The 230,686-nt window shown below is 52.0% G+C and carries 190 protein-coding genes, 1 tRNA gene, 1 pseudogene and 1 riboswitch (1 of these 193 running past the window's edge); of the genes and pseudogenes, 109 read left to right on the forward strand and 83 right to left on the reverse strand.

Annotated features, from left to right (window positions below; genetic code table 11):
• Positions 1–219 carry the 5' end (the start) of an NAD(P)/FAD-dependent oxidoreductase gene (locus F608_RS0115265; protein ID WP_022666521.1) on the reverse strand. Its footprint begins 1,059 nt before the window's first position, so the window shows 219 of its 1,278 coding nt (coding positions 1–219); the start codon lies at positions 217–219; its stop codon lies off the left edge, out of view.
• 198 nt (positions 220–417) lie between these two features.
• Here F608_RS0115265 and F608_RS0115275 point away from each other — a divergent pair, with 198 nt between their 5' ends.
• On the forward strand, positions 418–1,071 hold the full coding sequence (locus F608_RS0115275; protein WP_022666523.1) for a GntR family transcriptional regulator: 654 nt from the start codon (positions 418–420) through the stop codon (positions 1,069–1,071).
• Between the two features lie 3 nt (positions 1,072–1,074).
• Here the strand turns inward: F608_RS0115275 and F608_RS0115280 are convergent, their stop codons facing one another.
• A complete protein-coding gene (locus tag F608_RS0115280; protein WP_022666524.1) occupies positions 1,075–1,848 on the reverse strand; it encodes an enoyl-CoA hydratase/isomerase family protein in 774 nt (257 codons plus the stop codon).
• Between the two features lie 352 nt (positions 1,849–2,200).
• Between F608_RS0115280 and F608_RS0115285 the strand changes: the two genes are divergently transcribed.
• From F608_RS0115285 to F608_RS0115315, 7 genes are all read left to right on the forward strand, one after another.
• Complete coding sequence (locus F608_RS0115285) at positions 2,201–4,921, forward strand: molybdopterin-dependent aldehyde oxidoreductase (RefSeq protein WP_022666525.1); 2,721 nt, start codon at positions 2,201–2,203, stop codon at positions 4,919–4,921.
• Between the two features lie 132 nt (positions 4,922–5,053).
• Positions 5,054–7,636 (forward strand): pyridine nucleotide-disulfide oxidoreductase/dicluster-binding protein, encoded by a 2,583-nt coding sequence (locus F608_RS32175; protein WP_022666526.1) that lies wholly within the window; start codon positions 5,054–5,056, stop codon positions 7,634–7,636.
• Positions 7,623–8,435: a DVU_1556 family methyltransferase gene (trsM, locus tag F608_RS0115295; RefSeq protein ID WP_022666527.1), complete on the forward strand. Its 813-nt coding sequence runs from the start codon at positions 7,623–7,625 to the stop codon at positions 8,433–8,435. Before F608_RS32175 ends, trsM begins: the two co-directional genes overlap by 14 nt.
• A gap of 16 nt (positions 8,436–8,451) precedes the next feature.
• Positions 8,452–8,877 carry a DVU_1555 family C-GCAxxG-C-C protein gene (locus F608_RS0115300; protein ID WP_022666528.1) on the forward strand — a complete coding sequence of 142 codons (426 nt, stop codon included), beginning with the start codon at positions 8,452–8,454 and terminating at the stop codon, positions 8,875–8,877.
• Positions 8,878–8,887: 10 nt separating this feature from the next.
• Positions 8,888–10,273 (forward strand): radical SAM (seleno)protein TrsS, encoded by a 1,386-nt coding sequence (trsS, locus tag F608_RS0115305; protein ID WP_244154294.1) that lies wholly within the window; start codon positions 8,888–8,890, stop codon positions 10,271–10,273.
• Positions 10,270–11,619, forward strand: coding sequence for a DVU_1553 family AMP-dependent CoA ligase (locus F608_RS32180; protein ID WP_022666530.1), 1,350 nt, complete (start codon positions 10,270–10,272; stop codon positions 11,617–11,619). Before trsS ends, F608_RS32180 begins: the two co-directional genes overlap by 4 nt.
• Entirely contained in the window at positions 11,616–12,656 is a 1,041-nt protein-coding gene (locus F608_RS0115315) for a molybdopterin-binding protein (RefSeq protein WP_022666531.1), read from the forward strand. The genes F608_RS32180 and F608_RS0115315 overlap by 4 nt, the downstream gene beginning before the upstream one ends.
• A gap of 300 nt (positions 12,657–12,956) precedes the next feature.
• Here F608_RS0115315 and F608_RS0115325 read toward each other — a convergent pair whose 3' ends face one another.
• Positions 12,957–15,311: an HDOD domain-containing protein gene (locus F608_RS0115325; protein WP_022666533.1), complete on the reverse strand. Its 2,355-nt coding sequence runs from the start codon at positions 15,309–15,311 to the stop codon at positions 12,957–12,959.
• A 128-nt stretch (positions 15,312–15,439) separates the two neighbouring features.
• Here F608_RS0115325 and F608_RS0115330 point away from each other — a divergent pair, with 128 nt between their 5' ends.
• Genes F608_RS0115330 through F608_RS0115340 form a run of 3 tightly spaced genes read left to right on the forward strand, consistent with a single transcriptional unit; the run spans position 15,440 to position 18,697 of the window.
• Entirely contained in the window at positions 15,440–16,894 is a 1,455-nt protein-coding gene (locus tag F608_RS0115330) for an ATP-binding cassette domain-containing protein (protein WP_244154295.1), read from the forward strand.
• Positions 16,891–18,225 carry a DUF945 family protein gene (locus F608_RS0115335; RefSeq protein ID WP_022666535.1) on the forward strand — a complete coding sequence of 445 codons (1,335 nt, stop codon included), beginning with the start codon at positions 16,891–16,893 and terminating at the stop codon, positions 18,223–18,225. Before F608_RS0115330 ends, F608_RS0115335 begins: the two co-directional genes overlap by 4 nt.
• On the forward strand, positions 18,218–18,697 hold the full coding sequence (locus tag F608_RS0115340; protein ID WP_022666536.1) for a methylated-DNA--[protein]-cysteine S-methyltransferase: 480 nt from the start codon (positions 18,218–18,220) through the stop codon (positions 18,695–18,697). The genes F608_RS0115335 and F608_RS0115340 overlap by 8 nt, the downstream gene beginning before the upstream one ends.
• Before the next feature lie 8 nt (positions 18,698–18,705).
• On the opposite strand, the gene F608_RS0115345 is transcribed toward F608_RS0115340, so the two are convergent.
• Positions 18,706–20,100, reverse strand: a complete 1,395-nt coding sequence (locus tag F608_RS0115345) for a VWA domain-containing protein (protein WP_022666537.1) — start codon at positions 20,098–20,100, stop codon at positions 18,706–18,708.
• On the reverse strand, positions 20,094–21,026 hold the full coding sequence (locus tag F608_RS0115350; protein ID WP_022666538.1) for an AAA family ATPase: 933 nt from the start codon (positions 21,024–21,026) through the stop codon (positions 20,094–20,096). The genes F608_RS0115345 and F608_RS0115350 overlap by 7 nt, the downstream gene beginning before the upstream one ends.
• A gap of 427 nt (positions 21,027–21,453) precedes the next feature.
• On the opposite strand from F608_RS0115350, the gene F608_RS0115360 reads away from it, so the two are divergent.
• The 11 genes from F608_RS0115360 to F608_RS32190 all read left to right on the forward strand — a co-directional run bounded on the left by F608_RS0115360 (position 21,454) and on the right by F608_RS32190 (position 34,648).
• Entirely contained in the window at positions 21,454–22,365 is a 912-nt protein-coding gene (locus F608_RS0115360) for a sugar phosphate isomerase/epimerase family protein (protein WP_022666540.1), read from the forward strand.
• A gap of 167 nt (positions 22,366–22,532) precedes the next feature.
• Positions 22,533–23,165, forward strand: a complete 633-nt coding sequence (locus F608_RS0115365; RefSeq protein ID WP_022666541.1) for a corrinoid protein — start codon at positions 22,533–22,535, stop codon at positions 23,163–23,165.
• An 88-nt stretch (positions 23,166–23,253) separates the two neighbouring features.
• Positions 23,254–23,937, forward strand: a complete 684-nt coding sequence (locus tag F608_RS0115370) for a GntR family transcriptional regulator (RefSeq protein ID WP_027362803.1) — start codon at positions 23,254–23,256, stop codon at positions 23,935–23,937.
• Between the two features lie 473 nt (positions 23,938–24,410).
• Entirely contained in the window at positions 24,411–25,880 is a 1,470-nt protein-coding gene (locus F608_RS0115375) for a trimethylamine methyltransferase family protein (RefSeq protein ID WP_022666543.1), read from the forward strand.
• Positions 25,881–25,961: 81 nt separating this feature from the next.
• Positions 25,962–27,269 carry an NAD(P)/FAD-dependent oxidoreductase gene (locus F608_RS0115380; protein ID WP_022666544.1) on the forward strand — a complete coding sequence of 436 codons (1,308 nt, stop codon included), beginning with the start codon at positions 25,962–25,964 and terminating at the stop codon, positions 27,267–27,269.
• A 132-nt stretch (positions 27,270–27,401) separates the two neighbouring features.
• Complete coding sequence (locus F608_RS0115385) at positions 27,402–29,045, forward strand: ABC transporter substrate-binding protein (protein WP_022666545.1); 1,644 nt, start codon at positions 27,402–27,404, stop codon at positions 29,043–29,045.
• Between the two features lie 70 nt (positions 29,046–29,115).
• Complete coding sequence (locus F608_RS0115390) at positions 29,116–30,414, forward strand: ABC transporter permease (RefSeq protein ID WP_022666546.1); 1,299 nt, start codon at positions 29,116–29,118, stop codon at positions 30,412–30,414.
• A complete protein-coding gene (locus F608_RS0115395) occupies positions 30,407–31,321 on the forward strand; it encodes an ABC transporter permease (RefSeq protein ID WP_022666547.1) in 915 nt (304 codons plus the stop codon). Before F608_RS0115390 ends, F608_RS0115395 begins: the two co-directional genes overlap by 8 nt.
• A 60-nt stretch (positions 31,322–31,381) precedes the next feature.
• Positions 31,382–33,547, forward strand: a complete 2,166-nt coding sequence (locus F608_RS32185) for a dipeptide ABC transporter ATP-binding protein (RefSeq protein ID WP_022666548.1) — start codon at positions 31,382–31,384, stop codon at positions 33,545–33,547.
• Positions 33,548–33,737: 190 nt separating this feature from the next.
• Positions 33,738–34,355 carry an FmdE family protein gene (locus tag F608_RS0115405; RefSeq protein ID WP_022666549.1) on the forward strand — a complete coding sequence of 206 codons (618 nt, stop codon included), beginning with the start codon at positions 33,738–33,740 and terminating at the stop codon, positions 34,353–34,355.
• Between the two features lie 95 nt (positions 34,356–34,450).
• On the forward strand, positions 34,451–34,648 hold the full coding sequence (locus tag F608_RS32190) for a hypothetical protein (RefSeq protein WP_022666550.1): 198 nt from the start codon (positions 34,451–34,453) through the stop codon (positions 34,646–34,648).
• Between the two features lie 12 nt (positions 34,649–34,660).
• Here F608_RS32190 and F608_RS0115415 read toward each other — a convergent pair whose 3' ends face one another.
• Both F608_RS0115415 and F608_RS32195 read right to left on the reverse strand, forming a co-directional pair.
• Entirely contained in the window at positions 34,661–36,937 is a 2,277-nt protein-coding gene (locus tag F608_RS0115415; protein ID WP_022666551.1) for a tetratricopeptide repeat protein, read from the reverse strand.
• A 29-nt stretch (positions 36,938–36,966) separates the two neighbouring features.
• Positions 36,967–37,500 (reverse strand): FadR/GntR family transcriptional regulator, encoded by a 534-nt coding sequence (locus tag F608_RS32195; RefSeq protein ID WP_022666552.1) that lies wholly within the window; start codon positions 37,498–37,500, stop codon positions 36,967–36,969.
• Positions 37,501–37,654: 154 nt separating this feature from the next.
• Between F608_RS32195 and thiE the strand changes: the two genes are divergently transcribed.
• Entirely contained in the window at positions 37,655–38,338 is a 684-nt protein-coding gene (thiE, locus tag F608_RS0115425) for a thiamine phosphate synthase (RefSeq protein ID WP_022666553.1), read from the forward strand.
• On the opposite strand, the gene F608_RS0115430 is transcribed toward thiE, so the two are convergent.
• Together F608_RS0115430 and F608_RS0115435 are read right to left on the reverse strand one after the other, a co-directional pair.
• Entirely contained in the window at positions 38,335–39,063 is a 729-nt protein-coding gene (locus F608_RS0115430) for a FadR/GntR family transcriptional regulator (RefSeq protein ID WP_022666554.1), read from the reverse strand. The genes thiE and F608_RS0115430 overlap by 4 nt on opposite strands.
• 246 nt (positions 39,064–39,309) lie before the next feature.
• Positions 39,310–39,492 carry a hypothetical protein gene (locus F608_RS0115435; protein ID WP_022666555.1) on the reverse strand — a complete coding sequence of 61 codons (183 nt, stop codon included), beginning with the start codon at positions 39,490–39,492 and terminating at the stop codon, positions 39,310–39,312.
• A 236-nt stretch (positions 39,493–39,728) separates the two neighbouring features.
• Between F608_RS0115435 and F608_RS0115440 the strand changes: the two genes are divergently transcribed.
• From F608_RS0115440 to F608_RS0115460, 4 genes are all read left to right on the forward strand, one after another.
• Positions 39,729–40,811 carry an Sfum_1244 family protein gene (locus F608_RS0115440; RefSeq protein WP_153307515.1) on the forward strand — a complete coding sequence of 361 codons (1,083 nt, stop codon included), beginning with the start codon at positions 39,729–39,731 and terminating at the stop codon, positions 40,809–40,811.
• A 158-nt stretch (positions 40,812–40,969) separates the two neighbouring features.
• Positions 40,970–42,316, forward strand: a complete 1,347-nt coding sequence (locus F608_RS0115445) for an alpha/beta hydrolase (RefSeq protein ID WP_022666557.1) — start codon at positions 40,970–40,972, stop codon at positions 42,314–42,316.
• A 271-nt stretch (positions 42,317–42,587) separates the two neighbouring features.
• Entirely contained in the window at positions 42,588–43,730 is a 1,143-nt protein-coding gene (locus F608_RS0115455) for an MFS transporter (protein ID WP_022666559.1), read from the forward strand.
• A 12-nt stretch (positions 43,731–43,742) separates the two neighbouring features.
• A complete protein-coding gene (locus tag F608_RS0115460) occupies positions 43,743–44,639 on the forward strand; it encodes a DUF4438 domain-containing protein (RefSeq protein ID WP_022666560.1) in 897 nt (298 codons plus the stop codon).
• Here the strand turns inward: F608_RS0115460 and F608_RS0115465 are convergent.
• Positions 44,636–44,962: a PilZ domain-containing protein gene (locus F608_RS0115465; RefSeq protein WP_022666561.1), complete on the reverse strand. Its 327-nt coding sequence runs from the start codon at positions 44,960–44,962 to the stop codon at positions 44,636–44,638. The two genes, F608_RS0115460 and F608_RS0115465, sit on opposite strands and share 4 nt — an antisense overlap.
• A 236-nt stretch (positions 44,963–45,198) precedes the next feature.
• On the opposite strand from F608_RS0115465, the gene F608_RS0115470 reads away from it, so the two are divergent.
• The 3 genes from F608_RS0115470 to F608_RS0115480 are packed head-to-tail and all read left to right on the forward strand — an operon-like array spanning position 45,199 to position 49,674.
• Positions 45,199–46,404: a THUMP domain-containing class I SAM-dependent RNA methyltransferase gene (locus F608_RS0115470; RefSeq protein WP_022666562.1), complete on the forward strand. Its 1,206-nt coding sequence runs from the start codon at positions 45,199–45,201 to the stop codon at positions 46,402–46,404.
• A gap of 17 nt (positions 46,405–46,421) precedes the next feature.
• Complete coding sequence (locus F608_RS36575) at positions 46,422–46,586, forward strand: hypothetical protein (protein ID WP_167332204.1); 165 nt, start codon at positions 46,422–46,424, stop codon at positions 46,584–46,586.
• A gap of 52 nt (positions 46,587–46,638) precedes the next feature.
• On the forward strand, positions 46,639–49,674 hold the full coding sequence (locus F608_RS0115480) for a PEP/pyruvate-binding domain-containing protein (RefSeq protein ID WP_022666564.1): 3,036 nt from the start codon (positions 46,639–46,641) through the stop codon (positions 49,672–49,674).
• A 164-nt stretch (positions 49,675–49,838) separates the two neighbouring features.
• On the opposite strand, the gene F608_RS0115490 is transcribed toward F608_RS0115480, so the two are convergent.
• Genes F608_RS0115490 through F608_RS0115500 form a run of 3 tightly spaced genes read right to left on the reverse strand, consistent with a single transcriptional unit; the run spans position 49,839 to position 53,261 of the window.
• Positions 49,839–50,555 carry a FadR/GntR family transcriptional regulator gene (locus F608_RS0115490; protein WP_022666565.1) on the reverse strand — a complete coding sequence of 239 codons (717 nt, stop codon included), beginning with the start codon at positions 50,553–50,555 and terminating at the stop codon, positions 49,839–49,841.
• Positions 50,556–50,571: 16 nt separating this feature from the next.
• Positions 50,572–51,873 (reverse strand): (Fe-S)-binding protein, encoded by a 1,302-nt coding sequence (locus tag F608_RS0115495; RefSeq protein ID WP_022666566.1) that lies wholly within the window; start codon positions 51,871–51,873, stop codon positions 50,572–50,574.
• Entirely contained in the window at positions 51,873–53,261 is a 1,389-nt protein-coding gene (locus F608_RS0115500; RefSeq protein ID WP_022666567.1) for an FAD-linked oxidase C-terminal domain-containing protein, read from the reverse strand. Before F608_RS0115500 ends, F608_RS0115495 begins: the two co-directional genes overlap by 1 nt.
• A gap of 415 nt (positions 53,262–53,676) precedes the next feature.
• Here F608_RS0115500 and F608_RS0115505 point away from each other — a divergent pair, with 415 nt between their 5' ends.
• From F608_RS0115505 to F608_RS0115535, 6 genes are all read left to right on the forward strand, one after another.
• Positions 53,677–54,828: a TRAP transporter substrate-binding protein gene (locus F608_RS0115505; protein WP_022666568.1), complete on the forward strand. Its 1,152-nt coding sequence runs from the start codon at positions 53,677–53,679 to the stop codon at positions 54,826–54,828.
• 140 nt (positions 54,829–54,968) lie between these two features.
• Positions 54,969–55,463 (forward strand): TRAP transporter small permease subunit, encoded by a 495-nt coding sequence (locus F608_RS0115510; protein WP_022666569.1) that lies wholly within the window; start codon positions 54,969–54,971, stop codon positions 55,461–55,463.
• A 14-nt stretch (positions 55,464–55,477) separates the two neighbouring features.
• Positions 55,478–56,821 (forward strand): TRAP transporter large permease, encoded by a 1,344-nt coding sequence (locus F608_RS0115515; RefSeq protein ID WP_022666570.1) that lies wholly within the window; start codon positions 55,478–55,480, stop codon positions 56,819–56,821.
• Positions 56,822–56,867: 46 nt separating this feature from the next.
• A complete protein-coding gene (locus tag F608_RS0115520; RefSeq protein ID WP_022666571.1) occupies positions 56,868–57,470 on the forward strand; it encodes a LutC/YkgG family protein in 603 nt (200 codons plus the stop codon).
• A gap of 2 nt (positions 57,471–57,472) precedes the next feature.
• Positions 57,473–59,608, forward strand: coding sequence for an L-lactate dehydrogenase (quinone) large subunit LdhH (gene ldhH, locus F608_RS0115525; protein ID WP_027362805.1), 2,136 nt, complete (start codon positions 57,473–57,475; stop codon positions 59,606–59,608).
• 167 nt (positions 59,609–59,775) lie between these two features.
• A complete protein-coding gene (locus F608_RS0115535; RefSeq protein ID WP_153307516.1) occupies positions 59,776–60,945 on the forward strand; it encodes a hypothetical protein in 1,170 nt (389 codons plus the stop codon).
• Between the two features lie 49 nt (positions 60,946–60,994).
• Here F608_RS0115535 and F608_RS0115540 read toward each other — a convergent pair whose 3' ends face one another.
• The 4 genes from F608_RS0115540 to F608_RS0115555 form a co-directional block, all read right to left on the reverse strand.
• Positions 60,995–61,243, reverse strand: a complete 249-nt coding sequence (locus tag F608_RS0115540) for a hypothetical protein (protein WP_022666575.1) — start codon at positions 61,241–61,243, stop codon at positions 60,995–60,997.
• Between the two features lie 547 nt (positions 61,244–61,790).
• Positions 61,791–62,750: a tyrosine-type recombinase/integrase gene (locus F608_RS0115545; RefSeq protein ID WP_022666576.1), complete on the reverse strand. Its 960-nt coding sequence runs from the start codon at positions 62,748–62,750 to the stop codon at positions 61,791–61,793.
• 2 nt (positions 62,751–62,752) lie between these two features.
• The gene (locus F608_RS0115550; protein WP_022666577.1) at positions 62,753–63,070 is read right to left on the reverse strand and encodes a hypothetical protein; all 318 of its coding nucleotides are present in this window, start codon (positions 63,068–63,070) and stop codon (positions 62,753–62,755) included.
• Positions 63,071–63,098: 28 nt separating this feature from the next.
• Positions 63,099–63,359, reverse strand: coding sequence for a hypothetical protein (locus F608_RS0115555; RefSeq protein ID WP_022666578.1), 261 nt, complete (start codon positions 63,357–63,359; stop codon positions 63,099–63,101).
• A gap of 269 nt (positions 63,360–63,628) precedes the next feature.
• Here F608_RS0115555 and F608_RS0115560 point away from each other — a divergent pair, with 269 nt between their 5' ends.
• A complete protein-coding gene (locus tag F608_RS0115560) occupies positions 63,629–64,768 on the forward strand; it encodes a hypothetical protein (RefSeq protein WP_153307517.1) in 1,140 nt (379 codons plus the stop codon).
• Between the two features lie 934 nt (positions 64,769–65,702).
• On the opposite strand, the gene F608_RS0115570 is transcribed toward F608_RS0115560, so the two are convergent.
• The 3 genes from F608_RS0115570 to F608_RS0115585 all read right to left on the reverse strand — a co-directional run bounded on the left by F608_RS0115570 (position 65,703) and on the right by F608_RS0115585 (position 67,524).
• Positions 65,703–65,975 (reverse strand): hypothetical protein, encoded by a 273-nt coding sequence (locus F608_RS0115570; RefSeq protein WP_022666581.1) that lies wholly within the window; start codon positions 65,973–65,975, stop codon positions 65,703–65,705.
• 84 nt (positions 65,976–66,059) lie between these two features.
• On the reverse strand, positions 66,060–67,199 hold the full coding sequence (locus tag F608_RS0115575; protein WP_022666582.1) for a hypothetical protein: 1,140 nt from the start codon (positions 67,197–67,199) through the stop codon (positions 66,060–66,062).
• Between the two features lie 249 nt (positions 67,200–67,448).
• Positions 67,449–67,524, reverse strand: a tRNA-Thr gene (locus tag F608_RS0115585).
• Between the two features lie 196 nt (positions 67,525–67,720).
• Between F608_RS0115585 and F608_RS0115590 the strand changes: the two genes are divergently transcribed.
• The 3 genes from F608_RS0115590 to F608_RS0115600 are packed head-to-tail and all read left to right on the forward strand — an operon-like array spanning position 67,721 to position 70,153.
• Positions 67,721–68,413 (forward strand): ATP-binding cassette domain-containing protein, encoded by a 693-nt coding sequence (locus tag F608_RS0115590; RefSeq protein ID WP_022666583.1) that lies wholly within the window; start codon positions 67,721–67,723, stop codon positions 68,411–68,413.
• Complete coding sequence (locus tag F608_RS0115595; RefSeq protein ID WP_022666584.1) at positions 68,403–69,167, forward strand: ABC transporter permease; 765 nt, start codon at positions 68,403–68,405, stop codon at positions 69,165–69,167. The genes F608_RS0115590 and F608_RS0115595 overlap by 11 nt, the downstream gene beginning before the upstream one ends.
• Positions 69,164–70,153 (forward strand): ABC transporter substrate-binding protein, encoded by a 990-nt coding sequence (locus F608_RS0115600; protein WP_022666585.1) that lies wholly within the window; start codon positions 69,164–69,166, stop codon positions 70,151–70,153. The genes F608_RS0115595 and F608_RS0115600 overlap by 4 nt, the downstream gene beginning before the upstream one ends.
• Here F608_RS0115600 and F608_RS0115605 read toward each other — a convergent pair.
• The 7 genes from F608_RS0115605 to F608_RS0115635 are packed head-to-tail and all read right to left on the reverse strand — an operon-like array spanning position 70,111 to position 79,078.
• Positions 70,111–71,793, reverse strand: a complete 1,683-nt coding sequence (locus F608_RS0115605) for an ABC transporter ATP-binding protein (protein WP_022666586.1) — start codon at positions 71,791–71,793, stop codon at positions 70,111–70,113. The two genes, F608_RS0115600 and F608_RS0115605, sit on opposite strands and share 43 nt — an antisense overlap.
• Positions 71,786–72,877 carry a radical SAM/SPASM domain-containing protein gene (locus F608_RS0115610; protein WP_022666587.1) on the reverse strand — a complete coding sequence of 364 codons (1,092 nt, stop codon included), beginning with the start codon at positions 72,875–72,877 and terminating at the stop codon, positions 71,786–71,788. The genes F608_RS0115605 and F608_RS0115610 overlap by 8 nt, the downstream gene beginning before the upstream one ends.
• On the reverse strand, positions 72,870–74,102 hold the full coding sequence (locus F608_RS0115615; protein WP_022666588.1) for a radical SAM/SPASM domain-containing protein: 1,233 nt from the start codon (positions 74,100–74,102) through the stop codon (positions 72,870–72,872). Before F608_RS0115615 ends, F608_RS0115610 begins: the two co-directional genes overlap by 8 nt.
• Positions 74,103–74,120: 18 nt before the next feature.
• Positions 74,121–74,300 (reverse strand): hypothetical protein, encoded by a 180-nt coding sequence (locus F608_RS0115620; RefSeq protein WP_022666589.1) that lies wholly within the window; start codon positions 74,298–74,300, stop codon positions 74,121–74,123.
• 45 nt (positions 74,301–74,345) lie between these two features.
• Positions 74,346–77,387: a tetratricopeptide repeat protein gene (locus tag F608_RS34940; protein ID WP_022666590.1), complete on the reverse strand. Its 3,042-nt coding sequence runs from the start codon at positions 77,385–77,387 to the stop codon at positions 74,346–74,348.
• Positions 77,380–78,525 (reverse strand): toll/interleukin-1 receptor domain-containing protein, encoded by a 1,146-nt coding sequence (locus F608_RS0115630; RefSeq protein WP_022666591.1) that lies wholly within the window; start codon positions 78,523–78,525, stop codon positions 77,380–77,382. The genes F608_RS34940 and F608_RS0115630 overlap by 8 nt, the downstream gene beginning before the upstream one ends.
• Before the next feature lie 37 nt (positions 78,526–78,562).
• Positions 78,563–79,078, reverse strand: a complete 516-nt coding sequence (locus F608_RS0115635; protein ID WP_033398719.1) for a hypothetical protein — start codon at positions 79,076–79,078, stop codon at positions 78,563–78,565.
• 710 nt (positions 79,079–79,788) lie between these two features.
• Between F608_RS0115635 and F608_RS0115640 the strand changes: the two genes are divergently transcribed.
• The 5 genes from F608_RS0115640 to F608_RS0115660 all read left to right on the forward strand — a co-directional run bounded on the left by F608_RS0115640 (position 79,789) and on the right by F608_RS0115660 (position 84,077).
• Positions 79,789–80,163, forward strand: a complete 375-nt coding sequence (locus F608_RS0115640) for a 4-fold beta flower protein (protein ID WP_022666594.1) — start codon at positions 79,789–79,791, stop codon at positions 80,161–80,163.
• Between the two features lie 106 nt (positions 80,164–80,269).
• Positions 80,270–80,587: a PilZ domain-containing protein gene (locus tag F608_RS0115645; protein ID WP_161626866.1), complete on the forward strand. Its 318-nt coding sequence runs from the start codon at positions 80,270–80,272 to the stop codon at positions 80,585–80,587.
• A 97-nt stretch (positions 80,588–80,684) separates the two neighbouring features.
• Entirely contained in the window at positions 80,685–81,716 is a 1,032-nt protein-coding gene (locus tag F608_RS0115650) for a TAXI family TRAP transporter solute-binding subunit (RefSeq protein WP_022666596.1), read from the forward strand.
• A complete protein-coding gene (locus tag F608_RS32210; RefSeq protein WP_022666597.1) occupies positions 81,713–83,884 on the forward strand; it encodes a hybrid sensor histidine kinase/response regulator in 2,172 nt (723 codons plus the stop codon). The genes F608_RS0115650 and F608_RS32210 overlap by 4 nt, the downstream gene beginning before the upstream one ends.
• Positions 83,856–84,077 (forward strand): hypothetical protein, encoded by a 222-nt coding sequence (locus F608_RS0115660; protein WP_022666598.1) that lies wholly within the window; start codon positions 83,856–83,858, stop codon positions 84,075–84,077. Before F608_RS32210 ends, F608_RS0115660 begins: the two co-directional genes overlap by 29 nt.
• A gap of 9 nt (positions 84,078–84,086) precedes the next feature.
• On the opposite strand, the gene F608_RS36210 is transcribed toward F608_RS0115660, so the two are convergent.
• Entirely contained in the window at positions 84,087–84,230 is a 144-nt protein-coding gene (locus F608_RS36210; RefSeq protein WP_153307518.1) for a hypothetical protein, read from the reverse strand.
• Here F608_RS36210 and F608_RS36215 point away from each other — a divergent pair.
• Both F608_RS36215 and F608_RS0115670 read left to right on the forward strand, forming a co-directional pair.
• Positions 84,229–84,375: a hypothetical protein gene (locus F608_RS36215; protein ID WP_153307519.1), complete on the forward strand. Its 147-nt coding sequence runs from the start codon at positions 84,229–84,231 to the stop codon at positions 84,373–84,375. The genes F608_RS36210 and F608_RS36215 overlap by 2 nt on opposite strands.
• A gap of 32 nt (positions 84,376–84,407) precedes the next feature.
• The gene (locus tag F608_RS0115670; protein ID WP_022666600.1) at positions 84,408–84,749 is read left to right on the forward strand and encodes a DsrE family protein; all 342 of its coding nucleotides are present in this window, start codon (positions 84,408–84,410) and stop codon (positions 84,747–84,749) included.
• Between the two features lie 310 nt (positions 84,750–85,059).
• On the opposite strand, the gene F608_RS0115680 is transcribed toward F608_RS0115670, so the two are convergent.
• From F608_RS0115680 to F608_RS0115715, 8 genes are all read right to left on the reverse strand, one after another.
• A complete protein-coding gene (locus F608_RS0115680; RefSeq protein ID WP_022666602.1) occupies positions 85,060–85,932 on the reverse strand; it encodes an arginase family protein in 873 nt (290 codons plus the stop codon).
• 15 nt (positions 85,933–85,947) lie between these two features.
• A complete protein-coding gene (locus F608_RS32215; RefSeq protein WP_022666603.1) occupies positions 85,948–87,225 on the reverse strand; it encodes a TIGR03790 family protein in 1,278 nt (425 codons plus the stop codon).
• Positions 87,226–87,227: 2 nt separating this feature from the next.
• Positions 87,228–87,995, reverse strand: coding sequence for a type III pantothenate kinase (locus F608_RS0115690; RefSeq protein ID WP_022666604.1), 768 nt, complete (start codon positions 87,993–87,995; stop codon positions 87,228–87,230).
• A gap of 10 nt (positions 87,996–88,005) precedes the next feature.
• A complete protein-coding gene (locus F608_RS0115695; RefSeq protein ID WP_244154296.1) occupies positions 88,006–88,935 on the reverse strand; it encodes a CdaR family protein in 930 nt (309 codons plus the stop codon).
• On the reverse strand, positions 88,928–89,788 hold the full coding sequence (gene folP / locus F608_RS0115700; protein ID WP_022666606.1) for a dihydropteroate synthase: 861 nt from the start codon (positions 89,786–89,788) through the stop codon (positions 88,928–88,930). The genes F608_RS0115695 and folP overlap by 8 nt, the downstream gene beginning before the upstream one ends.
• Before the next feature lie 76 nt (positions 89,789–89,864).
• The gene (gene ftsH, locus F608_RS0115705; RefSeq protein WP_022666607.1) at positions 89,865–91,847 is read right to left on the reverse strand and encodes an ATP-dependent zinc metalloprotease FtsH; all 1,983 of its coding nucleotides are present in this window, start codon (positions 91,845–91,847) and stop codon (positions 89,865–89,867) included.
• A gap of 81 nt (positions 91,848–91,928) precedes the next feature.
• On the reverse strand, positions 91,929–93,023 hold the full coding sequence (gene tilS, locus F608_RS0115710; RefSeq protein WP_022666608.1) for a tRNA lysidine(34) synthetase TilS: 1,095 nt from the start codon (positions 93,021–93,023) through the stop codon (positions 91,929–91,931).
• 11 nt (positions 93,024–93,034) lie between these two features.
• Positions 93,035–93,892 carry a 1,4-dihydroxy-6-naphtoate synthase gene (locus F608_RS0115715; RefSeq protein ID WP_022666609.1) on the reverse strand — a complete coding sequence of 286 codons (858 nt, stop codon included), beginning with the start codon at positions 93,890–93,892 and terminating at the stop codon, positions 93,035–93,037.
• 269 nt (positions 93,893–94,161) lie between these two features.
• Here F608_RS0115715 and uvrA point away from each other — a divergent pair, with 269 nt between their 5' ends.
• Positions 94,162–97,089, forward strand: a complete 2,928-nt coding sequence (uvrA, locus tag F608_RS0115725) for an excinuclease ABC subunit UvrA (RefSeq protein WP_022666611.1) — start codon at positions 94,162–94,164, stop codon at positions 97,087–97,089.
• An 18-nt stretch (positions 97,090–97,107) separates the two neighbouring features.
• On the opposite strand, the gene F608_RS0115730 is transcribed toward uvrA, so the two are convergent.
• Positions 97,108–99,147, reverse strand: coding sequence for a molybdopterin-containing oxidoreductase family protein (locus tag F608_RS0115730; RefSeq protein ID WP_022666612.1), 2,040 nt, complete (start codon positions 99,145–99,147; stop codon positions 97,108–97,110).
• 206 nt (positions 99,148–99,353) lie between these two features.
• Positions 99,354–99,845: a DUF3795 domain-containing protein gene (locus F608_RS35750; protein ID WP_084681170.1), complete on the reverse strand. Its 492-nt coding sequence runs from the start codon at positions 99,843–99,845 to the stop codon at positions 99,354–99,356.
• Between the two features lie 245 nt (positions 99,846–100,090).
• Between F608_RS35750 and F608_RS0115740 the strand changes: the two genes are divergently transcribed.
• The 4 genes from F608_RS0115740 (at position 100,091) to F608_RS0115760 (ending at position 103,133) form a co-directional block, all read left to right on the forward strand.
• Positions 100,091–100,477, forward strand: coding sequence for an ArsR/SmtB family transcription factor (locus F608_RS0115740; protein ID WP_022666614.1), 387 nt, complete (start codon positions 100,091–100,093; stop codon positions 100,475–100,477).
• 13 nt (positions 100,478–100,490) lie between these two features.
• A complete protein-coding gene (locus F608_RS0115745) occupies positions 100,491–100,946 on the forward strand; it encodes an arsenate reductase ArsC (protein WP_022666615.1) in 456 nt (151 codons plus the stop codon).
• 23 nt (positions 100,947–100,969) lie between these two features.
• On the forward strand, positions 100,970–102,148 hold the full coding sequence (gene arsB, locus F608_RS0115750) for an ACR3 family arsenite efflux transporter (RefSeq protein WP_022666616.1): 1,179 nt from the start codon (positions 100,970–100,972) through the stop codon (positions 102,146–102,148).
• A 673-nt stretch (positions 102,149–102,821) separates the two neighbouring features.
• Positions 102,822–103,133, forward strand: a complete 312-nt coding sequence (locus tag F608_RS0115760; RefSeq protein WP_022666617.1) for a carboxymuconolactone decarboxylase family protein — start codon at positions 102,822–102,824, stop codon at positions 103,131–103,133.
• Positions 103,134–103,479: 346 nt separating this feature from the next.
• On the opposite strand, the gene F608_RS0115765 is transcribed toward F608_RS0115760, so the two are convergent.
• Positions 103,480–104,979 carry a hypothetical protein gene (locus F608_RS0115765; RefSeq protein WP_022663626.1) on the reverse strand — a complete coding sequence of 500 codons (1,500 nt, stop codon included), beginning with the start codon at positions 104,977–104,979 and terminating at the stop codon, positions 103,480–103,482.
• A 149-nt stretch (positions 104,980–105,128) separates the two neighbouring features.
• Here F608_RS0115765 and F608_RS37390 point away from each other — a divergent pair, with 149 nt between their 5' ends.
• The 6 genes from F608_RS37390 (at position 105,129) to F608_RS36220 (ending at position 111,067) form a co-directional block, all read left to right on the forward strand.
• Positions 105,129–105,518, forward strand: coding sequence for a C-GCAxxG-C-C family (seleno)protein (locus tag F608_RS37390; protein WP_425248202.1), 390 nt, complete (start codon positions 105,129–105,131; stop codon positions 105,516–105,518).
• 173 nt (positions 105,519–105,691) lie between these two features.
• A complete protein-coding gene (locus F608_RS0115775; protein ID WP_279615096.1) occupies positions 105,692–106,579 on the forward strand; it encodes an alpha/beta fold hydrolase in 888 nt (295 codons plus the stop codon).
• Between the two features lie 458 nt (positions 106,580–107,037).
• Complete coding sequence (locus tag F608_RS0115780) at positions 107,038–108,096, forward strand: alkene reductase (RefSeq protein WP_022666620.1); 1,059 nt, start codon at positions 107,038–107,040, stop codon at positions 108,094–108,096.
• A gap of 28 nt (positions 108,097–108,124) precedes the next feature.
• A complete protein-coding gene (locus F608_RS0115785; RefSeq protein WP_022666621.1) occupies positions 108,125–109,825 on the forward strand; it encodes a protein adenylyltransferase SelO in 1,701 nt (566 codons plus the stop codon).
• 205 nt (positions 109,826–110,030) lie between these two features.
• A complete protein-coding gene (locus tag F608_RS0115795; RefSeq protein ID WP_022666623.1) occupies positions 110,031–110,441 on the forward strand; it encodes a GFA family protein in 411 nt (136 codons plus the stop codon).
• A gap of 248 nt (positions 110,442–110,689) precedes the next feature.
• Positions 110,690–111,067, forward strand: a complete 378-nt coding sequence (locus F608_RS36220; RefSeq protein WP_153307520.1) for a lipoprotein — start codon at positions 110,690–110,692, stop codon at positions 111,065–111,067.
• 747 nt (positions 111,068–111,814) lie between these two features.
• On the opposite strand, the gene F608_RS36225 is transcribed toward F608_RS36220, so the two are convergent.
• On the reverse strand, positions 111,815–111,988 hold the full coding sequence (locus tag F608_RS36225) for a hypothetical protein (protein WP_022666624.1): 174 nt from the start codon (positions 111,986–111,988) through the stop codon (positions 111,815–111,817).
• 330 nt (positions 111,989–112,318) lie between these two features.
• Positions 112,319–113,947 (reverse strand): sigma 54-interacting transcriptional regulator, encoded by a 1,629-nt coding sequence (locus tag F608_RS0115805; protein ID WP_022666625.1) that lies wholly within the window; start codon positions 113,945–113,947, stop codon positions 112,319–112,321.
• Positions 113,948–114,173: 226 nt separating this feature from the next.
• Between F608_RS0115805 and F608_RS0115810 the strand changes: the two genes are divergently transcribed.
• From F608_RS0115810 to F608_RS35755, 10 genes are all read left to right on the forward strand, one after another.
• Entirely contained in the window at positions 114,174–114,923 is a 750-nt protein-coding gene (locus F608_RS0115810) for a cysteine hydrolase family protein (protein ID WP_022666626.1), read from the forward strand.
• A gap of 71 nt (positions 114,924–114,994) precedes the next feature.
• Entirely contained in the window at positions 114,995–115,360 is a 366-nt protein-coding gene (locus tag F608_RS0115815; RefSeq protein ID WP_022666627.1) for a cupredoxin domain-containing protein, read from the forward strand.
• 105 nt (positions 115,361–115,465) lie between these two features.
• Positions 115,466–115,936, forward strand: a complete 471-nt coding sequence (locus F608_RS0115820; protein ID WP_022666628.1) for a nuclear transport factor 2 family protein — start codon at positions 115,466–115,468, stop codon at positions 115,934–115,936.
• A gap of 72 nt (positions 115,937–116,008) precedes the next feature.
• The gene (locus F608_RS36230) at positions 116,009–116,170 is read left to right on the forward strand and encodes an OsmC family protein (RefSeq protein WP_153307521.1); all 162 of its coding nucleotides are present in this window, start codon (positions 116,009–116,011) and stop codon (positions 116,168–116,170) included.
• Positions 116,171–116,176: 6 nt separating this feature from the next.
• Positions 116,177–116,449, forward strand: coding sequence for an OsmC family protein (locus F608_RS34945; protein ID WP_279615097.1), 273 nt, complete (start codon positions 116,177–116,179; stop codon positions 116,447–116,449).
• A 160-nt stretch (positions 116,450–116,609) separates the two neighbouring features.
• Positions 116,610–117,296 (forward strand): TVP38/TMEM64 family protein, encoded by a 687-nt coding sequence (locus F608_RS0115830; RefSeq protein WP_022666629.1) that lies wholly within the window; start codon positions 116,610–116,612, stop codon positions 117,294–117,296.
• Positions 117,293–118,741: a dihydrolipoyl dehydrogenase family protein gene (locus F608_RS0115835; RefSeq protein ID WP_022666630.1), complete on the forward strand. Its 1,449-nt coding sequence runs from the start codon at positions 117,293–117,295 to the stop codon at positions 118,739–118,741. Before F608_RS0115830 ends, F608_RS0115835 begins: the two co-directional genes overlap by 4 nt.
• Positions 118,742–118,757: 16 nt before the next feature.
• Positions 118,758–120,395 (forward strand): FAD-binding oxidoreductase, encoded by a 1,638-nt coding sequence (locus tag F608_RS0115840; RefSeq protein ID WP_022666631.1) that lies wholly within the window; start codon positions 118,758–118,760, stop codon positions 120,393–120,395.
• Between the two features lie 893 nt (positions 120,396–121,288).
• A complete protein-coding gene (locus F608_RS0115845) occupies positions 121,289–122,788 on the forward strand; it encodes a hypothetical protein (protein ID WP_022663626.1) in 1,500 nt (499 codons plus the stop codon).
• A gap of 681 nt (positions 122,789–123,469) precedes the next feature.
• A complete protein-coding gene (locus F608_RS35755) occupies positions 123,470–123,727 on the forward strand; it encodes a DUF4190 domain-containing protein (protein ID WP_084681172.1) in 258 nt (85 codons plus the stop codon).
• Positions 123,728–123,990: 263 nt separating this feature from the next.
• On the opposite strand, the gene F608_RS36235 is transcribed toward F608_RS35755, so the two are convergent.
• Complete coding sequence (locus F608_RS36235) at positions 123,991–131,106, reverse strand: autotransporter-associated beta strand repeat-containing protein (RefSeq protein WP_161626868.1); 7,116 nt, start codon at positions 131,104–131,106, stop codon at positions 123,991–123,993.
• 559 nt (positions 131,107–131,665) lie between these two features.
• Here F608_RS36235 and F608_RS0115860 point away from each other — a divergent pair.
• Positions 131,666–135,466, forward strand: a complete 3,801-nt coding sequence (locus tag F608_RS0115860) for an AAA family ATPase (RefSeq protein WP_022666635.1) — start codon at positions 131,666–131,668, stop codon at positions 135,464–135,466.
• Here the strand turns inward: F608_RS0115860 and F608_RS35835 are convergent.
• Positions 135,451–135,624, reverse strand: a complete 174-nt coding sequence (locus F608_RS35835; protein ID WP_084681173.1) for a transposase — start codon at positions 135,622–135,624, stop codon at positions 135,451–135,453. The two genes, F608_RS0115860 and F608_RS35835, sit on opposite strands and share 16 nt — an antisense overlap.
• A gap of 495 nt (positions 135,625–136,119) precedes the next feature.
• On the opposite strand from F608_RS35835, the gene F608_RS0115865 reads away from it, so the two are divergent.
• Positions 136,120–136,956 carry a LytR/AlgR family response regulator transcription factor gene (locus F608_RS0115865; RefSeq protein WP_027362813.1) on the forward strand — a complete coding sequence of 279 codons (837 nt, stop codon included), beginning with the start codon at positions 136,120–136,122 and terminating at the stop codon, positions 136,954–136,956.
• Here F608_RS0115865 and F608_RS0115870 read toward each other — a convergent pair.
• Together F608_RS0115870 and F608_RS0115880 are read right to left on the reverse strand one after the other, a co-directional pair.
• The gene (locus F608_RS0115870) at positions 136,946–137,281 is read right to left on the reverse strand and encodes a hypothetical protein (protein ID WP_022666637.1); all 336 of its coding nucleotides are present in this window, start codon (positions 137,279–137,281) and stop codon (positions 136,946–136,948) included. The genes F608_RS0115865 and F608_RS0115870 overlap by 11 nt on opposite strands.
• 735 nt (positions 137,282–138,016) lie before the next feature.
• Positions 138,017–139,414, reverse strand: coding sequence for an aminotransferase-like domain-containing protein (locus tag F608_RS0115880; RefSeq protein ID WP_022666638.1), 1,398 nt, complete (start codon positions 139,412–139,414; stop codon positions 138,017–138,019).
• 91 nt (positions 139,415–139,505) lie between these two features.
• Here F608_RS0115880 and F608_RS0115885 point away from each other — a divergent pair, with 91 nt between their 5' ends.
• Complete coding sequence (locus F608_RS0115885) at positions 139,506–140,417, forward strand: DMT family transporter (RefSeq protein WP_022666639.1); 912 nt, start codon at positions 139,506–139,508, stop codon at positions 140,415–140,417.
• Positions 140,418–140,603: 186 nt separating this feature from the next.
• Positions 140,604–141,308, forward strand: a complete 705-nt coding sequence (locus tag F608_RS0115890) for an AAA family ATPase (protein ID WP_022666640.1) — start codon at positions 140,604–140,606, stop codon at positions 141,306–141,308.
• Between the two features lie 78 nt (positions 141,309–141,386).
• On the opposite strand, the gene F608_RS0115895 is transcribed toward F608_RS0115890, so the two are convergent.
• Both F608_RS0115895 and F608_RS0115900 read right to left on the reverse strand, forming a co-directional pair.
• Positions 141,387–142,565, reverse strand: a complete 1,179-nt coding sequence (locus F608_RS0115895; RefSeq protein ID WP_022666641.1) for a thiolase family protein — start codon at positions 142,563–142,565, stop codon at positions 141,387–141,389.
• 14 nt (positions 142,566–142,579) lie between these two features.
• Entirely contained in the window at positions 142,580–144,988 is a 2,409-nt protein-coding gene (locus tag F608_RS0115900; protein WP_022666642.1) for a 3-hydroxyacyl-CoA dehydrogenase/enoyl-CoA hydratase family protein, read from the reverse strand.
• 320 nt (positions 144,989–145,308) lie between these two features.
• On the opposite strand from F608_RS0115900, the gene F608_RS0115910 reads away from it, so the two are divergent.
• Both F608_RS0115910 and F608_RS0115915 read left to right on the forward strand, forming a co-directional pair.
• Positions 145,309–146,358: a hypothetical protein gene (locus F608_RS0115910; protein WP_022666644.1), complete on the forward strand. Its 1,050-nt coding sequence runs from the start codon at positions 145,309–145,311 to the stop codon at positions 146,356–146,358.
• Positions 146,358–147,074 (forward strand): acyltransferase, encoded by a 717-nt coding sequence (locus F608_RS0115915; protein WP_341833814.1) that lies wholly within the window; start codon positions 146,358–146,360, stop codon positions 147,072–147,074. The genes F608_RS0115910 and F608_RS0115915 overlap by 1 nt, the downstream gene beginning before the upstream one ends.
• Here the strand turns inward: F608_RS0115915 and F608_RS0115920 are convergent.
• Positions 147,071–148,255, reverse strand: coding sequence for a PAS domain S-box protein (locus F608_RS0115920; protein WP_022666646.1), 1,185 nt, complete (start codon positions 148,253–148,255; stop codon positions 147,071–147,073). The genes F608_RS0115915 and F608_RS0115920 overlap by 4 nt on opposite strands.
• Positions 148,256–148,325: 70 nt before the next feature.
• Positions 148,326–148,943 carry a LysE/ArgO family amino acid transporter gene (locus F608_RS0115925; RefSeq protein ID WP_022666648.1) on the reverse strand — a complete coding sequence of 206 codons (618 nt, stop codon included), beginning with the start codon at positions 148,941–148,943 and terminating at the stop codon, positions 148,326–148,328.
• A 301-nt stretch (positions 148,944–149,244) separates the two neighbouring features.
• On the opposite strand from F608_RS0115925, the pseudogene F608_RS32225 reads away from it, so the two are divergent.
• From F608_RS32225 to F608_RS0115950, 5 genes and pseudogenes are all read left to right on the forward strand, one after another.
• Positions 149,245–149,823 (forward strand): annotated as a pseudogene (locus F608_RS32225) (DsbA family oxidoreductase); the annotation flags it as partial.
• Complete coding sequence (locus tag F608_RS0115935; protein WP_027362815.1) at positions 149,816–150,697, forward strand: LysR family transcriptional regulator ArgP; 882 nt, start codon at positions 149,816–149,818, stop codon at positions 150,695–150,697. The pseudogene F608_RS32225 and the gene F608_RS0115935, both read left to right, overlap by 8 nt.
• An 8-nt stretch (positions 150,698–150,705) precedes the next feature.
• Positions 150,706–152,349, forward strand: coding sequence for a DUF2868 domain-containing protein (locus F608_RS0115940; protein WP_022666651.1), 1,644 nt, complete (start codon positions 150,706–150,708; stop codon positions 152,347–152,349).
• Positions 152,339–153,760: a GTPase/DUF3482 domain-containing protein gene (locus tag F608_RS0115945; RefSeq protein ID WP_022666652.1), complete on the forward strand. Its 1,422-nt coding sequence runs from the start codon at positions 152,339–152,341 to the stop codon at positions 153,758–153,760. The genes F608_RS0115940 and F608_RS0115945 overlap by 11 nt, the downstream gene beginning before the upstream one ends.
• A gap of 78 nt (positions 153,761–153,838) precedes the next feature.
• Positions 153,839–155,773: an oxidoreductase gene (locus F608_RS0115950; RefSeq protein ID WP_022666653.1), complete on the forward strand. Its 1,935-nt coding sequence runs from the start codon at positions 153,839–153,841 to the stop codon at positions 155,771–155,773.
• 25 nt (positions 155,774–155,798) lie between these two features.
• On the opposite strand, the gene F608_RS0115955 is transcribed toward F608_RS0115950, so the two are convergent.
• The 4 genes from F608_RS0115955 to yqeB all read right to left on the reverse strand — a co-directional run bounded on the left by F608_RS0115955 (position 155,799) and on the right by yqeB (position 158,996).
• Positions 155,799–156,569 (reverse strand): substrate-binding periplasmic protein, encoded by a 771-nt coding sequence (locus tag F608_RS0115955; protein ID WP_022666654.1) that lies wholly within the window; start codon positions 156,567–156,569, stop codon positions 155,799–155,801.
• 132 nt (positions 156,570–156,701) lie between these two features.
• Positions 156,702–157,493 carry a selenium cofactor biosynthesis protein YqeC gene (gene yqeC, locus F608_RS32230; RefSeq protein WP_022666655.1) on the reverse strand — a complete coding sequence of 264 codons (792 nt, stop codon included), beginning with the start codon at positions 157,491–157,493 and terminating at the stop codon, positions 156,702–156,704.
• Positions 157,490–158,179, reverse strand: coding sequence for a nucleotidyltransferase family protein (locus F608_RS0115965; protein ID WP_022666656.1), 690 nt, complete (start codon positions 158,177–158,179; stop codon positions 157,490–157,492). The genes yqeC and F608_RS0115965 overlap by 4 nt, the downstream gene beginning before the upstream one ends.
• Positions 158,160–158,996, reverse strand: coding sequence for a selenium-dependent molybdenum cofactor biosynthesis protein YqeB (gene yqeB / locus F608_RS32235; RefSeq protein ID WP_084681250.1), 837 nt, complete (start codon positions 158,994–158,996; stop codon positions 158,160–158,162). The genes F608_RS0115965 and yqeB overlap by 20 nt, the downstream gene beginning before the upstream one ends.
• A gap of 416 nt (positions 158,997–159,412) precedes the next feature.
• Between yqeB and F608_RS0115975 the strand changes: the two genes are divergently transcribed.
• From F608_RS0115975 to F608_RS37155, 13 genes are all read left to right on the forward strand, one after another.
• Positions 159,413–160,105: a GntR family transcriptional regulator gene (locus tag F608_RS0115975; protein ID WP_022666658.1), complete on the forward strand. Its 693-nt coding sequence runs from the start codon at positions 159,413–159,415 to the stop codon at positions 160,103–160,105.
• A gap of 39 nt (positions 160,106–160,144) precedes the next feature.
• On the forward strand, positions 160,145–161,632 hold the full coding sequence (locus F608_RS0115980; protein WP_022666659.1) for an aldehyde dehydrogenase family protein: 1,488 nt from the start codon (positions 160,145–160,147) through the stop codon (positions 161,630–161,632).
• A 158-nt stretch (positions 161,633–161,790) separates the two neighbouring features.
• The gene (locus F608_RS0115985) at positions 161,791–162,849 is read left to right on the forward strand and encodes a TRAP transporter substrate-binding protein (protein WP_022666660.1); all 1,059 of its coding nucleotides are present in this window, start codon (positions 161,791–161,793) and stop codon (positions 162,847–162,849) included.
• A 131-nt stretch (positions 162,850–162,980) separates the two neighbouring features.
• A complete protein-coding gene (locus tag F608_RS32240; protein ID WP_022666662.1) occupies positions 162,981–163,517 on the forward strand; it encodes a TRAP transporter small permease in 537 nt (178 codons plus the stop codon).
• Positions 163,518–163,586: 69 nt separating this feature from the next.
• A complete protein-coding gene (locus F608_RS0116000) occupies positions 163,587–164,888 on the forward strand; it encodes a TRAP transporter large permease (protein ID WP_022666663.1) in 1,302 nt (433 codons plus the stop codon).
• Positions 164,889–164,948: 60 nt separating this feature from the next.
• Positions 164,949–165,539 (forward strand): amino acid synthesis family protein, encoded by a 591-nt coding sequence (locus F608_RS0116005; RefSeq protein ID WP_022666664.1) that lies wholly within the window; start codon positions 164,949–164,951, stop codon positions 165,537–165,539.
• Between the two features lie 25 nt (positions 165,540–165,564).
• Entirely contained in the window at positions 165,565–166,734 is a 1,170-nt protein-coding gene (locus F608_RS0116010) for an amidohydrolase family protein (RefSeq protein ID WP_022666665.1), read from the forward strand.
• 39 nt (positions 166,735–166,773) lie between these two features.
• A complete protein-coding gene (locus tag F608_RS0116015; protein WP_022666666.1) occupies positions 166,774–168,276 on the forward strand; it encodes an indolepyruvate ferredoxin oxidoreductase subunit alpha in 1,503 nt (500 codons plus the stop codon).
• Between the two features lie 7 nt (positions 168,277–168,283).
• Positions 168,284–169,195 carry an FAD:protein FMN transferase gene (locus F608_RS32245; RefSeq protein WP_022666667.1) on the forward strand — a complete coding sequence of 304 codons (912 nt, stop codon included), beginning with the start codon at positions 168,284–168,286 and terminating at the stop codon, positions 169,193–169,195.
• A complete protein-coding gene (locus F608_RS0116025; RefSeq protein WP_022666668.1) occupies positions 169,192–170,070 on the forward strand; it encodes an FAD binding domain-containing protein in 879 nt (292 codons plus the stop codon). The genes F608_RS32245 and F608_RS0116025 overlap by 4 nt, the downstream gene beginning before the upstream one ends.
• Positions 170,067–170,558 carry a (2Fe-2S)-binding protein gene (locus tag F608_RS0116030; protein ID WP_022666669.1) on the forward strand — a complete coding sequence of 164 codons (492 nt, stop codon included), beginning with the start codon at positions 170,067–170,069 and terminating at the stop codon, positions 170,556–170,558. Before F608_RS0116025 ends, F608_RS0116030 begins: the two co-directional genes overlap by 4 nt.
• Entirely contained in the window at positions 170,545–171,813 is a 1,269-nt protein-coding gene (locus F608_RS37150; protein WP_027362817.1) for a xanthine dehydrogenase family protein molybdopterin-binding subunit, read from the forward strand. Before F608_RS0116030 ends, F608_RS37150 begins: the two co-directional genes overlap by 14 nt.
• Before the next feature lie 53 nt (positions 171,814–171,866).
• A complete protein-coding gene (locus F608_RS37155; RefSeq protein ID WP_027362818.1) occupies positions 171,867–172,856 on the forward strand; it encodes a xanthine dehydrogenase family protein molybdopterin-binding subunit in 990 nt (329 codons plus the stop codon).
• Positions 172,857–172,876: 20 nt separating this feature from the next.
• Here the strand turns inward: F608_RS37155 and F608_RS0116045 are convergent, their stop codons facing one another.
• From F608_RS0116045 to lexA, 6 genes are all read right to left on the reverse strand, one after another.
• Positions 172,877–174,655 carry an adenine deaminase C-terminal domain-containing protein gene (locus tag F608_RS0116045; protein WP_022666670.1) on the reverse strand — a complete coding sequence of 593 codons (1,779 nt, stop codon included), beginning with the start codon at positions 174,653–174,655 and terminating at the stop codon, positions 172,877–172,879.
• Between the two features lie 435 nt (positions 174,656–175,090).
• Entirely contained in the window at positions 175,091–176,386 is a 1,296-nt protein-coding gene (locus tag F608_RS0116055) for an ammonium transporter (RefSeq protein ID WP_027362819.1), read from the reverse strand.
• Between the two features lie 271 nt (positions 176,387–176,657).
• Positions 176,658–179,705, reverse strand: coding sequence for a DNA polymerase III subunit alpha (locus F608_RS32250; RefSeq protein WP_022666673.1), 3,048 nt, complete (start codon positions 179,703–179,705; stop codon positions 176,658–176,660).
• A 28-nt stretch (positions 179,706–179,733) separates the two neighbouring features.
• Positions 179,734–180,966, reverse strand: a complete 1,233-nt coding sequence (locus tag F608_RS0116065) for a DNA polymerase Y family protein (RefSeq protein ID WP_022666674.1) — start codon at positions 180,964–180,966, stop codon at positions 179,734–179,736.
• A complete protein-coding gene (locus tag F608_RS0116070) occupies positions 180,942–181,820 on the reverse strand; it encodes a DUF72 domain-containing protein (protein ID WP_022666675.1) in 879 nt (292 codons plus the stop codon). The genes F608_RS0116065 and F608_RS0116070 overlap by 25 nt, the downstream gene beginning before the upstream one ends.
• A complete protein-coding gene (gene lexA, locus F608_RS0116075) occupies positions 181,817–182,449 on the reverse strand; it encodes a transcriptional repressor LexA (protein WP_022666676.1) in 633 nt (210 codons plus the stop codon). The genes F608_RS0116070 and lexA overlap by 4 nt, the downstream gene beginning before the upstream one ends.
• Positions 182,450–183,134: 685 nt before the next feature.
• Between lexA and F608_RS0116080 the strand changes: the two genes are divergently transcribed.
• The 6 genes from F608_RS0116080 (at position 183,135) to F608_RS0116105 (ending at position 189,600) form a co-directional block, all read left to right on the forward strand.
• Entirely contained in the window at positions 183,135–183,902 is a 768-nt protein-coding gene (locus tag F608_RS0116080; RefSeq protein WP_022666677.1) for an ABC transporter ATP-binding protein, read from the forward strand.
• 16 nt (positions 183,903–183,918) lie between these two features.
• Positions 183,919–185,055: a branched-chain amino acid ABC transporter substrate-binding protein gene (locus tag F608_RS0116085; RefSeq protein ID WP_022666678.1), complete on the forward strand. Its 1,137-nt coding sequence runs from the start codon at positions 183,919–183,921 to the stop codon at positions 185,053–185,055.
• 79 nt (positions 185,056–185,134) lie between these two features.
• Positions 185,135–186,046 carry a branched-chain amino acid ABC transporter permease gene (locus tag F608_RS0116090; RefSeq protein ID WP_022666679.1) on the forward strand — a complete coding sequence of 304 codons (912 nt, stop codon included), beginning with the start codon at positions 185,135–185,137 and terminating at the stop codon, positions 186,044–186,046.
• Positions 186,030–187,256: a high-affinity branched-chain amino acid ABC transporter permease LivM gene (gene livM, locus F608_RS0116095; protein WP_022666680.1), complete on the forward strand. Its 1,227-nt coding sequence runs from the start codon at positions 186,030–186,032 to the stop codon at positions 187,254–187,256. Before F608_RS0116090 ends, livM begins: the two co-directional genes overlap by 17 nt.
• A gap of 16 nt (positions 187,257–187,272) precedes the next feature.
• Positions 187,273–187,980: an ABC transporter ATP-binding protein gene (locus F608_RS0116100; protein ID WP_244154328.1), complete on the forward strand. Its 708-nt coding sequence runs from the start codon at positions 187,273–187,275 to the stop codon at positions 187,978–187,980.
• 309 nt (positions 187,981–188,289) lie between these two features.
• A complete protein-coding gene (locus F608_RS0116105) occupies positions 188,290–189,600 on the forward strand; it encodes a CDP-alcohol phosphatidyltransferase family protein (RefSeq protein WP_022666682.1) in 1,311 nt (436 codons plus the stop codon).
• A 36-nt stretch (positions 189,601–189,636) separates the two neighbouring features.
• Here F608_RS0116105 and F608_RS0116110 read toward each other — a convergent pair whose 3' ends face one another.
• Positions 189,637–190,212, reverse strand: coding sequence for a lipid-binding SYLF domain-containing protein (locus F608_RS0116110; RefSeq protein WP_022666683.1), 576 nt, complete (start codon positions 190,210–190,212; stop codon positions 189,637–189,639).
• Positions 190,213–190,575: 363 nt separating this feature from the next.
• Here F608_RS0116110 and F608_RS0116120 point away from each other — a divergent pair, with 363 nt between their 5' ends.
• The gene (locus F608_RS0116120; protein ID WP_022666685.1) at positions 190,576–190,935 is read left to right on the forward strand and encodes a carboxymuconolactone decarboxylase family protein; all 360 of its coding nucleotides are present in this window, start codon (positions 190,576–190,578) and stop codon (positions 190,933–190,935) included.
• A gap of 9 nt (positions 190,936–190,944) precedes the next feature.
• Here the strand turns inward: F608_RS0116120 and F608_RS0116125 are convergent, their stop codons facing one another.
• Both F608_RS0116125 and F608_RS0116130 read right to left on the reverse strand, forming a co-directional pair.
• Complete coding sequence (locus tag F608_RS0116125; protein ID WP_022666686.1) at positions 190,945–192,780, reverse strand: ASKHA domain-containing protein; 1,836 nt, start codon at positions 192,778–192,780, stop codon at positions 190,945–190,947.
• 213 nt (positions 192,781–192,993) lie between these two features.
• The gene (locus F608_RS0116130) at positions 192,994–193,857 is read right to left on the reverse strand and encodes a MurR/RpiR family transcriptional regulator (protein WP_022666687.1); all 864 of its coding nucleotides are present in this window, start codon (positions 193,855–193,857) and stop codon (positions 192,994–192,996) included.
• Between the two features lie 583 nt (positions 193,858–194,440).
• Between F608_RS0116130 and F608_RS0116135 the strand changes: the two genes are divergently transcribed.
• Entirely contained in the window at positions 194,441–195,070 is a 630-nt protein-coding gene (locus F608_RS0116135; protein WP_022666688.1) for an arylesterase, read from the forward strand.
• 224 nt (positions 195,071–195,294) lie between these two features.
• On the opposite strand, the gene F608_RS0116140 is transcribed toward F608_RS0116135, so the two are convergent.
• The 3 genes from F608_RS0116140 to F608_RS0116155 all read right to left on the reverse strand — a co-directional run bounded on the left by F608_RS0116140 (position 195,295) and on the right by F608_RS0116155 (position 197,509).
• Positions 195,295–195,513, reverse strand: coding sequence for a hypothetical protein (locus F608_RS0116140; protein ID WP_022666689.1), 219 nt, complete (start codon positions 195,511–195,513; stop codon positions 195,295–195,297).
• 142 nt (positions 195,514–195,655) lie between these two features.
• Entirely contained in the window at positions 195,656–196,267 is a 612-nt protein-coding gene (locus F608_RS0116145) for a hypothetical protein (protein WP_022666690.1), read from the reverse strand.
• Between the two features lie 83 nt (positions 196,268–196,350).
• Positions 196,351–196,428: riboswitch (cyclic di-GMP riboswitch) on the reverse strand.
• A 211-nt stretch (positions 196,429–196,639) separates the two neighbouring features.
• On the reverse strand, positions 196,640–197,509 hold the full coding sequence (locus F608_RS0116155; RefSeq protein ID WP_022666691.1) for a tyrosine-type recombinase/integrase: 870 nt from the start codon (positions 197,507–197,509) through the stop codon (positions 196,640–196,642).
• A 543-nt stretch (positions 197,510–198,052) separates the two neighbouring features.
• On the opposite strand from F608_RS0116155, the gene F608_RS0116160 reads away from it, so the two are divergent.
• The 4 genes from F608_RS0116160 (at position 198,053) to F608_RS0116175 (ending at position 209,155) form a co-directional block, all read left to right on the forward strand.
• Positions 198,053–201,043 (forward strand): hypothetical protein, encoded by a 2,991-nt coding sequence (locus F608_RS0116160; RefSeq protein ID WP_022666692.1) that lies wholly within the window; start codon positions 198,053–198,055, stop codon positions 201,041–201,043.
• 581 nt (positions 201,044–201,624) lie between these two features.
• Entirely contained in the window at positions 201,625–203,079 is a 1,455-nt protein-coding gene (locus F608_RS0116165) for a trimethylamine methyltransferase family protein (RefSeq protein ID WP_027362824.1), read from the forward strand.
• An 11-nt stretch (positions 203,080–203,090) separates the two neighbouring features.
• Complete coding sequence (locus F608_RS32255) at positions 203,091–204,425, forward strand: MmgE/PrpD family protein (RefSeq protein ID WP_022666694.1); 1,335 nt, start codon at positions 203,091–203,093, stop codon at positions 204,423–204,425.
• A gap of 218 nt (positions 204,426–204,643) precedes the next feature.
• Positions 204,644–209,155, forward strand: a complete 4,512-nt coding sequence (locus tag F608_RS0116175) for an SIS domain-containing protein (RefSeq protein WP_022666695.1) — start codon at positions 204,644–204,646, stop codon at positions 209,153–209,155.
• Between the two features lies 1 nt (position 209,156).
• Here F608_RS0116175 and F608_RS32260 read toward each other — a convergent pair whose 3' ends face one another.
• The 6 genes from F608_RS32260 to F608_RS37160 all read right to left on the reverse strand — a co-directional run bounded on the left by F608_RS32260 (position 209,157) and on the right by F608_RS37160 (position 214,108).
• Positions 209,157–210,587 (reverse strand): trimethylamine methyltransferase family protein, encoded by a 1,431-nt coding sequence (locus F608_RS32260; RefSeq protein ID WP_022666696.1) that lies wholly within the window; start codon positions 210,585–210,587, stop codon positions 209,157–209,159.
• 21 nt (positions 210,588–210,608) lie between these two features.
• Positions 210,609–211,370: a class I SAM-dependent DNA methyltransferase gene (locus F608_RS32265; protein WP_022666697.1), complete on the reverse strand. Its 762-nt coding sequence runs from the start codon at positions 211,368–211,370 to the stop codon at positions 210,609–210,611.
• A 412-nt stretch (positions 211,371–211,782) separates the two neighbouring features.
• A complete protein-coding gene (locus F608_RS32270; protein ID WP_022666699.1) occupies positions 211,783–212,295 on the reverse strand; it encodes a MarR family winged helix-turn-helix transcriptional regulator in 513 nt (170 codons plus the stop codon).
• 304 nt (positions 212,296–212,599) lie between these two features.
• Complete coding sequence (locus F608_RS0116205; RefSeq protein WP_022666701.1) at positions 212,600–212,815, reverse strand: acyl-CoA carboxylase biotin carboxyl carrier protein subunit; 216 nt, start codon at positions 212,813–212,815, stop codon at positions 212,600–212,602.
• Between the two features lie 43 nt (positions 212,816–212,858).
• Positions 212,859–213,977, reverse strand: a complete 1,119-nt coding sequence (locus F608_RS0116210) for a sodium ion-translocating decarboxylase subunit beta (RefSeq protein ID WP_022666702.1) — start codon at positions 213,975–213,977, stop codon at positions 212,859–212,861.
• Positions 213,974–214,108 carry a hypothetical protein gene (locus tag F608_RS37160; protein ID WP_022666703.1) on the reverse strand — a complete coding sequence of 45 codons (135 nt, stop codon included), beginning with the start codon at positions 214,106–214,108 and terminating at the stop codon, positions 213,974–213,976. Before F608_RS37160 ends, F608_RS0116210 begins: the two co-directional genes overlap by 4 nt.
• A gap of 365 nt (positions 214,109–214,473) precedes the next feature.
• Between F608_RS37160 and F608_RS0116225 the strand changes: the two genes are divergently transcribed.
• The gene (locus F608_RS0116225; RefSeq protein ID WP_022666705.1) at positions 214,474–215,595 is read left to right on the forward strand and encodes a trans-sulfuration enzyme family protein; all 1,122 of its coding nucleotides are present in this window, start codon (positions 214,474–214,476) and stop codon (positions 215,593–215,595) included.
• A 59-nt stretch (positions 215,596–215,654) separates the two neighbouring features.
• Here the strand turns inward: F608_RS0116225 and selD are convergent, their stop codons facing one another.
• From selD to F608_RS0116260, 7 genes are all read right to left on the reverse strand, one after another.
• A complete protein-coding gene (gene selD / locus F608_RS0116230) occupies positions 215,655–216,707 on the reverse strand; it encodes a selenide, water dikinase SelD (RefSeq protein WP_425248203.1) in 1,053 nt (350 codons plus the stop codon).
• 109 nt (positions 216,708–216,816) lie between these two features.
• Positions 216,817–217,680 carry a hypothetical protein gene (locus F608_RS0116235; RefSeq protein WP_022666708.1) on the reverse strand — a complete coding sequence of 288 codons (864 nt, stop codon included), beginning with the start codon at positions 217,678–217,680 and terminating at the stop codon, positions 216,817–216,819.
• Positions 217,681–217,685: 5 nt separating this feature from the next.
• Complete coding sequence (locus tag F608_RS0116240; protein ID WP_022666709.1) at positions 217,686–218,252, reverse strand: flavodoxin family protein; 567 nt, start codon at positions 218,250–218,252, stop codon at positions 217,686–217,688.
• A gap of 153 nt (positions 218,253–218,405) precedes the next feature.
• A complete protein-coding gene (gene cooS, locus F608_RS0116245) occupies positions 218,406–220,286 on the reverse strand; it encodes an anaerobic carbon-monoxide dehydrogenase catalytic subunit (RefSeq protein ID WP_022666710.1) in 1,881 nt (626 codons plus the stop codon).
• Positions 220,287–220,334: 48 nt separating this feature from the next.
• Complete coding sequence (locus F608_RS0116250; protein WP_022666711.1) at positions 220,335–220,946, reverse strand: 4Fe-4S dicluster domain-containing protein; 612 nt, start codon at positions 220,944–220,946, stop codon at positions 220,335–220,337.
• Between the two features lie 10 nt (positions 220,947–220,956).
• On the reverse strand, positions 220,957–222,192 hold the full coding sequence (locus F608_RS0116255; RefSeq protein WP_022666712.1) for an NAD(P)/FAD-dependent oxidoreductase: 1,236 nt from the start codon (positions 222,190–222,192) through the stop codon (positions 220,957–220,959).
• A gap of 326 nt (positions 222,193–222,518) precedes the next feature.
• A complete protein-coding gene (locus F608_RS0116260; RefSeq protein ID WP_022666713.1) occupies positions 222,519–223,403 on the reverse strand; it encodes a LysR substrate-binding domain-containing protein in 885 nt (294 codons plus the stop codon).
• 120 nt (positions 223,404–223,523) lie between these two features.
• Here F608_RS0116260 and F608_RS37395 point away from each other — a divergent pair, with 120 nt between their 5' ends.
• Entirely contained in the window at positions 223,524–223,793 is a 270-nt protein-coding gene (locus F608_RS37395) for a DUF1127 domain-containing protein (protein WP_022666714.1), read from the forward strand.
• Here the strand turns inward: F608_RS37395 and F608_RS0116270 are convergent.
• A complete protein-coding gene (locus F608_RS0116270; RefSeq protein WP_022666715.1) occupies positions 223,759–224,571 on the reverse strand; it encodes an ABC transporter permease in 813 nt (270 codons plus the stop codon). The two genes, F608_RS37395 and F608_RS0116270, sit on opposite strands and share 35 nt — an antisense overlap.
• A 1-nt stretch (position 224,572) precedes the next feature.
• Positions 224,573–225,184: an ABC transporter ATP-binding protein gene (locus tag F608_RS32275; RefSeq protein WP_153307525.1), complete on the reverse strand. Its 612-nt coding sequence runs from the start codon at positions 225,182–225,184 to the stop codon at positions 224,573–224,575.
• Between the two features lie 129 nt (positions 225,185–225,313).
• Here F608_RS32275 and F608_RS0116280 point away from each other — a divergent pair, with 129 nt between their 5' ends.
• From F608_RS0116280 to F608_RS0116290, 3 genes are all read left to right on the forward strand, one after another.
• Positions 225,314–226,807 (forward strand): methylenetetrahydrofolate reductase C-terminal domain-containing protein, encoded by a 1,494-nt coding sequence (locus F608_RS0116280; protein WP_022666717.1) that lies wholly within the window; start codon positions 225,314–225,316, stop codon positions 226,805–226,807.
• 223 nt (positions 226,808–227,030) lie between these two features.
• On the forward strand, positions 227,031–227,624 hold the full coding sequence (locus F608_RS0116285) for a TetR/AcrR family transcriptional regulator (protein WP_027362827.1): 594 nt from the start codon (positions 227,031–227,033) through the stop codon (positions 227,622–227,624).
• A 171-nt stretch (positions 227,625–227,795) separates the two neighbouring features.
• Complete coding sequence (locus F608_RS0116290) at positions 227,796–228,011, forward strand: hypothetical protein (RefSeq protein ID WP_153307526.1); 216 nt, start codon at positions 227,796–227,798, stop codon at positions 228,009–228,011.
• Here the strand turns inward: F608_RS0116290 and F608_RS32280 are convergent.
• The 3 genes from F608_RS32280 to F608_RS0116315 form a co-directional block, all read right to left on the reverse strand.
• A complete protein-coding gene (locus F608_RS32280) occupies positions 227,989–229,149 on the reverse strand; it encodes a DNA-methyltransferase (RefSeq protein ID WP_022666719.1) in 1,161 nt (386 codons plus the stop codon). The two genes, F608_RS0116290 and F608_RS32280, sit on opposite strands and share 23 nt — an antisense overlap.
• Before the next feature lie 164 nt (positions 229,150–229,313).
• On the reverse strand, positions 229,314–229,745 hold the full coding sequence (locus tag F608_RS32285) for an Ada metal-binding domain-containing protein (protein WP_022666720.1): 432 nt from the start codon (positions 229,743–229,745) through the stop codon (positions 229,314–229,316).
• 581 nt (positions 229,746–230,326) lie between these two features.
• Positions 230,327–230,614, reverse strand: a complete 288-nt coding sequence (locus tag F608_RS0116315; protein ID WP_022666722.1) for a DUF5320 domain-containing protein — start codon at positions 230,612–230,614, stop codon at positions 230,327–230,329.
• Positions 230,615–230,686 lie beyond the last annotated feature (72 nt).

Below are 230,686 nucleotides of genomic sequence, written 5' to 3' on the forward strand. Positions count from 1 at the left end.
CAGGCCCACGTTCCTGCCGGCCCCTCCGAAACCCACATGGTTTGCCTCCAGGAGGGTGCAGTCTTTTCCGGCCAGGGAGAGTTGCAGGGCTGCGGAAAGGCCGGTATATCCCCCGCCGATGATGGCCACTTCTGTTTTTATATCCCTTTGAAGGGATTTCAGGTCTGGTTTTCCGTTTGCCGTTGCTTCCCAGAGCCCGTGTGTAATATTGGATTCCATGATTTTATCTCCATCAAAACAGTTATGATGTTTTTATGGTATACCAAAAAAATTCTTAATGTCAACTCAAAAGAACTTGAGTTTTTTTATCTGTTTTATCATACTGTCTTCTGCGATCTGGGAAATAAAGATCAAAAGGGTTTATTAAACCATACCCCAAAATTAAACACGGTATTTAAATGAGGGATAAAGCTCCTATTGAATCATGATATCTATAACAGACTGAAGGAACGGATTGTATTTTTAGAAGCCGCTCCCGGTTCCATCCTAAAGGAGCAGATCCTGGCAAAGGAGTTCGGTGTCAGCCGGACCCCCCTTCGAACCGTCCTGTTCCGCCTGGAGTGGGAACATCTGGTGAAAATTCTTCCCAGAACCGGCATCCAGGTGGCCGAACTGGAACTCAACACCATCACCAATGTCTTCCAGGCCCGGCTGGAACTGGAGGCGGTCATCGGAACCATGGCCGCTGAAAGGTTTACCCGCCCCCATTTTAAGCGCCTGGATGAATTTGCGGTCCAATGCGAGAGCCTGCTGGATCACAAGGACCCCAGGGCCCTGGGAAACCTGGATATGGAGATCAAACAGCTGTTTTACCAGACCGCGGACAACCCCTTTCTCATCGAGATGTCAGAGCGGCTCTATGCCCTGACCTTCCGTCTCTGGTACTTTAACATGGTCAAGATGGACAATATGACCTGGAACCTGGAAGTCTTTTCCGTTAAAGAGGATCTGGCCGATCTTTCCCAAACCCTGGAAACCGGAGATCCGCAGCTTGTGGGACAGGCCAGAAAGGCCCAGCTTCTCAAACATCTGAAGCGGATCCGGTCCAGGTTTCTGGGCCTGTCCGAATAGATTTTATTTTTTCCCTTCCATGGCGGCCTGGACAAACTCCAGGGTGGCCCTGACCTCCGGATTGAGCAGGGTGTCGCACATTCCCGACTTCCAATCTTCCTGCTGGAGTTCCTGCCTGATCTTTTCGGCGGTATCCTTTTTCAGCATGTGCTTGATCTGGATAAAGGGGCGGTTGGGGGTATCGATCCACAGGGAGATGATCTCCCCGGCACGGGAAAGGAGGTTCTCTTCTTCCACCACCTCGTCCACAATCTGGAGTTCCCTGGCCCGGTTCACGTCCATCATCTCCCCGAAGTACATCACATCCCGGTATTTTTTGTCGGAGTCCAGGCCGAACCGCATGACAGCGGTCTGGGCAATGGAAAGCCCCAGCCCGATTTTAATCTCGCTCATGCCCAGCTTGATCTTGGGATGGTTCTTGACAATCCTGTAATCCGAGGCCATGGCCAAAATCATTCCCATGGCGGCGGAATGGCCGTTCATGGCCGTGACCACCGGCTTGGTACAGGTAAAGAAATTCACCAGGATGTTTTCCTGCTCCGTAAAAAAATCAATCACCTCTTCCCGGGTGGTGAAATTGATGAACATGGGCAGGCTGAACCCGCTTGAGAAAAACCGTCCTTCCCCGGTCAGGACAAGGCCTTTCAGGGCCGGATCGTCGTTGACCTCTTGCACGGCCTTGTCCAGCTGCCTCAGGGTATTCAGATCAATGGCATTGGTCCTGCCGTCGGTTAGTTTTAGGATGAGGATATTGTCTTGGTTCTCTTTCACCAGCATGGTTGGAGTTTCCTCTGTTTTAGGTTAAATGTTCCTTCTCATCTGCTGAACAATGTTTTTTGTATATCATATTTGAATTTGAAATCCAAAAAATCAATGGGCTATTTTCAAATAATTCGCTGGTGCCGACTTCTTCACGGATTTTGGTCCTGATTTTTCCGGATTAAGGCCAGCTGATCATAAAAGAAGGATTGTTGTTATTGGATATTATCGGTTTATTTTACTCCCAACCTTCTTTTTTTATTTTCTATTCTTGACTAATAAGAGATTCAAATATAAAAAAATAACATTGAAGTCTGTCGGAAATCTTAGGATCAAAACCAAACCCGTTAACCTGAAAAAGGGGAAACTCATGATTAAAAAACTATTGCGAGTCAATGGAATCGCCAGAACCCTTCTGGTCAATGAAGAAGATAAATTATCCTCTGTGCTCCGGGACAATCTTTTGTTGACCGGGGTCAAGGTGGGATGCGGACAAGGCCAGTGCGGGGCCTGTAATGTAATTCTCAACGGGAAATTGGTCAGATCCTGCGCCACCCGGATGAAGCGGGTGGAGGACGAGGCAGAGGTCACCACTGTAGAGGGGATCGGCACCCCGGACAACCTCCACCCCATCCAGGCGGCCTGGATGGTCCACGGCGGGGCCCAGTGCGGGTTCTGCACCCCGGGGTTCATTGTCTCCTGCAAGGCCCTGCTGGATGCGATTCCCTCTCCCACCCGGGAGGATATCCGGGCCTGGTTCCAGAAGTATCGAAACGCCTGCCGGTGCACCGGATATAAGCAGCTGGTGGACGCGGTCATGGATGCGGCCCGGGTTCTACGGGGCGAAATCGCCATGGAAGATCTTTTTGCCAAACTGCCCGAAGACGGCAGGATATGGGGCACGAGCTTTCCCAGACCCTCGGCCCTGGCCAAGGTCACAGGCACCTGTGATTACGGCGCAGACCTGGGGATCAAGATGCCTCCGGGCACTCTGCGTCTGGCCCTGGTCCAGGCCGAGATCTCCCATGCCAACATAAAGGGAATCGATACGGCAGAAGCCGAGGCCATGCCCGGGGTATACAAGGTGGTGACCCACAGGGATGTAAAGGGAAAGAACCGGATCTCCGGCCTGATCACTTTTCCCACCAACAAGGGGGACGGCTGGGACCGGCCCATTCTCTGTGATGAAAAGGTGTTCCAGTTCGGAGATGCCATTGCCATTGTCTGTGCGGACACGGAAGAGAATGCCAAGGCAGCGGCCAAAAAGGTAAAGGTCGATCTTGAACCCCTGCCCGAGTATATGAGTGCCCCGGCGGCAATGGCCGAGGATGCCATGGAAATCCACCCGGGCACCCCCAATGTCTACTATACCCAGGCCATTAAAAAGGGAGAAGAAACCCAAGCGATTTTTGACAGCGCCGATGTGGTGGTGGAAGACGATTTTTACGTGGGGCGGCAGCCCCATATGCCCATTGAGCCGGATGTGGGGTTTGCCTATCCGGGCGAGGACGGGAAACTGACCATTCACTCCAAATCCATCGGCATCCACCTTCACCACGCCATGATCGCCCCGGGCCTCGGCATTGATCCGGAAAAACTCACCCTGGTTCAGAACCCGGCCGGCGGTACATTCGGATATAAGTTCTCCCCCACCATGGAAGCCCTGGTCGGGGTGGCGGCCATGGCCACGGAAAAACCCGTGTTCCTCAACTATACCTGGTTTCAGCAGCAGACCTATACGGGCAAACGTTCCCCCTTCTTTGTCAATGTCCGCCTGGCCGCAGACAAGGACGGCACCCTCAAGGCCATGGAAAGTGACTGGACCGTTGACCACGGACCCTATTCCGAGTTCGGGGACCTTCTGACCCTGAGGGGGGCACAATTTATCGGGGCCGGATACAATATTCCCAATATAAGGGGAGAGGGACGGACCGTCTGTACCAACCATGCCTGGGGATCCGCCTTCCGGGCATACGGATCTCCCCAGAGTGAATTCTCCTCGGAAGTACTCATGGATATTCTGGCGGAAAAACTGAACATGGATCCCTTTGACCTGAGGGTGAAAAATATCTACCGGGAAGGATCCACCACCCCCACGGGCCAGGTTCCCGACGCCCTCAGTTTCCCTGAGATGTTTGAGATCCTCAAGCCCAAATACGAGGCAGCCAAGGCCGATGCCGCTAAAAAATCCACGGAGGAAGAAAAATACGGGGTGGGCCTTTCCGTCGGGGTTTACGGCTGCGGTCTGGACGGTCCGGACAGTTCTGAAGCCCGGGTTCAGCTCAATGAAGACAATACCATCACCCTGTTTAATTCCTGGGAAGACCACGGCCAGGGCGCAGACATGGGTTCCCTGGGAACGGCCCACGAGGCCCTTCGTCCCATGGGAATTACACCCGAACAGATAAAGCTGGTAATGAACGACACCTCCATCACCCCCAACTCCGGCCCTGCCGGGGGCAGCCGCTCCCAGGTGGTCACGGGCCAGGCCATTAAGGCGGCCTGTGAAATGCTTGTGGGAGCCATGAGAAAAGGGGACGGAAGCTTCCGGAATTTTGAAGAGATGAAGGCCGAGAATATTCCCGTGGAGTATACCGGCACCTGGACCGCCCCGGCCACCAATTGCGATGAAAACGGCCAGGGCAATCCATTTGCCTGTTATACTTATGGTGTTTTCATGGCCGAGGTCTCGGTTGAAATGGCCACGGGCAAGACCACGGTCCATAAGATGACGGCAGTGGGCGATGTGGGCAAGATCAACAACCAACTGGTGGTGGACGGCCAGATGTACGGAGGCATGGCCCAGGCCATCGGCCTGGCCCTGTCCGAGGATTATGAGGACATCAAGAAGCACTCCACCATGGTGGGAGCCGGATTTCCTTACATCAAATCCATTCCCGACGACATGGAACTGATCTACGTTGAAACGCCCAGGGAGCACGGTCCGTTCGGGGCATCCGGCATCGGTGAACTTCCCCTGACCTCACCCCATGCCGCCGTGATCAACGGGATTTACAATGCGGCCAGGGTCAGGATCAAGCGCCTGCCCGCCACTCCGGACAAGGTGCTGGAAGCCATCAAGGCATTGTAGATATTACACTGATCAGAACCGGGACGGCCGGCCCTGCCTACCGTCCCCCCATTACAGAGGCGTCCGCCGGAATCGGGTACAAAGATGATTTCTGATTCCGGCGGACTGTTTTTGATTTTTTGACTCGACGCCATGGACCAGAAACAGCTAAGAGAATTTGAGAGAAAATGCATCCAGGAGGAACCGGCCTATTGCTCGGCGGCCTGTCCCTTTCACATGGACGTAAAGGCCTTTTTAAGGCAGATGGCCAAGGAGGATGCGGACAAGGCCTTCAAGGTCATTGAAACCCGGCTTCCCCTGCCGGAAATCATGGCCCGGATCTGTGATCACCCCTGCGAATCTTCATGCATCCGCAAAAAAATAGACAAACCCCTTTCCATCGGATTCCTGGAAAAGGTCTGCGCTCTGAGCCGGTCCAGGCAGAAAAAGATATTTTTACCCCCCCCCAAAGAAAACCGGGCCGGAATCTGGGGCTCGGGCCTGAGCAGTTTGACCGTGGCCTGGGATCTGGCCCTGAAAGGGGTGAGGATCACCCTGTTTGACCGGGCCGAGCCCTTTGGAGGACCCTTGCGCGGTTTTCCCATGCTGCCCCAGGAGATCCTGGACCTGGAACTGCAGAGACTGGTAGGCTTCGGGGTTGAGTGTAAGACCGCCCCTTCCCCGGAAACCGCTTTTTTCAGCGGGGAAGATTTTGATGCAGTATACCTGGGGTTTGATTCGGATTCCTTCCCTAGAAATCTGTCCGGTATGGAGCCCGGCATTGAGATGGATGAAAAGGGAATGCCCCTGAAGGATGAATTCACCCTCCAGACCCGCAACTCCAGCATCTTTGCAGGGGGATTTTCCCGGGACGGCCGGCCTGATACCCGGCTTTCCTTTCCCGCAGACCTGGCCTTCCAGGGAAGAAAGGCGGCCGTATCCATGGACCGGTTCATGGCAAAGGTCTCCATGACTGCGGGGCGGGATCGGGAAGGCCCTTTTCAAACCCGTCTGTCAACGGATACGACCCGGGTCGAGCCCTGTGCCCCCATTGTCCCGGATCTAGAAAAACCAAATTTGGAGCTTGCCGCCCGGGAGGCCGGACGCTGCATCCAGTGCGATTGCTCCAGGTGTATCCGGGTCTGTTCCTATATCCGGGAGTTCAAGGGCTTTCCCGGCAGGTATGCCAGGGAAATATACAATAACGCGGCCATTGTCATGGGAGAAAGAAAAGCCAATCTGCTGATCAATTCCTGCTCCCTGTGCCGGCTCTGTGAGACGGTCTGCCCCAATGATTTTTCCATGGCCGATCTCTGTTTGTCGGCCCGGCATGATATGAAAGAAAAGGGAAAAATGCCGCAGTCCGCCCATGAATTCGCCCTGGACCATATGGCCCGGGCCTCGGGCGGGGATTGCTTTTTTGCCCGCCATGCCCCGGGAACAGACGGGTCTGATCAGATCTTTTTTCCCGGGTGCCAGCTTACGGGATCTGCCCCGTTCCAGGTGGAAAAGGCCTATGATTTTTTACAGAATTACCTTTCCGGCAGAACCGGTTTTGTCTCGGGCTGCTGCGGAGCCCCGGCCTGGTGGGCCGGGGACAGGGAAAAATTCGAGGCCAATATCCTTGGACTTAAGGCTTTCTGGGAAGCCTCGGGCTCCCCGCCCCTGATCACGGCCTGTACCTCCTGTTCTTCCATGCTGGCAGAGGCTCTTCCCGGAGCAGAGATCCGGTCTATATACGAAGACATGGCCGGCATCATGGATAAAGATTCCGGGGCGGTTGCGGACCTATCAAAAGATCCGGGGGGCTGCTGTCAAACCGGCACTCTCCTGCTGGAACCGGTCAACATCATTGATCCCTGCACGGCCCGGGAGGATTCCGGAGTCAGAAAGGCGGTGAGAAAGCTGGTTCGGTATGCCGGCCTTACAATTGAGGATTTGCCGGCCTCGGGCAGCCTGACCGAGTGCTGCGGGTTCGGAGGCCTGGTCTTCAACGCCAACCCGAAGCTGTCCAAAAAAATCATCCAAGAAAGGGCAGGACAGAGTCCCCGGGATTTTATCGCCTATTGCGCCATGTGCCGGGACCGGCTGGCCTCGGCGGAAAAGAAAGCCCTCCATGTCCTGGATCTGTTCTGGCCGGGGACGGATCATCCCGAACTCCGGAAGGATCCGGGGTTTTCAAAGCGGCAGGATACCCTGACCGCGGTAAAGAATGAGTTTCTGGGCAGAATCTGGCGGGAGAAAGCCAAGTCCGGAGAAAAAACAGACCCCCGGATCCGGATAAGCCCGGAAGTGGAAGATGCGCTGGAAAACCGGTTCATCCTGGTTTCGGACATCCAAAAGGTCCTGGAAGAATATGAGTCCACGGGCGTTTGTTTTTTAAATCCGGAAAAAGGAAGCAGGATCGCATTTTACCGGCCCTCCCGGGTCTGTTTCTGGGTGGAGTTTATCCAGAAGGAGGACCGGTTTGAAATCCTTTCCGCCTGGAGCCACCGAATGGAGGTGGAGGCCAATGGGGACTGTATTCCCGGACCGCCCACCCATCCCCTGGAAACCCCGGTTCTGTGCGGCCCCTGCAATCTGCCCCTGGAGTACTATAAAAATAATATGACCTACCTGGGGTCCCGGTTTGACGTGGCCCTGCCCCAGTGCAGCCGATGCAAAGCTGTTTTTATTTCTTCGGAACTGACCCACGGCAAAATAGAGGAGGTGGAAAAAATCCTTGAAGACAAATAATCCTTATCAACCGGTTGATCCGTCCGTTGAACCGGGAAATATTCCTAGAATCCGTACCGGGGAGATACCCTTTTTGTTCCGGCAGAAGGCCCTGATCAATGTAACCGGTCATACCCTGAGGCCCGGGGGGCTCATGCTCACCAGCCGGGCCGTGGATTTCTGCGGGTTTGATCCCGGGGCCAGGGTCCTGGATGCCGGCTGCGGATACGGAATGACGGCCAGGTACCTGTCTGACCGGTTTGGGATCCGGGCCCTGGGAGCAGACCTGGGCCTGGATATGCTGGAGATGGCCGCGGCCAAATCCGGGGACCGGATTCCCTTTGCCCAGGTGAAGCTCCCCTTTCTTCCTTTTGGGTCAGGATCCCTGGACGGGATATTCTCTGAGTGTGTCTTTTCCCTGATCCGGGAAAAGGAGCGGTGCCTGGAGGAGTTTTTACGATGCCTCCGGCGGAACGGGAAGCTGATCCTGACGGATCTCTACATCCCCCAGAGATTCGCAGGCATGGAACCGGAAACCAGAAACCCAAGCCAGGCGTTCTCCTGCCTGGACGGAGCCCTGCCCATCCTGGATCTGATCCGGACCATTGAAGATGCCGGGTTTCAAATTGACATCATCGAAGATCACACCCGGCTTTTAAAGCAGCTGGCCGGCCAGATGATTTTTGAACATGGAAGCCTGGACCGGTTCTGGGAAAAAACAGATGCCCGGATCTGTGACTCCGGCCTTGCCTCTTCCTGCAGGTCCGGGCGCCTGAGGCCCGGGTACTGCATGATCATCGCCGGAAAATATAAGGCCTAGGAAATTGGGATACGATATGATTCAGATGGAAATCTTAAAATTAAAAAACCAGGGATACTGCTGCAGTCAGATCATGGTGAAAATGCTCCTTGATCTCATGGGCAGGGAAAATCCAGACCTGGTGGATTTCAGCCGGGGACTCTGCATGGGCTCGGGCAGGGCAGAGGGCCCCTGCGGAATTTTCACCGCCGGCATGGGAATCCTGGCCATGATGGCCAAAGAGGAAAAAGATGTCCTGGCCCTGATGCAGGAAGCCTGGATCGATTTCTTTGACACGGCAGTCCCTGAACCGGGCAGAACCGCCTGCCGGGAGATCAGCGGGGAATTTTATCCCCAGCCGGATCCCCGGACCTGCGGGAATCTTCTGGATCAGTCCTTTTCCTCACTTCTGGCCCTTGTCCAGGAAAACGGATTTGATCCCCAGGATTTTGGGGAAGAATAGGACCTGGATATTGAACCCGAATCTTTCCGACCCCAGCCTTCTTTCTACAACCCAGAGCCTCTGTCCGGTCTGTATGGAACCGGTTCCCGCCGCACGGGTCCTGGAGTCGGATATGGTTTTTCTGGAAAAAACCTGTCCCGTCCACGGAAATTTCAGGGTCAAAATCTGGAAGGGCAGGGATTCTTTCCAGACCTGGACCCGGCCCAAAATTCCCATTCCGGACCGGTTCAGCATGACCGGGACGGCCAGGGGATGCCCTTTTGACTGCGGGCTCTGTCCCGAACACCGGCAGCACACCTGCACCGCAGTTCTGGAGATTACGGCCCGATGCAACCTGAAATGTCAATTCTGTTTTGCAGGGTCAGGTCCGGGACAAGGGGACCCTGATCCCTCCCTGGAAGAGATTTCCCAGATGCTGGATTCGGTATGGAAGGTCAGCCCCAAGGCCAATCTCCAGATATCCGGAGGAGAACCCAGCCTTCGCCGGGATCTGCCCCGGATTGTTGAATCTGCCCGGGAAACCGGGTTCGGATTTATCCAGCTCAACACAAACGGAATATTGATCTCCCGGGAAAGATCCATGGCCAAAACCCTGAAGTCTGCCGGGCTTTCCTCGGTTTTTCTCCAGTTTGACGGGGTATCGGACCGGGTGTACCGAGACCTGCGGGGCCAGGACCTGTTTAAGGCCAAGCAGGAGGCCGTATCCAATTGCATAGAGGCCGGCCTGGGCGTGGTTCTGGTGCCCACCCTGGTTCCGGGGGTGAATATCAGCCAGGTCGGGCCCATTCTGGAGTTTGCCCTGGACCGGTTACCGGGCATCCGGGGGGTCCACTTCCAGCCGGTAGCCTGGTTTGGACGCTGCCCGGTTCTGCCCGGGAAAGGGGGGCCGTCGTTTGACACCGGACCCGGGGACAATGACCGGATCACCATCCCTGAAATCCTGGAAGAGATAGAAGTCCAGACCCAGGGCAGATTCAGGCGGGAGGATTTCAGGCCCCCGGGGTGCGAACATTCCCTTTGTTCCTTTAACGGAAAATTTCTGATTAAAGAGAGGGGCATTCCTGAACCTCTGACTGGACCGGATATTGGCTGCTGCACCCCCATTCCCGCTGAAAAGGGGGCGGCCAGGGCCAAAGCTTCCACAGCCCTGCATTGGAAGGCCCCGGGGCCGGATCCTGCCCCGGGGAAGATCTGGGACGGTCTGGATCAATTTTTGAACCGGGCCCGGACCCGGCTTTTTTCCGTGTCCGGCATGGCATTCCAGGATATATGGAATCTTGATCTGGAAAGGCTCAAGGGCTGCTGCATCCACAGCGTGGCCCCGGACGGCCGCCTGATACCCTTTTGTGCCTATAACCTGACCAGTGCCGCGGGAAAAGGAGTCCATCGGAAATGAACCAACTGCCGACCGCCTTTCTTGATGCCTGGCAATGGGAAAAGATCCGGTTTCAGTTTCCGGGAGAAAAGAGCCGGGAGACTCTTGAGCGATATCAATGGTCTGCCATTCAGAAGCTCCTGGGCCATGTCATGGAAAACAGCCCTTTTTACCGGGACCATTTCAGGGATCATCATCCCAAAAGTCTTAAGGGGTATCTGGATTTTTCTTCTCTTCCCTTTACCTTTCCCGGCCATGTCCGGAAAAAGCCCATGAAGTTCCTATGTGTTCCCCAGGACCGGATCAGCCGGATCGTCACCCTGGAAACCTCGGGCACCACAGGCCGGCCCAAACGGATTTTTTTTACGGATCAGGATCTGGAGAAGACAATTGAATTTTTCAGGATCGTCATCTCCCGGCTGACCCGGCCCAAAGACCGGGTCCTGGTCCTGCTGCCCGGGCAGACTCCCGGGAGTGCCGGGGACCTGCTGAAAACCGCCATGGATGGCATCGGTGTAAAGGCTAAGATCTTTGGTTTGATTACCGATGGGTCCGGGGCGCTGGAGACCGTCAGACAGCTCTCCCCCTCCCTGATCATCGGGCTGCCGGTTCAGATTCTGGCCCTGGCCCAGTTCATGGCCCGGGAAAAGCTCCGGGCTCCTCTTCTCTCCCATGTGATCCTCACCTCGGACCAGGTCTCTTCTGCCCTGAAAAACCGGGTGGCCAATCTGCTGGACTGCCGGGTGTTTGACCACTACGGGCTGACTGAAACCGGTTTTGGGGGCGGAATTGACTGTTTTGCCCACCAGGGGTACCATCTCAGGGAAGTGGACCTGTTCTTTGAAATTGTGGATCCGGATACGGGAAGACCTCTGCCCCCGGGAAAATGGGGAGAGGTGGCCGTGACCACCCTGACCCGGACCGGCATGCCCCTGATCCGTTACCGTACCGGGGATATGTCCCGGTTTTTGAAAGATCCCTGTGCCTGCGGAAGCCTGTTCAGGCGGATGGACTATGTCTGCGGCCGCAGGGCCCATACCCTCCCCTTGTCCTCGGGTCAGACCCTTGCCATGGCCGATGTGGACGCGCTTTTTTTCAGGATTCCGGGGGTGGTGGATGTCCAGGCCTCCCTGGTATCCGGATCAACCCCTCCTGTGCTTGATATTTTTTTGAAAATCATTGATAATTCCCGGATCCGGGCGGACCTTGTCCGCCAATGCCTGGATTTTTCTCCCAGGCTTAAACAGGCGGTGGAGACCGGCGCCCTGGCCCTGGGTTCTCTTCAAACCCGTCCCTTTGGTTTTACAGACACCTACCAGGGCAAACGATTGATTCAAACCCGGAACAAAGAAGAGGCTGACCCATGAAGTACTATGAAAAAGAGAAGCTGCGTGCCGTTCCCGTTGAAGAGGCTGTGGGAATGATCCTCACCCATGACATCACCCGGATCGTGCCGGATCTGTTCAAGGGGCCTGAATTTAAAAAAGGGCATGTCATCCAATCTTCGGATGTGGAAAAACTTCTGGATCTGGGCAAGCGTCATATCTATGCGACCGGCCTTGACGGGGAAGTCCACGAAGATCCGGCGGCCCTTCGCATCGCCCGGGCCGCCCGGGGCCGCCTCATTGATATCAGCGATCCCAGTGAGGGCAAGGTGGGATTCAGGGCCAGGACCCAGGGCCTGTTGAAAATCAATGTTGAGGGACTGGCCGCCCTGAACCGGATCGAGGATGTGATCTTTGCCAGCCTTCACACCCACCAGGTGGTTGGGCCGGGCCAGGAACTGGCCGGCACCCGGGTCATCCCCCTGTCCATTGACGAGGACAGGGTAAAGGAGGCCGAAAAGGTCTGTAAAGAATTTTTTCCCATCATTGCAGTCCTTCCCCTTGCTCGTCTGGCCGTGGGCCTGGTGGTAACGGGTTCAGAGGTGTTCAACGGCCGGATCCGGGACGGGTTCGGACCTGTGGTTCAAGAAAAATTTGAAGCCCTGGGATCCGGGATACTGGAAAAGATCCTGGTCTCAGATGATATGGACATGACCGTGGAGGCCATCCAGGGACTTTTGGCCCGGGGCGCGAAAATGATCGCCGTCACCGGGGGCATGTCCGTGGACCCCGACGACCTGACCCCGGCGGCCATCCGGGCGGCAGGAGGAAATATCGTCTCCTACGGGGCTCCGGTCCTGCCCGGGGCCATGTTCATGCTGGCCCATATCGGGGAGGTGCCGGTCATCGGTCTCCCCGGCTGTGTCATGTACCATCGGGCTTCCATTTTTGATCTTGTGGTTCCCCGGCTCCTGGCCGGGGAAACCCTGTCCAGGTCCGACATCGACCTCATGGGCCACGGCGGGTTCTGCTCCAGCTGCAAAACCTGTCGGTTCCCGGTTTGCAGCTTCGGTAAATAGGGCAGTATTGATTTGATCTCCATTATCGGGTAGGGTTGAACAATACAAACCCTTTTGGTCAAGATTAAAATGCATATTTTCGGGAACCTGCCCATACGATACAAGTTGTTCTTTACCTATGCCCTGGTCTCCCTGGTCGTTTTTTCCTTAAGTTTTTCCCTGCTTTTCTTTTAAAAATCATCTGAGGACCATTGCAGAGAAAAACCGGAAATTTATGAGCTTACGGCAGATTCCCCGAATCCTGAACGCCATCAACGATTCAGGCCGACTCCCGGATCCATATCCCCATGGGTCAGGGGATCAGTTCATCATGTAAAATCCCAGGTCTTTATCAAAGGGCGGTGGATTATAGAAATCCGCCCGGATAAAATTTCCCTGGATCTCCCGGGCCACGACCCGTCTTTTGATCAGGCTCTTCTTTAGATCGTCCAGGTTGAACTGGATATCGAGAAAATCGTTGGTACGGATGCGGTGGGATCTGGAGATCCGGAATCCGATTGTGTCCATGGAAAGCCTTTCCACCCGGATATGACCTGATTCACTGGTCTTAAGGCGGATAAACTTTCCTGCCAGGGAAACGGATTTGCCAAATTTTTTAAGGGCAGGTTCCTGTTCCGGCCTTTTCCCCTCCTCGTCTTCAAGAAGGGGCTGAAGCCTGTCCTGGAGGTCCGGGACAGATTCCCGGGACGCAGGGGGCTCCGCATCGGCCAGGGAGTTCGAGATAAGGGTTTTTAACTTACCGGCGTCTTCCGAATCCACTGTCCGGGGCTGGATGGAGATCCGGAACCCGGGTTCGGTTTTTTCCAAAAGGGTGGAAGACATGGCTTCCAAAACCCTGTCTTTGGCCATATCCGCCCCATCTGCGTAAGTCTGGGCCAGGATTACCACCAGGGTGTTTTCAGCAAAACGGAAAATTTCATCCCCCCGCCGCTTGGTCTGGGTCAAAATCCGGGCCAGTTCCTTGAGGATCTTATCTTCATCCAGATCCGGGTCTATATTCGTCCGGACCTGCTTCCTGACATCGATGATCAGCAGGGAAAAAATGGTTCCAAAGGTTTTTCGAACCTCCTCCGGATTGACCATGGCCCGGTCAAAACTCCACCGGTTTTTCAGTCCGGTCAAGGAGTCCTGGACGGCCAGTTTTTTTAAGGCCTGGTTATAGTAAGCCCGTTCAATGGCAATGGCCGCATATTCGGCGATGGAGGCCAGCTGATCCATGTCCTGATCCGTAAAAGGACGGTCGTCTATCCGGTTGACCAGTTCAATCACCCCGAAGATCTTATCGTCGGTCTTAAGAGGGGTTCCCACGATGGAGCTTGTCTGGAATCCGGTGTGTTTATCCATTCTTATGCTGAACCGTGTGTCCTTTGAAACATCTTCGATCACCAGGGAGTTTCCCGTGGCCATGATGTGACCGGCAATCCCTTCGCCTTTTGGCAGCCGCAACCCCTGGAGCTTTTTTTTGTTCTGTCCCACCACCAGGGAAAACACCATGTCCCCTGTTTTGGAGTCCTTGAGCAGAACGGACCAGTCCCGGGGCTGGAAGATCTGTCCAATCTGGTACATGACAATATCAAGTACCTCTTTGACGGTCTTGGCCTTGGCCAGGGGTTTGCCGATTTCCAACCCGAGATCGGAGGACTGGGACTGGGGGGAAGTCTCGAAACGGGCCAGGGGGTCGTCCTGAAAATAGTACCGGGTATTGGCCCTGGAAAGCTTGAGATTGGCCTGGAGAATGTTCTCCCTGAGCTGACCGGCCGAAGGGAAGATAAAACCGTAAAACTGGGAAATGGATTCGATTTCTTTGTTCATCCGGAGCATGCACTCCACGATGTTCAGGGTTTCCAGGTCAATATTTTTTTCCACCTCCGGAGAGACCACCGGGGGGCGGATAAAATCAAAGGAGCCCAGTCCCTGGGTCCAGCAGAGGAAATCCGCCAGGGAGACAATGGCGATCAGATGTTTTTCCCGGTCGGACAGGCCCAGGCTGCTGTATGGCTGGTGGTGATATTTTGCGGTCAGGGCCAGGGAAGAGGGCAGGCCCCACTGGGAACAGAAATAGGCTCCGATATCGTCATGGCCCAGGCCGAAAAGTCTGCGCTCCTCATCAATGACAATGTCCGTGGAGGTGGAAACCGACGTGATAAATTTCCCATAGTCCTGATGTCCCCGGGTATCTAGAAAGATTTTGCCCAGGTCATGGAGCAGGCCTGCAATATAGGTTTCTTCGGGATCCGGATACCCGGTCTCCTTTGCGATTTCCGTGCTCAAAAGGGCCACGCAGAGGCAGTGGCGCCAGAACAGGATCCGGTCAAAGCTCTGGGAAGCACTGGATTTGAAAAAGGATTGAAAAACCGTTAGGGACAGGGCCATTTTCTTGACCTGATCCAGCCCCAGAATCACCACGGCTTCGGACAGGGCGGATATGTTTCTTCTCATACCGGCCATGGCGGAGTTGGCCATCTCCAGCACTCTTACCGCAAGACCGGGATCGGTTTCAATTACCTTGGCCAGGTCGGCCAGGGAGCCGGCTTCCTCTTTGGAGGCCTCCATCAATTTTGCGGCGACCTGGGGAAAGCTCGGCAGGTCCCGGTCACCCAGTTTCAGAACTCCGTTGATATCATCGGAAGAGGGTAGGTGCAGTCTGTCATTCATTTTCAGAATCCTTATTCAATCTATTCCTAATCAATGATACATTACAATTTCAGATTGTCAAATTTGAAATTGTATCTAAAGGCCAATCCTTGACAAAGACGGGCAGGGCTGTAGAATGGCCGGAATTATTGAAATCAGAACAAGGACCCAAAGATATGCTCAACCGCCCCGGCCGAATAGAGATCCTCAACACTCAATTTGAAAACATCATGATCCGCAAGTTCCATGCCGGCCCGGGCCAGGCATGGTGTATTATCGGGGCTAACCAATCCGGAGCCCAAAGCTTTTTCCGGCTGGTTTCCGGGGATGGGGAAAAGGATACATCCGAAAAACTGGAACTGCCGGAAAATACGGGCGTGGTTTCGTTTAAGGATCAGCAGGAAATCTATGAGGCGGAGCTGAAAAAAGATGAGACCGACTTCATGGACAAAATTGATCCCGGCACCCGGGCCCGGGATTTTATCCACGATCCCGGCTCCCGTGCAGAACTGATCGAGGCGTTAGGCCTTACCGGTTCCCTGGACAAGGGATACCGCCAGCTCAGTACGGGGCAGTCCAGAAAACTCATGCTTTTGTCCAGGATGACCCCGGGCCTGTCCTGTCTGGTCATCCAGAGCCCCTATGACGGGTTGGATCTCAAGACCTGCCGGGAAGTGGATAAGGCCCTGGCCCGTCTTTTCCAGGAAAATATCCTGGTGATGGTCTTTGTCAATAATATTGACGATATCCCGGCCTGGTGCACCCACATGGGCGTCATGGGAGAGCACGGCCTGGAACTTACGGGCCGGAGGGAAGAGGTTGAAGGCTCCCTGGAACAGGTGTTCGCCGTTCTTTCCCCGGATTTTCAAGCCAGGGCCGAGGATCTGGCGGAAAAAAAAGAGGGCCGAAACCAGCCGGGGAGTGTGAACAAACCCGAAGAACTGATCCGCCTTAATAAAGGATTTGCCGGATATCAGGGAACAGAGGTCTTCAAGGACCTCAATCTGATCATCCGGGAGGGGGATCATACCCTGGTGACCGGCCCCAACGGCTGCGGCAAATCCACCCTGCTCCAGGTCATCATCGGAGATCACCCGGCCTGCTATAGGAACGACTTGAGGATTTTCGGGATCCAGAGGGGAACCGGGGAGTCCATCTGGGATCTGAAGCAGCACATGGGCATTGTCAGCCCGGAGCTCCACCGGAATTACCACGTTCCGGGCTCTACCCTTCACTGCATCATCTCCGGCCTGTTCGACTCCATCGGGCTTTACCAGACCTATACGGCCCAGGAGGAAGAAAAGGCCCGCCAATGGCTGGACCGCCTGGGTATGGCCCAAGATGCCGGCCTTCCCTTTAGAAACCTGGAATATGCAAGGCAGCGCCTGGTTCTCATTGCCCGGGCCCTGATCAAACTGCCCCGGCTCCTGGTCCTTGACGAGCCCACCCAGGGATTGGATCAGCTCAACCGGGAGGCGGTTCTCGATTTTCTGGAGGGGATTGCCCGGGAAAAACTGAGCACCATCCTCTATGTCAGCCACCGCCGGGACGAATTCCGGGATTTTTTTGTTCAGCATCTTGAGCTGGGGACCAAAACCAAATGAGATCCATAAAATTTATCGCCGTGATTTCATTTATCTCTTTTGCGGCCTTGGCCTCCATACCCGTGGCAACCGGGATGATCATGGAAGGCTTCCTTACAGAGCAATTGACCGGGAAAACAAAAAACGGGGCGGTGGAGATTATCAATTACGACCGGGGGCTGTTTTCCTCAAAAATTGAGTGGAGATTTAAGGCGGACGGTCTTGAATCTATTTTTGGGGTCAGGGAGATTCTTCTCCTGGACCGGGCGGACCACGGGTTCTTTAGCGTAAAATCTCACACCCGTCTTGACAAAAATCCATGGTTCCATGATTTTTTGAGTCACCAGCTTAAGGGGAAAAATCCCCTGGAAATGGCAACGACATACAATGTTTTTGGAAATCTGGAATCAAGGATATCCCTGAAAGAATTTTCTTTGGACAGGGGCGGCAGTTCCATGAAGATCCTGCCCGGGCAAGTCCAAATCTCCATGGATAAAAACGGAATAATTTCAGCCTCCCTGGACTGGAAGGGGGGCGAATGCCCCGGCCGGTTCACGGCCGGTTCCCTGACCATGGATTCACAGATGCAGAAGGCTTCCGACTATACATGGGACGGCCGGATTTCTGCTAACCTGGATCATTTGAAAATCGACTCCGTAAAATTCCAGGATACATCCCGGCCCCTTGAGCTGGACAGCCTGACATGGGAATATACATCAAAACTCAATCCGGAAAAGAAGTTCCTTTCCTTTGGAATGGGATATGGATTTCACAGTCTGGAATGGGGAACCAGCCTTGTTCGTGACGGAGCTGCCCGGGTCAGCCTGAACCGGGTGGATGTTCCGGGATGGCAGTGGATCATGGGGGCGTACTCAAAGACCCTGACCGGGATCCTCAATGATGTTGTCCGGGCAGAACCGGATACCCATGAGATCTATCAACGGCTGGGGGAGGTTGCCGGAGATATCGGATTCCGGTTTCTGGGCCAGTGTGAGAGGCTGCTGAAAAAGGGGCTGGAAATCCGGGTGGCCGACTTCAAGGCCCGGTTGGATCAAGAAGGTGAACCCAGGGATATCCGGGGAGACATGACCCTGTCTCTGAAGAAAAATATGACCCTGGCCGGATTCATCCCCATCCTGCTCAGGCCGGAAGCTGTCTTTGAGATCTTTGACCTGAAGACTTCCATGACCCTGCCCGCGGATATGGCAGACCAAAACCCGGCCCTGGTGACTCCCATTTTCCAGGGCATGGAGACCGGTCTTTTTATCCGGGATAAGGATGTCCTCTCCCACAGGGCCGAGATCCTGGACAGCCGCTTGATTTTAAATCAAAGGGAGGTCTATTTTGAATAAAATTCGGTATGCCTATTTTGAGTCCCCCCTGGGAAGGCTGCTGCTCACCGGTCAGGACCGGCTTCAAAGCCTTCATTTTCCCAAGGGAACCACCCGGAAGGAGCCCGGAAAAGAGTGGGTCCCGGATCCGGAAGGGTTCAAGGATGTTCTGGAACAGCTGGAAGCCTATTTTCAGGGGGAGCTGAAGACCTTTGCCCTTGATCTGGATCCACAGGGAACCCCATTCCAGGAAAAGGTCTGGAAGGAACTGGTCAAGATCCCCTTTGGCGAGACCCTCTCCTACGGGGAGCTGGCTCACCGCATTGGCAATCCCAAGGCCTCCCGGGCCGTGGGAATGGCCAATGGGAAAAATCCCATCGCCATCATCATCCCCTGCCACCGGGTCATCGGCAAGGACGGCAGCCTGACCGGGTTCGGGGGAGGGCTGGATATCAAGGCCGGACTTCTGGAATTTGAACGGGCCAATCTCTGATACGGGGATCAGAGAACCAGTTCCCGGACAAAATCGGTGAGATGCTTCAGGTTCATGCAGGTACGGATCTCGTGGCAGTGGTGTTTGTAAGTATGGATCTCGCTGTCCCCGGTTCCCCAGAGACGGCCCGGCTCCGGAATGAGCCAGATGATCCTCCGGCATTTTTCCCGGATCTGTTCCAGGATATGGGCCCGGGGGTTGTAGTAGTTGGACCGGCCGTCCCCCAGAATGATCAGGGTGGTTTTCATGTTCAGGTCTGACCCGTGATTCTCCAGGAAGTCGTGGAGAACAGAACCGTAATCGGTTCTTTCATTCAGATTGATTCCCGGGTCCTTGAGGATTCCGGCCACGGCCCGGTCAATGTCAAGGTCCTTAAAATAACCGGATATCTCGGTAAGTTCCGCCACAAAGATAAAACTTTTGATCTGGGAGAAACATTCCTCCAGGGCATAGAGCAGCTGAAGCATGAACCTTGCCGTGGACCAGACCGATCCGGAGACATCGCAGAGGGCAATGATCCGGGCTTTGGCCGGGATCTTTTTTTTATAGATGATTTCCAGGGGGATGCCCTGGAACCGGTTGGCCCGGCCCAGGGTCTTTTTGACGTCCAGGCCTCCCCGGTTCCGGGTTCGGTATCTTCTTCCGGCCTTGTCCTTGAGTTTTTTCACCAGCCTGTCCATGAGGATTCTGGCCTGGTCCAGGTCCTTCCCGGAAAGGGAGGAAAAGGGCATTTCCCGGATCCGGCCGGGATCCAGCGGACTCCCCGGGTCCTGCCGGAGGGCAATGTTTTGGGAGACCGGCTCCCGGGAGAGGATAGCCAGGGCCCGGTCCAGGCTGCTGTGATAGAGGTTCTTCATCTGCCTGACGGCCTCCCCGGTGCCTGAATCGGTTTCTGGAATCCCTGTGATCTGCTGCCGGATCCGGTTGGCCGTGAGCAGTACATCCAGCTTGGCCGAAAGAGGCCCCAGGTTTGACTTGAACCCCCGGGGAGTCTCTTCCTCCCGGGTATGGATGGCCTGGACCCGGGCCAGGAAAGGTTCGGGATCTCCCCGGAGAAAATCGAGAAGAGCCCGGGATAATTTTCCTTTTTCCTGTTTCTTGTCCGCCTTTCGGGCCTGATTCTCCAGGGCCAGGTTCAGTTTTTCAATGGCTCTGGCTTTCCCGGGGTCCGGCCCCATGGAAAATCCCGAATGCTGGGAAAAGAAGAGTTTGTACACCTCTTCAAACCGGTTCCTGTGCCGGATCGTCTTTATAAAATGGGCCCGGATTATGGTCTTGAACCGGGATTGGTCCGTAAATTCAAGGGATTCAAGGCTTCTGGCGCAGTCCAGGACTTCCCCCGGGGAGACCATGAGGCCGTATGCCCTGCAGCAGGCTGCAAATTTAACCAGGCCGGTCAGCATGGTTCCGGGCCGGGGCAGGCCGTGAGAAGTTCGGCAATATGCTGGCGGATCAGGATAAGATCGGACTGGTATTTGAGGACAAGGTTCAGGGTCTGGTCCACGGTCCGGGGGGTTAAATCCTTTACTTCCAAGGCGGCCAGAGCCCGGGCCCAGTCAATGGTCTCGGAGATACAGGGTTTTTTCTTCAGGTCCATGTCCCGGATCCGGTGCATGACCTTCACAAGCCTTTCCAGGAGTTTCTTTTCGATTCCCGGCACCCGGGTCCTGACGATTTCCATCTCCCGCTCAGGCGGGGGGTAGTCGATGTAGAGGTGGATGCACCTCCTTTTCAGGGCGTCGCTCATGTCCCTGTAGTTGTTGGAGGTGAGAAAGACCAGGGGAATGGTCACGGGCTTCCGGGTGCCGATTTCCGGTATGGTGACGGAAAAATCGCTGAGCAGCTCCAGGAGAAAGGCCTCAAACTCCGGATCCGACTTGTCCACCTCATCGATGAGCAGGACAACCGGGTCTGGGGATAAGATGGCCTTGAGCAGGGGCCGGGGCTGGATAAACCGGTCTGAAAAAAAAGCATCTTCCTGGGCCGCGATCTTTTCCACGGCCTTGGCCAGGCTGGGGGCGTCTTTGATGACGCTGTTGATCCGGTCCTTGACCATCTGGGTGTAGAGAAGCTGTTTGGCATATTCCCACTCGTACAGGGCCTTGGCCTCATCCAGGCCCTCATAGCATTGAAGCCGGATCAGGCGGCGGTTCAGACAAAGGGCCACGGCTTTGGCCAGCTGGGTCTTGCCCACTCCGGCCGGTCCCTCCACCAGCACGGGCTTTTGGGTGGCCAGGGCCAGGAAGACCACCGTGGCCATTTCATCCGAAGCAATATACTGGGCCGATTCCAATTGGTTCAGAACATCTTCAACCGTTTCAAACCCCATGGGTGCTCCTTTTCATTCTGGTTTGGCGGGACGGATCATTCGCCCCAGGGTTCTTGTTATACCGGCCGGGCCGGGTTGTCAATTGCAAGGTGTCTCGTGGCATGGGCAGAGAAAAGAAACCCGTTGTCTCCATAATCCTGTCCCTGGGACCGAGCAGATCTCGTTTTTTCGGGAAGGGATAGCCAATCCGTATTTTAACGGGTTTTGGAAATCAGACAAAAGTACAGAACGGCTCAATCGCCCTTTTTAAAAAAGGTAAAGGTCAACCAGAAGCAATTTCCCAGTCTGAAAGGCAAAGCAAAGACTTCTTGTAATTCAATGAAAAATTTGTGAAGTTGAAATCCGGGAAAAAACATTTCCTGCCCATTTTTAGCTTCTAATGGCTATTTGATCTGGATTTTAATTTTTATATAAGGACCTTCTGTCAATGACGACCCATGAAGACAAATCTCCCATGCTTCTCGGACTTCACACCTACAGCCTATATCACCACGGCATCGGCCAGGACTGGGCCGGTTTTGAACTTCCCTGGGAAAGGCAGATGAGCACCTTTGAACTCTTTGACCTGGGCCTGGATCTGGGCCTGGACGGGTTTCACCTGGATGACGGGGTGCTGGAGAGTCTGGACCCGGCATATCTGGATGAAGTGGGGCAGGCGGCCAGAGAGAGAAACCTTTTCCTGGAGTATAACATGTCCCTGGATCTGGGAAATTTCGGTATCGGGATCCAGCATGACATTGAAGAGGGCATTGCCACGGCCGCTGCCATTGGCGCAGATCTGGTCAAGGTCGGGATGGAAATTCCCCGGCCCAGACCCAGGGCGGGCTCCCGGTTTCATCCCAAAGTCAGGCCCTTTCTTGAACAGACCCGGGACCGGTTGAAAAAGGCTGCACCGGCCGCCGTGAGTGCCGGTGTCCGTCTGGCCCTGGAAAATCATTGTGACAGTTTTTCCGAAGAAGTGATATGGGTGATCGAGCAGGTGGGCCATCCCTTTGTGGGGGCCTGCATCGATACCATGAACCCCTGGCATATAACCGAAGATCCCATCCAGGCCGTTGAAAATCTGGCCCCCTATGCCTTTACCAATCATTTCAGGGATGACCGGATTGAATTTCGCAGGGATGGATTCCAGGTCCGGGGAACGGCCGTGGGGGAAGGCGATATCGATATGAAAAAAGCCTATGACCTGATCAGAACCCTTTCTCCCTGCGGCCGGATCAACATTGAAACGGAAATGGGGTTCAGCCTGGACAATCGGGAAAAAGCCCTGGCCGGGGAACTTGAGGCCGTGAAGAAAAGTATTGATTTTTGCCGGGATATCTTGGGAATCGGAAAGTAAAATCAAAATTGATACATCAATCAGATCAGTTGGAACATAAAAATTGAATTTTGCATGGTGTAAATCATTAAATTGTTGATATTAATTTGCCCCTGGTATATGGATATAGGCGCGAGCATTTTATATGTCCCAGGACATAGACAACCCAAATCAAGAGGAAATGAAAAATGCCTGATTACAAAGAGTTGAATGATGCTGTGATTGGTGGGGACCTTGCAGGAATCGCCGGGATGGTCCAGAAGAGTCTGGATGCGGGCGGCGATGCTTCTGAGATCCTGAATCAGGGCCTGATCGCTGCCATGGATATTGTCGGTGAAAGGATGGAAAGCGGGGACATGTTCATCCCGGAAGTCCTCATGGCCGCCCAGTCCATGGGCAAGGGCGTCGAAGTTCTCAAACCCCTGTTAAAGGAGGGGGAGGGCTCGGGCTCGGGCAAGGTGGTGATCGGAACCGTTAAAGGCGATCTCCATGATATCGGTAAGAACCTGGTGTCCATGATGATCGAAAGCTGCGGTCTGGAAGTTCACAACCTTGGCGTTGATATTCCGCCTGAGGATTTTGTCAAGAGTATCAGGGATAAGAATGCTGATATTGTCTGTCTGTCCGCCCTCCTGACCACCACCATGCCCATGATGAAACAGACGATTGACGCCATCGTGGAGAGCGGGCTGCGGGATCAGGTGAAAATCATGGTCGGCGGTGCTCCGGTGACCCAGTCCTTTGCCGATGAGATCGGTGCCGACGGCTTTGCCGCAGATGCAGGCTCTGCGTCCAGGATGGCCAAGGGTTTTGCCGCCTGATTTCCATTCAAATTAGCCGGGCCTGTCTGTGCAGGCCCGGTTTGACAACCGGCAGAGTATTGCCAACGCTTTTCCCCAGGAGAGATTGATGCCCCAAAAAACAAAGGATGCCGCAAAAGACATCATTTACAGGAAAATCCGGACCGAGATCATCACCGGAAGAAAAAAGCCAGGGGAACGCCTTTCCATTGATCTATTGAAAAAAGAGTTCGGTACCAGTGTAACCCCGGTCCGGGATGCCCTTCAGATGCTCGGGCAGGAGGAACTGGTAACCATCAAGCCCAGATCAGGATACTATGTTACCCTGATTACCCTGAAGGAACTCAACGACATGCTGGACCTGCGGTGTATCCTTGAACTGGCTTCGGCGGCCCTGGCAGCCGAGAGAGTTACGGAGGAGCAGATCTCCCGCCTGGAGACCGTGCATGCCGGGTATACCGACGACGGAGATGAGTCCAATGCCCGGTATACCGAAGAAAATAAGAAATTCCACTATCTTGTGGCCCAGGCTTCGGGCAACCATGAACTGGCCCTGCAGATTGCCCACATCCATGACCGGCTTGCCAGGTTCGTGGTAATGAGTACAACGGGCAAAAAAATTGCCCAGACCCATTCCATACTTATCGGACGCCTGAAAGCCCACGACGCAGCCGGTGCCCAGAAGGCCATGAAAAAAGAGATCGATGACGGCCGGAAGCTGATCATGGACAGGATCATGCAGGAAGAGGCCAATTACTGGCACCTGGGGGCAACGGGATCCTCTGATCATTGATGATGGCGTCCCGGACCGGTAGAACGCCGGCCTGGAAAACATAGATCCCCCTCTTGCACCGGTCAGACTTTTTCAGGGCTGCCAGCCCTTTTATACTTTTCACGGATTTCCAGGTATTTTCTAGAACAATCAAATAAAGTGATATGATTAATTATTACAATTGATATATTAAAATTAAAGAAAAAAGCCTCTACTATAATTATGGCAATATTTATTAAATAAATTATTGATGTCAATATATTCATATGATACAGGAAACAAGCGTAACCTAATTTAAAGGGGAAATATGGATCAGGCACAATGGCAGGGTCGGGTATTGGATGCGGATCTGACTGTCGGACAAGGCAGTTCTACTCTCTTTCCCGGCCGGGCCGTACCCGGCACCTGTATCATCATACGCCTGATGAACCGTCTCCCCTGTTCCGGAAAGCCAAATTGAGACTGATAATGATAAATTTACCAAGGAGTAGATAATGATTCAAACATCCAACATCCCAAGCCGGTCCGTGCAGATGAAAGTCCTGACCGATGACCAGATCTGGGAGGTTCAGCAGGCCGCCTTTGATATCGTTGAGAAGGTTGGATTCAAATGTATCCACAAGGAAGTCCACAAGATGATGAAACAGGCCGGGGCTGTGATCAAGGACAATATCATCCGTATGCCCAGGTTTATTGTGGAACAGGCCCTTGTAACCGCACCCAGGGGCTGGACCATCTATGACCGGACCGGCCGCAGGGCCATGGAGGTGGAAGGAGAGAAAAGCCATTTCGGAACATCCACAGGAAGCCCGAACACCCGGGACGCCTTTACCGGCGAGATCCGGGAAACCACCATCCGGGATATTGAAATGGGGGCCCTTGTGGCCGATTATCTTCCCAATATCGACTTTGTCATGCCCATGGGAACGGCCCAGGACGTTCCGGCCGCAGCAGCGGAATTGTATGAGATTCCGGCCCTGGTATCCAATACGGTAAAACCGGCCGTGTTTCTCTGCTACAGCTCTCTGGGCTGCAAGTATGTATATGAAATGGCTTCCGTGATAGCGGGAGGACGGGAAAATTTGAGTCAAAAACCCTTTTTGATCGCCTATCCCGAGGCCATTGCCCCCCTGCATTTTCCCGATGAAGTGGTAGAGAGAATCTTTATAGCCGCCGACCGGTTCATGCCCCAGCTTCCCGGCTCAACAGTCCAGGCCGGGGCTACCGGGCCGGTGACCCTGGCCGGGGTTCTGACCCAGATCACGGCCGAGGCCCTGATTCACATCACCATTGCCCAGTTAAGGAAAACAGGGTGTCCGGTGGGGATGAGCGGAAACGTGGGGATCCTGGATATGAAAACCGCCCTGATGACCATGGGGGCCCCTGAGAACAGCCTGGCCACCATTGCCCAGGCTGAAGTGGCCGCCTCTTTCGGTCTTCCCACCTGGGGACTGGCCGGGGCCACGGATGCCAAAAGGCTGGATGCCCAGGCCGGAATCGACAGTACCTTTTCCATTTTCAGCCAGGGCCTGTCCAAGCTCAACCTCATTCATGATGTGGGATACATGGCCTCGGGTATGGCCTGTTCCCTGGAACAATTGGTTATGGGAAACGAGGTGGTTGGCATGACCAAGCGCTTTGCCCAGGGCATCACCATCACCAGGGAAACCCTGGCCCGCCAAGTGATTCAGGATGTGGGACCGGCCGGCCATTTCCTGGCCCAGAAACATACCATGACCCATTTTAAAAATGAACTTTCCAATACCCGCATCCGGAACCTGCAGAGCATATCTGCATGGCAGGACAGCGGATGCCCGAGTCTGGAAGAGAAGATCAGAGAAGAAATTCAGATGATTTTAGACACCCATAAGCCTGAGCCTTTAAGCAATAAAGTTCTAACCGAATTGGAACGGTTGAGGAAAGAGGGCGAAAAAGAGATATTAAATAAACTGGCAAAAGAATAGATTTTGAAACTCAATGTACCAAAGATCATTGAAAAATTGATAAGATGAACATCCCCTGGATGGATGATTCCGGAGAAATATATGAACAATAAGCAATACGATGCAGTCATTATCGGGGCAGGCATTATCGGGAACTGCATTTCCTATGAAATGGCTCTCAAAGGCTATAAAACCCTTAATATCGACAAGTTGGGTGGGTCCGGATTCGGCTCCACAGCCGGTTCCTGCGCAATTATCCGCCTTTACTACTCTTCCCCCGAGGGCGTGGCCCTGGCCCGGGAGGGGTATTACTATTGGCTGGACTGGAATCGGTATCTCAATGTCACGGATCCCGACGGCATGGCCTACTATAAAAACACCGGCGCCATGGTGTTCAAGTCGGACATCAACAAAAACCTGGCCCCGGTGATGGAATCCCTGGATGCCCTGGGCGTTGGATACCGGGAACTGAGTCCAGGGGATATGAAGCAGTACCTGCCCAATCCGGATTTAAGATCCTATCATCCCCAGAAGCTCATGGATGATCCGGAGTTTGGCAAGCCCACCGGTCCCAGCATAAACGGGGCCGTCTATGTGCCTGAATCCGGCTATGTGAGTGATCCCAAACTCTCCACTCACAACGTGGAGATGGCGGTTCGGAACGTGGGCGGCGACTTCATGTTCAACGCCGAGGTGACGGATATCCTGACAAAAGACGGCCGTGCCGCCGGCGTGACCTTGAAAGACGGTACCGTGATTGAAGCCCCCATTGTGGTCAATGTGGCCGGACCCCACTCTTATTTTATCAATCGGATGGCCGGCATTGAGGACAAGATGAACATCAAGACCCGGGCCCTGAGGGTGGAAGTGGCCCATGTGCCCAGTCCCCAGGGGGTAGACTGGGAAAATACAGGGGTGATCACCTCGGATTCAGACACCGGGGTATATACCCGGCCGGAAACGGGAAACCACTGGCTCATCGGATCGGAAGAACCCAAGTGCGATCCCCTGGAGTATGTGGACCCGGATGACTACAATCAGAACTTTACGGACCAGCTCAAAACCCAGGCCATGCGCCAGGCCATGAGGGTCCCGGACCTGCCCATACCGAACAAGAACCAGGGCCTGGTCGATCTTTACGACGTGTCCGACGACTGGTACCCCATCTATGACAAATCGGATCTGCCCGGGTTCTACCTGGCCATCGGCACCAGCGGGAACCAATATAAAAATGCCCCGGCCGTGGGTTCTTTTATGAGTGAGCTGATCCAGTACTGCGAGGCCGGAAACAATCACGACAGGGACCCCCTGCAGTATAAGATGAAGTATATCGACCGTACCCTGGACATCGGGTTTTTCAGCCGGAACCGGGAGATCAACAAGGATTCCAGCTTTTCTGTCATCGGATAAAACAAGGAAAAAATATAGAAAAAAAATTGCAATAATCAGTGTGGCATGTATGATACATGTAAAATTCAGAATCAAATATTTTGCATGAAAAATATTTCAGTCCAATCTACATCAAAGCAAAGGGAGGTAAGTATGAAAAAAAGAATTCATCCGGCAGTACACGACCTGAAAAACGACATGGAAAAAGGAAAACTCTCGAGAAGAGAATTCCTTAGAATGTCGACTTTGTTGGGGGTTTCAGCCTTTACCGCCACCCAGATGGCAGGATTGCCCTGGGTATCCAAAGCTTTTGCAGGCACGGTAAAGCGTGGCGGCACACTGAAAATTGCAACAGCACTCCAGAAAATTGCCCATCCGGCAACCTATTCCTGGATTGCCGCATCCAACGTAACCCGTCAGGTGGCCGAGTATTTGACCCTGACCGACGGGAAAAACATTACCCATCCGTATCTTCTGGAAAACTGGGAGGCCAGTGATGATTTGAAGACCTGGACTCTCAACGTCAGGAAAGGGGTGAAGTTTAATAACGGCGACACCTTTACCGCGGACGACGTTGTCTTCACCTTTAACCAGTGGCTGGATGAGACGGTCGGATCTTCCATGAAGGGTATGGTCGGCGGTTATCTGGATGCCAATGGAATCGAAAAGACCAATGACTACCAGATCAAACTTCATCTGAAGGTTCCTGAAATCGCCGTGCCCGAGCATTTGTTCCAGTATCCGGCCCAGATCCTTAACCACAAGACTTTTGAAGGTGATTTTCTCAAAGCACCCCACGGCACAGGACCCTATACCCTGGAAACTTATCGCGAAGGCGAACTGGCAGTAGTCAAAGCCCGGAAAGACTACTGGCGCAAAGGAGCAGACGGCAAGCGCCTGCCCTATCTGGATGAAATGAAATTTATCGACATGGGTACGGAAACTGCGCCCATGATTTCCGCGATCAAGAGCAAAGACATTGATTTTATCGATTTGTCCGATATCGGCGGTACGGACATCTACCGGGCCCTCAAGGATGATTCGAATATCCAGATCCTGTCTGCTCCCACGGCATCCGCCCGGGTTCTTCGAATGCGCGTGGATCTCAAACCCTGGGACAATGAAAAGGTCCGTCTGGCTTTGAAAAAATGTCACAATCATGAAAAGATTCTGGCGCTTTCCTACATGGGACAGGGCCTGGAAGGACAGGACTTTCATGTCTATCCCCTGCACCCGGAATACTGCAAGATGCCGGTACCGGCTTATGATCCGGAAGGCTCCAAAAAACTGCTGGCCGAAGCCGGATATCCCAACGGCCTTACCGTCAACATGGCCGTGGGTTCGGGCTGGCCAGACGTTGTCCGGTATGCTGAGATCCTCAAACAGGACGCCATTGCCGGTGGATTCAAAATCAACCTTCAGACCATGCCCAACTCCCAGTACTGGGAAAAATGGACCGAAGTGGACCTGGGGATTACCCCCTGGACCCACCGGCCCCTGGGCACCATGGTGCTGAATCTGGCCTATAAAGCAGATGAAAACGGCAAGCCCGTTGCCTGGAACGAAACCCGCTGGGTGGATGAGGAATTCTCCAAGATCCTGGAAGAGGCCAACGGTACCCTGGATGTGGAAAAACGGCGCAAGCTGTTCTGCAAACTGCAGAAAATCCAGTATGACCGGGGGTCCATCGCCATCGGTTACTGGCGGTCTGTATGGATGGTCGCCAGAAGCAATGTCAAGGGCCTTGACGGCCATCCCAACGGCTACATGCTGTTCAACGACGTATCACTCGCATAAGCCCGCATCAGGACCGCCCCCAGGCCGTTTAGGCCTGGGGGCGGTTTAAACCAAGTCAGCAGGGGTTTTTATGATTGTCTTTATTCTCCGACGCTTTTTCTTGTTGTTCTTAACCATGATTCTGGTTTCCGTAGCCGTATTCATTATTGCGGAGTCCTCTCCCGGCAACATCGCCAAAAATGTTCTGGGAGCCTTTATCACGCCTGAGCAGGAGGCATCCTTTATCCGCCAGAACGGTCTGGATCAGCCCATGTATATCCGTTATTTCCACTGGGTGATCGGAAATGACTGGATCGCAAAAAAGAAGGTCAACATGCCCATCAAGAAGATTACCACCCAGAAAGGGTTTGAGGAATGGTGGGCGGTCAAGTCCGACGGTTCCCTGATCCGGTGGAAGGTAGACGGTGACGATCTCGTGGCCATTAACATCAAGGCCGACGGCAGCAAAACCGAATTCACGGACAATGAACGATGGGTCGTTATTGATGGCGGCAAACAGGAGTTCTGGGGGATCGACCGGCAGAATCACGCAGTCCGCTGGGTTAAAGGGGATACGGAGAAGGTTTGGGTATTTGTCATGGGCAAGGGATGGATGGAGAGTTCCGGCGGTCCCAAGGAATATATCCCGCTTAAAAAAGGTTTTCTCAGAGGGGATCCCGGGATCTCCTTCAGGACCGGCCGGCCTGTGAGCAAGAGCCTTTTTGTCCGGTTGCGCAATTCCGTGGTTCTGGCCGGGACGGCTTTTGTCATCGTCATGCCCCTGGCCCTCCTCCTGGGCATGATTGCAGGCCTCAAGGAGGGGTCTTTCAAAGACCGGTTCCTGTCTGTCGGCGGAATGATGTTTTCCGTTGTCCCGGAGTTTGCCACGGGTATCTTTTTGACCTTGATTTTTTCCGTGTGGCTGGGGTTGCTTCCCGGTGCCGCTGTCCTGGGTACCTCCGCTCCCTGGGAAAAACCCATGATGCTGATTCTGCCGGTGTTAACCCTGACCCTCATCGAACTGGGGTATGTGCTTCGCATCACCCGGGCCTCCATGGTGGAGGTCATGAAATCCCCCTATATCCGGACGGCTTTCCTTAAGGGCCTTCCCTATGAACAGGTGGTATTCAAGCATGCCGTGAGAAACGCTCTGATCGCACCCATTACCGTTATCATGCTTCACGTCAACTGGCTTTTGGGCGGGATCGTGATCGTGGAGGTGGTGTTCGGATATCCGGGTCTTGGGGCCTATCTGCTGGAATCCGCCCTTTACAAGGATTTCAATGCCCTGGAAGCGGGGGCCATGATTATGGTCATGGTGGCCGTTGGCACTCAGCTCATCGCCGATATTATCTATACATTTTTGAATCCGAGGATACGATATGCCTGAGAAGCAAAAGACGAATAACGGGAAAACCAAATCAAAACAGCTCAAAGAGGCCTTTGGCATTCTGTTCAGCTCCAAAATAGCCATGGTCGGTTTTGCCATTGTTCTGTTCTGGGTTTTTGTGGCCGTTTTTGCCCCGTATTTGACCGATTATACTCCCTATGACCAGGACTGGAAAGCACCCAACCAGGGACCGTCTGCCCAGCATATCCTGGGTACCGACGAACTGGGACGCGACCTGTGGTCCCGCCTGATTTACGGCGCCCGGGTGGTTCTGGTGGTGCTTCCGGTTACAGAGGAGATTTCCCTGCCCGGCGGAACCGCCATCTGGGGGGTGGTGATCGCCCTGTTCATCGGATCCGCACTGGGGCTGATCGGCGGATACAAAGGGGGCTGGATTGACGAAATCGTGATGCGGCTACTGGACGCCATGATGGCCATTCCCGTGATCCTGCTCTATTTAATCATCGTTGCGGCCATCGGGGCATCGGCCATCAATGTGGTCATTGCCATTTCCATTGTGGGGGTTCCCGGTATTGCCCGGCTGGTGAGGAGTCTGACCCTGGATATCAAGACCCGGGAGTACATTCGGGCCGCTGAAACCCGGGGAGAGAGCGCCTGGTTCATCATGTTTGTGGAAATCCTGCCAAATACCCGGGGCCCTATCATCATCGACGCCATGCTCCGGGTCGGATATGCCATATTTGCCATGGGGACCCTGGGGTTTCTGGGGCTTGGCATGCCGCCACCGTCTCCGGACTGGGGATCCATGGTGGCCAAGGGCCGGGCCTTTATCCTGACAGGCAGTCCCTGGGCGGCCCTGTGGCCTTCTTTGGCCATTGCTTCCCTGGTCGTTGGTCTCAACCTTCTGGCCGACGGTATCCGGGAAGAGTCCATGCGGTACCAGTAAAACAATTGATAATTGAGAATGAGCAATTGAGGAATAACATTTGGGGAAGTAAAGGTGGCCATGGAAAATGCATCTGAAGTACCGGTACTGGAGGTAACGGATCTTGCCATATCATATAAAACCCGGAAGCGGGATGTGCCGGCGGTCCGTGGGGTGAATTTTACGGTCCGCCACGGGGAAACCGTCGGTGTGGTGGGGGAGTCCGGATGCGGTAAAAGCACCATCGCCTTTGGGATCCTCGATTTTCTGGGGGCCAACGGAAGGGTGGTCGGGGGCTCCATCAAATTCATGGGCAAGGAGATGGTGGGCACCCCGAAAGAAGAGCTCAGAAAGATCCGGGGCAACAATATCTCCATGGTTTACCAGGACCCCATGCAGGCCCTGAACCCCTCCCTGACCCTGGGAAGCCAGCTGTCTGAAGTGCTGACGGCCCATACGGACATGACCCGGGACGAGGCAAGGGACCGGTGTATCACCATGCTGGAAAGGGTCTACATGCCCGATGCGGCCAATGTTATGAACCGGTATCCCCACATGATCTCCGGTGGTCAGCAGCAGAGGGTAATCATTGCCATGGCCCTTTTAAACAACCCCTCCCTTCTCATCATGGACGAGCCCACCACGGCCCTGGATGTGACCGTGGAAGCGGCGGTCCTGGAGCTCATCGAAGATCTGAAAAAGGATTTCAACACGGGCATCATCTTCATCACCCATAACCTGGGCGTGGTGGCCAAGGTATCTGACCGCCTCTGTGTCATGTACGGCGGGGAAATGGTGGAGAGGGGGCCCATAGAGGAGATGTTCGCCAATCCGGCCCATCCCTACACAAGAGGCCTGCTCTGCTGTGTACCGAGGCTGGGGGACAGCCTGTCCAACAACCGGCTCTGGTCGATAAGGGGACGGGTGCCCCATCCGTCGGAACGGGCCAAGGATTCCTGTATCTTTGCCCCGAGATGCGACTGGCTGGAAAAGGGAATGGGGCTTTCCGACAAGAGTCTGGTGGCAAAATGCCGCATTGAACATCCCAGGCTGAAAGATATCAGCGATGACCACAAATCCCGGTGCTTTCTGGGCAGGGAAACCCTGAAAACCCCATGGAATGACTTTGTCCGGGGACAGAAAAGGAAACTGGTCCATGTGCCCGAAGATGACGATGAACTGGTTACCATGGACAAACTTCTGGGCGTGGACAAGCTGAGGGTCTGGTATAAGGACCGGAATCCTTCCCTCAAGGCCATACTGGGAATGGAAAAGAAAAAATACGTCAAGGCCGTGGATGATATCTCCCTGAAGGTGATCAAGGGCAGCACCGTGGGGGTGGTCGGGGAGTCGGGCTGCGGCAAGTCCACCCTGGTCAAGGGAATCATAGGGCTGGAAAAACCCACCTCTGGAAATTGTGACCTCATGGGGCTTGATATCACCCAGCCGGTGAAGCAAAGGGATCTATCCCTGATCCGGGAGCTTCAGATGGTGTTCCAGAATCCGGATTCAACCCTCAATCCCTCCTATTGCATCGGAAAGCAGATCGGCAGACCCATCCGCAAGTTCGGGACCGCGCCCAGGGGAAAGATCCGGGAAGAGGTGGAACGGCTTCTCCGGGCTGTAAAACTGGCCTCCTACTATTATGACCGGTACCCCAGACAGCTGTCCGGGGGGGAGAAGCAGAGGGTGGGCATTGCCCGGGCCCTGGCCAGCCGTCCCTCCATGGTGATCTGCGATGAACCGGTTTCCGCCCTGGATGTATCGGTCCAGGCGGCGGTTCTCAATCTGCTCAATGAAATCAAGGAAGAGATGGGCACCACAATGATCTTCATCGCCCATGACCTGAGCGTTGTACGATTTATCTCCGATTTTATTGCCGTCATGTACCTGGGCCAGATAGTGGAATTCGGGCCGGTTGACTCCATATATCCGCCGCCCTACCATCCCTATACCGAAGCCCTGCTTTCTTCGGTCCCCATTCCGGACCCCCGTCAGAAGCGTCAGTCCATCGTCCTTGCCGGGGATGTGCCCTCGGCCATGGACAAGCCCGCTGGATGTTATTTCCATACGCGGTGTCCCAGGCGCAGGGAACTGCCGGACAATGGGAATATATGTACACAGCAGGCCCCTGAATTCCAGAAGCTGAAAAACGGGCATAAGATCCTCTGCCATATTCCGGCGGACCGCCTCACGGAGCTGGCCCTGGAAAGGGGGGATAAACGCATGACCCTGGCCACGGGGTAAGAAACAGATAATAATTAAGAAAGAGCCTTCTTAAATTTCATCCTCCGGTCGGACAGGTTTTCGGCTGGAGGATCATTTATTAGAGAATCAGGCCTGGACCGATCCCGGAAAATATTTCAGATAACATTGAAATCGGCTTTCCAGGACTTATATTCCGGAACAGACACAATTGAAATCAGGAGAACCATCCATGGCCTGTTCCATTGAAAAAGAATTGATCGAACAAACCATTGCATTCCACGGCCACAACTGCCCGGGCCTCAGCATCGGGATCAGGGCCTCTGAGCTGGCAATGGAAAAGCTGGACATCCATGAATCAAAATCAGCCCTGTGCGTGACCGAGACCGACATGTGCGGGGTGGATGCCATCCAGTTCCTCACGGGGTGTTCCTTTGGCAAGGGAAATCTGGTCCACAGGGACTGGGGAAAATCCGCGTTCACCTTCTATGACCGGGATGTCGGAAAAGGTTTCAGGGCATTGTTCAGGGACGATTTCAGGGAATCTGAAAAAGATGCCGAGCTCACCCGTGATCTGATGGCCAGGGCCCTTAAAGGACGGGCAACGGGAGAGGAACAGACCCTTGTCCGGGAAAGGAGAAGCCAGAGAATCCACCAGATCATGAATGCGGACCTTGATGCGCTTTTTGTTTCCAAGGAGATTGATGCTCCCCCGGTCCGGCCGGCCCGGATTTTAAAGAGCATCCCCTGTGACACCTGCGGTGAAATGACCATGGAAACCCGGATCCGCCTCTTTGACGGGACCCGGATGTGTATTCCCTGTTTTCAGGGGGTGGAACAGAAGATATAACCGGGCCGCCCATGAAAAGAATTTTAATGATTTCTTAACATGGATTCCGTATAATGGATGCAAGTAAATATTCTATAATTGATTGAGGTGATATCATGGATACAACATATGTCTGTACGAACAACAATTGCTCTTTTCCGGGATCCAATCCCTTTGAAATGACCTTTAAGTCTGAAACCATCATGGACGCAAACAACGTGGCCAGCCTGTTCTGCCCCTTTTGCAAGAATGAAATGAACCCGTCATCCGCCCCGGACACGTCCGATGATCAGAGCGGTTCCAGGATCTCATAAACCCTTCCCGGATTACATCTGTTCCAGGATTTTCCTGGCTTCATCCGCACCCTTAAAGTCTTTTTCCAGTTCAAGGGCCTTTTTCAGGAATTTTTCAGCATTGGCATAATCCCATTTTTTATTGTAGGCCAGACCCAGGTGAAAGTTGAAAATCGGGTTTTCAGGTTCTTTTTCAACACAATTGCCGAACTCTTCAATGGCCGAGTCATACACCTGTTTTTTATAGTAGACCCAGCCCAGGGTATCCATTATGGCCGGTACCTCACCTCCGAGTTCCTTGGCCTTCCGGGCCAGGTCCAGGGCCGTGTTCATCTCCCGGTCCCGCTCGGCATAGAAAAAGGCCAGGTTGTTCATGGCCGGGATATATTCCGGGTTCAGGCCCAGGGCCTTTTTATAATGCTCCTCTGCCAGGACATCCTCTCCCATTTTTTCGTAAAGGGTGCCGAGATAGGAGTGGGAGCCGGCCTGGTCCGGCCGGTTGGCCAGCAGGTCCTTGTAAGTCTGGAGTTCTTTTGCTTCATTTTTTTCGGCATTGTAGATCATGGCCAGGGAGAGATAGGGCTGGATGAATTTGGGATTTTTTTCAATGGAAAGGGCAAAGACCTTTTCGGCCTCGGCCGGCTTTTGGAGGGCCATGAGCAGATTGCCCTTCAGCCCCAGGATAATGGAGGCAACAATGGGGTTTTCTTCTCCTGCGGCCTTTAACTGGGCATCACATTTATCCATGGCAATCTGAAACTCTTTCCGGGACACATGGAGCCGGATCACATTGGTGAAAACATCCATGAGGCCGGGGTTGATGGCCAGTGCCTTTTCATAGGCATCCAGGGCGGGTTCGGGTTTGTTTTCGGCCATTTTAAGGTTGCCCAGCCTGAAATATGCGGCAGGGTTGTCCGGATGGGTCTGGATCAGTTCCTGGTAAACCGCCTCGGCTCTTTTTGTCTCCTTTTGTGCCGCGTGGATATTGCCCTTTAAGAGGAGGGCCCGGTAATCCCCGGGCCGGGATCTGAGGGCCTTTTCTATTTCGGATTCAGCCAGGAAATAATCGGCCTTCTGGTAATAAATATCTGCTGTCATCAGCCTTGCCCTGTAGTGATTGGGGCTTTTTTCCAGGGTTTTGGAAAAAAAGGGAAGGGCCTGGTCAGGCTTGCCTTTTTCAAGGAATATGGAGCCCAGGAAAAAATTGTACTCAGGCGACTCGGGTTCTCCGCTTAAAAGGGATTGAAAGATCTGTTCGGCCTGGTCCAGTTTTTTCTGGGAGGCCAGCAGCTTTCCTTTTAAGACCTTGGCCTGGGGAAAGTCGGGCCGGCCGGCAAGAACCTCATCCACCATTTTTTCCGCTTTTTCAAAATCTTGTTGCAGATAATAAAAATCTGCATAGGCGGTTTTCAACCCGTCATGGTCAGGATCGATGCTCAGGGCCTTTTTAATATACCCTTCGGCCTTGTCAGGCTCTTCCATGGAGTTGTAGAACCGGGCAATGAGCATATGGGGAAGGGGATTTTCCGGTGCCAGGTCAACGGCCTTTAAATATTCTTTTTCAGCCAGATCGGTGTTCTGGGTGCCCGAATAAAATGTGGCCAGCATGATTCTGGGTTCCATGTCCTCGGGCCTTTGGCTCACGAGATTTTCCAGCACGGACCGGGCAGAATCAACCTGCCTGTGTGCCAGGTAATATCCGAACAATGCCCTGTGGGTGTTGATGTCTTCGGGATCGGTCTGTACGGCTTTTTTTAAGATGGTTTCAATGCTGGTTGTTTTTCCCTGGGCCTGGTATATCTTGGCAAGCACCAGCATGGCTCTGGTCTGCCCGGGATCAAGTTCCAGTATCCTGTCATATACGGCCTCAATGGCCTCAAGATCTTCTTTTTTACTGCTCAAAAGGCCGGCCTTGAGATAGAGGGCCTTGATATTCTCCGGTTCCTTTTCCAGCACATCATCAATTCTCGTCCCGGCTTCGATTCTTTTCTTGGCCAACAGATAAAAGGATGCCACCTGGAGCTTTGTCTCAAGATTCTCAGGTTCCAGCTGCTCCAGTCGCAGGAATGCGGCAAAGGCGTCCTGGCCATTCTTCTGTTTCAGGTAGATCTGGGACAGGATTCGGTAGGCTTCAACAGAACCGGGATTCAATTTGACGGCATTTTTCAGCTGGATTTCAGCCTTGCCATATTCCTGGTTTTCAAAGAAGGTTTTCCCTTCCCGGGTGAATTTGTCGGCTTTCTGCTGGTCTGAGGAGCACCCGACAACGACCCAAAAGGCGATCAGAAAAATCAAGCAAAAGCGTTTCATTTGTTTTCTCCTGAAATGGATATGGTTTGTTATTCAGCCTGGCGCCTGAAATGATCCATCACGTAGCTGATGTGTTCGTGCATGGCAGCATAGGCGGCTTCGGGGTCCCGGCCCTTGATGGCATCAAAGATGGCCTTGTGTTGTTTTAAAATGATTTCAATATTTTCAGGGGTCTCGTAAAGGGAGGCCAGATTCTCTTTGATACCCAGGAAAAGATAGTCGTAAAAGTTTCGCATGATCAGGATGTGCAGGGAGTTTTTCCCGGCATAGGCAATGGCCATATGAAAGGCGGTGTCCGCCTCCGTGCCCATGCGCCCGGATTTGATTTCCGCCATCATTTCTTCAATGCTCCGGGTCATGGCCTTCAGATCGGATGTATCCGCACGTTTGGACGCCAGGGCCGCGGCATTGCACTCCAGACCCATCCGGACTTCCAGCAGGTCTTGCAGGGAGGCGTCCTGGTCTTTCATGGCCTTTGCCAGGGGGCCTTCAAGTGCCGCCCTGTCCTGGGCCTTGACAAAGGTACCCTGGCCCTGGCGCAGGGCTGAGAGAGGCAGGGACAAGCCTCAACCCTTGGAACCTGATACGGTTAGTACCGGCGTAGGGAATGTGCTGATTCAACCCTTTTATGGGTTTTTCCGGCTTTTCCCTCCAAGATCGCCCTTGTTTTTTCAATTTTGGCTTCCCTTGTTTTCAGCCCTATAGAAGGAAATCAGGATGAACCCGTCAGATAAACAAAAAAGCAGAAAAGGCAAACCGGTTTTTCCGGCAGGAATTTACGGCATCCTGGGAGAGAAATTTTCCCTGGGCCGGACCAATGCGGAAACCGCCCGGCAGATGGTCTCAGGAGGCATTGATATCCTTCAGTACCGGGAAAAATCCCATTTGAAAAGCCGTAAAATCATGCTGGAAGAATGCCTTGAAATTCGGAGGATCACCCGGGATGCCGGGGTTATTTTTATCGTCAATGATTTTCTGGATATTGCCCTGATGGCGGAGGCTGACGGGGTGCATGTGGGCCAGGACGATCTTCCCGTAAAGAAGATCAGGGAACTGGCCCCCCATCTCATGGTGGGCTGTTCCACCCATTCGCCGGAACAGGCGGCAAAGGCGATTTCAGACGGGGCCGATTATATCGGGGTGGGACCCTTGTTTGGCACACAGACCAAGGAAGATGCCTGTGATCCTGTGGGAATTGAATACCTGGAATATGTGGCCAAAACCCATGATTTTCCCTTTGTGGCCATCGGGGGCATTAAACGGCACAACCTCGGGGAGGTTCTGTCCCGGGGCGCAACAACCGTCTGTCTGATAACGGAAATCATCGGAGCCGAAGACATTCACCGGCAAATCAAGGAAATTAGAAAGGTGATGGCAACCTGGAGCCCAAGTGGTTCCTAGTAGGCTTCAAAAGAGGAAACCGCCTTGTTCTCACTCATTTTGATAAAGTTCCAGACAAAATCGATGTGTGTTTTCATGGACTTGAATGCCCTGTCCTGGTCCCGGTCCATGATATCTGCAATGATCACCTTATGCTGTTCCAGAATCAAATCAAGATTTTTTGGATCTTTATAGAGAAAACGTAAATTTTCCATGCTGCCGTGGAAAAGGTGGTTGTAAAAATTTCTCATGGCCTGGATATGAAGAGGGTTCTTTGTGGCATAGGTCACGGCCATGTGAAAAGAGATATCGGACTCCCTGGCCAGCTGGCCGGCCCGGATCTCTTTTTCCATTTCTTCGATGCTCTGTTCCATGGCCATGATGTCCTGCTTGTCTGCCCGTTTGGCTGCCAGGGAGGCGGCCTGGCACTCCAGCCCCATCCTGACTTCAAGCAGGTCAAACAGGGTGGCGTCTTTGGCTTGCATATCCTTGGAAAAGGGCATGCCAAGTTTGGGGTCGGACACGGCCACAAAGGTTCCCTGTCCCTGTTTGTTGACGATAAGCCCCATGGTGACAAGTCTGGAAATGGCGTTTCTGACACTGGTCCGGCTGACGTTCAGGCTCTTGGCCAGGTCCCTTTCAGGCAGCAGTTTTTCGCCGGGCTTGAATTTCCCCTTGAAAATCAACTCCCGGATCTGTTCAAAAACCTGGTCTGAGATTTTTTGTTGTTTAATCGGTTTTAACATAGGCTGCCGCAGGAAAAAGATCGTTCATTTATACTCACAAAAACATATTATTTTAAGACACGAATATGAATCTTAAAAACGAAAAGTATACAGATCAACCTTTTTATTGTCAACTATAAAGTTGAATAAAATCGGGTGACGATGTTCATATTTTGAATATATTTTTATCTGCCGTGCGGGCCCCGTCACCATGAAAGGAAAAGAGGTGCCCCCTGCGGCCTGGAGGTCGAGGGGGATTTTAAGTATTTAACCGGCCTCATAGGTGCAGGAGGTAAAGTCAATCTCTTCCCCGCAATTGGCGCATTTATGGGATTTTTCAAATTCATCTGAAAAGATTTCTTTTTCAGTGTCGCATTTGGGACATTTGCAGGTAAAGGACTGCAGATTTTTGAATTGTTCAAAACCGGGACAGTGTTTTGGCGTGCTCATAATGCTCTCCTTTGAGTTTGTCGTTACATTCGGTTTCGCCCTGCTCAAGGGTTGGTATGACTCAGGATGAATTGCAGAGCCTCAATTTTATCTACCAGATTCAGTGGGATTGTCAATAGATCATTGCCGGACCGGGACAGGCCTTTGAATTTACTTTCCAGGACAAATGATTATACTTTAATCTCCGTCTTTACATTTTCGGTGAAATTTGAATGCTTGAAATGGTGGCGAAAATCATGATTGAAAACAAAAAATTGGGAGAATTCATAGAGACCATTCAGGACAATTGCGACATCTCAGATGCGGCAGGATCCGGGATTTTTTCCATCTGCGGCATGGCCCTGCGCCTCAGGGATCTCAGCAAATGGGAAAAGGGCCTCAAGCCCTGGGAGGAAAATGATCCTGAAGAGCTTCTGAACTGGATCGACCTCAAGGAGCAGTTATGGGAAAAGACCGAAGAACTGGACTTTAAGCCCCTGCCCTTACTGGGCAGAGAATATGATCCCTTTGATACCCATTCAATAAATCAGGCCCTGTCCCCTTTTCACCTTTTTTACGGGGCAGGATATGCCCATTCTCTGAAGCCCACATTCTTTTTAGCCGGGATAGAGAAAATCTATGATTTGGACGGCACCCCCGTCATTCTCCTGGGCCGGGAGCTGGTCCGGGATCTTCTCACCATCCCTGCATTGAACCAGGATGGCGCCATTCTGATCCGCAGGGATGCTGCCGGACTCTTTTTATGGGACCAGATGGTTTACCTCAAGAAATCCGGCCAGCGATTTCTCCGTTTGGGCCTAAGGCACTGCGGCCTGCCTGATTTCGGAATCGAAAGCCGGAAACTCCATTTCCAGTCCATCCTGTCCGTCCAGGAGCAGACCTATATCCATCATGAGATCGGGGAAATAAGAGACCGGGTGTTTGATCATCAGGTCTTCAGGGAGATCGTTTCTGAATTTCCCCGGACTCCGGTGGAACTCCTGGCCAGGACGGTAAAGGATCTTCTGGCCGATACCGGACCCCAGGGCACGCTTAAAGATATAATCGCAACGAAAAACATCACCCGGCTCGGATTGTATGCGGCCTTCCAGGACGGCCTTTTCCGTCCTCTCTTTCCCCGGCTCCGCCCGGCCGTTGAAAGATTTGCATCGGACCGGGATTGGGAGGGGATAGAAGAGGCAAGGCAGGAAGGATTTCAAACCGCACGTCAGTATGCCGGGGATCTTACGGCCATGTTCTGTGAAAATCCGGGCAGGGAAAACCTGCCCCTGGTGGAAACGCAGATAAAGGAAAGGCTTTTGCAGCCCCTGGGCGTATAATGATTTATCATGCTTTTCTTGACAAAAAGCCTCTTTCTATCCTATGGTCACAATAGGATTCTCCCGGCCGGAAAGACAGTCGGTTTCCTCCCACATCTCCATGAAGACCGGCCGGGATTCAGTCTCTCGAAACCTTTTATCATTCAGAGGTGAACAAGATGCTCAGATTCAAAATAAAAAGGATATTTGTTCTTTTATTGCTCTTTTTATTGCTTGCCGCATGTGCTTCGAAAGATCCATGGTTACAGGAGACAGGCAGAGCCGCCGGCGTTCCCTCTGATCAAAATCAGCCTTTTGGCCGGTATATTGAAGAGAGCAGGAAAAATATAGAAGAGATCCTTGCCGCACGCCGATTCCCCAACGGCAAAAGCCCCTATCTCGGTGGATATTCCGCTGCCCAGGCAGCAAAAATGAGGGCCCCCTTTGAAATCCTTTCGGAACAAGGCGATACATGCCAAAACGGCGGCCTTGGCAAAGGCAAGGGATTTCTTCTCATTCATGGCCTTACCGATTCCCCCTATCTCATGCGCAGTATTGCGGCATCTCTGCATAAAGCCTATCCCTGCGGGGTTATCCGGGCAGTCCTGCTGCCGGGCCACGGCACGGTTGCAGGGGACTCCCTGAAGATGAAGCATGAAGACTGGATGGCCATTACCGACTATGGTGTCCGCAGCTTCGAGAAGATGGAGTCCATTTCAGATCTCTACCTGGTGGGTTTTTCCACCGGCACGGCACTTGCGATCCGGCAATTGCAGGATGGGAGCAAAAGCACCAAAATAAAAGGACTGATCCTGCTCTCTACGGCGGTCAAGGCCAAGGATCGGGCCGCCTTTCTCAGTCCTTACCTGCGTTGGGTGAAAGACTGGCTCAGCACATTCGAGGAAAGAGATGCTGCACGATACGAATCCTTCTCCGTCAATGCAGGTGCTGAATTCTATTTGCTCACCCGTGATATCATAAAGAGCCGATATACTGTAGAAGTTCCAGTGTTGATGGCCGTCAGCGCCGACGATGAAACAATCGATGCTGCCGCCGCCCGGCAGTTTTTCTGCAATCGGACAACCTCCCAAAGGCGGTCCCTGATCTGGTATGCCTCCCGTCATGGGGAAAAAAACATTGATCCCCCCTGCAGTGATATCAAGGAAATCCAACTCGGTCCGGTGGACCGGGATTTTAGAGGAACAGGATATCGATTCGCCAACTACGCCCATACCGCGCTTTCCATGAGCCCTGCAGATCCCCATTATGGTGTGGGGGGCCATTATCATAATTGCAAATCCTATGAAGAAAAATCGGATACTGAAGATTTTGACAACTGCCAGAAAGGTTCGGCCATGACCATTTTCGGAGAAAAAGATATTGCCTCTAAAGAAGCGAAAAAAGAGCTGAACTATGATTATTGGAGAAGGGGAACCTTTAATCCGGACTACCCGCGGCTGGAGAGGGCCATTGTCTGTTTTGCCGATGAAAACTGCGACCTCAAGAAAGCTCTGGATGACCGGTAAGGGGAAGAGGAATGAAGGAACGCCCATACTCGACATCAAGAAAAAAATCCGCAGGTAAAAACCCCTTATGGCTTCCCCATTCGTTTTTTAAACCCATAATAAGTATTCGGAATTTTTATTGCGTCAGTCAAAGATTTGAGGAACCAAGTGATTTCAACCCGGCACTGGACTCTTTTTCTTACCAATCCCGGATTTCCAATCAAATGGGAATTTGATTTCCCTCTAGATTTTTCTTTTCTTTTTGCCCAATAGTGGAGTATCTTGCATGGCTATGAAAACTCAAACATTTGATACCCCCAGGGTATTGCTCATCTCCCTGTCCCATTTTGTCCATGATGTCTACACCAGTTTTTTATCCCCTCTTTTGCCCTTGATCATTGAAAAGCTGTCCCTGACCCTGAGCCAGGCCGGACTTTTGTCAACGGTCATGCAGATCCCGGCCCTTTTGAATCCCTTTATCGGCCTGTTTGCCGATAATCGGGGCCTGGCAAGGTGGCTGGTGATCCTGGCTCCGACCCTGACGGCTCTGCCCATGTCTTTTCTGGGACTGGTCCCTTCCTATGGAATGCTCCTGGTCCTGGTTTTTTTTACCGGTATTTCCGTTGCCCTGTACCATGTTCCTGCCCCGGTCCTGGTGGCCGGGTATTCGGGAATCCGGAAAGGGCGGGGCATGAGCTTTTTCATGACCGGAGGAGAATCGGCCCGGGCCCTTGGTCCCATATTTGCCGTAGGGGCGGTCTCCTTGTTGGGCCTGGATAATTTCCACTATGTCGTCGTTTTTGCCCTGCTTACCTCCATCCTGCTCTGGTTTTCCCTGGAAAGGGAGGAGGAGAAAACCGTGGTGAAACGGAAGGGCTCCCTGAAAAATACCTACAGGGAAATCCGCCATGTGTTCAATCCCCTTTGCGGGATTCTGGTGGCAAGGGCATTCATGCACGCCTCCATGGGCATGTTTCTTACCGTATTTATCGAGCGGGAGACCGGCAGTCTCTGGTACGGGGGCGCCGCCCTTGCCCTCTACGAGACCCTGGGGGTGGCCGGGGTGTTGTCCGCCGGCACCCTGTCGGACCGGCTGGGCAGAAGGCGGGTGCTGTTCTGGGCTCTGATCACGGCGCCGGCTGCCATTCTGCTCTTTGTTTTTACCGGCGGGTTCATCAAGATTCTCATGCTTTTGATCACGGGATTCTCCGTATTGTCCACCACCCCGGTGATGCTGGCCATTATCCAGGAGAACGCCGGTCACAATCCCTCGGCGGCCAACGGCCTGTTCATGATGGCCTCTTTTGCCGCCCGCTCCTTTGCTGTGGTCCTGGTGGGCGGCATCGGAGATCTGGCAGGAATGGAGAGTATGTTTACCGTTAGCGCGGGGATCGGTTTTCTGGCCCTTCCCTTTTTAATGAGGCTTGAACCCTAGGAGGAGAAAATCATGCTCAAGACCAATAAGGACAAAATCGTTGAAATGCTTCTTCCCTGCAAACCCGGACCGCCAAGGGTGGGGCCGGGGTGGAAGGTGGACCACCTGGGAAAACCCTTTCTTCTGCCCGGCATCGGGGGGATTACCCTGAACGTCCAGGTGGGGGACCCGGCATTCGGCCTGGCCGGGGACCATATCGAACCCGGGGTATCCTGTACGGCCAATGCGGACAAGCCCAATGATTTTCCCAATAATTCCCTCCAGATCCTGTCCTGTGTGGGCAATGAAGCCAGGATCGTATCCGGGGAGGCCAAGGGAAAAACCGGTACGGTGATTGGCCACCACGGGGGATCCGAACATATTATCGTGGATTTTGCCCGGAAGATAAAGGCTGTGATGAGCTATGATGACAATATCCTGGTCCGGGCCATGGGCCAGGGGCTTGAGCTTATGGACTATCCGGATATCAAGCTTTTCAACCTCTCCCCGGATCTGCTGGAAAAGATGAAGGTCGTTGTGGGAAAAAAAGGAGTGTTACAGGTTCCCGTCACCACCATGGTGCCGGCCCCCTGCATGGGATCCGGCGTGGGAAGGGCCCATGTGGGCGCCGGGGACTATGATGTCATGACTTCGGATCCGGGAACGGTAAAAAAATACGGCCTGGACAGGATGAGATTCGGAGATATCGTGGCCCTCATGGACCATGACAACTCCTTTGGCCGGGCCTATGTAAAGGGGGCGGTGAGCATCGGCATCGTGGTCCATTCCGACTGCCGCCTGGCCGGCCACGGCCCGGGGATCTCCACCCTCATGACCTGCCCGAAAAAGGGCCTGGAGCCTGTGCTCGATCCCGGGGCCAATATTGCAGATCTTTTCGGGATCGGCACCCGGATAGAATCGGGAGGCTAGTAGGTGACTGCCTCTGAATACTCTATCCCGTACCCGTATTGTCCCCCTGGATAGGAGGTGCCCAGCTCGTCGGACCATCTGACATAGCCGGTGTACTTATCGTACTTTTCAAAGCCGCCGGACCTGGGATCGTAATTTCTGATTTTAATGTAAACGTGCTGGCCCACATCCATCTCTTCGCTGGTTTCCAGGCACATACCTCCCCTGCTGTAATTGTTCAGCCGGGCCGGGAATGCCAGGTCCTGATTATCATGCCGGTACAGATCCAGAACCGTCCTGGAGGCATGTCTTTCATATTGGCGTTTTTCAGAGGAATTTTCCATGGCGGACTCCTTAAGGGATTAAAATTTGCAACACAAGATCCCTGTGAAGCGGAATTCATATCCGGAACCCCGTGCATCAATTGTTCGGAGGTGTCCGGATTTTATAATATCTTATAATGAATGTATACACCGGTATGGCATTGGCAAGGGGGGATCTTGATCTTTATTGGTTTAAAAATTACAGAATCCTGATATAATGGCTTTTCTTGAATATCAATTTTTCAAAGGATACAAATTTGAACATCGCCAGAAAGAGCATCCTGGAAAAGGGCAGGGGCAGGACAAGAAAGCTTGCCAAACTTGAGTATTTATATGAAAAAGAATCCCTTTATTTTGTCCAGGCAGCCGAGAGCGTCAAGGACCTGGTTCTGGAAGAGCTTAAGAATCTGAACGGACAGGATCTGAAACCGGTTTTCAGGGGGGTCTGGTTTAAGGCTTCAAAGGCCGATTTTTACAGGATCGTGTATGGCTCAAGACTGGTATCCCGGGTTCTGGCCCCCTTGGCAACCTTCCCCTGCCGGGACAAGGATGATCTTTACAAGGCGGCCAAAAAAATTCACTGGGAAGAGTTTCTGACCCTGAAAACCACCTTTTCCATCAATGCCAATGTTTCCGAATCCAGCATCACCCATTCCAATTTCGCAGGGCTGAGGGTAAAGGATGCCATTGCCGATTATTTCCGGGACAGGACCAATAAAAGACCCAGCGTGGATGCCCATGATCCTTATATCATGATAAATCTCCATATTCACAGGGATGTGGCCACCCTGTCCATTGACGCCTCGGGCGGGCCTCTGCACAAGCGGGGATACCGGGAGGAGACCGTGGCCGCTCCCATGCAGGAAACCGTGGCCGCCGCCATTGTCCGGCTCAGCGGCTGGGACGGGTCCCTTCCGCTCTACGACCCCATGTGCGGCTCCGGAACCCTTCTCTGCGAAGCCCTGATGAGCTATTGCCGGGTGCCGGCCCAGGTATTCAGAACCGGGTTCGGGTTTGAACGGCTCCCGGATTTTGATCCGGACCTCTGGGAAAGGGTGAAAGCCGAAGCCCGGGAGGCCATCCTTGCCCTTCCTGAGAATCTTCTGATGGGCAGCGATATCTCGGAACATTCGGTTCATGCGGCCAGAACCAATCTCATGGGGCTTCACCACGGCGGCAGGGTGGAAATCCAGGTAAAGGACTTCCAGGAAATCCCGGCCATTGAAAACAGCCTGATCCTTACCAATCCCCCCTACGGCATCCGGATGGGCAAGGGACAGGACATGAACCTTTTTTATCAGAAATTCGGCATGTTCCTGCGGGAACGCTGCCGGGGCAGCCAGGCCTATGTCTATTTCGGGGAACCCAGGTTCATCAAGAAAATGCCCCTGGCCCCGTCCTGGAAAAGACCCCTGAAAATCGGGGGACTCGACGGAAAACTCGTGAAGTATGAACTCTATTGAACCGGATCTTGAATCAAATGGGAAAAAATTCTGCAAATCCATATACCTGCAACGAGTACCGGGAGGAGATGATCCTCCTGGGGCTGAGAACAAGGCTGGCCCAAAAGGAGATCACCTCCGAGGAAAGGGATAAAATCCTGGCGGAAATCGCTGAAGTCGAAAAAAAGATGGGCCTTGACTGACGCATTTGATTTTGCAAGGCTGGAATGAATCTTATATTGATGAGGGTAAAGCATGGAAGATCTCCAAAACCGGCCCCAGTCTCCGTCCATCAAGATCTACCATGAACTTATGGCCTCCAAAGTGGGGGATATCCTTCTGGTTTCCTGCCCCTATGACGCCTTTATCATGGAAGAGGAAGGCCGGCTTTCCAACAGGATCATCACCGAATACAAGGGGCTCAACCTGTCCAAGCCCCCCCGCCTGACCTGGGCTTCTTCCGCAGCCGAGGCCTTTGAATACCTGGATGCAAAAAAGTTCGACCTTATCATGGCCATGCCCAGCCTGGACGGCATTGATGTCTACACCTTTGCCGAACAGGTCAGGGAAAAATATGAAAGCCTGCCCTTTTTCATGCTGCTCCATGATACCTGCGACGTGGACCATTATATCTGTGCCGACACGGGCACGGCCATTGCTCGGACCTATATATGGGGGGGGAACGCCGACCTGCTCCTGGCCATTATCAAGAATTTTGAAGATGAGATGAATGTGGGGTTTGACACAAGCAAGGCCCAAGTCAGGGTGATCATCATGGTGGAGGATTCCCCCTACCATTATTCCTCTCTTCTGCCCGTCCTCTACAAACAGATCGTGCTCCAGACCCAGTCCGTGATCGAAGAGTCCATCAACGAAGAACACCGGCTGTTGAAGATGAGGGGCCGGCCCAAGATCCTGGTGGCCCATACCTATGAAGAGGCCATGGCGCTCTATGAAAAGTATAAGCCCTATGTGCTTTCCGTACTTTCGGATATGCGTTATCCCAGGAATGGCCGGGAGGATGACTCTGCCGGTTATAAACTGCTGAAAAAAATCAAGTCCGAGGTTTCAGACTTGCCCGTTCTTGTTCTCAGTACCGAGGAACGGGCCCGGGAAAAGGCAGACCAGATTCCGGCGGTTTTCATCAATAAAACGTCAAGCAACCTCAACGATCAGATCAAGAGTTTTTTTGCGGGAAGCCTGGGGTTCGGGGCCTTTATCTTCAGGATGCCCAACGGGGAGGAGATCGCCCGGGCCAGTGATCTTCGGGCCATTGAAAAGATCATCATGGAGATTCCCGACGAAGCCATTGTCCGGCACGCAAGGAACAATGATTTTTCCAGGTGGCTCATGGCCCGGAGTGAAATTGATTTTGCCCTGAGTCTGAAAACTTACTCCATAGACGATTTTTCCGATCCCAATGCCCTGAAACGCTTTCTTGTGGACAGTCTCCGGACCAGACGCAGGGGCACCCGCCAGGGCCATGTCATTGATTTTGATTCCAAAAAGTTTGATCCGGACACGGATTTCATGAAAATCGGGACCGGCTCCCTGGGCGGAAAGGCCCGGGGGCTGGCCTTCATGGCCTGGCAGATCAAAAGGGATGACTCCCTGAGCCGCAGGTTTCCGGATGTGGATATCCGTATTCCCCAGACCTTTGTCATTTCCACGGAAGGGTTCAAAGCGTTTATAGAAAAAAACAACCTTTCCCGGCTTCTGGAAACAGGCAAAGAACCGGAAGATGAAGATGTGATCCAGGCGTTTGCCCGGGCCGATTTTCCGGACCTGCTCCGGCAGAAACTGGGTGTCTACCTGGAAAATGTCCGGTACCCCATTGCGGTCCGTTCTTCCTCCCTTTTTGAGGATGCCCATTACCAGCCCTTTGCCGGTCTCTACAAGACCTATATGCTGCCCAATTCCGATCCCAGTCTGGAACGACGTTTGGACCGCCTGATCATGGCCATAAAGCTGGTCTACGCCTCCACCTATTTAAAGGCGCCCAGGTCCTATGCCAAAAGCACCATGCACCGGACAGAGGACGAGGAGATGGCCGTCATCCTCCAGCAGCTTACCGGAATCAAGTACAAGGATTATTTTTATCCCTCCATTTCAGGGGTGGCCCAGTCCTATAATTTTTATCCCATCGGTCATCTCAAGGCAGAAGGCGGGATTTCCTATATTGCCCTGGGTTTGGGCAAGATCGTCATGGAAGGGGGACAGACCCTGCGGTTCTGCCCTGAACATCCCCAGTTCCTGCCCCAGTTTTCCATGGTGGAAGATATCCTGGAAAACTCGCAAAAATATTTTTACGCCTTAAAAACCGATGAATTTCCCGAGCCGGATCAGTTTTTGTTAAAGACCTTTGAAGACCCGACACTGGCAAAGCTGGAGATCATGGACGCCAGGGAACATCCTGCGGTTCGTCATCTCTGCTCCACCTTTTACCCCCAGGACAATCGGATCCGGGACGGATTTTCCGATAAGGGATTTCCTGTTCTGACCTTTGCCAATATCCTCAAATACAGGTCTTTTCCCCTGGCCGAGATCCTGGCGGAAGTCACCCGGATGGGGAGCAAGTGGATGGGCTCTTCCGTGGAGGTGGAGTTTGCCGTGAACCTTCCCATCCGACCCGGAGGGGAGGATACAGGGGAGAAGCCCGAGTTTTCCCTGCTCCAGATCAGGCCCATGGGACGGTATAAACAGAATCTGGGAGTCAAAATCACCAAGGAAGATATAAAAAAGGCATTCTGTTACTCCACCCGGTCCCTGGGCAACGGAGAATACAAGGATATCCATGACCTGGTCTATGTGGATCCGGAAACATTTGACCCGGGAAAGACCGTCCAGATTACGGGCGAGATCAATAAGATCAATGCCAAGTTGAACAACCGGAAATACGTCCTTGTGGGCCCGGGAAGGTGGGGATCATCCGACCGGTGGCTGGGTATTCCCGTTGTCTGGAACGATATTTCCAACGTGGGGGTGATGGTGGAGACCACCATTGAGAGCATCAAGGCGGATCCGTCCCAGGGATCCCATTTTTTCCAGAACATCACCTCCCTGGGCATCAGCTATATTACGGTTTCGGATAAGGGGGAGGATTTTATCGACTATGATTTTTTTAAATGCCGGGAATGTGATACCGAGACCACCTATTTAAAGCATATTCACTTTAAGGAGCCCATCCGGATCCTGGTGGACGGGAAGACCTCCCAGTCCGTCATGATGCCCTATGTGCCCGGGGAGCCGGAGGATATCATGGAAGATATTCCGATCATTGAGACCGATTGACCGCAACCCGGGACGCTTCTTGCGGAAGAACGGGACAGGGCTTGAAAAGGGCTGATAAATAAGGGGAAAGCAGGGGCTGAATTTTGAAAATCCTAATCGTGGACGATGAAAAGATGTCCAGGAAAATTCTGGCCGGAAAAATGGAAGCCCATAAGGCTTTTTAATTAAAGATCTTCCGGATTCGGTTCAAAATAATCCATTAAATATTGGATATGTCTGTGCATGGCCATGTAGGCTTTTTTGGACTTTCTTGCCTTGATGGAAGTCAGGATATCCATATGCTGCTTAAAAATTTCTTTTATATTCCCGGGGTCTTTATATAGACAGGACAGGTTCTCCCGGATGTTGTGGAAGAGATAATTATGGAAATTGCGCATGATCAGGATATGGAGGGGATTTTTCGCGGCATAGGCAATGGCCATGTGAAAGGCCGTATCCGCCTGAGTCCCCAGACGTCCGGATTCGATTTCCATGCGCATCTCGTCAATGGACTGATCCAGGGCCTTGATATCGGATTCGTCCGCTCTTTTGGCCGCCATGGCCGTGGCATTGCACTCCAGGCCCATGCGCACTTCCAGGAGATCTTTAAGCGAGGGATTCTGGGCTTCTATTGCCTGGGCAAAGGGATTTTCAAAATTGCCGTCAATCTTTCTGATATAGGTTCCCTTGCCCTGCTTCTGGACGACCAGGCCCACGGCTGCCAGCCTCTGGATGGCGTCCCTGACTGTGGTCCGGCTGACACCCGTTGCCTGGGACAGCTCCCTCTCGGTCATCAGTTTTTCCCCGGGTTTGAGGGTTCCCCTGTAAATGAGCTCCCGGATCTGGTCAAAGACCTGGTCGGATATCCGTTTGGGTTTTATTCGTTTGATGGGTATGGTCATACGATATCAATGAAAATCATGAATTGTTATCGATGGATTCAGCATATAATTCCACCGGGTGCCTGACTTTGATCTTTGATTTTGCCTTGGCAAGCATATCGGATATCTGCATCATACAGGCCGGACATCCCGTGGATATGGTGGTGCATCCCGTATCTGCAATATTCTTCTGTTTGAGCCTGCCGATGGCCGAGGACAGGTCATAGTGGTAGACATTGAAGCTGCCGCCCATGCCGCAGCATTTGTCAGATCCCTGCATTTCAACCAGATTTTTTCCGGCGGCCCGGATGAGCTGTCTGGGCTGGGCAGCTACGCCCAGGGACTTTTTTAAATGGCAGGGGTCGTGGTAGGTGACCGTCTCCCCTTCTCCGGATCCGGGAGGGGCAGAATCCAGGCCAAGCTGGGATGCCAGGAACTGGTTGATGTCCAGGGTTTTTTGGGCCAGAACCTCAAGCCTTTTTCGGGTGCCGCTGGAGGGATCTTTGTATACGGCCGGCCAGAGTTTTTTGATGGTGGAGGTGCATGTGGCACAGGCCGTGACCAGGAAATCAAAATTTCCCTCCTGGAACAGGGCCAGGTTGTGATCCACCAGCCGGGAAAAGGTCTCCCGGTCACCGGAGGCCAGGGCCGGTATGCCGCAGCATCCCTGTCCCGGGGGAATGGTCAGGCCCAGGTCATGGTGTTTGAATATCCGGATTACGGAATGACCGATATTGGGAAAGATCTTGTCGATGAGGCAGCCGGTGAACAGGGCAACCCTGGGGCCGTTCCCTTTTTGCTCCAGGCCCTTTTCCGGCAGGAATTTGTGGAAGGGGGTTGAGGCCACGGGTATGAAATGGCGGTTGTTCAGAAGAGGAGATACCAGTCGGGCGCAGGAGGTTCCCTGGGCATTGGCATCATCCCTGGTAAATAATCCCTGGAATTTCCCGGCCCATCCCACCAGGGTGTCAAAGGTGCCGGGGTTGGCCAGCATCTTTTTGAAAATGATCCGTTTGGCAGGAGAAAGCCCCTTGTACTCTGCCAGAATGGCCCTGGCCTTGATGAAAATTTCAAGGACATTGACCCCGGAGGGGCAGTTGGCAGCGCATGATCCGCAGAGTAGACACCGGTTCAGCCTTTCGTTGACCCCGTCGGGATCCGAGAAAACGTTCTCCATGAGCCCGTTGAGCAGGGCCAGTTTCCCCCGGGCCACGTCGGATTCCCTGCGGGTCTGCTCAAACAGGGGGCAGACAGACTGGCACATGCCGCAGCGCATGCAGGTAACCATCTGCTCTTCCAATTCCCTGACAAGGGAAGCCAGTTCCTTCATTTTTGCCATTATTCAGATACTCCCGTAATTTTGCCCGGGTTGAGGATATTATTCGGGTCCAGGGCCTTTCTTAACCGACGTGAGAACAAAATGGAAGAGTATCCGGCTTCTTTTTCCAGAAAGGGTGCCTTGGCAATGCCGGTGCCGTGCTCTCCGGACAGGGTTCCGCCCAGATCGATGGCCTTGTCAAAGATCTCTTCAATGGCCTGTTCCACCCGGTGGAACTCCTCCTGGTCCCTCCGGTCCGTGAGGATGGTGGGATGAAGATTGCCGTCACCGGCATGGCCGAAGGTGCCGATATCGATTTTGTATTTTTTGGCAATGGCCTGGAGGGATCTGACCATGTCCGGAATTTTGCTTCTGGGTACGGTGGCGTCCTCCAGGACCAGGGTGGGTTTGACCTGGGCCAGGGCGGACAGGGCAGACCGGCGGGCCGCCCAGATTTTGTCCCGTTCTTCATCGGTCTTGGCCAGGGTAACGCTTTGGGCTCCGAATTGTCTGCACAGGGCCTGGACTTTTTCACCCTCTTCGGCCACCACGGCCGGGTGTCCGTCCACTTCGATGAGGATCAGGGCATCGGCATCCATTGGGAGCCCTGCCTTGGAGTAATCCTCCACGGCCCGGATGGTGAAGTTGTCCAGAATCTCCAGGGTGGCCGGCAGGATATGGGCGGCAATAATGGCGGCCACGGTTTCAGAGGCTTTTTCAATGGTGTCGTAGACCGCCACCATGGACTGCCGGGCTACGGGAGCCGGGATCAGTTTCAGTGTGATCTGGTCCAGCACCCCGAGGGTGCCTTCAGAGCCGACCATGAGTCCGGTGATATTATACCCAGTGGCACATTTGACTGTCCTGGATCCGGTTTTGACATAATTTCCCAGGGCATCGAAAAAATGGAGTCCCATGACATAGTCTTTGGTGACCCCGTACTTCAGCCCCCGGAGCCCCCCGGCGTTTTCCGCAACATTGCCTCCCAGGGTGGATACGGCCATGGAGCCTGGGTCGGGCGGGTAAAAAAGACCTTTTTTCTCGACTTCTGCGGCCAGGGCCGCCGTGACAACCCCGGGCCGGACCACGGCATACATATCTGCCTCGTTGATTTCAAGGATCTGGTTCAGCCGGCCGGTCAGCAGGACGATTCCGTCGGATTCCGGAATGGTGCCTCCGGAAAGGTTGGTGCCGGAACCCCGGACCGTAATGGGAACCCCGGCCCCGTTGCACAGGGCTACAATTTCCCCGAGCTCCTCCGTGTTTCCGGGCATGACAGCCCCGCCGGGCATCCGGGAATCCAGGACAGCCGCATCATAGGAATAGGTCAGCATATCCTCTTTTTGAGTGAATACATGTTCCGGCCCGACAATTCCGGCCAACTGCTTGATAAATGACTGGTCGATCATAAACGCCCTCGTATGTATGTGGTATTACCAATTGTTATTTTTCGGATCATGTAGCATTTTCAAGTAGTCATGTTATGGTATTACCTTGTATGGGTATACGATTCATAAAAACCAGAACTATCCGAATTTGCACAATAAATGATTTTATAACAGACTTTTTGATGAAATACAAATAAATTTAATTTTTTCTTGACAAACAATATAGCCTGAATTTACTATTGGTGATACCATTTGTAAATTTGAGTGTTTGTCTTTGGTTTTTAAGAATTGGTTTACTGGGTGGCACAATCAGAAAGGGCCCGGGAAAGGAGGGAAAAAGGAGTTCCCGTACCATCGGTTGGATGCTGTAAGCAAAGATTATGTTTAATTTTAATAAGTTTGTCTTTTTGGACTTAATGGAGGATGGAGGAAAAAAATGAAGAAAAAATTAACCCTGGTCATGACCTGCCTGATGGCATTCTTTTTTATCTTCGGCAACGCCTATGCAGGCAAGCGGGAGAAATTCGGAGAAGATCCCCGTCATAAGACCGCCAAGCGGGTAAAGTTCAAGACATCCACGGAAAAGATCAGATGGAAGATGGTCATGCCCTGGTCCAAGGGCCTTCTGTTTTACGATATTGCCACCCATTTTGCCGATAGTGTCCGCCTGGCCTCTGCCGGCCGTCTGGACATCAAGCCCTTTTCCGCCGGTGAGCTGGTACCGGCCAACCAGACTTTTGATGCGGTTTCCCAGGGATCTGCCCAAATGGCCCATGGGTCCCCTCTGTACTGGAAGGGGAAAAACGAAGCTTTCGTGGCCTTTGCCTCGGTTCCCTTTGGCCTGGATGCCGAAGGATACAATATCTGGCTCTATGAAAAAGGCGGACTTGAAATGCTCCAGGAGCTGTATGGCAAATTCGGTATTTTTGCTTTGCCTGCAGGACAGACCGGACAGGAAATGGGTCTTTTTTCCAATAAGAGAGCCTCCAAAATGGAAGACTTCAAAGGCATGAGGCTGAGAACTCCGGGATGGTACATGGATATTATGAACAACCTGGGCGCCTCTGTTTCGCCCCTTCCCGGCGGTGAGGTCTACCTGGCCCTTGAGCGGGGCGTCATCGATGCGGCTGAATATTCGACACCGGCCATCAACTATCCCATGGGATTTGATGAAATTACCAAATATGCCATTCAACCGGGTGTCCACCAGCCGGCATTCCAATGCGACGTTATCTTTAATAAAGAGGCCTATGAAAAACTGCCTGATGATCTCAAATGGATCATAGATATCTGTGCCAAGGAAACCCAGCTGTGGAGCTACAACTGGATCAATGCCCTGAACGCCAAGGCCATCCGCCTGTTCAAGGAAAAAGTGGAATTTGTCATGATGGACGAAGACACCAAGATTCAGTTCAGGAAGACCACCAAGGAGTACCTGGATTCTGTTAAAGCCAAATTCCCGGATGTGAAAAAGGTTCTCGATTCCCAGGAAGCATTTATCGAAGATTATGCAGACTGGAGAAAGGCCCGGGGCGGAGTCGCTCCCTGGCCCTATGAGACCTATATCAGCGGTCAGACCTTTGAATAAAGTCTGAAAACCATCTAGGACAAAAGTGCGGCCGGCAGCCAACTCATCCCAATATAACAGGCTGTCGGCCAAAATTTTAAGTGACATTTTAAACCGGTTCGGGACAGGATTGACCCGGACCTTAATTTAAGGAAACCAAGATGTTGGAATCACTCTCAAACGGCCTGGAAAAGATCACCCGGAAACAGGGAGATCTGGCCTCTTTTCTTATATACCCTCTGCTGATCATCGTGGTATATGAAGTGTTCATGAGGTACGTGTTCAACGCCCCCACCACCTGGGGATTTGAGGCCACGGCATTCATCTACGGGCTCCATTACATGTTTGGGCTCTCCTACACCGACGTCCACGACGGCCATGTCAAGGTGGATATCTTCACGGCCCTGGCCCCTGAAAAGATCCAGGTCTTTATCCGTATCCTGACCAACCTGGTGATGTTCCTGCCTGTGATGATTTGTATGACCCTCTTGTCCATGAAATTCGCCTATGTGTCCTTTACGGGGCTGGAGGTGAACCCCACCTCCTGGGCACCGCCCATCTGGCCCTTGAAAAGCCTCATGGCCCTGTGCTTTTTTTTCCTGCTTCTCCAGGGCATTGCCAATCTTTTAAAAGACATTAACGCACTAAAGAAATAAAGGAAGATTTCCCCATGAGTCTCGAATTCATGACCGTGGCCATGTTCGCCACCCTTATCCTGGCCATCACCCTGGGGCATCCCCTGGCCTATACCCTGGCGGCCGTGGCCACCCTGTTCGGCCTGATCGACAACGGATTTTCCGTTCCCATGCTTTTTGATATGTTTGTCAACAATGCCTGGGGTCTGATGAACAACTATACCCTGGTGGCCATCCCCTTGTTTATCCTCATGGCCCAGCTTCTGGACCGGTCCAAGGTCTCCGATGCCCTGTTTGAGTCCCTCTACGTGGTTCTGGGGGGCATCAAAGGAGGGCTGGGGCTTGCCGTTGTGGTGGTCTGTACGGTATTTGCCGCCACCACGGGCATCATCGGGGCCTCCGTCGTGGCCATGGGTCTTCTGGCGACCCCGGCCCTGATCAACAAGGGATATCAAAAAGAACTGACCTCGGGCATTATCTGCGCCTCGGGCACCCTGGGGATTCTGATCCCGCCCTCCATCATGATGGTGGTCTACGGAGGACTGACCGGAATGAAGGAAACCTCCGTGGGGAACCTGTTTGCCGGCGCCATTTTTCCGGGCCTGGTCCTGGCCGGGCTTTATTTTCTCTATATCTTTATCCGGTGCAACATCAACCCCCAGCTCGGTCCCCCCATCTCCAAGGAAGAGGCTTTAACCTATACCGCAGCCCAGAAATGGACCATGACCTTGAAATCCCTGCTGCCGCCCCTGGTCCTGATCCTGGCCGTCATGGGTACCATCCTGGCCGGGGTCGCCACCCCAACCGAAGCCGCAGGTCTGGGTGCATTCGGCGCCATGATCCTGGCGTTTTTCAATAAAAAGCTCAATTGGACCGTGCTCAGGGAGTCTGCCTATGCCACCCTGAAAACCACATCCATGGTCATGATGCTCTTTATCGGGGGCAAGTTTTTCTCCACGGTATTCCTGAGTATGGGCGGAGGAGACGTGGTGGCCGACCTTCTTATCGGTTCAGGCATGGACCGGTGGCTCATCCTGGGGATCATGATGTTCATCGTCTTCATCATGGGCATGTTCATCGACTGGGCCGCCATCCTCCTGGTCACGGTGCCGATCTTCATGCCCATCGCCATGGAACTGGATTTTGACCCTTTATGGTTTTCCCTTCTCATGTGTGTGAACCTGCAGACCTCCTTTTTAACCCCGCCCTTTGGATACGCCCTGTTTTATTTTAAAGGCGTGGCCCCGGAGGGGTATACCATGATGCACATCTATAAGGGGATTCTCCCCTTTGTTCTGCTCCAGGTATTGAGTATCGCACTGCTCTGCTTTTTCCCCGGTCTGGTGACCTGGCTGCCGGGAATCTTTTTCGGATCTTGATAGGAGGGCGTTTATCTGATAAGGGCAGTACAGGAGGGATTCGACCATGACGGATAAACAGAGGATCGAAACATTTATCGAAAAGGCCTCTCTGGTATCTGCCCGTGTTGTCCGAGTGGACAGTCTGGGTTCTGCCTTTGAACAGACCATTGATATCTGCCGGTCCAAACAGCCCCTGGACCCCCAGATGGAGACAGCAAAGCCCCTGGATGAAATCAAAGAAACCCGGGTCCTGGCCGCTCCCAACCTGGACGACCAGGCATTTGCCGGGCTTGAGAGCGCCTGCCGGGAAGCGGACGGCATCCTATTGATCCGGAAGGATATAAGAGATTATCCGGCCGGAATCGACGTGGGGCTGACCCTGGTGGATTTCGGTATTGCCGAAACCGGGACCCTGGTATTGAACTCCCAGACCGAGGATATCCGTCTGGCGTCCATGCTGAGTGAAATCCATGTTGCAATTCTCAGGGTGTCCGATCTCAGGGAGTCTGCCCTGTCCATGGTTGAGGATCTCCAGGCCATGATGGCCCGGGACACTGCCTATACGGCCTTTATTACCGGGCCCAGCCGGACGGCAGATATTGAACGGGTGCTGACCATCGGGGTCCACGGTCCCCTGGAACTTGTCATCATGCTGGTGGGGGAATGATCATGGAAAATCAGGAAAGCTTGAAATCCTATAAATCCCGACTGGATGCAGCATTGGGAAACGAGTTCCTGCGCCGGGCCATGGACAATTTTGCCGTGGCCTACCGGACTTCCCGTGAAAATGCATTTTCAGGGATGGATGTGGACGGTCTGATCCGGGAAGTGGCCGAGATCAAGGCCCGGGCCGTTCAGGATAATGAAGCCCTTCTGGAAAAATTTACAAAAAACGCTGAAGCCAAGGGGATTCATGTCCACCTGGCAGATACGGCCGAGGATGCCAACCGGATTATCGGTGAAATCGCCCTGAAAACCGGTTCCCGGCGTATTGCCAAGTCCAAATCCATGACAGCCGAGGAAACCCATTTGAACAAATGGCTGGAAAACATGGGCCTGGAGGTCACGGAGACCGATCTGGGGGAGTGGATTGTCCAGTTGAGAAAAGAAGGGCCTTCCCATATGGTCATGCCGGCCATTCACCTGTCCCGATACCAGGTGTCAGACCTGTTTACCGATGTCACCGGGGAAAAGCAGGATGCAAAAATCGAAGACCTGGTCAGGGTGGCCAGAAAAGAGCTGAGGGAAAAATTTGTCAATGCGGATCTGGGCATCACCGGGGCCAATTATGCCGTGGCTGAAACCGCAACCATCGGCATCACCACCAACGAGGGAAATGCCCGTCTGGTATCTACCCTGCCCAGGGTCCACGTTGCCCTGGTGGGCATTGACAAGCTTCTTCCGGGCCTCAAAGAGGCCCTGACCATCAACCGGGTCCTGCCCAAGAACGCAACGGGCCAGGCCATCACCTCCTATGTCACCTGGATTACCGGACCCTCGGAATGCAGGATTGCCGACAACGGCAAACGGGAAATGCACATTGTATTCCTGGACAACGGCCGGAAAAAAATCGCCAATGATCCGATGTTTTCCCAGATCCTTCAATGCGTGCGCTGCGGGGCCTGTGCCAATGTCTGTCCGGTATACCGGATGGTGGGCGGTCATCAGCTGGGCCACATCTATATCGGAGCCATCGGCCTGATCACCACCTATTTTTTCCATGGGCGGGAACATGCCAGGAACCTGGTTCAAAACTGCACCAACTGCGGGGCCTGCAAGGCCGTCTGTGCCGGAGGCATCAACCTGCCCAAACTCATCAAGGCGGTCCATGCCCGGATTCAGGACGAGGAAGGCCATCCCTTGAAAAGCCTTCTTCTGGCCAAGGTCCTCAAGAGCCGCAAGCTGTTTCACACCCTGCTTCGGACCGCCAGCCTGGCCCAGAAACCGGTTACAGGAGGAACCCCTTATCTGCGCCATCTGCCCATGATCTTTGCCAAAGAGCACAATTTCAGGGTGTTGCCGGCCATTGCCGAGACCCCTTTCAGGAAACGGTTTGAAAAGTTGAACAAAACCGTGGAAAAACCAAGGGTTAAAATCGCCCTTTTTTCCGGCTGTGTCCAGGACTTTGTCTATCCCGAGCATCTGGAGGCGGCCATGAAAAGCTTTGCCAGTCTGGATGTAAAAGTCAGTTTTCCCATGGATCAGACCTGCTGCGGTCTGCCTGCCGTGAGCATGGGGGAAAAATCAGCGGCCAGGGACGTGGCTCTCCAGAATATCGAAGCCTTTGCCGGTGAGGATGTGGACTATATCGTTACCCTGTGCGCCTCCTGCGCTTCCCATCTCAAACACGGCATGATCGATCTTGTAAAAAATTACGCAGATGAAAAGGCAGAGGCCTTCAGTGAAAAAATAATCTCCTACAGTCAGTTCATGAATCAGGTCCTCAAGGTCGACTCCAGGGATGGCGCTCAGAACCGGAAAATTGCCTTTCATTCCCCCTGTCACCTCTGCCGGGGCCTGGGGGTGAAGGAAGATCCCAGGCAGTTGATTGACAAGTCTGGCAATACCTATGTCCCCACCAGAGAAGAAGAGACCTGCTGCGGATTCGGGGGCAGTTTTTCAGCCAATTTCCCGGCGGTCTCCAATGAAATACTGACCCAAAAATTGGATGACGTGGAAGGTTCCGGTGCCGATCTCCTGGTGACGGAATGTCCCGGCTGCGTGATGCAGCTCAGGGGCGGGGCAATGAAACAGAATCGGGACATTGAGGTTCTCCATTTGGCAGAGTTGTTTGATGAACCATGACCCAAGATTTTTCCATGACAAAAAAGGCCGGGCCCTGAACATGGGCCCGGCCTTTTTTGTTTTCAGGCCTCGTTGTTTTGCATTCTTTTGCATTCTTTGATATTCTAATGCATTGTTGTAGGAGAAGATTGTTATTTTATAGGGACAAGATTAGCGGAAACATTGTTTTGGAAAAATCAAACCATATAAGCCAGGGCATAACCAAATTGATCTCCTTTGCCCAGAAATCTGTTGCACGGGGAAATCCCCACCATAACCTGAACACCTATCGAACGCTTTCAGGGGCAATTGAAAATCTGGCGGGTCTTGAGACGGTCAAGGGAGATCAGATTGATTCCTGTGTGAATCTTCTCAGCCTGATGATAGAACTCCAGCAGCGGGTTATCAAAGACAATGAAATCCCCAGCAGCGAGGTCCCCCAGATATACAAGACCGCCCAAAATTTGAATGAGATCTTCATAAAAAGTGCCAAGGACGCTGTCACAAGCGGAGACAATACCTATATCACCGAACAATGTGAAGCCCTTTTGCAGGCGGCCGACCAGATTCGAAGCGATCCCTTTTTAAGAACATCCGGCATTCTGGACGCCAAGTTAAAAGATGTTATTGGAAGACTCAGGGAAAAAGCGGATATCGTCAATCTGTTTGAGGGGGAAGAAAATCAGGCCTTTAACAGGATCATGGAAAAAGCGGAACTCCTTCTTGAAGGAAATGATCTGGATGAAATCGGTGAAGCCTATATCAAGCTCCAGTCCCTTGAAGAAAAAGTGAAAAATCAATATGTTCTAAGGGCGAATTTCGCCAAATACCTTACAGGATATAGAAGCCGTTTTATTTCAAAGATAGAAACCCGGATGAATGAACTCAAAACCAAAGTCGGGACTTCGGATCTCTTCGAGAACCGGGATCTGTTAGAGAAAATGGAGAAACTTGAAAAACTGGAAAAATTTCACCAGGAGCCCAAGCTCTCGGGAAGAATTAAGTTCTTCAGGAACAAGGTATTAAAGGCGAAGCAGAATCCCATTGAAGAGTCTTTAAACGACAGTATCAAGTTTATCATGGAATCCGGCAACGATCTATTCAGCGTTGAGTACGAACGTCTTTACGATCAGATGCACGGTGAAAATGAGATTTTTACCTCGGCTTTTTACGACAGAACCCTCAAAGGCATGCCGCCCCAGGAAGCCATTGATCTTTTAAAAGAGAAAAAAGAAAAGATGGATCAGGTTGATATTGGAAGGGCCGGTCAGGCTGATTATGAAAATTCCCTGAAAAAACAAATCACAGGCCTGATCAAATTGTTTGAATCAAGTATTGAGGCCTGTTCAGGCAAATAGATCGTGGAATGGAGATTCTCTGAATATCTCCTTTTAATTCGCAAACCGATTAAGATTTGTCCGTTACGTGCAGACGTGATTTTTCGGATAACCCCGCCTTGTTTTGCCATACCTTCCTTGCAAGACCTGCAAAGCCCAAGAGTCCAGCGCCGAAAACAAGCATGAATAAAGGGCCTTCCAAAATAAAATCCATGCCGGATGTGGTGGTCTTTGTCACACTGATATTAAAGAGACCCCCTATAAAGAATAGCAATGAAAGGATAGACGCATAATATATTATCGGTTTTACAGTTTTCATATCAAAATTTCCTGTCAATTCCACCCAAAGAGATTTCGCTGATTTTAGATGACCGTTCCAGGGTTTTTGGGAACATAGCATTTCATAGTAGAGAAGTATATTCGACTAACTCCTGCTTTGCCTGCTATATATGCAGGTTGTGTTCCAACCCTTTCTCGATTGCAGGAGATTTTTTTAAATAGGCCATCAGGAAAGACTTTCACTGAAGATATTAGGATTTCGTTGGGCTTTCAAGTCTTTAACCCATAGCAAAACCTATGTTAAACTTTATACAATTTTATCGGAAAATGGAAAAAATGTAATACCGGGTATGAAAAGAATGTAATAATGATATGAAAAGTTTTTCATGGGGTGCGGGCGGCCCTTCCCCAATAAGGATGAAGGGCGTCAAGATAAATGACTGAGGGATTGGAGCCGGCGTGCGGATTCGAACCGCAGACTTGCTCATTACGAGGTATCCACGTATATCTATAATAACAGATAGTTATGGCATGATGAAGCGGGTTTGAGGCGGATGGACGGTCACAATAGTTTGTGATTTTTTTACTCATCTTTCAAGTTTCTCCATTTCCTTTTTCAGGACCGCCGGGAGAACTTCGCCATAGATCTGTGTCGTCCGAATATCTGCATGTCCCATGATTTTCTGAACCACCTCCAGGGGAATCCCTTTGCTTAGCATGTGGGTTGCTGCCGTATGTCTTAAATCATGGAACCTTGAAACCACACCTGCCGAACGTGTGATCGTTCTGTGATAGTTGGTTATGGTTGAAGTGTGCTGGTATGAAAAAATCTTTCCGAAATGCTGGGGCTTCAATACAGCCCTGGCAAAAGAAACCAGGGGAACCAATCTTTCTTTATTCCCTTTGCCAAGAAACTTTATAACACCGTCTTTGATATGCTCATATTTGCATTTTATCAGTTCACCGCGTCTTGCACCTGTATACAGGGCAAAACGAATTATACGGGCCATTTCTGGTTTCTTTTTGTCGGCCTCGGCCAGGATCTTTTCAAGCTCATCCGGGTGAATATACCTGGGAAGGCTATGCCCCAATTTGAATTTTTTGATCTTCGGGACTTCGTCTATAAAATCATTCTCGGCAGCATAATTGAGCGCAGCCCGTATCCTCGTAAGGTAAGTGTTTACAGTGACCGGTTTATTCCCCTTGATAATACGTGCCTGTTTGAACTCGACAATATGACCTTTTCTAATATTTTTTAGGGGAATATCTCCAACAACCTCGATCAAATTCCGTAAGGCGAGTTCATCCGCTCGGTGGGTGTCTGGTGAGAGATCCGCTCTCTCTGGATCATTGACATAGAATTTTTTAAACTCGGATATAGTTATTCCGGAATAGGCCTCCAATTTGATGAGATTCCCAAGCAATTGTTCCTTTTTGATTTCTCGAAGCAGGCCCTTGGCTTCTCTACCGTCCCGGGTTTTCAAACTGCGGCGTTGTCCACCTGGGAACTCGACATAATATATACCCCTTTGTTTAAATAATCTCATTTTTAGGACGCTTTCAGGGACCCGAGAATGGACAGAGCTTTATGTCTTTCACCGACCACTTGAGAAATCATATATTCATCAATTGATTGTTTATCAAATTTCCAGTCACCTCGTTTTGAATTGGGATCTTGGAAACCAACGATCAAATTTTCCTTTGCCAGCTTCAACAATGTAGTCCTGCTGTAACTTGAATATTGTTTGGCAGCAGCGAGTTTTAGCCATCTCGGTGTGACAATCCTTTCAGAAAGCATTGCGGCAGTACGTTCTGAAATCTCAGCGACAAGCTTTTCTAAATCAAATGGCGGTTTAAAATTTTCCATAATAGGTCTCCATGAAATTGCTTCGATTTTATAACGGATCAACCTTTTTCATTTTTATCTTTTCTGACCATTCCGATAAAGCCTCACTCATATTGCGAAGCAAAACTCCAAATTGATAAACACCAACCTTTTCACACATTTCAAGGTCTTTAGAGACTTCATTGACAATGTTACTAACTAATTGAGCCTTTGATAAATCTGCTTTTTTAGCAAGTCGATCTAAACGCTCATCAAGTTCACGTGAAGGTTTAAATTGAATTGGCGATATCTGCTTTTCCTGTTCATTCATTTTTACCCCCTTAATTTTCTTCGTATATGAAATATTCCATTTTTTGATATATTAGAATAGGTATGTTAAGTATGTCAAGTAATTTTTATAGGATTATGAAAATGGATCAGAGATTTAGATTTCTGCGAGGAGTTTTGGCTTATTATCAATAAAATCAAACTTCTTTACTGTAAAATTATAGCTTGTTATATCATCTAACAGTCAGAATCATTGAAGCTCATGTACGTCTTATGGAGTGGAAAAAATAATTAAATTAACATAGGAGAATTATGATGAATAAACCTATAGGCGAACGACAGAATAAGGATATAGTTGTTGTGATGAGAGGGCCTTCGACTGTCATCTTTCCCAAAGAAAAGTCATTGTGTATAACAAGTTTTCCAACTCATACCGGGTCTGTCCGTGTCGTTCTTACTACAAGATGGATAAAGCATAAAAATGAACTCCCTGGTAACTTGTGGATTGAAATTTCTGGAAGAGCAAGTTCTCTTGAAGAGGCTCTTTTACCTTTCGCAAATGCAGGAATTCGTCTCTTGCCTACGCTTTCTCTTAGCTCAAACGCAGCAATTGGTCTTCCTGATATTGAAGTTGGTTTTGATAATACACCAGGAGTGACTGAAAGAGATTATTTTCAGAGTTATATCCCAGAAGAGCAGTGTGTCTTGCATACAGGAAGATTTGTCAATATCGAAGCATCAAAAGCATTATACCGAGCAATCGCTATCAATTCTGAACGAGAAAGGATTGGTAGGGCTGCTTCTCAATATAAGATGGCTTTGGATTATTGGCGAATGGGACAAGAAAGTCTGGCGTTATCCCATCTCTGGATGGCTCTTGAGGCATTAACAAAAGCTAAGATTAGAAAGGAATGTATTGAAAGAGGGGTAGAAAACCAAGAACAACTTGCAGAATGTTTGTCGATTGAATTGAGACGGTTAGATCCTTATATTCGAAAAGAAATATTACTAAAGGGAGATGCTGAATGTTATTCGAAGGCAAAAAAAGCATCCGACGGTTTTGAACACGGGTTTTTAGAGTTTGATAAAATCAGGGATTATTCTATGACAGCAAGAAATCAAATGGCATCTTATGTAAGGAATGCAATTCTTGATCTTTGCGATTTAAATCCAGATGTATATAAAACGCTTACCAAAAAACCTTACGATAAACCTCTTGGACATTGGCCTATTGTAAAATATTTAAGAGGTAAACTTATTGGTAAGGGAGACCGACTCGGAGCACCAGGAAAAATGTATCCTTTTGTTAATTGGAAAACAAATGTCGAACATGTCACAATTAATCATGAAGAAAAGGAATACAATATTACAATTACAGACAAATTAAACCCAGAGCTTGCTGAAGGAATCAAGTTCCAACCTTCAAGCGCTGAAGTTTGGGAACCAGATTAAAAAAAATATCAGTGGAATTTACCGGTGTGAAGTCAAAGATAATTGTCCGATCTGAAACCCGCGCCAGTCCTGGTCAGTTCCGTGTATTCGCATACTTACCAAGAGAAGAAATAAATTCCCCCCTGGCGGGGTCCGGTCCGGTGCACCGCTCGGGGGCGAGCCGCGTGCGCTCCGGTCCTCCACCGTCCAGGGGCAGGGGACCTTCGGCCTGTTTCTATGTAAATAATTCTTCCTGATCGTGTTCCGTCCTCAGGAATGAGCCGGATAAGCGTTTCCACCAACTCGACAACGTAAACACGGCAATAACGGTTAACGTCCGCAGGGAAGGTCATTTTTTATTTACAAAGGGGAAAATAGATATATCTCGGAGATCTCGGTTCACCGACGTGCGGATCCGGCTTCGGCCAGGGACGAACTCGGGCACAGGTAAGGCCATAATTTAAAAGCCGCCCGATTTTCGGAATGATCATACGAGAGGATGCGTGCGGGCTGGGTTGACAGGTTAAACAAAGCTCATGACCACGAGCAAATATACAAACCACGAAACGGTGATCCCGCTATCACTATAGTTAATCAAACTGACGGCCCAGATTTATGCATAAGATAAATCCAGATCATCATTTATCCGTCAAAAGCCCTGGCCGATCAGGTTCTTATAGATTTGGATCCAAAACGTGAAAACAATGGCCCAGATTTATTGTTAAAATAAATCCAGGCCATTTTCACTGTGAAAGGATTGTAAACTTTTTATCTTGAATTAGTATCAAATTTATATTCAGGAAGTTCGGGACAGATCATCCGAAGGTAATCACAGATAATATACCGAACCACTTCTGCTGTTGAAACCCCATGCCTGGCAACAAGGATTCTAACCAGCTCAAAATAGGGTTCAGGAAGTGACGCGGTAACCTGGGTAAACATGTCTCCTTTAGGTTTATATTTCCGGGTTTTCATCTCGATAATCCTCCAAAGCTTTTTTGAAAGCAGAGTACAAAGACTCTCTTCTTGACGATTTTTCAAGCCCTACTCTATATCCTTCTACGTAAGACAGAATAGGAATTAAGGCACCTTTTGAATGGTCCTGGATGAAATGCAACTCATGTATAATATTCTGCAAAGTTGTATCAAAATCACTACCTCCAGAATCATCCTCTTTTTTAGATTTAACCTTCTCTTTTTCCTTAGAAAACGATACGATATCTGCCATGTGCTAACTCCTCCTCTACAGGGGTTGGTATTAGAGCTGGCAGCGGAACGGCAATTCTGCTGCCAGCTTGTTTATTTACATCCTTTACGCGGCTTTCTCTGCCTGATATGCCTGAATCAGCTTGTCCAATTCGTCCATGAATTCAAACTCGTTCAGGTGTTCAGTAATAGCCAACACTTCTCCTTTGATTTCCAAATTGTTGATATCATCCCATTGGTCATGGGTAAGGAAGGCGTAATGATTACCGGCGCTGCTTTCCTGCAACAACTCGTCATCAGTTTTGTTATCCACTCCCAGGAATCTGGAGAGACCCGGAGTAGGGAAAAACTGTTTCTTGCCCTTCATAGTCTGCGCATATTCCCAAAATTTAGCCGAATAGAGACGGGAGTGTGGGTCACCATGCCGAATGGCTTCAAGCATCCCAAAAGGGGTTATATTGCCGTTTTTTCCTAATTTAACGATACCTTTGGTTGCTTCTCTCGCTAAACTCCAGCTTTGGCCTTCAATCGTGGTGATATATTTTGAGATTCGATCATAGCCATCATCGGGATTAATCTGGTCAATTCTCACGGATCTGGAACAAAAAGCCTCAAAGTTGTCTATTTCTCCACCGGCCTTTAAAAAAGCAATTGCCCAGGCGACCGATAAGGCATGGCGCCATTTTTTGAGTTGAGAGACATTTGCACGGACCATGAAATGAAGATCGTGACGGTGGGGATGCCAACCGTTTTTCCGGCCAAATGTATTTTCCCTTCCAGTATAGGCACCTACTGAACACATCTCTTTTAGGATCGTACGGTAAACAGGATAAAGATTCCTTTGGGGTTGTTGCTTCATGATCCGCATGGCCCTGTCTTGAATACGGAGCACTTCGGACAAAGGCTGCTTGATGTTGTGAGGTGTTGTCCAGGTGATCATTGAAACAGAGTTCTGGCAATCTCGATCACGCCAAATATCACAGGAATTCTGCACTTGCTGACAACGGCGCTCAGAAATGATGGAGGCACACACCTGGCACGACCAAACAGAACCGCATGTCTGCAAATCACCGTAATGAGCCTTTTTAGCCCCTTCTTTCTTTCGCAATGAGACACTATGTGAAAATTTTGATTTTAGCCGGTGGCAGTTTTCGACACGTTCAGGAAGAGAGCCCTCAGGCCGGTTCTTTAGGTGAATAAGCTGGGAAACCCTTTGATTTTTAAAACGATTGATGATAGTGTTCATAAAGATCGGAACTCCTTTCACGGGTAGGTGACGATTTCAAAAAGGGAACGGGCGGGCAAACCATGTTCCCTTTTTTATTTCCAGGGCATGTAAGAATTTGAGATAGAGCGAAGAGGAAAGTGCTTAAGTAAAAATGGTGAAGCGGATTTGAGGCGGAATTTCCGCCTTTTTTTGTGCAAAATGGAGAGAAATAAACAAAAAAGGCCTTCCGCCAAAAATGACGAAAAGCCTTGAAAGTTCTGCTATTGGTGGAGCCGGCGTGCGGATTCGAACCGCAGACTTGCTCATTACGAGTGAGCTACTCTACCACCTGAGTTACGCCGGCCTGTGCACTCCGATGAAGGTTGAAGTTTATCAGCAGGGTATCATTAGCATAAAATGATCAAATTGGCCAATCATTTATCCCCTGGCCGGTAAAAATATGGAACCGGCTTCCCGGGCCGGCGGATGGTCATTGATTTTTGATCTAAAGCCCTGTAAAGAAGGGACCAGAGGTTTTTGGAGATGATCGTGGAGAATATATGCGCCTGGAATGCCGCAATCTGAACTTTATCTATCCGGGATCTGATGTTGCTGTCCTGGAAAATCTGAGTTTTGTCATGGAAGAGCCCGGATTCAACGCCGTGTTCGGCCCTTCGGGCGTGGGAAAGTCCTCCTTTGCCAGGCTCCTTGCCCATCCCCGGGAAAACCGTGACTCCGAGATTGTGACCCAGGGGATTCACACCGTCCTCTATTCCTACAATTTAGAGCGGCTTCCCGGGTGGTCCAGCACAGGTTCCCATCTGGATAAAATCTGTCCTCCGGGAAAGGAAGACCTTAAAAAAAATCTCATCCAAATTTTCAGGCTGGAGTCGGTCCTGGATTCCAGGTTTTCCCAATTGTCCATGGGGCAGCAGAACCGCATGAACCTGATCCGCTACCTGCTCCAGGATTTTGACCTTCTCATCTTGGATGAAAGCCTGGCCAATGTGGATGAAAAGCTCAGGAAAAAGATTATCCTCTCGGTTAAAGAGTTCTTTCCGGACAAGATGTTTTTGTATATTTCCCACAATTTGATGGAAGTGGCCCGGTTCTGCAGGGAGATCCTGGTTCTGGGCGAGGCTTCCGGGCAAAAGGAAAATTGCATGGTCAGGGGCAGGGATTACCATAAAGACTACACCCTGGACAAATCTTCCCTGGACCGTGTCATGCTGGAGATCATGAATGCTTTTTAAGCGGATATTCCAGTTTCTCATTGTCTACGGGGTGGGTCTGTCCTGCCTGCTGGTCCTCAAACAGGTTCTATCCCTTTCCGATTACGTGATTCCCGGGATTGCCCTGATTATTGAGACTTCCAGCCGGGTATGGAGCGGATATTTTTTTGATGTCATGAACACTCTCTCCGTGACCGTACTGGGTCAGATTATTTCCATTGTCATGGCCTTTACCGTAGGCATCCTGGGGCGGAAGTCCTCCTGGGCAGGGTCCATGATCCGGGTGACGGCCTATAATATCCAGGCTTACCCAATCGTGGCCCTGGCCCCGATTATCTTTATCCTCCTTGGAGACGGTTTTATCTCCAGGCTGCTCATCGCCTCCATGATCTGTTATTTTCCCCTGCTCTTGTCCGTTCTGGGGGTCATGGCATCTCCGGTGGCGGATATTGAGCATTTTTACATTGCCACAGGCCGGATGCGCTGGCAGCTGGAAGTGAAAATCCGGGCCTTTGAAAACTTGAGCAAACTGACCACGGTGATTGCCGGCTCCACCACCCTGGCCATGGCAGGCACCATTGTGGCGGAATTTATTGCTGCCAACGCCGGTATCGGCTATAGTATCCGTATCGCCCTATATCAGAGCGATCTGGCCGAAATCCTGACGGCCCTGTTCATGATCGGTATTGTGGTCTCTGTTTACCAGGGCCTTCTGGAAACCATGGGCGAACAGGTAAAATCAAAGTGGGAAGCATCCAGAGGAGGCAGAATATGATCAGATTTTTTAAAATACCAGTGGCGGTCATATTGGCCTGGGCCGTGGTTTTACCCGGTCTCAACGCCCGGGAGATCCGCCTCAGCTACAGGCTGAAATGGCTGTTCAATGCCAGTGTGGCCGGAGATATCCTTGCCCGGGAAAAGGGGTATTTCAGACAGGCCGGACTGGATGTCAATGTTAAGGAGGGCAGCCCTGAGAAGGATGCCATCAAGGAACTGGAGCTGGGATATGCAGATTTCGGTGTGGCATCGGCGGACCAGGTGATCCGGGCTCTGGCCAAAGGGGCGGACGTAGTGGTCTTGGCCCAGATTTTCCAGGTCAATCCCATGCAGTGGATCTATCGGGCGGACCGGCCTGAGATCCTTACCCTTAAAGATCTGGAGGGCCGGCGCATCGGGATTACCTACGGGGGCAACGATGAAACCATCATGAAGGCCCTGCTGGCCCTGTCCGGTCTGGAACCTGGGGATGTAAAGATCTTTGGAGTAAGGTTTGATTTTACTCCGTTTCTAAAGAAAAAGGTGGAGATCTGGCCGGTCTACAGAAACTCCCAGGGAGTGATCCTTGAGGATAAACTGGCCAGGGAAGGGGAGCTGGTCCGGTTTCTCAACCCGGCCGGGTTCGGCATCCGTTTTGTGGCCAACTCCGTTGTCACCTCCGGCAAGATGATGAAAGAAAGCCCCCTGGTGGCCGAGGCCTTTATGACTTCTCTGATGAAAGCCTGGGAAGATGCCATGGATCCGGCAAATGAAAATATGATCCTTGGGGAGATCATGAAAAAGGACAAGACCGCCACCGAAGATATTTTAAGAAAACAGGTTTCCGTCACCCGGGATCTGGTCAGGCCGGATTCTGAAATTCCCATGGGACGGATCGACATCCAGGCCTGGCAGCAGACCGAAGAGATCATGCTCAGGGAAAAACTGATCCCCGGGCCGGTTCATGTGGAAACCCGGCTGGTGGAAACCGGGGTCAGCCCGTAAACCTGGTCTGCCTCAAGTTTGTCCGGTTTTTCATGACTCAGGACAAGGACCGTGGTATCGGTCCTGCACCGGTTGATAATTTGGATCAGGATTTCCCGGTTGCCCCGGTCCAGGCTGGACCAGGGTTCATCCAGAATGAGGATGGGGGCTTTCCTTAAAAAAAGTCTGGCCAGGCAGATCCTCTGTTTTTCTCCTCCGCTCAGCCCCATGCCCCTGGAGGGCATGACCTCATGAATTCCATGGGGCAGTCCTTTCATAAAGTCTTCCAGACCGGCCCTGGCAAGGGCATTTTCAATCTCCCGGTCCGATGCACCGGGCCGGGCAATGGCCAGGTTCTGTTTCAGGGTGTCCTGGAAGATATAGTGGAACTGGGTGGCCACACTGATTTTTTTTCTGATTTCATCTTTTGAAATATCCTGGATAGAGGTTTTCCCAAGCCGGATATCGCCCGTTTCCATGGGATAAAATCCCAGGATCAGGTTGATCAGTGTGGATTTGCCGCTGCCGCTGGGGCCTTTCACAAGGGTGATTCCCCTGGCCGGGGCGTCAAGATTGAATTTCTTGAACAATGTCCGGCTTTCCGGATAGGAAAAGGTCAGGTTCTTTATCCGGATGGCCAGGGGTTGATCCGGAAGGGTTGTCCGGTCCGCCCGATGAGGGTCTTCTTCGTCGTGCTCGGCCAGGAACGAGGACAATTGCCCGGCAGAGACCACCTGGGACTGGATGTTTGAAAAGGACTGGATCAGGGAGGAAACCGAGTTCTGGAACAGGCCGGCATAGAAGAAAAACAAAAGAAATTCCTTTTGGGCAAAATGCCCCCTGAACACCAGATAAAAGGCCAGAAGAATGAGGGAGAGTCCACCGAATCTTGAGATCAGTTCAATGAGGGGAGAAAAAACAGCCGTAGTGGTTCCGGATTTGATCATGATTTTTCTCAGGGCTGTTGTCTGATCGTTGAAATGATGCCTGACCCGGTCTTCTCCGGAAAAGGTTTTTATTGTATCAATGCCCTGGAGGGTTTCATCAAAAATTTTGTTTATCCCGGACCAGGCCCCCCGCTGTTCCCGGGCAAAAACCCTGAGCATCCTGTTCAGCCGGAACATGAGCCAGGACGTCGTACATACGACCCCCAGAGCGCAGACCATGAGCAGGGCTGAGCAGGAAACCGTCAGTATGGCCATGGCAAGGAAGATGGTGAGGGCCTCCCTCAGGATATGGGGCAGGGTGGCGGAAACCAGTGCCTGGGTCTGGCCGATGTCCATGTTGAGCCGGGTCATGAATTCCCCGGCCGACCGGTGCCGGAAATAGCTCAGGGGCAGGCAGGAGAATTTTTTAAAAAATTCATGCTGGAGCTGGTTTAAAAGGTCTGAGGAAAATATGGCGGCCAGATAACCGTAAAGGCCCTGGAAAAGGGCAAGGGACAGGAAAATCAGGAAGAGCATGCCCAGGTATTTAAGGCCCCTGGTCAGGACGCCGGGGCCCATCTCTCCCAGGGCCAGGCCCAGGATTTTCTGGAAAAAAAGGGGCTGGATGGACATGAGACCGGCAATCCCGGTCTGGAGCGCCAGGATCAGGCTTATCCTGGTTTTATATGCCAGGGCCAGGCCTGCCAGCCATTTGAGGGAACGTTTTTCAGCCATGGGCGGGGATTCCGGTTTCCAGGGAGGCGAGAGCCTTCCGGATATGGGAAAAGATCAATTTATAATCTCTGCACAAGGGATCTTTGTCGTCAATGGCGCCGCCGAATGCCGAGGCAAACTGGGGACATCCCCCATGGCATACGGGCTTGTTTTCACAAAGAATACATTCCGGGATGGATTTGGGCCGGCCCCGGATCCGTGTACATGCAGAAGATTCATAGAGTTCAGATACCGGATGCTCCAGGATACTGCCCAGGATCAGGACGTCAAAGGGGCTGCACAGGACCGCCTCTCCATTGGGCCGGATTCCAAGATGGTTTCCAATGCAGGAGGGACGGTGTCGGCATTCAGGGGCCCCTCCCTGGGATATGGCCGACAGATAAGTATCCAGGGGGGAGATGGGGATCCGGCGGTTTTCCGTCCGTATCCACCGGTCAAAGATCCGGCACAGAAAACGGCCGTAATCCCCGGATGAGGGGAGTAAATTTTTATTTTTGTTCCGGCGCGAGGGGATCAGGGGATTTATCCTCAAGGGCCGGCCAAGAGAGGTAAAAAAATCAAAGATGGTTTTTTCCCGGTTCAGGGATCTGTTGGTAAAGGTCATGCAGATGCCAAAAAACAGGTCGAGATCTGCCATGAGATCCAGTTTTTCCATGACCTTTGCCCAGGTCGGAGCTCCGGTTTTTTGGATGCGAAGGGCATCGTGGATCTCTTTGGGACCGTCCAGGCTGATTCCCACCTCAAAGTTATTCTTTTTTAAAAAGAGACAGAATTCCCGGTCCAGGAGCAGGCCGTTGGTCTGGATAAACTGGCGAAGGGGGATGTCTGGAAAAGAGGAAGATATCAGGGACAGACTCTGCCTGTAAAATTCAATTCCGGCCATCAGGGGCTCCCCCCCGTGCCAGATGATATGAACTTCTGTGTGTCCGGTTTGATCCAGGTAGGCGCAAACCCGGGCAAGGGCTGTTCCGAGGATGTCCAGGTCCATGGGGTTTTTCCAGTGATTATCCGCGTAACAGTATCGGCAGGCCAGGTCACAGGCCTTGACCGGTTCGATCATGAGGGTGAAGACAGGGTCAGGCATGGGCCATTTCCTTGTGCACGGCCTGTTTGACATGGGCCCTGAAAACCTTGAGCCCGCTGCAATAATAGGTTTCTCCCTTTATTTTTTCCAGGAAGGGCGGCAGATCTGCTTTAAACCATTGATTGTCCGGCAAACCCTGGTGCCGGGCCAGAACCAGCAGGGTATTGTATTTCAAGCAGGTCATACACCCTCCGGCGTGCCGCCGCCCCCATTCACAATCGAAACAGTCCATATTTCCGGCGGATTTCCGGATCCGGGCCTTGATCCCGGACCAGAGGGCCGCCCTTCGCCTGAGGAGGGCTTTTAGGCTGTCCCGGGTGATGTCCCCCAGGGCGGTCCGGGAATCGTTGATGTACTGGTCGCAGGGATAGACTTTCCCGTCCGGGGCAAAGATGAGTCTTCCCAAGCTGCACCGCCTTTTGTGATAGGGGCTGCCCTTGTCGATTCCGGGCCGGAGGATCATTTTGACCTCATCCCTGAGTTCGGGAAAATCCACATCTCCGAAGGGATCATGGAACCAGAGGTCAAACAGCCGGATGAGAAATTCACCCACCTCACCGGGGGAGGGGGTCAGTTTAAAAAGATCGGTTGGCAAGGGATTTGACGGGGTAAGATCCTTGCAGTTGATGTCACAGATGTCCAGCTGAACCCTGGCTTTTAACCCTCTGAAAAAACGGAAGATCTCCTCTGTCCGGCCCATGCTGTCCCGGGTGATCACGGCAATCACCGCCAGGGTCTCCTGGCCGGTCACCCGCCTGAAGATCTCCATGCCTTTCAGGGCCCGGGAAAAACTGCCGGTTTTACCACCTCCCATCCTCCGGTGAAGGTTATGCAGGGACTCGGGCCCGTCCAGACTGAATCCCACCTGGAAGCCATGGTCCTTGAAGAGCCGGGCAAAGTCTTCTGTCATCAGTGTGGCATTGGTCTGGACCCGGTTCTGGAAAACAACTCCGGGAAATTCCGCCTGGAGCCGGATGACTCCCTTGAAAAAATCCGGCCCGGCCATCAGGGGCTCCCCCCCGTGCCAGGTGATGGTTAAGGATCTCTTTTCCGGGAAAAAACCGGATCTTTTGGCATCTGCAATTTTTTCAAATATGGATCTTACAATGGAAAGGGGAATGATTCCTTTGGGATGCTTTTGAAAGCAGTAGGAGCACCGGCAGTTGCAGTCCAGGGTGACCTGGACCTGGGGCAGAATTTCAGGGAAGGGGATGAGAGGGCTCATGGTTTAAAAGGCAGGGGCCTACCAATTGACCCAGTTGCCCCAGTTGTTCCAATTGACCCAGTTCCGCCAGTTCATCCAGTTCATCCAGTTGTTCCAGAAGGGAAAGGCGCATGGTTTTTTCTTTTCCTCTTGGATCTCTCTGAGAATCTCCTTGAGAATTTTATTTTTTATTTTTGGGGTTTCACCTTTGTCTTTCATGGTTTCACCTTTTTAATATGCAATTTTGCCTTGTTTGACTTCTGGTTACGGGCAATTTTCAACAATTCTCAGGGGGTGTCCCGGGATTTCCCTGAAGATTTTTATATTGTTGGTATTAAATATTTTTAAGGCACCAGGATTCGTCCGGCAGGCTTCTTGAAACCGCTTTTTTGCCTCCACAGGGTCATTTAAACCTTGGAGAGCATATCCCCGCCCAATGGAAATCAGGGCGGACAGCATGGAACTTTCCTGGTTCTCAGGGATTTTCCCCAGGGCAGTTATAAAATTTTGGTCTGCCCTGTTAAACGCATTCCGGCCAAGCCAGGCAATGCCCAGTCCGGTATAGGCAAAAGGATTTTCCGGATCGATATCTTTTGATTTGGTATAGGCAACAATGGCATGGTCGAACTTTCCCATTTTTGTATAGACTGCCCCCAGTCCACTATAGGTGTTTGTCCTATCCGTATTCTTTTGACCGTTTTCCGGAAACAGGTTCATGGCTTTGTTGTATTGTTCCAAGGCATTGTCATATTCACCCAGTTTTGCATATGCATGACCCATTTTATTCAATATGGAAGGATCTTTCGGGTTGAGCAGGTGGGATTTCCGGTAATATTTAAGTGCGGCTTCATATTTTCCAGTGGATGTGTATATATCGCCTATCCCCATGCAGGTCGTAATAAAATTCTGGATCATCGAATGCTGTTCCAGGTTTTTATAGGCATTAAAATAGTTTTGTATGGCCGCTTCCGCTTTTAAAGATCTTTCCTTTGGGTTGGCCGAGTTCAGCTCAAAACTGCTCAGTGCAGCCAATCCGTTGAGCGCGGTTATATTTTCAGGATCGGTTTTAATAACTTCATCAAAACTGGTTTTTGCTTTATCTATTTGTTTTGATTCCAGGTAAATTGTTCCAAGCCCGTTTAAGGCTTCAATGTTTTTTTGTCCTTTTTTTTGATCAAGCTCAACAGCTCGTTTAAATTTTTTCTTTGCCAGATCAATACAGGTTTGGGACGGATCCAATGTTTCTTCCAAAGGATTTTTATAGGAACTGTCCAGAATCGAAGCCAGCCGGTTGTAAAATTGTAAAATCCAAAATTGTTTGGTCTGGGCGATTTGTATTTTTTCCAGGGCAAGGGCAACGCATTTGCCGGATTCTGGAATTCCTTTTTTTTCATAGTCTCGGCCCAAAACGATGTAGAGGCCGGCCAATCCGTTGTGCAGCCTGGAGATATCAGGGGTGTGCAGAATGGCCTCGTAATATTTTTCAACAGCATCTGGAAGTTTTTGATGGGTTGCAAGCTCCCTGGCTTCCTTTTCCAGGTTCTGGGACTGGGTGTTTATCATTTTGGGCAGGGTGGATTTGGCAACAATAAGAATAACAAAAACAGCGGCAATTATCAGAAGAACCATTACAACTTTTATAATACCACGGATATTTTCTGAATTTTCCTTTTTGGTGATGCTTTGGTCGAGGAATTTCATTGCCAGGTTGAAGCGGGTTTCACACCATTTATCCCGTTCTTTTTTATAATTCTCAAATAAGTTTTCGTCCTGGCGGTTGGCCAGAACTTTGTCGTACATATGGGCCAGTTCTCTACTCTGGGCATTGGCCAGGGGCCGGTCATATTTTTTTGACCAGTGTTCATTGGGATTTTCTTCATTCCTCCAGGCCACGGCATGGTCCAGGGATCTTTTCTCTGCAAGGTAATCGCCTTTTTTTTCCGGGGGCTGCATAGCCCAGCATTTGGCATCCTCGGCCAGCCTGCGGTAGGTTTCCGCTTTTTTTGCCTCCAGGTCCACCCAACCCTCTTTTTCCTTTCCTTCTGTTTTTGTCCCGCACATTTTTTCCCATTGGCGGATCAGGCTTTCATGGCTGATATCAAGGACCGGGCTTGAGTTGTTTATGGATTTGCCCCCAAGAGCCGGCTCGGGATTTTGCTGCATATCCGGCCCGGGGTCCTGTTCCGCTTCGGCTGAGAAAAGGACGATAAAATTATTTTCAAGAAAGATATTAACTATCTTTTCCACCTCGCTGTCATCGACACCTGAGACCCTTGCCACATAGGATACTTTGGCGGGATTTCGTATGTCCCGCTGGCCCTTGTCCCTCAAGCTCAGACATCGGAACAGGGTTTCTGTGATATGGTCAGGATTGTTAACGTCCAGCTTCAAGGCCTCCTCATATGCCTCGTCTGCATGATTTGACAGGGCATGCTCGATCCCTCCCATTGTTTCATATGCCTCCAGAGTGAGCTTGAAATCGAAGGTTTCATCCGAGCCAGGCCGCTTTTTTTCCTTTTGTTCCATCACATGATCATAGGTTCTCATGAGAACATGCTGCATCAGAGGCAGCTGATCCGGATCAGGTCCAACGGTTTTCAGGAGACGGTCCACCAGAAGATAGTCCACATCTCCGCCAAACACCCTTGCCGGTCCGACAATGGCGTCATGCAATTGCTCCCGGTTAAGCCGGGGGGTGAGAAACAATCCCTGGTTTATGGCTTCGGGCAATCCGCGGAATAAAGTGCAGTCGCCGATATAATCCGTGCGCATGGTAATCACAACGTAGACAGGGAATTTGTCCTGCCCTGCCAGATCCAGGAGAAGGGAGACAAAAGCCCCGGCTTCAGTGAAGTTTCCCTCTGTGGAAAGGCGGAAGATTTCTTCAAACTGGTCTACAAGGAGAAAAATATTGGTGTCCCCGGGAACACCGCCTGCTGCCTCAATTTCTCCTATAATCCCGGAAAGAACGCAATGAATTTCAGAGGAGCCCTCATTGCCGGATTTCCCGTTTGTCAGAGCCTTTCTGAATGCATTGGAGAGTCGCTTCAAGGGCCAGCGTCCCGGCCGCATTTTTATGATTTCCCAATAATCTCTGTCTGTTCCCATGTAGCCGGAGTTTAAATCGGCAATGAGCCCGGCCCTGACCAGGGAGGATTTTCCGCAGCCCGACGGTCCCACAACGGCAATGAACCGATTGCCGGCCAGCTTGTCGATGAGTTGATCACATTGTTCCTCACGACCGAAAAAAAGATCTGATTCATCCCATTTAAATGGGCGCAGTCCGGGGTAGGGAGATTTATTCATGGTTTTTGATCTCTTCCTTATACTCCTGGAAAAATTCATTTAATTTGGCTTTGGTGGTTTCCATGTTTTCATGTTTTATGTATTTAACATGGGGGAATGACAGGCTCGGAGTGGGCCGGAAAGCCTCAGGATTATTGGGATCCCGGGTCCGGATAAACGCCCTGCCTTTGGTGCATAATCTGTTTTTTCCACTCCGGGAGGCAATGGCTTTCTTATAAGCCATCATCTTTGCCGTTATCCTGTTTTTATTGTCATCTTCATGGATGATCATGAACCCGCCGCAGACCCTTATTTTGTTCATGAAGTCCATCCTGTTGTTCCGGGCGGTTTTGTGATCGTCTGCCAGGGGAATATAGCCCACACCGTTTTCAAGGGCGGTTTCTTCGATGAGATCCTCCAGCTCGGGTTCTTTCCCCTTTGAATCGATGATGAGGCTGATGCAGTCTTCAATATCCATGTCTTCGTCGCCCATATCCTGGGAGATTTTTTTCTTTATGGCGTCTGTTTCACTGTCTCCCGGAGTCCAGCCTTCAAGCTCTGACATCTGTTTGAGTTTCCTGAGCTGCTTGGCGACCCCTTCGCTTAGATCCCGGATGTTTGTATAATATTCCTTCTGGCTTCCCGAAGGCTCGGGCCATCCCAGGGTAAAAGGCCTTCCCTGGTTGTCCTGCTGCCACATGCTGGTGACGAGGACGGACTTGAATTCCTTTGGCCAGCTTTCCCGGGGAACCTCTTCATATTCAACAACAAAGATACGTTTTGGAGAGTAAGCTTTGGCCAGTTCTGACTGTGCACTTGCGATGATTCTTTTTGAGAATTCGTTTTCCTTGAGGAAAAATTCATCCCTTTCCTGGGAACACCATCCTGATTCCAGGTATTTATGGGATAAAATGACTAGAAAAACAGCTGTTTTGTCGATGGCGTTTTTTAAAGCATGGCTTAAATCATCACCGGGGAGAAGTCCTTTGTAATCAATGAATATGGAAGGGGAAAGGATGGAACGCTGTTGTTCCAGAGCAGTGGAAAACTGTTTTTGGAAATTATCAACCCATCCCGATTTGCAATTCACCGGAGGGATATTGTTCTTCTGGCAATAACTGATAAAGACATCCCAGTCACACCCTGTTACATATGCCATATGCTGTCCTCTTCTATGCTCTTTTTTCGGGAAATCACTATTCCCGGAGATCTTTTTCTTCTTCGATATCCGTCAAATCTTCCACTCCGGCCATGTCCGCCAGCATCTTGGTATAGGTTTTGAGTCGGCTTTGAATGAGTTCAAGCTCCTGTCTGAAAATTTTTTGCTGTCCCGGATCTTCAAATGCACCGGCCAGGGATGCCCTGTGCCATTTTGAGGTAAAGGGCCGGACAATATGATTCAGGACGATGATGGCGATCTTACTGAATTCACCGCATTTTCTTCCATGGCGCCGGATAATGTCCCGGGTGGTGTCAAAAAGGGAATAGATGCTGGTCAGGGCTGTTCTTTCATCACCGTCATGTCTTTCAAGGTCCTGGGTGGCGATCCGGGTCAGCATTTCGATGTAGAGTTCCCAGGCTGCGTCCCGGTCTGCATCCATAGGGATGAAGTCTGCCTCGGCAAAGGGGAGTTTGATTTTTAGATAGGTCATGCCCCAGGTTTCAAAGAGCCACTCCCCCCACTTGGTTCTCTTTTTGTCATTTGCGGTCATTTTGATTCCCCATATCTGGATATTGATTTTTAACTTCAGCCTTTCCCTTCTGAACAATACGGGTCAGGCTAAAATTCGGGTCTAAAACGAGCGAAACGATTCGAATATAGAGGCTCAGGTCAGCTATAACTTTTTTATGGACCCGGTTCTAAGACAGGCCGATGGAGAAGGTTTTTCAGTGAAAATAATTATATTGTTTACCTTATATAAAGAACAGCAAAAAAAATCAATTCCGGAAATCTTTATTTTATCGGATGCCTGAATAACTGGGTGGGGGATCGCAATCGTTCATATTTTTAACTACTTGAAATATCGGTATTCTTTCAGGACTTTTGGATTGCCGTTCCCGGCATTGCCGGCCCGGGTTATCTCCGGTAATAAGATTGGCGATTTTTAATTTGTTATGGTTCAGGCTTATGAAAAAATAATGTAAAGTGGTAAAATCTATTGATATTCAAGTATGTTTCTCATTGTTTCATAACAAGATAAGTTTATTTTTATCTCCATAATTAGGGATGGTGAAAGGGGCTTTACCGTCTGATGACGAAAAAGCGGCAGGCTCAAACTGACCTGATGTTTTAAGTGAAATTTATTAGAACTTGCTGAAGATCGATGCTTTGGAACTGATATCTGTGATGGAAGTTTTCAACTATTCATCTCGTAACCCATTGAGCAGACGATACATTAAAAACAGGTATTTGGGGGAATAAATGGCGACAGCATCCGGAGAAATAACGCTTTTTGATCAGGAAGGAAGGCCGGTGGCATATATCGATTTTTCTGAGAATTCCGTGATCTATTTATGGAGCGGCCATGCGGTTGCCTATCTGTCGGATCATCATGTCTACGGATTCAACGGAAGGCATCTGGGATGGTTTGAAGGCGGGGCGGTTATCAACCACCAGGGCGAAAAAATCGGCTTTACCAAAACAAATTGTCCTGGAATGGCCAAGACTGAACCTGCGAAAATGGACAAACTGATCCAGAAAATAAAATCAAGCAGGGAAATGGCTCCCATAATGCCCATGAACAGGGTCCCGGCCTCAAGGGAAAATTTCATATCTTTCTTACATTCCGGGAAATGAAGAAATTTTCTCTATTATCATGACGATAAGGTTTACAAAACAGTCCAGTCCTATTATTATTCCCAGGAAGGCATGAAAACCATAACCAAATGTCTAGGGAGTAATGATGGATAATAATAAAAGGGCCGAACTCAGGGAGATTGACGGGAACAATTCGAGTGTGGAATTCAAGCCCGGCAATGCTGAAATTCCCTACCATTTTAAACTCCGGGACTATTCTTCAAAGGGGCTGGGCATTCTTGTCAAAGAGGATTCCAGGGTGCTGAGTTTTCTGAAAGTCGGAGATGAGCTGGACATGAAGTTCTATCAGGGCAGCGACGGCCCCCAACCGGTTTCTGTCCGGACAAAGATACAGCATATATCTCACCCCGAAAAGGGACAGCATTTAAATCACTTGATCGTGGGCCTTGCCATCCTCGATTAACCCTGTTTTTGTCTGCCGGGCCCTGCCCAGGACATGTACTAGGAGATTGCCCCCCCCCCTTTTCTCCAGCCCGGACTTTGGGAAAGGAGTCAATGGATTGAAACAATTCAAAGGTCTTGCTCCAATCGTCAGCCTTGTTCTTTTTTTCTGCCTGGCCGGTCCCTTGTCCGGGGAGGCCGACCCCCTCCGGATTTTCAGAATCGGGACCGGCGGTAAAACAGGGGTCTATTATCCCCTTGGCAAGCTGATCGCCGAGGGACTTACCCGCCAGTGTTCAGGCAAAAACCTTTCTTCCGGAAATGTGGACGGCACCCCCCCCGGCTTCATCGCCGTTGCCCAGAATTCGGCAGGCTCAGTGGAAAATGTCGACACCATCCTCTGCCATGAAACAGAAGCCGGCATGGTCCAGGCAGATGTGGCCGGCCAGGCCTACGAATCTTCAGGGCTGTTTGCGGGGAATCCTGAATCCGGTAAAATTCGGGCCATCGCCAGCCTTTACCCCGAGAAATTCCAGATTGTCGTCCGCAGGGATGCCCGAATCAGCAAAATTGAAGACTTGAAGGGCAAGCGGATTTCCCTGGATGAGCAGGGATCGGGAACCCTGGCGGTGATGCGGATCATCCTCGGGGCCTGCCACCTGGCTGAACAGGACCTCATGCCCGTATACCTGAAACCCGTGTTTACCAAAAGGAAAATGATATCAGGAGAACTCCAGGGGTTTGTCATGATGGCCGGGCTTCCCATGGATGCCGTTTTGGATCTGACCCAGGTCGGCATCTCCCTTGTGCCCATCCCGGGGGATATCGCCGGGAAAATCAACATCCTTCATCCCCATCTTGTTCCGGGCAGTATTCCTGCCAATACCTATCCGGGCGTGCCGGAGACTCCGACCGTCCAGGTATATGCCCTCCTGGCCGTCCACGCAGATACACCTTCGGACCTGGTATATGAGATTACCAAGGCCCTGTGGAGTAAGTCCATGGGGACGCTTTTCAGGAAAGGGCATGCCCAGGCCAGGGATGTCACCCTGGATACGGCCCTGACCGGGCTGACAATTCCCCTTCATAAGGGGGCGGAAAGATTTTATAAAAAAATGGGCATGCCCAAAAAGGAGAGTCCGTCCCCATGAAGAAAACCTGGCCTTTTTCCCAGGTTTTACTTCTGGGTTCCATTTTGATCGCCATCGGCGCGGTTGTGATCACGGTTTTCATGACCAATGTCACCCTTCGGTCGGTGGAGAAAAATCTTCCCAGTACGCTGATGAAAGAGCTTGTCTCCCTTGATCAGGTTTTAGGGGACCTGTCGGAAGTCGTCTTTGCGGCCAGGATGAATGCCGCCAGTCCAGTCCCCTTAAATTTTGAAATTCTGAAAAAAAAGATTGATACCGCCTTTGACAGCATTTCAAGCCTGCGCCAGACGTATGTGTTTGACAATTTGATCCATGCCTCGAAATTTCACGCGGTGGTGGCGCCTGCCGTGTCTGATCTGCAGACCTGGATGTCCGAAGGAATTTCAGGGTATGGTCCCCGGTCTGATACCACGGCCCGGATCCTTTTGTCCCGGATCTCTTCCGCCACTGAAAAGGCCAGGGAGCTGAACCGTCAGTCCCGCCTCAACGCCGAAAAAAAACTCAGTGATGAAAGAAAACGGCTGGATCGTTTCCTGTACAGCGTAAACCAGCTTTTCATGCTGACCCTTTTTATTGTTCTGATCATGGTGGCCCTTTTCATCCATCAGCGGATATTGAAAGGCCGGGAAGTCAAAATCCTGGAGGCCATGAAACACCAGAGAGATCTTCTGAATACCCTGTTTGAGAATATCCTTCTGGGCATTACGGTCTGGGACAGCAAGGGCAGCCTCTTGTTTGTCAATTCATATTTCACAAGGTTGACCGGATATTCGGTTCAGGATATCCCCCGCGTCCGGGACTGGTTTGACAGGGCCTTCCCTGATCCCGATTATAGGGAAAAGGTACTCGGAACCTGGAAAAACGCCGTAAAACAGGGTACGGAAATCCGGGAATTCAAAGTCAGGTGTAAGAACGGAGAGACAAAGGACATTGAGTTCAGGGGAACCATTATGCCGGATCAGCGGGTTCTGGTTTCCATGGCCGATATCACCGAAAAGAAGTCCCTGGAGATTCAGTATGAGCAGGCCCAGAAAATGGAATCCCTGGGAACCCTGGCCGGTGGTATTGCCCATGACTTTAATAACCTGCTCTCCGGTATTTACGGGTATATGGATCTGGCCCGTCTGAAAACCGATGATCCCGGGATAAAAGAATACCTTGAAAAGGCCCATAAATCTTCTGAACGGGCCAAAGGGCTGACCTACCAGCTCCTTACCTTTTCAAAGGGCGGCGCTCCCGTCAAAAAGGTTGAGTCCCTTATCCCGTTTCTGGAGGAAACCGCATTATTTGCCTTAAGCGGTGCAGACATATCCTGCAGTTTTGATCTGGCAGAGGACCTGTGGATGTGCGATTACGATAAAAGCCAGATGGGACAGGTGATTGAGAATATCATTATCAACGCCCACCATGCCATGCCCTCGGGAGGAAAGATCGAGATGAAAGCGGAAAATACCGTGCTCCGGGAACGGGAGCACCCCGGACTTGGGCCGGGCAGATATATCAAGATCTCCGTCTCTGACTCGGGAATCGGAATTCCCAGAAATTATCTTTCCAGAATTTTTGAACCTTTTTTTACCACCAAACAGAAGGGGAGCGGCTTAGGACTGGCCACCTCATATTCCATTGTCAAACGCCACGGCGGGAGTATCGATGTAAAGTCCCGGCTCGGAGAAGGGACCACCTTTACTCTGTTCATTCCCGCTTCAGTAAGACAGGGGGTTGAGAATAGGGATGAAATAGAAAATCTTTACCAGGGCCACGGGAAAATTCTGATCATGGATGATGAAGAGATGATCCTGGAGATGCTTACGGATATGATTGAAACCATGGGTTTTTCCGTTGAAAGTACCGGGGACGGGGTCAAGGCCCTGGATGTCTGGGAAAGGAATGCCGGCGGCAGCCAAGCCTTCAGGGCCGTGATCCTGGATCTCACCGTTCCCGGAGGCATGGGGGGCAGGGAAACCATTCAAGAGATCCGTAGAACAGATAAAGACCTGCCTGTATTCGTGGCCAGCGGTTATTCCGAAGATGAGGTCATGGCCGATCCCGGGGCATTCGGGTTCACGGCCAGTATTCAGAAACCCTTTACCGTACAGGATATTTCCAGAATATTTGAAAGGTATCTTTCGCCCGGAGGCAATGACCGGGCAGGAGGCCCTGGTTTATAATGACGATGACTGGGATTATATGGCTGCCTCCGACGCCGACAGGATCGGATGGGTATATGGGGATTCTGAAGTGACGGCTGTTTTCGAGCCGGAAGATACCACGGCATTTGATTTTAAAACCAATCAATTGACCGCATCCTATGAATTCATGTCTCTCCGCTCCCATGGATGGACCGGGGGGCATATGAAATAAAAGCCGGTTTTACGAGGAATTGTCCGACCAGACCCCCTTTGGCGAGGCCTTCCGGCTGTGGTTCAATTCTGTCATGGTCCGGTCGGATGCTCCCCGCTGGTGGTATGGCATGGTGCTCCTGGGGGACGGGGCGCTCATGAGGTCCGGATTCATGACACCTCCCTGTTTCGGAGACAGTGACGGGGATCAGGATGCGGACGGATTGGACCTGTCAGCCTTTGTCCTCTCTTCCGGGGCCGGCAGTCCCCTGGACCGGGTCTTGTTTTCGGAAAATTTCGGTAAAACAGACTGCCTCTGAAAATCAATTGAACCCGTGAAAAGGAGAAGATCATGGAAAAAAATCATCTATACCTGCTGTGGACCAGCGACAACCCTGTCACAGCGGAAAAAATGGTGTTCATGTACACCATCAACTCCCTGGTTCATGGCTGGTGGGAAAAGGTCACCCTTATCGTCTGGGGAGCCACGGCAAAGCTGATCGTCGAAGATGAAACCATCCGGGAAAAGATCCGGGAGGCCAAAGAGGCCGGTGTGCATGTAAGCGCATGCAAGGCCTGCGCCGATCAGCTGGGAGTTACCCGGGATCTGGAGGATCTGGGAATCGAGGTCATCTATTGGGGAAGTCCCCTGACAAAAATTCTTAAACAGGATGAGAAGCTCCTCTGCATCTAAAGGATTGTTCAGAGCAGGCCCATCTCACGGCTGCCCGGGCATGGATCAGGGTGGCGTCGTACAGGGGGATGTTTGTATCTGATGGTTCAGAAGCATTCCGATTTCAGTGCATCCCAGAATGATGCCCTGGGCGCCTTTTAAAGCCAGCCTATCGGCAATTCTCCGGTAACCCTTTCTGGATCTCTTTTATCCGTCCCAGGCAGAGTTCATTGGAAATGGATTCCTCCGGGCCTGCCTGCCCGGTTAATTTCTGCAGAATAATGGGCAGTGCTTTCCCAGCTGCCGATTCATCCAATGGTTTTCAACCTCTTCAGTTTTCCTCACAGGGTCTGAATAGGTTAATGATCCTGGTCAGAGGCTCATGCCAGGAAAGGCTTTTCTTTTGTATTTCTTCAGGGGGAACTGCCGTGAATTCAACCAGGCCCAGTCCGTCTACCCTTGCAATATCGTTCATCAGCCGGATGGTTTCAGCCAGAGTATCGGGCCTCATGCCCATCGGTGTGGGGTGTTTGACAAAGGGATAGATGGCAGGATCAAGCACATCCAAGTCGATATGGATATAGATGCGGGAAAAGCTTTTCTTTAAAACAGTCTCTGACAAGATACCCGGGTCGTTTTCCATTTGCTGTACGCTGATGGAGGTGATGTTCTTTTTTTGAATATACTCCTGTTCCGATAAGTCCATGTCCCGGATCCCGGCCAGGATGACCTGGTCAGGGGAAAGGATCGAAAAGCAGCGGGCCAGAATGCTTTCATGGGTCTCCCCCAGAAGCGCCCGGAGGGGCATGCCGTGGAAATGGGCTGACGGCGAGGATTCAGGGGTGTTGAGATCCGGATGGGCATCCAGCCAGACCAGGCCCATGGAGTTGTCCAGAACGCGGTTCAGAAAAGATATGGGTGCCAGTTCCACTGAACAGTCCCCTCCCACAACCAGGATGGATTTTGGGGAATGGCTTTCTATCAGGGCGGCTGCATGGTTGAGCTGGGAGAGGATGGAGGCGTACCCGAGGATCTGGTGTTTTTTTTCCAATGATTCCGATTCCGGCACGGGGATGGTTTTAAAATCAAGATCCTCCAGGCGCACGCCCAGGGCATTTGCCCCGTGGTAAAGGAGATTGGACGGTCCGGATCCCTGCCATTGGGGGAACAGCAGGTTCAGATGACGGGTATGGTCAAGGCGCATCAGCCTCCTCCTTTCTTAACCGGAATTGGAGTCCGGGGCATTCCCTCCCCCGTGATTTTTTTTAAGATTCAGCCGGTAAAGCGGATCCCCCACCAGAACCATTTTCCAGGATAGATAGGGGAGACTCACAAAATAGGATTCCGTCAGGGTCAGGTACCCTTCCGTGAGCAGTTTAAAAAAGAGTTCAGGAACGGGAAAGGACTGGACATAGGGTTCTCCGACAGGTCCGACCGTGGCGGCAATCCCCTTGTCCAGCATCTTCTTGCACCAGACCTTGCTGTTCTTGTTTCTCAGGGTGACGCATTCGCTGGAGGCAATGTGAAATCCCACGGATCCCTTGGCCCAGGTAAAGGCATCCACATAATTGGCCAGTTTGTACCAGCCGCAGTAAAGGGCGGCGTTGGGGCAGTCCCCGGGCTGGAACAGGTCCTGGCTGTCATTGAGTTTCACGGGCAGGATCTGCTTTTTTTCATGATACCGGGCTGCTTCATGGATGGATTTGTCGTAAAAGGCGTATCCGGAAACTTTTTTGTTGTCTCCGGGATATTTCCAGCGGGCGTCAAAATAAGCTGTGCCTTCAAGCCCCTCTTTTTCCGCCTCAAGGCTGTCATTGATGATTCTTTTCACCACCTTTGGCGAAGCCCCGTCCAGACGGCTGGTCATCATGACATCTGATTTCCCGATTTTCAGGGTCTGGTTCTTGAAGCCCAGGTAAAAGGGGTTGGGCTGCCACCTATCAAGATTATACTCTTTTTTTTTCACCAGGCTGAGTTCCGAATCAAAGGATGCGGTCCGGTCCAGGTTTCTTATGGAGTAGGTATAGGCCTTGTCTGCCCGTTTGATTTTCCTTTTAAGTTCCGCCTGGGCATCGGCACTGAGATTCCGGGTCTGTTTCAGCTTGGCTTTAAGGGACTCTTTCACTTTCTTGAGCGTCTCAATCCTCTGCTTTTCCTGGTCGGAGCGTTCCGGCCCCAGGACTCTCAGGGGGACCCCGTACAGGGTGACTATGGCCCGTATGTCGGGATGTTCTTTGAGAAATCGGCGAACCGGGGGGAGAACCTTTTCATCGTACTCCTCCCGGGTGCAGGTCTCCTGGTCCGTGAGCCTGAGCAGCAGCAGGTTTTCTTTGGGGATTTTTCTCCTTTCCATGTAAAAGAGGGCCAGGCCTTTGCTGGAGGCTGCGTTCATATTGGCGATGACCAGGACCTCTTCCGGGGACAGGGCAGATGCCGGGCTAACCAGGAGAAAGACAGGGAAAAAAGCAAAGAAAAGGGCCCGCAAGAGATTTTTCATGGTTATACTTCCCTGGAGATGATGCGGAGTCCGTCCAGGGTCAGGGCCTGGTCAACCACCTCAATGGAGAGAGATATCCCGGCAATGAGGGGAGCCAGTCCTCCCGTGGCAATGACCTTGGGACAATCATCCATCTCCCGGGCCATCCGGGCCACCATCCCGTCCACCATGGCGGCATTGCCGTGGATGATACCGGACTGCATGCTTTCAATGGTGTCCTTGCCGATGACTTTTTCCGGGGCCTTGAAGATCTCCACCCGGGGAAGGCGGGAGGCTTTCTGGAAAAGGGCCTCTGCAGAGATCATGATGCCCGGCACAATGGCGCCGCCCAGGTATTCCCCTTTGGAGGAAATCACGTCAAAGGTGGTGGCCGTTCCAAAATCGATGATGATCATGGCGGATCTGTACTTATCAAAGGCAGCCACGGCGTTGACGATCCGGTCCGCTCCGACTTCGTTGGGGTTGCTGTAGAGAATGGGCATGAGTTTTTTCACCGAACCGGGACTGATCCACAGGGGGCTTTGGTTCAGGTATCTTTCGCAGAACCCGTTCAATATCCTGACCGAAGAGGGAACCACAGAGGATATGACGACCTTTTGAATCTTTTCCGGGTTGATGTTTTTATCTGAAAACAGGGCATTGGCAAGGACATTGAATTCGTCCGCCGTGTTGTCCCGGCCCGTCCGGATCCTCCAGCTTTCCTTGAGGGTATCCTCCTCATAGACGCCGATCACCGTATTGGTATTGCCTACATCAATCACCAGCAGCATGATGGTCTCCTTATTGAATTTTAACGGTAAACACTTTGGGGTCTGCCCCGGTCATGATCATACCCACCGGAACATTTACATTGACGTGTCTGGCATAGACCCCGGGCTTTAAATCTTTGAGGTCGATAAAGGCAAAGAGCCGGTCCGTGACCTCTTTATTGCCCATGGAATCAAAGGGTCCCTTGATGACGACACTGATGGATCCGGGTTCGATACTCACCGTAGAATCGGTGTTCCATATCTGGATGGGAATATCCTTGAATTCCTTGGCCACCCTTTTTTCCTGGATGGGAACAGTCACGACAATGATGCTGTCAGAGGCGGAGTAGAGCTTGTGATCCTCAAGATCCAGAGGAATCTTTTTTTTAAAGGTTTCACTGGCATTGTTAATGTCAATGGGTTTTGTCTTGAGTACATCAATGGAATCTATCAGGGAGAGGGCCCCGGTCAAGGTCACATTGGCCGGATCGCAGGCCGCCTCCAGAAAGATGTGTCCCTGGGCCGGCTTGCCTGTATAGGGCACGGTAATCTTAAAGGTCCGGGTTACTTTTCTCTCCAGGTGCACGCTCAGATACGGGGGATTGATATCCAGAATCCGGATGGCCGGGTCAACGGGGATCCTGTTTTTATCCACGGGAAGCAGATAGTTGCCCGGCCAGATGGATTCCGATGCCCCTGCCGGATCAAATTCAAGGTCCGTGTAAAGGTCGGCCGGATAGTGGATATTCTTCCCATTGATCATCTGGATGAGACTGGGCTCGGCCTGGACCCGGATTTCGATCTTATCGGTGTTAAAAGAGGTCAGGACCATGTCCGACGGAACATTGGAAAAGACCACGGGCAGGAGAAGGTCTGTTTCCGCCGGTTCCGGGGTGCATCCGGAAAGCAGGAACGCAGACAGGAACAGGACAAGGATCCTGGTAATTCCCTGATCAGGCATTCCTGACAGCATCGATGATTCGGGTAAAGGGCAGTGCCCGGGATACATCATGGACCCTCAGGATGTGAGCTCCGTTGGCAATTGAGGCAGCCAGTGTTGCAAGGGTCCCGATTTCGGTGTTTTCATGGTCCGGACCGATGGCCTTATCCCGTCCCAGGACCTTCTGGATAAAGGATTTTCTGGAGGTCCCCATGAGTATTGGAAAACCCAGGGCAGCCACTTTCTTGAGCTGGTTGATGATGACCAGGTTGTGGGTCACGGTTTTGCCGAAGCCGATGCCCGGATCCAGGATAATCGTGTTCCTGTCCACCCCTTTTTCAATGGCAAACTCAGCACGATGGAGAAGATATCCGGTGATTTCCTCCATGAGATCACCGTAATCCGGATTGACCTGCATGGTCTCCGGGGTTCCCTTCATGTGCATGAGGATCACGGGAACCTTTTTTTCGGCAGCCAGGTCGGCCATGGCCGGATCTTTCTCAAAGGCGGAGATGTCGTTGATGATGGCTGCCCCTGCATCCAATGCGGCCCGGGCCACAGTCGACTTAATCGTATCAATGGATATGGGAATGTCAATTTTGGGGGAAAGGGCTTCAATCACGGGGATCACCCGGTCCATTTCCTCCTGTTCGGATACGGGAGCGGAAAAGGGACGGGTGGATTCTCCCCCGATGTCCAGGATATGGGCCCCGTCTTTGGTCAGCCGTATGCCCTGGGCAACGGCATTTTCCAGGGTGGCGAATTTCCCCCCGTCGGAAAAGGAATCCGGGGTGACATTCAAAATGCCCATGATGCAGGTCTGGGAGCCGAGCTCAAGGTTGAAACGCTTAAACTGAAGATGGAATGTCTGCATGGGTTTCAGAGAGTGTCTATAATTTTATCAGTAAAGGAAAGGCCGGAATCCCGGGATGGATTCCGGCCTCTGCCGATTATTCTTTATCTTTTGGATCTTCGTCTTGGGAATCTTGCGGATCCGCCTGGGGTACATCCTCCTCGGCAGGTTCTTCCCGGTCCGGTTCATCCGTCTCTTCTCCAGCCGGCTCTTCCCCGGCAGCTTTTTCTTTAGCCTGGGGGGTTGGGTCGGCTTTGACGTTTTTCCGGCCGTAAAAATCAAAGTCCGGCCTCATTTCCGCAATCAGGTCATCCAGCTCAGATCCCATAACCGTTTCTTTTTCCAAAAGCAGGTCGGTGAGGGCATGGAGGATGTCCATATTTTTGTCCAGGATCTCCTTGGCCCTTTTATAGGCCCGGTCAATGATCATGGCCACTTCTGCGTCGATTTTCTGGGCCGTGGCTTCGGAATAGGATTTTGCCTGGGTCATTTCCCTGCCGATGAAGATATTGTCATCATGGTCTTCATAGGAGAGGGGGGCCAGGTTTTCGCTCATGCCGAAACTCCGGATCATGCGGTTGGCCAGTTTGGTGGCCTGTTTGATGTCGTTGGAGGCACCGGTGGAGATCCTTTTGAAGATGATCTCTTCGGCCACCCGGCCTCCAAAGGCAATGGCCAGTTCATTTTCCAGCTGGTCCTTGTACTTGAAATCTCCTTCTTCGGGGAGAAACCAGGTGACACCGGCGGCCCGGCCCCTGGGAATGATGGTGATCTTGTTCACGGTGTCGGTATTGGGCAGGAACCTTGCCACCAGGGCATGGCCGCCTTCGTGGTAAGCCGTGGTCTTTTTTTCTTCTTCCTTGATGACCTTGGATTTCCGTTCAAGACCCATATAGACCTTGTCCTTGGCGTCTTCAAAGTCCTTCATGGTCAATTTTTCATGGTCCCGCTTGGCTGCCAGCAGGGCTGCCTCGTTGACCAGGTTTTCCAGGTCTGCACCGGAAAATCCAGGGGTTCCCCTGGCCAGAATCATCGGGTCCACGTCCCTGTCCAGGGGGGTCTTTTTCATGTGAACCCGTAAGATGCCTTCCCGGCCTTTTATGTCTGGCATATCCACCACCACCTGCCGGTCAAACCGGCCGGGCCTGAGCAGGGCCGGGTCCAGGACATCTGCCCGGTTGGTGGCCGCCATGAGAATCACCCCTTCGTTGGATTCAAATCCGTCCATCTCCACCAGGAGCTGGTTCAGGGTCTGTTCCCGTTCGTCGTGTCCTCCGCCCAGGCCTGCGCCTCTCTGGCGGCCCACAGCATCAATCTCGTCGATGAATATGATACAGGGGGCGTTTTTCTTGCCCTGGGCAAAGAGGTCCCTGACCCTGGAAGCGCCCACGCCCACAAACATCTCCACAAAATCGGAGCCGGATATGGTAAAGAAAGGCACACCGGCTTCCCCGGCCACGGCCCGGGACAAAAGGGTCTTCCCGGTCCCCGGGTTCCCCACCAGAAGGACTCCCTTGGGAATGCGGCCCCCCAGGCGGGTATACTTGCCCGGAGTCTTCAGGAATTCCACCACCTCGGTCAGTTCTTCCTTGGCCTCGTCTATGCCTTCCACATTGGCAAAGGTGACTTTTTCACCCTTGTCATCAATGAGCCTGGCCCGGCTCTTCCCAAAGGAAAGGGCCTTGCCGCCGCCGGCTCCGCCCTGCATCTGGCGCATGAAAAAAATCCAGACCCCGATGAGGACGATCATGGGCAGCCAGGAAACCACAATGGACATGAGCCAGGAGGATTCCGCCGGGGGTTTGGCCTTGATGGCCACCCCGTTGGTTCTCAGGAGATGGATCAGATCCCCGTCATCCGGGGCAAAACTCTTGAATTTGGCTCCGGAGGAGTCGGTAAGGTAAAGGTCCTGTCCCTGGATCACCACATTCTGGACCCGGCCGGATTCCACCATGGACAAAAATTCCGAGTATCCGATATCCATCTGACTGCTCTGCTGCTGGTTGAAGATATTGTAGAGCATGACCATCATCAGGACCACTACCAGCCACAGGGATATATTTTTGTAAAATTGATTCAATTCTGTTCCTTCCTTGTTTTGTTATGGAACCAAAGTTAATTAATATATAAACATGATATGGGAATATACAAGAAAAAGTTTTCAGGCTTTTGGCCCCTTCTTTCCCTTGGATAAACGTGTCTGGAGCTTCTCCCGTCTGCCCAGGTCCCTCAGGGAAATGTCCTCTTTTCTGACCGTCAGCCTGTCCCGGGTTTTATATATCCTGATCCGGCCGGGAAGGTCCAGGTGTTTTCCCGGTTCGGCCCGGGCCATGAAGTCCCTGATTTCCCGGATATGGGCCATGGAGATTTTTTTTAAATTCTCTTTTACCCTGGAAATGGCCGCTCTCAGAACCCGGCTGGCCAGGGCCGGATGAAGCCGGGAGAGTTCCGGGAGGGACAGGCTCACAGAGCCGGATTTCTCTTCTTTCAGGCAGGTTCGGAGCCCTTCTGTCACCAGGTCCCGGAAAAAATCCTCTTCCTCCTGGAGGATGCGGCTCAGACGGTCCAGGGAGCCCCTGATCTTCGGGTTAAAGGATTCTTCCAGAAACGGGATCAGAACATGCCTGACCCTGTTCCTTAAAAAAGAGGGATCCTCGTTACTGGAATCGACCATAAAATCCTGATTGCTTCTGTCCAGGAAATCAAGAATTTCGGATTTGGCCATCCGGATCAGGGGCCGGATAAAGAGAGAATCCCTTTTGGGCAAAATCCCTTTTAATCCCCCCGGGCCCGTCCCCCGGACCAGGGAGAGGAGAACCTGCTCGGCATTGTCATCCCGGTTGTGGCCCAGGGCGATTCTGGAAAATCCGTGGGTTTGGGCGGTCTGTCTGAAAAAAGAGTACCTGGCCTTTCGGCCGGCTTCTTCCAGGGAGATTTTTGATTCTGCCGCCATGGAGCCGATATCCAGGGTCTTGGTGAACAGGGGAAGGCTGCATTTTTTTGAAAACTCAATTGTAAAATTTTCATCCCGGACAGACTCATCTCCCCTGAGCATGTGGTTGAGGTGGGCCAGGCCGAGCCGGAGTCTGAATTCAGGCTGAAGATCCAGAAGCACCCTTGCCAGGGCCACGGAGTCCGGCCCGCCGGACAGACCGACCAGGACAGCATCCCTGTCGCGGAGCATTTCGTGTTCCCGGATGGTTTCAGCCACTTTTTGGATGAAAACATCCTTGTCTGGAAGGATTGGAGATTTCAAAATTGATCCTGTCAGCAGGCAAACAGGGAAAATCGGGGTTTTTCCATGAGACCGGCCTTTACCGCAGTGTCAAAAAACCGGATAACCGCCTGTTCTCCGGCGCTTCCGATATCCCGGGAATATTGGTTTACATAGAGTTTGATATGCTCTTGAATTACGGCCTCATCCATTTCCTGGGCATGGGCTTGAATATAATCTTTTCCCATGTCCGGGTGGGCAAAGGCATGATCAATACTGTCCCGGATCAGGGATTCCATTTTCCGGGCAAAGGCCTCTCCCAGTTCCCGGCGCACGGCAATGCAGCCCAGGGGGATGGGCAGCCCGGTCTGGTCTTCCCACCACTGGCCCAGGTCGGCTTTCATTTCCAGGCCCATGGTCTGGTATACAAACCGCCCCTCGTGGATGATGACCCCGAAGTCGGCGGAACCCTCCATGACGGCTGGCATGATCTTTTCAAAGGGCATGGGAAGGATCTGGGGATCCACCCCGGGGAATTGATCGTTCAGGTAAAATCTGAACAGATGAAAACCCGTGGTGCCCAGTCCCGGAACGGCGATCTTCTGTTTTCCCTCCCCATCCAGGCTCCGGCCGGGCAGGGAGATGATCAGAGGGCCGCATCCCCGGCCCAGGGCCGATCCGGTCCTGAGCAGGCCGTATTTTTCCAGAAGACTGCCCAGGGCGGCAAAGGAGAGCTTGGTGATGTCGTATTTTCCTTTTGCGGCATTCTGGTTCAGGGTTTCCACATCTTCCATTGAGATGTGAAAGGACATCTTTTTTAGATCAATAAATGACCCGGCAATTGCCTTGAAGATAAAGGTGTCGTTGGGGCAGGAAGAAAAGGCCAGACTGTAGGGATCTATATTTTTCATGATCTACAGCATAATATCTATGATAATAATTTCAAGAGATTTCGGTGTTTATCTTGTATCAAGGCTTACCCCAGGGTTGCAAAAGCCGGGAAGACTTCAGCCGTTTTCCTCTTTTCCTACAATTTTTTCATGCAAGGTCGAGGTTTACTTTGACCCGGCCATGCTTATGATTTTCAAATAGAATTTGTGTAAAATTGTTGCTGAAACGGATCTGTCCTGTCCGGTGGAACGCCCGGGCAGGGGGGGAATAGATAAGGTAAAAGAAAAAAATGAAACACGAAAGCAGTGCCTGTGCGGATATCCAAACCCAGACAAATGTCAGGGTCCTGCCCGTACAGGCTTCCAAGGAATTGGATTCCATCATTGTCAAAGGGGCAAGGGAGCATAACCTTAAAAATATCGATGTGGAAATCCCCAAGAAAAACCTGGTGGTGGTCACCGGGGTTTCCGGTTCGGGGAAATCGAGTCTGGCCTTTGACACCATCTTTGCCGAGGGCCAGCGAAGGTATGTGGAGTCCCTTTCCTCCTATGCCCGACAGTTCATCGGCCAGATGGAAAAACCCAAGTATGATACGATTCGGGGGCTCTCCCCCACCATCGCCATCGAGCAGAAGGCCGCGTCCAAGAATCCCAGATCCACCGTGGGAACCATCACGGAGATTTATGACTACCTTCGGGTTCTCTTCGCCCGGGTGGGCACCCAGCACTGCTGCAAATGCGGGGAGAAAGTGGGCCGGGGCCATGCCCAGTCCATGGTATCCCAGATCATGGACCTGCCCCCGGGTTCAAAGATCCTGATCCTGGCCCCCATCGTGGAGAACCGGAAGGGAGAGCACAGGGAGCGCCTGGAGGAGTTGAAAAAAGAGGGATACGGACGGGTGCGGGTGGACGGGGTGGTCCAGGAGCTTGCAGCGGTCCAGGCCCTGGCCCGGAACAAAAAGCACAATATCGAGGTGGTGGTGGACCGCCTGGTCATCAAAAAAGAAAAAGAGTTTCAATCCCGGCTCACCGATTCCGTGGAAACGGCCCTGGGACTCGGGAACGGCCAGATCATCGTCCACATCCTGGGCCGGGAGGACCGGAAGATGAGCGAGGCCCGCTCCTGCTGCGGCATTGCCTATCCTGAACTCACTCCCCAGATCTTTTCTTTCAACTCCCCACTGGGCATGTGCCCGGACTGTAACGGCATCGGCACCCTGCTCTCCATGGACCCGGACAAGATCGTGCCGGACAAGAATCTGAGCATCCGTCAGGGGGCGGTCCTGCCCTGGAAGAATTATTTTATCCAGAAACCCCGGTTTTCCAATGACAACTCCTGGGGCAGGGGCCAGCTCCTGGCCATGGAAGAGCAGTTTAAAATAGATTTTGATAAGCCGTGGAAAGATCTGTCCAAAAAGCATAAGGACCTCATCCTGTACGGGTCTGGATCCCGTGAGATGAAAGTCAAATGGAATTCAGCCAAGATCCAGGGGGAGTTCACCCGGACCCATGAGGGTCTGATCCATACCCTGATGCGGCGGTACCAGTCCACCCAGTCCGAGTCCCAGAAAAAATATTATTCCGCATTCATGACGGCCAGCACCTGCAAGGCCTGTGGAGGAAAGCGTCTCAGGGAAGAGATCCTCCACGTGCTCATCAAGGGGAAATCCATCATCGACCTCACCGGGATGACCGTCCGCCAGGCCCATGATTTTGTGAACAGCCTGGACCTTGAGGGCAGCAAAAAGCTGATCGCCGGGGAACTGCTCAAGGAGATCTCCGACCGGCTGGGCTTCCTGGTCAATGTGGGCCTGGATTATCTTTCCCTGGACCGGAGCGGACCCACCCTGTCCGGGGGGGAATCCCAGCGGATCCGGCTGGCCTCCCAGGTGGGCAGCGAACTCACCGGGGTCCTCTATATTCTGGATGAACCCTCCATCGGCCTCCACCAGAGGGACAATATCCGGCTGCTCAAAACCCTTCAGCATTTAAGGGATATCGGAAATACCCTCATTGTGGTGGAGCATGACCAGGAGACCATGGAAGAGTCGGACTGGATCATCGACATCGGTCCCGGGGCCGGCCACCTGGGGGGGCAGATCGTTGCCCAGGGAACCCCGGCCCAGATCCGGTCCAACCCGGCCTCGGTTACGGGCAAATTCTTAACCGGAGAAGAGAAGATAGAAGTCCCGAAAAATCGGGTAAAACCCAAGAAAAGAAAATGGGTCTCCATTCAAAGGGCCTCGGAAAACAATCTGAAAAACGTGACCGCCAAAATTCCGGTGGGCCTGATCACGGCCGTAACCGGGGTGTCCGGGGCCGGTAAATCCACCCTGATCAACCAGATCCTCTACCCGGCCCTGGCTGTCAATCTTCATCAATCCCAGATGGCTGTCGGGGCCCATAAGGGGATCATCGGCCTCTCCCACCTGAACAAGGTGATCAACATCGACCAGAAGCCCATCGGCCGGACCCCCCGGAGCAACCCGGCCACCTATACCAAGGTGTTTGATCATATCCGGGATCTCTTTGCCATGATCCCGGAATCCAAGGCCCGGGGATATCAAAAGGGAAGGTACTCCTTTAACGTAAAGGGAGGCCGGTGCGAAGCCTGCAAGGGGGACGGATACATCAAGGTGGAGATGCACTTTCTGGCCGATGTCTTTGTTCCCTGCGAGGTCTGCGAAGGGAAGCGGTTCAACCGCTCCACCCTGGAAATCGCCTATAAAGGCCATTCCATATCCGATGTCCTGGATCTCTCCGTTCTCCAGGCCCGGGAACTCTTTGAGAATCATCCCAGAATCACCCGCATCCTGGACACCCTCATGGATGTGGGCCTCTCCTATATCAAGCTGGGCCAGGCAGCCACCACCCTGTCCGGGGGCGAGGCCCAGCGGATCAAGCTGGCCCGGGAACTGGCCAAGCGGGCCACAGGGGACACCCTCTATATTCTGGACGAACCCACCACCGGGCTCCATTTCCAGGATGTGCGGCTATTGCTCAAGGTGCTCCAGCGCCTTCGGGACGCCGGCAACACCGTGGTCATCATCGAGCACAACCTGGACGTGATCAAGACTGCGGACTGGATCATTGACCTGGGCCCCGAGGGCGGGGCAAGCGGGGGAGAGATCATTGCGGCCGGATCGCCGGAAGATGTGGCCCGGGAAAAACAGAGTCATACGGGTCGGTATCTGAAAGAGATTCTATTGCAGGGGTAAGGCAGGGCACTCTGGCCGTCAGCAAGTTGCCTTGCTGGCGGTAAGGGTTTCTACTTCTACCCGGCTGCAGTGAAACGCACAGGTCTCCCCCTGATCCGTCAGCCGCTGACTGGTCAGCTGGTTGATGCCCTTTCCCCCTTTCATGAATCTGGGCCAGTGAAGTCCCTCGGCCACCACCAGACCGGGCCGGGTGTCCCGGGTGAGCCTGGCATGGACACGGCACTCCCCTCTATCGTTGAACATCCTGACAGGATCTTCCTGGACGATGCGCCTGTCCCGGGCGTCATCGGGATGGATCAGGAGACGGGCCTTTCCGGCAAGTTCTCGGATTCCCTCGATTTCGTTAAAGGCGGAGTTGAGAAAAAGATGATGGGGTGGGGTGATGAGCTCCAGGCCGAATTTATCCTCTCCGTCCGGGTCCCGCCATACCCGGCCGCAGGGCAGGGGATCCAGTCCCTTTTCCTGCCAGGCCCGGGAGAAGAACTCCACCTTGCCCGACGGGGTATTGAATCCCTGGGCATAGGGATTGGACGGGATGTTCAGCCGCACAGCCTTTCCCTGCCACAGGGCTTCGCGGTCGATCCCCTCCAGGCTGGGATGGCCGTCCTGAAGAAACCCCTTGATCAGTTCCTCCTCATCCAGACCGAATACCTCTTCCTCATATCCCATCCGGGCGGCCAGGGACTGGAAGATCGATAGATTGGCCCGGCTCTCTCCTAGGGGAGGAATCACAGGCCGGGCGATGCGCAGATAATTCTGGCCGTAACTCTTGTAAAGATCCATCATCTCCAGGAAACTTGCCGAGGGCAGGATGATGTCGGCCATCAGGGCCGTATCGGTCATGAAGAGTTCGTGGACCACGGTGAACAGGTCTTCCCGGGCCATGCCCTGAAGGATCCTGGCCGACTGGGGCGCCACTGCAGCCGGGTTGCTCATGTAGTTGTAAAAGAGTTTGACAGGCGGATCACTAAGTTGAGTCAGGGCATTCCCCAACTCCACCATGTTGATCACACGGGTCCCGGTCGGGCATAGATCCGGCCGGGTCAACCGGGTGATGTCCGAAGGTCCTCCCCCAAGGCTCCGGGTAATGCCCCCTCCCTTGGTTGTAAACGCTCCGACCAGGGGAGGAAGGCAGGCAATGGTCCGCATGGCCATGGCCCCCCTGAGCTGTCGGCCCGGCCCCCACCCGGTCCGGATAAAGGGGGCTTTTGCCTTTCCGTAGGCAAGTGCGAAATCTTTGATCTGGCCGGCCGGGACCCCGCAGATCCGGGAGACCTTTTCCAGGGGGTATTCTGCCGCCCGTTTTACCAGGTCCTCATATCCGAGGGTCTGGTTCTTCACAAATTCCAGGTCGACCCGGCTTTCCCGGATCAGAATATTCATCACTCCCAGGGCCAGGGCCGCGTCGGTTCCGGGTTTCAGCATCAGGTGAATGTCGGCCTCTTTGGCAGTCCGGTTCCGGTAAGGATCAATGACCACGATGGGAGCGCCTTTTCCCCTGGCCTTTTGGAAAAAGGGCCAGGCATGGACATTGGTGGTGAGGGTGTTGCTGCCCCAGATGACGATAAAATCCGAATCCACGGCAGATTCGATATCTGTGCTGGGCCCGGCTCCCAGGGTGGTCTTGAAGCCCTCACCCGACGCCGGGCCGCAGATGGTGGACAGCATCCGGCTGGCCCCGAGTTTGTGAAAAAAAGCATGGCCGGCGTGCTGCTGGACAATCCCCATATGACCGGCAAAGTGATAGGGCAGGATGGCCTGGGCCCCGAAATCGGAACAGACCTTTTGGATCTGATCCGTTACCCGGTCAAGGGCTTCGTCCCAGCTTATAGGCTCAAACTGGCCGGACCCTTTGGGGCCTTTGCGTTTTAAAGGGGTCAGGATTCTGTCCTTATTGTGCACATGGTCGGGAAAAAATTTTGCCTTTTTACAGATGAAGCCCCGGGTAAAGGGATGGTCCGGGTCCCCCTTTACCTTGGTGATTTTTCCCTGTTCCACTTTGACCAGAAGTCCGCACGCATCCGGACAGTCCTTGGTGCACACAGAAGGTCTCCACATGTTCCTGATTCTCCTTACATGGATGTAGTGATTTTTCTGCCGGATCAGCGGCAGGGTTTTTGTTCTGAATCAGCCTATTTCAAGTGAGGGGAAAAATCAACCTTGCCGGACATACCCTCAAGTGAGTTCTGTTCTGTGATCCTTTCCCATGTCTCATCATATGTTCTCCGGTACAGGATGGTAGCTTGGGTATCCAGCGAAAGAAATTAATCCAAGTTTAGAGCCACTTTGCATTTATTACACTTCACAACACCCCGAAAAACCTTATTCCCGCATTCCGGGCAATAATAACGAGCTCCTTCATCTTCAATCCATTTTTCTGTCCCATATTTTTTTCTATATGGGACAGATCTTAGAATCACCCTTTTGCCGACATCCATTGAAAAATCATCTATATATTTACAAGGGAATTCATCACATTGATGGCACCCCTCATAATCTTTTTCTTTTATACAATCCCGGATATCACATTGTTTACAATGCATAAAAAGATTATCAGAAAGACATCCGTCGCATTTGATGTCGCTTGTTGTGATATTTTCACTATTCGGCAGAATCCCTTTCCCGGGAACACCACCCTTGTAAAGCCCAACCAGCCGTTCCTTGAATTTTTCATTGTTATCACGATCCGCAATATGGATTGCACAAACGCCGCAGTAAAGTCCGCATGGTGAAGCAAAATTCCGATTGATTGTCATGTGATAAAATCCCCCTTGTATTGTTTTGATCTGTTCATAATATTCAAAAAAATGAATTTATCATTTTTTTTATAAATCACTTAAGGATCTGATGTTATTTGGTATTTTTTTCTAGGATTGTGACAAAAAAATATCTCATAAGTCAATTAATCATCCCCCCTTCAAATGTAACCATATTGACAAAAAGCTCTCTACCCCATATACTTAATTCGTTATTTAGCTAACTATAAAATCATATGGGTTCTATGGATCAAACACTTTCTATAATCAAATCAATATCGGATAAAAACAGGCTCAGGATTCTAAATGTGCTGCTGGCCCATGATGAATTATGCGCCTGTCAGATAACTGAATTTTTAGGGATAGCCGGAGCCACGGCTTCCAGGCATCTGGGGTTGATGGTCAATGCCGGGATGTTGAAAAACCGTAAGCAGGGACGGTGGATATACTTTCGAATAAACCGGGAGGAATCCTCTTTGGTCCCTCTTTTGGAGTGGGTGAAAGGTCAGATTCAGGAATCCGGGCAGGCGGAAAAGGATTCGGAAGCATTGAAAAAAATATTGCTTATCCCCTGCGAAGAACTGAGCCGGAAACAAAGAAAAAGCAGTGCCTTCACCAAGGCAAAAGAGTAAAGGGAGATACGTGATGAAAGAAAAGCTCAAAATATTGTTCCTCTGCACGGGCAATTCCTGCCGCAGCCAGATGGCGGAAGCATGGACCCGAAAACTAAAGGGAGACATCATTGAGGTTTACTCTGCCGGTGTTGAAACACACGGCCTGAATCCCAATGCGGTCAAAGTAATGGCCGAAGCCGGGGTGGACATCTCAACCCATAGGTCCAAGCGGATTGCCGAATTTAAAGATACGGAACTGGATGTTGTCATCACCGTCTGCGGACATGCCCACGAAACCTGTCCATATTTTCCACCCCCGCCTAAGGTTATCCATGTCGGATTTGATGATCCGCCCAAGATGGCACAAGAGATTGCAGACCAGGGTGGCAATGGGGAACAGCAGCTGGACTGCTACCGGAAAATCAGGGATGAGATCAAAGCGTTTGTTGAAAAAATGCCTGAAAACATAAACAAGCGAACCAAATAGTTTGTCAGCCAAAGGAGAGAACAATGAACACGGATACCGGCAATGACCGCAGAATGACCAGTCTTTTTGAGCGCTATCTGACGGTCTGGGTCGGATTGTCTATTATCGGCGGAATTCTTCTGGGTAAAATCGCTCCGGACCTTGCCGGATCCCTGGATGGGATGTCCATAAAGGTGAACGGAGCCCCGGTGGTATCCATTCCCATTGCGGTTTGTCTGTTTTTTATGATGTATCCCATCATGGCTAAGATTGATTTTACTTCTGTGATCAAGGCAGGGAAAAGCGGCCGGCCTGTATTTTTAACTCTGTTCATCAACTGGGGCATCAAGCCCTTCACCATGTGCGCAATCTCCCTGTTTTTTCTGGGTTTTCTTTTTAAATCCTTTATCGGTGCAGAGGCCGTGGATCTTGTAAAAATGCCTTTTGGTCTTGATCTGCCCATCGGCGCCGCACACGGAGCCGGCATTGTTGTTCTGCAGGACGGCATTAATATGCTTCAAATTCCTTTGTGGCGAAGCTATTTTGCAGGATGCATCCTTTTGGGTATTGCACCCTGCACGGCAATGGTCCTTGTCTGGGGGTATCTGTCAAGGGGCAATGACGGCTTAACCCTGGTTATGGTTGCGCTCAATTCCCTTACCATGCTGGTATTATACGGGGTGCTGGGCGGTTTCCTGCTCGGCGTTGGTAAACTTCCCATCCCCTGGCAGGCCCTTGCCCTTTCAGTGGGTGTCTATGTTGCCCTGCCGCTCGTGGCAGGCTATTTTTCGAGAAAATGGATTATCTCAGCCAAAGGGGAAACCTGGTTCAAGGAAAAATTTTTAGGTGTCCTGACTCCGGTGACCATCAGTGCACTTCTTCTGACCCTGGTGCTGCTGTTCAGCTTTAAGGGCGAAGTCATCACCGCCAGTCCATTGACCATTCTCTGGATTGCCATACCGCTTTTCATCCAGACAATATTCATCTTTGCCCTGGGATATGCAGGGGCAAGATTTCTCAAGCTAAATTATGAGGATGCAGCTCCGGCTGCCATGATTGGTGCATCCAATCATTTTGAAGTCGCCATTGCAACGGCTGTAATGCTGTTCGGTCTGTCATCCGGAGCCGCTCTTGCCACGGTAGTCGGTGTTCTGATTGAGGTCCCGGTAATGCTGATGCTGGTTGGTTTTTGTAAAAAAACGACCCATTGGTTTGACCGGTAGATAATTCGGGCTGGGATCTGCTCGGGTTTTACGAATGGCAGGGGCCCCCACCGAGGCAGATGAGCAGAATCTGGCGCAGGCCCTGGATGCATTCTGCGAAGAATTGATTCAATTTACCTAATAAAAAATAGGGCGTAACCCTGGGACGCCGGGCCTGTCCGAACCGGGATTCCGCAAAATCGGATTTTCTATAACCCGGGAGAAGCGGGCAGTGCTGACCTTTGAAGAGAAACTGGTTTTCCCTTGAACTCCCGGGACTTGCGCATCTGAATCAAAATATGCAGATCCGGCATCCGGGACTGCAACCCCGGACGCCTCCCCACAAGTTTGGAAAGTTATGATCATTGCCCAAAATAGAGCCCATGTTGAAATATATAGGAATCCTGCAACTACAGGGAGTCTGGGGAGTCGTCCGATCGAAAAACGGAGCCTTACCGAAGGATAGTCCACACCTCAAGTCCTTGATTTGATCTGCCAGGTTTTCGATCCAAGCTACCAATTACGAAAGTAGGCGATACAACTTCAATAAAGGCTTGGGAGTTCTCTTTTTGGCTCCAGGGTTTCGACTTACTCCATTTGATTGGAATCGTTACTTTTAATTCCCCATTTTTATATGATGGATAAGATCCAAAGAAAAATAAAGTTCTGTTGATATCTCAGGATAGGAGAAGTTATGCATTTACCAAAGCCATATGAGGCGTTTTCCAAAACCTATCCAGATCTTTTAAAAAAATATAGTGATCTGGGGGAGGCATGCCGAAATGCCGGTCCTCTAGAAGAAAAATATCAAGATCTGATTAAGTTGGGGATTGCAATGGGAGCGAATTCAAGAGGCGCTGTAATGTCCGCAGTACGAAAGGCGTATAGTGCCGGGGCAACTGAAGACGAGATCAGACATGCAGTGTTGTTGGCTGTGACTACTACAGGTTTTCCCAACGCTATGGCTGCTATGTCATGGGTTGATGAGGTTCTTGCAAAAAAATAGGTTTAATTTGTCCATTTACAGCATTCTTTTGGTGTAATGATATTTTAAACCGCCAAGACCATAGAGAGGGGCAGGGATAATCCACAGTATTATGGAATTGGAAAATCACAAACGGGTAACTATAAAAGGGTGTTGAAACCGTTCAAATTTCTGTTTCGTTATAGGTGCCCCACGCGTTTGTAATTCTTTTTTCCAATGTCAGATTGTCCGGCTTTTACCGTAGCAATATCTGGTTTTGTTTTTTACCGCATAAAATCTATTTCAGACGGCGGCCTTTGTTGTATTCAGATATACCAATAGCGACCGATCAATCGGCTCAGAAAAAATCCCGCATTGAACGTTCAATTCATCCTGTGGCAGCAAACAACTCCTTTTGCCCATCTTCTTTTTTCATTGGTTTATGCCTTGTTCCGGCCATTTCAATCAACAATGTTACGATAGTCGTCAGAGTTGATCGGACAATCACACCATGCTGGCTTCTTACCCGTGTTTGTTCGAGGCCTTCTCTTTTTTTCATCAGATTAAAGGGCCTTTCACAGTTTTTCCGGATCTCGATTGCGTCTTGAGATCCGCTATGAAAAATCGGCATTGGTTGAAAATAGCCGCTGTCAAAATCAACGATCCTTGATTTTGAACAATTTGATTCAAACGCACACTCACCCGGAACGGCATCACATCCAAATTCGTGGCCTTCCGGTGTCGATCCCAAAAACTGCATTGGAATCTCACAAGAATCATTACAGGCAACCCTTAATGGCGATTCCAAAACGTTGTCAGGAAGTTTGGCTTTCTCCGATGCAGGGGTGACGACATAGACACCGGTTTCGTTGAGAACCGAACCATCACTATCGTGATAAGCCTGGTCGGCGGTTATCAATTTGATATCAATACCCAATGTTTGAGCAAGCTTGATCAACGGTTTTAAAAACAGGCTGTCATGATGATTTGCCGCCCCGATTAGGGATACCAATGGAAAACTATGGCCTGTCGATGGGTTGATGGCTGTTAGGGTGTGAAGCCGGTAGCCAATGACGTAATACGATTTATCCCTTTTATTCCGGCGTTTTCCACAATCACAGTCCGGATCGGAATACATTCGTATTTTTTTGCCTTTGACCTGAATTGTGCAAAGGGGGTAATTGATTTCAGACGGCAGTTCACTGGAATCAACACCATGGATAACGGCACTCTCCAGACAGCCTGATTTATAAAAATGATGGAGGAAATATACCAGGACATTCATCAATTGTTTGAAATTCAGGCCACGCCGGAAGTGACACAATTCAGTATGATCTGCCTGGTGTTTGGTATTTAAAGGCAGTCTCACAAAACGCCTGTTTTGCTTTCGTTCCCTGCCAAAATATTCATCGCTGCAAAATTTCCTGTAACTGATTTCAGGGTATTTGATTATTTTTAAAAGCTCCATCCGAAATAACTGGTAGGGTTGAATATCCCTGTGCACAGCGGAATATCCGTCAGGCGCAATCAAGCTGTTGATAATCTGGTTGTCTATAAGTTGGTCAACAAACTGCAATTCCGGGTCTACAATTTCAGGGTATGGCTTTTTCAGGGTGTCAAAATGAAACAGGTTGTCGGAATGAAAATTTTCAATGTAGGACGCCATCTCAGGAAGGCTACGAATCTCTGCTGAGGGGGCCTGATCTTCAACTCCTATGAGTTCTTCGATGGGGATGTCCAAGGTTTGAGAATAATCATAATTATCCAAAACTTCCATCATGATTTGCTTTGTCAGCTCTTTTTTGGACTTCCTTGTCATCTTTTTCCAGTTCGGAAAACTCTTTTTCAATTGCTTTGTGATGATTCGCCTGATATTTTTTGTATGCATAAAGCCTCTGTGGTGTTGTTTCCTTTTTGTTTAGGCGCTTGAAAGATACAACTAAACAGAGGCTTTTTCAATTACTAACATACTGAAAATTTGTCGGATAACGTTAAAATTGCGTCATCGATTTCAACACCCTTTATTGGCAGGATGATATTAATTGTGCCACTACAAATTTAAAAATATTATCTGAGATATTTTCTATTGAGCTATCAGATCAAATAATTGATGCGGCTCTTGGTATGCACGGAGCAGGGAAATATGGAGCTCAATGTGGCTTAGTGGAAGGTACATTGATGTTCTTAGGGATAATCGGAAGGGGCAGGAAAATTTCTGATGATGAAATCGTAGATTCTTGTAATGAATATGCAAAGCAGTTTGAGAACCGATTTCAAACCTTATTGTGCAAGGTCTTACGCCCGGAAGGATTTAATGAGGGTAATCCACCACATATTTGTGAGGACTTAACCTGCGAAGCTGTATCGTTTAATGTCGATTTTGTAACTGATTTTATAAATAAACATAAGAATCAAAAGAGCTTATAACATTTGCATTAAACCGGATTGCGAGAAAACTCGCAAGCCGCTTATGCAAGGGTTCACGGCGCCGGTCAGCACCGGGTTGCGTTTTTTAGCCTCTATCAGATGAGAAAATCTGATTTAACAATCTGAAACAGAAAGGAAGAATCATGAAAAAAGTGTTATTCATCATATTTTTTATGAATTTTATAATAATCCCTCCTGCGTTTTCTCAGAAAAGCGGATTCCTGATAACTGATGACGGAAAGATACATTATCAAACGTACGGAAGCGGTTCCCCTTTTCTTATTATAAACGGAGGGCCCGGATTGGATTCCGAAGGCTTTTCCCCGCTAGCTGAACTGCTTTCCGACAAATACCTGACCATTTTGTTTGACCAGCGGGGGACAGGGAAATCCGCATTGAAAAAGATTGACAATACCACGATCACCATGAAGCGGATGGCACAGGATATCGAAAGTCTGCGGGCGCACCTGAATATAAAAGACTGGATTGTTCTGGGACACTCATTTGGCGGATGGATGGCTGAATATTATGCATCCCGTTACCCGGAACGCATAAAGGGGATGATCCTGTCCTCGAGCGGAGGGATCGATCTGGAGGTTCTGAATTATGTCAGTGCAAATATCAATATCCGACTGAGCGAGGCGGAAAAAGAGTCTCTGAAATACTGGCTGGAGAAAATCAGACAGGGAGATACCGGTTATGATGCAAAATACAAGAAAGGGGAATGCCTGGCTCCTGCATATCTCTATAATAAAAAATTTGTCCCTCAGGTGGCTGAAAGATTGGCTCATACGAATCTTCAGATCAATAAATTGGTCTTCCGGAATCTTCATGAAATAAATTTTGACTGCAAAGAAACGTTGCGTAATTTTTCCAAACCCGTGCTGATTATCCAGGGAAGACAGGATATTGTCGGTGATGGGACGGCTTTCAGGGCCCATTCGATATTACGGAATTCGACAGTGGTCTTTTTGAATGAATGCGGTCATTACGGATGGTTGGATCAGAAAGAGCAATATATACAGGAAATAGATAAATTTCTTGCATCTGTTAATAAATAGTCTGTTCCATAAATCCGTGCATATCTTTTCGCAGCAGTCTGCGCCCATTGTAAAACAGATAATTTTTTAAGCAATAAGGCTAACCGGCTCGGACGCAAAAGGTTTCCGCTCTCATGTCGCTCAAACCTTTTGCGCCGGTCAGCACCGCGTTAAATCACCAACTTTCAAAAAAATATCAGAACTCGAAGACCCCAGAATATGTCTATCGGTTATCGCCCAGTCTCTTTTTTTAACAGCATTCAATAGCAGAAGCATTGTGGGGGTGGAAGCAGTTTCAAATTCTTATAGCCCTCCTGATAAGCCAATTATTCAATTCCAATACCATCCGAAACGATATTGAAAAACAAGCCCGAATTCAGGAATTAACGCCCGAGCAGGTATATGCAATATTGACAAACTTCTATAGTTCGTTACTTTTTGGTGAAGAACTATTGCAATCTATGATTAGGAGATGAAATATGAACAGTTTGTTCAATCCTTTAACTATTGGTGCATTAGAGCTGCCAAATCGTATTATCATGTCCCCGTTGACGCGCAGTCGTGCAGGCTCGGAACGTACACCAAATGATTTAATGGTAGAATATTATACCCAGCGAAGCAGCGCCGGCTTAATAATAAGCGAGGCAACTTCTGTTACTCCGATGGGTGTCGGCTATGCTGATACACCTGGAATCTGGTCTGAAAAACAGGTAGAGGGCTGGAAGAAAGTTACCAACGGAGTTCATAAAGCCAAGGGACGTATATTTTTGCAATTGTGGCATGTGGGACGGATCTCTGACCCCATGTTCCTCGATGGTGAAATTCCTGTTGCCCCAAGCGCGGTTCGACCAAAAGGGCATGTCAGTTTGGTTCGTCCGGAAAAATCGTTTGTTACACCACGGGCCCTGCAAACAGATGAGATAGACAGTATTGTTGAAGCATTCCGGATAGGAGCTGAAAATGCTAAAAAGGCTGGATTCGACGGTGTTGAGATACACGGAGCCAACGGTTATCTGCTCGATCAATTCTTGCAGGATAGTACCAACAAGAGAACCGATGAATATGGTGGAAGTCTGGAAAACCGTGCCAGGTTTATGCTGGAAGTAACCGATGCTGTTATCTCGGTTTGGGGAGCTGATCGTGTCGGTATGCATTTAGCCCCCCGGGGAGATGCCCATGATATGGGAGATTCCAACCTGCTTGCTACGTTTACGTATGTTGCCGAACAGTTAAAAAAGCGTAATATCGCTTTTATCTGTGCTCGAGAAGCTATGCGTGATGATTGGTTTGCACCAATATTAAAGAAATCGTTCGGCGGTGTTTACATCGCCAATGAAGGTTTCACAAAAGAAACTGCTGAAGATGTTATTGTAAAAGAAAAAGCAGATGCCGTTGCCTTTGGTCAGCTATTTATTGCCAATCCTGACTTGCCTTATCGATTTAAAACAGGTGAACAGCTTAATATCCCGGATACATCGACCTTTTACGCCGGTGCAGAGAAAGGTTATACCGATTACCCGTTCGCACATGTAAATTGATGATAGCTGTTATGAGGTATTTGAAACAATGTCATTGTCTAAACCATCTGCTCAGCAGCGCATATCGACTTTCGATGAGTTTGTGCGATTAGCTGATTATTCTTTAATGGATACCTTAAATGCCGATCCTGATGCCACCGGAGATGGTAACGATCACCGTGCCCGTCAGGTTTTTTCCGGTCACTTCGTACCGGTCACTCCCACGCCGCTTCCAGACCCGGAATATGTAACCCATAGCAGCACTTTTTTTAATGAACTTGGGTTGAGGGACGAGTTGGTAAATGATCCAAAATTTCGCCAGGTATTTTCCGGTGATATCTCAGCCGCGCACAAGCCGATGCGTAAAATTGGCTGGGCCACTGGCTATGCCCTGTCAATTTACGGCACCGAATATACCCACCAATGTCCATTTGGAACCGGCAATGGTTATGGCGATGGTCGGGCGATATCAGTATTTGAAGGGGTATTCAAAGGACAACGTTGGGAAATGCAACTAAAGGGTGGCGGACCAACGCCTTATTGCCGTGGTGCAGACGGGCGTGCCGTACTTCGATCAAGTGTGCGTGAGTTCCTCGCGCAAGAGTATATGCACGCCCTTGGGGTTCCCACAACGCGATCTCTAACCCTGTATGTATCAAAATCTGAGAGCGTTACCCGGCCCTGGTACTCCCAAGATTCTCACTCCACCGATCCTGATATTATGGTGGATAATCCTGTGGCTATTTCAACTCGCGTTGCACCATCTTTTTTGCGCGTTGGTCAGTTAGAGTTATTTGCCCGCCGGGTTCGCGGCAATGCTCATCCAGGAGCCTTAGAAGAGTTGCGCATGATTGTGTCGCATTTAATTGACCGGGAATACCAAAACGATATTAATCAAGATCTTGTTTTTGCGGATCAAGTGGTTGAGTTGGCTAAGCTTTTTCGCCGGCGGCTTACGTCACTAGTGGCCAATTGGCAGCGTATTGGATACTGCCAGGGTAATTTTAATAGTGACAACTGCGCCACAGGTGGCTTTACCCTCGACTATGGACCATTTGGATTCTGTGAAATCTTCGACCCTGGGTTTCAACCATGGACTGGCGGTGGCGAACACTTTTCCTTCTTCAATCAGCCAACCGCAGCAGAAGCCAATTACCACATGTTCTGGGCTGCAGTGAGACCGCTGCTTGCAAAAAATACCGGAGCTTTGGAACAATTGGATCAAATACGTCATGGTTTTGCAGAGGCAATGCAAAAACAAATCCAAAACATGTGGGCGGCCAAGCTTGGGTTGACAGACTATCACCCAAAGCTAGTGCAGGGATTAATGCAGTTACTGACCAAATCAGAGGTGGATTACACCATTTTCTTCCGTGAATTATCCCATGTACCAGAGAATATTGCAGTCTTGAAAAAGAGCTTCTATAGCAAGACCTCACAACAACTTGATGAGGAATGGCAATCTTGGCTGAAAAGCTGGCACGAACTCGTTATCAAAGGCGGCAATTTGGCTGAGATATCGGCAAAGATGAAACAGATCAACCCCAAATACGCATGGCGAGAGTGGTTGATTGTCCCCGCCTATCAACAAGCCATGCTGGGTGACTACACATTAGTAAGAGAGTTGCAAGAAGTGCTTAGTTCTCCATATGATGAGCAATCTCAAAGGGTAGAAGATAAATATTATCGGCTAAAACCTGAGGCGTTTTTTAACGTTGGTGGCGTTTCGCACTATAGCTGTTCATCTTGATTTTGAAAAAGGTTCTCAGACGAATAGTCCTCGCCACAACTCAAAATGGCGATTTGAAAAATCTGATTTCCGGAATTCAAATTCCCCATTGCCATTCTGGTGGCAGTCAAGATATTCTCCTGCTGCTGAGAGGATAAATGAAAAATTCTTCAAAACTGATTCTATAGAAACGCACTATAATTAAATAAAATTTAGGAAAACGCGCATGAAATATAAAGGATCTTGCCTTTGTGGCGAAATTGTTTTTGAAATAATCGGAGAGTTTGAAAGCTTTTTTCTTTGCCATTGCGAACGTTGTCGCAAAGACACTGGTTCCGCCCATGCCGCTAATCTATTTTCCTCCTCGGCAAGGTTAATATGGCTGTCGGGAAAAGATAAGGCCAAAATCTTTGATTTTAAATCAGAGGGGCACATAAAAAGTTTTTGCTCGAATTGTGGCTCAGCTCTTCCAAATATGCAGATGGATGGAGAATTGTTGGTTGTCCCTGCTGGGAGTCTCGACAGCGATGTGCCAATAAAACCTCAAGGCCATATTTATTGGGGGAACAAAGCCAATTGGGACGATGGTTTAGAAAAAGTAGTCAAATTCGACCAGCTCCCGAACAGAAAGGAATAACGAAAGCATTGTGGGGTAAAAGCCGTTTCAAATATTAAAATTCTTATACTCCCTTTGGCATGAGGAGTGACAGGGATAGTCCGGAGCACTTTCTCATCTGAAAAGCGGACCTTGTAATATAGATAGTCCTCGTTCAAATTCTCCCTTGCCATATAGGTTGCGGCCAGGATATTCTCCAATAAAGTTGATTCTGAAGAAACTATATCCCCACTGATAATAAGTGGTTATACAGCAGATAAGGAGAAAATATGAGAAAAACTATTTTTTTATTGCTTTTAGCATTAGTCGTCTCAAGCTGTGCAACAACAGCAGGATATAAAAAGATTGTTGAGTCTTGGATAGGGGCTTCTGAATTAGATTTGATTAGAAGTTGGGGGCCACCACAACAAACATACGAAACTGGAGGTGTAAAATTTCTGGTTTATAATTCTTCAAGAAATGTTTACTTACCTGGCAGAGCCCCAACTTACAGCACTAAGGTAATAGGAAACACTGCTTATACCACTTCTTCTGGCGGCAGGCCTGCCCGAAATTTAAATTACAACTGCCAAACTACTTTTGAAGTCATAGATGATAAAATAGTTTCTTGGAAATTTCGTGGTAACGATTGTACAGCAGAAGAATAATTCTTAAACTGCTGTATAACCCTTCGTTGAAGCGGACTGCCGGGAGCGAGTTCCCGGCCCCCTCGCTACACTCAGCGGCCCCCTGAACTCCAACGTTAAATTTTATAAATTATTATCCAGATCAAATCTAATGAAATAAATAAGGCTGACAGGGATATTCTTGGGTCGGTTTCCACCCGAAAATGGACCTTGTTTCTGAGGTAGTCCGCACCTCAAACATCTCGATTTGATTTGCCAGATTTTGAAAACCAGGTCACCAATAACAATAGAAATCAACGTTGTTTTGAACGATGACATAGGTCAACAAAGATAGACACATGTGTCGCCCAGTACCCAAATCAAAATTCCGTAAAAACAAGTAATCTCGGAGTGTTGAATATTAATAATGGTCCGGGCTCTGGATAAAGCATTTATGAGATTTCATTTCTGAGGTAGTCTGTGGTCACAAAATTAAAAATACTAATGCAGTTTGGAGCGAAGATTTTTCGGTTTCCTCTCTATCAAATCAAGGACAACTCTTTTTGAATTCTGGGGAAAAAGAAACGACTTATAATAGGCTTTGCCACTTGCACTTTTATAAAAGTTGTAATCATGATACCCCCGCGCATAAAATCTAATTCACCTTAAGGTGTATATTATGGGCATTGATTGTCGTGGTAACCGCTTGGTTCATTTCATTATAATCCAGGTTGGAACGGTATCTGCCATTGGATTCTAAGATTTCTATACCGTTTATGCTTTTTTGTGTCAGTTTAAGCAATACGCTGATTCCAAATGTCTTTTAACATCAAAATCCTTTACGTCTGCATTGATATTCCCTTCTTTATCCATTTCCTTGTGCAAGGCCGGTTCCATATTCCTTGATGCCCCGCTTTCTCCTTTATCCCAGTCTGGGGTGGTTTTTGACTTATGATCAAACATCTTGTGCCTTCCTTGTCGTAAAAGTGATGGGTATTGGCGCTCCGTGCTTTTCTGCTTTTGCCAATACAAGAGTACAAATAGCGTGCCAGTTACAATAATATGGGAATAAGTCTCTGTTTTTTGAGGTTTATTCGTATTTTTTCAGTCGGATATCACGCAGAGTTTCTTTTGGAACCATTAAAATTTTAGGGCCGGACAGCAAAATATTGGGGGCACATGCAAATCAAGGCTTGCCTGTTGAAAATCTTAGGTTGCTTGTTCTGTAGGGAGGGCGTGGTATAGAGGCGATGATAAACCTGAAAATTGATCAGGTAAAACCTCTTTCTTATATTATGTGGTCGATTTTTTTATATTCATCTTTTTCATTCTGGCAGAGAGCGTGGTTGGCTTGATGTCAAGAAGGTTGGCAGCGCCGTCATCGCCGTATATTTTCCAATTGCTTTTTTCCAGTGCTGCGATGATATTTTGCCTTTCCCGTTCCTTCATCTCGGATTCCGGTACCACCTTATATTCATCAGATGGTGTTGCAGGGGCTGTAGTTGCTCTGCCTGAATCACTAGAGGCGTCCTCCTCCTGAAGTTCAAAATGATATGAATTCCCCTGTATCAGTATCACAGCCCGTTCGATTACATTTTGAAGTTCACGGACATTTCCCGGCCAATTGTAGCTTTGAAGCTGCCTTAGGTTGGCAGTTGACAACTTTGGCAGTTTTCGATTGCTTTTCTTTTTGAGTAACCCTAAAAAATGCTCGGCAAGAAGCGGAATATCAATTTTCCGGACCCTGAGTGGAGGGACTTCTATGGGAAAAACATTCAGACGGTAATAGAGGTCCTGCCTGAAACGTCCCTTTTCAGCCGCTTTTTTCAGATTGCGGTTGGTCGCTGCAACGATACGGACATCAACCTTTCGCGTTGTTTCTTCTCCGACCCGTTCATACTGGCCTTCCTGAAGCACCCGCAATAATTTACTCTGCAGGTCAAGGGGGATTTCTCCAACTTCATCAAGAAACAATGTCCCCCCATCGGCAGCTTGGAACCTTCCGGCCCGGTCTTTGATCGCTCCGCTGAAAGCACCTTTGACATGGCCGAAAAATTCACTCTCGTACAATTCCCTGCTGATGGATGCACAATTGACTTTGATCAATGGATATTTGCGGCGTGAGCTGCGGTTGTGAATCTCCCGGGCGACAAGTTCCTTACCGGTGCCGCTTTCGCCCAAGATGAGAACGCTTGCATCTGTGGGAGCGACAAGCTCAACCTGTTTCATGACGTTTTTCATGGCATCGCTTTCACCCACCATATCACCAAACGCCCGCGCTTCTTTGACTTCCTCCTGTAGATACGAACATTCCAGAGCAAGCTGCTCCTGCAGCCGGTGAATTTTTTCAAACGCCTGTGCATTGACGATTGCAGTGGCCGCATGATTGGCCATCATCCTCATCCAGACCAGTTCTTCATGCTTTAGCTGAATGCGTGTGAAGATTACCAGAACCCCCAGCACCTCATCTTTATAGATCAGCGGCTGTCCTCCGAATCCGAGTATCCCCTCCTTGCGGGCCCAGTCCGGTCTGGCGATCCATTTTGAATCCTTTTCTACGTTCTGCACTTCCACAGCTTTTCCATGGGCTGCAATCCATCCGACCTTGCGGGAACCAAGGGGGAACCGGCTGAAATCACCATCAAGCCTGGACCAGTCGGCCTTGGTGTCAACCAGGGAACTGCCCTGGCTTGCCATCAGGTGAAGACATCTTTCATTGTCATCGCAGGCCTGTTCTTTCATCGGACAGGGACAGCCTCCCTCCCGGATCAGCCAGATCCGGGCCAAGGCGACATGAGGACGTTGGGCAAGCTGCCGGACGATCAATTTTAAAAGTGGGGCAACCGCATGCTCTCTGGCCATTTCCAGAAGAAGTGTCTTTAAAGATTCATATTCAGGTTCGTAATTTGATTCAAGATTCATAGACAAAGCCTATCTAAAATTTTGCTGTTTGACCACAATATTTTGGTGATCACAATTTTTTGTGGTTGTTAGGCTTAAGCCTCAACTTGTGTATTTATTATAAAAACGGGTGCTTATGAATAATTGAGGCGATTGGCACGTTCTTTGAAATCTTAGGTATTCAAACGCAGAAAGATCAAACCGGATGCGTTGGAACCAACAACTTAAATTAATAAAGGAGCTATAAATGTCTGGTCAAGATTATGTTAAGAATCCCGCCTATTCCGAGCCTGAGACTCCAGGCCTGCCGCCAAGCGATATGGTCCTCGATCCCCAAAGGTCCGCTTTGGTCGTGATCGACCCTCAGAACGATTTTCTGCATGAAACCGGTGTGGCGTGGGGGGTTGTAGGGGAATCCGTGATGGAACACAATGTTGTGCAGCATCTTGAAGACTTGTTTAAAGCAGCAAAAAGCGCCAGTCTGCCGGTCTTCATCTCTCCCCATTACTACTATCCCCATGACCACAGGTGGAAATTTGAAGGCGCCCTGGAAAAAGTCATGCATTCCATTGGCATGTTCGACCGCCCCGGGGCACTTGATGTAACCGGTTTGGAAGGCTCTGGCGCTGACTTTGTCGACCGGTACAAATCCTACATAAACGATGGAAAGACGGTCATCGCCTCACCCCACAAGGTGTATGGGCCGGAACAGAACGACCTTGTCCTGCAGCTTCGCAAGCAGCATATCGACCAGGTCATCCTGGCCGGGATGTCTGCAAACCTTTGTGTGGAAAGCCATATGCGGGCCTTGCTGGAAGCAGGCTTTGAAGTGGCCGTGGTCAAGAATGCCACTGCCGGCGCCATCATTCCGGAAGGAGACGGCTATCTTGCCGCCCTTGTCAACTTCCGTATGATGGCCAATGCGGTCTGGTCTACGAAAAAGGCCGTTGAAATGATGAAAGCCCTTGAAAACTCAGAAATTCGGCGCAGCGCATAACAGCTGCCCGCCGCAGGAACCTGGGAAAATCCCAGGTTTTGCAAAAATAAAAATAATATTTGGAGGACGTCATGAAAAAAATAGTCAATACCATTATCGCAATTACCAGTCTCTGGCTTATGGCCGTATCAGCAGCAGCAGGTACAATAGATACCATTAAGATCATCGAACATCCGGGTTATTTTGAAACCCAGGGGAATGTTTTCGATATTCCGGCAGGCAGATATAAGATTGTCGTGAAAAACATGTCCGGCAAGGATGCCGGTTTTGTCTTTAACAAAGGGCAGAACAATGTCACCACGGATAATTCAAGCATGAAGGTGATCCTGCTTAAAAACGGTGAGCAGGGAAGCTTCACGCTTAATCTGAAAAAAGGCAATTACTCTTATTTCTGCCCGATTATCCCCACACCGCCTTACCCGCTGCGTGTCAAATAAACGGTCCGCTTCATGGGCCGGAGTGGCAGTTGGCCACTCCGGCTCATGTTTCGATACCCAATGATCATGGAGACAAATTATAATCAGATCACAGGAGCAACGACAATGGAAAACAGACCCCCTTTACCGCCGTTCACAAGGCAAACAGCAGAACAAAAAGTACGCATGGCAGAGAATGGATGGAACAGCCGGGATCCCGTAAAGGTATCTCTGGCATACACAAGGGACAGCTGCTGGCGAAACAGGGCTCAATTTCTTCAGGGACGGGAAGCGATCCAGGCATTTCTGACCCGCAAATGGGAGCAGGAACAGGAGTATCGTCTTGTCAAGGAACTATGGGTCTGGGAGGACAACCGGATTGCCGTGCGGTTTCAATATGAGTACCGCAACGATTCCGGCGACTGGTTCCGGGCCTGTGGTAATGAGCTGTGGGAATTTTCAGGCAACGGCCTGATGCATCGCCGGGAGGCAAGCATTAACGATGTGCCCATCAGAAAAGAAGACAGAAAATTCCTGTGGCCAAAGCTTGGCCCCCGCCCCGAAGACTTCCCCGGACTTACGGAACTTCGCCTATAAAATCAGGTCAATATCCATCGAAAACCTGCAGATAGAAAAACGGCCGTTTGTTGGATGAAAGGAGCATAAAAAATGGCGCTGAAAGTCACCATACACAATAAGAAAGGGTTTCGCTATGCCCAGGAAATTATCGCCGGCCGGCACAGGCTGACAGCCGACCGTATCGAACTTGACGGCGGTGATGACAGCGGCCCGGGACCTTATTCCTACCTTCTGGCAGCATTGGGGTCGTGAGCGGCCATCACTCTCCGCATGTATGCGGAGCATAAAAGCATTGCTCTGGAAAGTATCTTCATCGAACTTGCGCACAACCGGAACGATGAAAATCAGAGCCGGTCCATGGGCAGCGAAGAGGATAGAACTGACTCTATTGAGGGAACCATTGAATTGAAAGGGAATCTGGATTCAGGTCAACGACAGCGGATGCTGGAAATCGCCAGCCGATGCTTTATGCACCGCACGTTAAGCAAGGGGGTGGATATCCGGTTCCGGAATGCGTCTGCCTTTAAGTGAACGCGGGCCAATTCCTGAAGAAAGCAAAAGTCTGCCCATGCTGAAGGAGAAATATCCGTGCAAACGCGTGTCCCTGGTATTCAAAACGTCAACCGGTGAGCACCCTGTTCAATGAGGTTGAGGCGCACCGGATCAACAAGAAATAAGAGGAGTGTGACACATGAAAAAGAACGTTTCAAGAGGGTTGGTGATCGGCGCCATTGTCCTGCTGTTTGTTCTCTTTTTTGTGCTGGATCTGAGCCGGTATTTATCTTTGGAATATATCAAGTCACAGCAGGAGATGCTGCTGGCATTTTATCGGGAAAACACAATGGCAACAATCGGGATATTCATGGGTATCTATATTCTTGTAACCGGCCTTTCCCTGCCCGGGGCTGCTGTTATGACCCTTGCAAGTGGAACGGTTTTCGGACTTTTCACCGGTACGGTGGTGGTCTCCTTTGCCAGCACGATTGGCGCGACCCTGGCGTTTGTGGTGTCCCGGTTTTTACTGCGGGACTGGGTGCAGGCCCGTTTCAAAGACAAATTGCGGGCCATCAATCAAGGCATTTCCAAAGAAGGCGAATTTTATCTGTTCACCCTGCGGCTGGTACCCGTATTTCCATTTTTTATCATCAATCTGGTGATGGGCCTGACACCCATTACAACCTTCCGGTTTTACCTGGTCAGCCAGATCGGCATGCTGGCTGGGACTCTGGTATATGTCAATGCCGGCACACAGCTGGGGCAGATAGATTCTTTAAAAGGGATTGTATCTCCGGGGCTGCTTTTGTCGTTCGCCCTTCTGGGGTGCTTCCCCCTTCTGGCCAAAAAAGGGGTCTCTTTAATCAAAAAGGAAAGATCATGAGACATTACGAATATGATATCGGAATCATTGGTGGGGGGGCCGCCGGGTTGACAACCGCATCCGGCGCGGCACAACTGGGGGCGAAAACAATAGTCATCGAGAAGGAGGACAAACTGGGGGGAGACTGCCTCCATTACGGGTGTGTTCCCAGTAAAACCCTGATCAAATCGGCCCATGTGTACCACCTGATGAAACAGGCCCAGGCATTTGGCCTGCCCCGGGTGGACCTTCCGCCGGTGGATTTCAGGCAGGTGGCAGACCGCATCCGGTCGGTGGTGGATACCATCCAGCAGCACGATTCAAAAGAGCGGTTCTGCAGCCTGGGCGCCAAAGTGATGTCCGGGCAGCCCCGGTTTGTGGATGAGCATGCGGTGGCGCTGAATGGCAGAACGATCTCTGCCGGCAAGTGGGTGATTGCCACGGGCTCATCTCCGGTGGTTCCCCCCATTCCGGGCCTGGCTGACACCCCGCACCTGACCAACAAAGAGATTTTTTACATGGATGCATTGCCCGGGTCCATGATCATACTGGGTGCCGGCCCCATCGGCATTGAAATGGCCCAGGCCTTCAACCGGTTCGGCACAACGGTGACCGTTATTGATCGTTCTTCACAGGTTCTGGGAAAAGAGGACAAAGATATGGCTGACGGTGTCATGCAGGTGTTGAGGGCGGAAGGGGTGAATTTTGTCCTGAAGGCATCCATAGAGCAGGTGGAAGATCTGCCTAAAGGACGGCAGGTAACAATCAAGGATACGGCAGGCAATACACATCAGTTCACTGCAGATGCCATTTTGGTGAGCATGGGCAGATCCCCCAATACAGAGGGGCTGGGCCTGTCCGGCATCGGCATCGCCGTGGAGCGGTCCGGCATCCGGGTGGACCACCGGCTGCGCACCAGCCACAGCCACATATACGCAGCAGGGGATGTGAACGGTGGATACCAGTTCACCCATGCCGCCGGATATGAAGGGGGAATTGTGATCAGCAATGCCGTGTTCCGACTCCCCAGGAAGGTGAATTATACCTGGCTTCCCTGGGTCACTTATACCGACCCGGAACTGGTCAGCATCGGCATGAATGAAAGGGCGGCAAAAAGAGCCGGAATACACTGCCAGGCGATTATTGAATCATTTTTAGACAATGACCGGGCCCAGGCTGAAAAGAAAACAGATGGTAAAATCAAACTGCTGCTGGATGAAAAAGAAAAACCCATCGGGGTTCAGATCCTGGGGGCTGGCGCAGGAAACCTGATCAATGAATGGGTGGCGGCGTTCAACGGCAAGGTCAAACTGTCCACCCTTGCCGCTGCCATCCATCCCTATCCCACCATGGGTGAAATCAACAAGCGGGTCGCCGGGGCCTATCTGTCCCCCAAACTATTTTCCCCTGCCATTAAAAAAGGGCTCAAGTTTTTTTTCAACCTCAAGGGAAGGGGCTGTCAATAAAAAAGAGGTGATTCTTATGGAAAATACAACGATATGGTCTCCTTTTCATGAGGGCGAAATAGAAGTGCAAACGCGTGTCGGTGTGATTGATGAAGTGAACCAATGGGCTCCTCATGCCATCCGCCCGGTTATGCCGGCGCAGCACCAATCATTTTTCCGGCAACTGCCCTTTGTCGTTGCCGCTGCCCGGGACAATACTGGCGCCCCCTGGGCAACTTTGCTGGTTGGCACTCCCGGCTTTGTACAATCGCAAGGCCCCCAATACCTGGAGGTCAGGTCAAAGCCCCTGCAGGGAGATGCGCTGGAAAATTCGTTTTTCGCAGATGCCCAGATCGGTCTTTTGGGTATTGAGCTTGAAACACGAAGGCGCAACCGGGTCAACGGGAAGATAGCGCAGTGCGATGAGCAAGGCTTCACTCTTGCCGTTGAGCAGTCCTTTGGAAATTGTCCTCAATATATATCCAAACGGGTCTGGCACAAGGCTGGGGCCAATCTAAAAAGAATGCAGACCTCGAACCACTCCCGTCTTGATGATCATATGAAATCCTGGATCTCCAGGGCAGATACCATGTTTATTGCCAGCGGCCACCATGAACCGCATCAGAAAAATGGCAGGGGGATGGACGTTTCCCACAGGGGCGGGCCTGCAGGTTTTGTTAAGATTAAAGGCGACACCAGCCTGGTTTTACCGGATTATGCAGGCAACAACCTTTTCAACACCATTGGCAATCTGGTGAAGGATTCCAGGGTGGGACTGCTTTTTGTGGAATTTCAGCATGGCTCAATGCTGCAAATTACCGGAAACGCGGAAATCGACTGGGATTCCGGCGAGATCTCTAAACATCCGGGTGCAAAGAGACTTATCAATATTGAAATTACGCATATCGTGCAATCAGATCATTCACTGCCTTTGCGATGGCGTGCTGCAGAAGGTGGTGTCCGCGAGCTTGTTTTAGTAGACAAAATCATTGAAAGTGAAGATGTTGCCTCTTTTGTGTTTGCCCCCCGGGACAAGGGCAGACTGCCGCTGTTTAAAGCAGGCCAGTATCTGCCAATTGAGCTGGCGCTTGAGGGCAGCGAAGTATTGGAGCGAACCTACTCGCTGTCAAATCAACCGGGAGAGAAAGAATACCGTATCAGCGTTAAAAGAGAGCCGTTTGGTCTTGTTTCCCGCCTGCTGCACGATCACTTGTCGCCAGGCAATGCCATCCTGGCAAAAGCCCCCGAAGGGGGGTTTGTTCTGCCGCAGGATAAGGACCGGCCAATCGTACTTGTCAGTGCCGGAATCGGCATTACCCCAATGGTCAGCATGCTGCATGTCCTGGCAAAACAGGGCAGGCAGGTTTATTTTATCCATGGCGCACGCAATGGGACCCACCGTCCGCTTGTGGATGAAGTCGCTGCCCTTGCCGCCCGGCATAGTGATTCTGTTCACTTGTCTGTACTTTACAGCCACCCGCATTCAAAAGACATAGAAGGCGTGGACTACCACCGGTCAGGCCGTATTGATGCCAGCGCATTAGAACAATTCGTTCCAGAAACGGACGCTGAATTTTATGTGTGCGGCCCGAAAAGTTTTATCGCCGATATTGTATTCCTTTTAACTGAACGCGGCGTTACTGATGAATATATACACATTGAAAGCTTCAGCTGAAATATGCATACCAACAGCGTGCTTTGTGACGGTTATTACAAAAGAATGCTGTTTTGGTTTCAGCAAGGGAATTCGTTTCTCAATTATATTGCGAGATTTTTGAAATAAATTTCTTAGGCCACTTTCGATCCCTTTAGCTGATTGAAATTATTTTTATAGCGAGGACTACTTGCAGGACAAGGTTCAATTTCAGAGTAAATGAATACCTAAGACTTTCCCTCCTCTATTTCTTGAATTTATAATAGCCCGGTCCGAGAGTTGGTATAATCCTGGAAAGAGAGCTCAGATAGGCGTGTAACGAAATACTGATAGTATAAAGAAAGATTAACCAGCATAAGCAGAACAACAAGCGCAGAGGTTAGGGAGACCTTAAGCAAAAAAATCTATTTTTTTGTATCGGACGGATATTTTTTGTTGACTTACTTTCTCATAGGAATTGTGGACATTGGCATTCCTTGTTTGCTTCATATATGCCGTCCGGATATCTGAGTATAGGCTAATACAAGAACGGATAATTTTTGACAAATCTGATCAACGACAAATATTTTTTCCCCTGAATATTCTTTACACGTGTCATCGATACTGATATGCAATTCAGGGAGATTCTAAGATGATAATCGATCCGGTTATCCTTTAATTCCGCATGATATGCGGTTAGATATCAGATTGCTCAAGATAACCGGACAACCGGAGAATTCCTTGTTATATTCAGAATACACTATGTTAAAAATGATCGAAAACAAAACCTGGTGGTTAATGAAGGGTGTTGAAATCGATGACGCAATTTTAACGTTATCCGACAAATTTTCAGTATGTTAGTAATTGAAAAAGCCTCTGTTTAGTTGTATCTTTCAAGCGCCTAAACAAAAAGGAAACAACACCACAGAGGCTTTATGCATACAAAAAATATCAGGCGAATCATCACAAAGCAATTGAAAAAGAGTTTTCCGAACTGGAAAAAGATGACAAGGAAGTCCAAAAAAGAGCTGACAAAGCAAATCATGATGGAAGTTTTGGATAATTATGATTATTCTCAAACCTTGGACATCCCCATCGAAGAACTCATAGGAGTTGAAGATCAGGCCCCCTCAGCAGAGATTCGTAGCCTTCCTGAGATGGCGTCCTACATTGAAAATTTTCATTCCGACAACCTGTTTCATTTTGACACCCTGAAAAAGCCATACCCTGAAATTGTAGACCCGGAATTGCAGTTTGTTGACCAACTTATAGACAACCAGATTATCAACAGCTTGATTGCGCCTGACGGATATTCCGCTGTGCACAGGGATATTCAACCCTACCAGTTATTTCGGATGGAGCTTTTAAAAATAATCAAATACCCTGAAATCAGTTACAGGAAATTTTGCAGCGATGAATATTTTGGCAGGGAACGAAAGCAAAACAGGCGTTTTGTGAGACTGCCTTTAAATACCAAACACCAGGCAGATCATACTGAATTGTGTCACTTCCGGCGTGGCCTGAATTTCAAACAATTGATGAATGTCCTGGTATATTTCCTCCATCATTTTTATAAATCAGGCTGTCTGGAGAGTGCCGTTATCCATGGTGTTGATTCCAGTGAACTGCCGTCTGAAATCAATTACCCCCTTTGCACAATTCAGGTCAAAGGCAAAAAAATACGAATGTATTCCGATCCGGACTGTGATTGTGGAAAACGCCGGAATAAAAGGGATAAATCGTATTACGTCATTGGCTACCGGCTTCACACCCTAACAGCCATCAACCCATCGACAGGCCATAGTTTTCCATTGGTATCCCTAATCGGGGCGGCAAATCATCATGACAGCCTGTTTTTAAAACCGTTGATCAAGCTTGCTCAAACATTGGGTATTGATATCAAATTGATAACCGCCGACCAGGCTTATCACGATAGTGATGGTTCGGTTCTCAACGAAACCGGTGTCTATGTCGTCACCCCTGCATCGGAGAAAGCCAAACTTCCTGACAACGTTTTGGAATCGCCATTAAGGGTTGCCTGTAATGATTCTTGTGAGATTCCAATGCAGTTTTTGGGATCGACACCGGAAGGCCACGAATTTGGATGTGATGCCGTTCCGGGTGAGTGTGCGTTTGAATCAAATTGTTCAAAATCAAGGATCGTTGATTTTGACAGCGGCTATTTTCAACCAATGCCGATTTTTCATAGCGGATCTCAAGACGCAATCGAGATCCGGAAAAACTGTGAAAGGCCCTTTAATCTGATGAAAAAAAGAGAAGGCCTCGAACAAACACGGGTAAGAAGCCAGCATGGTGTGATTGTCCGATCAACTCTGACGACTATCGTAACATTGTTGATTGAAATGGCCGGAACAAGGCATAAACCAATGAAAAAAGAAGATGGGCAAAAGGAGTTGTTTGCTGCCACAGGATGAATTGAACGTTCAATGCGGGATTTTTTCTGAGCCGATTGATCGGTCGCTATTGGTATATCTGAATACAACAAAGGCCGCCGTCTGAAATAGATTTTATGCGGTAAAAAACAAAACCAGATATTGCTACGGTAAAAGCCGGACAATCTGACATTGGAAAAAAGAATTACAAACGCGTGGGGCACCTATAACGAAACAGAAATTTGAACGGTTTCAACACCCTTTAATATTCTCTTTTTTACTCTCAAATGTCATGTTTGTAGTTGGTACAACTCTTTTTTCATCTCAGTCACCAATTAATGAATTTGTCAGTATGTTTGGGAAATATTGTTTTTTGGGAACCATTCCAGCGTTCCTAATAACAATCATTTTGGGTTTTCTGATTAAGGGCAAAAAAATTGTCTCTTTTGCTTTAAAAGCAATGATCTTTACCTATATTTTAGCTGTAATTTTAGTTGTTTCAATTCTATGGCTATTTACATAAAATTTAAGGTGAGAATATAACCCATATGAGCCGCCGCTATGTCAATAGGCAATAAAATTTTTTAAGGGAACCACCCGTGTTCCCTTAAACGAGAGTTAACAAATCGAAATAGGCAGATTAAAAAGAAACAATGTGTAAAGAATGTATTGACACAGTTGTAAGCGATGAATTGAACAGTACAAGATTATAAGATATTCAAAATGAATAATGATTCTCAAATTGTAATTAAAACCTCAAGACTTGCTGTCGCATCAATTATATGTTCAATTCTATCGATTACTTTAATGCCATTGGCCTGTTTCCCTGGTATAATTTGTGGGCATCTTGCAAAATCAGAATTAAAGAAAAGCAATCATATAAAAGGTAAAGGAATAGCTATAGCCGGGCTGATTATTAGCTATTTTTCTTTGGCTATTTTTATAATCCTTATCTTATTCGCTACGCTTGGATTTTTATAATTTAGACATTATTCTCGTTTATTGAATCATATTGAATAGTTAAAACGCACTAACAAATCGCTGGAAACCGACGCGCAAAAAACGCGCGCGTCTCAGCTCAAACGTTATACTTGCTACAGGCTCTGTTATTTTGAGGGTTCCTAAGCCCAAAATTTACAATTTACCTGTTCCATTACCTATTGACCTTCCAAAAAAGAAATTACCTCACCCGTTCACCATGAGCAGGAATGGCATAATCTGAAAGTGTGGCTTACCTGAAATTCTTAATCCCACATATACCGAAGGGTCCCTTCCAGGGTATGGGCTTCATGATCCCGGCCCAGGCTGGCATCATAGTTCAGGTTGAGTTTAAACCATTTTTTAAACAGGATATTGAGCCCCAGCCCTAGGATGGCCGAATCCTTAACAGGAGAATCACCCGTTACCATAAAGCGGCCTCCAGGCACCCCGGCAAACCCGGCATTAATGGTTCTGGGATCATTGGAAAACTCATGTGCCCACCGCACCTGGGCTTCGGGCGATACCATATAGTCTTGAGACAGCCTCATGGGCCGGGAAACTTTCAGCCCCACTGATCCCAGGCAGGAATCCACTCTTCCCTTGTCCATGTCAAGATTCAGGATTCCGGCCCCGGTCTCTGTATACCTGTCCAGTTCCACATGGGTGTACTGGAGGGAGGCCAGGGGATGGATGTAAAAGCCCTGGTTACGAAAGGTATAGCCCCCTTCAATATAGGCCCCGGTTTCCCACCCTTTAAAATCGCCATCGGCCCTGCGATTCAGGCTGCCCTGGGAGATCACACGCTGGGTATCATAATCATTCACAGCAAAGGAGAGGACAGCATCGGCATACCAGGGGCCTGAGACATAATCCCCGTACAGAGCAGCCTGGTAGCTGCGGGAACTGCCGGTATCGGCCAGGTTGTCAAAATCCAGGCTGGTTTTGGCATATCCCAGGCTGATCCCGGTGATCATGGTCTGGGAAAGCCGGGCGTCAGCCCCCAGGGTATAACTGCCCAAAGAATATCTGTACTGGGAACCTGTATCATCACTGCTGCGGCTGCCCCACATCCCGGTTCCCCTGGCCCAGATTCCCCAGTTTTTGTCCGGGGTAAGGGGGCTGGCACTGCCCAGGGCAAAGAGCAGGGGGTCTGCATCACTGGCATTGCCTGTGTCAGCCAAAGCCAGATAAATGGGATGGGAGGCCAGCCCCCCCATACCCCGTATTGCCCCCATCCGCTGGGTCAGGGTTTTCATGTACTGGGTGATTCCGGCAATGCCGGTATGAAAAAAGGCAGCATTCCCTGCCCCACTCATCTGGTTATAGGCACTGCAGGCCTGGGCAGCAGACAGACCTGCCAAGGCATTCATGACATCCTGTGCACCGTTGACGCCGGAAGTGACAACCTGCTCCAATGCCTGGGCCACGGCTGTTTCATTGGGGGTGGTGGCCACTGAGGATAAATTTACGTTATTCCGGGTCAGCCTGAGGATGACATCGTTCCCATCTCCCCCCCCATAGGTCAGGGTGGGATCCAGAAAGGCCAGGTTGGTGGTCACCCCGCCAAAGGTGCCGGTAATGGGGTCCACACCATCGTTGTCAATGATCAGATAATCGGTCTGGTAACCATAGCTCCCGTTCTGGGCCTGGATATCAAGGGTGGCACTGCCCAGGCTGACCACCCCTGTAACATTGGTTCGGTCACTGTTTCCGGCAGCATCGGTCTCCACCGTATAAATAGACCCGGCATTCAGGGTCAGATCCCCGGTATTCAGGGTGCCAATGGAATTTCCAGGGGAAAGGCGCCCATTAACAATGACATTGCCCACATGTCCATTGCCACCCAGCGTGCCCCAAGCACCCACTGTGACCAGTCCTGCCAAACTCCCGTTCACCGCAAGACTGCCGGCGCTGACCATGGTTCCCCCGGTATATGTATTGATACCAGTCAGATTCAGGGTGCCGGTGCCGCTCTTGGTCAGACTGCCGCTGCCATCCATGACGCCGCCATAGGTACCGCTGATGTTCTGATTAAACACCACAGCGGCATTGTTGGTGATACCACCCGACAGGCTTGCGCTGGTACCTTCAAGAATGCCCGCGCTCACTGTGGTGCCGCCGCTGTAGGTATTGTTGCCGGTCAGGGTCAGGGTGCCGGTGCCGCTCTTGGTCAGGCTGCCCGTGCCGGATAATGCTCCGGAAAGGATATTGGTATTCCCGTTGGTGTCAATGGTGCCCCCGCCGGCGTTCAGTGTCACATTCCGGGCTGTGGTAAACCCATTGGTAAGAAGAAGGATGCCGCTGTTAAAAGAAAGGCCGCCACTGGCGGCCCCAAGGGTGTTGTCAGCACCCACAACCAAAGTCCCCCCATTTATGGATGTGCCACCTGCATAGGTATTGGCACCTGTAAGGGTCAAGGTATTGGTGCCGGTTTTGATCAGGATGCCGCTGCCGGACATAACACCACTATAGGTGCCGACGCTGCCCTGGTTGAACGCCACAGCGGCATTGTTGGTGATCGAGCCCCTGATACTGGCGCTGGTGCCCTCAAGGATACCCGCGCTCACTGTGGTGCCGCCGCTGTAAGTATTGTTGCCGGTCAGGGTCAGGGTGCCGGTGCCTGCTTTGGTCAGCCCACCGGCACCTGAAATAATACCGGAAAGGGTATTGTCACTGCCGTTTGTGTCAATGGTGCCCCCTCCAGGGGAAAGGGACAGGGTCCGGGCTGTGGTGAACCCATTGGTAAGACGAAGGGTTCCCCCGTCAAAACTAAGACCGCTGCTGGCGGCCCCAAGGGTGTTGTCCGCACCCACTGCCAGGACCCCTCCATTGATAGAGGTGCCGCCGGTATAGGTATTGTTGCCGGTCAGGGTCAGGGTGCCGGTGCCTGCTTTGGTCAGCCTGCCGGCACCTGAAATAATACCGGAAAGGGTATTGTCACTGGCGTTGGTGTCAATAATGCCCCCTCCAGGGGAAAGGGACACGGCCCGGGCTGTGGTGAACCCACTGGTAAGACGAAGGGTACCGCCGTCAAAACCAAGACCACTGCCGGCGGCCCCAAGGGTGTTGTCTGCACCCACTGCCAGGACCCCTCCATTGATAGAGGTGCCGCCGCTGTAAGTATTGTTGCCGGTCAGGGTCAGGGTGCCGGTGCCTGCTTTGGTCAGCCCACCGGCACCTGAAATAATACCGGAAAGGGTATTGTCACTGCCGTTTGTGTCAATGGTGCCCCCTCCAGGGGAAAGGGACAGGGTCCGGGCTGTGGTGAACCCATTGGTAAGACGAAGGGTTCCCCCGTCAAAACTAAGACCACTGCCGGCGGCCCCAAGGATGTTGTCCGCCCCCACTGCCAGGACCCCTCCATTGATAGAGGTGCCCCCGCTGTAGGTATTGTTGCCGGTCAGGGTCAGGGTCCCGGCCCCGGTTTTGTCAAACCTGCCGAAACCACTTGCATCCCCGGCATAGGTGCCGTTACCGGCCTGGTCAAAAACCAAACCAGCACCGGAAGAGATCTCCATGTTGCCCTGGAGGCTGTGGGTATTGCCCTGAAGGGTTCCCCCAAGAATTCGGGTACCGCCGTCATAGGTATTGGTCCCGGTGAGGATCAGGGCGCCGGAGCCTCTTTTCACCACCTGCCCTGTGTTGGGTATCCCACTTGCTGTACCACTGATATTACCGGTGAAGGTGCCGTCAAAACCCTGATCAAATGTAAGGTTACCATTAACCGCAAAGTCTCCCTGCAGGCTGCTGGTGGTCCCTGACATGTATCCACCATTGATGGTGGTGCCCCCTGAGTAGGTATTCGCACCGGTCAGGATGAGGTCTCCGCTGTTCTGGACAAGGCTGCCCGTGCCGCTCATGGTACCGGCGTAGGTGCCTGTACCCGTCCCGGTAAAAATCACCTGAGCATTGTTGAGAATATCCCCCTTCAAGCTGGTGGCAGTCCCCTGGAGGATTCCCCCGGTCACTGTGGTGCCGCCGGTATAGGTGTTGGCCCCGGAAAGGATCAGCTTGCCTGTGCCGGATTTGGTCAGACTGCCCGTGCCGCTCATACCCCCGGCATAGGTGCCGTTTGAATTCTGGTTAAACACAACAGAAGCATCATTGGTGATCCCCCCCTGGAGGCTTGCGCTGGTGCCTTCAAGGGTTCCCTCACTCACTGTGGTGCCGCCGCTGTAGGTATTGGTGCCGCTCAGGGTCAGGGTGCCGGCCCCGGTTTTGTCAAACCTGCCGAAACCACTTGCATCCCCGGCATAGGTGCCGTTACCGGCCTGGTCAAAAACCAAACCAGCACCGGAAGAGATCTCCATGTTGCCCTGGAGGCTGTGGGTATTGCCCTGAAGGGTTCCCCCAAGAATTCGGGTGCCGCCATTGTAGGTATTGGTCCCGGTGAGGATCAGGGCGCCGGAGCCTCTTTTCACCACCTGCCCTGTGTTGGGTATCCCACTTGCTGTACCACTGATATTACCGGTGAAGGTGCCGTCAAAACCCTGATCAAATGTAAGGTTACCATTAACCGCAAAGTCTCCCTGCAGGCTGGTGGTGGTCCCTGACATGTATCCACCATTGATGGTGGTGCCCCCTGAGTAGGTATTCGCACCGGTCAGGATGAGGTCTCCGCTGTTCTGGACAAGGCTGCCCGTGCCGCTCATGACACCGGCGTAGGTGCCTGTACCCGTCCCGGTAAAAATCACCTGGGCATTGTTGAGGATATCCCCCTTCAAGCTGGTGGCAGTCCCCTGGAGGATTCCCCCGGTCACTGTGGTGCCGCCGGTATACGTATTGGTGCCGGTCAGGGTCACGGTGCCGGTGCCGCTCTTGGTGAGCCCCCCGGTACCGCTCATATTGCCGGTGTATGTGCCGTCTGTGTTCTGGGTAAACACCACGGCTGAATGATTGACAATCATTCCCTGCAGACTGGTGGTGGTCCCCTGCAAGGTGCCCGCGCTCACTGTGGTGCCGCCGCTGTAGGTATTGGTGCCGCTCAGGGTCAGGGTCCCGGCCCCGGTTTTGTCAAACCTGCCGAAACCACTTGCATCCCCGGCATAGGTGCCGTTACCGGCCTGGTCAAAAACCAAACCAGCACCGGAAGAGATCTCCATGTTGCCCTGGAGGCTGTGGGTATTGCCCTGAAGGGTTCCCCCAAGAATTCGGGTGCCGCCATTGTAGGTATTGGTCCCGGTGAGGATCAGGGCGCCGGAGCCTCTTTTCACCACCTGCCCTGTGTTGGGTATCCCACTTGCTGTACCACTGATATTACCGGTGAAGGTGCCGTCAAAACCCTGATCAAATGTAAGGTTACCATTAACCGCAAAGTCTCCCTGCAGGCTGGTGGTGGTCCCTGACATGTATCCACCATTGATGGTGGTGCCCCCTGAGTAGGTATTCGCACCGGTCAGGATGAGGTCTCCGCTGTTCTGGACAAGGCTGCCCGTGCCGCTCATGACACCGGCGTAGGTGCCTGTACCCGTCCCGGTAAAAATCACCTGGGCATTGTTGAGGATATCCCCCTTCAAGCTGGTGGCAGTCCCCTGGAGGATTCCCCCGGTCACTGTGGTGCCCCCAGTATAGGTGTTGGCCCCGGAAAGGATCAGCTTGCCTGTGCCGGATTTGGTCAGACTGCCCGTGCCGCTCATACCCCCGGCATAGGTACCGTTTGAATTCTGGTTAAACACAACAGAAGCATCATTGGTGATCCCCCCCTGGAGGCTTGCGCTGGTGCCTTCAAGGGTTCCCTCACTCACTGTGGTGCCGCCGCTGTAGGTATTGGTGCCGGTCAGGATCAGGGTGCCGGTGCCTGCTTTGGTCAGCCCACCGGCACCTGAAACAATACCCGAAAGGGTATTGTTATTCCCGTTTGTGTCAATGGTGCCCCCGCCAGGGGAAAGGGACAGGGTCCGGGCCGTGGTAAACCCATTGGTAAGACGAAGGGTTCCCCCGTCAAAACTAAGACCGCCACTGGCGGCCCCAAGGGTGTTGTCCGCACCCACTGCCAGGACCCCGCCATTGATAGAGGTGCCCCCGCTGTAGGTATTGGTGCCGGTCAGGGTCAGGGTGCCGGTGCCTGCCTTGGTCAGCCCACCGGCACCTGAAACAATACCGGAAAGGGTATTGTCATTCCCGTTGGTATCAATGGTGCCGCCTCCGGCGGCCAGGGATACAGTCCGGGCCGTGGTAAACCCATTGGTAAGACGAAGGGTGCCACCGTCAAAAGTAAGGCCACTGCTGGCTGCCCCAAGGCTGTTGTCCCCACCCACTGCCAGGGTGCCGCCGTCAAGGAAGGTGCCTCCACCATAAGTATTCACCCCGGAAAGGCTCAGGGTGCCTGTGCCGGTTTTTATAAAATGACCAGAGCCGCTTATAACCCCGGCGTAGGTCCCGTTGAAATCCTGATCAAACCAGACACCGCCGCCATTGGCAATATCGCCCTGAAGGCTTTGGGTGGTTCCGATCAGATTCCCACGGGACACATTGGTGCCGCCGGTGTAGGTATTGGTGCCGGTGAGTGTCAAGTTCCCCCACCCTATCTTTGTCAGACTGCCGGAACCGCTGATGTCACCGCCATGGGTCCCGTTGAAATCCTGATCAAACCAGACACCGCCGCCATTGGCAATATCGCCCTGAATGCTGTCGGTGTCTCCCCAAAGGAGTCCGCTGCTGATGGTGGTACCGCCGGTGTAAGTATTGGTGCCGGTAAGTTTCAGGGTGCCGGTACCTTCTTTGGCCAGGCTGCCGCTGCCGCTCATCACACCGGCATATTCACCAAAAACATTCTGTGTGAATAATACATTGGAATTATTGGTGATAGCCCCCTTAATACTGTCTGCGTTTCCGGCCAGGGTGCCGGCGCTGACCATGGTTCCCCCAGCATAGGTATTTGTACCGGTCAGGGTGAGGGTACCGGAACCGGTTTTGTTAAGCTTGCCCAATCCGTCCAACACACCGGAGAAGGTATTATCATTACCATTGGTATCAATGGTGCCGCCATTGGTTTTCAGGGTAACGTTGCGGGCTGTATCAAAACCGCCATCAAGTTGAAGGGTACCACCGTTAAGAAGGAGGGTTCCGCCTGCTGCCCCAAGATTATTGTCCGCTCCCACCACCAGGGTGCCCGCCTGAACAAAGGTATTGCCACTATAAGTGTTCACCCCGGAAAGGGTCAGGGAACCACCGTCTTGGTACAGCGTGCCAGTGCCGGAAATACTGCCGTGAAGAGAAAGGCTGGACTGGGAACCGATTGTAAACCAGGTGTCCTGGGGCATGTCTAAATCATTAGACACGTTTGCAACAGGACTTGTACCCCATACCGAAATCCCGTCACTATCCAGGCCAATGGCGTTGCCGTCAAGCTGTAGACTCTTGCGTATAGTAACACTCATATTGGCAAGACCTGGGGCATCGTTGCTAATTTGGGTAGCAGCAGATCCCATAGGCACTGTAACATCATCCCCACTGACAGGGCTTACACCGCCATCCCAGTTGCCGGCATCCGACCAGTTGCCGGTGGCAGGGCCTGTCCACTCGATGTCTGCGGCAAAGACCGGGGCAGAGACCTGAAACAAAATCAAACCCCATACAAGGATGGCTGCAATACTTGCCTTTATTCTGAGTCGCGTCTGAGAAATTGACCCGTTAAAAAATTCCATATTCCATATTCCATATTCTGATAGGCCCTGGCTGTATCGCATCTTGTTTACTTCCTATTGGCTTGGAAAGAAAAACCATCAATGGGGTTCAATATAAAAGATGCTCAGCCCTGTCGACCTGATTCCGGTATGGGGCAAAATAATAAAATCACGGGATTTGCAGGATTCGACACCATGGGAAAAATAAATAATTCCTTTTGATTTCAGAGGATTGGATCAGGCGAGGCTTTGGGTGCTTTGAAGTTTTTAAAAAAAGCTTGGGAAAAAATACAAAAACAATGTAAAAAAATACATGTTTTCTGGAAGGACCATTGAAGGCAAAAAGCTTGCATCTGACTTTTCAAGGGTTAGAAAGGGGAACAGCTGCCAGGTCCTGGTCAGCGGACCTGCAGGGGTGGGCAAGACCTGTCTTGTCCGGCAGTTTGCCCTGACTGCGGAAGCATATCAGGGCTGTTTTGTATTTGCCAAGTCTGACCTGAAAAGGTCCCAGATCCCCCTGGCCCCTGTGAGATCAGTCCTGAACATGCTGGTAAAGAGAGTTATTGCCGAGCATCCCAGGGACATGGACGCCATGGCCCACATCCTTTGCCAGGGGCTTGGAAAGGATGTGGAAACTGCAGTTTCCATTGTACCGGCCCTAAAATTCCTCATCAAGGCCCCCCCTTCTCTTGAAAAGAATCTGGATGACAGCCCCTCTTTTTTGAACACCCTTCTTTATCGCATCATTGAATTGCTATCGCCCCGGTTCAAGGGATTGGTCATCTTCCTGGACGACATCCAATGGCTGGATCCTGCATCATATGGTTTCCTTGATTATCTGGCATTGGCACCGCCAATACAGGGGGTTATGCTCATTTTTGGATATCGCACCCTGGAAACCACAACACCGCCCCTGCTCTTAAAGACGGTGGATACCTTCCAGAATCTTGATTCCTGCCGTATCATAGAACTCAAAGGCCTGCCCAAGCGGGATATTACAGCCTATCTCAGGCATCGGCTGGATACCCGGCAAAACCTGGCCCCCTTTTCAGACCTTTGTTTTGAAAAGACCCGGGGCAATCCCTTTTATCTGATTCAAATGGTGGAAGACCTTCTGAATCAGGGCGTTGTATGGCTGTCCCACGGGGAGTGGGCCTGGGACCTGGACGCTGTAAATGCCCTGGAGATCTGCGAGAATGTGGCTGACCTGATTCTATCCCGGCTCAAGCGGATAAAGCCTGCGGCCCTGACACTGCTCAAATATGGCGCCTGCTGCCATAAGGACATAACAGCTTGGATCCTGGCGGCCGCCACTGGATTCTCTCTGGAAAAAATAGACACCCTTTTGTGGACGCCTGTTAAATTGGATTTCCTTGAAAAAACGCCAGGGGGATACGGCTTTACCCATGACAAAATCCTTGAGGCTGTGGACAATCTCATCACCGGGGATGAAAGAATTGAAATCCACCAAAAGCTTCTCTTCTGTTACCTGTCGTTAGCGTCACCCAAAACAGATACTCTGAAATCAACACCGGCATCCATACCAGAACCATCGGTTTTTACCCTGCTCTACCATTATGGTTTTTTCTGTGACAGGGTTGAGGATGCCAGCCTAAAGAAGACCATGGCGGGCCACTTTCTAAACGCCGGTGAAAAGGCAAGGGAACAGACCGCCTATGCCCAGGCCCATGAGTGGTTCTGCCAGGGCAAAGACCATTATCCAGGCGACATCTGGAAAGAAGACTATGATCTGGCCCTCACCTTTTTTAATCATTGTGCTGAATCTGCCTATCTTTCAGGGGATTTTAAGGCGGCACAGGCATTCTGCAAGACTGTGAATGAGCAGGTAATCCGGGTTGAAGACAGCCTGACCGCAGGGATTACACAAATCTATTGCCTCCAGGCCTCAAATCAATTGGGAGCGGCCATGGCCAAAGGAATTGAGGTCCTGGGGCAACTGGGAATCAAGATCCCAAAGAATCCGTCCATATTCCGCATCGCTGCTGCCATCCTCAAAACAACGTTCCTTCTGGTCTGGGGACAGCGGTTGTCCAAACCAGGTAAAAAAATGGCTCTCAACGGTCAAAACCGCCAGATTGTAAAGGTTATGACTGCCCTGGGTGCGGTTTGCTATAATCTTTCTCCGAAAAAACATCTGCCTTACATGACCGCGAAAGCCCTTGAGTTCAGCCTTTTACATGGTCATTCCCCTGAAACCCCCTCCATGTATATTACCTTTGGCATGGTCTTAAACCATCTCACCCATTCTGTGACATGGGGGAAAAAATTTAGTTCAGCGGCACGGAAGATTGCCAGGGAATGGGGGAGCGATTCTTTGAGCGGAAAAGAAATCATGCTGGCCAACTTTTTCCTGGATCATTGGGACCTGTCCGTGGATGAGGCTGCCAGGGCGTATAAAGAGGGACAAAAAATCTGCCTTGAGACCGGAGACCATGAATATTATGAATACCAGACGATTTTATATGCGGACCACATTTTTTTCGCCGGTGCCCCCCTGGATGATGTTTTAGCGCAAATCGCCGGGCTGAAACCGGGTATGAAATCTGAATATGGAGACCGTATACTATCCATACGGCTGAAGGTTCTTGGTAACCTGCGCCAAGGAAGGATGCGGCCATGGGAGTTTGGGGCGGATTATTTAGAGAAGATCCTGTTACCGGATATGGACATAAGCTTTCAGCAGGCATTTTACACGTTCTGCGTTGCTTTTCTTTACGGGGATATGGATGCAGCCCATGAGCTGAAACGTGCAGCTGATCAGATTATTGAGAATGTGGCAGGAACGCCCCTCTATTATCATTTTTATTTCATGGCAGCCCTGGTGGAGATGAATGCCGGCAATCCAAAGAAAGCAGCCAAAGCCTTAAAAATCCTTAAATGGTGTGCCAAACACAATCCCAGGGTATACGGCCATAAGTATTTGATTGCCCGGGGAGAAAAATTCAGGGTTCAGGGCCATCTTCACAAGGCCCGGCATCTGTTTGAAATGGCAGACAAAGCCCTGGATAAAAGCCCTGATGCCCTGTATGAAAAAGGATTGGTAAATGAAAAACTGGGACGCATCGCCCAAAGCCTGAACCAGGAAGACACGGCAGATGACTATTTTAAAAGCGCCACAACCCTTTTTCAAAAGTGGGGATTGTCATATAAGCCCGGCCTTTTTAATGCCCTTCTTACCGATCAGAGGGCTGCCAAGGAGACTGAGAAAACCGCAATGGGAAACTCCGGCCCGTCCCAGTCAGTTATCAGTTCCCCTTTGGCCGGGGATGCCCCCCCCCTTGAAACCAGCCTTTTGTCCATGGGAAGTATCAGCCAGGCCAGGTCAGTCCATGCTGTGACCCTTGATGCCCTGCAATGGAAAACCAGGGTGCAGGCTGCAGACGGGGAGATTCATTATCCAACTGCCTTTGGGGACCTCCCCTATAAAATGCTGACCTTTGCCGTGGCAGCCGATACCGTGGTCAGGGCCACAGCTGAAGATTCAGAAGAAGATTTTTTTGATCCAGCCTATTTTTTTTCCCACCATCCATCCGCTTTAATGGTGATTCCAGGGGGCAGGGATAAGGCGATTCTCCTTGAGAATCCAAAAGAGAACCCGGACATGGACACCCTTCTAAAAATGGCCCGAACTGTCTTTGGGCAGATGGAAAATCCCCCTGGACAAAATGCACCTGTAAATCAAAGATTGCCTGACAGCAGCCCGGACCAGTTGCAAGCCTTTAAATCCTGCTGCAGCAGATTACAGAGACATATGATTCAGAACAAGGCTTACAAAAGATCAACTCTCAGCCTTGCCTCCCTTTCCCAGGATCTGGGCCTTCCGGAACGGACCATTTCCGATGCCGTGAACACCCTTTTGGGCCTTAATGTTCAGGCCTTTATCAACAGCTACCGCATTGAGGCTGTAAAATCTGAAATCCAAAATCCTCAAAACCATGATAAAACCATTCTGGAAATTGCCTTTGAACAGGGATTCAGCTCCAAATCAGCTTTTAACAAAGCCTTTAAAAAATTCACTGGAATCTCCCCCTCAGCCTATAAAGATCAGGCCCTGGAATCAAAGCATGTACCGCCTCGTTACCTGACCCCATGATAAAAGTCCTGATATTCGCGGCGCCAGGGATAAAGCAGGTCTTTACCAACCCCCAGTTTTTCTGCCGCCTCTGGAACTGATCTGCCCAGTTCAGCGCACGGTAAAACTGCATTCCGTTTGAAATCTCGATCATATGTTCTTCTGGGTTTTGAACTCATGTTTATTCCTCTGTAATTTGCATTATAGAGGCGTAACTGAGTGTCTACAATATCGTGGCAGGATCACTTGGCATCGCTCCAAAAAAATCGGTCATTGAACCTGAATATTCATCTTTAGGATTTCAGATAAAAAATAAAAAGATGCCTAACAAAGCAAATTAACTCGGATGCAAATTCCGCTGGGCTGCATTTGCTCCGGTTATTTACAACCACTGAATACCTCCTTTAGTTACGTCTTCCGAGTCGCCAACTCCGGAAGATACGGAGGTATTCAGTTTTTTACCACCAACTTACTTGCTTAGCTTAGCCGGGACCCACCAGTAAAACCGGTGGATTACTCCTTTATTTAACAGCTTCTCTATGGTATGAAAGCTCCTTATAGAACCAAGCCATCACCGCAATTGGAGACCCACATGCATTTCAGAGAGTTCGTTTTCATTATCTTATCAAGATCCTGACATGATCAAGCTTTTACAGAACTACTGGAACAGGCCCATGCCGCAGATTGATTCACGCGAGATCGTATCCCGCGGGCTTATGCTCCTGTTAATATTTTCCATATTTTATTTTGCCATTTTCAATTTCAATTCTTCTTCCAGCCAGATTAAGAGAGATATTTTAGAATTCTTCCTTGCCGGTTTTTCGCTCTTTTTAAGCTGGCTTATTTTCTGGGGAACAACAACGTTGCTGGCACAGCCACAACACGGTCCCCGGAACAGATCACTGAGATATTACTCAACCTGTTTTATCATCATTTATACGCTGATGATTTTTATTCTCTTTATCCTCAAGAAATCGCTCCATTTTTCTGGGGAAATGGAGATCTGGCCCTATTACCTGCGTCATTTTCCATATGCGTGCCTGATTTTTTGTGTCTATCTCTACCGGGAAAACAAAAAACATCAGATTGAGCGGCTGGTGGCAAAAGCCAATAAGATTATGGAAGATCACCGGACACGATCCCAAAACCAATCTCATGAGCAGTCGGAAAAGCCTCTGATGATGCAAGCTGATGGCAGTTACCATAAAATCTACCCATCCACTATCTCGCATATTTCTGTCGACGGGCATTATCTGGATATCTACTATTTCAATGAAAAAGAGCCGGAATGTTTAATGGTTCGCAAACCGCTCTCCCAAATGACGGAAGAGCTGCCATCACCTCCTTTCTACAGGGTACATCGCTCCCATATCGTTAACCTGCTCTACGCCTCAAAGATCGACAAGAGCAGCAATAATTACTCTATAAGCCTGTCAGTGAACGATTACACGCTTCCCATCAGCAGGAGTTATCTTGAAACGGTTCTTTCTGCTTTCAAGTCTATTCATTGACACCCGTCTGTCGCATTCGAAGTACCTCTGCCCGCACTTCTTCTGCGCTATGAAGTGATTTCATCTGAAAAATGAAATCCGCAAACGTCTCTGGTGATCCATTCCTTATTGGTGCGAGGGTATTTTCGGCAATTAGGGGGGCGAAGATAATAAATTGAACAAAAGGCCTTGCCATCTTTGCCGTTACGCAGAAAAAGGCAGCGAACGGGGAGAGAACAACATGCCCCGCAGTTTTTGCACTCGCCTTCCCGACGTGGGTCAACTTTGAAAAAGGCACCAACAGTTCTTTTGAGTTTTGCACCCCAGGTATTTTCTTCCATAACAATCAATGATCCCTCCCGGTGTAACCACCGTTTTAAAAAACGTGAAATGCGTGAAAAACGTTTATCACCGCATATTGCATTACGCGGAAGGAAAAACAGGTCAGTAATCGACAAGCCACTCCGCTTTTCACACGCCAACCTCCTCAGCCTCAATTTCTGCTACTGGCTGAAAACAAGCGGATGGAATCACGATTACGATCGTTAGAAAAGGGAGATGTCCTCAACGGGTATTGATCTGTCCTGGGTGGGATAACAGACGAAGGAGTGTTCCCGGAAAACCGAAATCTGTCCTGAATCGAAGTGCTGGAGAATTACCGGACGGTCCGAAGAAAAGAAATTATAATTCTAACGCGGGCTGCGCCCGCAACCCAACATATTGAAATGACATAGAGCCACCACTCTTGTAGTTTGGATAAAGAAAGCAATCGACATCCAACAACGCAAGAGGTGAGTCATGAAAAGATTTATAGAAATATGTGCATTTGCCGAGAGAGAGGGGGGAATTAACTTGACGTTCCAAATTGTATTGGTATCTTAAATCCTTTTGACCGCAGACTATCTTAAAAATGAAATTTTCCAAATGCAGGGTATAGAAGCCCACACTATTGTTAATATTTATGAACATTTAATGCCCTAAAAAGTAAAAACAGGCACTCTTATTCTAATCTAAACCTTGAAGTACGCTGGAACTGGCCTCAACCCGGACCGGACTCCCTATATCGTCTATAATCTCCTTCTTACCGCATGGACTTCCCTAGAACCGCAAGCGCCTCGGAACGGTCTTTGGTCAGCTTTCTGCCTGCGTTCAGGCGGATGCAGTTGTTAAAAAACCGGCTGGCTGAAAACAGGTCTCCGGGGGCGGCGATCAGGCCTTTGCCTGCGGACTGCTCAAACACCTCGGTCGCGTCGATATGGGGGGGGAGGGTGATCCAGAGAAGACAGCCGCCGCTGGGCCGCCGGACATGGCTTCCCTGGGGAAGGATTTTGGATAGTCGTTGAATATGGTTGTCAATGCGGGAGTTCAGCGCTTTTCTCAGGGCCCGGAGATGGCGGCGGTGGGCCGTGGTGCCGGTGAATGAACCCAGAATAGCCTGGGCCACCCGGCAGGTATCCATGGATGTGCGCAGTTTTTCCTCTGTAAATATCCCGGCATAGTGGCGGGACCGGATCCAGCCGACCCTGAGTCCCGGGGATATGGTTTTGGAGCAGGAGGAGACCAGGATGATCCCGGGATCATCTGAATAGAATGTCAGGTTCCGGGGCCGGAAGGGTCCGAAAAAGAGATCTCCGTAGACATCGTCCTGAACAAGGAAGACGCTGTATTTTTCGGCCAGAGCGACAAGCCTTGCTTTTTTGCCGTCGCTCATGGTTATTCCAGTGGGATTCTGAACATTGGGCTGGGCAATGATCATCCGGATTTTTCCTTTGATCAGCTCTTCCTCCAGAATTTCCAGATCCATTCCGTCCGGTCCCACCGGGATTTCCACCAGTTGAACCCCCATGGGGGCCAGTTGCCGGAAGAAGTTCATATAGGTGGGGGACTCCAGGGCAATCGTGTCTTTCGAGCGGAGCAATGCCCGTAAAACAATGGTCATGGCCTCGGTGGCCCCATTGGTGATAACGATGTCATCGGGAGTTGCCGGTCCGTCGGTTTCCCCATTGGTTACGGCGAGCCGTTTTCTGAGGCCGTAATCTCCCTCGGGATGGCCATATCCCATCCAGGACCGGCTCAATCCGGCGGCAGCCTCGTGGAGGTGGCCGGAAGGAAGGAGATCCGGTCCCGGCGCGGCCGAGGCAAAGCTGGCATCGATGTGCAGAAGCCGTTCGTAAAGCTGGTCCAGGCGCTCTCCTGTTTCCCTTGCCGCTGCCGCATATCTCTGGGAAGGGGGAACCGCCCGGCCGATCCCATGACCTGTCAGATCGGATGCGCCTGCCCGAATATAGTATCCCCCTCTTTCCCGGGACCGGATCAATCCTTCATCTAAAAGAATATTGTAAGCGGTGAGCACCGTATTGATTGAAACTGCGGAGGCGCCAGCCTCTTCCCTGATGGAAGGCAGGCGTTCCCCCTCCTTGAGGATGCCGGATTCAATATCGGTTTGGATGCGCCGGACCAGGGCTTGGTATTTTTTCATGCATCTATATTACTGTACCCATAAAAAAATATCAAATTGTATCTGTACCCAAAATCAGACTAGTATTATTTTGTTCTCCAGGAGGTGAATCATGGGGAATCAAAAAATATACGGTTTGTTTATTCTGGTATCTACCCTTTTCGGCAGTACATTTCTGGCCATCAGCCTTGGCTTAAAGGCCGGGGCTTCCCCCCTGTTTTATGCTGCCCTGAGGTTTACCACTGCCGGAGGAATTCTTTTAACTGTTCTAATTTTATCAAAAAGGGCAAGCTTTGCGTCGATCCGTTCCCTGGCGGGCCGGGGGATTCTTTTTTCCCTTTTCATGACCGTGGGAAGCTTTGGATGCATGTTTATCGCCCAGACCCGGGTGGATTCGGGATTCATGGCCCGGTTCGATGCCTCCGGCCCCCTGGTGACCGCCCTGTTTGCCGTCCTGTTTCTAGGGAAGAGACTTTCCCTGGCCCACTTTGCCGCGTTTTTTCTCGGCACCACAGGCACCTTTCTCATTGCCTCCCCGGCAGCCCGGGCCGAGCCGGTATATTTGATCGCTGCCGCGGGAACCGTTCTTTTTTATGCGGCAGGAAATGTGCTTTATCCCCTTCTTTTCTCGGATGAGGAGAATCCGGTTCTGATTAGCGCCATACAGGCCTTTGTGGGCGGAATCATTCTCTTGGGGATTGCCCTGGGGACAGAGAATCTGCAGTTTCCTTCTGCTGCTTTCTGGCCTTTTCTTTATCTGGTCATCGGGGGGTCCATCTTCGGCCATACCGCAGCTCTTATCCTGGTCCGGGATGCAGGGCCTGTATTTGCTTCCGGGTGGCTCTATGTGTCACCGGTGATTGCCACTGTTCTGGGGGTTTGGGTGCTGGATGAATCCATAACAGCGGTTGGCATATGCGGAACAATCATGGCATTGGCCGGGGTGTTTATCCTGGGCCGGACAGAAGAGCCCACTGTCAGGCCCCAAGACCTTGGTGCACCGGCTATACCCCAGGATCGGTGACAATATCCCGTCTCCCTTGGAAATTTTAAATTTCCGGGGATATGAGAGAGAGTCAAATCCACTGGTACGGGAAATCTCTTGCCTGGATTCCAATGGGTTGATATTTCTATTTAGAGAGGTCCGTAAATATCCGGGCTAAATTAACGGAAAGATTGAAAATCAGCCTGCATGGAGAGAAGAGAGAAAATGAGCAAACACGTCACCCGTGTTGAACTCCACCCGGAAAAGTATCCGTCGGATTGCCAATACCCCTTCTCTTTACCGCTTTTCAATCAGACCCGGCAAATTTCATTTCGATTTCCGGTCACTTTTTTCGTGGGAGAGAATGGTACGGGAAAGTCCACCCTTCTGGAAGCCATCGCCCTTGCAGGCGGTATCCATATCTGGCGGAAGGATGGGGGCATGCGCTACCAGGCCAATCCCTATGAGAAAGAGTTGTTCAGATATATTACCCTGGAGTGGGCAGATGGAAAGGTCCCCGGATCCTATTTCGGTTCGGAAATCTTTAACGACTTCAGGAGAATCGTCGATAATTGGGCGGCCTCGGATCCCGGGCAATTGAAATATTTTGGAGGCAAGTCCCTGGTTTCCCAGTCCCACGGACAATCCATGATGTCCTATTTTCGTTCCCGTTATAAGATAAAGGGGATCTACTTTCTGGATGAGCCGGAAACCGCCCTGTCCCCAAGAAGTCAGCTTGAAATGCTGGAGATTCTCCGTGAAAACGGAAAAGCCGGGCATGCCCAGTTTATCATAGCCACCCATTCCCCGATTTTGCTGGCCTGCAAAGATGCGGAGATCTTCAGTTTCGATCACAGCCCGGTGCAACGAATCGGATACCGGGAAACCGAGCATTATCAGATATACAAGCGTTTTCTTCTTGAAAGATAAGAGCCTTAGACGTTAAAAACGGCTTCCCCAAAATGGAGAAGCCGTTTTCCAACCAAACAGGGTAAAGGGCTGGGAGGCCTATACCCGTTCAAAGATGGCAGCTGCGCCCATGCCGCCGCCGATGCACATGGATACAATTCCGTATTTGCCGTTCACCTCTTTGAGGTTGGCCAGGCAGGTGGCGGTGAGCTTGGCTCCGGTGCATCCCAGGGGATGGCCCAGGGCAATGGCGCCGCCGTGGATATTGATCTTGTCCATGTATTTTTCAAGACCCAGCTCCCGGATGCAGTAAATGGCCTGGGAGGCAAAGGCCTCGTTGATCTCGTAGATGTCAATGTCGTCGATGGTCAGTCCGGCCTGTTCCAGGGCCTTGGGAATGGCATATCTCGGGCCCACGCCCATTTCATCGGATTTACAGCCCACGGTGGCATAGGTGACGAGTTTTGCAATGGGGGTCAGACCCAGTTCATCGCATTTTTCCTTGGAGGCGATGATGGTGGCGGCAGCCCCGTCCGTGGTCTGGGAGGAGTTGCCCGCGGTCACGCTGCCGTTGGCGGCAAAGACCGTTCTCAGCTTGCCCAGTCCCTCCGGGGTGGATTCCCGGATCCCGTCGTCATGCTTGACAATGAACTCTTCCTTTTTCCAGGTGCCGTCGGCCTGTTCCACGAATTTAAAGGCCGGGGTGGGAACGATTTCCGTGAACAGTCCGTTGTCCCGGGCCCGGGCCGCCTTGGCCTGGGAGTCCGAGGCAAATTTATCCTGGTCTTCCCGGCTGACATCGTAGCGGTTGGCCACGTTCTCGGCGGTGATGCCCATGGAGATGTACATCTCCGGGTCGGTCTTGGAGTACTCAGGATGAGGGCGGGGCAGATTGCCTCCCATGGGGACAAAGGTCATGGATTCGCATCCGGCGCCCATGGTGATTTCCGACCAGCCCATCTGGACCCGGGAGGCGGCCAGGGCAATGGCTTCCAGGCCGGAGGCGCAGAAGCGGTTGACCGTGGCCCCGGAAACAGAGTCGGGGAAACCGGCCATCTTGGCTGCGATCCGGCCCAGGTTCAGGCCCTGCTCCGCCTCGGGAAAGGCACATCCCACCATGACGTCTTCCAAATGTTCGGGTTTCAGGTTGGGGGTTTTCTCAACCGCAGCCTTCATGATAAAGGAAACAAGTTCTTCGGGCCGGGTCTGGTTGAACTGGCCTCTTTTCTGTTTGCAGCCCGGGGTCCGGACCGATTGTACGATATATGCGTCTCTCATTTTTATGGCCTCCTTTAGTTTCTAAGCGGCTTTCCGGTTGTAAGCATGTGGTCGATCCTGGCAATGGTTTTGTCCTCTTTGCAGAAGTCCACAAAGGCGTCCCTTTCCAGTTTCAGGATGGTTTCTTCGGCCACTTCACTGCCGACCTTTACGTCGCCGCCGCTCATGACATAGGCGATCCGCTTGGCCAGGAAGGCGTCGTGCTCGCTCATGAATTTGCCGTTGAGCATGTTGAAGATCTCCGCGTTGACCATGCCCTGTCCGGCATTTCCCATGACCTTGAGGGGAAGCTTGGCCGGGGGGACATAGCCGTCGTCCACCATCTTCAGGACCTCTTTCTTGGCCTCACCGATGAGGTTGTCCCGGTTGAACACGATGCGGTCTGCCAGCCCCAGGAAGCCGTTGCCTCTGGCCTGGGCTGCGGACATGGACACGGCGGCCATGCCGATCTTCATGAAAGCCGGTACAAAGAGCTTGGCCAGGTCCACTTCTTTGGCGGTTTTCCCCGGCAGGGCATTGACATATTTTTTCCACAGGTTCATGGTTCCGCCGCCGGCGGGCAGCAGGCCCACGCCGATTTCAACCAGGCCCATGTAAAGTTCCGAGTGGGCCACCATCCGGTCTGCGCCCAGGCAGGTTTCACATCCTCCCCCCAGGACCATGCCGTAGGGGGCTGCCACAACCGGGAAGGGGGCATATTTGGCTGCCTGGACTCCAGACTGGGCCTTTTTCAGGAAAGCCTCGATTTCGGTGTACTTCTTGTCGTGGCAGAGTTTGGAGACAAAGGAGAGATCGGCTCCTGCGGAAAAGGCGCCGGGCATGCCGCCGGCTTCATTTCCGATGACCAGGCCGGCTCCGTTTTTGTCCACATATTCCAGGGCCTGGGCGATGGTATCCACGATCTCTTCGTTCAGGGCGTTCATCTTGGTGTGGAATTCCATGCAGAATACATCATCCCCGATATCCACCAGGCTGGCGGAAGCATTTTCGATAACGGTCTTGTTGTTGCCCTTGGCCGCGGCAATGGAGACCATGGTCTTGGAGACCGGAACGGCCTTGTAGTCACTGGAGGCGAAGTCGTAAAAGTACTTGATCCCGTTTTCAAGCTTGTAAAAGGAGGTAAAGCCTTTGTCCAGCATCTCCCTGACATTGGCCGGCACCTCCAGGTTCTCTGCGGTCATCCTCTCCACGGCTTCGGCCACTCCGTAGGTGTCCCAGAGCTCAAAGGGACCCATTTCAAAGTTGTAGCCCCACTTCATGGAGTTGTCGATTTCAACGATGGTGTCTGCAATCTCGGGGATCCGGCAGGCGGCGTACTGAAAGTTGTTGGCCGCGATGGTCCAGGCAAATTTGGCGCCCTTGTCATCTCCATTGAGAACGGTTTTTACTTTTTCCGGCAGGGAATCTTTCTTTTTGGCTTTGTCCAGGCAGGGGAAACTGGGTCTGACCAGGTCTTCATACTCCAGGGTCGCCGGGTTGAGCACTTTTCTCAGTTTTTTCCACTCAGGGGTCAGTTCGGTCTTGTAAAATCCTCCCTGGGTCTTGTTTCCCAGAAGGTTCTTTTCCGCCATTTTTTCCACGAATTCGGGGAGAACCAGGGTTTCCCGCTGTTCATCTTCCGGGCAGAGCTCATAGGAGTTCTTGCATACGTGCATCATGGTGTCCAGGCCGACCAGGTCGCAGGTTTTGAAGATGGCGGTCTTGGGGCGGCCCAGGGCCGGACCGAAAACGGCATCCACCTCCGGGATACTCATGTCTGCATCGGCCATGAATTTCATGACCGCACCGATACCCTGGATCCCGATCCTGTTGCCCACAAAGTTGGGGGTGTCCTTGGCCCAGACAATGCCTTTTCCTAAATTTTTCTCGCCAAAGGTGGCGATGAATTCGAGGATCTCCGGCAGGGTGTCTTCCCCGGGGATGAGCTCCAGCAGGTGCATGTACCGGACCGGATTGAAAAAATGGGTGCCCATGAAATGTTCTTTGAATTCTTTGGAGAACCCCTCACTGATGTCTTTCAGGGGGATGCCCGAGGTATTGGTCGTCACGACGGCACCCGGTTTCCTGACCTTGTCGACCTTGGTGAAGAGGTCCCGCTTGATTCCTAAGTTCTCAACCACAACTTCGATGATCCAGTCGCACTCGGACAGTTTTTCAATATCGTCATCCAGGTTGCCAATGGAGATCAGACCGGCATCCTTTTTATTGAAGAAGAGCGAGGGTGATGATGCCAGGGCCGCATCCAGACCGGCCTTGACGATCCGGTTCCTGGCCTGGGGATCGTTTTTTTCTTCGTCTTTCAGATCAAAGGGAACAATATCCAGGAGCAGCACTTTGACGCCGGCACCGGCAAGCAGGGCGGCAATTCCACCCCCCATGATTCCGGACCCGATGACTGCAGCCTTTCTAACTTTTCTTACCATGATTACCTCCTCGTATAGGCGTGTGATTCATGTAGTTATGAATGAGCATTCATTTTGAATTACCAGATGAACCCCGGGGTTGTCAAGGAAAAAGATTTTGGATTTCTCCTGGATCTATTTTTAGAAAAAACAATTAATTTCCAAGAGTTATATCAATTTTATATCAGAGGAATGTCCATGTGTCAGGCGGGTTTGGCTCAAAAAAATCAAATATGAATCACTATTCATGAATAAAAATCAAGGATCCTTGTCAAATTGCCCAGGGTTTGGTAGGTTGAATCTCCAGTCTGAAAGACTATTATTAATTTGGAGACACGGCAATGGTCCGGACCCCGGAAAAGATAAAAGAGATCTCTGACCTGAACATTGCTTCAGTTATCGGCCTGGTTGCCGGACTTCAGAGAGATTCAGGGGACATCCCCTGGCATGAAAACGGAAAAACCGATCCCTGGGACCTGGTGGAGTCTGTCATGGGACTGAACATCGGCGGATATTTCAGGGAATCCGGACGGGCCTTTGACTGGCTGGCCCGGAACCAGAACCGGGACGGGTCCTGGTTTTCTTCCTATATGGACGGCCGGCCCCAGGACAGAACCCGGGAGACCCATATGGCCTGTTACCTGGCCGTGGGCCTCTTTCATACCTATCTGGTCACCCGGGATATTGAGTGGCTGAGGACCTATTGGCCGTGCATGGAAAAAGGGGTGGAGTTTGCCCTGAGCCTCCAGACCGGCACCGGAGAGGTCTATTGGGCAAAAAGTCCCCAGGGAAAAGCAGACCCCATGTCCCTGCTGGCCGGGTCAAGCTCTATTTTCATGAGTCTCAGATGTGCCCTGGCCATTGGCTGCATTCTTGGGAAGACCCGGCCCCGCTGGCAGAGATCCTTTGAACTCCTGGAAAGATCCATCCAGGAAAACACCCACCTGTACAATGTATCCAAGGCCAGGTATTCCATGTACTGGTTTTATCCTGTCCTGTGCGGGGCCATCCGGGGAGACCGGGCCCGGGCCCGCATGGAAAAGTACTGGAACAAGTACGTCATCGAAGGCCAGGGCTGCCGGTGTGTCTCGGACCAGCCCTGGGTGACCCTTGCCGAAACCTCGGAGCTGGTCCTGGCCCTCCACGCCATGGGGGAAAGGAAAAAGGCGGAAATCGTATTCTCCTGGATCCTGGACCGGGTCTATGAAGACAAGACCTTCTGGTGCGGATATACCTATCCGGATATGGTGATCTGGCCCGAGGAAAAAATATCCTGGACCAATGCGGTGGTGGCCATGGCCGCCGATGCCCTTTACGGGCTGACCCCGGCCTGCCGCCTGTTCCGTCACGAGGCCTGGCAGGGATATGTATTCAGGGACTCGGCCAATTGATGAAAGACTGCCGGCCCTATTACATCAAAAAGGCCTGGTACCGGTTTCTTGATTTCTATGTGGACCGCTACCTGGAACCCAGGCTTTCCCTTCTGGGCAAAAATCCATTTATCGTAAAACCCTGGCACATCGAGATCTTTGGCTCCCCCATCCGCATCGGTAACAATATCACCCTTCTGGGCTGCTCGGATAAAAAGACAAGGCTGACGGTCTGGTCTGAAAAGAAAGGGATCGACGGTATTCATATCGAGGATCACGTCCTGATCTCCCCCGGTGTGAGAATCAGTGCGGCCAATTCCATTTCCATCGGCGAGTCGTCCATGCTGGCCAGCCATGTCTATATCACGGATTCAGACTGGCACGGCATCTATGACCGGTCCATGCCCCCCAGGGAGAACAGCCGGGTGGTGCTGGAAAAAAACGTGTGGATCGGAGATTCCGCCATTGTCTGCAAAGGGGTGACCATCGGGGAAAATTCCATTGTCGGGGCCGGATCCGTGGTGACTTCGGATATCCCGGAAAACGTGATCGCCGCAGGCAATCCCGCCCGGGTGGTCCGGAGGCTTGACCCGGGCAGAGAGATCATCACCCGGAAAGACCGGTTCGGGGATACGGAAAAGATGAACAGGGAGCTTGCGACCTGCGAAAAGGGATTTCTTGAGGGAAACACGACCTGGGGCTGGATCCGGTCCCTGGTTTTCCCGAAAAAGAATTAATCGGTTTCCGGGTCCCGGCCTTCAACCCGCTTTTCAAGCGCCCGGTGCGAAATCTTAAGGGCCTCTTCGACTTTTTTTCGTTTGGTAATATCCCTGGAGTTAATCACAACTCCCCGGATGGCCGGATGATCCAGGAGATTCTGGGCAATGGATTCTATGGTGGACCAATACTCATCCTTGTGTCTGAATCGCTGTTCCGTGGGCTTGGATCCCATTTTGCCCCGGAGCCGCAGATGAAACCGTTCAATGACCTCCTCCCTGTCATCGGGATGAATCAGTTCAAAGGCTGACCTTCCCATGAGTTCTTCCGGGGAATATCCCAGAATCCGCCGGGTGGAAGGGCTGACATAGGTATAACAGGCCTGGCTGTCCACGATCCAGATCATGTCGTTTGAATTTTCTATGAGGGCCCGGAAATGCTCTTCACTGTGTTTTAATGCCTTGAGGCTCTCCTGGAGACGGCGGGTCATCTGGTTGAACCCCTCTGCCAGGCGGCCGAATTCGTCATTGGATTGGACGGGAATCCGGGTGTCCAGGTTCCCCTTGCCGATTTTTTCTATTCCCTGCACCAGTTCATCCAGAGGCCGGGTCAGGCGGCGGGTCAGGAACATCAATGCCAGGGTGATCATAAGGGCCCCTGAGATCCCAAGGGTGTAGAGAATGGGTTTCATCCGGTTGGACACCCCGTATACCTCCTGCATGGGATCCACGGCCAGGATATACCAGTCCCAGGGCGGAAAATAATTAAACCTGGCAAGGCTTTCCTCTCCTCCCACATCCAGCAGAAGCCTCCCAGGGCCTTTCTTGAGTTCCGGGAACCATGATTCAATGCTCATGTCCGTATCCAGAATATATTTACTGGGATGAATTACGACCATGCCTTTTTTGTCCAGGGCAAAGATATATCCCTTTTTCCCCACTCCGATGCCTGAAATTTCTGCTGCAGCATCCATCTTGGCCTTGGCAATGCTGGCCGGAACCTCTCCCAGACCGTATTCCTGGATGGCTTCTTCCTGGGCCCGAACAATGTCCATGGCTTCTGAAAGACGGGTATCCAGCCAGGTTTCCCCAAGATCGGTCAGGGCGGAACGGGAAAGATAATAGGAGATGCCCATGGCGGTGAAAGCAAAGAGGATCACCAGGGGCAGTATGGACAGAAGGGTTTTTGTGAAAATATTCATTGTCCCCTATATACATAGAAAACTGATAAATTCCAAGGGGGTTGAAAAAAGTCAGGAGAAAAAATCCGGGCTATAATCTGGCCAGCACATCCCGGAGAACGGAAAGTCCGATGGCCCACATGACCAGCCCCACGGAAGAGTCCAGGATCCGCCAGGAGATCTCCCTTTTAAAAAGGGGGGCAAGCAGGGTTGCGCCTATGCTCAGGGTGAAAAACCAGATAAAGGAGGCGGTCATGGCACCGGCCCCGAAGAGCATTCTTCCCGGGTCCTGGAACTGGCCGGCAAGACTGCCCAGGAGGATGATGGTGTCGATATAGACATGGGGATTGAGCAGGGTGACGGCCAGGGTGGCCAGGACGGCAGACTTTAAAGAGGGTTTTCCGGCCTGATCCGGTTCCAGGCGGCCGCCTCCATAGGCGGACCAAAAGGCCCCGGCTCCGTACCAGAACAGAAAAACGGCGCCTCCGATCCCGGTGGCCAGGGAAAGGATCCGGCTGGAAGCGATGACCTTGCCCAGGCCCATGACCCCCAGCGAGATGAGAACGGCATCGCAGAGTGCGCAGATCAGGGGGATGACCAGGATGTGGTTTTTTCTCACCCCCTGGCTCAGGACAAAGGCGTTCTGGGCGCCGATGGCCAGGATCAGTCCTCCTCCTGTGGCCATGCCCTTCAAAAATGTCAATTCCAAATCGATCCGGTCTCCTAGGCCTGGGTTTTGATTTCAGCCAAGCCTACAAAAAGGAGGATATGAAGTAAAATTAATTTATTTTATAATTCATTAGTAAAATTTATTTAAACGGGCTTGTATCGTTCTCCATACTGGTTATCTTATTAAAATGTCGGAAGTGCGGTCCTGACTGCCCGGAACCATGGAAAAAAAATACGGATCTGTTTTGAACCGCTGAACCGCTTGAATCTATAAGGAGATACACATGGCCGAGAAAGCAATACTTGAAATCTATTCCGATTATGTCTGACCCTGGTGTTACTTCATTACCGGGAGTATTGAAAAACTGCAGAAAAATCATGGGATCCGGATAAAATGGAGGGCCTTTCCCCTGCACCCGGATACCCCTTTGGAGGGGTTGACCCTGGAGGAATTGTTCCGAAAAAAGGGAATGCCGGCGGATGTGGACCGGGTGGTGGATCAACTCAAGGCAAAGGCCGAGAGTCTGGGGCTGCCCTTTGGAGACAGGAAAATGACCTATAATACCCGTCTGGCCCAGGAAGCCGGGCTCTGGGCCGAAACCATGGGAAAAGGGCATGAATTCCACAACGCGGCATTCAGGGCCTATTTTGTCGAGGGACTCAACCTGGCCCAAAAGGAAGTGCTTTTGGATCTGATGGAATCGGTGGGCCTGGATATCAAAGAAGGAAGCCGGGTCTTGGACGAGAGACGCTTTGGCCCTGCCGTCGACCGGGACTGGACCCTTTCCCGGGAAAAGGGCATCACTGCCGTTCCCAGCTTTATCATGGGAAATGAACGGCTGGTGGGAGCCCAGCCTTACAATATGCTGGAAAGCCTGGTACGTAATGGCCTGGAAACTTTCCGGAAAAATCATGCTTGATTATAAACTTCTCCACGCCCTGGATGCCGTGGTCCGGGAAGGCGGATTTGACCGGGCCTCCCAGAGACTCAACATCACCCAGTCTGCCGTGTCCCAGCGGATTCGGCTTTTGGAAGATCTGGTGGGTGGTCTTCTGGTCACCCGGACAACGCCTCCTCGGCCCACTGGGGAGGGAAAAATCCTGCTAAAACATTTTTCCCAGGTTCAAAGCCTTGAAAGAGACCTGGAAAATAGTCTGAAAGGGCCTGATTCTCCAGGCTTTCAAACCCTTTCCCTGGGCATCAATGCCGACAGCCTGGCCACCTGGTTTTTTCCGGCGGTGAAGGATTTTTTAAGGGTCCGGCCCATTCTTCTGGACCTGAAGGTAGATGACCAGGATCAGACCCATAAACTGCTCAGGGACGGGGATGTGGCCGGCTGTATCAGTTCCGAGCAGACTCCGGTACAGGGGTGCAGCGCCAGGTTTATCGGGGAGATGAACTACCGCCTGGTGGCGGCCCAGGACTTCTGCCGGCGCTATTTTCCCGGGGGGATTGAATCCGGCGGGATGGACAATGTACCGGCCGTTATCTTCAACAGAAAGGACGACCTTCATTTAAAATTTTTCCGCCAGTTCCTGGGCCGCTCCCTTGGGAAGATTCCCATCCACTATGTGCCCTCTTCGGAAAAGTTTGTCCAGGTGATCCTGGACGGGCTGGCCTACGGGATGGTGCCCGATCTCCAGGGCAAAAAGCACCTGGAAAACGGCATCCTGGTGGATCTGGCACCGGATCATCATATCCGGGTTCCCCTCTACTGGCACCGGTGGAATCTCAAGACCTCTCTTCTTGACGAATTCTCGAACATAATTGTGAAAAATGCCGTGATCTGCTAAGGAAAAACATGACCCTTCAACTAAAAGATATTATCGATCTCGATTATCTTCTGGGCCTGGACGAACAGGTCATGGAGGGGAATGGGGGAGAAAACACCGGGTTGCGGGGGAAAAATCCAGGAGAAAAACCAGAGGATATCTCGGCCAGGGACCGGGATATTTTCAGGCAGCTGAACCAGGAGAATCTGGATGAAAAACAGATCCTGGCTTCCTGGCTGGAATTCAGACGACTGGTTTTCTTTGACCGGTCCGGCCCGGCTTTTCTTCCCGGAAAAGTTTTCAACCTCACCCTTGGCTGGGCGGCCCGGTTCTTGGTTTTTCTGGGACTGGTCACGGGGGTGGGCACGGCTTATTCATTCCTGGCTTACCACGGAAGCCGCCCCGTAAACGTCACCCTGTTCTTTACCGGTTTTGTTCTTCTGCCTTTTCTCCTTTTTATGGGCTCCCTGGTCTTTGTATTCCTGGGGCGCAGCAAATCCGTGTTCCAGTCCCTGATGCCCTTTCTGGCCTTTAAATGGCTTCCCAGACTTATCCAGAAAACAGGCCGGCTTGTTTTTGCTCCCGTGGAGGGTGGCCGGGACAGCCTGGACCATGTTTTTTCCCTTTTTTCCAGAAAGCGGCTTGAATACGGTCCCCTTTTTTTCTGGCCCCTGTTTGTTCTTCCCTCCCTGTTTGCCCTCTGTTTTTCCCTGGGAACCCTTGCAGGAACCCTTTTCAGAGTGGTGATCACCGACATGGCCTTTGGGTGGCAGTCCACCCTCAGTGCCGGTGCCGGCCACGTGTTCAGACTGGTCCATCAGATCGCCCTTCCCTGGTCCTGGCTTTTTCCCGATGCCGTCCCCGGCCTTGGCCAGATTGAAGGGTCCAGGATCATCCTGAAACAGGGAATTGAATCCCTTGCCACGGAAAATTTGGTTTCCTGGTGGCCTTTCCTCAGCATGGCCATCCTGTTCTATGCAATCCTTCCCAGGATCCTTTTGATTCTGGCAGCCAAGGCCGCAGGCCGGCAGAGGGTGAACCGGTTCGATTTCAGCGGGCCCAGGTTCAGAAAGCTTTTGATCCGGATGCAGACCCCGGTCATGGATATGGGAGCGGACGAATCCCTTCCCGGTTCCCTGGGCCGGGACTACCCCGATTCCGAAAGAAAAGAGTCCCCCTTAAAACATTTTGAATCGAATCCGGTTTCGGCCCAAAAGGACCGGGTCCGTAATTCCCTGGTTTCTCCCGTCCCGGCACTGATTCTGGCTTCCGAGTCGATTTACGGAGAAGAGGTGCTTGAATCCATTGTCCCGATGATCAACAGGCAATTGGCTTTTGATATCAGAAACCGGGTTCATGCCTCCTTTGACTATGAAACGGACAGGGCGTCCCTGGAGGAGCTGGAACAGGGCCTTCCCGGGCATGTGGTTCTGCTCCAGGAGGTTTGGCAGCCGCCCATCAGGGGGATTCTCCATTATCTTGTTCAATTGAAAACCCAGATGCTGGAGACAAGACCCCTGTGGCTCTTCCTCACCCGGACCCCCGGGGAGGGGGATCTTTTTGTTGATCCGGATGACATGGATGCCCGGGTCTGGAAGAGAGCCGTTGACAAGCTCGGGATTCCCGGGATTATGGTGGAGGGGCTTTCGGAAAGGATGAAGGATGAAGGATAAAGACGTAAAGGATGAGAAGATTGTTCCCGAGTTTGCCGTCCTGGGCCATCCCAACGAGGGGAAGTCCTCCGTGGTCTCCACCCTGACCGAAGACGATCAGATCCGGGTCAGCCGGGTACCCGGGGAGACAAAGGTTTCCCGGATCTATCGGGTCAAGGTGGACGGAAAAGAGATCATCCGTTTCGTGGATACCCCTGGGTTCCAGGTCCCCCGGCAGACCCTGGAGTGGTTCAGAGGGTATAAGGGAGACCCGGCCGTGATCCTTAAGACCTTTATTCAAACCTTTGGATCCGACCCCTTTTATGCAGATGAGTGCGAGCTTTTGACCCCTGTGGCCAGGGGTGCCGGTATTATCTATGTGGTGGACGGATCCCGCCCGGTTCGGCCGGATGATATCGCTGAAATGGAAATTCTCAGGCTTACGGGCCGGCCCCGCATGGCCGTTATCAACTCCAAATCCCGGGAAAAAGACCATACCGCCCAATGGCGCATGGAATTCCGGAAGCATTTCAACGCCATCCGGCTCTTTAATTCCAACCGGGCTGATTTTCATGAACGGATCCGGATGCTGGAGAGCCTCAAGGCAATTGACCAGGACTGGGAAGCCGACGTCACTGGGGTAATCCGGGCCTTTAAAGAAGAGATGAAACGGCGGAACCGGCTCACGGCCGCCTATATCACCCAGGCCATTGAAAAAAGCCTGGGCCTGGTCCTTTATGAGAAAATCACCCCGGAATCAGACCGGGTCATGGTCAGGGAAAGGCTTGGCAAAGCCTATGAAAACCGGATAAAAACCATTGAGAGAGAGTTGTTCAAGAATATCCGCCTGCTTTTCCGGCACCATCTCTATGAATTCGGCCTTCCCGACTGTTCCGTGCTTGATCATGACCTGTTTTCAGGCCAGACCTGGGAACTGCTGGGTCTGACCCAAAAACAACTGGCAACCGCCGGGGCGGTTCTGGGCGGAAGCATGGGAGTGGTGGCGGATGTGGCGGCTCATGGCCTGACATTCGGCCTGTTTACGGCCCTGGGCGGAGTCCTGGGCGCAGGATCCGCCGTCATGGGAGGGAAAAAAATAGCTGAAATCTCCGGCCCCGGGATCCGGCTCGGCGGAGACCGGTTCCAGGTGGGCCCCAATGGAAACCTGCAATTCCTCTACATCCTGCTGGACCGGGCTTTGATTTATTATTCCCAGATCGTTAACCGGGCCCACGGCCGGAGGGATGCTCCAAAGGAAAGGGGAAGCGGCAAGATCGGATTTTCATCTGAGTTTTCACCGGCCCAAAGAAATACCTGCGCCCGGTTTTTCAAGGCTGCCTCGGGCAGGGGAATTCTAAAAAACAAAAAGACCGGGCCCGGGTTTGCCGCCCTGGTCGAATCCTTGCTGGAAGAGATCTTCCAAGAAAAATAACTCTTGTGCAGCCGTCTCCAATCCGCCTATAAAGAAATTTAGAACCCATCCACGAAAAAATATCGGAGGCTGCCATAGATGTTATCCCATTTGTTCAACCCCATCCGGATCGGATCCATGGACGTGAAAAACCGCCTGCTCATGTCGGCCATGAGCATCAATTTTGGCGTGGATGAGAACTGCCATGTCACGGACCCTCTCATGGAGTATTTTGTGGAGCGGGCCAAGGGCGGAGTCGGGATGATGCTGGTGGGCGGCGGCAGCGTCCACCCGGGCGGACAGGAACTGCCGGACCTTCCCCAGATGTACGATGACTCCTGTATCCCGAGTCTCAGGACCATGGTGGAGAGGGTGAAACCCTATGATGTAAAATTCGGGGTCCAGCTCATGCACGGGGGCCGTCAGTCCTATCTCCCGGAAAAAGTGGCTCCCTCGGCCATCCCGGCCCCGGCCGTGGTCAAGGGAGAGGTCCGGGCCCTTGAAATCGAAGAGATCCGTGAACTGGTCTCCTGTTTTGGGGAGGCTGCAAGGCGGTGCCGGGAGGCGGGCTTTGATTTTGTGGAGATCCACGGGGCCCACGGCTATCTCATCAACCAGTTCATGGCTCCCAACTCCAATATCCGCATGGATGAATACGGCGGGTCCTTTGAGAACCGGACCCGGTTTTTGTTCGAGATTCTGGAGGCCGTCAGGACAAAGGCAGGCAAGGATTTTCCCGTGGGACTGAGGATCAACGGGAATGACTATATTGAAAACGGATGGGAATTGAAAGATACGGTGCGCCTGGCACCCGGACTGGAAAAGGCCGGGGCCGCATACCTTCACATATCCGGCGGAGTTTACGGGTCCACGGAGCTGACCATTCCCTCCATGTACACCCCCCAGGGCTGCTTTGTTCACCTGGCCGAGGCCGTGAAAAAGGTGGTGGAGCTTCCCGTGATCACCGTGGGGAGGATCAAGGATCCCAGGCATGCCGACCGGATCATTCAAGAGGGCAAGGCAGATATGGTAGCCCTGGGCCGGTCCATTATCGCCGATCCCCGTTATCCTGCCAAGGCTGAAAAAGGGGAGTTCGACCGGATCCGGCCCTGCGTGGGCTGCTGCCTCGGCTGCATTCACGCGGTTCTGGCCAAGGAGCCCGGGGGCTGTGTGGTCAATCCAAATGTGGGCCGGGAGTACAGGCTGAACCGGGAGGACGGCCAGGTCATCCCCAGGAAAATCCTGGTGGTGGGCGCCGGCCCTGCCGGTATGGCCGCAGCAAGGCTCTTTGCCCTCAGGGGACATGATGTCACAGTCTGTGAAAAAGAAGAGGCATCGGGCGGGCTTTTGAGCCTGGCCGCAAAAGCCCCGGGTAGGGGTGAACTGGATGATATCCTCAATTTCTTCCGACAGGAATTAAACCGCCTGGGTGTCGGCATCTGTTTCAATACTCCCTTGACGGCCGGGTTTCTCAAGGAAATCAATCCGGACCGGGTCATCCTGGCCACCGGCTCCATGCCGGATATGCCGGTGATCAAAGGTCTGTTTCAATCAAAGATGGCCCTGGTCACCAACGTGGACCTGTTGCGGGGAAAGGATAAGGCCGGAGAAAAGGTCATTGTCCTGGGCGGGGGAATGACCGGGCTGATCACGGCAGACTTCCTGGCCGACCCGGGAAAAGAGGTGGTGGTGCTCAACCGCAAAAAGAGCTTTGCCGAGGAAATGTCTTCCAATGACCGGTATTACCTGAGGGAACGGTTGAAAAAGAATAAAGTGGTTCTATATAAGAATGTGAACATCCGCTCCTTTAGCGACGACGGGGTCGTTTTCAAGGTCAAGGGGGAGTCGGAAGCGGTCACCCTGGCCGGGTTCGACACGGTGGTGATCTCGGAAAAGCAGCAGCCGGTCCGGGACGCCAAAAAACTGGAAAAAGAGAGCCGGGCAAAATTTCATTTCATCGGGGATGCCAAATCCCCGCGCCACCTCATGTACTGCATCAGCGAAGCGGAAGAAATCGCATGCTCCATTGATTGAGAAAATTGAAGCTGTATATTAAATTCTAATTGTCGATGTATTTTCTTACTATTTTATCCACAGTATGATCTTGATGAATTGACTCCAAAGCGGCGTTGAGTTTATCCATAAATATCTTTTTATCTTTGATTCCAGTCCCCTTTTTCCCGATTGCCATATAGATGCCTTTTTTGGGAAAAAAGGGAGAGCTTGAATAGGAGATCCTGTCCTTTAAATTCATCGTTTTTATCAGATACATGACTGCATAATGGTTGTCTATGAAGCAATCGATACGATTATTAATCAGTTTCTTCAGATTTTGTTCGGATGCGTTGACTACCTCTACAATAAAATTTCCATTTTCAATGGCTTGACTCATTTCTTTCGTGAATCCATATCCCCGTTTCCAGCCCACTCTTTTCCCGTTTAAGTCCGTCAGTTTTGATCCGGTAAATTTATGTTCATCCCCTTTTTTCATAAAAAGAGAATACATGGATTCATATCCCGGGATTGATGAATAAATTATGGTTTTCCGGGATGAATTGAGATGGCTCTGAATAAAACCATCGATTTTTCCTAGGGTTCCAAACAATACCATCCTTTTTGCGGGCAATGGTTGAATAATGGCTTCAAACCCGGCTCTAATCTGGGTTTCTTTGAAGATATCGACTGCGATTCCAACAAGTTTATCATTTTCTTCAAATACATAAGGCGGTGTATTTTCAACGGCTCCGAAAACCAATTTTTCCCGGGCAATACAATTTGTTCCGAAGAGTATCAAAAGGGGTACCACAACAAAAAATATAGATTTCCGCATGGGGGATCCTTTTTGCGATTTTAGGATTTAATCAATTGTAATATTGCGGATTTTTCACTTTCGGTTGATTTTATCTGATGGTATCAATTTTTTCTTTGAATATCAAACAAGAACCGGATCAACCTAGGGAAATTATTCCAAACCCGGCCAGACATATTTGACCGGGTTTGGGCTGTCCTTCAGGGAGACCACCAGGCAGGCATGGATCGGTGGGTTCTTTTGGGTGATTCTCTTGGCTATATCAAGTCCCTGGTCTGCCAGCTCCGGGGTGTCGGCCTTGTTGAGAATCAGGATTTTTTCCATGTTTTGAGCGGCGGATTTAAAGATCCCCTGTTCTGCCAGGGCCAGATCCGTCAAAAGATCCGGTGTGATGGGGTCTCCGGTTTTTCTGCCGGAAAGCCCGGCCAGGCGTTTGGGCCGGTGGGCGATTCCGTCGTCCAGGGCCCTGCCCAGGCAGTCCAGGCCGATAACGCCCATGACCATCCGGGTCTGGGGCGGGATTACCGGCTCATGGGGGGCCGGTGCCTTGACCGGCCTCATCCGGGCCCCGTCCGCTTCAATGAGAACAGCATCAAATACCGGATGATCCAGAACAGGAGAAAGAGCTTCAGGTTCATATCCCTTGATTTTGGAACCCCTGACTGCGCTGCCACCCACCCGGATTTCTCCGGCCCGGGGAAGGGGGGATCCAAGATCCTGGGCACTGCCGATCAGGATCCGGTCAAAATGCTGTGCCGGGATGCCTGGTTTCAGATTCTGGTTTCTGCCCGGATGAAACATGGCCGTGGTGGTGGTGATGAGAACCTTTTTCTTCTGCCGGGCAAGTTCCCGGGCAAGGGCAAAGGCCAATGATGTCTTTCCCCCGGCTCCCACAATGGAGATGACGGCCGGATCGGTCAGGGTCACGGCCTGTAGCAGTTTCATTTTTCTTCCTTTCGGGTCCGGCAGAGGGCCTGGAAGTCTTCCCAGGTATCCAGGTCCTGGCATATGGCCGGGGTATCTACCTCGATTTTTCGAAGGTCCGAAGCGTGGCTTTGGAAAAGGTCCCGGCCCCTGGTGTCACCGGTGAGAAGGCCCAGGTCTGAAAAGAACTTACGGTCAAAGAGGACCGGATTCCCCTGTTTCCCCTTAAAGCTGGGGGCCAGTATCCGGCCCGGGTGGTCGGCCGAAGCCCGGATCAGCCGGGTAATGACCCGGGAGGGTACCAAAGGCTGGTCCCCCAGAATGAACAGGGCCCCGGTGCAGGGACGGGGCCTGCCGGAGTCCTGGTTTTCAAGCTGTGCCACCCTGGACAGCCCGGTTTTGATGGAGCTGGCCATTCCCTTTTCATAGGAGGGGTTGATGGCGATGGAGATCGGCAGGCGGCCCAGGGCCTGCCGGATTTTTCGGGCCTCAAATCCCAGGACCAGGACCAGGGGGTCCAGGGCCGGGGGGCCGGCGGCCAGACTATTTTCGATCACATGGGCGATCACGGGCCTGCCGTCAAGGGGGAGCAAGGGTTTGTTCCGGCCCATGCGGGATCCCAGACCTGCGGCCAGGATAATGCCGGCCACCCGTATGGTGCCGGTATGCCCCCCTTCCGGGGTTCTGTCAGAGATTAAATCGTTCAAGGACAGCTTCCAATACGGCCCCGCCCAGGGCCCGGGCCTTGTCTGAGATGATGCTGCAGTATCGGACATCATCCCTGGGGTCCACGTCCCCGAGCTTTTTCCCCTGGGCCAGGGCCACCCCGTCGTGGACCAGTCCCCGGATCACGCCGCTGATGGGGGCGGTGACGGGCTGGTTTCCGATTCGGCCGATCTCCTGTCCCCGGCTCACCCGGTCGCCGATGTGGAGAAGGGTGCGGTAGGTGCCCGGGGCCGGCGCCCGGATGACACGCTCCGAAGAATAGCCCATTACGGCTTCGGGAACCGAGGTGTTCTCAAGGGCGGAACCCGAGGTAATCACCTGGCCCAGGCTGTGGCCCCGCTTTGTTTCAATGACCCGGTGAACGTCCCGGCCCGCTTCAAATCCAGGGCCCAGTCCAAGGACCAGTGCTGCGTCCGAGATTCGGGTGCCCAGGTTTTTTTTGGCGATGACGGCATCGATGAGAATGTCCGGGGGAGAGGCTTTGAGACTTTCCCAGCCGGGATCTGCCAGGACCGGGATATGTCCTTTTTCCCAGGCGGCCGGGATCTGACCGGGGGTCCGGGCCCGGCAGGCCGTGACCCCCTCCACCTGGATCCTGTCTTGGTAAAGAGCCTGGGCAAAGGCCACTTTTCTTCTTACGGCCGTGGGCATGGGGGCTTCCATTACATAGATGTTCCGGATCCGGGCCCGGTAAAGACGGCAGACAATGCCTGTGGCCAGGTCTCCGCCTCCCTTGACGGCGATGATAAGATCTTTGACGGCCCGGGGATTACCGGTTTTTTCCTTAGCGATTTTCATAGGGTTTTTATCCGATCTTTTCCACATGTGAACATGGGGATTTCCTTTCCTGGACTTTGACCCACATGGCTGACAAGGTGTAGGACAAGAGTACGGGTTTGTCAAGCTGGCTCTATATTTCAAGCTGCTTTTTTAAGTTATAAAAATAAAATACATAAATGGACTATTTTTTATAAACATAAATGTGCTTTTTATTTTGATATTTTTATGTTGACAATCAAAAATTGTCTATTGTATACAATATTGTAAAAGATTGATCAAGAAAGATCGGGACCGGATCCATGGGTAAAATGAGTATAAAAACAGAAACTTGATTTGAGAACAAATGCAGAAGGTTTAAACTGAAAGGCAGGAAGAGATTAAAAATTCGGAAAAAAAATATCTGCAGGCAATAAACGGCTCGGGTAAGGAGAGAAATGGAAGCCGTATCACTGGTTGAAATTGCCACCCGGTATATTGAAGAGTTGATTATCACCGGAAAACTGAATCCCGGTGAGCAGATCAAGGAGGATGATATCGCCGGCAACCTGGGGATCAGCCGTCCCCCGGTCCGGGAGGCCTTAAAATGCCTTGAAGGGGAAGGGCTCCTGGTCAGAAAGCCCCGGAAAGGGGCCTTTGTCTCACAGATGACTGAAAGTGATTTCAGGGAAGTCTACGGCCTGAAAGCGGAACTTTATGCCATTGCAACGGACCATGCCGTAGACTGCATCACCAAAGAGGAGATCAACCAGCTTCTTTCCTTCGTGAAAAGGATGAAAAAGAACTCCGGAACCGAGGCCGGTTCCATCCTTAAATACCAGGAACTGCACCATGCCTTTCATACAAAAATCATAGAGATCGCGGGCAACCAGAGGCTGCTTAAATTTGCCTCCACCCTGCATAAACAGGTGATGCGGTACAGCTTTATGACCCTGAGTTATGGGGAGCATTTAAATGCATCCCACCGCTATCACCAGCAGATCTTAGAATGTATTGCAATAAAAGATAAAAAGAATGCCAGGGAGCTGATGAAGGAACATGTGCTGGATGCCATGCATTTTCTGCTCAACACCCCGGGCATTTTGGAGAGCCTTCAGCCGATTTCAATGGTTGGGGCCAGGAGAGCTTGATATTTTTTGTGAATAAAGAACAAAACGTAAAGGAAAAAAATGGCAATTTTAGAAGAAGTAAAAAAAGATTACGGACAGTTAAAGCTCTATGTAAACGGCGAGTGGGTGGAGTCCCGGTCAACGGATGTATACAATAGTGTGAATCCGGCCACAGGGGAGACCATTGCAACTTTTCCGTCAGCCACGGAAGACGAGGTGAACAGGGCCATTGAATCGGCCCAGTCGGCACTGGCTGTATGGAAAGGTGTTCCGCTTCGCGACAAGGCCCGGTATCTTTTTGATTTGCGGGGAAAGTTCGAGGAGAGATTTGACCGGCTGTGCAGGATTCTGGTTCAGGACCACGGCCGGACCATGGGAGAGGCCGTGGGAACCCTGAGACGGTGTATCGAGAACATCGAGTCCGCCTGCTCGGCCCTGCTGCTGCTGACCAAGGGAGACTACGTCAGTGAGCTGGCCAGGGGGATAGACCAGACCCTGTACTGGGAGCCCAGGGGGGTCTTTCTTATTGTTACACCCAATAATATTCCCATGCATGCCTGGTCTTCCTATGTCCCCTATGCCATTGCCAGCGGGTGCCCTGTTATTGTCAGCCCCAGCAAGGAGGACCCTGTCTGCCTCCAGGCCATTTTTGAAACCGTGGAGGAGGTCAAGGGATTTCCCCCCGGACTCATGAATCTGGTCTACGGAGGACGGAATGTCAACGCCCAGATTCTGGAACATCCCCATGTCAAAGGGGTGGGATTCATCGGCTCCACGGGTGTGGGCCTGAAGTTGTTCAGCCAGGCCGGACGGCTGGGCAAGGAGGCTTCCATTAACGGCAACGGTAAAAATCACGTGGTGCTCATGCCGGATGCGGATTTTGATTCCGCCGTCAACGGGCTTCTCCGGGGCTGCTATGGTATGGCAGGGCAAAGATGCCTGGGCGCGGATAATATCCTGATCGTGGGCGACGAGTCCTATGACAAGTTCAGGGATGCCTTTGTCAAGGCTTCCGGTACAATGAAAATGGGATACGGGCTGGACGAATCCACTGAACTGGGTCCCCTGGTTTCCGAGAGGGGGAAACAAAACGTCCTTGATTTTATCCAAAAAGGGGTGGACGAAGGGGCCAGGCTGATTCTGGATGGAAGGGATGTCAAGGTTGAAGGTTGTGAAAAAGGGTTCTTTGTGGGACCCACCATCTTTGAAGACGTGGACCCGGACATGCATATTGCACGGGAGGAGTCTTTTGGGCCGGTGGCCAATCTCATCCGGGTGAAAGATCTGGACCACGCCCTTGACCTGATCAACAACAAGGACAACTACGGCCATTCCGCCTGCATCTTTACCAAAGACGGATCTGCCGCCCGGAAATTCACCAAGCAGGCCGATGTGGGCAATGTGGGGCTGAATGTCGCCGTTCCCCAGCCCTATGCTTTTTTCCCCCTGGGTTCCAAGAACGAATCTGCCCAGGGATGTGCCAAATCCAGGATCGATTCAATGCGTCTTTTCCTGGACCAGAAAACCGTGACGGAGAGGTGGGTGTAGACAAGGGGTCTGGCCTCGGCCGGTGGGGGAAGGGATCCTCACCGGCTGGCAATCTGCCTTTACATAGTAACGGGGCCTTTTGTGTATAGGTTGTTGGAAAGACAGCACAGAAGGATGATCATAACATGTTGAATCAGAATTTATTAAAGGAGTGAAAAATGAGTTACATTATGAAAAAAGTCAGAATCTTTTCATTCGTGATGGCCTTGCTTGTTGTTGCAGGTCTGTGCGTTGTTCCCCAAACCTTTGCCAAAGAAAAAACCTACAATATCCGCTTCAGCACCTGGCACGTTCCGGCCGGAGCAGATGTGAAAAAACTGTGGATCCCCATGCTGGAAGAGATGAAAAAGAGAAGCGACGGGCGGCTGACCTATACCATGTATGCCGGCGGCGCCCTTGGCAAGGGACCGGATCATTATGATATCGTAAAAACCGGTCTTTCGGACATGGGATATGCCACCCTGAGCTGGACTCCGGGCAGGTTCCCCTTAACCGACGTCCTTTCCTCTCCCATTGTCTGTCCGTCAAAAGCCAAGGCTGCGGAAGCCGGAAGGGCCATGCACGACAAGATGCTTAATTCGGAATTCAAGGGCATCAAGGTACTGCACATCAACAATTGCGTCATGGCCCATCTATGGACCACCAAAAAGGTGGAGAGCATGGAAGACATAAAGGGAATGAAAATCCGCAGTCCCGGCGGCCTCCAGACCCGGGCCATTGAGGCCCTGGGCGCCACCCCCGTATTCATGCCCCTGGGAGATGTCTACCTGTCCATGGAAACCGGCGTCATAGACGGTGTGGTCACCTGCCCCGCCCTGGTCAAGGCCTTTAAACTGTACGAAGTGGCCAAGTACGGCGTTCCCACCTCCTTTGGCTGTGTGTCCGAGGGTCTGTTTGTCAATGAGCGGTTCTGGAAAAAGCTTCCCGACGATCTGAAAGAGATTGTGGAGGATGTCGGACGGAACGCCTATAAAATAGCCGGGATCTTCGATGAACACTGGTACGCCGATACCATGGAGAGTTTTGGTAACGATATTGAAATCAAAGCCCTCAGCGACGAGGAACAGGCCCGCTGGGACACTACCCTGGGCAAGATGTTGGCCAACTGGGCCACGGAAATGGAGGGCAAGGGGCTTGAGGCCAACAAGGCATTGTCTCTGTTCAAGGGTGAATTGAACAAGGTCGGGGTCAGCTTTAATTCCTGCCCGGTTAAATAACCCCTTCTGGAAATGGCTGTTGGCAGGCCTTGATCCTGCCGGCAGCCAGGAGGGTTTTTTTGTTTCCGGTCCGGTTGCGGCCTGGCCGGAAACGAATACCCCCAGGTTGGATCTAAAGGAAACGAAATTTTATGAATTGCTTTGCTGAAATTACCATAAGGGCCAGAAAAGGGGTGGAACGCCTGGCCAATATCGCACTGTTCCTTGGAATGGGTTGGGTCATGGTCATGATGTTCCTGACCACGGTGGATGTGGCAGGCCGGTATTTCTTTTCCAAACCCGTCCCCGGGTCTATTGAGATGGGCGAATTCATGCTGGCCATATTCGGCATCCTGGGGATGGCCTATACCCATTTTGCTGGGGCAAACGTAAAAGTCACCATGTTGACCCAGGTTCTCCCCCCGAGGGTTGAAAGGGTCATTGAAACCCTGACCAATCTGCTCAGCCTGCAGATTATGGTTATGCTGACCTGGTACGGCGGGGTTCTTGGAATCGAGGAGCACCATGCAGGGACCACCACCGATACCCTGGGCATTCCCATCAGTCCTTTATACTGGCTGTTAAGCCTGGGCGCCGGTATCCTCTGTCTGGTGATCCTGATCCGTCTCATGGAATCGGTTCTGGGTATTTTCGGTATAGAGACCAGGGAAGAGGCGTCTGATACCTGAGCGGATCTGCAGTCAGCCATGATCCATCCCCTAGATTTATCCCATTGTTGAGTTAATAAGGAAGCTTGTATGGACCCCCAAATTATTGGAATTATCGGAATCGCTGCACTCTTTTTGCTATTGCTTATCGGCATGCCCATAGGATTCTCCCTGGCCTTTATCGGGTTCTGGGGCATCAGCATGATCACGGATATCTCCGTGGCCCTGCCGTCTCTGCTCCGATCCTTTTACGGAACTTTTACCACCTATTCTTTTACCGTGATCCCCCTGTTTGTCATCATGGGCGAGCTGGCCACGGTGTCGGGCCTGAGCGAGGGAATTTACAAGGTCGCAGACAAGTGGCTGAGGCGCCTCCCCGGCGGGCTTGGGATCGCGACCATCGGGGCCTGCTCCGGGTTTGCCGCCATCTGCGGATCTTCCGTGGCCACGGCCGCCACCCTGGGAAAGGTGGCCCTGCCGGAAATGGAAAGGTATAACTACGATACCCGCCTGGCCACGGGAAGTGTGGCTGCCGGCGGGACCCTGGGGTTTCTCATCCCCCCCAGTATCGGGTTTGTGGTCTACGGCATCCTTACGGAACAGTCCATCGGCAAGCTGCTGGTGTCCGGATTCATTCCCGGTTTCATCCTGGCTCTGGCCTATGCATTGATCATTGTCACCTGGGTGATGCTGAAACCTTCGGCAGCCCCTGCCAATCCGGAGAGGGTGCCTTTTAGGGATAAGATGGCTTCCCTGAAAACCATCTGGGAACTGATCGTGGTCTTTTTGCTGGTCATGGGGGGGATCTACCTGGGGTTTTTTACGCCCACGGAAGCCGGTGCCCTGGGTGCCTTTTTCCTCTTCGTGGTCACCCTGATGCGAAGAAAATTGACCTGGCCTTCGCTGAAGACGGCCATGGCCTCCACCACCCGGATTTCGGTCATGATCTTCATGATTCTGGCCGGAGCCTATGTGTTCACCTATTTCATGGCCCTGACGATGATCCCCATGACCCTGTCCATGACCCTTTCCAAGCTGGCCCTGTCCCGGTATGCCATTCTGGCGGTGATCCTTTTGGCCTACCTGGTGCTCGGCTGTTTTCTGGATGCCACCTCCATGATGGTATTGACCCTGCCCGTTATATTTCCTACCATTTTAAAGCTGGGATTTAATCCCATCTGGTTCGGGGTTATCTCGGTTTTGATGATGGAAGCCGGTCTGATCACCCCTCCCCTGGGGCTGAATATATTTGTCATTGCCGGTGTGGCCGATGTTCCCATGGAGACGATTTTTAAGGGGGCCATATATTTTCTTCTGGCCATATTTGCCGTAGTGATACTGGTTACTGCCTTCCCCCAGCTGGCCCTGTTTTTGCCCGGTATTATGGGATAGGGGCCTGCCGGCCTTTTATACTGCTACAATCGAAATTTTATATAGCAAAGGAGTAAAAAAATGAGTGACAAGCCTGAAATCAGAACCATCTATACCCTTGTGGAAGAAACCTGCATGGACGGGGTAAAATCCTTAGAAAACCCCACCCGCAAGGCCGCCTGTGCCGTTGTGTTTAAGAATCCCTATGCCGGGGTATATCAGGAGGATCTTTCTCTTTTGTACACCTGGAGTGAGGAACTGGGGGAGATGCTGACCCAAAAGGCCGTGGCAGCCCTGGGCATTGAACCGGAGAAAGTGGAAAGCTACGGAAAAGCCGCCATTGCAGGCCTGGCAGGGGAAAGAGAACATTGTGCCGCCCTTATGCATCCCGCCCTGGGCAAACCCATCCGGGCCAATGTGGGCGGAGGCAAGGCCCTGCTGCCTTCGGCAAAAAAAATGGGAGGCCCGGGAACCGCCATTGATCTTCCCCTGGGCCACAAGAACGCCGCCTATGTCCGGTCCCACTTTGACGCAATGGAAGTCCGGATCCCGGACGCCCCGGGACCTGACGAGCTGGTGCTCATGGTGGGTGTGACCGATTCAGGACGGCCCTTTCCACGGGTGGGAGGCCTGACCACGGATGAGGTCAAGGGCGAAGACGGCCTGAAATAAAAGATCAATTAAAGGAGGCAGCAAAGTGTCTGAAAATCAAGTTCTGCTTTTAAAGAATATCGGAACCCTTATCAGCGGAGACATTGACTCCCCGATTATAGAAGGTGATGCCATCCTGGTGAAGGACGGTAAAATCGACCGGGTGGGAAAGCTTGCGGATTTTGGAACCGTTGACGCAAAAATCATTATTGACTGCAAGGGAACCACGGTTGCTCCGGGTCTGATCGACTCCCACTGCCACTCCATCCTGGGGGATTACACCTCCCGCCAGAAGCAGGAAGGGTTCCTGGAAAGCGAACTCCACGGAGGGGTCACCACCATGATCTCTGCGGGCGAGGTCCATCTCAAGGGCCGACCCAAGGATCGGGCAGGGGTAAAGGCCCTGGCCATTCTGGCCTGCAAGTCCTTTGAAAATTTCAGGCCCGGCGGGGCCAAGGTCAAAGGCGGGGCCGTGATCCTTGAAAAGGGTCTGCTCAAGGAGGATTTCGAGGAAATGGCCCGGGCCGGGGTTTCCCTGGTCGGTGAAATCGGCCTCGGATCGGTCAAGGACCCAGCCGAAGCCGCAGTCATGGTCAAGTGGGCCAGGGAATGCGGCATGAAGGTCATGATGCACACTGGCGGAACCTCCATTCCGGGCAGTTCCACGGTCACTGCGGCCATGGTCATGGAGGCAGGGCCGGATATCGCCTCCCATGTCAACGGCGGCCCCACGGCCGTCTCCTTTGACGAGGTGAAAAAACTGGTCAACGAGACAGAGATTGCCCTGGAAATCGTTCACTGCGGCAATATGCTGGCAGCGGTCCGGGCAGGAGAGTATATTGCAGAGCAGAACCAGCTCCACCGGATCCTCATCGGAAACGATGCCCCCTCCGGAACCGGCGTGGTTCCCCTGGGGGTATTGCGGGTAATCAGCCTTCTGGCGAGCATGACACCCATCTCCCCTGCCCAGGCAATATGCATGGCAACGGGAAACACCGCCCGGATCCATAACCTGGATATTGGTCTTATCCAGCCGGGGAAACCGGCCGATCTGGTGGTCATGGATGCGCCCATGGGTTCCGTGGGCACCACGGCTCTGGACGCCCTGGAAGCCGGGGATATTCCCGGGGTGAGTATAATTCTGGTGGATGGTGAGATTGTGGTATCCAAGAGCCGGAACACACCGCCTGTAACGGTTAAGCCCGAGGTGGCCTGAAAACGGCCTTTGTAAGATGGGGAAGACAGGAGAACCGACATGCTGGTGAATGAGAGCAAATGCACAGGATGCGGATTCTGCATGAGGGACTGCCCTGTGTCGGCCATTACGGTCCGGGGCAAAAAAGCCCGGATCCATCCGGACCTGTGCACCCAATGCCGGGTCTGTTTCAAGGTCTGCCCGGAGCAGGCCATAACCCCTGACGGCCCCGTGCCCCGGGATGCAGTCGAGTGTCAGCACTGCCCCATCAAGTGCATGGTGCCGGAAAGCAGCATGGGTGCCTGCCTGCGCTATTGCAACGATAAAGGGGTTCTGGTCCGGACAACGGATCTTCACACCTATGAGGATGTGAAAGAGATCGCCGGTCAGGGGCCGGACCCCGTGATCACCCGGCCCGTGATTACGGCCCTGGGGGCCGGAACCACCTATCCCTGCTGTGAGCCTGCTCCCCACATCGTCACCGAGACCCGGGGGGATGTGGATGTGGTCACCGTGGTCACCGAAGTTCCCCTAAGTTACAGCTCTGTGATCCTGAAAATAGACACGGATGAAACCATCGGCAGGGAAGGCGACCGGGTATTTGCCGGAAAGCGGGCAGTGGGCATGGTGGAAACCGAGCAATACGGCTCCAAAATGCTTCACATCGGCGGGGTGAACCGGCTGACCGGAGAAAACGGTTTTCTGGTGGCCCGGATGATCACTGATATTGCCAATGGAAAAGAGGTGAAACTCAAGGTGGAAAACGGAGCCCGCCTCAAGGTCCGGGTGGGGCAACCGCCGGAGATCAACGGGAAAATCGCCCAAAAGATGCGCATCGGCTGCGGCAGTGCCACTCTGGGTATTTTTGCCCCTCTTTTCAAGGATGCCGCCGATGAGGTCATTGTTCTGGATTCCCACGTTACCGGGCTTTTAAGCCGGCACGTGGCCGGCGCCCATGTGGGGGTCAAACCCACGGGAGTGGAGCTGGTATTCCGCCAGAGCACCCCGGGAAGGTATTTCGGGGACCACGGCCAGGGCTGGGGCGGCACATCCATCGTGGATCCCAAAACCATTGTCCAATCCGTTGACATGGGGGTGGCCTGGGCCGGAATGACCCTTCTGGTTACGGAAACCACGGGTCAGAACGGAGCCATGTTCGAGGCGGGCCCCAAGGGAGAATTAAAGGAGATTCCCCTGGGGGACAAGGCCGCAAAGGTTCTGGCCTCCATCCGGGAGTCCTGCGAACCCTCCATGGTTTCCGGGATTTACACGGGGGGCTCCGGCGGAAGCGCCAGGGCCGGGGTGACAAAGTATCCCATTAAACTGACCCGGGCTGTTCACGAAGACAAGGCCCATCTTACGGTGTGCGGCAGCCCCGGGTTTGTCCTGCCCGGCGGCGGTATTTCCTTTATGGTGGATGTGGGGAAAGTCAAGCCGGGATCTTTTTACTGGACCCCGACCCCGGCCACCATCTGCCCCCTGGAGTACACCATGAAAAAGAAAGATTATATTGCCATGGGCGGTCACAAAGAGGCCATGAAGCCCTTCAAGGCCAAGGAATAGGTGGGTCGTGGCCGGAGACCAGCGCATCAGCATCGGTCCGGACCAGGACCGGGTGGTCGCGGAGAACGGGCCCCTGCATATGGTGATCCGGGCCTGGACCCGGGGGGAGTTTCAGATGGAATTGGTCCTGGAAGGGGCCGGGTTTGCCTTTAAATGCCTGGAACAGGTGGCAAAAAACCTTTCAGGGCTCAAACAGCTTCCCTCTGAATCCGGGTTCTGCCCGGAAGATCCGGTTCCCAGGGCCATGAAGGACAGCGTGGTCCGGCTGGGAGATCCTTGCCTGACCCCCATGGCAGCCGTGGCCGGGGCCATTGCAGATGCTGTGGCCGATTTTCTCTTTGACCGGGGATGCACAAGGGTCATCGTGGACAACGGCGGGGACCTGGCCATCCGCCTGGACAAAGGGGAGAAGACCCGGGTGGGGCTTCGCCCGGATCTCACTTCTCCGGAACTGTCCCACGTCATGGAGCTTGACGATCGTTTTTGCTCCTACGGGGTCAATACCAGCGGCCTGGGGGGCAGGAGTTTTACCACGGGGATCGCCACAGCGGCCACGGTGGTGGCCCGGACTTCCGCACTGGCCGATGCCGCGGCCACCTCTGTTGCCAATGCCTGTTTCGTGTCTGACCCGCAGATTATCCAGGCTCCGGCCGGCCGCCTGTCACCGGATACAGACATTCCCCGGGTCCCGGTGACCGTCCAGGTAGGCTCGTTACGCCCCGCCGTTGTGCAGGAAGCCCTGTCCCGGTCACTGGCCCTTGCCCTTGACTATGTGGACCAAAACCTTATCTTTTGGGCATTCATTGCAGCAGGCGGCCAATGGGTGAAAACCCCTCCTTTTAAAGGCGGCCGCATTCTGTCCATGGATGATTCCGGAACCTTTGCCCGGGAAAAACAACAGACACAGGAAGAAATATGAAATCCTTTGAATATCTATCTCCGGATACCCGGGAAGAGGCCTTGTCTCTGCTCAGGACTCTGGGGGAAAAATCAAAAATCATTGCTGGAGGGACAGATCTTCTTGTGGACATGGAAGAGGGAAGGGAAGCCCCGGACTACGTGATCAATATTCTTGGCCTGGAAGGGCTGAAAAGCATCCGGGAGGAGGCCGGAGTCACCCATATCGGTCCTCTGACCACCTTTGACGACCTGGAAAAGGATTCCCACATTCAAAACAGGGTACGGGTTCTGTTCCAGGCTGCCTGGTCCATGGGATCTCCCCAGATCCGGAACCGGGCCACCCTTGGTGGAAATGTGGGGAAAACCTCGGTTGCCGGCGACGGCCTGTCCGCCCTGATGGCCCTGAACGCATCTGTAGAACTCACAAGCCTGGACGGCGTAAGGGAGATCACCCTGGATGAACTCACCCAGGGGCCCGGGGACAATAGCATGGCCCCCCAGGAGATGATCACGGATATCTTTTTTACCACCCCCACAGAAACCACGGCCACTTCCTTTTACAAGCTTGCCAGGCGCAGAGCCCTTGGGATCTCCGACATCGGTGCGGCCATGTGCGTGACCGTGGATGGAAGCCATGTCTGCCGGAAGGCGGCCATCCGGGGAGGTGCCCTGGCCAGGTATCCCCTGCGGTTTGCAGAGGCGGAAGATTTTCTTCTGGGCAGGGAGCTGAATTGGGAAAACCTGGAGGCCACCTTTCCCATGCTCATGGATAAGGTGTGCGATTCTCTCAGGGAGAGACCGTGGGAAATTCCCTATAAAAAAGGATCTGTGGCCGGGGTCTTTAAAAATGTCTACCAGGATGTTCTGGAACAATTTGAGGAAGCAGGCAGATGAAAGAGATTACCATCACATTTACCCTGAATGATAAACAGGTATCGGCCACCACATCACCCAATAGGCTGCTGGTGGATTTTCTCCGAAAGGATTTGGGGATCACCAGCGTTAAAAAAGGATGCAGCGAAGGAGAGTGCGGAGCCTGTACCGTGATATGCAACGGCAAACCCATTACATCATGCACGGCCCTTGCCGGACAGATCCACGGAGCAAAGATCATCACCCTGGAAGGGCTTCGCCGGGACGGAGAGCTGGATATCCTCCAGGAAACCTTTATGGATACCGGAGCCGTCCAATGCGGATTCTGTACCCCTGGCATGATTCTTTCGGCCAAGGCCCTGCTCATGGAAAATCCCAATCCCGGACAGGAAGAGATCCGGCGGGCCATGTCCGGCAATCTGTGCCGGTGCACCGGGTATACCAAGATTTTGGAGGCGGTTTCCCTTGCCGCGGACAGCCCGGAAGGAGGGACGGATGGATCAGAATAAGTACAATGTGATCGGCAGGAATGTGAGGAAAAAGGATGTTCTGGACAAGGTCCTGGGCAAGGCAAAATTCGCTGCTGATTATGAAATGGACGGCATGCTCTACGGAGGTGTCTTCAGAAGCAATGTTCCCCACGGCCTGATAAAGAACCTGGATGTGTCCGGGGCCCGGGACATGCCCGGTGTGGCCTGTGTCCTTACCCACGAGGACATTCCGGGGAAAAACCGGTTCGGAATTATCATCAAGGATGAGCCCTCCCTGGTGGAGGACAAGGTAAGGAGGATCGGGGATGCCATCGCCCTTGTGGCAGCGGAATCAGAGGAGATCCTGGAAAAAGCCCTGGAAAAAATCAAGGTGGAGATTGATCCCCTTGAGCCCATCTTTACCATGGAAAGGGCCCTGGCCGAAGATGCGCCCAGGATTCACGGAAAAACCAATATCCATATCAAAAAGAAGCTGCGGTACGGGGATGTGGAGCAGGCCTTTAAAACTTGCGATGTCATCGTGGAGAACACCTATAAGACCCCGAGTCTGTCCCATATGTTCATCGAACCCGAGGCAGGCATGAGTTACTGGGAAAAGGGGGTTATGACCGTTGTCGTCACCACCCAGAATCCCCATTATGACCGAAATGAGGTTGCCGCCCTTCTGGGCATGCCCCAGAGCAAGGTCCGGGTGATCCAGGCCGTCACCGGGGGAGGATTCGGTGGGAAACTGGACATCTCGGTCCAGTGCCATCTGGCCCTGCTCACCTTTCACACCAATCGGCCGGTGAAAATGGAGCGGTCCCGCCAGGAGTCCACCCTGGTCTCTTCCAAACGCCATCCCATGACCATGAGCGCCAAAACCGGGGCCACCGGGGACGGCAAACTGGTGGCGGTGAAGGTTGATATCACGGCGGATACAGGAGCCTATGCCTCCTATGGGCCGGCCGTGGCCACCCGGGCCATGGTCCATTGCACCGGCCCCTATGTGGTCCCCCATGTGTCTGCGGATGCCCTGTTTTACTATTCAAACAATCCCATGTGCGGAGCGTTCAGGGGATTTGGGGTTCCCCAGATCTCTTTCTGCCATGAGGGGCAGATGAACGCCCTGGCAAGGAAATTGGATATGGATCCGGTTCGGATCCGCCTGATGAACGCCCACAGGGTGGGCAGCGCCATTGCCACGGGGCAGGTGCTGGAGGAGAGTGTCGGTTTTGTGGAAACCATAGACCAGGCCCTTGAGAAATCAAAATCGCTCATGAGGGAAAATTAGGTTGAAAATTTCTTTAATTTTCATGAAATATTCGGGGTAGAGGAGCCAAGGCAATGAAGAAAAAAGGGACAGGGATCGGATGCATGTGGTATGGGATCGGCAATACAGGTCTGCCCAATCCTGCTGCGGCTTTTATCGAAGTGCTGGGGGACTGCTCCGTCAATCTCCATATCGGAGCGGCAGACATCGGACAGGGCTCTACCACGGCCATGGCCCAGATTGCAGCAGAGGAGCTGGGGCTTGCCTATGAAAACATCAATGTGGTCTTTGCCGATACCATGATGACCCCGGAAGGAGGAGCCACCTCGGCCAGCCGCCAGACATTTGTTTCCGGAAATGCGGTTCTGAATGCCGCCAGACAGGCAAAGACCACCCTTCTGGAGGTCTGTGCCTCCTATTTCAACTGCCTCCCCGGAGAGGTGGAAATCAAGGGGGGGAAAGCCTTTAAAACCGGAGATCCTGATCTGGTTCTCTCCTATCCCGAACTTATGGCCGAAGCCAAGAAGATGGGTAAAATTGCGGTTGGGGCAGGGTCTTACAACCCCAAAACCACATACCTGGATCCCGAAACCATGGAAGGCATTCCCTATGAACTCTATTCCTACGCCACCACCATTGCCGAGGTGGAAGTGGATACGGAAACCGGTGAGGTTGAGGTGTTGAGTGTGGTGTCTGCCCATGATGTGGGTCAGCCCATCTATATGGCCGGTGTTGAGGGGCAGATCGAGGGGGGAGTTGCCATGGGGGCAGGGTTTGCCGTCATGGAAGAGACCCTGATCGAAGAGGGCAGGATCCTGAACCCTATTTTTTCAAAATATCTGATTCCCACAACCATGGATATCCCCGAGATTCATGCCATCCCCGTATCCAGCCAGGGGACCGCAGGTCCCTTCGGGGCCAAGGGAGTGGGGGAACCTGCCCTGATTCCGACCATCCCGGCCGTCACGGCTGCCATTGAAAATGCCCTGGGAGTGACGTTTACCACCCTTCCCATTACCCCCCAGAGAGTTCTGGAGGCCCTGGAAAAGGAATCTGCAGAATAAGCAACTCCTTTGGGCCCGGCTCAGCCCGGGAAAAGATCCTCTCTTTTTCCGGTTTTAAGATTCACCAGGCCCTCACTGCAGATGCGGAGAAAGGGAATGGCCGCCCCGGTAAGGGTGGACAGGCTCAAGAGCGGGTCCGGAAAAGAACATCCTAAATTTCTGATTTCCCGGATCAATTCCTCTATCTCCCGGGCCATCTCTGTCATGGAAAGTTCGGACAGCAGGCCGAATATGGGCAGGGGGATGGCCTTTACAATCCGGTTGTTCTCGGCCAGGACAATGCCGCCTTTATCAGTGATGATCCGGTTCACGGCCAGGGCCATGTCCGGCTCATTTTCCCCGATAACCATGATATCCGAACCGTCCCAGGCCGCACTGGTGGCCAGGGCCCCTTTTTTCAGGCCAAATCCCTTTACAAAACCGGTAAAGCTCTTTCCCGGAACCTGGGCCCGGTCCACTGCCGCAGCCTTGAGAATGTCCCGGTCCGGATCCGGGCATATCTTTCCCCTGGTAATTTTCAGGTCTGCCCAGGCCGGTTTTGTCACAAGATCCGAGGTGAATTCGATCACCCGGGTCTCTATGCCGTTGCCCCGGCCCGGGGCAGATACCTGAAAGTCCTCCGGAGAAAGCGGGCTTAAGATCTTTATGGAGCTCATGGCCTGTTTGCTGAATTTAACCGTTTTTTCAGCCGGACCCGGGGGCTGTTTTTCAGAGATGATCCTGCCGCCGGCAATGACCGTATCCGGCCGGATGGTTCCAAGATCCGGAATCAGCACCATGTCGGCAAACCGGCCCGGTGCAATGGAGCCGATGTCCCGGTCCAGGCCAAAATGGCGGGCCGGGTTCAGGGTGGCCATGCGGACGGCGTCCTTGGGTTGAAATCCATGGTGAATTGCTTTCTGGACAATGGCCTCCATATGGCCCCGGGCCAGAAGATCCCCGGGGGTGATTCCATCGGAAACCAGGCTGATATTGGAGAGATCCACCCCCTGTTCCGCAATGGCGGCCATGGCCGAAAGATCCGAACGGATGCTGCCCTCCCTGATCTGGACGTGGATCCCCTTTCTCAGTCTTTCCAGGACCTGGTCTTCGTTTATGGGCTCATGGCATGAGGTGATGCCCAGGGCGGCATAGGCGGACAATTTCCGGTCCCTGGCTCCGGCTGAATGGCCTTCCAGGCTTTTGCCGGCTTCAAGGATCCTTTCAAAGACAGGAAGAAAATCATCCGGGTTCTGGAAAACCGTCTGCCAATAAGCCTCTCCCAGTCCGACCACCCGATCCAGGGCCAGGAGTTCCTCCAGGTCATCCAGGTCCAGGCCCAGGTTGGCCCGGGAAATGGAGGCCATGGCAGGCAGGGTGGCATAGGCCCGCAGGTCCATTTTTTCAAGGATCTTGATATACTCCTTTACCCCCTCTTTTCCGGCCACCGGATAGATCTCCATGGTTTCCGTAATCAGGGTGGTGGTCCCCGAAGCCAGCAAACGGCATGCATACTCTTCGGGCCGGACCAGCCAGGCCAGGTGGGTATGACCGTCGATGAATCCCGGGATCAGGGTCTGTCCCCGGGCATCCAGGATCCGGGTGTGATCGGCAACGGGGTAATTCTCAGATTCCTTTTCCCGGCCCACATGGGCAATCCGGTCCCTGCTGACAAACACGGACCTGTTTTCCAGGGTTTCACCGGTCCAGGCGTTGAACAGATTCGCTCCGAAAATCAGCAGATCAGGCGCTTTCCTGCCCAGGGCCACGTCCATCAGTTCTTTTTTCGTTTCAAGATCTCTGTATCTCTTATCCTTCATTCACTTTTCCTCTGGGCCGGAGTCCGATGTCTAATCTGCGCAGGCTTGATTACCAAGGGTCAAAAGGTCTTTATGGTATGGATGGGTGTCCTTGTCAAGGAATAGACAGGGGGTATCCGTTCCGATCTGTTTTTATCAGGCAAAAAGAAAAACCTTTCTAAATTCAAACCGCGGGTTTTCTTTTTTTGGGGGGGAAGGCTCGAAAGTACCGGAATGCCCGGGCCGCCAGCTGGTTTATTATTATAAATTGGGGGAGATGTCCAGATTTTAACGAAGGATGCCCGGGGAATCCAACCTTACCCTTATTTAAGGTCAAGGTCCGGGTCGCGGTAAAATAAGAGTCGGCCCGGGCAGATAGGGACAGCCCGGGCCGCAGCAAAGGGAAACACCGTTGGATGGCCTTCCGGTGAGTGATGGTCTCAGTTCAAGACCTGCTTATTCTATTTCAAAGGCCCGCTCCCCGTGGAGGGCATTGTCCAGACCCATGAGCTCATCGTCCTTTTCCACCCGCAGACCCCCGGTGATCAGCTTGGTGATATAAATCACGATCAGGGTGGCAATACCGCTGAAGGCGATGGTGGCTACGATGGAGACGAATTGGATCCAGACCTGGCCCGGGTTCCCGTAAAAGAGCCCGGCTGCGCCTTCGGTGATGGAGGGGGAGGCAAACAGACCTGTGGCCATGGCCCCCCAGATGCCGCAGAGTCCGTGGATCCCGAAGGCGTCCAGGGAATCGTCATAGCCCAGTCTGTTCTTGAGTACGGCCACTCCAAAGTATCCGATGCCCCCGGCCACAACGCCGATGACCATGGCTCCGCCCAGGGGGACGAATCCGGCTGCCGGGGTGATCCCCACCAGGCCGGCAATGACGCCGGAGGCCAGGCCCAGGAGGGTGGGTTTTTTGCTGATCTTCCATTCAATGAAGAGCCAGGCCAGGCCGGCGGCGGCAGCCGCTGTGTTGGTGACCAGGAAGGCTGAGGCCGCCACCCCGTCTGCGGCCAGTTCGCTGCCGGCATTGAATCCGAACCAGCCGAACCAGAGGAGCCCGGCTCCCAGGGCCGTGAAGGCCACGCTGGACGGGATCATGGCTTCTTTGCCGTATCCTTTCCGTTTGCCCAGGACCAGGGCCAGGACCAGGCCGGAAACCCCGGCGTTGATGTGGACCACATTTCCCCCGGCAAAATCAAGGGCCCCCATTTTGTGCATCCATCCCCCGCCCCAGACCCAGTTGCATACCGGGGCATAGACAAAGGTGATCCAGAGAATGGAAAAGATGATCCAGGCGGAGAACTTCATCCGGTCCACGGCCGATCCCAGGATCAGGGCAACGGAGATGCAGGCAAAGGTCATCTGGAACAGGACAAAGATCAGGGTGGGAATGGTGCCGGAAACAGAAGCCGTGGTGATCCCGGAGAGCATGAAATGTTTCAGGTTGCCGATGAGCAGGCTTTGGCTTTCCCCGAATGCCAGGGAATACCCCCAGGCCACCCAGACCACGCTGGCCAGACAATAAGCCACCAGGGTCATGGCCATGGTGTTCAGGATGTTTTTATACCGGGACATGCCCCCGTAAAAAAGGGCCAGGCCGGCCGGTGTCATCATCATGACCAGGGCCGTGGATATGGTTACCCAGGCCGTATCTCCGGTGTCCAGGGTTCCGTCGGCTGCAAAAAGAGTGGATGCGTTGAAAATTAAAAATCCCAGGGTGAGCAGGCTCTGTTTCAGTCTCATGCTTTTTTCCTTGATTTTGTCATTTATGTTTTTTTTCTCCATTTTCCCACTCTCCATGGAGCAAGGGGTGTGCCACAGAACCTTGGAATTTTAAATACATTTTTAAGATCTTGAATTTAAAGAGTTTTTTTTAAGGGCGTAGCCGGGGATACAGAAAGTAGGGTAAAAAAGGGAAATTTAATTACAAATATGTAAAATAAGAGTTTGTTTTAGGATCCATTTTTGTAATAAAAAATATTTTTCTTAAATTAAATATCAATTAAAAAGAAAATCATCTTTTTAGCCGGGCGTTGGAGGGAAAATAGGAGTCGGATAATTTACATTTTTGTATTTTATCCATGGGCCGGGTGGAGGTCACGGTCAGGGTGACGGCTCCCCAGTCCGATTCAACCTTTCCCCTGAGAAGATAGGGCCGGCCGTAATCGAGCATATGGCAGAACCGGGCATAGGGCCCGGGAAAGAAAACCGTTTCCACCAGGCCGGTTTCATCTTCAAAGGTGAGAAATTTCATGGGGTCTCCCTGCTTTGTCTGGACGGTCTTCCCGGAGATCAGCCATCCGGCGAATTTTACGGTTTTACCGATATGGCCGGGCAGATGATCTGCCTTGACCGTGTTTTCCCGTTCAACCGACTCTCTGTAGAGAAGAATGGGGTGGGAATCGCATAGGAATCCCAGCGCTGAGAATTCTTGTTGAAGAATGTCCAGGGATTTGTCCGGGGGCAGGTCGGGCAGGTCGGGCGCCGGGCCCGGCACGGGAAACAGGGCCGGGCCCGGGTCTTTGCTCCGGCTGTGCCAGCATGCAAAGGCCCATGAAAGTACCCCCCGGCTTTGCCCCTGCCTGAACCGGTCCAGGCTGCCGCTGTGGATCAGGGCCCTGGCATCGTCCCTCCGGGGCCGGACCCGGTCCAGGAAGTCTTCCAGGCCGGTAAAATCCGCTTTTTTTCTCTCGGTTAGGATCTGCTCCATGGCCGATCCGGAAAGATTTTTTATGGCCATGAGGCCCACCCGGAGGGTCTGCCCCCGTCCCTTCCAGGGGATATCACTTTCCAGGATGTCCGGCGCAAGGATAGTCAGCCCCAGCCGCCTGGCCTCGGATACATAGGCAAAGGCAGAGTAAAATCCGCCCTGGTTGCTGATCACGGCGGCCATGAACGGGGCCGGATAATGGGTTTTCAGATATGCCGCCTGGAAAGAAATCCGGGCATAGGAGGCAGAATGGGGCTTGCAAAAGGAGTAGCCTGAAAAGCTGACGATCATTTCCCAGACCTTCTGGATATCCCGGGGGGATGCGCCTTTTTGGGCCGCTCCCATGGAAAACTGCTGAAAATAATCTGCCAGTTCCCGGGTCTTGTCCTTTTTGGACATGATTTTGCGCAGGCCGTCCGCCTTTGCATGGCTGAATCCGGCCATTTTTACGGCCACCCGGGACACATCTTCCTGATAGACCATGATGCCGAAGGTCTCGTCCAGAAGATCCCCGATCAGGGGATGGATAGGCTCCCAGACTCCGGTGTGGAGGCGTTCAAGGTAGATTTTGATATAGTCGTTGGCAGCCGGCCGGATGATGGAGGAATGGATGACCACATGGTCGAAATCTCCTATCTTGGATTTTTTCTGGAGCAGGCGGGTGGCCGGGCTTTCAATGTAGAAACAGCCCATGGTGTGGCCCTGGGCCACGGTCTGCTGGGTCTCAAAGTCATCTTCCGGATCCATGAGGTCAAAGTCGTCAAATTTTCCCGTTTCCGTCCGGATGGAGGTCACGGTGTCCCGGATCACCCCCAGGCTCCTATTGCCCAGAAGATCAATCTTGACCAGGCCGGCGGCCTCGGCCCCGTCCTTGTCCCACTGGATCAGGGGGACGCCCTTGGGAGCGGTCTGGATTGGCACATAATGATCCATGGGTTCCGGGGTGATTACGATGCCGCCGGGATGGACGGACAAATGCCTGGGGGTTCCGGTAAGGGCCTGGGCAAAGGCCATGATCTTTGGCCAGGGCTCCGGAAACTCCATGAACCTGAACTTCGGGTCTTTGCGGACAGCCTCCAGCAGGCCCTGGTCTGCCTGGTCCTGGTGCCAGAACCAGGGCAGCCGTTTGGACACCCGGGAGATCTCCGGGTCGGGCAGGCCGAAGACCCGGGCCGTTTCCCGGACCGCCATCCTGGGCTGGAACAGGATATGGCTTGCGACCATGGCGCTGTGCCCTGAAAATTTTTTAAGGACCCGGTCCAGGATCAGATCCCGTTCATCCCATGCAAAATCAATGTCAATGTCCGGAGGATCTTTGCGGTCCGGATTTAAAAACCGCTCAAAGTAGAGGTTGTGTTTGATGGGGCAGACATTGGTGATCCTGAGACAATAGGCCACAATGGATGCCGCACCTGATCCCCGCCCGCAGATCCGGGAGGCTCTTGACACGATATCCTGGACCACCAGGAAGTATTGGCAGAAATTTTTCTCTTGGATAATGGCCAGTTCATGGTCGATTCTCTCGGCCGCTTTCAGGGGCAGGGGGCGGCCATACCGTCCGGCAGCCCCCTCAAGGGTCTTTTCCCTCAATACCAGGGAGGCCGGCCGGGTCTCCCCCTGGAGGGGGGGCATGACAATGCCGAAGTCCGGCCCCTGAAATTCGATTCTTTCCGCCAGGTCCCGGCTGGCGGCAAGGGTCTGGGCAAGGGTCTGGAATCGCCGGAAGTACAGGTCCGGGGAACCCAGGAAGGCATTGGCCGGAACCTGATCTGCCCGGGACAGCCGGCCTAGGCAACTCTTTTTATCAATGGTCCGGACCAGGGTGTGAAGGGGGTGATCGCCGGGATGGAGAAAAAAACTGCCCGGGCTGGCCGTTACCGGGAGGTTCCGTTTCTGTGCGGTCCGGCAGAGTTCCCTGTGGCCCGGAGAGGGGGTCCGGGGAATGTGGGCGGCCAAATCCACACCCTGATCGTGCCAGGAGGCCAGGAGAGCCGGGGATTTGGTCAGGACCAGGAGGCCCCGGCCAAATTCGGGCAGCCGGTCTTTGAGCCTGAAATCCGGCTCCCTGTGGCGCCGGGTCAAAAGCCGGGTCAGATTGCTGAATCCTTTCCGGGTTTTGGCCAGGCAGACGGCCCTGTGGGGAGTGTTGGGATCCGTGATTTCAGCCCCGATAATCGGGGAGATGCCGTGATGGCGGCATTCCGTGATAAAGGACCACATCCCGTAAAGATTGTCCGTGTCGGTGAGGGCCAGGCGGTCATACCCCAGGCGGGCGGCGTGGTTACACAGGTTTTTGATGGACGGGGTGGCCCACATCAGGGAGTAGTGGGACCGGACACACAGGGGGATCATAGGGGGCTTCTTGTTTTTCATGGGCTTTTTAGGCTGAAGACTGAAGGCCGAAGGATTTTTTCCTGAATACCTTCAGCCTATTCACCTGACCGGAACGGTCCAGGGTCAGGCCGGTCCGGACGATGCCGGGACCGAACCGGGCCCGGATTTTGTCCAGGGCCCTGGAAATGTTCTCCTGGGAGTCCTGCTTGGACTTCTTCCTGAACAGGGAGTCCTGTACGGGGCGGGCCGGGCCTTTTGTGCAGATCAGTTCCATGTGGCGTATCCTCACCCGCCGGGCCCATGCCCGGATCAGGATCTGGTCGCAGATTTTGAACATGGCCGGTTCAAGGGTGGTGGAGAGTTTCCCGGCGGCCCGGCCCTGGATTCCGTCGGAATAGGACAGGATGATTTCGGCGGATCTGCCGGCCATGTTCCGTCTTCTGAGGTCTGTACAGATCTCTTCCACCATTTCGTAAAGGGCGGATCGAAGGTCAGCGGGGTCATTGGTGTCCTGGCCGAATTCCCGGCCGGTCCGGATGAAATTTTTCGTCCCCGGGGTCTGGGCTGGGGAAACCGGTTCCGGATCAATGCCCCGGATCAGGTCATGGATCCGGCGGGATCTCCCGGGAAAAGGGATCTCCAGCTGTGCCGGGCTTAAAAGACGGAGCTGGGAGACCCGGGACAGGTTGAATGTGGTAAGGGTTTCCAGCTCCTCCCGGTCAATACCGGGAACCAGGGAAAGGGAAAGGGGCTCCAGAAAATCCGCCTCTTCACCCGGCGCCACTATATACTCTCCCAGGGGCTTGACCAAACGGGTGGCCACCTTGGCCACGATTCTGGTGGTGGCCAGGGCCCAGATGGGGTCCAGGCCCAGGTCCCGCTGAAGGGCTTTTCTCAGACGGAAGGCTACGTCCACGGGCGGACCGAAAAGCCTGGATGTGCCGGTCATGTCCAGGAAGATATGGCCGTCTGCCCGGCCCGGTTCCACCCGGGGGGTATAGGCCAGGGCCTTTTGGGTGATCTGGCCCATGGCCTGTTCATACCGGTTGAATTTGGGCGGCAGGATTTTGATGCCGGGGGTCATGCGCCTGGCCCGGGCCAGATCCATTCCCTTTCGGATGCCTTCCCTGAAGGCCGGATCGTTCATATCAAAGACCCGGGCCCTGGGGGTTCCCAGGGGGGCGATGATAAAGGGGTGATTTTTCAGCCCCGGCGAGATGCCGGTTTCAATGGCTGCGGCAAAGTCGGCCACGTTCAGGTGGATGATGGATCGTTCCATGATTTTTCCAGCAGAGAGATCAGTTTCCGGGCGTTGGCCGGGGCCTGGCCCCGGACATGGTTGTTGAAAAAGAGGGCGCCCCGGGAGGCTTTGGAACTCAGTTTCCGGGCGATGAATCCGGTCCATTCCTCAAGCTCCGGATCTGAATAATTGTAGTCAAACTGGTGCTGCATGCTTCCGGATCCCCATCCTTTGCAATTCCTGCCGTGGAACCGGACATAAAAAAGATCGGGATTGGTGATCCGGTCCAGCCTGGGAAACAAAGGGGGCAGTCTGGGGCAGTCCACGGTGACCAGGGTGACCCGGCGCCGTTCAAGTTCGGAAAAGACCTTTTCATTGACCCAGGAGTCGTGGCGGAACTCCACGGCCAGGGGAAGGCCGGCGGTTTCCGTCAGTTCATCCAGAAGGGCGGCAAGGTATTGCCGGGACTCCGGGGTCCGCCTGAAGTACGGGGGGAGCTGGATCAGTACGCATAAAAGCCTGCCCGAAGCTTTTAACGGAGCGATTCCCCGGCAATATTGTCTGGCCTCCTCTTTCCACTGGTTTTGCCGGACTTCATGGGTCAGGGTCCGGGTCAGTTTGGCGGCAAACCTGAACCCGGCATCCACCCGGGAGCACATGCGCTCCATGGCCGGGGCCTTGGGCATCTGGTACCAGGTGTAGTTGAGTTCGGTGGCCCTGAAGACTCCGGCATACCGGGGAAGCATGTCGGCAGAGTGGGTGCCGGCAGGGTAGAACCCGGAATCCACCCATTCCCCGTAGGAATACCCGCTGGTCCCCACCAGAATCTCGGGTCCGTGGGGGGTTTTGCTGTTCCCGCAGATGACCTTTTCCGCCGCTCTCGCCGGGGTCATATCTCCATCCCCTGGGGCGGCCGGATAATTCCGATGACTTTGCCCTGGACCAGGACCTCATCAAAATCGTACACCCGGGGCCGGAACTCCGGGTTTTCCGGCCTCAGTTCGATCCCGTCCCTGTGGAGAAAGAAGCGTTTCACCGTGGCCTCTTCGCTGTGGATCAGGGCCACGATGATTTCCCGGTCCCGTGCATACTGCCGGGGCCGGCAGATGGCGATATCCTGGTCAAGGATTCCGGCATCTTTCATGGAGAAGCCGTGAACCCTCAGGGCAAACAGGTCCGGGTCCGGATAAAGGGCGGCATCCACCAGGATGGATCCCTCCCATTCCTGCTGGGCGTACATGGGCAGGCCGGCGGTGATGTTTCCGATGATCGGGACCTGCCGGTGCTGGAGGGCGGGGTCTCCGGAAGGGTCAAGGATGTGGATGGTCCTGGAATAGCGGCCTTGACGGCGGATATATTGTTTGTCTTCAAGGGTTTTTAGAATCTGGGCCACGGCGGCATGGCTGGTGGAAAGATCGGCTGCCGCCGCCCTGAGACTGGGGGCGGTTCCGGTTTGTTGAACGGCCTGTTTCAGGTATTCAAACACGGTCCGCTGTTTGGGGGTCAGGGGGTGTCTTTTCATGGGAGCTCCTCTTCATTTTGGCCCAGTGTCGCAAAATATTAAAATAATGTCAATGTAAATGTAAATGAATAGTTAAGTTTATGTTTAAGGCTGGAATGGGGGGTGTCCATGGACGGGCCGGGCTTTAAGGGCTTGGGTCTGGATTGTCGGGAAGAAAGAACAAAAACGTAAATTGTGCCCTCATCCTTATGGATAGAGAAACCAAAATGCCTTATTCGGCTTGGTCGGAATATGTGATTATTTCAAAAACGTCATAGATATCCGGATTAAAATCGACATATTTGAAACTTTTAGCCCTTGGATATTAAAAATAGATGATCAATAAAAAAGACAATTTAAAAATTTCCTGGAAATCAGGGGGGTTATAATAAGAGGCAAGAATTGCTTCCAGGCTGGTATCAGAATTGCTAAAAATCAAAACCGTTATGCAGGTAAACGCGGGTCAGGAGATTTTTACGGATTTGGAAAGAAAATGGTTAGACCATTTTGATTTTCAATCCCGGTTCTGGCTTAGGTTTCGGCTTTTTTTGCAGTAAAACGGCCTTTTTTTGGGGGTTGACATTAAAAAATATATGGGCTACAGAAAGCTACAATCAGGCTATGGAAGCCCTTTTGGGGCGCTTGAGAGGTCTGGCGGAATCGTAAAAATATCAGGACGGCAAATTAACGGATTGAAAATTTTTTTATGGCACAATTAGAACTGAAAAATATCAGTGTAAGGTTTGGCGGGCTCCTGGCCTTGTCCGATTTGAGTTTTACCATCGGAAACGGCCGGGTCGTGGGGCTTATCGGGCCCAACGGCGCGGGCAAGACAACGGTTTTCAATGTTCTTACCGGTGTGTACAAGGCATCCGAAGGAGATGTGGTCTTTGACGGGAAATCCATCCTGGGCAACCGTCCCTATACCATCTTTGAGATGGGAATTGCCCGGACCTTTCAGAATATCCGCCTTTTTTCCGCCATGACAGCCGTGGAAAACGCCATGGTGGCCCGGCACTGCAGGGCCTCAAAGGGGATCGTGGGATCCATTCTCCGGACCCCGTCCCAGAAACGGGAAGAGGCCCGTATCCGAGACAAGGCCATGGAGGCCCTGACCTTCATGGGTGTGGATTCCTATGCAGATGATGTGGCATCCAACCTTCCCTACGGCCTCCAGCGAAGGCTGGAGATTGCCAGGGCCATTGCTTCGGAGCCCAAGGTTCTGCTCCTGGACGAGCCCGCAGCCGGTATGAACCCGTCCGAATCCTCTGAGCTGATGCATGACATTGCGCGTATAAAAGAGTTAGGAATTGACGTGCTCCTGGTGGAGCACGATATGAAAGTGGTCATGGGTGTGTGTGATCATATCGTTTGTGTTGATCATGGTGTGAAAATTGCCGAAGGAGATTCCCAGGAAATTCAGAATAATCCAAAGGTGATTGAGGCGTATCTTGGTCAGCCTGCCAACCAGTAATGTTTAGGAGGAAAAGATGAAAAAAAGAATTGTTTCTATTATGGTCATGGGACTGATCCTGGTTCCGTTCCTGTTCGGTTCAGTCTATGCAAAAACCTTGAAAATCGGCTCCATGAGCCCCCTCACCGGTCCCTATGCCTCTGACGGTACAGACATTAAAAACGGTGTTCTCACCGCCATTGACGTATTTATGGAACAGGGCGGGATCCCGGGGTATGATAAGATTCAGCTTTTCCCCCAGGATACGGCCTGCGATCCCAGACAGGCGGTTGCTTCGGCCAACAAGCTTATCAACCTTGAGGTTGCCGGCGTTATCGGCGCCTATTGCTCTTCCTCCACCATTCCGTCTTCCGACGTTCTGGATGAAGAAGACATCATCATGATCACCCCGGCCTCCACCAATGAAAAGGTTACCGACCGCGGACTTCCCTACATGTTCAGGATGTGCGGCCGTGACGACGACCAGGCCCCGGCAGCTGCCAAGTTCATGAAAGAAGCCCTGGGCGCGAAAACCATCTTTATCGTGGATGACAAAACCACCTATTCCCAGGGTCTGGCCGACGGTGTTTCCAAGGCTGCCAAATCCATGGGCATGGAAGTGGTTTCCCACGAGCATGTAAACCAGGGAGACAAGGACTTCTCCGCCATCCTCACCATGGCCAAACAGAAAGATGCCGATATCTTCTACATGTCCCTCCAGGGATTTTCCCCGGCTGCCATGATGACTCTCCAGGCCAAACGTCTGGGTATGAAATCCCAGATCGTTACCCAGGACGCCGTGTTTCAGCCCAAGTTCATGGAAGTGGCCAAGGAAGCCTCCCAGGGGGTTTACCTGACCTACGGGTATACAGATCCTTCCACTCCGGAATACAAGGCCTTTGAAGAAAGGTATGTACCCAAGTACGGCAAGATTGCCGCCTATGCCACCTATGCCTACGATGCGGCCACTGCCCTTCTTAAGGCCATCAAGGCTGCCGGTACCACCGATTCTGCCAAAGTCAAGGCAGAGCTGATGAAGCTCGATTTCCAGGGTGTTGCCAAGCATGTCAAGTTCCGGGCCAACGGAGACTCCGGTTCCTCCTATATCGCCTTTAAAGTGGTTGATGACAAGTTTATCCCTTACTGGGAACCCGTCAACGGCCTGATCAAGTAAACGAAGTAATATAATGCGGCTGATGCAATACGCATCAGCCGCATTTCTTCCCACACCAAGACCTTAAGAAAATACATATATGGAATATTTTATTCAGCAGTTGATTAACGGATTGACCTTAGGCGGAATGTATGCCCTCATCGCCCTGGGATATACCATGGTATACGGTGTGATCCAGCTCATCAACTTTGCCCACGGCGAGTTCTTTGCCGCCGGAGGGTACGTGGGGGCCATTGCCCTGGGCTATCTTGCAGGTATCGGGTATATGGACTCCCACCCGGTGCTCTGTCTGACCGGAGCCTTTTTGATCTCCATGGCCTATTGCGCCTACCTGGCCATCGGAGTCGAAAAAATCGCATACAAACCCCTGCGGAAGGAATCCAGGCTGGCCGCCCTATTGTCGGCCCTGGGCATGTCCATTTTCCTGTCCAACGGCATGATGCTGACCCGGGGGGTTTATGATGCGGTCTATCCCAGTGAGCTCTTCCAGGGCCGGTTCGACTTTGGCATGATCTCCATCTCCTATCTCCAGATTACCATTGTCTCCCTTACCGCTCTCCTGTTGGTGGGTCTCAACCTTCTGGTGTTCAAAACCAAGATCGGCATGGCCATGCGGGCCACGGCCCAGGACAAGACCATGTCCGCCCTGGTGGCCATCGGTTCCAACAAGATCATCTCCCTGACCTTTGCCATTGGTGCGGGCCTGGCTGCCGCCGCCGGCATCATGTACGGACTGTACTACGGGTCGGTCAAGTATGACATGGGGTTTGTACCCGGGATCAAGGCCTTTGCCGCTGCCGTTCTCGGCGGGATCGGGAACATTACCGGCGCCATGCTGGGGGGACTGATCATCGGGATGGTGGAAATCTTCGGTGCCGGCTACCTCTCGGGCGAGTACAAGGACGTGTTTGCGTTTATCATTCTGATAGGCGTGCTTTATTTTAAACCCACCGGAATTATGGGCGAGAATATCGATGATACAAGAGTTTAAAAAAGTCTGGAAACCTTATGCCATCGGCATGCTCTGGCTTCTGGGGCTGATATGGCCCATGCTGGGGATCCATCCCGACGGCACCCTGACCTTTCAGAATACATTGACGGTCTGGAGCTATCTGCTGGCAGGCTCCTTTGTCTGCCTGGTGATTTACGTGATGAAGAACAGCGGGTCTCTGACCTTTATTTCAGATCCCCTGTCCAGGGCGGCCACCGGCATGAAATCGGCCGGCTCCACCCTGCCCTCCTGGGTCTGGATTCTCCTGATCCTGGTTCTGGCATGCATCTATCCCCAGTTTGCCGGCCGGTACGGAACGGACGTAGCCATTAATGTGCTGCTCTATATCTGTCTGGGTCTGGGCCTGAATGTGGTGGTGGGCCTGGCCGGGATGCTCGATCTGGGGTATATCGCCTTTTACGGAGTGGGTGCCTACACATACGCCCTGCTCAATACGGTATACGGCCTCTCTTTCTGGGTCTGCCTGCCCTTTGCCGGGGTCTTTGCCTGCATCGTAGGCAGTCTCGTGGGATATCCGACCCTGCGCATGAGAGGGGATTACCTGGCCATCGTAACCCTGGGATTCGGGGAGATCATCCGGATCATCCTGAACAACTGGATGGAACTGACCAACGGACCCAATGGAATCCTGGGGATCGACCGGGTCGGTTTTTTCAGGATTTTATTTGAAGACGGGATCTCCTTTGAAACCATGTGGGTGAAGAAACTTCAGCTTTTCTACTACTTTGCCTTAGGATTGGCCGTCTTCACCGCCGTCGGCGTTCAGCGCCTCAACATGTCCCGGGTGGGACGGGCCTGGGAATCCATCCGGGAGGATGAGACCGCCGCTGAACTCATGGGGGTGAATACCTTTATATACAAGCTTTTGGCCTATGCCACAGGGGCAGCCTTTGCCGGGCTTGCCGGAGCCTTTTTTGCCGCCCGGATGAAATTTGTCAGTCCTGAAAGTTTCACCTTCCTTGAATCGGCCATGGTATTGTGCATGGTGGTCCTGGGGGGAATGGGTTCCATTCCGGGAATTGTCCTGGGGGTTGTGGCCCTTATCGCCCTGCCCGAGGTCTTCCGTGAACTTGAGGCATATAGAATGCTGGTATTCGGCGCCACCATGATCATCATGATGCTGTTCAGGCCGGCCGGTTTGATCCCGGCCAAGCGCATGGGCACCCGGTCCGAAGAAAAGGAGGGATAAAAGAGGTATGCAACCGATTCTTGAATTAAAGAATGTCCACTCCGGATACGGGTCCATCAAGGCCCTGAAAGGGGTTTCTCTGAAGGTCATACCCGGCGAGATCGTGGCCATTATCGGTGCCAACGGGGCCGGTAAGTCAACGACCCTGATGACCATCTGCGGGATTGTGAGCGCGGAAAAGGGAGAGATCTTCTATGAGGGACAGCGGATCAATAAGGTTTCCCCTGAAAAACTTCCCACCATGGGTCTGTGTCAGGTGCCCGAAGGACGACGGATTTTCCCCAGGCTCTCTGTGGAAGAAAATCTGATCCTCGGAGCCTTTTACCGGAACGACAAGGAGGGGATCGCCAAGGATATCCAACATGCCTACGACCTCTTTCCCATCCTGGGGGAACGGCGCAGACAGGAGGGGGGAACCCTGTCCGGCGGGGAGCAGCAGATGCTGGCCATTGCCAGGGCCCTGATGACCAAACCCAAGCTCCTGCTTCTGGATGAACCCTCACTGGGACTGGCGCCCATCATCATCCAGCAGATCTTTGATATCATTGCAACCATTAACAGGGAAGAGGGCACCACCATCCTTCTGGTGGAACAGAATGCCAACCTGGCCCTCCAGGCAGCATCGAGAGGCTATGTGGTGGAAACCGGGGAAATTACCCTGGAGGACAAGGCCTCTGCCCTGATGGAAAATCCCAAGATCAGGGAAGCCTATCTGGGGGAATAATCCGCATTTGAGCGAAAACTCACCCATCTACGGCGTTGCTGCGGAAATTTTAAGATCCTCATGTACTCCAGTACACTCCGGTCTTAAAATTCCTTGCGCCTGGGCAAGTTTTCGTTCAAATAGAGTTGGGAAATAACAAAATTTCATTGCCGCATCAACCGGTTCCGGAGCACCATACTCCGGAACCGGTTTTTTATTGTTTTGCTTAATTTCATTCCCAAATCATGATAAAGAAACCTGCAATGAATAGAATGGGCTTTTTCAACTAAGCGTATGGGAATAAATATAAAAGTCAGCTGAGGATTATAAATGGAACGGGTTTTGGTTATCAGTCTGTCCGCCGCGGTGGGGACGGGGTTTTTCTTCTGGTTTTCCCTGGCACTCAAAAAACAACCTGTCCGGGACTATGTCCTGTCCCATCAATGGTTGCTTCACCCCAATTCAATCTGCTATTGGCGGACGGCCGTGGCCGGAATGGGATTTTTCCTCTATTTTTTTTCTCCCTACCAGTCCGCCGCCATATTTGTCTATACCTTTGCCGCCATCCTGGACGGGGTGGACGGACTGGTGGCAAGAAGATGCAACCTGGTTTCCCGCTGGGGAGAGTGGCTCGACCCCCTGTGTGACAAGCTCACCTATCTGCCGCCCATGATCGGGTTCGCCTATTCGGGCATTGTATCGGTGAAGCTGGTCTGGATACTGGTTGCAGTGGAGTTCTCAGGCCAGTTCTTTGCCCGGCATATCCTTGGGTGGTTGAAACGGTCCGGTGCGGCCAACAACTTCGGGAAAATCAAGGCCATTATCTGCTTTGGACTGGTGATCCTGTGCGCCCTCATCGACAAGAATCCCGAGATCATCATCAATATGGCCGATACGATTCTTCTGGCCGCCATTATCCTTTCCACGGCCTCCATGGCCTTTAAATTCATTCCCAACCGTCTCTACGCCGATATTCTGTCTTCCCTGAACTTCTGCTGCGGTGTTATCAGTCTTGTTCTGACCCAGAACGGGTATTTTGTCCGGGCCATCTGCATCATCATCATGGGCCAGCTCTTTGATCTGTTTGACGGAAGAATGGCCTTAAAACACGGCGGAACCAAGTACGGTCCCCTGATGGATGATATTGCCGATTTCGTCAGTTTCGGCCTGGCACCGGCCTATGTGGTCGTACAGTCCGGCGGGGGGAGATTCTCCTGGCTGGTGGCTGCCGTATTTATCCTGGGGGTGGCCTTCCGCCTGGCCCGGTTTGTCCGGGTGGATAAAAAGCGGAACGATCTGCCCGAAGGCGTATTCAACGGACTTCCCAGCCCTGCAGGCGCCCTGCTGGTTCTGGGGGCGGCCCTGGTGGCGGGTCCGGCCGTATTGTGGATCCACACCCTGGTTTCCGTGGGCCTCATGGTCAGTCATGTCCGGTTTGCCCACTTCGGCCGGGTGATTCTAAAGCAGGTGCCAAAGCCTGTTTTTTTCCTGATCAGTGCCTCCATCATCATCACCCTGGCCTATCTCTTTAAGACCCGGGATATCCAGATGTTCGGTTACCTGATCCTTGGCGCGGTAATTGTCTACATGTTTGTGGGAAGGGCAATCCTGTCCCGGGCCCGGGAAAATCAAGGATCCTAGCCTGTCTCCCGGGCCGTTTTGGATAAGGCGCCCGGCCTAGAGGGAAGAAAATTCGAATTTCTGGCCCCCCACGGAAAATTCAGCCATGAGCCCGCCCTTGGTATGGACAAATATGGCCATTCCCTTGCGGTAATGGGTCTCGGCCTGGACCCCGGTGGCAGGCCCTGCACTGGCTCCGGCTGTGGCTCCTTCGGTTCCGGCCTTTGCCTGGGCCCCTGCGGTGATGGCCACGGCCGAGGCTGAGGCGTCAAATTCAAAAGTGCCGCTGGTGAATTCGTCATAGGCCCTTTTGTCCTGGAAAAAGATCATCTCGGAAAAGGCCTGACCCCCGATCTGAAAGCCCACGCTGACCCTGGACAGGGTCACCGTTCCGGTGAGGGCTCCGTGCTTGTAGACCTGGCCTTTTCCAAAGGCCCCGCCCACCACAAAACCGGCTTTTCCTATGGTGGGGAAAATTGTATACCCGTAGGCATCTTTAAAAAAGGGCTGAACCGCCGGGGAGTTTTTGAATATGGAAAGGGTGTGGGTGTATTCATCGGCAAATGCCGGGCTGAAAACAGAGGTCGCCAATAAAATCATCATCAAAAGTAAACCGGATAAAAACCGCTTCATGCTTGTTCCCCTTATTTAGGATTTTGTGTTGACTACCCCGTAACTTTAAGCACAGCCGGTCCGGGTTTCAAGGATTTTTTTTCCCCGGCCGCAGACCCAAGGCTGGACGGTCCTTTGCTGTTATGGGAATTTGGGTTTGGCCGATTCCAGGGGATGTTCCAGATACAATTTTCGGGGAACCCGGCCTTCAATTTTGGATTTACTTCCCTGTTTTCAGCCGGTACTATGGTGAAAAATATTTGAAGGACTGCCCAGTCAGGGTGCCGGGAAGATATCGGATGTCCCTGTCTTTCACCCAAACAGGTGTCAGGAGTTTGGACCATACCTGCCTGTTGATATCTTTACAAAATCTGGGAGGAGATCATGTCGAATCTGAACTTTAAAAAAATCGAACAGAGCATCAAAGACCGGAAAAAGCGGCATCTTCAATTTCTCAAACATGTAAAGACGTATAAGCCCTTTCTTGAACTGGAGGAAAAGGCGTTTAAAGACGGGGCCCTCAATAAAAAGACAAAGGAGTTGATGGCCTTATCCATCTCCATCGTGACCAAGTGCGAACCCTGCATGGAATGGCACCTGGATCAAGCCCTCCAGGCCGGTGCCGCAGAGGAGGAGATCTATGAAACCATTGACGTGGCCATTGAAATGGGCGGTGGCCAGGCCGGGGCATATGCCCGGTTTGTTTTAACCGCTCTGGAGTATTTTAAAGAAAAAAACAGGTAAACATCCCAATCAGTTGAGCTCCGGGAACCGGGTGGCCTCGGCAAACTCCATCACAAAATCAGGTTCCGTGGAAAGATCCAAAAAGTTTATCTGACCGGCCAGGGCCTCAATCTCTTTTCTCCTGCCTTTGTCCAGCAGGGCCATGATCGCCCCGGTCCCGGCCAGGTTTTCCGCACTCTCGACCCTGCCTTTACACAGAGACAGGGGCAGCATGCCGATGTCCACGGCCTTTTTCCAGTCAAACCGGGCGCCGAATGCCCCGGTGAGAACGGTCCGGTCCACCCGGGGAACCCGGGATTTTTTGATAATCGACTCTATGCCCACAAAAAGGGCGGCCTTGGCCAGCTGTACCTGGCGGATATCCTTTAATTGAATGTTTATACCGGTTCCGGGCAGGGAATATTTCTGGCCGATTCCCTGGTCATTACAGCTTACCCCGGGAAATTCAGGGGCAAAATTGCCGGTTTCCAGGACAATGCCCAGCTGCCGCATGGCTGCCATGACATCGATGATTCCTGAACCGCAGATCCCGGCCGGAGGGGCATCCCCAATGGTTTCGAACACAGGCCGGCCGTCCTTCACCCAGGCCCTGGAGATCGCACCGGAGGATGCCCTCATGCCGCAGGAGATCTGCGCCCCTTCCAGGGCCGGGCCTGTGGCGCAGCTAGTGGCCCATATCTGATCCGGAGTGCACAGCAGCAGTTCTCCGTTGGTGCCGATATCGATGATCAGGGTGGTTTCTTCCCGGGTACGGGCCTGGTCTCCCAGGAAGGCGGCCAGGGTATCCCCGCCAAGAAATCCGGATATCACGGGAAAAAAGTAAACCGGAACCCCGGGATCCAGATTGAGTCCCAGGTCCGAGGCTGAGGTCAGCATGGCTGCGCGCTGGACCGGCAGATAGGGGAAAACCCCCAGGCTGTGAGGATTCAGGCCGAAAAGGATATGCTCCATGGTGGTATTGCCCACAATGGTTATGTCGTCAATGTCCTCGGCTTTGGCCTTGGCCGCCTTGAGGCAGGATTCAATGAGATCGTTCATGGCGGTAACGGCCAGGGCCTGCTGGGCGCCCAGAACCTCTTTGTTTCCGCTGACGGCGGAGATTCTGGTGATCACATCCTCTCCGAACCTCCGCTGGGGATTGACCACGGCCCGGGAAACCAGGATCTCCCCGGTTTCAAGATCCGCAAGATAGGCGGCAATGGTTGTGGTACCGATGTCAAAGGCAAGTCCAAGGCTTTTCAGGTGAAGTCCCTCCCTCACCGAGACCACCCCTTTGTCTTCATGGCGGATCAGGGTGAGCTCCCCGTCATGGACCCCGGGATCGGAGAGTTGCCGCAAGGCAAGGGCCGGCTCAAATTTGAGATCCTCTGAAAATTTTGTTTTGGCAGTCATGGATATTTTATCTGCCTGGGAAAGGACCGGGCTTTTGCTTTCCTCTGCCTGTTTCAGGGTCGCCTTAAGGTCTGCGGCGGGAATGGGAAGGCGTTTCACCGCCGGATCCACAGGAAAGAAACCCTTGATTCCGGTTTTTCCGTATACCTCGTTCCTGAGGAGAAGATGTTCCGGGACCGTAACCAGCAAAGGCCCTTCCACCCTGGCCTGGCAGGCCAGGCGGTGTGTATCATCCTTTTTTTTCAGGATCTTCTGCTCGGTATCGGTCCGGGGGGAGAGATGCTCCGGCCGGTCCACGATGACCATGCATTTCCCGCAGGTTCCCATTTCCCCGCAGTCGGACCGAAGGAGGATGCCGCTGTTTACCCCGGCTTCGAAAAGGGTCTGCCCCTCCCGGGCCCGTACCCTTCTTCCAAAGGGTTCAAGTCGTATTTCATGAAATATATCGGTCATAGATCATCCTTATTTTTGCAAGTAAATACCGGAAAGTTTTATACCTGATGGGTTAGATTGGCAATGAAAAAGCAGAAAAAACGAGAACAGTCATCAGCGAGAACAGCGAGAGCAGCTTTGCCCCTTGTTAAGGCTCCATGTTTGGACGGTCGGGGAAAAAGCCCACCAGCTCACAAAGCCCAGCACACTCCTGTTCTAGCTGATCTCGCTTCTCTAATTGAACCAGATGTCGTTCTCCCGGTAGGCCTGCTCCAGCTTCTCCTGGTGGGTCTTGAGATTCTCTCCCATCTCGGCGGCCAGGCAGTTGAGCAGATAATGGATCAGACAGACCAGGGAGGCGGGATTCCCCAGAAAAGGAACCGTGGTCAGGGGGGCAATCAGAACCTGGTCGCTTAAAGGTGCCAGGGGGCAGGACAGGGTATCCGTGATCAGGATCTGGCTGAATTTTTGCCGCCGGGCGATTTTTCCCATTCGGATGAGTTCATTGGGATACCTTGAGGTGGCAATGATTACGACCACCGTTCCTTCCGGGGCCAAGACCATCTGGTCCATGGATGTCCGGTCGGATCCGTTGAGGATATGAACATGTTCCCGGATCTTTGCCATGGTCCAGCCCATGTAATGAGCTGTAGAGAAGGAAAGCCGGGCCCCCATGACATAGACGGCAGGCGCATCTTTTAATATCCTGGAAATCGTCTTTATCTGGTCCCGGTCCACCCTCTTATGCATGGCCTTGATGTCGGCGATGTCCTGGTTGATGAGGCGGTCCAGCTCCCTGTCTTCACTGCCCGAGACCGGATGGGACATTCTTTCCCTTTCCATGAGGGTGAATTTCCGGTCAATAAGATCCCGGATGGAGGAGATGAACTTTGCATAGGATTCAAACCCGAGCTGCCGGACAAACCGGACCACCGTGGCTTCGCTCACCCCGACGGCAGCGCCCAGCTGCCGTGTGGTCATGAAAACAGCCTTGTCCGGGGAAGCCAGTACAAATTCAGCCAGGAGTTTTCCCTTTCCTGCAAGGGTGTCATAAGCGTCATTTAAAATGGTCTGGAGGGATTCGTTTTTTGAAGTCATGGTGTCTGTTTCATTCCGGGCAATATTTTAAAAGGTTTTGTTACATTTTTATCTTTTGATGTCAAGTTTTTAATACAATCAACTCTTGAAGTGGTCTTGAATGGAGGATTTTACATGATTTCACGTCAATTGACAGTATTTGTTTCTTTTGTCGTTTGTTTTAGTCCGGATATTTCATGAAATATCCGGACTAAAGTGGATGCCCAGGCAGGGCATAGATAAGCCCTATGGTTGGATAAAGGATTTGGATACCGTAAAGATTCAGACATTGTCCTGCCGCTGCCGGACTGACCGGCTTCACATGAAGCATTTCAGGAAACGGTGGCTGCTGTTTATGCAAGAAACCTTGACTGTTAGTTTGTGCCAATAGCGACCCTTGCCAAGAGAATCCAACACCGTGAAAGAAATTCAAAATCGAGCATGTATACCAAGATATTATGGACTATGGTATTGCTTATATTATGGATACCATCCGAATATCTGAGTGTCCGAAGAATATTGATTATTCAATCAAGTGGTTGGAATCCGGACATAGTCCTGATATTTATCTTATGTGTACCACCATGCCAAATAAGGAGGTCTTTTGAAAAAAAGCCTGATGGTCCTGATGATCGTGATTGCAGGAGTCCTTGGATACCGGTTCTGGGTCGGGGAAAAAGCTTATGAAATAAAAAATATCCCCTTGTCCGTATCGCGCATTGTTTGTTTCGGCGACAGTCTGACCCGGGGGTACGGTGCCGGCAAAGGAAAAGATTATCCGTCCCGGCTGGCCGAGATGACCGGTATTGAGGTCATCAATTCCGGGATGTCGGGAAATACCACGGCAGACGGGCTGGCCAGGCTCGAAGATGATGTATTGTCCTATGAACCTGATGTGGTCCTGATCACCCTGGGTGGCAACGATATGAAAAACCGTGTGAACGTGGATACGGCCCGTGCCAATCTGGTCAGTATTATCCAGCGTATCCAGGATGCCAGGGCCATGGTGGTCCTGGGGGGTATAGATATTCCTTTGTATGGCAAAGGCTATGCGCAGATGTATGAATCACTCGCCCGGCAGACCGGTTCGGTACTGATTCCCAATATTCTTGAAGACCTATTCGGCCACCCTGATTTAATGAGTGATTCCATCCATCCAAATGACAAGGGATATGAGATTATGGCCGGATATTTTTATAAGGCCATTGACGGGCTGCCCTTCGTCATGAATTAGGCTCAAACTCAGCGAGAATTTGAAATGATCCCTTCGCAATATTTTTTCTATTGAATGCTGTTTTGAAATAGGTATAGGCGAGGATAATACCATCATTGTGCACCCACCAGTTAGAGCTTAAGTTTACAAAATGATTTGATCGAAAGTAAAATAGTTTATGGTATCAAACTAACCATTTTTTCTTGAGTATCATTTTCATAATGTCTCTTTAAGTCGTTTTATTTTTAAACTTTTTTTATTTTAAATGTCCATCCGTAATTTGCTGGACTAAAGGCCTTTTCAATCCGCAAATTATATTCCCGTTCGGTAACAATATAATTCCCAACATGAATATTTCCTTGAATAAATATTCTCTCACCAACTAATGGGATTTGTGCTCCATCGGGAACTGACATAATTATTGGTTCATTGGTTTTACTCTCAATTGTGAATGCTAATTCCATTTTGATTCTCCTTAAATCTTAATGGCTTCCTGACCTTAGTCTGGGATTATTATTTCTGATTTCTCAGCTTCTATCATTTGAACCATGTCGGTGACGATTTGTTCTCATAAGCATCTAAAAAATAGAATATCTATCAATTTGCCTACGAATTTCCTTTTTCATCAAAAAGCTTTTCATGAACCCAACCTACGTTGGTCAAAATTAATGTAGCTTCTCCATGTAGTGGTGTTTTGCTGGAATCAATGTCTTTCTCCATCCATTTATATTTCTTTTTCAAAACATGAACCCAATCAGGAATATTATTAATTTTATATGTATATTTCACATGAGATACTGTATAGCCTGCGATACTCGCGGGCTCTGTAAAATTTAGAATCTCAATGACTTCCCCATTTCCATAACAAAAATGAGAACCTATCATTGCCTTTTTATGATATCTTTTCCCCAACTCAGTCAGTCTATCCTTTTCAACTTCAACCATTTTAGGTTTTTTATTCTCTATGATATTCATTATGTCTTTTTCTTCTTCGAGTTCTTTGTATATCTCTATTAATCCCGCAGCGGTATAAAGCTCTCGATCCTCTTTAGAAAATACTCTCGCTGAAACTGAGTTTCCGCTTTTTTTTATAGCTTCATTGATCGCGATTTTGAAATTTTCTGAATTTGCTTTTTTGGGGTCTGGTGAACATGAGAAAAGAAAGGAAGACAACAAAACAAGAATCATTACCTTCACAAGAGCAAAACGAGTAATCATATCAACTCCTTTTTGAAAAAATTAATTTGAAAAGAGGATCTATAAAAATGCCGATTGCACTTTTGATGATTTTGATTAATCGATTTGGCAACCCGGCTATCTTTGTTGAAAGACCCGTGGCTTTCCGTCCCTGTTTCACAACAGGTTTGGCTATAATTTTTGATGAAATACGCTTAATATTAAAATTTGTCAAGGATATTGGGTATTATGCCATGCCAATGTCTGTCAAACCAGAGTACTCTTTAACATCGTGATAAGTGCTATAAGCGGTGTTGACTTTGTCTATGACCTGTCGCTATTGTCCGGAAAAGGCCCGTAAGCACTGGTGTTTCTATTGTTGGGGATTGGGTTCATTCCAATCCCCTTCGAATTTTATCGGTAAATATTCTCAATCCAATACATGGCCTCAGTGTCGCTGATTTTGCCCAGATACCGTTGGGTGGTAGACAGGTTGGAATGCCGGAGAATGATTTTTGACACGATTTCAATGGGAACTCCTGATCGGCTGGCATATGTGGCGGCATGTCTCCGAAGATCATGAGGTTTTACATCTATACCTATTTTCTTGCCGGCGTTTTTAACGATTTCTCGGGCTCGGGTATATCCTAAAGGGAAAACACGCTCATTATCCGGGATATTTTCAGCGGCAATGTATTCACGCAGCCGGTCCGCTACCTTTTGGGGAATAAAAACGACTTCAGATGCCCGGCCACTTTTTGGATTGGGCAAATGAAGTTTTCGATCCAGGACATCCTGGGGTTTCAACTTCAGGACTTCACCGATCCTCATACCACCCCTTGCCATCAGTTCAAGCATGAGCCTGTTTCTGGGGCTATCTGTTTTGAAGATGAACTCATCAACGGCATCTCGTTCCAAGATTGTCCATGGCTGCAGTTTTGAGACTCGGAAAGTTTTTGCAAGGACAGGAGCGTCGCATGGATTGGAGAGGTCTGGCATAACAGTGCTTTTAACGAAATTGAACAGGCTTTTGAGGAGGGAATACTTGAGTTTCTTGGTTGATGGTTTCTGGCCTTCAGTAATTTTGACCAGAAATGCCATGATTTCATCCGATGTTACCGCAGAGACATCACGCTTGCCGAACTCCTTTTGGAAAACTGCCAGAAAGTACCGATAGTTTTGGATGGTGTTTTTTTTGAGTTGAGCTTTTGGTAAGCCAGAAAATTTTTGATTGCCTGTGAAATTTTCATGATGCTGCCCTCCTTTAAAAATGTTACGGTCCATCCTGATGAAGAATCAGGACACCGACAGTATACAAAATTCCTGGAAGAACAGCGGGACTTTTTTCGGAAAGGCTCGGGAAAAGGCCTGCAGCGTGGCCATGTGTACTTGATCTGTTATTGGTGAGGATCGAGAAGCTCGGACTTGAGGCCCCTCATACCATTAATATTGAGTTTTGGTTTACTACCCTTATGTGTGGAACTCCCAAGTCTTAGCTGGTTGGATGGTACACACGAAGGTGCTTCATAAGAGATTCGTAGTTTAGTCGCCAAAGTTGCAGATGAGATGAAAAACGATGATGAAAAAGTCCCAGGCCCCATTGCCTTCAGTACCCCAGGTGTAAGAACAGGTGGTGAAATTTTTTAAAAAGTGTTCTAAAAATAGCGTGTCAAGGTCCCTCGTACTTGTTCTGTTATTGGAATTTTATCGGAAAAAATAGACGAGAAGATAATATTTTGGTAGACCTCTTTTCAAAGACATGACAGATGTTAAGGGAAGAGTTTATTCCCGCTGGATCTGGTTTGGGACGCTAATTCCGGGAGATATATGAACAGAGCTGAAAGAGGATGGCTGTATTATGATAAACGGGATCATCAATTGATCCATATTGTCAATTCTGTCTATGATACCGACAATGCTCCCGGTTATACACGGCAACTATACTATACCTATTTTCATCCTCTCGGCCTAAAAGAACTGGCTGAATCCAAGGGCCTTCGTACTGCCTATTGTATTGTCAACCTCCTGGAGTCTCTGGAACGGGGAGAGATAGAGAACAGGCTGCAGGCATTGACCGGCCTTAAGGATGATATCCTGGCTACAGCCGACGGCCCCATGTCTAAAAATACAGCCAGGGTTCTGCTTCAGGTTATGAAAGAACTGGTCAGGGCCAAAGGAAATTATGGTAAGCAATTGAAACTGGCCCATGATTTCCGGGTGGCAGCTTTCGGCAAACCCAGGGTCATCCGGCGGTTCCTCGAAAGTTATCATCTGATCGAAATGCCCGAAGAGTGGAACCAGATTGCATTTGACGATCATGTCCACGATGCCAACACATCAGGACGGAAATCACCCACCCATCTGATCATGGATGCATGGATAAAAGGTATCCGGCGGCTTCGGGTGATCTATTACCACACCATTGAGCCCAGGTTTGCCACGGAACTGATACAGGCCGCGCGGATCATGGATATTGATCTGAGAATCGGTATTGAATTCAGGGCCAAGTACCGTGGACGGTATATCTCCTTTATCTGGGTGTCAAGGGGCCTGCCCGATGCGGAGTCTTTCCTCTGCTTTCTGGCTGAGCCCCGGGTGGTCCAGTTCATGGCTAACGGAAAGGAGGTGCTTAGGTTCAAGGAAAAATATGCCCTGAACCTGCTAAAGGATTTCAATGAAAATCACCTAACATCCATGTGTAGCTATCTCGGTATCCACCTTGAGCCGTTTAAACCTGAAGCATTTCTCGAATTCATTTCACCGGGTCAGCCGTCATCGGTCTACCTGGGTGAATATATACACTGGGCTGCCCTCCGAGCAATGAGGGCCACAGTGGCAGATTGGCGGAAAGCGCAGCCGGCAGATGCCGAAGAACAGGAAAGCCGGGCCGAATTCATCCGGCGCATGGAAACATTCACTGTGGCAAAACTGCTTTCTGACTATCTGGAGACCTCTCCCTATTTTGACATGTTTCAACACGCTATCATTTGTTCGGATACAGATATTCCCGAACGCCTGAAAATGACTTTCCGCAAGATTATCGAGGAGATAAGCCACCTACACCCAGACTACCGGATCACCCTTAACGTAGGCAATTTGAAGCCTGAAGATGTGCTTGAACTTCTCTATGAAGGCGACGGAGCAATTACCCGGCTTGAGAGTATTAACCTGAAGAACTTCATTGATCGGGAGATGGATCACATTATCGCGATCAACCAACTGCAGCAGGCAATCAATGCCGGAAGCCTTCTTAAACTGAAGCGAGTCGTCAGGCAGATTCTCCTTAGGGTAAAAGTGGCAGACTATTCGGACAGAGATGATCGGTTGAAAAAATTGACCGATATCCTTTATGACATCGATACCCTCAAGCATTTGTATTCTGCCAGGCCTCTTAAGACGCGGATCGGCAGCGATTCGACCGGAAAGCCTGGTCAGGGATATGGCATGGGATTCGCACTGATCAATACCCTCCCAGGCCTGGCGGCTCGAAAAATAACAAAAAACACATCAAAAAGGCGGATACTGCCGGTGCAGATGGAGGTGCTGAGGCGAATCACCATTTCCGCAGAAAACCGTCTCCCGATACTGGCGACCCTTCCGGGAATCCATCATCTCTTTGCCCGTCAAAAGACGGACTGGATATTCGAATCCTTTGCCTTCAATATGAAACATGCCGGGAATATTGTTTCTCTGGACCGGATGAGCCGGCAGGAGAAGAATGATCTGGGTGCGAGGGGCTCTGGTGACGACCGAAAAGGCGGGGTGAAATCATGGCGGACCCTGAACACAAAAGTTAAAAACACCCTGAAGATCGCACTGGGATTCATACCAGCGTTTCTTTGTTTTGTCCTTACAAAGGAATGGTGGCTCCTGGCATATTTCGGCGCCTTTATCTGGTTTGGCATTACCGGTGTCCGGAACATCCTCCAGTCAGTGATCGGCGGCGGCGGCTTCAGGCGGACCTCCCTGATGAAATGGAATGATTTTGTCAGTTGGGACCGCCTTGCCGATTCCCTTTTTTACACGGGGTTTTCTGTTCCCCTTCTGGACTTCGTTATCAAGACGCTTCTTCTGGAAAAGGGGCTGCACATTACCATGTCCACCAGCCCGCTGGCGGTCTATTCCGTCATGGCGCTTGCAAACGGCATATATCTCTCTTCGCATAATATTTTCAGGGGTCTTCCAAAGGCAGCAGCCACCGGGAATTTTTTCCGTAGTGTATTTTCCATCCCAGTGGCCGTCCTGGTGAATACTTTCATTGCCGCCATACTGACTTTCCTGAACGTGCCATCCGTGGACACGGTCCTGCAGAAGTGGGCGGCCATCATTTCAAAGGGCGCCTCGGATCTGGTGGCCGGCCTGATTGAAGGAACGGCGGAACGGATGCACAATGTAAGGCTCAGGGAACGGGATATTAAGGCGAAGTTTTCCCATCTGTTTGAAACCTATTCGAGGCTGGAACAACTTTTTCCTGAGACAGAGGAACTCAGAGTCCTGGAAAACGCCAATTCTCTGATCACCAGTTTCAATTCGGAAGTCCGGGATCTGGCGGTGATGATCATCATCAACAGTCTGGACCTGCTCTATTTTTGGATGTACCTGCCCCGGGCAAAAAATGTAATGATGGATATGTTTGAGCGGCTCACCCCCGAAGAAAAGGTCATATTCCAGCAGTCACAGAATCTACTGAAACAGGAAAAATTTATCAGCCGACTGCTGGTGGACGGTATCCTGGGAGACAATTTTCCCAAGCCGCTCTCTTTTTATCTTACCAATTATAAAATCTATCTTTCCCATATTTCGTCACTCCATTCTTGATCCTTTTATCTTATGAGGTAAGCTGAAAAAAATGGACACCAAACCTTTTATTTTATAAACGAAATGAAGGAGTTGTTGAAATGGCAACAATTCCTTACGGAAAATATACCAACTAAATGATGGTGATATTTAGTACAACACCAGCGCTGACTATGTCTATCATTGATGATGGCAGTTGATTTTAAAAAGGCCATGAATGGCAGGAGCATTGTGGGTAAGACTGGAGTGGTGAATAATTATCTTTATCCTTAAACTTCTAATTTCAAACAATAAATATATCTAAAATGGCTATCAGAGCATACATTTAATTGATCACTGCGCACATGCCAAACCGGGGTAAGCCGGTTCAACCCCGTAAACGATTCTCAGGTTCCGAATAATACAAAGTATGCAATTTTTATTACCGTATCCGGCCTTCTCTAAGCTTTGAAACAAAAGCCACCATATAAATAACGGATGGAGATGTTTTGATAAGTTTTGTTACATTTTTTCTTGACAGAAATTCAGGTCCATGCCATTTAGGATCTACAGCCTGAAAATCGGGCAGAACACCAACCCCAAATTATGAACGGGAGAGAGTCATGAATTTAATGGGACAACAGGGAGGGCAGTATCGTCCCTTGTCGCCGGATCAGGTGAGTATCATCCATGAAGCATCGCTGAAGATCCTGGAACAGACAGGGATTACCTTTGAAACAGGACTGGAGGATACCCTGGCCCTGGTGGAAAAAAACGGGGCTGAAATTGACCGGGAAAACGCAAGGATCAGGTTCCCCAGAGATCTGATCCTTGAATCCGTGGCCAGGGCGCCGGAGCGGGTGATTCTCTGCGGCCGTGATCCGAAAGACGATCTCGATCTGACCGAAGACCGGGTTCATCTGGGCACGGGCGGGGCGGCCATTAAAATTCTGGATCCGGACACCGGAGAGGTCCGGGCCACCACCCTTTCCGACCTTTACAAGGTAAGCCGTCTGGTGGATCAGCTGGACAATATCCATTTTCTGGTCCGGCCCTGCATCCCCACGGACATCGATGAGAAGGAATATGATATCAATATGTACTATGCCTGTCTTTCTGCCACAGGCAAGCATGTGATGTCCGGGGTCAACGACGAGGAAGGCCTTCACAGGGTCATGGATCTGGCCTCCATGATTGCCGGATCCCGGGAAAAGCTTAAGGAACGGCCCATCATCTCCGTAATCACCTCCTTTGCCATCAGCCCCCTGAAGCTCTGCACCCAGTCTACCCGGATCATGCAGGAAGCCATCCGGAATTATATTCCCGTGGCCCTGTCCTGCGCGCCCATGGCCGGTTCCACCTCTCCATTGACCATGGCCGGGACCCTGGCCCAGATCCATGCCGAACAAATGGCCGGAATCACCATCTGCCAGCTCACCAATCCGGGGGCGCCCCTGCTGTACGGGGGGATCCCGGGTATGGCCAATATGAATACCATGGGATACGTGGGAGGCGCTGTGGAATGCGGCATGATGAATGCGGCCATCCACCAGCTGGCCCGGCATATACGGGTTCCCAACTACAACTCCTCGGGCCTGTCCGATTCCAAGGTCCCGGATGCCCAGGCCGGGTATGAAAAGGCTTTCACAGCCGCCCTGGCCGCCATGGGGGGATCCAACTATATCCATCATTCCGCCGGCATGCTGGAATCCATGCTCACCATTGCCCATGAGCAGTTTGTCATTGACGATGAGATCATCGGAAACTGCTGCAAGGTACTCCAGGGAATCCCCGTGGATCCCGAACACCTGGCCCTGGAGGTCATTGATTCCGTCGGGCCCGGGGGGAACTTCATGACCACTCCCCATACCATGGCCCATATCCGTTCCGAGTATTACAACTCCAACGGGGTAACGGACCGGAAAAGCCGGGACCGCTGGGAGGCGGAAGGGTCCATGGACGCCCGGCAGCGGGCCCGGTCCATTGCCGGAAAGCTGCTGGCCAATGAGAAATCCTATATCCCTGAAGATGTGGATGCGGCCATCCGTAAAAAATTTAATATACTGTTGAACCCTTAGGGGAATGGGCCATGGACCATACGGAAAAGGTTCTGGAATTCATCCGGACGATCCAATGGGAAGATCTGCCGGAATCTGTTCAGCATCAGTCCAAACGCTGCCTCCTGGATGGACTGGGGGCCCTGATCGCGGGGCATAATACCCCGGTGGGGGCCTTGATGGAGAGCTTTGCCATGGACCAGTTCCCCGGGGATCAGGCCACCATCCTGGTCTCCGGGCAGAAGACCTCTGTATCGGGAGCGGTCCTGGCCAATGGATTTGCCGCCAATGCCCTGGATATTGACGACGGGTACCGGGCCATCATGGGGCACCCCGGGGCCTGCGTTCTTCCGGTTCTTCTGGGGGCCGGTCAACTGGTCGCCGCATCCCGGGGAAGGGTGAGCGGACAGGCTTTTTTAACGGCCCTGGTGGTCGGATATGAAACCGGGATCCGGGCCGGGCTCATCCGCCACGCCACCTATGAGACCTATCACTCTTCCGGGTCCTGGGGGGCCATCTGCGGGGCCGCTTCCGCAGGAAAGCTCATGGGACTGCCCCATGAAGTTCTCCGGCATGCCCTGGGAGCGGCCGAATACCACGCACCCATTGCCCCCATGATGAAATGCATTGATCTTCCCGGGATGGGGAAGGACAGCATCGGCTGGGGCTGCATGACGGCCATGATGTCGGTACTCATGGCCCAAAAGGGATTTACCGGGATCCGGCCTATTTTTGACGATTCCCCTGATCCGGACTGGATCAAGTCCCTGGGCCGGGACTGGGAGATCCTCAACCTCTACTTCAAGCCCTATTCCGCCTGTCGCTGGGCCCAGCCCGGGGTGGACGGGGCATTGAAGATCATGGAGGAAAACGGCCTGGTTCCCGGAGATATTGAAGAGATCAAGGTCTTCACCTTTAAAGAATCGGCAGCCTTGAAACAAGACTATCCCGGGAGTACGGAAGAGGCCCAGTATAACATCTGCTTTCCCATTGCATCGGCCATTCTGGACGGGGAAGTGGGCCCGGGCCAGAACCTTCCGCCAAGGCTCTTTGACCGGGATATCCGGGACATGATGGACAGGATCGGGATTGTTGCCCAGGGCCGGTTCCAGGAAAATTTCCCGGCCAGGGCCGAATCCGAGGTTCAGATCCGGACCCAAAACGGGAAGGCGTTCAGCTCCGGAATCATGTCGGCCCGGTGGGACATTCATACGGCCCTGCCCACGGACCGGGAACTTACGGAGAAGTTCATCTGGCTTGCCGGCCCGGTGATCGGGGAAGACAGGGCCCGGAAAATAGAGGAGATGATTTTCAGCTTTCAGGAGCAAAAAAATCTGGATCAATTCTATCGATTCTGTGTTAAATAAAAATCCGTATGATGATTTTGGATCTCTTCCGGGTCTGCCCGCAACAGATCATGAAAGAAACCAAGACAATGGGGTTGGTTATTTCATATAAAAAGGAATTGTCCTTTACCGCGAGGGGACAAAGCCTTTGAATAAAGAATCATAAGCCTGCCTGGAGCCTGCAGGCCAGGGGCAATTCCGGCGGCCGGGGGACAAACCGCTGACAAGGGGAGGGCACCATGTGCGGCATTGTAGTATATTACGGGGACGCTGAAAATCGGCTGACAAGGGTTCTCACCGGCATGTGGGCTATTATTTACCGGGCCCCGGACAGCACGGGCATCGGGATGCTGGGAAGCAGGCTGGAACCGATCCGGATTCGCAGGGAACTGGGCTCGGTTGAGAACCTTATCGAGCGGCTCATGGCAGACCCTCTGTTTGAAGAGGAAGAGAGCCGGGAACTGGCAGTCATGGGCAGCGGTCCGGGCCGGGACGACCGGGTCGCCAAAGGGCAGCAGAGGCTGCTTACCTATGAAGGATTTTCCTTTCCTTTAAAGCCCCTGCATCCCCGGTGGTGTGAACTGACGGACACGGATTCCCTGTTCATCCTGGAGCCGGGATCCCCGGGGAGTCCCCGGATGGAAAAGACATTTGATATTGATTCCCCAAAGGCTTTAAAGAACCTTATCGACCACCTGGTCACGGTCTATGATCTTCCCCTGGCCGTGGTGGAAAAATTGATCAAAAAGGGATTTGAAACCCGGATCGACGTCAGCCGGGAATCCGGCCCGCTGCCGGTGGCCCCCACTGATCTCTTTCATGAGTTCGACCAGATTTTTCACCGGTTTGCTTATGATGAAGGGCCGGCCGAGACCAGAGTCAGAAAGAACGGGCCCAAGAATCCCCTGGCCAGAAAATCTGCCTGGCAGCTCCTGCGAACGGTATCCGTTACTCTGCCGGCGGATTATACCGTCGACGGCATTGCCAACCTGTTCCGGTATCTGGATTCCTGGGTGCTGATTGATCCCTCCCCGGATACTGCCGATCAGATCCAGCTGATTTTCGAGAATTTTTGGACTTTGCACAACAGCAGGCCCCCGGGGAAATGGCAGACTCTTTTCCAGACCGAAAAAAATTTTAATGTTTACGGTCTGGCTGCGGCAGCAGTCCTGGCATATTTCCAGACAAAAGTCTATATGAAGAATACCGTCCAAGCCGATGAGACCGGGTATCTACCCCGGGGCCACGTGCCCGGCCCCACCCATCCGGATCTGCTCAGGTTCATGGCCCAGCCGGTGATCGGACAGGGACGATGGGCCATCCAGTCGGCCATTTCCGTGAAAAACGCCCACCCCTTCCTGGACGGGAAAAAGGAGCGGGCCGTGGTGCTCAACGGGCAGTTTGACTCGGATGTGGAAACCCGGATCCAGGATTATCTTACCCGGGTGGCAGGATTTTCCCTCAGGACCACCAATTCCACGGAATTGTTTGCCATGCTCTGGGGATACTATTTTGATACGGCCTCCGGGGAAAACCGCCGGTACAAGATCATTGAAGAACAGCACCGTCTGGGCCTGGAGGATATTTCAAGCTGCAGCCAGTCCATCGACTACACTATCTTTAAGAACCTGAGCGGAAAGAGCCTCCAGGATATTGATGAAATGGCCTTTATCCAGGCGGTGGAGGCCATGATCCCTTCCGGCGGGCAGTTTGCCGTATCCGGAATCAGCCGTATTTCCCCGGACCGGCTCTTTGTGGCGGCCCACAGACGGCCGATCTATATTGTCAAACGGCGGGAGACCAGCGATTTTATGGTAGTATCGGATATCAACGCTGCCCTGGGACTCTTTCCCCAGACCCTGATCCAGGAGACCCGGGTGAGACTGGGGAAGTTGATGAAAACCTATTCCAAAAAATCCGTGATCGTGGAATCCGATTTTTTCGATAAGGGAGAGGATACCCAGGAGGCCTGGTTCAGGCGGGAGAAGATGAGCCTTCTCAAACCTTTTCTGGTAGATATCTTTGCCCTGGACCAGGAGCGGATCTTTGCAAAGATCCAGACGGAATCCGGTAAAGACGGGGTTGCCCGGAGCCTTTCCATTCGTGATTTTTCCGGTAAAGTCAGGAAGGATATCCGGCCCGATCAGACCGTTCTGACCCCGGTCTCCTTTCAAAAAGACTTTGGCCGCACCTTTTACGAGGAACATCTGCTGGAGATCCCCGGCCTGTTTGCCGACGGACTGAACCGATATACAGATCCCTTTTCCGGTCTTCCCCGGTTTGATGTCAAACGCCGCTTCATTGAGCGGCGGTTCGGCCGGTCTCTGGAAACCCTGAACCGGATTATCCTGGTCAGTACGGGATTCAGCTACCTGCTGTCGGAGATCGTTGAAAAAAATATGGAGCAATTCTTTACGGGGATCAACATCGTTGTGACCACACCCCTGGACATCAGCGAGACCGGGATCAATCCGGACCGGGATCTGGTGGTTATGATTTCCTGGTCCGGCACCACCTCGGACATGATTGACTGTGCATCCCTGCTGCTCAAAAAAAATATTCTCATGGTGGGAATTACGGAAAAACCCTTTTCCGACCTGGCCCTGGTGACCCGGAAAAGCGCCGGCGTCATACCGGTTCTCTGCGGGGAAGAGGTCACGGTGGCTCCTTTGAAGAGTGCCGTCTGCCTGCTGTTGACCACGGAACTTTTTTGCCTTTATCTGTGCGGGGCCACGCCGGGCAAAACCGAAACCATATCCGGCCTGGTGGGGGAGATGAAGGAGATCCCGGAACATCTGCAGACCCTGCTCATGGATGACGGAGTGCTCGACTTTTGCAGGAACGCGGCCCCGCGGTTCCAGAACACCCGTGTCCATACCATTGTGGATGCCTTTCATGATTCGGGCGCCGGCAAGGCAGGAGCCCTGAACCTGGAGCTCAACGCCTGGACGTCCATGGGCAATGCAGTGGATTATTCTGAAATGGATGAATTCATGGCCGCTCCCGTGGCTGAGGATGATATGATCCTGGTCAATGCCACCACCCAGCGGAGGCTGGAAGAGGCGGTCCGGTTCATGGAAACCCTTCACAAGGCCGGCCGGCAGTTCCTGGCGGTCAGCTTCTCCAACCGGGAGCAGGAAGAGATTGAAAAGATTGCAGACATGAGCGTGAGCCTGCCCAAACTGCCCGATCATTTCCAGCCCTTTGTGGATCTAACCTTTATGTTTTTGTTCGGCTTTTATTTTGGCCTGGCCCATGGCCGACTGGCCGGTGAAATGCCGAGAAATATGGCCAAATCCGTGACCGCCGGAAGGACCAAGAACCGGCTGGGTCTGTCCCCCTCGGATGTTCTGGACGACATGGCCCAAAAGGCGGCTGCCCTGGATCTGCCGCCTCTGTCCGGCCCGGCCTCTTCCCTCTGCTGGATCGATCAGGCCGGGAAGGGAACGGAAAAAGAGTATTACAATGACCTGGTGGTCCTGGGACAGGCCTTTCATGAGCCGGATCCTTTTTCATCGGTTTTTTCAAACCGCGACACCCAGTTGATGTCAAAGGTTTCCCGACTGATTTTCCACCACCTGGCAGAGGACGGGATCATGATCTTTGTGCCCCTGGACAAAGAGGCAGAGGCCGGGTGCAGGAATTTTATCCGGCTTTGGGATCCCTTTCTTTCCATTCCCCTCCAGGTGGAGTTCCCTGAGAAAATCAAGGGGGTGAGTACCGAGGACAGCCTGATGGTGGCCGTGGCATCCCAGCCGCCGGCAGAGGAGCGGCTGGCAATTATCTCGGCCCACTCCCATGAAAACCTGCTCTGGATCGGTCCTGAAACCAATGGGCCTTCCATCCGGCCCTTTGCCTGTTCCCTGGGGGCCTGGTTCCTGGCCCGACCGGATTTGACCTGTTGCCACGAACATCTGTACACGGCCCTGACCCTGTTTTTCTCCCGGGTCATGGCCCTTGAATTCCCCGGGCGTTCAAAGGGGATGGAGGAGCATTTCAAACTGATGCTGCCGCAGCTTTGCGCCGTCCTGGACAATGCCGCCCTGCGGCAGAGGATCCACAGGGCCATCCTTGAAAATCTTCAATATGATAAACAGCTTTTTGTTTCCGGTTTTCAGGGCAATTGCACCTCCTGGCAGACCGGATTCGGCCGGGGCAATCCCAGGGGGGTGGAAAGTGAATCCTTTGGGATATGCGCCTATCACCACCTCGTTATGGTGGATCCCAGGGTGGGAAAAAAGTTCGTGAACATCGGGCTGCGGGAAGCCATGCTGGCGGTCTATCCGGAAAAAGAGATCCTGGCCTGGGAACACCGCTACCTGACAGGGACCACCATGGATGACTTTTTAAAGAACCCTTCAATGCCCATTCAGCAGGATTCGGTGCTTCCCTTCTACATTGACGATCAATGGTATCTGCCGGTTCTCAGGCCCGGGTATGATGCCGGCCAGGACTGCCTGGTAATCCTGGATGCCACCAGCGAATCCCAGTTTGATGCGGCCCTGGACGATCTGGCCACATTCGGCAGCCGGTATGCCCGGATCATCGTTATCACCCAGCAGGGATTTGCCCGGGATGCCCGGTTGGCCAACCTGAAAAAATATCCTCTCAGCCATATCCTTCTGCTGCCGGGGATACCTGAAAAATCAGGGGCTCCGGGGATTATCTCCGATTTTCTGCTCCCCGTGATGGTGAATCTTGTGGGGTCTGCCATGAAATTCATGGCAGACCCCGGGAAGGCAAAATCGTGATTTAGAGGGCCGGGATCGCCTGCTTTGCCTGTTCTGTCTTTTGAATATCATGGGATGCCAGCAGGGCCCGGGTTTTTTCGTTACACCGGGCAAGCAGATCCTTTTTCCCGTTTTTCTCCCATATCTCAAACCGGGCACGGTCCATGAGGTCGGGTAAAAAATGGGCTTGCCTGAAATGGGCAAAGGTATGGGGTTCGCTCAGGAAGATGGCATTATCCGCACTCCTGGAGACCCGGTCGATAACGTCAAGGGCAAGGGTCTGTTCGTTGACGGGGATGCCCCCGGCAAAATATTTGGCCATCCCCACCAGTTCGTCGGCCATGGTCAGCATTTCCAGGGAAGAGGTGTGGCCGGATTCAATGTATCCCACGTCATGGATTACATTGCAGCGGGAGAGCAGGGAGGTCACAATGGACAGCATGGCCTCGGCACCGGCCTGGGCATCCAGGATCTTGGCGTCCGTGGCTCCGGCAAAGGACCAGATGGGGATCTGGTAGAGTTCGTCCCGCATGTCGGCAAAGGCCGCCTGGGTCAGGCTCCACTCCGTACACCCGTAGGAGACCACCGTATATTTCATGTCCAGGACAGATACGTTGGGGGCAAATAAAAACGGGGCCCCCTCATGGGTCAATTGATGAACGACCAGGCCTACCAGGTTCTCGGCAATCCCCTGGGCCATGGCACCGGCGAGGGTCACAGGACCGCCGCCGCCGGCGTTGCATCCCGAAGGCAGACAGATGGGGATCTCTTTTTCAGCGCAGAAGACCAGCTTTTCCATGACGTTTTCAGGGTAGTGCAGGGGACTGATGGCCTCGGAGTAATTGAACAGAAAGGGTTTTTTTCTTAAATTTTCTTCTCCGCCGGCGACAGTACAGGCGATTTCATGGATCTGCCGGATGTCCCTGCCGGAGTCTGCAATGAAACAGATGGGCTTGTTGCTGTTTTGGACCATCTCTTCAAAGACCCGGATATAAATGTCCCGGATCTCCACATCTTCCGGATTTCCCATGGACATGGAAAAGTCCATGTTGGGGAGGGCATCCACCAGCCGGGCGAAATTCCCGGTATCGTTCAGGAGGGTGCGCCGCCTTTTACCGGTCTCAAGGTCAATGGTGAAGATCGTGTCCGAACCGGTACCGAAGAAAAAGTTCTCCCCTTCCAGGGGCATGGTCAGGTTCCCGTTCTGGTCGTATATGTTGATGGTTTTGGGTGCGGACAGGAGGGCCTTTTCGATCAGGGATTCGGGCATGGTCACCCGGTTTTCTCTGTCCATGCTGCATCCGTTATCCAACAGCAGTTCCAGAACACCGTCATGTTCCATGCAGAATCCTGTGGTGTCGAGGATTTTTACGGCTGCATCGTGGATGGCCAGGGCCTGTTTTTTATTGAATACCTTAAGTCTGGGTTGGAAAGTCGGTATATTCTCTAGCATGAATTCTCCTCTTTTTACGGTTTATTCCACCTGGGCGATGACCTCGTCGGAAATCCTTCCCTGTTTTTTACCGATTACGGCGTAATAATTGAGGGGAGTCCCATCCAGGCAGAGACGGTGCTGGTAGTGTTTCCGGTCACAGATCTCCATGAGACCTGATTCTTCCATGTGGTCGATGAGTCTTGAAAATCCGGAGGAATGATCTTTCAGCAGGAATTCATCCTTGATATTAAAGGCGATCCAGCCGTCATCGGCAATGAGGTTATACCCTTTGGCAAAGGCTTCCGGCGGGATGTCGTCAAATCCCAGGGCCGCTACAATGGACATGCAGTTTGGTTTTTTCCGGGTGATTTCCTTTTTCACCTTCTGGGGCAGGTCGGTGAGATCTTCCACGTAGTATGCGTCGTAGACTCCCGGGCGGTCCCGGTGGGCTGCATCGGCTGCTTCCTCGATAATATCCACCCCCAGTACCGTGTCCACTCCCATGTCGACCAGTTCCTCTCCCACCATGCCGTTGCCCGCGCCTATGTCCAGAGCCACCAGTTCTTCGGGGCTGGCATTGGATTCGCCCAGGGCGTCTTCTAAAAGTCCGCAGACCACCTTGGGGGACTGGCAGGCCAGGGTATCATAAAACAGGTTCTCGTAAAGACCGGGGATTTTATAAATTTCAGAGTAGTCATGGGTAACCAGTTCCCTGGTTTTCCCTTTGTAGGTAACGATGATTTTTTCTTTTCCCTGATCTGCTTTCTCTACTTTTGGTAAAACAAATGAAAAATTCTCCATATTTTTTCTCCTGGGTGCTGGGTGGCCATTCAAATAAGATCCCGGCGGCCGTTGGGACAGAACAATATCGGCAGTCGGGGTGGCCAGATGTTAAGTTTGAGTTAGAAAATTACTAGCATAATATTTATGTATTGAAATATTTTGTATTCAAAAGATTTCAATGCATAAATATCTAATGAAAAGATTTTTGTCAAGGCCGGGATTCAGACGAAGAAAACTTCCAGCTTCCGGGGGTTGGTTCTCTCAACGGTTGCCGGGGAAGCCCCGGCTATACCAAGGGAAGTTCGGGCTATATCAATGGATGGGCATTCCCGGGCTTATGAAGGGTTGTGTGCTAAAAAAGAATATAGGGATGCGTTGGCGGTTTCCGGAAAGAAGAACCGGATGGATGACAAAATGAAATTTTAAGGGCTTAAATATCCACGTTGGGGCCGGCCAGCCCCTCTTCAGGGTGCATGACATGTTTGGGCGGATGGGTGGTCGTGGAAGAAGGATTGGCCTGGCCCAGCATATCCACCAGCAGTTCCAGTCCCCAGAGAATCATGGAAACGTCCTCTTTTTTCATGTTTTCCAGTTTTGCAATGAACTGGTGGTGGATGGGGGTCGGGGCGTTCTCAAGGAATTTGAGGCCCTCCTCGGTGATTTCAACATGAATCTGGCGCCGGTCCTTGCTGATCCGGACTCGCTGGACCAGTTTCCGGGTTTCCAGGCGGTCGATGATGCCGGTAACCGTGCTGTTGTTGATGAAAACGATTTTGGTAAGGGCGCCGATGGCGATGGGCCCGTGGTTGGCCACCTCCTTGAGGCAGATCAACTGGGGAAGAGTGGTTTTGTATTTTTCCTGAAGCTGTTTGGAATGCCGGGACATTTCCTGGATAATCTGTCTCAGGCGCATCATGATCTGCATGCTGATGTTTTCTTCCATGGTTCAAAGCCTTATCTGCTGTTTTCATCCGAATCGGGCATAGTATAGCGGAAAAACAATCTGGCTGGCAAGGCTATTTCCCAAAACCCGGATGGGTTCGTATCCTGGAGGGCTGCCCGGTAGAGAAATCCAAAAAGGAGCGGCTCCCCATACAAAAGGAGAGAATCAAAAGAGTAGCCCGGAGCCTGGGATGAAGTGACAACCCCGGGGACATAAAGGATCTTCAGAAGATGCCACCCGTCCCGGCCCGGGCACATGATTTTGACCGGGCCGGGGAGGATCTGTTTCAGGATGTCAGGAAAAATTATTCCACCGTGGCAATCAAATCGCCTTCATCCACTTCATCCCCTGCTTTGGCGTTAAGGGCTTTTACCTTGCCGGAACAGGGAGCGTAAACCGGGGTTTCCATTTTCATGGTTTCGATGACCAGGATCTCATCTCCCTCTTCAAGGGTGGTGCCGGCTTCAATGTCCAGCCGAACGATCTTTCCGGGAACGGGTGCGGTAATTTCTTCAGACATAAGAGTATCTCCTTATCAGTTGTAAAATAGTTACTATATTGGTTCAGGTAAGCAGGGTGAGAAAAATTCCTGCGGCAATGACCGTGCCGATCACCCCTGCCACATTGGGCCCCATGGCATACATGATGAGATAGTTGCTCTTATCGGCTTCCATGCCCACCTTGTGGACCACCCGGGCAGCCATGGGGACGGCGGAAACACCGGCCGCTCCAAGCAGGGGATTGATCTTGTCCTTTGTAAAAAGATTCATGGTCTTGGCCAGGAGTATTCCTGCGGCCGTGCTGATCATAAAGGCAAACAGACCCAGGAAAAAGAGAAAAAGCACCCTGGGCTGCAAAAAAACCTCCGCATTCATGGTGGCGCCCAGGGGAAGCCCCAGGAAAATGGTCACGATATTCATCAGTTCATTCTGGGCGGCGTTCTTTAACCGTTCCACGACACCGGCCTCCTTAAAGAGGTTGCCCAGCATGAACATGGCGATCAAAGGGGCGGATGCCGGTACCAGGAGAATGATCAAAAGGCTTGAGACGATGGGGAAAAGCAGTTTCTCTCTCTTGGAGATCTTCCGGCTTTTTTTCATTTTGATTTTGCGTTCTGCCGATGTGGTCATCAGCTTCATGATGGGCGGCTGGATAATGGGTACCATGGCCATATAGGAGTAGGCCGCCACGGCACAGGCCCCCAGCAGATGGGGGGAGAGTTTTGAGGCAAGAAAGATGGTGGTGGGGCCGTCCGCTCCTCCGATAATGCCGATGGTGGCGGATTCGGCCAGGTTGAATCCCATGGCATGGGCGGCAAAAAAGGTCACGTAAACCCCTGCCTGGGCACCGGCGCCCAGGAAAATCAACCTGGGATTGGCCAGAAGGGGACCGAAGTCGGTAAAGGCCCCTATCCCCAGGAAGATCACCGGGGGAATAATCTCCCAGTGAATTCCGTATTGATAAAACTTCCACAGCAGGCCGTGCTCCGGCTCCATGAGCCCGCTTAAAGGGAGGTTTGCCAGGAGAATGCCGAAGCCGATGGGCAGCAGCAGCAGGGGTTCATACTCTTTTTTGATGGCCAGGGTTATCAGGATAAGACCGATTCCCCACATGATGATCATGCCCGGGGTCAGGTGAACAAAACCGGTTGTCTGGATCAGCTTGAGCAGAGGCTCCGTCATTTGGGATTCTCCTTTGAAGTTTGGGTCAGCATGCCGGTGACTCCGGCCGTGATTCTTATGGAAAGATAGATTACCGCCATACCTAAGAATACGCCGCTGATTCCTCCGATAAATACAACACCCGCAGACATATGTGATGACCTCCTTGATCCGGAACTATGTTATGGGCTGCCTTGGTGGCAATGCCGGCAACCCCCGTATTAAACAGGGATTTGAATATAAAATCAAGATTTCCCTGTCCATGGGCTTTTTATTTACAAATAAAAATATTTGATTAAATATTTAATCATATTTATCCTTTTTAAAGCTCTTTTTTACTGATGTCAATGCTTAGTTTGTTTATAGACCCGGTTTTTTCCCAACCGGAAACCAAGGTTTTGATTCCCTTGAGAAAGGCTTTTTTATTGAAACTTGCTTTTTAATGGAGTAATGGTTCTAACTTGCAGAGCAGACGATCTTCTACCCCCGGAAACCCGGGAAAAACAGGGAGGGACCAATGAATCACAGAACCATTGCCGTTCACGGCGGCACATTAAGAGACCGGGCCACAGGCGGAATCAATACCCCCATTTACACTTCATCTGCCTATGCGTATATGGACCGGGAAGAGAATCTTTATCCCCGATATTCCAACACCCCCAACCAGAGGGCTGTGGAGGGAAAAATCGCAGCCCTGGAGCACGGCCAGACCGCCCTGGTGTTTTCTTCGGGCATGGGGGCCATGTCCTGCTCCATCCTGGCCCATGCCGGGGCCGGGGACCATGTGGTCATGCTGGACGCCCTGTATGGGGGAACCCACCATTTTGCCACGGAGTGGTTCGCCCATTTCGGTATTGAATGCACCTTCACCAAAACCCGTGCCGAGGATGTGATTGAAGGGGTGACTCCCGCGACCCGGGTCATTGTCATTGAGTCTCCCACCAACCCCCTGCTTGAGGTGGTGGATATCCGGAAGATAGCTGAATTTGCCAGGGGAAAAGGCATTACCACCATCATCGACAATACCTTTGCCACCCCGGTGAACCAGACTCCCCTGGACCTGGGCATTGATGTGGTGGTCCACAGCGGGACCAAATACCTGGGAGGCCATTCTGATATGTGCTGCGGGGCCGTGGTCAGCTCCAAGGAAAAAATGGAGAAGATCATCAGCCTGGCCAGGGTTTTGGGACCCTGCCTGGATCCGCGGCTCTGTTACCTTCTGGAGAGGAGCATGAAAACCCTGGGCCTGCGGGTGCGCGCCCAGACGGAAAATGCCCTTGCCCTTGCCCGGTTCTTATCGGAGCATCCGGCCGTGGACCGGGTGTTTTATCCCGGACTGGAGACTGTCCCGGGCCATGAGATCGCCAAAAACCAGATGAGCGGGTTCGGGGCCATGCTTTCCTTTGAACTCAGGGACAGGGATCCGGATCCTTTTCTCAGGAAACTGAAGATCATTGCGCCGGCCATCAGCCTGGGCGGGCTGGAAACCACCGTATGCGCGCCCTGCGTCACCTCCCACGCCAAGATGACAAAAGCGGAACGGGAGAGAATCGGAGTCCGGGACAGCCTGCTGCGCCTTTCCGTGGGATCTGAAGACATGGAAGACCTGGTGGAAGACCTGGGCCGGGCCCTGGAATAAAAAAAGAGAGCCGGAGCCGGACCGGAACCTTGATGGCCCGGCGCCTAGGTTGCGGATCTTCAGGTGAGAATGATTCCCGGCGCCCCTTTTTTGACCTCCCCGATGATCCGGGCAGGGTCCACCCCGTTTTTTCTAAGATTCGACACCAGATCCGGAGCCTGCTCTCCGGGCAGGGAAAAGACAAGCCCCCCGGAGGTCTGGGGGTCAAAGACCAGTCCCTCGCTTTCGCGGGTCAAGGAACGCCGGATTTCAAGGCGGTGGGATTTGACCATGTCCTGGTTGGGCCGGTTAGAACCTGTGGTTTCTCCCCTGGCGTACATGTCCCGGGCATGGGGATATATGGGGAACCGGTCGAATTCCACGATAAATTCATGGCCCGACCCATTGGCCATTTCCATGAGGTGGCCCAGGATACCGAATCCGGTGACATCGGTGCAGGCATGGATGTCAAAGGCCAGGGCCTGTTCCAGGGCAGATCTGTTCAGGGCCGCGATTAAGGGCAGGACATCGGCCTCAAGCTCCTTGAACGGGAGTTTGCCCGATCGTACCCCGTTGAACAGAACCCCGGATCCCAGGGGCTTGGTCAGCACCAGTGCATCCCCGGGCCGGGCCCCGGAATTGGATAAAATTTTATCCGGGTGAACCACCCCGTTGACACAGAGGCCGTATTTGGGTTCTTCATCATCCACGGAATGTCCCCCGGCCAGGACGGCACCGGCTTCTAAAACCTTGTCATTTCCCCCCTTGAGGATTTCCCGCAGGATTCCCGGATCCAGGATTTTGGAGGGAAACATGACCACATTCAAAGCGGTCAGGGGGCGCCCGCCCATGGAATAGATATCTGAGATGGAATTGGCCGCAGCCACCTGTCCGAACCAATAGGGATCATCCACAGGCGGGGTGATAAAATCAATGGTGTTGATCATGGCCAGGTCCGGGGCCACCCGGTATACGGCGGCATCATCCGAGGTGTCGTATCCCACCAGAAGATCCCTGTCCAAAGGGGTTGGGAATCCTTTTAAGGTGTCCGCCAGAACCTGGGGACCGATTTTAGCCGCTCAACCGCAGGTCCTGGCAAGACCGGTAAGGGTTTTCTTTTTAAATAGTCTCAATGTTTTCTCCAGAAGGTTGGTCTGGTAAGAAATTATACCCCCAACCTCTTTTTCGATCAATGGGTCTTATATTTTAGCGGCTTGGATCCGGTTGAACCGGTCAGAAACTTCAGGCCCGGGCAAAGGTCAGGATGGCCAGAACGGCCAGGGCCACCCCGGTCCAGTTTGTCCCTGAGAGCCTTTCCCTGAAAAGGAGGGCGGCCAGGAAAATGGAGAGACAGACAATGCCGATGCTGTTGAGCCCGAAGAGGATGGAGGCATCAAAAAGCCCCCGGTCCAGGGTGCGGATCAAAAAGTAGATGGAACCGAAATTGACGCTTCCCAGGACCAGGCCGGATAAGAGGATCTCCGGCTTAAAAAAGATCTTTGGGGGAACTTTTTGGACAAGGCAGATCCCAAGGCCCGTGACAAAGGCGAAAAAAAAGGATGTCCCGGTAAAGGCGGCCGGATCCCCGTCAAGGAGATAGTTCTGCTGGACCAGTTTTAACAGGGCGTCCAGGAGCCCGGCACCTGTAAAGAGGACAAGGGGCAGGAAAAGATACCGCCGGTCCGCTTTTTTGTCCGGGGTTTTGACCACGATGAGTGCCAGGGCGGTCATTCCCATGACAATCCCGAAACATTTCAAAGGAGTGAACCCTTCCTGGAAATAAAGAATCGAAAAGAGCATGGGGATGACCACGGACATCTTGGTGGCGATGGTGGTGACGGCAATGCCGGCCTTCTGGGTGGAAAGGCCGATGATAAAGAAGAGACCGATGAGGAGCATGCCCGTGAGGGCGGACATGAAGAACCAGGAGGGGATACCGGCCGGGGCCGTGATGCCCCGGCCCTGGTTCAGGATCAGCCCCAGGCCTGCAGCGGTCATATAGTTGATCATGATGGGCAGGAGCAGCCGGATTTTCCGCCTTTCCAGAACCTTGAACAGGATCAGGATGGAGGTGGAGCAGGCGATGCTCAAGAAGAGATGGATCATTCCCCTTACGCCGTCAGTTTCCTGGCAAATTCAACGGCCCTTTCCTTTACCGAGGAATCCATGGCAGCCGGGGTTGTGCATCCGCCGACAAAGAGTTCTCCGGCATGGACGGCCTTGTGATATTTCTGCATCCGGCCGAAAGCGGTAAAGGCGCCTTCCGCATTGTTGTCCCAGGGGCCGGCTCCCGTGACCAGCAGGGCCTGGCGCTGACCCTCCACCAGGGAGGCGTGGTCCGGGGTGTTGGCATTGGTGTAGAGGCTGTAGGTCCGGTCAATGACCGCCTTGAGCTGGGCATTCACTCCCCAGAAGTAGAGGGGGGAGGAAAAGACCACGGCCTGGGCATGGATCATTTTTCCCAGGATTTCCGGGGCATCGTCCTTTTGGGCACAGCCGATCTTATCGGGAATGTCCTTGCATTTGGCGCATCCCATGCATCCCTTGAGCGTTTTGGAGTGCAGGTATACGGTTTCCACCTCATGGCCGCTGGATTTTAATTCTTCTTCCACCCAGCCTAAAACTTTTGCGGTATTGCCTTTTTTTTTGGCACCGCCCTGGAGCAGGAGTACTTTCATTTGGATCTCCGTCTATGGGTTAATTCTGATAGGCAATATTAGAGGAAAATTTTAGGTTGTCAATACGCAGGGGAAATATCCCGGGGAATATAAAGAGAGGGCATGGGGTTGGCGGAAGGTGACCGGCTCAGCCCCTTGCCCCCGGAATTTTTCTTAAAGGGTGCGGCTGTCCAGCCCCAACCCCTTGCGTTTCTCTTCAATATGGTTGATCAGGAAAAGGGCAGCTTTTTCAGGATCCGGTTCAACGGCGAAACCGGCTCCCACCACATCTGTAAGTCCCCGGGTCAGGAGGTTGACCACGTTCAGGGAGCCGGTGATGGGGGGCATGGGGCCCAGATGGGTGGTAATGCCCGAAGCCACACAATAGACCCCGATGGTTACGGCCTTTTCCGAGTACCATTCCGGAGCGGACCCGGCCACGGGCAGGTCGCTGATGTCCACGCCCAGTGCATTGGCCAGGGCAGAGACCAGGACCAGGATCCTCACGTTGTCCACGCAGGACCCCAGATGGAGGACCGGCGGGATTCCAAGGGCCTTGCAGATCTCTTTGAGGCCGGGACCGGCCATGTCAGCGGCCGAGGCAAGCTTGAACCCGGCCTTGGCATTGGCCACGGATACGCATCCCGTATCCACCACCAGGATATCCTTTTCAATGAGCTTGCGGGTCAGGGTCACATGGCCGTGGTCATGTTTGATTTTGGGATTGTTGCATCCCACAATGCCCACGGCCCCCCGGATCTTGCCGGCCTTGATGGCGTCGATGAGGGGCTCGGCAGTTCCGCCCAGGGCCTGGATAATGGTCTCAACGGAAAATCCGCCCACAGCCTCCTGGGGCTCCACCGGGATCATCACCTCTTTCCGGTTCGTGAAATTCTCAACTGCGGTTTTCACCAGGGCCATGGCTTTTTTTTCAGCATTTTCCGGATGAAACTCATGGTGTTCCATGCCGGGGAACTTTGCCTTGTCCGAGGTGGAGACCATCCGGGTATGATAGCAGGAGGCCACCTTGCCGATGGAGGGCATGATGCACTGGTAATCCACGATCATCATGTCCACGGCCCCGGTGGTGAGGATGAGTTCGGTCATGAGATGGTTTCCGGCCATGGCAATCCCCCGCCTCATGAGAAGCTCGTTGCCGGTGCAGCAGACCCCGGCCAGGTTGATTCCAAAAGCCCCCTTGGCCTTGGCAAGATCGAGCATCTCCTCGGACATACAGGCCTTGGACACCATTTCCGACACCACGGGGTTATGGCCGTGGACCACGATGTTGACCTGGTCTTTTTTAAGTACCCCGGCATTGACCATGGTGGGCTTGGGGGCCGGAACCCCGAACAGGATATCCGATACCTCGGTGGCGATCATGGATCCGCCCCAGCCGTCGGACAGTGCATTGCGCAGTCCCTGGACCAGCAGGCTCTGCCAGTCGTTGTCCACGCCCATGTGGGTCCGGTGCATCATCTCCGAAGTCTCCCGGTCGATTCCCCTGGGGGTGATGCCGACCTTATCCCAGAGTTCTCTACGTTTTTCCGGAGCCCGGCTGACCAGGGTAACGGCCTTTTGCCGCATCCCGTAATCTTCCATCATGGCCCGGGCCAGATCTCCGGCAATGGCCAGGACATCTTTGCCTTCCATATCCACCCCGTACTCCCCGGCCAACTGCCGCAGCTTATCCTCGTCCCGGATTTTGTATCCCGGGGCGGTTCCTTTGGACACAGACTCCAGGACCTCCACCAGGTCCCGGCCGTGGTCCGAGTGGGAAGCAGCTCCTGCCGCAATCATCCGGCAGAGGTTCCGGGCCACGATGATGTCTGCATCTGCACCGCAGACCCCGGTCTGGGGCCCTTCGCCAAAGGGATCCACCCGGCAGGGACCCATGATGCAGATCCGGCAGCTCAGTCCCATGTCGCAGAATCCGCACTGGGGCTGCTGGGCCTCATGCCGGTGCCAGACCGTTTCTATATTGTCTTTCACCGCCTTTTCAAATAAACGGTTTCCGTCCTGGGTGACGGAAATTTCAGCTTTGGGATCAAACATGGGTGCCTCCTTCTTGGAAGAAATTATATTTTTCAGGTTTTTGATTTTTCAGGATGCCTCTGCCCTGTTCTTGATTGCCAGGGCGGCCCGTTTCATGCTTCTGTACAGGGCCACGGTTTCCGGGATCGCCGGTTTTTCCTCCCCCGATGACATGGCCCGGGCCACCTGCCGGGTCTTCTCTCCCATGGCGGCTTCCAGGTCTTTGTAAACAAGGGCTCCGGTTTTGCAGGCTTCTGCACAGGCCGGGATTTTACCCTGGGAGACCCTGAGATCGCAATTGTCACATTTGACGGCCACGGCCCTGCCCGGGGGGGCGGTTGCATCTTCATGGAACCGCAGCACTCCGTATGGGCAGGCCATGGCACAGGAGGCGCAGTTGATGCACCGGTCCGGATTGATGAGTACAGTGGCCGATGCCGGATCCCGGAATATGGCCCCGGTGAGGCAGGCCATCTGGCAGGGGGCCGGATCACAGTGGCGGCACCGGTTGGGGAATCCTTCATTATACCGGCCGGCCCCCACATGGACCCTGGACCGGGGACCCGGGGTTTCCAGGGCGGCTCCCGTCAGATCAAGGGACCTGGAATGGACCCTTGCACAGGCCAGCATGCACTGCATGCATCCCACACATCTTTCCGGATTGACAATGACTTGTTTCATCTCTTCTCCTTTATGATTGCAATAGTTTGCTGAAATCAAAATCCAGGGAAGCCAGCCCGGCCATTGGGATGGTGACCGGGACCCGGTTTTCAATCAGGGCCCGCAGGATCCCTCCCTGTTCGATCCGGTTTACCAGGATCGCCCCGGCCAGGATATTGTCCCGGAAGACCAGGCTCCGGTATATCCCTTTTGTTTCACCGCCGGTCCGGAGGATGGTAAATCCCTCCCCGGGATCTGGATTGGCCAGGCCCAGGGTCATGACATCCAGGTCAAATACCCGCATGACATTCCGGCTGAGACTGCCCGGATAGACAACCGGTCTTCCGGCCATGTTAAAGCCGGCGATTCTGCCCTGGACAGCGGCTTCCGGCCAGATGGCATTGACCCACCGGGTCTGCCGGGCAATATCAATGGATTCTGCCGTGTCCCCGGCTGCATAGATACCGGGGATTGTCGACTGGAGGTAGTCATCCACCAGGATGCCCGTATCCATGGCCATCTTTTCCCTTGAAATAAAATCCAGGGAGGGTTCCACTCCTTTCCCGGCAATGACGAGATCGCATTCAAGGCTTTCGCCGGTATCCAGGATCGCCCTTTCAACCCGGACATCACCGTCAAATGCGGCAACGCTGACCCCTGTCTTTACGATCAGACCCTGGGCCTCAAGCTCTTTTAAGATCATCCGGCCGGCAATTTCATCCACCTGCATGGCAAGGGGATAGGGCGAGGTGATGAGCATGAAGACCCGGATGGATCGTTTTAAAAGGGCATGGGCCGCCTTGAATCCCACCAGGCCTCCCCCTAAAACAAGGGCGGTCTTCACCCCCTTGGCAATGGCTTCAAGCTGGTCCAGGACATCTTTCTGGGTTCTCATGGTGAATATGTTTTCCAGCTCGGCTCCCTGGACCCGGATCTTCCTGGCATCGGCTCCCGAGGCGATGAGCAGGCGATGAAAATCGATGCCGGTTCCGTCTTCCAGCCGGACCGATTGGCTGTCCGGATCCAGGATGACAACCCGCTGGCCCAGGATGGGGGAGATCTTCAGGGTTTCGTAGATATTCCCGGGAAAAAGAGGGAGTTTTTCATGGGGCTGGGATCCGTCCAGGACATAGGAGATCATGGGGCGGCTGTAAGGAGGAACGGTCTCGTCGCTGATCATGCAGATCTCAGCCTCTGTGTCCATTTCGCGGATTGCCCCGGCCGCATGGATTCCGGCAATACCATTTCCGATAATCAGGTGTTTCATGACACCTCCTCGGGTTTTGACTTTTGCTGTTGATTTGGGGAATTGACGAATATTTAGTATGACGATATGGACCTGTTTGTCAACCCTGATTCATCAACAAGGCACCACCTGCTGGGTTGCCTTTGCTCATTCCTCCCTGCGGCGATTTTCAATACGCCTCAGTCGTTCGCCCCTCGGCGTCTTGCATCTGTTGCCTTGCGGGTGATCAGAAATGGGTATTAACCCATTATTATTTTATGTGATTCTCAAGTTCAAAAGAAGGGTTTGGGGTCGATGCAGACCCGTGAATGCAAAGAAGGATTCTCGGGAAACGGCCTTTCCCCTTCTCAGGCAAGGCACCTTCCAAATTCGGAACAGGTGCTGAACGCTTTCGAGATGTGCTCGGCTAGTGAATCCACAATGCAATTATTGGATTCCGGATTGCGCTGGAGCAGGAAAGATGCGTTGGGCAGGGGGGGGAATCCCTCTTCCGGGCTTAGTTGGCGGATTCCCGGCGGAACAATGCTTTGGCTGACGGCGGTAACGGCAAGGCCGGCGGTGACGGCAGCCTGCAGTCCCATAATACTCGGGCTGGTATAAGCGATTCTGTACTCGATTCCTGACTTTTCCAGGGAGGAGAGGACCCATTTCCGGCAGTAACAGTCGTCGGGGAAAAGGGCCAGGGGCAGCGGTGATGCTTCATGCTGGCAATGCCGTTCCGAAGTGACCCAAACCGTTTGGTCCTGCCTGAGCAGGATACCGTTCTCGATTTCAGGAGAGGGGGAGGTGACCATGGCCAGATCCAGCTTTTTTTTCTGTATCCTTTCCACAAGTCTGTTGCTCGGCTCGCAGGTGACTTGCACCTGAACCCTGGGATGGGTGCGGGAAAAACTGGCAAGAATTTCAGGCAAAAACCTGGCCGCATAGTCGTCCGGCAGTCCGATGCTCACCCATCCTTTCAGTTCCGGCCGCCTCAACAATGACAAGGCCTCTTTGTTCAGCTTTAAAATTTGCCGTGCGTAATGGAGAAGAGTGAATCCGTCGTCCGTCAGTTTTAAATTCCGGCTGTCTCTTTGAATTAAAGGCTTTTCAATCAATTCCTCGAGCCGTTTGATCTGCATGCTCACCGCCGATTGGGTCCGGGAAACCTGATCGGCAGCGACGCTGAAACTTCCACTGTCAGCAATAGTGCTAAAGGTTCTCAGCAGTTCAATGGGAATGGTGTCTGGCATGAATCTCTCCATGTATAAAAATAATTGATATTAAACATTAAAACAATTCGTTTGTTTAATCAATAATTATTTTTTATAGGAAAAGGTGTAAGTATCAAAATTTATTAAATGGAGGCCGTTATGAATATCGACGAAATCCGGATTAACGTACCGTTTGAGTGTGGGGAGAGTCATCTTTGCCAAAACCAGAATTTTATAAAAAAGATATGGGGCCGGTACAGGAAGTGGAAAAGGACCAAGGAAGATTGCCGTCTGCTTTTAGAGATGAGTGACTACTACCTCCAGGATATGGGGTTGAGCCGGGCAGACGCGGTCAGATTCAGCCGGCAAAGGGACAGCCTCTGGACGGTTATTTTTAAGAACCCAAAGGATGGGACTTGTCAGAGATAAAGATATCCCTGTTCAGCATATCCAGGTCGCTGAAGGCGGATTTCAGGGAAAACAGGATGGATAAGAGGGTGGTGAAATACTCCGTATAAAAGATGGAGAACATGATGGCGATCTGGTATTTGATGGCCGTCATGGGGATGGAACCTCCCAGGATCTGGCCGGTCATCATGCCGGGCAGGGAGACCAGGCCGATGGTGGCCATGGAGGCAAGGGTGGGGGTGACGGCTGCGGTAAAGCTCTCCTTGAAATAGGGTTTTAAGGCCTGGAGCCGGCTGTTGAACAGGCCCAGGGAAAAGAGATAGATCTTTTCATCCCGGCGGATGCCGGAATAAAACCGGCTCAATCCGACGATAACGCTTCTCAGGCAGTTTCCCAGGAGCATTCCGCCGATGGGGATCAGGTATTTTGCCTCAAAGAGATTTTCTATCCGGGCCACCGCAGCGTTGAAAAAGATCAGGATGACGGAAAAGGGAATGACCAGGGAAAAGAAGACCGGAATGAAAAATTTTTTGAGTCTGAGCCGGCTGGACCGGACAACGGACTGGCAGGCAATGGCCACCATGATCAAAAGATAGGCCGAATTGAGCCAGGGGGAGTTGAACCGGAAGAGAAATTCCAGGTAAAGGCCCACAAAACTGAGCTGGACAGACATTCGGATGACGGATGTAATGATGGTCCGGTTGATGGACAGCCCTAACCGGCGGTTCAGGACCAGGATCGGAACGAGAAAGACCAGCAGGGACAACAGGGAGAAAAGGCTGAGATCCCGGGCCCCCATGTTAGACCCACCTTTCCTTGCGGACAGGCCCGCTTTTTTCCCAGACATCGTCATGGGATACAATGAGGATGGTTTTCTCCCGGGCCAGGATAAATTCAGCCAGTTTCTTTTTCATGGCATCATCCAGGGCCGATGTGGGCTCGTCCAGAAGCCAGACCGGCCGGTCCAGGAGAAAACAGATGAGCAGGCCGATTCTCTGGCGCTCTCCTCCGGAAAGTTCCCTGACCGGCTGATCCAGGATATTGTCCTCCAGTTCCAGCAGATCCATCCATGTTTTGAAATCTTTTCGGGCCGGTTTTTCAATGGAATTGATTTCCAGGATTTCATCGATGAGCCCGGCGATGACGCCGTCTTTCAAGTCAACATCCTGGCTCAGGTAAAAGATCTTTCCCCGGATATCCCGGATATTCTCCCGGCAGATCTCAAGGCCGTTCACCCGGACCTCTCCCCGGTCAACAGATTCAAAGCCCAGAAGGATTCTGAACAGGGTGGTCTTGCCGATTCCTGACTTTCCCGTGATCAGGACCTTTTCCTTTTCGGAAATAAAAAGATCCAGGCCTGAGAAGATGGTTCTGCCCTTTTGTCTCAGATATACGGATTTAAATTTTATCATTCCTGTTGTGGCCGGATTCAAATTTTTCTGGTATCGTTCTTCCCTACGGCCGGCAATTCCGGCCCTGAATTACGAAAACAAGGCATTGTCAAAAGATAATCGCCTTTAAGAGGAAAAACAAGGAAAACCATGCTGCGAATTTTCAGTGAAGAACTGATGAACCCTAAAAATTTTGTGGTCACCCTGGAATTGGTCCCGGGCCGGGAGTCCCGGGGGAGGGATACGGACACCCTCAAGGGAATTGCCCGGGACGCCTTTGCCGACGGCCGGGTTTCCGCGGTCTCCATCACGGACAACCCGGGAGGGAATCCTTCCTTAAGCCCCGATGTACTGGGGTATGAAATATTTAAAACCGGGCTGGATGTCATCGTCCATTTTACCTGCCGGGATCTGAACCGGGTGGGCATGGAAAGCCGGGCCCTTCAACTGGCCCGCATGGGAATGAAAAATATACTGGCCCTGACCGGAGATTATTCGGGCAAAGGATTCGGGGGCCAGGGAAAACCGGTCTTTGATTTTGATTCCGTGATTCTGACGGCCATGCTCCAGCAGCTCAACCACCGGCTTTATTCCCAGGGAGATCCGGACGGGTTCTTTACGGGATCAGCCATGTCCCCCTTTAAAAACACGGAAGCCGAGACCCATGCCCAGTACCGGAAACTGGATAAAAAGCTCATGGCAGGATCCTCTTTTATCATCACCCAGCTGGGCTATGATGTGGAAAAGTTCAGGGAGTTGATGACCTATCTGGACAGCAAGCGGGAAGATCCTGCGGTCATGGCTTCGGTGTATGTACTCAATCCGGGAGCCGCCCGGATTATGAACCAGTGCCGGGTTCCCGGAGCATATGTGGGTGACGGTCTCCTCAACAGGATTTTAAAAGAATGGAAGAATCCCGGGGAAGGCCGGAAGCACTCCATAGAACGTGCCGCCAAGCTGGGCGTGATTTTAAAAGGACTGGGATACCGCGGGATTCATATCGGAGGGATCCACAAGAATTTTGAAACGGTGGGATCCATTCTGGACCGGATGGATGAAATCGAAGACTCCTGGGAAGATTATCTGGAAGAGTTCCGGACCGAGTCCGGCAGGGGATTTTACCTGTTTAATCCCCAGGTGGCCGATCCGGGTGCGCCGGCCGGGCCGGGAATCCGGGAAAGAATCACCGAGCATCTTCCCCATGCCTTTCTCCGGACATCCCATAATCTTTTCTTTGAGAAGAAGAATAAACTGGCTCCGGTATATAAAAAAGCGGCCAAGATCATGGACCGGACCGGCAAAGGCTGGGTGGTAAAGCGCCTTCTGGAAGATCCCATTAAAAAGACCCTTCTCTCCTGCCAGAGCTGCGGAGACTGCGCCATCCAGCACATCGCCTTTCTCTGCCCGGAATCGGGCTGTCCAAAGCACACCCGGAACGGGGCCTGCGGCGGGAGCCGGGACGGGTGGTGTGAGGTGAACCCGGATAAAAAATGCATCTGGGTAAGGGCCTATAAACGCCTTGATCACTGCGGTCTGGCCCAGAACCTTGCAAAGGATTTCGTGCCGCCTCGCATGTGGGAGCTGAACAAGACTTCCTCCTGGATCAACTTCCACCTGGGACGGGATCACCAGAAGAAAAAATAAGAGTCCATTCCAGGTCCATGAAAGCGTTTTGAAAAGATAGCGGGCCAGAGCCACCAGGAATCAAACCATGGAACGCTCCCTGGAAAAGATCGGAACCCGGATAAAGGAAATGGCAGGGCAGGTTGAATCCAATATCAGCTAGGAATCTTTTTAATTATAAAGGGCTTGACAAGTAATACCGATTGGTATATTATGCCTTTTATGATGAGATGAGGATCAATCCATGGGCAAGGCAGAAGAAACCAGACTATATATTATTGAACGGGCCGCTCCCATATTCAACAAGTATGGGTATGAGGGGACCAGCATGTCCCGGCTGACTGAGGCCATAAACATGACCAAGGGCGCCATATACGGCAATTTCAAAAACAAGGATGAAATCGCCCTGGCCGTGTTTGATTATAATTTTAATAAATTTCTGGACAAGGCTTCTGAAACCGTTCTCTCTAAAAAGCATGCCTGTGACAAGCTCATTGCCCTGGCCGGTTTTTATCTGGATAAATTTTCCGTAATCTCCGGGCACGGGGGATGCCCCATTCTGAATGCAGCCGTGGATTCCGACAATGCCCATTCCTTCTTGAAAAAAAAGGTGGTAAAGGTCCTGGAGATATGGATGAACAGCGTGATCCGGATCATTCAATACGGAATCAAGCATAAACAGATTCACCGGAATACAAGACCCGAACAATTTGCCTCGGTCTTTGTATCCCTGATCGAAGGCGGGCTCATGCTGTCAAAGGTAACGGGCAATACCATCCACCTGAGCCGGAACATCGACCATATTATTCACCTGGTCAATACAGAGCTGCGGATTTAATTTTTTTTAAAGTTTAATATACCGATTGGTATAAAAACAAGAATACAGATGCTTCATAAAGGACATTGCTAGGCATTTACAGGGGGAATAATGAAGATGAAAAAGCCATTTGATCCGGCAGGGCGGGAGAAATTAGACTTAGAAACCAAAGATAAGAAGGAGGCGGAGAGGATGAATTTAAAAAGTGAAAATTTGCAAAAAGAATATGAAAAAGCTGATTTTTCGACACGGGTGAATCTTTTTCTGGAGTTCCCGGATTTAAGGCCCTGGTTCATGGAAATCGAACAGGCAGAATCTCAACAGACCTCCTCTGCCGTCACCCCCGGAAAAAGGAAAGGGTACCCAGGGATCTTCACCTTTCTTTTTAAAAAAGTGAACCCTGTTTGATCCCTTTTGCAGGTTCGGAATGCCGGGGGATTTTGATCCGGGCCTCAGATGCCGGTGCAAACAGGGCAGCCCAGTCCCGGCAGAACTCCTCCTGGGGGCGGGGATCATACTCCAGGGTATATCGGCCGTCATCAGAAAGCGTCATGTGCAGGGGGGTGTTCAATATCAATTCCCTCTCCTGGGAGGTCATGACCGGGAATCCATAGGGGGTATTGATGTGTTTCATGGGACCTTTTTCCTCCACGCGCCGGGCCACGAACTGCAGATGGCGGATCAGCCGGTCGCGGATGATTTCCCGGGCCAGGGCAGGGAGGTCTTCAAGACTCCTTTTAAGGACCGTGTCAAGGCTTGGGTCTTTTTCATATCCCAGGCTGTTCCGGCCGGCAGCCATGGCGGCAGCCATGGTTGTTCCGGTTCCCAGGAAGGGATCCAGGACCCGGTCCTTTTTGACCGAGTACATATTGATGAGGCGGTAGGCCAGGGCAAAGGGAAAGGCGCCGCTTCTTTTCCGCTCGGCCTTGTCCCCCAGGGACTGAGTGGTTCCCTTGAGATCCATCCAGACATCTGAAAACCAGGTGTTCCGTTCCTCCCAGAACAGGGCGCTTTCATGGCGGATTTCCTTTTCCCTTCCTGAACGGAAAATCCGTTTTCCCCCTTTTCTTAAGATCAGGATATACTCATGCTCCAGGGTGACATAGGCCCCGGACGGAAGCATGCCCGAGCCCATGAACTTATTGGGGGCATTGGTCTGTTTCCTCCATATGATACAGGGCAGGGCTGAAAATCCAATGTCCAGGGCGGCCGACAGGATCCGGGCATGGTTGGTATAAAGACTGAATCTCTCTTTTATGGTCCTTGTGGCATCTCCGATATTGATGCAGGCAAATCCCCCGGGTCTGAGCACCCGGAAGCACTTTTCCCATACGGGGTCCAGAATCCGGTGCATGGCCTCGAATGCCTTCTGACCCTCTCCCTTTTTCAGGTTCTGTCCGATTTTGGGGTCCTGGTCCGTGAAAACCGGGTCCCACATCTCGATCATGGGATAGGGCGGAGAGGTTACGATCAGGTCCACGCTGTTTCCCGGCAGGTCCTTCATGGCCGAGGCATCTGAAAATATGGGGGTATGCTCTGTTTTCAATATTTTTCCCGTTCCTTTTATTTTACAAGCTCACTACCATGTTTGGATGCGAAAGTAAATCGTCCCCATGCAGGGGGGAAGATAAGAGAAAACAGGAAAAATATCCCGGGATTTTTAGATGAATTCGCGGCCCGGATATCCCGGTGGGCCGGGCCGCCCGGATCTTACGGACTGCATATCTTGCAGGGTTTATACCCCTTGTCCGCGGCCTGGCTGGGGGAACTGAATTTCTGGGTGCATTTCGCACTCTGGGCGAATCCGCAGTCCGGCTTGTGAAAGACAAGGGAGTCGGTATTGCCCACCAGCCGGGGGGCATCATCGTCCGGATTCGTCCGGCTATCCTCTTCTTGCCCTGCTAAGTCCGGCTCTGTGGATCCCTCTTCCGGCCCGGGAACGGAAACAGGCTCCGTGAAATCCTCTTTTGCTTCCTTGTCTGCTTTTAGATCTTCATATCCCAGGTAGACGGCCAGGCCACCGCCCAGGATGAGCAGGATGGGGATGGTGCCGGCCAGCAGACCGGCCAAGGCCGGTAAAAAAATTCCCAAACAAGGTACCCCGATAACCAGTGCCAATGCCCCGCCGATAAATGTCTTCATGGTCAGCCCCGTGAATCTGTTAAAGTATTGTTGGAAAACGCTCCTGATCTTTCTTTGTATGGCAATTCATGGGATCTTGTCAAGGCAGGGCAATCACATGCAGATTGGCCCGCCATTGGCATGGATTTTCCACTGCATTCCCACCGGCCTGTCCTTGCCGGCTCCGTCCATGGGACCTCCTTCTCCGGCATATCCCGTTCCAAACCCATGCCAATGGCCTTCTGCCCTGACAGATCAAAGCTCCAGCAACTAATTTTCTGCCTTAAAATTTGCCGTATCAAAGCAAAGGCTGCAGGGGCTTCAGAAAAGACATAAGGGGGGATTTTGTATGGGCTCTTGACGACTTGGAACGGTAAAAAGGTGGCCTGTTTGAGTGAAACGAGTTGCCACCTTTTCGTGGAAAGCCGCTTAGAGCCCGTAAAAATTCTTCCCTCTGCGGAGCTGAGCCCCTGCAGCCGGACTTGGGTACTTACATTAGATTCATCAGGTGGAATGGATAAGAGGCCAGCTCCCAGGCCGGGAGCCGAATAAAAAACCGCCTGTCCGGGCCGGACCTGAACAGGCGGTTTTACGGGAGGGTTTTATTCCCCGGAGTAGCTCTTAAGTTCCTGATTCACGGCTTCAAGCTCCTTTTCAAGGGCCCGGGCTCTCAGGGTCAGATCTTCCCTTGTGACCTGGGCAGGGGCTCCGGACCAGGGGGCAGCCCCCCGGGCAAATCCCCGGCCGCATCTTCTGCCCCGGCCGTTTCCGGCACCATATGCTCTCCCGGTCCGGACCGGATCCCGGTCACTGCCGGTCATGCATCTTCCCATTCCTCTTCCCGTCATGGGGCCCATGTTCTCCGGGCCTCTTTGATTGTATCCTGGCATGGTCATATCTCCTTATATTAAGATCAAAAGTCGAGGCAAGGGGTTTCAGGACGGTTGTCCCTGTCCGCGGCC

Source organism: Desulfospira joergensenii DSM 10085 (assembly GCF_000420085.1).
Lineage (GTDB): Bacteria > Desulfobacterota > Desulfobacteria > Desulfobacterales > Desulfobacteraceae > Desulfospira > Desulfospira joergensenii.

What these genes read in the sequence shown, in the direction of transcription:
- F608_RS0115815 (WP_022666627.1), top strand. Translation starts at nt 114,995, where the DNA reads ATGAAAAAAATAGTCAATACCATTATCGCAATTACCAGTCTCTGGCTT.
- F608_RS36210 (WP_153307518.1), bottom strand. Translation starts at nt 84,230, where the DNA reads ATGAATCCGGACCTCATGAGCGCCCCGTCCCCCAGGAGCACCATGCCA.
- F608_RS0115840 (WP_022666631.1), top strand. Translation starts at nt 118,758, where the DNA reads ATGGAAAATACAACGATATGGTCTCCTTTTCATGAGGGCGAAATAGAA.
- yqeC (WP_022666655.1), bottom strand. Translation starts at nt 157,493, where the DNA reads ATGAAACTGCTACAGGCCGTGACCCTGACCGATCCGGCCGTCATCTCC.
- F608_RS0115495 (WP_022666566.1), bottom strand. Translation starts at nt 51,873, where the DNA reads ATGGCAAAAATGAAGGAACTGGCTTCCCTTGTCAGGGAATTGGAAGAG.
- F608_RS0115440 (WP_153307515.1), top strand. Translation starts at nt 39,729, where the DNA reads ATGATTGAAAACAAAAAATTGGGAGAATTCATAGAGACCATTCAGGAC.
- F608_RS0115940 (WP_022666651.1), top strand. Translation starts at nt 150,706, where the DNA reads ATGACCCTTCAACTAAAAGATATTATCGATCTCGATTATCTTCTGGGC.
- F608_RS0116130 (WP_022666687.1), bottom strand. Translation starts at nt 193,857, where the DNA reads ATGACTTCAAAAAACGAATCCCTCCAGACCATTTTAAATGACGCTTAT.
- F608_RS0116045 (WP_022666670.1), bottom strand. Translation starts at nt 174,655, where the DNA reads ATGAAGGATAAGAGATACAGAGATCTTGAAACGAAAAAAGAACTGATG.
- F608_RS0115300 (WP_022666528.1), top strand. Translation starts at nt 8,452, where the DNA reads ATGATTCAGATGGAAATCTTAAAATTAAAAAACCAGGGATACTGCTGC.
- F608_RS0116225 (WP_022666705.1), top strand. Translation starts at nt 214,474, where the DNA reads ATGAATCACAGAACCATTGCCGTTCACGGCGGCACATTAAGAGACCGG.
- F608_RS0115430 (WP_022666554.1), bottom strand. Translation starts at nt 39,063, where the DNA reads ATGTTAAAACCGATTAAACAACAAAAAATCTCAGACCAGGTTTTTGAA.
- F608_RS0115630 (WP_022666591.1), bottom strand. Translation starts at nt 78,525, where the DNA reads ATGGCATATGTAACAGGGTGTGACTGGGATGTCTTTATCAGTTATTGC.
- F608_RS0115880 (WP_022666638.1), bottom strand. Translation starts at nt 139,414, where the DNA reads ATGAAAAAATACCAAGCCCTGGTCCGGCGCATCCAAACCGATATTGAA.
- F608_RS0115550 (WP_022666577.1), bottom strand. Translation starts at nt 63,070, where the DNA reads ATGGAAAATTTTAAACCGCCATTTGATTTAGAAAAGCTTGTCGCTGAG.
- F608_RS0115510 (WP_022666569.1), top strand. Translation starts at nt 54,969, where the DNA reads ATGTTGGAATCACTCTCAAACGGCCTGGAAAAGATCACCCGGAAACAG.
- F608_RS32275 (WP_153307525.1), bottom strand. Translation starts at nt 225,184, where the DNA reads ATGATAAAATTTAAATCCGTATATCTGAGACAAAAGGGCAGAACCATC.
- F608_RS0116270 (WP_022666715.1), bottom strand. Translation starts at nt 224,571, where the DNA reads ATGGGGGCCCGGGATCTCAGCCTTTTCTCCCTGTTGTCCCTGCTGGTC.
- F608_RS0115810 (WP_022666626.1), top strand. Translation starts at nt 114,174, where the DNA reads ATGTCTGGTCAAGATTATGTTAAGAATCCCGCCTATTCCGAGCCTGAG.
- F608_RS0116240 (WP_022666709.1), bottom strand. Translation starts at nt 218,252, where the DNA reads ATGAAAGTACTCCTGCTCCAGGGCGGTGCCAAAAAAAAAGGCAATACC.
- F608_RS0115520 (WP_022666571.1), top strand. Translation starts at nt 56,868, where the DNA reads ATGACGGATAAACAGAGGATCGAAACATTTATCGAAAAGGCCTCTCTG.
- F608_RS0115985 (WP_022666660.1), top strand. Translation starts at nt 161,791, where the DNA reads ATGAGTTACATTATGAAAAAAGTCAGAATCTTTTCATTCGTGATGGCC.
- F608_RS0116235 (WP_022666708.1), bottom strand. Translation starts at nt 217,680, where the DNA reads ATGATCCATCTCTTCTTGAGCATCGCCTGCTCCACCTCCATCCTGATC.
- F608_RS0115360 (WP_022666540.1), top strand. Translation starts at nt 21,454, where the DNA reads ATGACGACCCATGAAGACAAATCTCCCATGCTTCTCGGACTTCACACC.
- F608_RS0115640 (WP_022666594.1), top strand. Translation starts at nt 79,789, where the DNA reads ATGGCGACAGCATCCGGAGAAATAACGCTTTTTGATCAGGAAGGAAGG.
- F608_RS0116025 (WP_022666668.1), top strand. Translation starts at nt 169,192, where the DNA reads ATGAAATCCTTTGAATATCTATCTCCGGATACCCGGGAAGAGGCCTTG.
- F608_RS0115805 (WP_022666625.1), bottom strand. Translation starts at nt 113,947, where the DNA reads ATGAATCTTGAATCAAATTACGAACCTGAATATGAATCTTTAAAGACA.
- F608_RS32180 (WP_022666530.1), top strand. Translation starts at nt 10,270, where the DNA reads ATGAACCAACTGCCGACCGCCTTTCTTGATGCCTGGCAATGGGAAAAG.
- F608_RS37395 (WP_022666714.1), top strand. Translation starts at nt 223,524, where the DNA reads ATGAATATCGACGAAATCCGGATTAACGTACCGTTTGAGTGTGGGGAG.
- F608_RS0115435 (WP_022666555.1), bottom strand. Translation starts at nt 39,492, where the DNA reads ATGAGCACGCCAAAACACTGTCCCGGTTTTGAACAATTCAAAAATCTG.
- F608_RS0115515 (WP_022666570.1), top strand. Translation starts at nt 55,478, where the DNA reads ATGAGTCTCGAATTCATGACCGTGGCCATGTTCGCCACCCTTATCCTG.
- F608_RS0115950 (WP_022666653.1), top strand. Translation starts at nt 153,839, where the DNA reads ATGTTATCCCATTTGTTCAACCCCATCCGGATCGGATCCATGGACGTG.
- F608_RS0115575 (WP_022666582.1), bottom strand. Translation starts at nt 67,199, where the DNA reads ATGAACACTATCATCAATCGTTTTAAAAATCAAAGGGTTTCCCAGCTT.
- F608_RS0115445 (WP_022666557.1), top strand. Translation starts at nt 40,970, where the DNA reads ATGCTCAGATTCAAAATAAAAAGGATATTTGTTCTTTTATTGCTCTTT.
- F608_RS0115350 (WP_022666538.1), bottom strand. Translation starts at nt 21,026, where the DNA reads ATGGGGTTTGAAACGGTTGAAGATGTTCTGAACCAATTGGAATCGGCC.
- F608_RS32215 (WP_022666603.1), bottom strand. Translation starts at nt 87,225, where the DNA reads ATGAAAAATCTCTTGCGGGCCCTTTTCTTTGCTTTTTTCCCTGTCTTT.
- folP (WP_022666606.1), bottom strand. Translation starts at nt 89,788, where the DNA reads ATGCAGACATTCCATCTTCAGTTTAAGCGTTTCAACCTTGAGCTCGGC.
- F608_RS0115915 (WP_341833814.1), top strand. Translation starts at nt 146,358, where the DNA reads ATGAAAGACTGCCGGCCCTATTACATCAAAAAGGCCTGGTACCGGTTT.
- F608_RS0116205 (WP_022666701.1), bottom strand. Translation starts at nt 212,815, where the DNA reads ATGTCTGAAGAAATTACCGCACCCGTTCCCGGAAAGATCGTTCGGCTG.
- F608_RS0116055 (WP_027362819.1), bottom strand. Translation starts at nt 176,386, where the DNA reads ATGAGACTGAAACAGAGCCTGCTCACCCTGGGATTTTTAATTTTCAAC.
- yqeB (WP_084681250.1), bottom strand. Translation starts at nt 158,996, where the DNA reads ATGAAAATCGCTAAGGAAAAAACCGGTAATCCCCGGGCCGTCAAAGAT.
- F608_RS0115595 (WP_022666584.1), top strand. Translation starts at nt 68,403, where the DNA reads ATGCTTTTTAAGCGGATATTCCAGTTTCTCATTGTCTACGGGGTGGGT.
- F608_RS0115460 (WP_022666560.1), top strand. Translation starts at nt 43,743, where the DNA reads ATGCTCAAGACCAATAAGGACAAAATCGTTGAAATGCTTCTTCCCTGC.
- F608_RS36235 (WP_161626868.1), bottom strand. Translation starts at nt 131,106, where the DNA reads ATGAGTGTTACTATACGCAAGAGTCTACAGCTTGACGGCAACGCCATT.
- F608_RS0115680 (WP_022666602.1), bottom strand. Translation starts at nt 85,932, where the DNA reads ATGCGCCTTGACCATACCCGTCATCTGAACCTGCTGTTCCCCCAATGG.
- F608_RS0115895 (WP_022666641.1), bottom strand. Translation starts at nt 142,565, where the DNA reads ATGAGAGACGCATATATCGTACAATCGGTCCGGACCCCGGGCTGCAAA.
- F608_RS0116000 (WP_022666663.1), top strand. Translation starts at nt 163,587, where the DNA reads ATGGACCCCCAAATTATTGGAATTATCGGAATCGCTGCACTCTTTTTG.
- F608_RS0116210 (WP_022666702.1), bottom strand. Translation starts at nt 213,977, where the DNA reads ATGACGGAGCCTCTGCTCAAGCTGATCCAGACAACCGGTTTTGTTCAC.
- F608_RS0116255 (WP_022666712.1), bottom strand. Translation starts at nt 222,192, where the DNA reads ATGAAACACCTGATTATCGGAAATGGTATTGCCGGAATCCATGCGGCC.
- F608_RS0116155 (WP_022666691.1), bottom strand. Translation starts at nt 197,509, where the DNA reads ATGGACCGTAACATTTTTAAAGGAGGGCAGCATCATGAAAATTTCACA.
- F608_RS0116250 (WP_022666711.1), bottom strand. Translation starts at nt 220,946, where the DNA reads ATGAAACAAGTCATTGTCAATCCGGAAAGATGTGTGGGATGCATGCAG.
- F608_RS32240 (WP_022666662.1), top strand. Translation starts at nt 162,981, where the DNA reads ATGAATTGCTTTGCTGAAATTACCATAAGGGCCAGAAAAGGGGTGGAA.
- F608_RS0115405 (WP_022666549.1), top strand. Translation starts at nt 33,738, where the DNA reads ATGGCCTGTTCCATTGAAAAAGAATTGATCGAACAAACCATTGCATTC.
- F608_RS0115885 (WP_022666639.1), top strand. Translation starts at nt 139,506, where the DNA reads ATGGGGAATCAAAAAATATACGGTTTGTTTATTCTGGTATCTACCCTT.
- F608_RS0116285 (WP_027362827.1), top strand. Translation starts at nt 227,031, where the DNA reads ATGGGCAAGGCAGAAGAAACCAGACTATATATTATTGAACGGGCCGCT.
- F608_RS0115365 (WP_022666541.1), top strand. Translation starts at nt 22,533, where the DNA reads ATGCCTGATTACAAAGAGTTGAATGATGCTGTGATTGGTGGGGACCTT.
- F608_RS0115690 (WP_022666604.1), bottom strand. Translation starts at nt 87,995, where the DNA reads ATGCTGCTGGTGATTGATGTAGGCAATACCAATACGGTGATCGGCGTC.
- F608_RS0115890 (WP_022666640.1), top strand. Translation starts at nt 140,604, where the DNA reads ATGAGCAAACACGTCACCCGTGTTGAACTCCACCCGGAAAAGTATCCG.
- F608_RS0115745 (WP_022666615.1), top strand. Translation starts at nt 100,491, where the DNA reads ATGAAAGAAAAGCTCAAAATATTGTTCCTCTGCACGGGCAATTCCTGC.
- F608_RS0115620 (WP_022666589.1), bottom strand. Translation starts at nt 74,300, where the DNA reads ATGAAAGACAAAGGTGAAACCCCAAAAATAAAAAATAAAATTCTCAAG.
- F608_RS0115845 (WP_022663626.1), top strand. Translation starts at nt 121,289, where the DNA reads ATGCATACAAAAAATATCAGGCGAATCATCACAAAGCAATTGAAAAAG.
- F608_RS35835 (WP_084681173.1), bottom strand. Translation starts at nt 135,624, where the DNA reads ATGAGTTCAAAACCCAGAAGAACATATGATCGAGATTTCAAACGGAAT.
- F608_RS36225 (WP_022666624.1), bottom strand. Translation starts at nt 111,988, where the DNA reads ATGTTTGATCATAAGTCAAAAACCACCCCAGACTGGGATAAAGGAGAA.
- arsB (WP_022666616.1), top strand. Translation starts at nt 100,970, where the DNA reads ATGAACACGGATACCGGCAATGACCGCAGAATGACCAGTCTTTTTGAG.
- F608_RS0116015 (WP_022666666.1), top strand. Translation starts at nt 166,774, where the DNA reads ATGCTGGTGAATGAGAGCAAATGCACAGGATGCGGATTCTGCATGAGG.
- F608_RS0115285 (WP_022666525.1), top strand. Translation starts at nt 2,201, where the DNA reads ATGATTAAAAAACTATTGCGAGTCAATGGAATCGCCAGAACCCTTCTG.
- F608_RS0115345 (WP_022666537.1), bottom strand. Translation starts at nt 20,100, where the DNA reads ATGCTGACCGGCCTGGTTAAATTTGCAGCCTGCTGCAGGGCATACGGC.
- F608_RS32175 (WP_022666526.1), top strand. Translation starts at nt 5,054, where the DNA reads ATGGACCAGAAACAGCTAAGAGAATTTGAGAGAAAATGCATCCAGGAG.
- F608_RS0115490 (WP_022666565.1), bottom strand. Translation starts at nt 50,555, where the DNA reads ATGACCATACCCATCAAACGAATAAAACCCAAACGGATATCCGACCAG.
- F608_RS0115975 (WP_022666658.1), top strand. Translation starts at nt 159,413, where the DNA reads ATGGAAGCCGTATCACTGGTTGAAATTGCCACCCGGTATATTGAAGAG.
- F608_RS32255 (WP_022666694.1), top strand. Translation starts at nt 203,091, where the DNA reads ATGGACCATACGGAAAAGGTTCTGGAATTCATCCGGACGATCCAATGG.
- F608_RS0115865 (WP_027362813.1), top strand. Translation starts at nt 136,120, where the DNA reads ATGCCGCAGATTGATTCACGCGAGATCGTATCCCGCGGGCTTATGCTC.
- F608_RS0116005 (WP_022666664.1), top strand. Translation starts at nt 164,949, where the DNA reads ATGAGTGACAAGCCTGAAATCAGAACCATCTATACCCTTGTGGAAGAA.
- F608_RS35755 (WP_084681172.1), top strand. Translation starts at nt 123,470, where the DNA reads ATGAATAATGATTCTCAAATTGTAATTAAAACCTCAAGACTTGCTGTC.
- F608_RS0115500 (WP_022666567.1), bottom strand. Translation starts at nt 53,261, where the DNA reads ATGATCGACCAGTCATTTATCAAGCAGTTGGCCGGAATTGTCGGGCCG.
- F608_RS36220 (WP_153307520.1), top strand. Translation starts at nt 110,690, where the DNA reads ATGAGAAAAACTATTTTTTTATTGCTTTTAGCATTAGTCGTCTCAAGC.
- F608_RS0115760 (WP_022666617.1), top strand. Translation starts at nt 102,822, where the DNA reads ATGCATTTACCAAAGCCATATGAGGCGTTTTCCAAAACCTATCCAGAT.
- livM (WP_022666680.1), top strand. Translation starts at nt 186,030, where the DNA reads ATGATACAAGAGTTTAAAAAAGTCTGGAAACCTTATGCCATCGGCATG.
- F608_RS0116120 (WP_022666685.1), top strand. Translation starts at nt 190,576, where the DNA reads ATGTCGAATCTGAACTTTAAAAAAATCGAACAGAGCATCAAAGACCGG.
- F608_RS0115785 (WP_022666621.1), top strand. Translation starts at nt 108,125, where the DNA reads ATGTCATTGTCTAAACCATCTGCTCAGCAGCGCATATCGACTTTCGAT.
- F608_RS0115480 (WP_022666564.1), top strand. Translation starts at nt 46,639, where the DNA reads ATGGAAGATCTCCAAAACCGGCCCCAGTCTCCGTCCATCAAGATCTAC.
- F608_RS32250 (WP_022666673.1), bottom strand. Translation starts at nt 179,705, where the DNA reads ATGATCCCCCTGTGTGTCCGGTCCCACTACTCCCTGATGTGGGCCACC.
- F608_RS0116030 (WP_022666669.1), top strand. Translation starts at nt 170,067, where the DNA reads ATGAAAGAGATTACCATCACATTTACCCTGAATGATAAACAGGTATCG.
- F608_RS0115555 (WP_022666578.1), bottom strand. Translation starts at nt 63,359, where the DNA reads ATGAATGAACAGGAAAAGCAGATATCGCCAATTCAATTTAAACCTTCA.
- F608_RS0115715 (WP_022666609.1), bottom strand. Translation starts at nt 93,892, where the DNA reads ATGAAAAATATAGATCCCTACAGTCTGGCCTTTTCTTCCTGCCCCAAC.
- F608_RS0115315 (WP_022666531.1), top strand. Translation starts at nt 11,616, where the DNA reads ATGAAGTACTATGAAAAAGAGAAGCTGCGTGCCGTTCCCGTTGAAGAG.
- F608_RS0115325 (WP_022666533.1), bottom strand. Translation starts at nt 15,311, where the DNA reads ATGAATGACAGACTGCACCTACCCTCTTCCGATGATATCAACGGAGTT.
- F608_RS0115955 (WP_022666654.1), bottom strand. Translation starts at nt 156,569, where the DNA reads ATGCGGAAATCTATATTTTTTGTTGTGGTACCCCTTTTGATACTCTTC.
- F608_RS0116290 (WP_153307526.1), top strand. Translation starts at nt 227,796, where the DNA reads ATGAATTTAAAAAGTGAAAATTTGCAAAAAGAATATGAAAAAGCTGAT.
- F608_RS0115335 (WP_022666535.1), top strand. Translation starts at nt 16,891, where the DNA reads ATGAGATCCATAAAATTTATCGCCGTGATTTCATTTATCTCTTTTGCG.
- F608_RS0116085 (WP_022666678.1), top strand. Translation starts at nt 183,919, where the DNA reads ATGAAAAAAAGAATTGTTTCTATTATGGTCATGGGACTGATCCTGGTT.
- F608_RS0115380 (WP_022666544.1), top strand. Translation starts at nt 25,962, where the DNA reads ATGAACAATAAGCAATACGATGCAGTCATTATCGGGGCAGGCATTATC.
- F608_RS0115670 (WP_022666600.1), top strand. Translation starts at nt 84,408, where the DNA reads ATGGAAAAAAATCATCTATACCTGCTGTGGACCAGCGACAACCCTGTC.
- F608_RS0115385 (WP_022666545.1), top strand. Translation starts at nt 27,402, where the DNA reads ATGAAAAAAAGAATTCATCCGGCAGTACACGACCTGAAAAACGACATG.
- F608_RS0115505 (WP_022666568.1), top strand. Translation starts at nt 53,677, where the DNA reads ATGAAGAAAAAATTAACCCTGGTCATGACCTGCCTGATGGCATTCTTT.
- F608_RS0115835 (WP_022666630.1), top strand. Translation starts at nt 117,293, where the DNA reads ATGAGACATTACGAATATGATATCGGAATCATTGGTGGGGGGGCCGCC.
- ldhH (WP_027362805.1), top strand. Translation starts at nt 57,473, where the DNA reads ATGGAAAATCAGGAAAGCTTGAAATCCTATAAATCCCGACTGGATGCA.
- thiE (WP_022666553.1), top strand. Translation starts at nt 37,655, where the DNA reads ATGAACCCGTCAGATAAACAAAAAAGCAGAAAAGGCAAACCGGTTTTT.
- cooS (WP_022666710.1), bottom strand. Translation starts at nt 220,286, where the DNA reads ATGTTTGATCCCAAAGCTGAAATTTCCGTCACCCAGGACGGAAACCGT.
- F608_RS36575 (WP_167332204.1), top strand. Translation starts at nt 46,422, where the DNA reads ATGGGAAAAAATTCTGCAAATCCATATACCTGCAACGAGTACCGGGAG.
- F608_RS0116260 (WP_022666713.1), bottom strand. Translation starts at nt 223,403, where the DNA reads ATGCCAGACACCATTCCCATTGAACTGCTGAGAACCTTTAGCACTATT.
- F608_RS0115280 (WP_022666524.1), bottom strand. Translation starts at nt 1,848, where the DNA reads ATGCTGGTGAAAGAGAACCAAGACAATATCCTCATCCTAAAACTAACC.
- F608_RS32285 (WP_022666720.1), bottom strand. Translation starts at nt 229,745, where the DNA reads ATGAAGACATTTATCGGCGGGGCATTGGCACTGGTTATCGGGGTACCT.
- F608_RS0116280 (WP_022666717.1), top strand. Translation starts at nt 225,314, where the DNA reads ATGCTGCGAATTTTCAGTGAAGAACTGATGAACCCTAAAAATTTTGTG.
- lexA (WP_022666676.1), bottom strand. Translation starts at nt 182,449, where the DNA reads ATGAAAAGACACCCCCTGACCCCCAAACAGCGGACCGTGTTTGAATAC.
- F608_RS0115600 (WP_022666585.1), top strand. Translation starts at nt 69,164, where the DNA reads ATGATCAGATTTTTTAAAATACCAGTGGCGGTCATATTGGCCTGGGCC.
- F608_RS32190 (WP_022666550.1), top strand. Translation starts at nt 34,451, where the DNA reads ATGGATACAACATATGTCTGTACGAACAACAATTGCTCTTTTCCGGGA.
- F608_RS0115540 (WP_022666575.1), bottom strand. Translation starts at nt 61,243, where the DNA reads ATGAAAACTGTAAAACCGATAATATATTATGCGTCTATCCTTTCATTG.
- F608_RS0115660 (WP_022666598.1), top strand. Translation starts at nt 83,856, where the DNA reads ATGACCGGGCAGGAGGCCCTGGTTTATAATGACGATGACTGGGATTAT.
- F608_RS37150 (WP_027362817.1), top strand. Translation starts at nt 170,545, where the DNA reads ATGGATCAGAATAAGTACAATGTGATCGGCAGGAATGTGAGGAAAAAG.
- F608_RS0115945 (WP_022666652.1), top strand. Translation starts at nt 152,339, where the DNA reads ATGAAGGATAAAGACGTAAAGGATGAGAAGATTGTTCCCGAGTTTGCC.
- F608_RS0115645 (WP_161626866.1), top strand. Translation starts at nt 80,270, where the DNA reads ATGGATAATAATAAAAGGGCCGAACTCAGGGAGATTGACGGGAACAAT.
- F608_RS36230 (WP_153307521.1), top strand. Translation starts at nt 116,009, where the DNA reads ATGGCGCTGAAAGTCACCATACACAATAAGAAAGGGTTTCGCTATGCC.
- F608_RS0116080 (WP_022666677.1), top strand. Translation starts at nt 183,135, where the DNA reads ATGGCACAATTAGAACTGAAAAATATCAGTGTAAGGTTTGGCGGGCTC.
- F608_RS0115860 (WP_022666635.1), top strand. Translation starts at nt 131,666, where the DNA reads ATGTTTTCTGGAAGGACCATTGAAGGCAAAAAGCTTGCATCTGACTTT.
- F608_RS0115980 (WP_022666659.1), top strand. Translation starts at nt 160,145, where the DNA reads ATGGCAATTTTAGAAGAAGTAAAAAAAGATTACGGACAGTTAAAGCTC.
- F608_RS0115780 (WP_022666620.1), top strand. Translation starts at nt 107,038, where the DNA reads ATGAACAGTTTGTTCAATCCTTTAACTATTGGTGCATTAGAGCTGCCA.
- F608_RS37160 (WP_022666703.1), bottom strand. Translation starts at nt 214,108, where the DNA reads ATGTCTGCGGGTGTTGTATTTATCGGAGGAATCAGCGGCGTATTCTTA.
- F608_RS0115740 (WP_022666614.1), top strand. Translation starts at nt 100,091, where the DNA reads ATGGATCAAACACTTTCTATAATCAAATCAATATCGGATAAAAACAGG.
- F608_RS0115910 (WP_022666644.1), top strand. Translation starts at nt 145,309, where the DNA reads ATGGTCCGGACCCCGGAAAAGATAAAAGAGATCTCTGACCTGAACATT.
- F608_RS0115560 (WP_153307517.1), top strand. Translation starts at nt 63,629, where the DNA reads ATGATGAATAAACCTATAGGCGAACGACAGAATAAGGATATAGTTGTT.
- F608_RS0116110 (WP_022666683.1), bottom strand. Translation starts at nt 190,212, where the DNA reads ATGAAGCGGTTTTTATCCGGTTTACTTTTGATGATGATTTTATTGGCG.
- F608_RS0115920 (WP_022666646.1), bottom strand. Translation starts at nt 148,255, where the DNA reads ATGAATATTTTCACAAAAACCCTTCTGTCCATACTGCCCCTGGTGATC.
- F608_RS32210 (WP_022666597.1), top strand. Translation starts at nt 81,713, where the DNA reads ATGAAGAAAACCTGGCCTTTTTCCCAGGTTTTACTTCTGGGTTCCATT.
- F608_RS0115375 (WP_022666543.1), top strand. Translation starts at nt 24,411, where the DNA reads ATGATTCAAACATCCAACATCCCAAGCCGGTCCGTGCAGATGAAAGTC.
- F608_RS36215 (WP_153307519.1), top strand. Translation starts at nt 84,229, where the DNA reads ATGACACCTCCCTGTTTCGGAGACAGTGACGGGGATCAGGATGCGGAC.
- F608_RS34940 (WP_022666590.1), bottom strand. Translation starts at nt 77,387, where the DNA reads ATGAATAAATCTCCCTACCCCGGACTGCGCCCATTTAAATGGGATGAA.
- F608_RS0116315 (WP_022666722.1), bottom strand. Translation starts at nt 230,614, where the DNA reads ATGCCAGGATACAATCAAAGAGGCCCGGAGAACATGGGCCCCATGACG.
- F608_RS0116090 (WP_022666679.1), top strand. Translation starts at nt 185,135, where the DNA reads ATGGAATATTTTATTCAGCAGTTGATTAACGGATTGACCTTAGGCGGA.
- F608_RS0116160 (WP_022666692.1), top strand. Translation starts at nt 198,053, where the DNA reads ATGAACAGAGCTGAAAGAGGATGGCTGTATTATGATAAACGGGATCAT.
- F608_RS0115570 (WP_022666581.1), bottom strand. Translation starts at nt 65,975, where the DNA reads ATGGCAGATATCGTATCGTTTTCTAAGGAAAAAGAGAAGGTTAAATCT.
- F608_RS0116145 (WP_022666690.1), bottom strand. Translation starts at nt 196,267, where the DNA reads ATGATTACTCGTTTTGCTCTTGTGAAGGTAATGATTCTTGTTTTGTTG.
- F608_RS0115590 (WP_022666583.1), top strand. Translation starts at nt 67,721, where the DNA reads ATGCGCCTGGAATGCCGCAATCTGAACTTTATCTATCCGGGATCTGAT.
- F608_RS0115935 (WP_027362815.1), top strand. Translation starts at nt 149,816, where the DNA reads ATGCTTGATTATAAACTTCTCCACGCCCTGGATGCCGTGGTCCGGGAA.
- F608_RS0115820 (WP_022666628.1), top strand. Translation starts at nt 115,466, where the DNA reads ATGGAAAACAGACCCCCTTTACCGCCGTTCACAAGGCAAACAGCAGAA.
- uvrA (WP_022666611.1), top strand. Translation starts at nt 94,162, where the DNA reads ATGAAACACGAAAGCAGTGCCTGTGCGGATATCCAAACCCAGACAAAT.
- F608_RS37155 (WP_027362818.1), top strand. Translation starts at nt 171,867, where the DNA reads ATGAAGAAAAAAGGGACAGGGATCGGATGCATGTGGTATGGGATCGGC.
- F608_RS0115390 (WP_022666546.1), top strand. Translation starts at nt 29,116, where the DNA reads ATGATTGTCTTTATTCTCCGACGCTTTTTCTTGTTGTTCTTAACCATG.
- F608_RS0115765 (WP_022663626.1), bottom strand. Translation starts at nt 104,979, where the DNA reads ATGCATACAAAAAATATCAGGCGAATCATCACAAAGCAATTGAAAAAG.
- F608_RS0115455 (WP_022666559.1), top strand. Translation starts at nt 42,588, where the DNA reads ATGAAAACTCAAACATTTGATACCCCCAGGGTATTGCTCATCTCCCTG.
- F608_RS0115730 (WP_022666612.1), bottom strand. Translation starts at nt 99,147, where the DNA reads ATGTGGAGACCTTCTGTGTGCACCAAGGACTGTCCGGATGCGTGCGGA.
- F608_RS0116175 (WP_022666695.1), top strand. Translation starts at nt 204,644, where the DNA reads ATGTGCGGCATTGTAGTATATTACGGGGACGCTGAAAATCGGCTGACA.
- F608_RS32270 (WP_022666699.1), bottom strand. Translation starts at nt 212,295, where the DNA reads ATGGAAGAAAACATCAGCATGCAGATCATGATGCGCCTGAGACAGATT.
- F608_RS0116105 (WP_022666682.1), top strand. Translation starts at nt 188,290, where the DNA reads ATGGAACGGGTTTTGGTTATCAGTCTGTCCGCCGCGGTGGGGACGGGG.
- F608_RS0115370 (WP_027362803.1), top strand. Translation starts at nt 23,254, where the DNA reads ATGCCCCAAAAAACAAAGGATGCCGCAAAAGACATCATTTACAGGAAA.
- F608_RS0116065 (WP_022666674.1), bottom strand. Translation starts at nt 180,966, where the DNA reads ATGGAACGATCCATCATCCACCTGAACGTGGCCGACTTTGCCGCAGCC.
- F608_RS0115830 (WP_022666629.1), top strand. Translation starts at nt 116,610, where the DNA reads ATGAAAAAGAACGTTTCAAGAGGGTTGGTGATCGGCGCCATTGTCCTG.
- F608_RS0116140 (WP_022666689.1), bottom strand. Translation starts at nt 195,513, where the DNA reads ATGGAATTAGCATTCACAATTGAGAGTAAAACCAATGAACCAATAATT.
- F608_RS0116070 (WP_022666675.1), bottom strand. Translation starts at nt 181,820, where the DNA reads ATGACCCCGGCGAGAGCGGCGGAAAAGGTCATCTGCGGGAACAGCAAA.
- F608_RS32265 (WP_022666697.1), bottom strand. Translation starts at nt 211,370, where the DNA reads ATGGAGAATTTTTCATTTGTTTTACCAAAAGTAGAGAAAGCAGATCAG.
- F608_RS0115610 (WP_022666587.1), bottom strand. Translation starts at nt 72,877, where the DNA reads ATGCCTGACCCTGTCTTCACCCTCATGATCGAACCGGTCAAGGCCTGT.
- F608_RS35750 (WP_084681170.1), bottom strand. Translation starts at nt 99,845, where the DNA reads ATGACAATCAATCGGAATTTTGCTTCACCATGCGGACTTTACTGCGGC.
- F608_RS0115775 (WP_279615096.1), top strand. Translation starts at nt 105,692, where the DNA reads ATGAATTTTATAATAATCCCTCCTGCGTTTTCTCAGAAAAGCGGATTC.
- F608_RS0115395 (WP_022666547.1), top strand. Translation starts at nt 30,407, where the DNA reads ATGCCTGAGAAGCAAAAGACGAATAACGGGAAAACCAAATCAAAACAG.
- F608_RS0116125 (WP_022666686.1), bottom strand. Translation starts at nt 192,780, where the DNA reads ATGACCGATATATTTCATGAAATACGACTTGAACCCTTTGGAAGAAGG.
- F608_RS0115545 (WP_022666576.1), bottom strand. Translation starts at nt 62,750, where the DNA reads ATGAGATTATTTAAACAAAGGGGTATATATTATGTCGAGTTCCCAGGT.
- F608_RS0116165 (WP_027362824.1), top strand. Translation starts at nt 201,625, where the DNA reads ATGAATTTAATGGGACAACAGGGAGGGCAGTATCGTCCCTTGTCGCCG.
- F608_RS0115695 (WP_244154296.1), bottom strand. Translation starts at nt 88,935, where the DNA reads ATGCCTGATCAGGGAATTACCAGGATCCTTGTCCTGTTCCTGTCTGCG.
- F608_RS0115465 (WP_022666561.1), bottom strand. Translation starts at nt 44,962, where the DNA reads ATGGAAAATTCCTCTGAAAAACGCCAATATGAAAGACATGCCTCCAGG.
- F608_RS32260 (WP_022666696.1), bottom strand. Translation starts at nt 210,587, where the DNA reads ATGCTAGAGAATATACCGACTTTCCAACCCAGACTTAAGGTATTCAAT.
- F608_RS0115635 (WP_033398719.1), bottom strand. Translation starts at nt 79,078, where the DNA reads ATGACCGCAAATGACAAAAAGAGAACCAAGTGGGGGGAGTGGCTCTTT.
- F608_RS32185 (WP_022666548.1), top strand. Translation starts at nt 31,382, where the DNA reads ATGGAAAATGCATCTGAAGTACCGGTACTGGAGGTAACGGATCTTGCC.
- F608_RS0115900 (WP_022666642.1), bottom strand. Translation starts at nt 144,988, where the DNA reads ATGGTAAGAAAAGTTAGAAAGGCTGCAGTCATCGGGTCCGGAATCATG.
- F608_RS0115615 (WP_022666588.1), bottom strand. Translation starts at nt 74,102, where the DNA reads ATGAGCCCTCTCATCCCCTTCCCTGAAATTCTGCCCCAGGTCCAGGTC.
- F608_RS0115605 (WP_022666586.1), bottom strand. Translation starts at nt 71,793, where the DNA reads ATGGCTGAAAAACGTTCCCTCAAATGGCTGGCAGGCCTGGCCCTGGCA.
- F608_RS0115415 (WP_022666551.1), bottom strand. Translation starts at nt 36,937, where the DNA reads ATGAAACGCTTTTGCTTGATTTTTCTGATCGCCTTTTGGGTCGTTGTC.
- F608_RS0115795 (WP_022666623.1), top strand. Translation starts at nt 110,031, where the DNA reads ATGAAATATAAAGGATCTTGCCTTTGTGGCGAAATTGTTTTTGAAATA.